162 protein-coding genes, 1 tRNA gene, 1 other RNA gene, 66 pseudogenes and 1 riboswitch (2 of these 231 running past the window's edge) are annotated in these 230,686 nt (G+C 53.5%); of the genes and pseudogenes, 89 read left to right on the forward strand and 141 right to left on the reverse strand.

Annotation, left to right across the window (positions count from 1 at the left end):
• The 9 genes and pseudogenes from uvrC to JCM13996_RS01795 form a co-directional block, all read left to right on the forward strand.
• Window positions 1-1,473 (forward strand): annotated as a pseudogene (gene uvrC, locus JCM13996_RS01755) (excinuclease ABC subunit UvrC); it begins 245 nt to the left of the window's first position.
• A gap of 68 nt (window positions 1,474-1,541) precedes the next feature.
• A pseudogene (gene obgE / locus JCM13996_RS01760) lies at window positions 1,542-2,841 on the forward strand (GTPase ObgE).
• Window positions 2,842-3,051: 210 nt separating this feature from the next.
• Complete coding sequence (locus tag JCM13996_RS01765; protein ID WP_054749366.1) at window positions 3,052-5,010, forward strand: acyltransferase family protein; 1,959 nt, start codon at window positions 3,052-3,054, stop codon at window positions 5,008-5,010.
• Window positions 5,011-5,203: 193 nt separating this feature from the next.
• Entirely contained in the window at window positions 5,204-6,136 is a 933-nt protein-coding gene (gene rnz / locus JCM13996_RS01770) for a ribonuclease Z (protein WP_054749367.1), read from the forward strand.
• Window positions 6,136-6,926, forward strand: a pseudogene (locus JCM13996_RS01775) (SDR family NAD(P)-dependent oxidoreductase). The gene rnz and the pseudogene JCM13996_RS01775 overlap by 1 nt, the downstream one beginning before the upstream one ends.
• Before the next feature lie 172 nt (window positions 6,927-7,098).
• A pseudogene (gene clpB / locus JCM13996_RS01780) lies at window positions 7,099-9,703 on the forward strand (ATP-dependent chaperone ClpB).
• 76 nt (window positions 9,704-9,779) lie between these two features.
• Window positions 9,780-9,968 (forward strand): 50S ribosomal protein L32, encoded by a 189-nt coding sequence (gene rpmF, locus JCM13996_RS01785; RefSeq protein ID WP_054749368.1) that lies wholly within the window; start codon window positions 9,780-9,782, stop codon window positions 9,966-9,968.
• Window positions 9,969-10,097: 129 nt separating this feature from the next.
• Window positions 10,098-10,664, forward strand: coding sequence for a DUF1836 domain-containing protein (locus JCM13996_RS01790; protein WP_054749369.1), 567 nt, complete (start codon window positions 10,098-10,100; stop codon window positions 10,662-10,664).
• A gap of 171 nt (window positions 10,665-10,835) precedes the next feature.
• Entirely contained in the window at window positions 10,836-11,612 is a 777-nt protein-coding gene (locus JCM13996_RS01795; RefSeq protein WP_054749370.1) for a hypothetical protein, read from the forward strand.
• Between the two features lie 92 nt (window positions 11,613-11,704).
• On the opposite strand, the gene JCM13996_RS01800 is transcribed toward JCM13996_RS01795, so the two are convergent.
• Window positions 11,705-11,899, reverse strand: a complete 195-nt coding sequence (locus JCM13996_RS01800; protein WP_054749371.1) for a YjzD family protein — start codon at window positions 11,897-11,899, stop codon at window positions 11,705-11,707.
• A 194-nt stretch (window positions 11,900-12,093) separates the two neighbouring features.
• Between JCM13996_RS01800 and JCM13996_RS01805 the strand changes: the two genes are divergently transcribed.
• The 24 genes and pseudogenes from JCM13996_RS01805 (at window position 12,094) to JCM13996_RS01900 (ending at window position 35,723) form a co-directional block, all read left to right on the forward strand.
• Window positions 12,094-15,060: a DNA polymerase III subunit alpha gene (locus tag JCM13996_RS01805; protein WP_054749372.1), complete on the forward strand. Its 2,967-nt coding sequence runs from the start codon at window positions 12,094-12,096 to the stop codon at window positions 15,058-15,060.
• Window positions 15,011-15,400, forward strand: a complete 390-nt coding sequence (locus tag JCM13996_RS01810) for a hypothetical protein (RefSeq protein ID WP_054749373.1) — start codon at window positions 15,011-15,013, stop codon at window positions 15,398-15,400. Before JCM13996_RS01805 ends, JCM13996_RS01810 begins: the two co-directional genes overlap by 50 nt.
• A gap of 113 nt (window positions 15,401-15,513) precedes the next feature.
• Entirely contained in the window at window positions 15,514-16,473 is a 960-nt protein-coding gene (gene pfkA / locus JCM13996_RS01815; RefSeq protein ID WP_054749374.1) for a 6-phosphofructokinase, read from the forward strand.
• Window positions 16,474-16,534: 61 nt separating this feature from the next.
• A pseudogene (pyk, locus tag JCM13996_RS01820) lies at window positions 16,535-18,300 on the forward strand (pyruvate kinase).
• Between the two features lie 264 nt (window positions 18,301-18,564).
• Window positions 18,565-19,446, forward strand: coding sequence for a S1-like domain-containing RNA-binding protein (locus JCM13996_RS01825; protein WP_054749375.1), 882 nt, complete (start codon window positions 18,565-18,567; stop codon window positions 19,444-19,446).
• Between the two features lie 6 nt (window positions 19,447-19,452).
• Window positions 19,453-20,334, forward strand: a complete 882-nt coding sequence (xerD, locus tag JCM13996_RS01830) for a site-specific tyrosine recombinase XerD (protein ID WP_054749376.1) — start codon at window positions 19,453-19,455, stop codon at window positions 20,332-20,334.
• A gap of 80 nt (window positions 20,335-20,414) precedes the next feature.
• A complete protein-coding gene (locus tag JCM13996_RS01835) occupies window positions 20,415-20,729 on the forward strand; it encodes an N-acetyltransferase (protein WP_225353404.1) in 315 nt (104 codons plus the stop codon).
• 3 nt (window positions 20,730-20,732) lie between these two features.
• Complete coding sequence (locus tag JCM13996_RS01840) at window positions 20,733-21,281, forward strand: segregation and condensation protein A (RefSeq protein WP_156321808.1); 549 nt, start codon at window positions 20,733-20,735, stop codon at window positions 21,279-21,281.
• Window positions 21,278-21,460: a hypothetical protein gene (locus tag JCM13996_RS13080; RefSeq protein ID WP_156321809.1), complete on the forward strand. Its 183-nt coding sequence runs from the start codon at window positions 21,278-21,280 to the stop codon at window positions 21,458-21,460. The genes JCM13996_RS01840 and JCM13996_RS13080 overlap by 4 nt, the downstream gene beginning before the upstream one ends.
• Window positions 21,461-21,462: 2 nt before the next feature.
• Window positions 21,463-22,068, forward strand: a complete 606-nt coding sequence (scpB, locus tag JCM13996_RS01845; protein WP_156321810.1) for an SMC-Scp complex subunit ScpB — start codon at window positions 21,463-21,465, stop codon at window positions 22,066-22,068.
• A pseudogene (locus tag JCM13996_RS01850) lies at window positions 22,069-22,790 on the forward strand (pseudouridine synthase). It begins immediately after the preceding gene.
• A 52-nt stretch (window positions 22,791-22,842) separates the two neighbouring features.
• A riboswitch (FMN riboswitch) is annotated at window positions 22,843-22,968 on the forward strand.
• Window positions 22,969-23,072: 104 nt separating this feature from the next.
• On the forward strand, window positions 23,073-23,663 hold the full coding sequence (locus tag JCM13996_RS01855; protein WP_054749378.1) for an ECF transporter S component: 591 nt from the start codon (window positions 23,073-23,075) through the stop codon (window positions 23,661-23,663).
• 258 nt (window positions 23,664-23,921) lie between these two features.
• The gene (locus JCM13996_RS10285) at window positions 23,922-24,869 is read left to right on the forward strand and encodes a helix-turn-helix domain-containing protein (protein ID WP_156321811.1); all 948 of its coding nucleotides are present in this window, start codon (window positions 23,922-23,924) and stop codon (window positions 24,867-24,869) included.
• Window positions 24,859-25,071 carry a DEAD/DEAH box helicase gene (locus tag JCM13996_RS12200; protein WP_263848834.1) on the forward strand — a complete coding sequence of 71 codons (213 nt, stop codon included), beginning with the start codon at window positions 24,859-24,861 and terminating at the stop codon, window positions 25,069-25,071. The genes JCM13996_RS10285 and JCM13996_RS12200 overlap by 11 nt, the downstream gene beginning before the upstream one ends.
• Window positions 25,071-26,312 carry a RecQ family ATP-dependent DNA helicase gene (locus tag JCM13996_RS01860; protein WP_263848835.1) on the forward strand — a complete coding sequence of 414 codons (1,242 nt, stop codon included), beginning with the start codon at window positions 25,071-25,073 and terminating at the stop codon, window positions 26,310-26,312. Before JCM13996_RS12200 ends, JCM13996_RS01860 begins: the two co-directional genes overlap by 1 nt.
• Window positions 26,313-26,360: 48 nt before the next feature.
• Window positions 26,361-26,489: a hypothetical protein gene (locus tag JCM13996_RS12205; protein WP_263848836.1), complete on the forward strand. Its 129-nt coding sequence runs from the start codon at window positions 26,361-26,363 to the stop codon at window positions 26,487-26,489.
• A 34-nt stretch (window positions 26,490-26,523) separates the two neighbouring features.
• Complete coding sequence (locus JCM13996_RS01865) at window positions 26,524-27,018, forward strand: LysM peptidoglycan-binding domain-containing protein (RefSeq protein ID WP_162205155.1); 495 nt, start codon at window positions 26,524-26,526, stop codon at window positions 27,016-27,018.
• A gap of 95 nt (window positions 27,019-27,113) precedes the next feature.
• Entirely contained in the window at window positions 27,114-27,809 is a 696-nt protein-coding gene (cmk, locus tag JCM13996_RS01870) for a (d)CMP kinase (RefSeq protein ID WP_054749380.1), read from the forward strand.
• Between the two features lie 103 nt (window positions 27,810-27,912).
• Window positions 27,913-29,195, forward strand: a pseudogene (gene rpsA / locus JCM13996_RS01875) (30S ribosomal protein S1).
• 71 nt (window positions 29,196-29,266) lie between these two features.
• On the forward strand, window positions 29,267-30,574 hold the full coding sequence (gene der / locus JCM13996_RS01880) for a ribosome biogenesis GTPase Der (protein WP_054749381.1): 1,308 nt from the start codon (window positions 29,267-29,269) through the stop codon (window positions 30,572-30,574).
• A 234-nt stretch (window positions 30,575-30,808) separates the two neighbouring features.
• Entirely contained in the window at window positions 30,809-31,084 is a 276-nt protein-coding gene (gene hbs, locus JCM13996_RS01885; protein WP_054749382.1) for a non-specific DNA-binding protein Hbs, read from the forward strand.
• 165 nt (window positions 31,085-31,249) lie between these two features.
• Window positions 31,250-32,530 (forward strand): tetratricopeptide repeat protein, encoded by a 1,281-nt coding sequence (locus JCM13996_RS01890; RefSeq protein ID WP_054749383.1) that lies wholly within the window; start codon window positions 31,250-31,252, stop codon window positions 32,528-32,530.
• A gap of 65 nt (window positions 32,531-32,595) precedes the next feature.
• Window positions 32,596-33,726, forward strand: a complete 1,131-nt coding sequence (locus JCM13996_RS01895) for a CCA tRNA nucleotidyltransferase (protein ID WP_082383752.1) — start codon at window positions 32,596-32,598, stop codon at window positions 33,724-33,726.
• An 86-nt stretch (window positions 33,727-33,812) separates the two neighbouring features.
• Window positions 33,813-35,723 (forward strand): annotated as a pseudogene (locus JCM13996_RS01900) (ABC-F family ATP-binding cassette domain-containing protein).
• A 74-nt stretch (window positions 35,724-35,797) separates the two neighbouring features.
• Here the strand turns inward: JCM13996_RS01900 and trhA are convergent.
• Window positions 35,798-36,447 (reverse strand): annotated as a pseudogene (gene trhA, locus JCM13996_RS01905) (PAQR family membrane homeostasis protein TrhA).
• Between the two features lie 179 nt (window positions 36,448-36,626).
• On the opposite strand from trhA, the gene JCM13996_RS01910 reads away from it, so the two are divergent.
• From JCM13996_RS01910 to JCM13996_RS11405, 15 genes and pseudogenes are all read left to right on the forward strand, one after another.
• The gene (locus tag JCM13996_RS01910) at window positions 36,627-37,469 is read left to right on the forward strand and encodes a DegV family protein (protein ID WP_054749384.1); all 843 of its coding nucleotides are present in this window, start codon (window positions 36,627-36,629) and stop codon (window positions 37,467-37,469) included.
• A gap of 233 nt (window positions 37,470-37,702) precedes the next feature.
• Complete coding sequence (locus tag JCM13996_RS01915) at window positions 37,703-38,488, forward strand: SGNH/GDSL hydrolase family protein (RefSeq protein ID WP_054749385.1); 786 nt, start codon at window positions 37,703-37,705, stop codon at window positions 38,486-38,488.
• A gap of 94 nt (window positions 38,489-38,582) precedes the next feature.
• Window positions 38,583-39,158 carry a YpmS family protein gene (locus tag JCM13996_RS01920; RefSeq protein WP_082383754.1) on the forward strand — a complete coding sequence of 192 codons (576 nt, stop codon included), beginning with the start codon at window positions 38,583-38,585 and terminating at the stop codon, window positions 39,156-39,158.
• A gap of 55 nt (window positions 39,159-39,213) precedes the next feature.
• Window positions 39,214-39,691, forward strand: a pseudogene (msrA, locus tag JCM13996_RS01925) (peptide-methionine (S)-S-oxide reductase MsrA).
• Complete coding sequence (locus JCM13996_RS01930) at window positions 39,688-39,909, forward strand: YozE family protein (protein WP_054749387.1); 222 nt, start codon at window positions 39,688-39,690, stop codon at window positions 39,907-39,909. The pseudogene msrA and the gene JCM13996_RS01930 overlap by 4 nt, the downstream one beginning before the upstream one ends.
• 17 nt (window positions 39,910-39,926) lie before the next feature.
• Entirely contained in the window at window positions 39,927-41,402 is a 1,476-nt protein-coding gene (locus JCM13996_RS01935) for a S41 family peptidase (protein WP_225353405.1), read from the forward strand.
• Between the two features lie 174 nt (window positions 41,403-41,576).
• A complete protein-coding gene (locus tag JCM13996_RS01940; protein ID WP_054749388.1) occupies window positions 41,577-42,980 on the forward strand; it encodes a hypothetical protein in 1,404 nt (467 codons plus the stop codon).
• Between the two features lie 192 nt (window positions 42,981-43,172).
• Complete coding sequence (locus tag JCM13996_RS01945; protein ID WP_054749389.1) at window positions 43,173-43,808, forward strand: nitroreductase; 636 nt, start codon at window positions 43,173-43,175, stop codon at window positions 43,806-43,808.
• A 688-nt stretch (window positions 43,809-44,496) separates the two neighbouring features.
• Window positions 44,497-45,417: an ABC transporter ATP-binding protein gene (locus JCM13996_RS01950; protein ID WP_054749390.1), complete on the forward strand. Its 921-nt coding sequence runs from the start codon at window positions 44,497-44,499 to the stop codon at window positions 45,415-45,417.
• Complete coding sequence (locus JCM13996_RS01955; protein ID WP_054749391.1) at window positions 45,414-45,749, forward strand: hypothetical protein; 336 nt, start codon at window positions 45,414-45,416, stop codon at window positions 45,747-45,749. Before JCM13996_RS01950 ends, JCM13996_RS01955 begins: the two co-directional genes overlap by 4 nt.
• Window positions 45,730-46,080, forward strand: coding sequence for a hypothetical protein (locus JCM13996_RS01960; RefSeq protein ID WP_054749392.1), 351 nt, complete (start codon window positions 45,730-45,732; stop codon window positions 46,078-46,080). Before JCM13996_RS01955 ends, JCM13996_RS01960 begins: the two co-directional genes overlap by 20 nt.
• Window positions 46,081-46,199: 119 nt before the next feature.
• A complete protein-coding gene (locus JCM13996_RS01965; RefSeq protein ID WP_054749393.1) occupies window positions 46,200-46,859 on the forward strand; it encodes a response regulator transcription factor in 660 nt (219 codons plus the stop codon).
• Window positions 46,860-46,885: 26 nt separating this feature from the next.
• Entirely contained in the window at window positions 46,886-47,752 is an 867-nt protein-coding gene (locus tag JCM13996_RS11080; RefSeq protein ID WP_162205156.1) for a sensor histidine kinase, read from the forward strand.
• Between the two features lie 814 nt (window positions 47,753-48,566).
• Window positions 48,567-48,728 carry a TMEM175 family protein gene (locus JCM13996_RS11400; protein WP_225353406.1) on the forward strand — a complete coding sequence of 54 codons (162 nt, stop codon included), beginning with the start codon at window positions 48,567-48,569 and terminating at the stop codon, window positions 48,726-48,728.
• A 137-nt stretch (window positions 48,729-48,865) separates the two neighbouring features.
• On the forward strand, window positions 48,866-49,084 hold the full coding sequence (locus JCM13996_RS11405) for a hypothetical protein (protein WP_054749395.1): 219 nt from the start codon (window positions 48,866-48,868) through the stop codon (window positions 49,082-49,084).
• 68 nt (window positions 49,085-49,152) lie between these two features.
• Here JCM13996_RS11405 and JCM13996_RS12705 read toward each other — a convergent pair.
• Window positions 49,153-49,376, reverse strand: a pseudogene (locus tag JCM13996_RS12705) (NAD(P)H-binding protein); the annotation flags it as partial.
• Between the two features lie 157 nt (window positions 49,377-49,533).
• On the opposite strand from JCM13996_RS12705, the pseudogene JCM13996_RS12710 reads away from it, so the two are divergent.
• From JCM13996_RS12710 to JCM13996_RS02015, 10 genes and pseudogenes are all read left to right on the forward strand, one after another.
• Window positions 49,534-49,756 (forward strand): annotated as a pseudogene (locus JCM13996_RS12710) (DNA-binding protein).
• Between the two features lie 591 nt (window positions 49,757-50,347).
• Window positions 50,348-51,205 (forward strand): ribosome biogenesis GTPase YlqF, encoded by an 858-nt coding sequence (gene ylqF, locus JCM13996_RS01980; protein ID WP_054749396.1) that lies wholly within the window; start codon window positions 50,348-50,350, stop codon window positions 51,203-51,205.
• Entirely contained in the window at window positions 51,192-51,956 is a 765-nt protein-coding gene (gene rnhB / locus JCM13996_RS01985; RefSeq protein ID WP_054749397.1) for a ribonuclease HII, read from the forward strand. Before ylqF ends, rnhB begins: the two co-directional genes overlap by 14 nt.
• A 105-nt stretch (window positions 51,957-52,061) precedes the next feature.
• On the forward strand, window positions 52,062-52,376 hold the full coding sequence (locus JCM13996_RS11410) for a hypothetical protein (RefSeq protein WP_225353407.1): 315 nt from the start codon (window positions 52,062-52,064) through the stop codon (window positions 52,374-52,376).
• Window positions 52,337-52,912 carry a DNA-processing protein DprA gene (gene dprA, locus JCM13996_RS01990; RefSeq protein ID WP_225353440.1) on the forward strand — a complete coding sequence of 192 codons (576 nt, stop codon included), beginning with the start codon at window positions 52,337-52,339 and terminating at the stop codon, window positions 52,910-52,912. The genes JCM13996_RS11410 and dprA overlap by 40 nt, the downstream gene beginning before the upstream one ends.
• Window positions 52,913-53,005: 93 nt before the next feature.
• Window positions 53,006-55,087: pseudogene (topA, locus tag JCM13996_RS01995) on the forward strand (type I DNA topoisomerase).
• A 303-nt stretch (window positions 55,088-55,390) separates the two neighbouring features.
• On the forward strand, window positions 55,391-56,287 hold the full coding sequence (xerC, locus tag JCM13996_RS02000; protein WP_054749398.1) for a tyrosine recombinase XerC: 897 nt from the start codon (window positions 55,391-55,393) through the stop codon (window positions 56,285-56,287).
• 100 nt (window positions 56,288-56,387) lie between these two features.
• Window positions 56,388-56,908 (forward strand): annotated as a pseudogene (gene hslV, locus JCM13996_RS02005) (ATP-dependent protease subunit HslV).
• A gap of 10 nt (window positions 56,909-56,918) precedes the next feature.
• Window positions 56,919-58,355 carry an ATP-dependent protease ATPase subunit HslU gene (hslU, locus tag JCM13996_RS02010; protein ID WP_054749399.1) on the forward strand — a complete coding sequence of 479 codons (1,437 nt, stop codon included), beginning with the start codon at window positions 56,919-56,921 and terminating at the stop codon, window positions 58,353-58,355.
• On the forward strand, window positions 58,349-59,221 hold the full coding sequence (locus JCM13996_RS02015; protein ID WP_054749400.1) for an aldose 1-epimerase family protein: 873 nt from the start codon (window positions 58,349-58,351) through the stop codon (window positions 59,219-59,221). The genes hslU and JCM13996_RS02015 overlap by 7 nt, the downstream gene beginning before the upstream one ends.
• A 92-nt stretch (window positions 59,222-59,313) precedes the next feature.
• Here JCM13996_RS02015 and plsY read toward each other — a convergent pair whose 3' ends face one another.
• On the reverse strand, window positions 59,314-59,937 hold the full coding sequence (gene plsY, locus JCM13996_RS02020; protein WP_054749401.1) for a glycerol-3-phosphate 1-O-acyltransferase PlsY: 624 nt from the start codon (window positions 59,935-59,937) through the stop codon (window positions 59,314-59,316).
• Between the two features lie 212 nt (window positions 59,938-60,149).
• On the opposite strand from plsY, the pseudogene parE reads away from it, so the two are divergent.
• The 4 genes and pseudogenes from parE to JCM13996_RS02040 all read left to right on the forward strand — a co-directional run bounded on the left by parE (window position 60,150) and on the right by JCM13996_RS02040 (window position 66,874).
• Window positions 60,150-62,169 (forward strand): annotated as a pseudogene (parE, locus tag JCM13996_RS02025) (DNA topoisomerase IV subunit B).
• Window positions 62,170-62,175: 6 nt separating this feature from the next.
• Window positions 62,176-64,634, forward strand: a pseudogene (parC, locus tag JCM13996_RS02030) (DNA topoisomerase IV subunit A).
• A gap of 303 nt (window positions 64,635-64,937) precedes the next feature.
• Entirely contained in the window at window positions 64,938-65,900 is a 963-nt protein-coding gene (locus JCM13996_RS02035; protein WP_054749402.1) for a LysR family transcriptional regulator, read from the forward strand.
• A gap of 45 nt (window positions 65,901-65,945) precedes the next feature.
• Window positions 65,946-66,874, forward strand: a pseudogene (locus tag JCM13996_RS02040) (manganese-dependent inorganic pyrophosphatase).
• Between the two features lie 1,502 nt (window positions 66,875-68,376).
• Here JCM13996_RS02040 and JCM13996_RS02045 read toward each other — a convergent pair.
• The 3 genes and pseudogenes from JCM13996_RS02045 to JCM13996_RS02055 all read right to left on the reverse strand — a co-directional run bounded on the left by JCM13996_RS02045 (window position 68,377) and on the right by JCM13996_RS02055 (window position 70,345).
• Window positions 68,377-68,670, reverse strand: coding sequence for an ArsR/SmtB family transcription factor (locus JCM13996_RS02045; protein WP_054749403.1), 294 nt, complete (start codon window positions 68,668-68,670; stop codon window positions 68,377-68,379).
• Window positions 68,671-68,702: 32 nt separating this feature from the next.
• Window positions 68,703-69,271: pseudogene (locus JCM13996_RS02050) on the reverse strand (NUDIX hydrolase).
• Window positions 69,272-69,478: 207 nt separating this feature from the next.
• Window positions 69,479-70,345: a DegV family protein gene (locus JCM13996_RS02055; RefSeq protein WP_054749404.1), complete on the reverse strand. Its 867-nt coding sequence runs from the start codon at window positions 70,343-70,345 to the stop codon at window positions 69,479-69,481.
• Between the two features lie 174 nt (window positions 70,346-70,519).
• Between JCM13996_RS02055 and JCM13996_RS02060 the strand changes: the two are divergent.
• Window positions 70,520-72,225 (forward strand): annotated as a pseudogene (locus JCM13996_RS02060) (NFACT RNA binding domain-containing protein).
• Between the two features lie 95 nt (window positions 72,226-72,320).
• On the opposite strand, the gene JCM13996_RS02065 reads toward JCM13996_RS02060, so the two are convergent.
• The 11 genes and pseudogenes from JCM13996_RS02065 to JCM13996_RS02115 form a co-directional block, all read right to left on the reverse strand.
• On the reverse strand, window positions 72,321-73,571 hold the full coding sequence (locus tag JCM13996_RS02065; RefSeq protein ID WP_156321814.1) for a CarB family protein: 1,251 nt from the start codon (window positions 73,569-73,571) through the stop codon (window positions 72,321-72,323).
• Window positions 73,514-74,149 (reverse strand): hypothetical protein, encoded by a 636-nt coding sequence (locus JCM13996_RS12210; protein ID WP_369395678.1) that lies wholly within the window; start codon window positions 74,147-74,149, stop codon window positions 73,514-73,516. The genes JCM13996_RS02065 and JCM13996_RS12210 overlap by 58 nt, the downstream gene beginning before the upstream one ends.
• Window positions 74,150-74,263: 114 nt before the next feature.
• Window positions 74,264-74,772: pseudogene (locus JCM13996_RS12715) on the reverse strand (ATP-binding protein); the annotation flags it as partial.
• Window positions 74,676-75,167, reverse strand: coding sequence for a carbamoyl phosphate synthase preATP-grasp domain-containing protein (locus tag JCM13996_RS02080; RefSeq protein ID WP_054749408.1), 492 nt, complete (start codon window positions 75,165-75,167; stop codon window positions 74,676-74,678). The gene JCM13996_RS02080 and the pseudogene JCM13996_RS12715, both read right to left, overlap by 97 nt.
• Window positions 75,160-76,260, reverse strand: coding sequence for a carbamoyl phosphate synthase small subunit (locus tag JCM13996_RS02085; RefSeq protein WP_054749409.1), 1,101 nt, complete (start codon window positions 76,258-76,260; stop codon window positions 75,160-75,162). Before JCM13996_RS02085 ends, JCM13996_RS02080 begins: the two co-directional genes overlap by 8 nt.
• Before the next feature lie 27 nt (window positions 76,261-76,287).
• Window positions 76,288-77,575 (reverse strand): annotated as a pseudogene (locus tag JCM13996_RS02090) (uracil-xanthine permease family protein).
• Complete coding sequence (gene pyrR, locus JCM13996_RS02095; protein ID WP_054749410.1) at window positions 77,568-78,116, reverse strand: bifunctional pyr operon transcriptional regulator/uracil phosphoribosyltransferase PyrR; 549 nt, start codon at window positions 78,114-78,116, stop codon at window positions 77,568-77,570. Before pyrR (JCM13996_RS02095) ends, JCM13996_RS02090 begins: the two are co-directional and overlap by 8 nt.
• Before the next feature lie 274 nt (window positions 78,117-78,390).
• Window positions 78,391-79,296: an RluA family pseudouridine synthase gene (locus tag JCM13996_RS02100; protein WP_054749411.1), complete on the reverse strand. Its 906-nt coding sequence runs from the start codon at window positions 79,294-79,296 to the stop codon at window positions 78,391-78,393.
• A 4-nt stretch (window positions 79,297-79,300) separates the two neighbouring features.
• Window positions 79,301-79,759, reverse strand: coding sequence for a signal peptidase II (gene lspA, locus JCM13996_RS02105; protein ID WP_054749412.1), 459 nt, complete (start codon window positions 79,757-79,759; stop codon window positions 79,301-79,303).
• A gap of 143 nt (window positions 79,760-79,902) precedes the next feature.
• Window positions 79,903-81,573, reverse strand: a pseudogene (locus JCM13996_RS02110) (formate--tetrahydrofolate ligase).
• A gap of 47 nt (window positions 81,574-81,620) precedes the next feature.
• Window positions 81,621-82,013, reverse strand: a complete 393-nt coding sequence (locus JCM13996_RS02115) for a hypothetical protein (protein ID WP_056968987.1) — start codon at window positions 82,011-82,013, stop codon at window positions 81,621-81,623.
• Between the two features lie 31 nt (window positions 82,014-82,044).
• Between JCM13996_RS02115 and JCM13996_RS10305 the strand changes: the two genes are divergently transcribed.
• Window positions 82,045-82,212, forward strand: coding sequence for a ribonuclease HI (locus JCM13996_RS10305; RefSeq protein WP_082383758.1), 168 nt, complete (start codon window positions 82,045-82,047; stop codon window positions 82,210-82,212).
• Window positions 82,213-82,487: 275 nt separating this feature from the next.
• On the opposite strand, the gene JCM13996_RS02120 is transcribed toward JCM13996_RS10305, so the two are convergent.
• From JCM13996_RS02120 to JCM13996_RS02145, 8 genes and pseudogenes are all read right to left on the reverse strand, one after another.
• Window positions 82,488-82,799, reverse strand: coding sequence for a hypothetical protein (locus JCM13996_RS02120; RefSeq protein WP_054749414.1), 312 nt, complete (start codon window positions 82,797-82,799; stop codon window positions 82,488-82,490).
• Entirely contained in the window at window positions 82,781-84,274 is a 1,494-nt protein-coding gene (locus JCM13996_RS02125) for a helix-turn-helix domain-containing protein (protein WP_156321815.1), read from the reverse strand. Before JCM13996_RS02125 ends, JCM13996_RS02120 begins: the two co-directional genes overlap by 19 nt.
• Before the next feature lie 345 nt (window positions 84,275-84,619).
• Window positions 84,620-86,520 (reverse strand): annotated as a pseudogene (locus JCM13996_RS02130) (M13 family metallopeptidase).
• Between the two features lie 91 nt (window positions 86,521-86,611).
• Window positions 86,612-87,382 (reverse strand): THUMP domain-containing class I SAM-dependent RNA methyltransferase, encoded by a 771-nt coding sequence (locus JCM13996_RS02135; RefSeq protein ID WP_439646453.1) that lies wholly within the window; start codon window positions 87,380-87,382, stop codon window positions 86,612-86,614.
• Window positions 87,282-87,740 carry a THUMP domain-containing protein gene (locus JCM13996_RS13085; RefSeq protein ID WP_439646454.1) on the reverse strand — a complete coding sequence of 153 codons (459 nt, stop codon included), beginning with the start codon at window positions 87,738-87,740 and terminating at the stop codon, window positions 87,282-87,284. Before JCM13996_RS13085 ends, JCM13996_RS02135 begins: the two co-directional genes overlap by 101 nt.
• Before the next feature lie 365 nt (window positions 87,741-88,105).
• Window positions 88,106-88,467, reverse strand: an RNA gene (gene rnpB / locus JCM13996_RS10310) — RNase P RNA component class B.
• A gap of 40 nt (window positions 88,468-88,507) precedes the next feature.
• Window positions 88,508-88,894, reverse strand: coding sequence for a cell division regulator GpsB (gene gpsB, locus JCM13996_RS02140; RefSeq protein ID WP_054749416.1), 387 nt, complete (start codon window positions 88,892-88,894; stop codon window positions 88,508-88,510).
• A gap of 50 nt (window positions 88,895-88,944) precedes the next feature.
• Window positions 88,945-89,517 carry an SLOG family protein gene (locus tag JCM13996_RS02145; RefSeq protein ID WP_054749417.1) on the reverse strand — a complete coding sequence of 191 codons (573 nt, stop codon included), beginning with the start codon at window positions 89,515-89,517 and terminating at the stop codon, window positions 88,945-88,947.
• Between the two features lie 124 nt (window positions 89,518-89,641).
• On the opposite strand from JCM13996_RS02145, the gene recU reads away from it, so the two are divergent.
• Together recU and JCM13996_RS02155 are read left to right on the forward strand one after the other, a co-directional pair.
• On the forward strand, window positions 89,642-90,262 hold the full coding sequence (gene recU, locus JCM13996_RS02150) for a Holliday junction resolvase RecU (RefSeq protein WP_054749418.1): 621 nt from the start codon (window positions 89,642-89,644) through the stop codon (window positions 90,260-90,262).
• 25 nt (window positions 90,263-90,287) lie between these two features.
• Window positions 90,288-92,592 (forward strand): annotated as a pseudogene (locus tag JCM13996_RS02155) (PBP1A family penicillin-binding protein).
• A gap of 331 nt (window positions 92,593-92,923) precedes the next feature.
• Here JCM13996_RS02155 and JCM13996_RS11420 read toward each other — a convergent pair.
• The 26 genes and pseudogenes from JCM13996_RS11420 to JCM13996_RS02255 all read right to left on the reverse strand — a co-directional run bounded on the left by JCM13996_RS11420 (window position 92,924) and on the right by JCM13996_RS02255 (window position 115,720).
• Window positions 92,924-93,241 (reverse strand): beta C-S lyase family protein, encoded by a 318-nt coding sequence (locus JCM13996_RS11420; protein WP_225353410.1) that lies wholly within the window; start codon window positions 93,239-93,241, stop codon window positions 92,924-92,926.
• Between the two features lie 16 nt (window positions 93,242-93,257).
• Window positions 93,258-93,776: an aminotransferase class I/II-fold pyridoxal phosphate-dependent enzyme gene (locus JCM13996_RS11425; protein ID WP_225353411.1), complete on the reverse strand. Its 519-nt coding sequence runs from the start codon at window positions 93,774-93,776 to the stop codon at window positions 93,258-93,260.
• Entirely contained in the window at window positions 93,745-94,104 is a 360-nt protein-coding gene (locus JCM13996_RS11430; RefSeq protein ID WP_225353412.1) for a beta C-S lyase family protein, read from the reverse strand. The genes JCM13996_RS11425 and JCM13996_RS11430 overlap by 32 nt, the downstream gene beginning before the upstream one ends.
• Window positions 94,105-94,117: 13 nt before the next feature.
• Window positions 94,118-95,191, reverse strand: coding sequence for a M24 family metallopeptidase (locus JCM13996_RS02165; RefSeq protein ID WP_054749419.1), 1,074 nt, complete (start codon window positions 95,189-95,191; stop codon window positions 94,118-94,120).
• A 288-nt stretch (window positions 95,192-95,479) separates the two neighbouring features.
• Complete coding sequence (locus JCM13996_RS12725; RefSeq protein WP_369395675.1) at window positions 95,480-95,776, reverse strand: RDD family protein; 297 nt, start codon at window positions 95,774-95,776, stop codon at window positions 95,480-95,482.
• Between the two features lie 124 nt (window positions 95,777-95,900).
• Window positions 95,901-96,140 carry a hypothetical protein gene (locus tag JCM13996_RS11440; RefSeq protein ID WP_225353413.1) on the reverse strand — a complete coding sequence of 80 codons (240 nt, stop codon included), beginning with the start codon at window positions 96,138-96,140 and terminating at the stop codon, window positions 95,901-95,903.
• A 2-nt stretch (window positions 96,141-96,142) separates the two neighbouring features.
• Window positions 96,143-97,129 carry a PTS sugar transporter subunit IIC gene (locus tag JCM13996_RS02175; RefSeq protein WP_225353414.1) on the reverse strand — a complete coding sequence of 329 codons (987 nt, stop codon included), beginning with the start codon at window positions 97,127-97,129 and terminating at the stop codon, window positions 96,143-96,145.
• A gap of 365 nt (window positions 97,130-97,494) precedes the next feature.
• On the reverse strand, window positions 97,495-97,587 hold the full coding sequence (locus tag JCM13996_RS12730; protein WP_225353415.1) for a PTS sugar transporter subunit IIB: 93 nt from the start codon (window positions 97,585-97,587) through the stop codon (window positions 97,495-97,497).
• Between the two features lie 5 nt (window positions 97,588-97,592).
• Window positions 97,593-97,916: a PTS lactose/cellobiose transporter subunit IIA gene (locus tag JCM13996_RS02185; protein WP_054749421.1), complete on the reverse strand. Its 324-nt coding sequence runs from the start codon at window positions 97,914-97,916 to the stop codon at window positions 97,593-97,595.
• A 15-nt stretch (window positions 97,917-97,931) separates the two neighbouring features.
• Window positions 97,932-98,546 (reverse strand): annotated as a pseudogene (locus tag JCM13996_RS12735) (zinc-binding metallopeptidase family protein).
• Window positions 98,515-98,976: a zinc-binding metallopeptidase family protein gene (locus tag JCM13996_RS12220; protein WP_156321818.1), complete on the reverse strand. Its 462-nt coding sequence runs from the start codon at window positions 98,974-98,976 to the stop codon at window positions 98,515-98,517. Before JCM13996_RS12220 ends, JCM13996_RS12735 begins: the two are co-directional and overlap by 32 nt.
• 6 nt (window positions 98,977-98,982) lie before the next feature.
• Entirely contained in the window at window positions 98,983-99,750 is a 768-nt protein-coding gene (locus JCM13996_RS02195) for a PTS sugar transporter subunit IIA (protein ID WP_082383760.1), read from the reverse strand.
• Window positions 99,716-99,844 (reverse strand): PRD domain-containing protein, encoded by a 129-nt coding sequence (locus tag JCM13996_RS12740; protein ID WP_369395676.1) that lies wholly within the window; start codon window positions 99,842-99,844, stop codon window positions 99,716-99,718. The genes JCM13996_RS02195 and JCM13996_RS12740 overlap by 35 nt, the downstream gene beginning before the upstream one ends.
• Window positions 99,805-100,248 carry a hypothetical protein gene (locus JCM13996_RS02200; protein ID WP_156321819.1) on the reverse strand — a complete coding sequence of 148 codons (444 nt, stop codon included), beginning with the start codon at window positions 100,246-100,248 and terminating at the stop codon, window positions 99,805-99,807. The genes JCM13996_RS12740 and JCM13996_RS02200 overlap by 40 nt, the downstream gene beginning before the upstream one ends.
• Window positions 100,133-100,708, reverse strand: coding sequence for a helix-turn-helix domain-containing protein (locus JCM13996_RS12745; RefSeq protein WP_156321842.1), 576 nt, complete (start codon window positions 100,706-100,708; stop codon window positions 100,133-100,135). Before JCM13996_RS12745 ends, JCM13996_RS02200 begins: the two co-directional genes overlap by 116 nt.
• A 787-nt stretch (window positions 100,709-101,495) precedes the next feature.
• Entirely contained in the window at window positions 101,496-102,128 is a 633-nt protein-coding gene (locus JCM13996_RS02205; protein WP_054749424.1) for a DnaD domain-containing protein, read from the reverse strand.
• Between the two features lie 70 nt (window positions 102,129-102,198).
• Entirely contained in the window at window positions 102,199-103,497 is a 1,299-nt protein-coding gene (asnS, locus tag JCM13996_RS02210) for an asparagine--tRNA ligase (RefSeq protein WP_054749425.1), read from the reverse strand.
• A gap of 14 nt (window positions 103,498-103,511) precedes the next feature.
• Window positions 103,512-104,714: a pyridoxal phosphate-dependent aminotransferase gene (locus JCM13996_RS02215; protein WP_054749426.1), complete on the reverse strand. Its 1,203-nt coding sequence runs from the start codon at window positions 104,712-104,714 to the stop codon at window positions 103,512-103,514.
• 40 nt (window positions 104,715-104,754) lie between these two features.
• A complete protein-coding gene (locus JCM13996_RS02220; protein ID WP_054749427.1) occupies window positions 104,755-105,132 on the reverse strand; it encodes a cell wall elongation regulator TseB-like domain-containing protein in 378 nt (125 codons plus the stop codon).
• A 515-nt stretch (window positions 105,133-105,647) separates the two neighbouring features.
• A pseudogene (locus JCM13996_RS02225) lies at window positions 105,648-108,445 on the reverse strand (helicase C-terminal domain-containing protein); the annotation flags it as partial.
• A gap of 39 nt (window positions 108,446-108,484) precedes the next feature.
• Entirely contained in the window at window positions 108,485-110,206 is a 1,722-nt protein-coding gene (locus tag JCM13996_RS02230) for a 3'-5' exonuclease (RefSeq protein ID WP_054749428.1), read from the reverse strand.
• Complete coding sequence (locus JCM13996_RS02235) at window positions 110,203-111,030, reverse strand: UvrD-helicase domain-containing protein (protein ID WP_054749429.1); 828 nt, start codon at window positions 111,028-111,030, stop codon at window positions 110,203-110,205. The genes JCM13996_RS02230 and JCM13996_RS02235 overlap by 4 nt, the downstream gene beginning before the upstream one ends.
• The gene (locus tag JCM13996_RS11090) at window positions 110,934-111,275 is read right to left on the reverse strand and encodes a hypothetical protein (protein ID WP_162205161.1); all 342 of its coding nucleotides are present in this window, start codon (window positions 111,273-111,275) and stop codon (window positions 110,934-110,936) included. The genes JCM13996_RS02235 and JCM13996_RS11090 overlap by 97 nt, the downstream gene beginning before the upstream one ends.
• A 313-nt stretch (window positions 111,276-111,588) precedes the next feature.
• Window positions 111,589-112,227 carry a UvrD-helicase domain-containing protein gene (locus JCM13996_RS02245; RefSeq protein WP_054749431.1) on the reverse strand — a complete coding sequence of 213 codons (639 nt, stop codon included), beginning with the start codon at window positions 112,225-112,227 and terminating at the stop codon, window positions 111,589-111,591.
• Between the two features lie 5 nt (window positions 112,228-112,232).
• The gene (locus JCM13996_RS02250; RefSeq protein WP_054749432.1) at window positions 112,233-113,627 is read right to left on the reverse strand and encodes a PD-(D/E)XK nuclease family protein; all 1,395 of its coding nucleotides are present in this window, start codon (window positions 113,625-113,627) and stop codon (window positions 112,233-112,235) included.
• The gene (locus tag JCM13996_RS02255) at window positions 113,588-115,720 is read right to left on the reverse strand and encodes a PD-(D/E)XK nuclease family protein (protein ID WP_054749433.1); all 2,133 of its coding nucleotides are present in this window, start codon (window positions 115,718-115,720) and stop codon (window positions 113,588-113,590) included. The genes JCM13996_RS02250 and JCM13996_RS02255 overlap by 40 nt, the downstream gene beginning before the upstream one ends.
• A gap of 229 nt (window positions 115,721-115,949) precedes the next feature.
• Between JCM13996_RS02255 and mvk the strand changes: the two genes are divergently transcribed.
• The 3 genes and pseudogenes from mvk to fni all read left to right on the forward strand — a co-directional run bounded on the left by mvk (window position 115,950) and on the right by fni (window position 118,945).
• Window positions 115,950-116,909 (forward strand): mevalonate kinase, encoded by a 960-nt coding sequence (mvk, locus tag JCM13996_RS02260; protein ID WP_162205162.1) that lies wholly within the window; start codon window positions 115,950-115,952, stop codon window positions 116,907-116,909.
• A pseudogene (gene mvaD / locus JCM13996_RS02265) lies at window positions 116,902-117,884 on the forward strand (diphosphomevalonate decarboxylase). Before mvk ends, mvaD begins: the two are co-directional and overlap by 8 nt.
• 6 nt (window positions 117,885-117,890) lie before the next feature.
• A pseudogene (fni, locus tag JCM13996_RS02270) lies at window positions 117,891-118,945 on the forward strand (type 2 isopentenyl-diphosphate Delta-isomerase).
• Window positions 118,946-119,223: 278 nt separating this feature from the next.
• On the opposite strand, the gene JCM13996_RS02275 reads toward fni, so the two are convergent.
• Genes JCM13996_RS02275 through thmT form a run of 4 tightly spaced genes read right to left on the reverse strand, consistent with a single transcriptional unit; the run spans window position 119,224 to window position 122,491 of the window.
• Window positions 119,224-120,567, reverse strand: coding sequence for an RsmB/NOP family class I SAM-dependent RNA methyltransferase (locus JCM13996_RS02275; RefSeq protein WP_054749434.1), 1,344 nt, complete (start codon window positions 120,565-120,567; stop codon window positions 119,224-119,226).
• Complete coding sequence (locus JCM13996_RS02280; protein ID WP_054749435.1) at window positions 120,554-121,534, reverse strand: ABC transporter permease; 981 nt, start codon at window positions 121,532-121,534, stop codon at window positions 120,554-120,556. Before JCM13996_RS02280 ends, JCM13996_RS02275 begins: the two co-directional genes overlap by 14 nt.
• Before the next feature lie 31 nt (window positions 121,535-121,565).
• Window positions 121,566-122,300, reverse strand: a complete 735-nt coding sequence (locus JCM13996_RS02285; protein WP_054749436.1) for a class I SAM-dependent methyltransferase — start codon at window positions 122,298-122,300, stop codon at window positions 121,566-121,568.
• A 2-nt stretch (window positions 122,301-122,302) separates the two neighbouring features.
• Window positions 122,303-122,491 (reverse strand): 2-hydroxymuconate tautomerase, encoded by a 189-nt coding sequence (thmT, locus tag JCM13996_RS02290; protein ID WP_054749437.1) that lies wholly within the window; start codon window positions 122,489-122,491, stop codon window positions 122,303-122,305.
• Between the two features lie 216 nt (window positions 122,492-122,707).
• Here thmT and JCM13996_RS02295 point away from each other — a divergent pair.
• Window positions 122,708-124,132 (forward strand): annotated as a pseudogene (locus tag JCM13996_RS02295) (C69 family dipeptidase).
• Between the two features lie 72 nt (window positions 124,133-124,204).
• Here JCM13996_RS02295 and lpdD read toward each other — a convergent pair.
• The 5 genes from lpdD to JCM13996_RS02320 all read right to left on the reverse strand — a co-directional run bounded on the left by lpdD (window position 124,205) and on the right by JCM13996_RS02320 (window position 128,017).
• Window positions 124,205-124,642, reverse strand: coding sequence for a prenylated flavin chaperone LpdD (lpdD, locus tag JCM13996_RS02300; protein ID WP_054749438.1), 438 nt, complete (start codon window positions 124,640-124,642; stop codon window positions 124,205-124,207).
• Window positions 124,639-125,316, reverse strand: a complete 678-nt coding sequence (locus JCM13996_RS02305) for a UbiX family flavin prenyltransferase (protein ID WP_500778406.1) — start codon at window positions 125,314-125,316, stop codon at window positions 124,639-124,641. Before JCM13996_RS02305 ends, lpdD begins: the two co-directional genes overlap by 4 nt.
• 204 nt (window positions 125,317-125,520) lie before the next feature.
• A complete protein-coding gene (locus JCM13996_RS02310) occupies window positions 125,521-126,999 on the reverse strand; it encodes a UbiD family decarboxylase (RefSeq protein WP_054749439.1) in 1,479 nt (492 codons plus the stop codon).
• A gap of 123 nt (window positions 127,000-127,122) precedes the next feature.
• Window positions 127,123-127,437, reverse strand: a complete 315-nt coding sequence (locus JCM13996_RS12230; RefSeq protein WP_054749440.1) for a LysR family transcriptional regulator substrate-binding protein — start codon at window positions 127,435-127,437, stop codon at window positions 127,123-127,125.
• Window positions 127,409-128,017: a LysR family transcriptional regulator gene (locus JCM13996_RS02320; RefSeq protein ID WP_054749441.1), complete on the reverse strand. Its 609-nt coding sequence runs from the start codon at window positions 128,015-128,017 to the stop codon at window positions 127,409-127,411. Before JCM13996_RS02320 ends, JCM13996_RS12230 begins: the two co-directional genes overlap by 29 nt.
• Before the next feature lie 272 nt (window positions 128,018-128,289).
• Here JCM13996_RS02320 and JCM13996_RS02325 point away from each other — a divergent pair, with 272 nt between their 5' ends.
• Window positions 128,290-129,024 carry a DUF554 domain-containing protein gene (locus JCM13996_RS02325; RefSeq protein ID WP_054749442.1) on the forward strand — a complete coding sequence of 245 codons (735 nt, stop codon included), beginning with the start codon at window positions 128,290-128,292 and terminating at the stop codon, window positions 129,022-129,024.
• Between the two features lie 114 nt (window positions 129,025-129,138).
• On the opposite strand, the gene JCM13996_RS02330 is transcribed toward JCM13996_RS02325, so the two are convergent.
• The 14 genes and pseudogenes from JCM13996_RS02330 to rpsU form a co-directional block, all read right to left on the reverse strand.
• The gene (locus JCM13996_RS02330; protein ID WP_054749443.1) at window positions 129,139-129,933 is read right to left on the reverse strand and encodes a Nif3-like dinuclear metal center hexameric protein; all 795 of its coding nucleotides are present in this window, start codon (window positions 129,931-129,933) and stop codon (window positions 129,139-129,141) included.
• Complete coding sequence (locus JCM13996_RS02335; protein ID WP_054749444.1) at window positions 129,930-130,634, reverse strand: tRNA (adenine(22)-N(1))-methyltransferase; 705 nt, start codon at window positions 130,632-130,634, stop codon at window positions 129,930-129,932. The genes JCM13996_RS02330 and JCM13996_RS02335 overlap by 4 nt, the downstream gene beginning before the upstream one ends.
• Before the next feature lie 77 nt (window positions 130,635-130,711).
• Window positions 130,712-131,260: a GNAT family N-acetyltransferase gene (locus JCM13996_RS02340; RefSeq protein WP_054749445.1), complete on the reverse strand. Its 549-nt coding sequence runs from the start codon at window positions 131,258-131,260 to the stop codon at window positions 130,712-130,714.
• A 156-nt stretch (window positions 131,261-131,416) separates the two neighbouring features.
• Window positions 131,417-132,533: pseudogene (rpoD, locus tag JCM13996_RS02345) on the reverse strand (RNA polymerase sigma factor RpoD).
• 67 nt (window positions 132,534-132,600) lie between these two features.
• Window positions 132,601-134,433, reverse strand: coding sequence for a DNA primase (gene dnaG, locus JCM13996_RS02350; RefSeq protein WP_225353416.1), 1,833 nt, complete (start codon window positions 134,431-134,433; stop codon window positions 132,601-132,603).
• Between the two features lie 245 nt (window positions 134,434-134,678).
• Entirely contained in the window at window positions 134,679-136,745 is a 2,067-nt protein-coding gene (gene glyS, locus JCM13996_RS02355) for a glycine--tRNA ligase subunit beta (RefSeq protein WP_054749447.1), read from the reverse strand.
• 3 nt (window positions 136,746-136,748) lie between these two features.
• Window positions 136,749-137,657: a glycine--tRNA ligase subunit alpha gene (gene glyQ, locus JCM13996_RS02360; protein ID WP_054749448.1), complete on the reverse strand. Its 909-nt coding sequence runs from the start codon at window positions 137,655-137,657 to the stop codon at window positions 136,749-136,751.
• A gap of 354 nt (window positions 137,658-138,011) precedes the next feature.
• Window positions 138,012-138,778, reverse strand: a pseudogene (recO, locus tag JCM13996_RS02365) (DNA repair protein RecO).
• Between the two features lie 108 nt (window positions 138,779-138,886).
• Window positions 138,887-139,792 (reverse strand): annotated as a pseudogene (era, locus tag JCM13996_RS02370) (GTPase Era).
• Between the two features lie 3 nt (window positions 139,793-139,795).
• Window positions 139,796-140,194 (reverse strand): annotated as a pseudogene (cdd, locus tag JCM13996_RS02375) (cytidine deaminase); the annotation flags it as partial.
• Between the two features lie 16 nt (window positions 140,195-140,210).
• Window positions 140,211-140,644, reverse strand: a pseudogene (ybeY, locus tag JCM13996_RS02380) (rRNA maturation RNase YbeY).
• 21 nt (window positions 140,645-140,665) lie between these two features.
• Window positions 140,666-141,718, reverse strand: coding sequence for a PhoH family protein (locus tag JCM13996_RS02385; protein ID WP_082383764.1), 1,053 nt, complete (start codon window positions 141,716-141,718; stop codon window positions 140,666-140,668).
• A gap of 258 nt (window positions 141,719-141,976) precedes the next feature.
• Complete coding sequence (locus JCM13996_RS02390) at window positions 141,977-142,420, reverse strand: GatB/YqeY domain-containing protein (RefSeq protein WP_054749449.1); 444 nt, start codon at window positions 142,418-142,420, stop codon at window positions 141,977-141,979.
• A gap of 168 nt (window positions 142,421-142,588) precedes the next feature.
• Complete coding sequence (rpsU, locus tag JCM13996_RS02395; RefSeq protein ID WP_054650674.1) at window positions 142,589-142,771, reverse strand: 30S ribosomal protein S21; 183 nt, start codon at window positions 142,769-142,771, stop codon at window positions 142,589-142,591.
• Between the two features lie 217 nt (window positions 142,772-142,988).
• Between rpsU and JCM13996_RS10755 the strand changes: the two are divergent.
• A pseudogene (locus JCM13996_RS10755) lies at window positions 142,989-143,813 on the forward strand (pyruvate, water dikinase regulatory protein).
• A 62-nt stretch (window positions 143,814-143,875) separates the two neighbouring features.
• On the opposite strand, the pseudogene JCM13996_RS02405 reads toward JCM13996_RS10755, so the two are convergent.
• The 3 genes and pseudogenes from JCM13996_RS02405 to hisS all read right to left on the reverse strand — a co-directional run bounded on the left by JCM13996_RS02405 (window position 143,876) and on the right by hisS (window position 148,224).
• A pseudogene (locus tag JCM13996_RS02405) lies at window positions 143,876-144,783 on the reverse strand (YitT family protein).
• 330 nt (window positions 144,784-145,113) lie between these two features.
• Window positions 145,114-146,903, reverse strand: a pseudogene (aspS, locus tag JCM13996_RS02410) (aspartate--tRNA ligase).
• Between the two features lie 37 nt (window positions 146,904-146,940).
• A complete protein-coding gene (gene hisS, locus JCM13996_RS02415) occupies window positions 146,941-148,224 on the reverse strand; it encodes a histidine--tRNA ligase (RefSeq protein WP_054749450.1) in 1,284 nt (427 codons plus the stop codon).
• Window positions 148,225-148,804: 580 nt separating this feature from the next.
• Here hisS and JCM13996_RS02420 point away from each other — a divergent pair.
• Window positions 148,805-150,146 (forward strand): annotated as a pseudogene (locus tag JCM13996_RS02420) (N-acetylmuramoyl-L-alanine amidase family protein).
• Between the two features lie 119 nt (window positions 150,147-150,265).
• Here the strand turns inward: JCM13996_RS02420 and JCM13996_RS02425 are convergent.
• The 7 genes and pseudogenes from JCM13996_RS02425 to JCM13996_RS02455 all read right to left on the reverse strand — a co-directional run bounded on the left by JCM13996_RS02425 (window position 150,266) and on the right by JCM13996_RS02455 (window position 156,246).
• Window positions 150,266-150,907, reverse strand: a complete 642-nt coding sequence (locus JCM13996_RS02425; protein WP_054749451.1) for an HAD-IA family hydrolase — start codon at window positions 150,905-150,907, stop codon at window positions 150,266-150,268.
• A gap of 1 nt (window position 150,908) precedes the next feature.
• Window positions 150,909-151,355 carry a D-aminoacyl-tRNA deacylase gene (gene dtd / locus JCM13996_RS02430; RefSeq protein WP_054749452.1) on the reverse strand — a complete coding sequence of 149 codons (447 nt, stop codon included), beginning with the start codon at window positions 151,353-151,355 and terminating at the stop codon, window positions 150,909-150,911.
• A gap of 38 nt (window positions 151,356-151,393) precedes the next feature.
• Window positions 151,394-153,628, reverse strand: a pseudogene (locus tag JCM13996_RS02435) (RelA/SpoT family protein).
• A gap of 108 nt (window positions 153,629-153,736) precedes the next feature.
• Window positions 153,737-153,958: a hypothetical protein gene (locus JCM13996_RS02440; RefSeq protein WP_054749453.1), complete on the reverse strand. Its 222-nt coding sequence runs from the start codon at window positions 153,956-153,958 to the stop codon at window positions 153,737-153,739.
• 97 nt (window positions 153,959-154,055) lie between these two features.
• A pseudogene (locus tag JCM13996_RS12240) lies at window positions 154,056-154,813 on the reverse strand (RsmE family RNA methyltransferase).
• Window positions 154,814-155,719, reverse strand: coding sequence for a 50S ribosomal protein L11 methyltransferase (gene prmA, locus JCM13996_RS02450; RefSeq protein ID WP_054749454.1), 906 nt, complete (start codon window positions 155,717-155,719; stop codon window positions 154,814-154,816).
• A gap of 29 nt (window positions 155,720-155,748) precedes the next feature.
• Window positions 155,749-156,246, reverse strand: a complete 498-nt coding sequence (locus JCM13996_RS02455) for a DUF3013 family protein (RefSeq protein ID WP_054749455.1) — start codon at window positions 156,244-156,246, stop codon at window positions 155,749-155,751.
• A gap of 184 nt (window positions 156,247-156,430) precedes the next feature.
• On the opposite strand from JCM13996_RS02455, the gene JCM13996_RS02460 reads away from it, so the two are divergent.
• Window positions 156,431-156,664, forward strand: coding sequence for a hypothetical protein (locus tag JCM13996_RS02460; protein ID WP_054749456.1), 234 nt, complete (start codon window positions 156,431-156,433; stop codon window positions 156,662-156,664).
• A 154-nt stretch (window positions 156,665-156,818) separates the two neighbouring features.
• Here JCM13996_RS02460 and JCM13996_RS02465 read toward each other — a convergent pair.
• The 6 genes and pseudogenes from JCM13996_RS02465 to JCM13996_RS12755 all read right to left on the reverse strand — a co-directional run bounded on the left by JCM13996_RS02465 (window position 156,819) and on the right by JCM13996_RS12755 (window position 162,475).
• Window positions 156,819-158,266: pseudogene (locus JCM13996_RS02465) on the reverse strand (APC family permease).
• 190 nt (window positions 158,267-158,456) lie between these two features.
• Window positions 158,457-160,055 carry a BCCT family transporter gene (locus JCM13996_RS02470; RefSeq protein ID WP_500778408.1) on the reverse strand — a complete coding sequence of 533 codons (1,599 nt, stop codon included), beginning with the start codon at window positions 160,053-160,055 and terminating at the stop codon, window positions 158,457-158,459.
• 191 nt (window positions 160,056-160,246) lie between these two features.
• Entirely contained in the window at window positions 160,247-160,828 is a 582-nt protein-coding gene (locus JCM13996_RS02475; protein ID WP_054749458.1) for a sugar O-acetyltransferase, read from the reverse strand.
• Between the two features lie 370 nt (window positions 160,829-161,198).
• Window positions 161,199-161,546 carry a hypothetical protein gene (locus tag JCM13996_RS02480; RefSeq protein WP_054749459.1) on the reverse strand — a complete coding sequence of 116 codons (348 nt, stop codon included), beginning with the start codon at window positions 161,544-161,546 and terminating at the stop codon, window positions 161,199-161,201.
• A gap of 94 nt (window positions 161,547-161,640) precedes the next feature.
• Window positions 161,641-162,090, reverse strand: coding sequence for a BRCT domain-containing protein (locus JCM13996_RS12245; RefSeq protein WP_162205163.1), 450 nt, complete (start codon window positions 162,088-162,090; stop codon window positions 161,641-161,643).
• Window positions 162,091-162,142: 52 nt separating this feature from the next.
• A complete protein-coding gene (locus JCM13996_RS12755) occupies window positions 162,143-162,475 on the reverse strand; it encodes a 3'-5' exonuclease (RefSeq protein ID WP_082383768.1) in 333 nt (110 codons plus the stop codon).
• A gap of 1,920 nt (window positions 162,476-164,395) precedes the next feature.
• Here JCM13996_RS12755 and JCM13996_RS02500 point away from each other — a divergent pair.
• The 4 genes from JCM13996_RS02500 (at window position 164,396) to JCM13996_RS12760 (ending at window position 167,075) form a co-directional block, all read left to right on the forward strand.
• Complete coding sequence (locus tag JCM13996_RS02500) at window positions 164,396-164,725, forward strand: helix-turn-helix domain-containing protein (RefSeq protein WP_056969018.1); 330 nt, start codon at window positions 164,396-164,398, stop codon at window positions 164,723-164,725.
• Between the two features lie 332 nt (window positions 164,726-165,057).
• Window positions 165,058-165,699: an LptM family lipoprotein gene (locus JCM13996_RS02505; protein WP_054749463.1), complete on the forward strand. Its 642-nt coding sequence runs from the start codon at window positions 165,058-165,060 to the stop codon at window positions 165,697-165,699.
• Window positions 165,700-165,954: 255 nt separating this feature from the next.
• On the forward strand, window positions 165,955-166,587 hold the full coding sequence (locus JCM13996_RS02510; RefSeq protein ID WP_162205164.1) for an Arm DNA-binding domain-containing protein: 633 nt from the start codon (window positions 165,955-165,957) through the stop codon (window positions 166,585-166,587).
• Window positions 166,588-166,817: 230 nt separating this feature from the next.
• On the forward strand, window positions 166,818-167,075 hold the full coding sequence (locus JCM13996_RS12760) for a tyrosine-type recombinase/integrase (RefSeq protein WP_082383769.1): 258 nt from the start codon (window positions 166,818-166,820) through the stop codon (window positions 167,073-167,075).
• 108 nt (window positions 167,076-167,183) lie between these two features.
• On the opposite strand, the gene JCM13996_RS02515 is transcribed toward JCM13996_RS12760, so the two are convergent.
• Window positions 167,184-167,271, reverse strand: a tRNA-Ser gene (locus JCM13996_RS02515).
• A gap of 127 nt (window positions 167,272-167,398) precedes the next feature.
• A complete protein-coding gene (locus JCM13996_RS02520) occupies window positions 167,399-167,956 on the reverse strand; it encodes a hypothetical protein (RefSeq protein ID WP_156321824.1) in 558 nt (185 codons plus the stop codon).
• 393 nt (window positions 167,957-168,349) lie between these two features.
• Between JCM13996_RS02520 and JCM13996_RS02525 the strand changes: the two genes are divergently transcribed.
• Window positions 168,350-168,805 (forward strand): hypothetical protein, encoded by a 456-nt coding sequence (locus JCM13996_RS02525; protein ID WP_054749466.1) that lies wholly within the window; start codon window positions 168,350-168,352, stop codon window positions 168,803-168,805.
• 90 nt (window positions 168,806-168,895) lie between these two features.
• On the opposite strand, the gene JCM13996_RS02530 is transcribed toward JCM13996_RS02525, so the two are convergent.
• Together JCM13996_RS02530 and JCM13996_RS02535 are read right to left on the reverse strand one after the other, a co-directional pair.
• Window positions 168,896-169,210, reverse strand: a complete 315-nt coding sequence (locus JCM13996_RS02530; RefSeq protein WP_054749467.1) for a DUF960 domain-containing protein — start codon at window positions 169,208-169,210, stop codon at window positions 168,896-168,898.
• Between the two features lie 2 nt (window positions 169,211-169,212).
• Window positions 169,213-169,728 carry an aminoacyl-tRNA deacylase gene (locus tag JCM13996_RS02535; protein WP_054749468.1) on the reverse strand — a complete coding sequence of 172 codons (516 nt, stop codon included), beginning with the start codon at window positions 169,726-169,728 and terminating at the stop codon, window positions 169,213-169,215.
• Window positions 169,729-169,866: 138 nt separating this feature from the next.
• Here JCM13996_RS02535 and JCM13996_RS02540 point away from each other — a divergent pair, with 138 nt between their 5' ends.
• Window positions 169,867-170,202 carry a hypothetical protein gene (locus JCM13996_RS02540; RefSeq protein ID WP_054749469.1) on the forward strand — a complete coding sequence of 112 codons (336 nt, stop codon included), beginning with the start codon at window positions 169,867-169,869 and terminating at the stop codon, window positions 170,200-170,202.
• A gap of 86 nt (window positions 170,203-170,288) precedes the next feature.
• Here the strand turns inward: JCM13996_RS02540 and JCM13996_RS02545 are convergent, their stop codons facing one another.
• The 5 genes and pseudogenes from JCM13996_RS02545 to JCM13996_RS12270 all read right to left on the reverse strand — a co-directional run bounded on the left by JCM13996_RS02545 (window position 170,289) and on the right by JCM13996_RS12270 (window position 174,839).
• Complete coding sequence (locus JCM13996_RS02545; RefSeq protein WP_054749470.1) at window positions 170,289-170,816, reverse strand: adenine phosphoribosyltransferase; 528 nt, start codon at window positions 170,814-170,816, stop codon at window positions 170,289-170,291.
• Window positions 170,817-170,828: 12 nt separating this feature from the next.
• Window positions 170,829-173,150 (reverse strand): single-stranded-DNA-specific exonuclease RecJ, encoded by a 2,322-nt coding sequence (gene recJ / locus JCM13996_RS02550; protein ID WP_225353419.1) that lies wholly within the window; start codon window positions 173,148-173,150, stop codon window positions 170,829-170,831.
• Window positions 173,150-173,368 (reverse strand): annotated as a pseudogene (locus JCM13996_RS12255) (HRDC domain-containing protein); the annotation flags it as partial. The pseudogene JCM13996_RS12255 and the gene recJ, both read right to left, overlap by 1 nt.
• 136 nt (window positions 173,369-173,504) lie before the next feature.
• A pseudogene (locus JCM13996_RS12265) lies at window positions 173,505-174,010 on the reverse strand (RQC domain-containing protein); the annotation flags it as partial.
• The gene (locus tag JCM13996_RS12270) at window positions 173,904-174,839 is read right to left on the reverse strand and encodes a RecQ family ATP-dependent DNA helicase (protein WP_263848843.1); all 936 of its coding nucleotides are present in this window, start codon (window positions 174,837-174,839) and stop codon (window positions 173,904-173,906) included. The pseudogene JCM13996_RS12265 and the gene JCM13996_RS12270, both read right to left, overlap by 107 nt.
• Window positions 174,840-175,633: 794 nt before the next feature.
• On the opposite strand from JCM13996_RS12270, the gene JCM13996_RS02560 reads away from it, so the two are divergent.
• The 4 genes from JCM13996_RS02560 to JCM13996_RS02575 all read left to right on the forward strand — a co-directional run bounded on the left by JCM13996_RS02560 (window position 175,634) and on the right by JCM13996_RS02575 (window position 177,940).
• The gene (locus JCM13996_RS02560; protein WP_054749471.1) at window positions 175,634-175,843 is read left to right on the forward strand and encodes a CsbD family protein; all 210 of its coding nucleotides are present in this window, start codon (window positions 175,634-175,636) and stop codon (window positions 175,841-175,843) included.
• Between the two features lie 699 nt (window positions 175,844-176,542).
• On the forward strand, window positions 176,543-176,998 hold the full coding sequence (locus JCM13996_RS12275) for an ABC transporter substrate-binding protein (RefSeq protein WP_054749472.1): 456 nt from the start codon (window positions 176,543-176,545) through the stop codon (window positions 176,996-176,998).
• A 40-nt stretch (window positions 176,999-177,038) separates the two neighbouring features.
• On the forward strand, window positions 177,039-177,476 hold the full coding sequence (locus JCM13996_RS12280; RefSeq protein ID WP_054749473.1) for an ABC transporter substrate-binding protein: 438 nt from the start codon (window positions 177,039-177,041) through the stop codon (window positions 177,474-177,476).
• A gap of 80 nt (window positions 177,477-177,556) precedes the next feature.
• Window positions 177,557-177,940: a periplasmic substrate-binding domain-containing protein gene (locus JCM13996_RS02575; protein WP_054749474.1), complete on the forward strand. Its 384-nt coding sequence runs from the start codon at window positions 177,557-177,559 to the stop codon at window positions 177,938-177,940.
• Window positions 177,941-178,016: 76 nt separating this feature from the next.
• Here the strand turns inward: JCM13996_RS02575 and carB are convergent.
• The 23 genes and pseudogenes from carB to infB form a co-directional block, all read right to left on the reverse strand.
• Window positions 178,017-181,192, reverse strand: a pseudogene (gene carB / locus JCM13996_RS02580) (carbamoyl-phosphate synthase large subunit).
• Between the two features lie 63 nt (window positions 181,193-181,255).
• Window positions 181,256-182,343, reverse strand: a pseudogene (locus JCM13996_RS02585) (carbamoyl phosphate synthase small subunit).
• Window positions 182,340-183,637: pseudogene (gene pyrC, locus JCM13996_RS02590) on the reverse strand (dihydroorotase). The pseudogenes JCM13996_RS02585 and pyrC overlap by 4 nt, the downstream one beginning before the upstream one ends.
• Window positions 183,634-184,555, reverse strand: a pseudogene (locus JCM13996_RS02595) (aspartate carbamoyltransferase catalytic subunit). Before JCM13996_RS02595 ends, pyrC begins: the two co-directional pseudogenes overlap by 4 nt.
• Before the next feature lie 361 nt (window positions 184,556-184,916).
• Window positions 184,917-185,453 (reverse strand): bifunctional pyr operon transcriptional regulator/uracil phosphoribosyltransferase PyrR, encoded by a 537-nt coding sequence (gene pyrR, locus JCM13996_RS02600; RefSeq protein WP_054749475.1) that lies wholly within the window; start codon window positions 185,451-185,453, stop codon window positions 184,917-184,919.
• A 243-nt stretch (window positions 185,454-185,696) separates the two neighbouring features.
• Window positions 185,697-187,533 (reverse strand): annotated as a pseudogene (gene lepA, locus JCM13996_RS02605) (translation elongation factor 4).
• Window positions 187,534-187,842: 309 nt separating this feature from the next.
• Entirely contained in the window at window positions 187,843-188,562 is a 720-nt protein-coding gene (gene budA, locus JCM13996_RS02610) for an acetolactate decarboxylase (RefSeq protein ID WP_054749476.1), read from the reverse strand.
• A 40-nt stretch (window positions 188,563-188,602) separates the two neighbouring features.
• Window positions 188,603-190,286 (reverse strand): annotated as a pseudogene (gene alsS / locus JCM13996_RS02615) (acetolactate synthase AlsS).
• A 257-nt stretch (window positions 190,287-190,543) separates the two neighbouring features.
• Window positions 190,544-191,686, reverse strand: coding sequence for a molecular chaperone DnaJ (gene dnaJ / locus JCM13996_RS02620; RefSeq protein ID WP_054749477.1), 1,143 nt, complete (start codon window positions 191,684-191,686; stop codon window positions 190,544-190,546).
• A 126-nt stretch (window positions 191,687-191,812) separates the two neighbouring features.
• Window positions 191,813-193,683: pseudogene (gene dnaK, locus JCM13996_RS02625) on the reverse strand (molecular chaperone DnaK).
• Between the two features lie 32 nt (window positions 193,684-193,715).
• Window positions 193,716-194,279 (reverse strand): nucleotide exchange factor GrpE, encoded by a 564-nt coding sequence (grpE, locus tag JCM13996_RS02630; RefSeq protein WP_054749478.1) that lies wholly within the window; start codon window positions 194,277-194,279, stop codon window positions 193,716-193,718.
• A gap of 25 nt (window positions 194,280-194,304) precedes the next feature.
• A complete protein-coding gene (gene hrcA, locus JCM13996_RS02635) occupies window positions 194,305-195,354 on the reverse strand; it encodes a heat-inducible transcriptional repressor HrcA (RefSeq protein WP_054749479.1) in 1,050 nt (349 codons plus the stop codon).
• Between the two features lie 155 nt (window positions 195,355-195,509).
• Window positions 195,510-196,459 (reverse strand): annotated as a pseudogene (gene ribF / locus JCM13996_RS02640) (riboflavin biosynthesis protein RibF).
• Between the two features lie 10 nt (window positions 196,460-196,469).
• Window positions 196,470-197,408 (reverse strand): annotated as a pseudogene (gene truB / locus JCM13996_RS02645) (tRNA pseudouridine(55) synthase TruB).
• Window positions 197,409-197,423: 15 nt separating this feature from the next.
• Window positions 197,424-198,162, reverse strand: a pseudogene (locus JCM13996_RS02650) (TerC family protein).
• 103 nt (window positions 198,163-198,265) lie between these two features.
• Window positions 198,266-200,002: an oligopeptide ABC transporter substrate-binding protein gene (locus JCM13996_RS02655; protein WP_162205165.1), complete on the reverse strand. Its 1,737-nt coding sequence runs from the start codon at window positions 200,000-200,002 to the stop codon at window positions 198,266-198,268.
• A gap of 250 nt (window positions 200,003-200,252) precedes the next feature.
• Window positions 200,253-202,024, reverse strand: a pseudogene (locus JCM13996_RS02660) (oligopeptide ABC transporter substrate-binding protein).
• A gap of 122 nt (window positions 202,025-202,146) precedes the next feature.
• The gene (locus JCM13996_RS02665; protein WP_225353444.1) at window positions 202,147-202,995 is read right to left on the reverse strand and encodes an ABC transporter permease; all 849 of its coding nucleotides are present in this window, start codon (window positions 202,993-202,995) and stop codon (window positions 202,147-202,149) included.
• A 98-nt stretch (window positions 202,996-203,093) separates the two neighbouring features.
• Window positions 203,094-204,051: pseudogene (gene opp4B / locus JCM13996_RS02670) on the reverse strand (oligopeptide ABC transporter permease).
• Window positions 204,051-205,013: an ATP-binding cassette domain-containing protein gene (locus JCM13996_RS02675; RefSeq protein WP_156321826.1), complete on the reverse strand. Its 963-nt coding sequence runs from the start codon at window positions 205,011-205,013 to the stop codon at window positions 204,051-204,053. Before JCM13996_RS02675 ends, opp4B begins: the two are co-directional and overlap by 1 nt.
• Window positions 205,000-206,036, reverse strand: a pseudogene (locus JCM13996_RS02680) (ABC transporter ATP-binding protein). Before JCM13996_RS02680 ends, JCM13996_RS02675 begins: the two are co-directional and overlap by 14 nt.
• A 321-nt stretch (window positions 206,037-206,357) precedes the next feature.
• A complete protein-coding gene (gene rbfA / locus JCM13996_RS02685; protein WP_054749483.1) occupies window positions 206,358-206,741 on the reverse strand; it encodes a 30S ribosome-binding factor RbfA in 384 nt (127 codons plus the stop codon).
• 42 nt (window positions 206,742-206,783) lie between these two features.
• Window positions 206,784-208,942: pseudogene (gene infB / locus JCM13996_RS02690) on the reverse strand (translation initiation factor IF-2).
• Between the two features lie 12 nt (window positions 208,943-208,954).
• Between infB and JCM13996_RS12765 the strand changes: the two are divergent.
• Entirely contained in the window at window positions 208,955-209,170 is a 216-nt protein-coding gene (locus JCM13996_RS12765; RefSeq protein ID WP_082383771.1) for a hypothetical protein, read from the forward strand.
• 287 nt (window positions 209,171-209,457) lie between these two features.
• On the opposite strand, the pseudogene JCM13996_RS12770 reads toward JCM13996_RS12765, so the two are convergent.
• The 17 genes and pseudogenes from JCM13996_RS12770 to JCM13996_RS02770 all read right to left on the reverse strand — a co-directional run.
• A pseudogene (locus JCM13996_RS12770) lies at window positions 209,458-209,538 on the reverse strand (translation initiation factor IF-2 N-terminal domain-containing protein); the annotation flags it as partial.
• A 19-nt stretch (window positions 209,539-209,557) separates the two neighbouring features.
• Window positions 209,558-209,857 (reverse strand): YlxQ-related RNA-binding protein, encoded by a 300-nt coding sequence (locus JCM13996_RS02695; RefSeq protein WP_054749484.1) that lies wholly within the window; start codon window positions 209,855-209,857, stop codon window positions 209,558-209,560.
• Entirely contained in the window at window positions 209,854-210,153 is a 300-nt protein-coding gene (rnpM, locus tag JCM13996_RS02700) for an RNase P modulator RnpM (protein WP_054749485.1), read from the reverse strand. Before rnpM ends, JCM13996_RS02695 begins: the two co-directional genes overlap by 4 nt.
• Before the next feature lie 11 nt (window positions 210,154-210,164).
• Complete coding sequence (gene nusA / locus JCM13996_RS02705) at window positions 210,165-211,385, reverse strand: transcription termination factor NusA (RefSeq protein ID WP_054749486.1); 1,221 nt, start codon at window positions 211,383-211,385, stop codon at window positions 210,165-210,167.
• A gap of 17 nt (window positions 211,386-211,402) precedes the next feature.
• A pseudogene (rimP, locus tag JCM13996_RS02710) lies at window positions 211,403-211,878 on the reverse strand (ribosome maturation factor RimP).
• 347 nt (window positions 211,879-212,225) lie between these two features.
• Window positions 212,226-213,341, reverse strand: a complete 1,116-nt coding sequence (locus JCM13996_RS02715) for a lactate oxidase (RefSeq protein WP_054749487.1) — start codon at window positions 213,339-213,341, stop codon at window positions 212,226-212,228.
• A gap of 152 nt (window positions 213,342-213,493) precedes the next feature.
• Window positions 213,494-217,824, reverse strand: a pseudogene (locus JCM13996_RS02720) (PolC-type DNA polymerase III).
• A 158-nt stretch (window positions 217,825-217,982) separates the two neighbouring features.
• Window positions 217,983-219,703, reverse strand: a pseudogene (locus JCM13996_RS02725) (proline--tRNA ligase).
• A gap of 64 nt (window positions 219,704-219,767) precedes the next feature.
• Window positions 219,768-221,002 (reverse strand): annotated as a pseudogene (gene rseP / locus JCM13996_RS02730) (RIP metalloprotease RseP); the annotation flags it as partial.
• Window positions 221,003-221,042: 40 nt separating this feature from the next.
• Window positions 221,043-221,834: a phosphatidate cytidylyltransferase gene (locus JCM13996_RS02735; protein ID WP_054749488.1), complete on the reverse strand. Its 792-nt coding sequence runs from the start codon at window positions 221,832-221,834 to the stop codon at window positions 221,043-221,045.
• A gap of 20 nt (window positions 221,835-221,854) precedes the next feature.
• Window positions 221,855-222,534: pseudogene (gene uppS, locus JCM13996_RS02740) on the reverse strand (undecaprenyl pyrophosphate synthase).
• A 271-nt stretch (window positions 222,535-222,805) separates the two neighbouring features.
• Complete coding sequence (gene frr, locus JCM13996_RS02745) at window positions 222,806-223,381, reverse strand: ribosome recycling factor (protein WP_054749489.1); 576 nt, start codon at window positions 223,379-223,381, stop codon at window positions 222,806-222,808.
• Window positions 223,381-224,103, reverse strand: a complete 723-nt coding sequence (pyrH, locus tag JCM13996_RS02750) for a UMP kinase (protein WP_054749490.1) — start codon at window positions 224,101-224,103, stop codon at window positions 223,381-223,383. The genes frr and pyrH overlap by 1 nt, the downstream gene beginning before the upstream one ends.
• A 207-nt stretch (window positions 224,104-224,310) precedes the next feature.
• Window positions 224,311-225,192, reverse strand: coding sequence for a translation elongation factor Ts (gene tsf / locus JCM13996_RS02755; RefSeq protein ID WP_054749491.1), 882 nt, complete (start codon window positions 225,190-225,192; stop codon window positions 224,311-224,313).
• An 81-nt stretch (window positions 225,193-225,273) separates the two neighbouring features.
• Window positions 225,274-226,043, reverse strand: a pseudogene (gene rpsB, locus JCM13996_RS02760) (30S ribosomal protein S2).
• 223 nt (window positions 226,044-226,266) lie between these two features.
• Window positions 226,267-226,545, reverse strand: a complete 279-nt coding sequence (locus JCM13996_RS02765) for a GIY-YIG nuclease family protein (protein ID WP_054749493.1) — start codon at window positions 226,543-226,545, stop codon at window positions 226,267-226,269.
• Entirely contained in the window at window positions 226,538-227,275 is a 738-nt protein-coding gene (locus JCM13996_RS02770; RefSeq protein WP_054749494.1) for a tRNA1(Val) (adenine(37)-N6)-methyltransferase, read from the reverse strand. Before JCM13996_RS02770 ends, JCM13996_RS02765 begins: the two co-directional genes overlap by 8 nt.
• Window positions 227,276-227,379: 104 nt before the next feature.
• On the opposite strand from JCM13996_RS02770, the gene JCM13996_RS02775 reads away from it, so the two are divergent.
• The 4 genes and pseudogenes from JCM13996_RS02775 to JCM13996_RS02785 all read left to right on the forward strand — a co-directional run bounded on the left by JCM13996_RS02775 (window position 227,380) and on the right by JCM13996_RS02785 (window position 230,410).
• A complete protein-coding gene (locus tag JCM13996_RS02775) occupies window positions 227,380-228,030 on the forward strand; it encodes a lysophospholipid acyltransferase family protein (protein WP_054749495.1) in 651 nt (216 codons plus the stop codon).
• Window positions 228,031-228,214: 184 nt separating this feature from the next.
• Window positions 228,215-229,620: pseudogene (locus tag JCM13996_RS02780) on the forward strand (APC family permease).
• A 185-nt stretch (window positions 229,621-229,805) separates the two neighbouring features.
• Window positions 229,806-229,976, forward strand: a complete 171-nt coding sequence (locus JCM13996_RS10760) for a hypothetical protein (RefSeq protein WP_156321827.1) — start codon at window positions 229,806-229,808, stop codon at window positions 229,974-229,976.
• Window positions 229,977-230,041: 65 nt separating this feature from the next.
• Entirely contained in the window at window positions 230,042-230,410 is a 369-nt protein-coding gene (locus JCM13996_RS02785) for a hypothetical protein (RefSeq protein ID WP_263848844.1), read from the forward strand.
• A 76-nt stretch (window positions 230,411-230,486) separates the two neighbouring features.
• Here JCM13996_RS02785 and JCM13996_RS02790 read toward each other — a convergent pair.
• A pseudogene (locus JCM13996_RS02790) lies at window positions 230,487-230,686 on the reverse strand (ABC transporter ATP-binding protein) (it continues 1,599 nt past the right edge of the window).

Consider the following 230,686-nt stretch of genomic DNA (forward strand, 5'->3'; position numbering starts at 1 on the left):
CAAGATCACCAATGAACGTGATCCACAGATCCTGATTACGGGTGACGTGAAGAAGGATGGCGGTTACTACTTTGGCCCGTATCCTAACATCTACGCAGCGGAAGAGACGTTGCAGTTTATTCAGCGGGTGTACCCGTTACGGCGGTGCCACGGATACCAAGGCGCCCGTGCCTGTATTATCACATGGGGCAGTGTTTGGGTGCGTGCTTCAAGGAAGTACCGCAAGAGGAGTACGAAGCGCAGATTAAGCGCATCAAGAGCTTTTTGAACGGTAACACCGCGAAGGTCAAGCAGCAGTTGACTAAGCGGATGGAAGACGCCGCGGCCGACTTGGAGTTTGAACGGGCTGCGGATATTCGTGACCAAATTAAGTACATCGAAGCAACCGTGGAGAAACAAAAGATTATTTCAAACGACCGGACGACCCGCGATCTGTTTAACTTCTACTGGGACAAAGGCTGGATGTCCATCCAGGTGTTCTTTATCCGTCAGGCGCGCTTGATGAAGCGTGAAAAGCGGCTTTTTCCCATTGTGAACACGGCTACCGAAGAGTTTGAATCGTTTATTTTACAGTTCTATAACCGTAAAAACAACGTCAAGCCGCACGAGATTTTGGTGCCCAAGGGCATGGACAACCAGGTACTCAGTGACATTTTGGGTGTACCCGTCCGGACCCCCCAGCGTGGTGAAAAACGGGCGCTGCTGGATCTGGCGGCGAAGAACAGCCGCATTACGCTGGAGGAAAAGTTCCGGTTGTTGGAGCTGGACAACCGCAAGACTTCGGGGGCCCAGGAAGAAATCATGGCGGCTTTGCACCTGCCCAAGTCGGGACACGTGATCGAGGCCTTTGACCACAGCCATATTAAGGGGTCAGAACCAGTCAGCGCCATGGTGCAGTTTGTCGACGGCCGACCCGCCAAGAGTAACTACCGTAAGTACAAGTTGGCCCAAGATGAGGGCCAACACAGTGCGAACGAAGACGCCAACACCCGTGAAGTGATTCGGCGGCGGTATACGCGGCTGCTGAAGGAGCACCACCCGTTACCTGACCTCATCTTGATGGACGGTGGTGCCATTGAAATGAATGCTGCCAAGGAAGTACTGGCCGACGAGTTGAATTTGGACATTCCGGTTGCGGGGATGGTCAAAAACGACAAGCACCGGACGGCCGCGTTGCTGTTTGGTGATGCGGACCAGCCAATCAACTTGGATCCGCGGAGCCAGGGCTTTTACCTGCTGGAACGGATTCAGGACGAAGTGCACCGCTTTGCGATTACGTTCCACCGGCAGAGGCACTCCAAGAACAGTTTGAGTAGCCATTTGGAATCAATTCCCGGCGTGGGTCCTAAAACGCGGGGCAAATTGTTACGCGAATTTAAGACCATTAACAACATTAAGGGTGCCACGGTGGATGAGATTCGCGCTTTGGGAATCAGTAAAACCACCGCGCAAACCATTAAATTGTCACTCTAAACTAGCATTGGGGCTGTGTGTCCTGTATGCTTAGGGGCAGAGTAACAACGGACGTAGTGGAGGATTTTATGTTTGTAGATCAAGTCAAAGTAGCCGTTAAGGCTGGCAAGGGTGGCGATGGTGTCGTTGCCTTTCGCCACGAGAAATTTGTGCCGTTTGGGGGCCCATCCGGTGGTGATGGTGGCCGCGGTGGTAGCGTCATTTTTTTTATGTCGACACCGGGTTAAACACGTTGATGGACTTTCGGTACCGGCACGTGTTTAAGGCGGCGGCTGGCGGTAATGGTCAGAGCAAAGCCATGTACGGGCGTGCAGCGGCAGATACGCGGGTGCCCGTACCGGCGGGGACCACGGTCACGGATGCCGATACCGGCGCGTTGATCGGTGACCTGATTCACCCTGGTGATGAGCTGGTGGTGGCCAAAGGTGGCCGTGGTGGTCGCGGTAACATCCACTTTGTGACCCCTAAAAACACCGCACCGGAAATCGCCGAAAACGGTGAACCGGGGGTTGAACGCAACGTCAAGCTGGAACTTCGCGTACTGGCGGACGTTGGTTTAGTTGGGTTTCCCTCCGTCGGTAAGTCGACCCTTCTGGCCACGGTGACCAGTGCCAAGCCGAAGATTGCCGCCTACCAGTTTACTACCTTGGTACCAAACCTAGGCATGGTGCGGCTGGATGACGGTACTGACTTTGTCATGGCTGACTTACCGGGCTCATTGAAGGTGCGTCGAATGGTGTGGGACTGGGCATCCAGTTTCTGCGCCACGTTGAGCGCACCCGGGTCATCTTGCACCTAGTCGAAATGGACCCTGATAGCGGGCGTGACCCGCTGACTGATTACCATCAGATTCAAAAGGAATTGACCACCTACGATGACAACATGTTGGCCCGGCCCGAGATTGTGGTGGCCACCAAGATGGATATGCCTGGAGCACAGGAACGTTTTGACACTTTCAAGCAGCAGTTGCTGGCTGAAGGGGTAGCGGCAGACCACATCATGGCGATTTCGAGTGTGACCCACGATAATGTGCAGCCGCTGTTGTACACGACCGCGCGGTTGTTAGCGGACGCGCCGTCCTTCTTCGAGGAGGCCACGGATACTGATGCGGCACAGAACGTGGACTACGCATACCAAGGTAATGCGGATGACCAGTTTAAGGTGACCGAGGATGAGAACGGGTTTACCGTTGTCGGTGCCGGTGTTGAGCGGGTGGCCGCAATGGCCAACCTGGACCACGATGATGGTGTGCTTCGGTTTGCCCGGAAGCTCCGCCATATGGGGGTCGATGCCGCGTTGCGTGAGGCCGGCGCCAAGGAGGGTGACTCCGTGACGATTGGTGATTTGACCTTTATATACGAAGACTAGCATGTTACGTTGAGAAAGCGCACGGTGTTGGGTGGCCCACGAATGGTTGTGGCGCTGATCCGCACGGGTGGCGCTTTTTCATATGGGGGCGATGTTGTTGCACCCGGGGTTTTGCTTAGGTGGTAATTGTTATAGTATAGACGTGTACGCGGTGTGTGGGGAGCACACCACAGAACTAGATTATTCCAGGTTGTTGAATGGGGATATCCGATGGACGTGAAGAAGAAGACGCCAAAACGTCGTTATATTACTGGGTTTGATGGCCTGCGCACGATTGGTGTGCTGGGCGTCATTTTGTACCACCTGCGACCAGAAATTTTCAAAGGTGGTTATTTGGGTGTGCCCATTTTCATGGTGGTTTCCGGCTACTTGATTACGGACGGTTTGGTGATGGAATTTAACCGGACGGGTCGGTTTGACTACAAGCGCTTCTGGATGAAGCGAATTCGGCGCTTGTATCCGGCCTTGCTCGTCGTTTTATTTGGGACCGCTGCCTACATTACTTTGTTTGCGCGGGCGTTGCTACACAATCTGCACGCCATCGTGGTCACTAACTTGCTGTACGTTTACAACTGGTGGCAAATTGGCAACGGGCAGTCGTACTTCGCGCGGTTTGCGGCGGGGGAGAGTCCGTTCACCCATCTGTGGACGCTGTCGATTGAAGGGCAGTTTTACCTCATCTTTCCGTTGCTCGTCATGCTTCTGTTAGGAGGGCTGCACCTAAGTCGAGCCAAGGTCGGCGGGGTCACCCTCAGCTTGGCCGGACTGTCAGCAATTTGGATGGCGGTGCTGTACTGGTTGAGCGCCAAAGGACCCAACTTTGATCCTAGTCGCTTGTATTACGGGACTGACACCCGGGTGTTCTCAATCCTCTTGGGTGCGGCGTTGGCGTTTGTGTGGCCCAGTGCGCACCTAGCTCGCCACGTCACTGACAATGCCCGCCGGACGCTTGATGGTACTGGGGTCGTGGCGTTACTATCGATGTTGCTGATGGTCATTTTTGTGGGGGACCAGTCGGTCTTTTTGTATGAAGGCGGCATGTTGCTATTTTCCATCTTCGTCACAATTTTGGTGGCGGTGGTGGCGCACCCGGCGTCACACCTGAACCGGTGGCTATCCAATCCACTCTTTAGTTGGGTCGGTAGCCGTAGTTACGGCATTTATCTATACCAGTTCCCGGTGATGATTTTCTTTGAGCAGCGGTTTACACACGTGGCCGATCACCCGTGGGCGTACCCCATTGCGGAAGTAATCATTATCTTGGTGTTGACAGAGTTGTCCTACCGCCTCGTGGAGCAACCCGCGGCGCACTGGTTATTTCGGCGGCAATTGTCGGGCCAAGCTCCCGTGGCGTCACAGTCACAGCGGCCAGTTCGTGACCGCCTAGAAGCTTGGTGGCGTAGCCTGAAGCCTGTGCAGATGGCGGTGGTGGTGGTATTAACGGTCACCTTTGCCGTCGGTATGACGGGGGTGGTCCAAGCACCATCAGCGAAGGTTCAACGTACGGCGCTGCAAAAGCATCTCCACGAGTCTGCCCGGGCCAAGGCAGCGGATAAGCGCCGGTACGCGGCATACAAGTCCTCACTGCACGCCCAGAGCAAAGGTGGCACCAAGCACCGGCGGCCGCTAGGCAAGAATGCGTTTGCCCGTTATGGGTTGACCGACGCGGAGTTTAAGTTTGCCGCTAAGGTCAGCCTGACCGGGGTGGGGGATTCAGTCATGGCGGACGGGAAGCCGTTACTGGAAAAGATTTTTCCGGAGTCCTTTATTGATGCCGCAGTGAGCCGGCAAGCCACGGATGGCATCCAAATTCTGAAGCAGTACCAGCAATCGGGTACGCTGGCCCGTAACGTTCTGGTGGGCCTGGGGACCAACGGACCGGTGACTAACGGCGAGATTGCCGACTTGATGCGGACAGTTGGGCGTAAGCGGCACGTGTTTTGGGTCAACACCCACGTGCCGACGCGTCAGTGGCAAAACCAGGTCAACCGCACGTTGGCCCAGGCCGCCCGGCACTACCGCAACCTGACGGTGATTGACTGGTATGGCTATGCCAACGGCCATCCCGAATGGTTCTATAATGATAACGTGCACCCAAACCAGCAAGGTAATCCGCGGTACGCGGCGTTTGTAGCCAAGCAGATCGTGGACACGTTGCGGCAACAGTAACTCCGGTTTATGTATCCAGGGCCACTTAACGGTGGCCCCTTTCTGATGCCGTTAGTTTTCGTAGAGACAATTTCGGGCGTATGCTACAATAGTACGGAAAGGTGCCGGCGTTACGGCGCGGTGGCGATGATTTGTGGGTCGCCCCGGCGAACGGCGGCCCGTTGATACAACGTAAACAGATTGGATGGCACGCATGGAGATTCAATTTTTAGGTACGGGGGCAGGTTCGCCCTCGCGAAGTCGGAACGTTAGTAGCCTGGCGTTAAAGTTGTTGGATGAGCGCAACGAGGTGTGGCTCTTTGATTGTGGTGAGGGGACGCAACACCAGATATTGCGCACTGCCATTCGGCCCCGTAAAATTAGCAAAATTTTTATTACCCATTTGCATGGCGACCACATCTTTGGGCTACCGGGCCTGTTGGCGAGTCGGTCTAACCAGGGGGGCACCGAGCCGTTAACGATATATGGGCCCAAGGGTATTGCCGACTTTGTGAAGACCAGCCTGCGGATCACGCAGACGCACCTGGCTTATGCCATCAACTTCGTAACGGTACAACCCGGGGTGGTGCTCGATGATGCCACGTTCACGGTCACGGCGGACTATCTGGATCACCGCATTACCTGCTTTGGCTACCGGGTCTTTGAAAAGCCACATCCGGGTGAACTGTTGATCGATAAGGTGCGGGCGGCCAACATTCCGTCCGGTCCGGTGTACGCCCAACTCAAGGCGGGCAAGACCGTGACGCTGCCCGATGGCCGGACCTTCAATGGCGCCGACTTCATCGGGGCTGCCCAGCCCGGCCGGACGGTGACCATCTTTGGTGACACGCGCCAGGTAGACCGCGAACTGGCGCTGGCTCAGGACGCCGATGTCATTGTGCACGAGAGTACCTTTGACGGTGCGGACGCTAAGCTTGCCCGGCGCTACTTCCACTCGACCGATTTAGAAGCGGCGCAACTCGCCCAGCGGGCGCATGCGGGGCAGTTGCTGTTGAACCATATTTCGGCTCGGTATGTAGGCAAAGTCGCCCGGGAATTGCAAAAAGAGGCCCGCACGGTCTTTAAGAACACGCGGGTGGTCAGTGATTTGGATGAAATTGATATTCCTTTTCGGAAGGTGAAATAATGGCTGATTTACGGGGACAAGTAGTTGTTGTGACCGGTGGCTCTGGCGGTTTAGGCCGGGCAATTGGGATGGATGCCGCGCGACAGGGAGCCACCGTGGTGTTCTTGGCGCGGCGGGTCAATGCATTGCGCAGTGCGCGGATTGAAGCCACTGCTTTGGCCGGAACCCCAGCGTACGCGTACCGCCTGGATGTTTCCGACCCCGTCCAGATTGACGCGGTATGGGCACAACTGCTCGCAGACGTGGGTGGTCACGTGGACGTTTTGGTGAACGCAGCTGGCTTCGGGCAGTTCCTGCCCGCACTGGCGACCGATGCAGCGGTCACGAGCCGCATGTTTCGGGTTAACGTGCTGGGGCTGATCTACATGACCCGGCTCGCTGGTGCCAGATGATGCGGCAAGGTACTGGGCACATCATTAACATCGCTTCGATGGCGGGCAAGATTGCTACTCCGCAGTCGGCGGTCTATGCTGCGACCAAGGCGGCAGTAATTGCGTACAGCAACGCCTTACGACTGGAACTACGGCACACCGGGGTGTACGTCACGACGGTCAACCCTGGGCCGGTGGCCACGGACTTCTTTATGCACGCCCACGCGCAGGATTATGCACGCGCCGTGGCTGCGTTCACCTTGGACGCGGATAAGTTAGCGGCCCGCATCGTGCGGACGTTTCACCGGCCGGTCCGGGAAGTGAACGCGCCAGCCATTATGCAGCTGGGCGCGGTATTGTACCCGCTCGTCCCGCGGCTGGGAGATTGGCTCACGGCCACGGTGTTCAACCGTAAATAGAATAGGTTTGTGACAGTGGTGAGTTGTCCGTCAGTAGCTGGCGGCGCTCGCCACTTTGCGTTGATGGCCTGGCGGGTGAGTAGGTTGGCGAGCGGTGATATTGTGTTTTGACCAATTTTGACCTTTGGGGGCTGGGCGTGGTAAAATGTCCTCAACGAAAGGGGCGAGACGTTTGGATCCAGAACAATTAACTGAAGCCGTGACGAAGGCAATTGGCGCTGCACAGCAGGTGGCGCAGACCCGGCACCACCAGGATATCGATATTCCCCACTTGTGGAAGGTGTTGGTACAGCCAAATGAATTAGCTACGCAGATCTACCAGCAGGCCGGTGTGGATGTGACCGGCTTGAACCAGGTAATTGACCAAGCGCTGGACGCAGAATCAGTGGTCGAGGGTGTGGCTAATTACGGGCAAAGTATGAGTCAGAACCTCAGCCAGTTAATGCAGGACGCCGACCGTGAACGGCAGGCATTGGGTGACCAGTACATTGCGACGGACACGCTGCTGCTCGCCCTGATGCAGCAAAAGTATTCTCCCATCACGGAGTACTTGACCAAGAACGGGGTTACGGCGAAAAAGTTGCGCCAGGTGGTTGACCAGGTGCGCGGTGGTCAGCACGTCAACAGCCAGGGTGCCGAAAATACCTACCAGAGCTTGAAGAAGTACGGGACGGACCTAGTCGCCGAGGCGCGCAGCGGTAAAATGGACCCAATTATTGGTCGTGATGAGGAAATTCGGAATGTGATCCGCATTCTCTCCCGGAAAACGAAGAACAATCCGGTGCTAATTGGTGAACCTGGGGTTGGTAAAACGGCCATTGTTGAAGGCTTGGCCCAGCGAATCGTGAAGGCGGATGTCCCGGATAACCTCAAGGACAAGACCATTATCAGTTTAGACATGGGGAGCCTGATTGCTGGCGCCAAGTACCGGGGCGAGTTTGAGGAACGCCTCAAGGCGGTGCTGAACGAGGTCAAGCGTGCTAATGGCCAAATCATCGTGTTCATTGACGAAATTCACACCATCGTGGGCGCCGGCAAGACCGAGGGTTCCATGGATGCCGGCAACTTGCTCAAGCCCATGCTCGCTCGTGGGGAGCTACACCTCATTGGTGCGACCACGCTGGATGAGTACCGCGAAAACATTGAGAAGGACAAAGCCTTGGAGCGGCGGTTCCAGCGGGTCTTGGTTCAGGAACCTAGCGTAGAGGACACCATCAGCATTTTGCGGGGACTCAAAGAACGCTTTGAGATCTTCCACGGGGTGCGGATTCATGATGCCGCGCTGGTGGCCGCGGCGACGTTGTCGAACCGCTATATTACCGACCGGTTCTTGCCGGACAAGGCCATCGATCTGGTCGATGAAGCCAGTGCCAACATCAACGTGGAGATGAATTCCCGTCCGAACGAACTGGACGTGGCGCAGCGTAAGCAAATGCAACTGGAAATTGAAGAAGCGGCGCTGAAAAAGGAAACCGATAAGGCCAGCCAGCAGCGCTTAGCCCAGGCGGAAAAGGACTTGGCCGAGGTCAAGGAACAGACCAGTCGGCTGAACGCCCAGTGGCAGTCCGAGAAGCAGCAGATCAACGCCCTCAACGCCAAGAAGTCTGAGGTGGAGCACGCCAAGCACGAGTTGGAGGATGCGCAAGCTAAGTACGATTTGGAAAAGGCGGCGCGGTTACAGCACGGTACCATTCCCCAACTGGAAAAGGAGTTGGCGGAGCTCGAGCAGCGGGAGCGGCCCGATACCTGGTTGGTGCAGGAATCAGTGACCCCGAATGAAATTGCCGCCGTCATTAGTCGGCAAACGGGCATTCCCGTGGCGAAGTTGGTGCAGGGTGACCGGGAGAAGCTGTTACACTTAGCCGACAACCTCCACCAGCGGGTGATTGGGCAGGATAACGCCGTGACCGCGGTGAGCGATGCCGTGATCCGTTCTCGTGCCGGGTTGCAAGATCCTAGCCGTCCGCTGGGGAGCTTCTTGTTCCTCGGTCCTACCGGGGTCGGGAAGACGGAACTGGCCAAGGCGTTGGCCGAGAACCTCTTCGACTCCGAAAAGCACATGGTGCGGATCGATATGTCCGAATATATGGAAAAAGAAAACGTGTCGCGGCTGGTCGGCGCAGCTCCGGGTTATATTGGCTACGAGGAGGGCGGTCAACTGACCGAAGCGGTGCGGCGGAATCCGTACACGATTGTCTTGCTGGACGAAATTGAGAAGGCCCACCCAGACGTGTTTAACATTTTGCTACAGGTCCTTGATGATGGGCGCCTGACGGATGGTCAGGGCCGCACGGTCGACTTCAAGAACACGATTATCATTATGACTTCGAACCTGGGCAGCGAAATTTTGCTGGACGCGGCCAACCAGGGCGGCATCACGGATGCGACCCGGGCGGCGGTGCGGAAGCTGATTCAGACCCGGTTCAAGCCAGAGTTTCTTAACCGGATCGACGATATCATCATGTTTAACCCACTGAGTGCGGACGATATTAAGCGGATCGTGGTTAAGGATATTGACGGGTTGCGGACCCGGTTGGCTGAACAGGATTTGCAGTTGAAGTTGAGTCAGGCGGCTGTCGATTTGTTGGGTGATGAAGGTTACCAACCAGCATTTGGGGCGCGGCCACTCCAGCGGTTAATTACGACCAAAGTGGAGACCCCACTGGCCAAAAAAACTGATTGCTGGTGAAATTGTTCCTGAAAGCACGGTGACAGTGGGTGTAAAAGATGGTAAACTAACTTTCGAGGACTCAGCGACAGCGCCAAACCCAGCGTAATTGAGCGCTGCGCCTTGCAAAATAATGGTTTTCCGGTATAGTATATTGGAATACCAATAAAAAGGAGTTTATAATCATGGCAGTTCCTGCACGTAAGACTTCCAAAACGAAGAAGCGCATGCGTCGTGGACACATCAAGTTGAGTGTTCCTAACTTGCACTTTGATGCCACGACCGGTGAATACCGTGTATCCCACCATGTTTCCCCCAACGGTTACTACAAGGGCAAGCAGGTTGTTGATACCAAGAGTGACGCCAACGCGTAATTAAACAGTTAAGTCAACTTCTGTGAGGTTGGCTTTTTTTGTTGCGCAAATTTCTGCCAGTGATGATGACATGTGCTAGTATTAGAGACGAGGTGTAACAGTGCTTGTGTCATTTTTGGGAGGATTATTATGACCGACAACAAAGCGTTTTCCGATTATTTGAACCAGTTGGCGCGGGCCAATTGGCCCCGGTGGGCGGACCTGCCCCAGTTTGACTTGTACATGGACCAGGTTTTGCAGTTTGTCAATGACTTGACGGCGCCGACGGGGATGGGAGAACTGACGGCCACCATGGTTAATAATTACGTGAAGAAGGGCGTCATTAAGGCGCCAATCAAGAAGAAATATACTCGGGCGCAGGTGGCCAACATCATCGTGATTGCTATTCTCAAACCTGTCTTTGCGCTGGATACGATTGCGGACGGGATCCGCTACCAGCTGGTCAACCGGACGCCTAGTCAGGCATACGACGCCTTCATCTTGGACTTTGCGGGGGCAATTCAGCAGGCCAACTCCGATTTCACCGGTGAGGTAGTGATCAATGCCGTGAACAAGGAGGACACCACCAACGTGCAGAACGCGATGGTGCAACTAGCAATCAACGCCGTTTTGCAGAAAATGTTAGTGGAAACGATGACTGAAATTGTGTCGCCCCGGCAGGTATCGAAGAAGGCCAAGAAGGAAAAAGCCAAGTAGTTGCAGGTGAATTGTGACAATGAGTCACATTACACTTGTCGTGGGTGTTGAGGTGGGGTACATTAAGGTGCGTAACTTTTTAATAAAGGATGATTTCACTCATGAAAAAAAATATTAACCGCAATTAGCGCCCTGGCCTTGAGCATGGTGCTGGTTGCTTGCGGAAATAAGTTGACCACCACCAAAAGCACGTACCACCAGAGTGGCATGGTCGCAGTCATTAAGGGTGAGGCTAGCAGCAAGCACATTCACTACCGTGCAGCTAACCAGCAGGGCACCAAGAAGGTTAACAGCGGTACCTTTGCCTTTTCCGTTCCCATCACCGCCAGCAAGCAGCGCGTGCGCATTACGGCGGGCGACCTGAAGCGGACCGTTACGGTCACGGCCGCGACGCCACTGGCTGATTACCAGCAGGCGGCCAATAAGTATAACATGGCGGTGGCCTTGAGCAGTTTGACCACGGCCCAGCAGAAGCAGGTGACCAGTTTTAAGGCACCAACCAAAGCCAGCCTAGCCACGATGACGCCAGCTGAGCAGGCCAGCACGATGCAGGCGGCCGCTACGGTCAAGGCCCTGATGACGAAGGCCACCAACGCGACTAAGTCACAGCAGCTGCCTAGTCACGTGAGCGACGGCGTGCACCAAGTCATGAAACACGGTGTGGTGCGCGTCCGGGCCAACGTAGATGGTAAGCACCTGATGGGTTACACCATGATCATTCCCGTTAAGGCGATGAAGAACAAGGCTGACGCTAAGCAATTTGGGACAACGTTGGCCCTGCTGGGGACATCAGCTGGTGCCAACGCCAAAACGGTGATGAAAAAGTTTGCCAAGGAAACTAAGGACCAGAGGGATAGTCAAACGACGATGAAGACGATCAAGAGTAACGGCGTGAAGTTTAACGTCGGGTTCTCGACGAGCGATATCTACGTATATATCACTAAATAGACTATGAAAAAAAAGCGACTCAGTGATGAGCCGCTTTTTTTGGTGTTTCAGGGTAAATTAAAACCGGCTCACGGCCGGTTGGTCAGCACGCATTACTTAGTCGTACTCTTACTGGTGCCCGAAAAATGTTCCATTAATGGTGGCAGGAAGACCAACAACACGACAAACACGGCACTGATAATCAGTGACTGGACGGGCTGGAAAGTCGAACTCGTCAATGAGGCGGCTAAAAACCCGGTGATTTCACCGTAAATCACGCCCCAGAAAATGGCTGTTACAAAGCGCATGTCAATCCCTCTTTTCTAACTGTCGCTATCTTAACGCACTGCGTCTGGTCGTTGCAAGCACAACTTTGAAAATGGGGTGTGAAAGTCGACCTTTGTCATGAGTCTTGTTAATAATCGTTAGCTAGGGCCACCATTTAACCCAGCGTAGTGCAGGCCAGCGTGGGGTTCGTTATAATGATGGTTGAGGTGGCAACATGGAGTTTGTACAACTACAAGTGGTGTCGAGCGGTAGTATCTTGCAGAGCCCGACCAGCGTCCAGGCGTATATTTCAGCAGCAACCGCGCGGGGTTATCACGCGTTGGCGATCACCGACGTCAACGTGGTGTATAATCTGGTGCCGTTTTATGATGCCGCCAAAAAGGGGGGGCTCAAACCGCTTTTAGGTATGACACTACGGTTAGGGGATGGGACTGATTGTATCTTGCTGATCCATTCCCAGGCGGGGTACGCCCAACTCATGCGGCTCAGTAGCCAGGTCATGACGAACCAAGTCGCTGGTATTGACGATATTGGTGACCTGAACGGTTTAGTGGCCGTGACGACCGCCACGGGGCGCATGATGGCCGCGTTAACTGCCGGTGATGGTAACACCGCTTGGAACGTCGTCAGTGCGCTACAAAGCCACCATCCTGACCAGGTATTTGTCGGCATTCCGGCGTCCGCTTTGGCTTCCGACCTGCCCGCCTTTGCGCGGGTGCACCACCTGACCGCTGTGGCTCTGGGTGACGTCCGCTACCGCGATCCTGATGATGCCTTGGCGGCCCGGGTCTTGCAGGCAATTGGTGCCGGTGAGCGAGTGGACCTGCAGGCCGACGGTGGTCCGGGTGCGTACGACCTGCCCGAGATGAATGCGGCGGCCGCACCATTTGTTGCCGCAGACATGGCGTCACTGGTTGCGACCACGGTGGCACTAGCGGGAGAGTGCACGGTAGATATTCCCGTCGTGCGCACTCAGTTGCCAGCTTTTCCGGACACGGATGGGTTACCGGCGGGTGAATACTTGGCGCGCCTAGCGTGGACCGGATTGCAAAGTCGTTTGCAGGTCAGCAGTCGGGATGATATTCCTGGTGACTACCAGGAGCGCATGCACCACGAATTGGCCGTGATTGGCTCGATGGGGTTCGATGATTATTTTCTGATTGTGGGAGACATTGTTCAGGAGGCTCACCGGCGGGGCATTTTGACCGGCCCAGGGCGTGGGTCCGCCGCCGGGTCCTTGGTCGCCTTTGCCTTGGGCATCACCACCGTGGATCCGCTGCATTACCACTTACTGTTTGAACGGTTTCTGAACCCGAACCGGGGCCAAATGCCCGATATTGACTTGGACATCCAGGATGATCGGCGTGACGAAATGATTGATTACGTCCGGACGCGGTACGGCACTGACCACTTTGCCCAAATTATGGCGTTGGGGACACTGGGGCCTAAGCAGGCCATTCGAGACGTCGGACGCGTGCTCGGGCGACTCCAACACGAAGTGGATGCTATTGCGGGTGCAGTACCTAGTGGTGCCGAGACCATTGACGCCGCGCTCCAAGGTTCCCAGCAACTTGCCAACATGCGGGCGGATAGTGCGACGGTGGCGACCACGTTGAACCTGGCTAGTCGTCTGACGGGGATTCCCAGGAACGTTACGACCCACGCGGCCGGCGTAGTGCTGTCCCGGCCGCCGCTGGTGGAGACCATTGCTGTGCAGACGTTGCCAACGGGCTCGGGTGAGCAGACACAGGGTACCAAAGAGGTGGTCGAACGCCTGGGACTGTTAAAAATCGACCTACTGGGTCTGCGTACGTTGGGGTTATTGGCGCAGATTTTGTTGTACGTGCGGCGTCAAGCCGGCGACGACTTTGACCCAGAGCAGATTCCCCTCGATGATCCCGACACACTGAAATTATTCCAGGAGGGTGATACTCTCGGCGTCTTTCAGTTTGAAAGTGCGCCGATGCGGCGCGTGCTTCGGCAAGTGCGGCCCCGCGGCTTTGAAGACGTGGTCGCCACGACGGCTTTGTACCGGCCGGGACCAATGGAGTACATCAACGACTTTGCGGCCCGCATGCACGGGGAACAGCCGGTAACTTACGTAACGCCACTGCTCGCGCCAATTTTGGATGCCACTTATGGCATCATCGTCTACCAAGAGCAAGTTATGCAGGTGGCCAGCGCTATTGGCGGTTTTGATATGGCGGCCGCCGACGATTTACGGCGGGCGATGAGTAAGAAAAATAAAGCAAAAATCGATGCTGGGCGTACCCGGTTTATTCAGGGAGCGGAGGCGCACGGGCTGAGCGCGGACGACGCCACTGCGGTGTACGCCGACATTGAGCGTTTTGCCGGTTACGGCTTCAATCGCAGTCACGCGGTGGCGTATGGTAAGCTGGCTTTTTGGTTGGCCTACCTCAAAGTGCATTACCCCGCAGCATTTTACACGGCGCAATGTAACCGTAATTTGGGTAATACTACCAAGTTGCGGACGCTGATCAACGCGGCGCGGCATGCTGGGGTCACCGTACTGGGCCCAGATGTCAACTGGTCTGGACGGGGGTTCCACCTGAACCGCAAAGGGGCGATTCGGGTGGGCCTCAGCAACGTCCGTGGGTTGCGCCGTGACTTTGTGGCGGCCCTAGTTGACGAGCGGCAGGCGCACGGCCAGTTCCAGTCATATGCAGACTTGCTACTACGCCTACCCGCGCAGTGGCTTGACGCCAAAGTGCTTGCGCCGTTGATTCAGGTGGGAGCGTTGGACCGGCTGGTAACTAACCGGGCCGTGGCCTTGGCCGAGCTGGAGGGCGTCCTGACCGCGGTAGACTTGGCCGCGGGGGATGCGGACCTGCTCAAAAACTTATGGCCTAAGCCGGTGGCGGTAACGCCCAGCACGACCGCCGAGGATGATGCAATGGCCGCTAGCGTTTTGGGTTACTACCTGAACGGCCATCCTACCAGCCAGTACGCTGATGTGGTTGCGGGTACTCATGCGGTTGCGCTGAACCAAGTGGGCATCGGGCGTAACGTGGCCGTGGTGGTGCTAATCACGGCTGTGCGGCAAATCAAAACCAAACAAGGGTTGACGATGGCTTTTTTTGACCGTCGAGGACGGCACCGGGAGTGCGGACGTGACCGTCTTTCCGCGCACTTACCAGGAGTCGCAGCCACTGACCACTAACGCGGTGTACTTGTTACGGGGCAAAGGTGAGCGGCGTGAGCGCGACGACGGACCCGCCATCATTGCCAATTCGCTCACTCCGATTGCTGCGGCGCGGGCTGCCTTACCCCAAATTGTGTTTCTGAACCTTGGACAGCAACCGGACGTCGCGTTGCGTGCGGAGGTGGCGGAAATCATCGCCACTCACCGCGGACCTAGTCCAGTGGTGCTCGTAGCTGATGGACACCGGCTGCCAACTAAACGGCCCCAATCATTAGCGGTTACGGCTGCCGTGCTAGACCAATTGCGGACTGTTCTGGGTACGGATGCGGTGGTCACCCGACCGTTACGACAAAAGTAAGATTCTCTTGAGAAAAGTGTCGGTTGCTGGCGACTTTATTTCTGAAAAGTGGTAGACTGATTTTGTTTGGGGTTGAGGTTTTTGACCCACAGAAATTCACGTGAGGTGGAAAGATGAAACGCATTGGTATTATGACCAGCGGTGGGGATGCTCCGGGCATGAACGCCGCGGTGCGTGCCGTAACGCGTAAGGCTGAGCACGAAGGCCTAGAAGCATACGGCATTAACTACGGTTTTGCCGGCCTGCTGGCTGGTGATATCTTCCGGATCGATTCCCGCACGGCTGATGACATTATCAACCGTGGTGGGACCATCCTTTATTCTGCACGGTTCCCTGAATTTGCTCAGGAACCCGTGCAGTTAAAGGGTGTGGAGCAACTCAAGAAGTTTGGTATTGACGCAATCGTTGTTATCGGTGGTGATGGTTCCTACCATGGTGCACTGCGCCTGAACGAGCATGGTTTCAACGCCATGGGTCTGCCGGGGACAATCGATAACGATATTCCGTACACGGACTTCACGATTGGTTTCGATTCTGCTTTGAACACTGCTGTCCACGCGATGGACAACCTGCGCGATACGGCTGCTAGCCACGAACGGACCTTCGTCGTGGAAGTGATGGGTCGTAATGCTGGTGACATCGCTATGTGGGCAGCGGTTGCGAGTGCCGCGGAGGACGTGATCATTCCTGAAAAGGATTTTGATGTCGCTGAAGTGGCCGCTAAGCTCAAGAGTAGTCGTGCCCGCGGCCAGAAGCACGCCATTATCGTGCTGGCTGAAGGCGTCATGACCGCTGCTGAGTTTGCCGACAAGTTGAAGCCATATGGAGACTTCCAGCTACGCGCCACGACCATTGGTCATGTGCAGCGTGGTGGGAGCCCAACTGCCTTTGACCGGGTATTGGCTTCGCGGATGGGTAGCTACGCCGTTGAACTCCTGATGGAGGGCAAGGGTGGCCTGGCCATCGGTATTCAGAACAACAAGCTGGTTACCCACAACATGCTTGATTTGTTCGACGCTAAGCACGAGCCCGAAATGGACGTTTACAAGGTTGCAAAAGAGCTCGCGTTTTAGTTAACTTAATTCTGGTAACACTGTTTAAAAACATTTTTGCAAAAAAGGAGATTTTTCATTTATGAAAAAGACCAAGATCGTCAGCACGCTTGGACCTGCTAGCAACACGACCGATATCATCGTTAAGTTGATTGAGGCTGGTGCCAACGTTTTCCGCTTCAACTTCTCTCATGGTGACCACGAAGAACACCTGGCCCGCATGAACATGGTTCACGAAGCGAGAAGATTACTGGTAAGACCGTTGGTATCATGCTTGATACTAAGGGTGCCGAAATCCGTACGACCGTTCAGAACACGCCTAATGGCAAGATTGAATTCCACACCGGTGATGTGGTTCGTATCTCCATGGATGCATCTCTGGAAGGTACTAAGGACAAGATTGCCGTTACTTACCCTGGTCTGTACGATGACACCCATGTTGGTGGCCACGTGCTTTTTGACGATGGTTTGATCGACGTTCTGATTACCGAAAAGGATGACGAACACCGTGAACTGGTTACCAAGGTTCAGAACGATGGTGTCTTGGGTGGCCGCAAGGGTGTTAACGCCCCTGGTGTTGCTATCAACCTGCCTGGTATCACTGAAAAGGATGCCAGCGACATTCGCTTTGGTTTGGACAACGGTATCAGCTTCATCGCTGCTTCCTTCGTTCGTAAGCCACAGGATGTTCTGGACATTCGTGAACTGCTTGAAGAAAAGCACCAGGAACAGGTTCAGATCTTCCCTAAGATCGAATCCCAGGAAGGTATCAACAACATTGATGACATCCTGAAGGTTTCCGATGGTCTGATGGTTGCCCGTGGTGACATGGGTGTCGAAATTCCATTCGAACACGTGCCATTAGTGCAGAAGTCTTTGATCAAGAAGTGCAACGCCTTGGGCAAGCCCGTTATCACTGCTACCCAGATGCTGGACTCCATGCAGGAAAACCCTCGTCCAACGCGTGCCGAAGTTAACGACGTTGCTAACGCCGTCTTCGATGGTACTGACGCAACGATGCTTTCCGGTGAATCCGCTAACGGTGATTACCCCGTTGAATCCGTTGCCGCAATGGCCCGGATCGACGAGTACACTGAAAAGGCCATGGTTGACCAGGATGCTTACGCTTTGAAGCAGTACTCCAACCAGTCCGTCACGGAATCTGTTGGCCAGGCAGTGGCTCACACCGCTCGTAACTTGGGCGTTAAGACCATTGTTGCCGCTACTAACTCCGGTTACACGGCTCGTATGATCAGCAAGTACCGTCCAAAGGCTGACATCTTGGCTTTGACCTTCAGCGAAAAGACCCAGCGTGGTTTGATGATCAACTGGGGTGTTGTCCCAGAAATCATCGAGAAGCCATCTTCTACTGACGACATGTTCGATGTTGCCACGAAGAAGGCCCAGGAATTGGGCTTCGCTGAAGAAGGTGACCTGATCCTGATCACTGCCGGTGTGCCAGTTGGTGAAACTGGTACGACCAACGTTATGAAGGTTCAGCTGATTGGTTCTAAGCTGACCCAGGGTTCTGGCGTTGGTGACCAGACTACTGTTGGTAAGGCTGTTGTTGCTACGACTGCAAGCGAAGCTGTTTCGAAGATGCAGAAGGGTGACATCCTGGTTACTAAGACGACCGACAAGGACTACCTGCCAGCAATCGAAAAGGCTGCTGCCGTGGTTGTTGAAGCCGGTGGTTTGACTAGTCACGCTGCCGTTGTGGGTATCGCTATGGGTATCCCAGTGGTTGTTGGCGCCGATGACGCAACGACTGTCATCAACGATGGTCAGGTCATCACCGTTGATTCCCGTCGTGGTATCGTCTACAAGGGTGCTACGAACGCCATCTAATGGTGTAACCATCAAATAATGTTTTCAAACTCGAGGGGTGTGACACACTTGGTGTGTTGCACCCCTTTGGGTTATACATAGGCAGTTCTGGGGTAGCGGGTGAGTCCCCAGGATGGCCATTACCCCTTTCCGGTGCGTTGACATGGTCAATGGCTGGCAGGGGTGGTAAACTAACAATTAAGAAAGCCTTACGACGCACGCATCCTGCAGTGCGTCGGGGCAACCAAGGGTGGCCGTAAGCCCTGGCCAAATAAGGAGAAAATAATGGATTTTAACGGACAGACAGTTACTGGTAAAGTGACGGATAGCAATGACGAGTACGTGTATGTGCAGTATCAGGGCATCACGATGGCGGTGGCGCGCGATGAGTTTACTGACGTGCCCACGCTGGGGAGTGATGTGACTGGCTTTGCCTACGAAAACGAGCATCGCGATCCCCGGATGACCACCAAGCCGTTGGCTATCAGTGAGTCGGAGTATGCTTTTTGCCCCGTCGTGCAGGTGCGGCGGGATCTGGGAGTGTTTGTGGATGTCGGTTTACCGGACAAGGACGTGGTGGTCAGTTTGGACGACCTCCCGTTGGAGAACCGCTTGTGGCCAGCCCGTGGCGATAAGTTAATGGTCCGGTTGGAACTGGACAAAAAGCACCGTATGTGGGGCAAGCTGGCTTCACCGGACTTCTTCCCGCAGTTGGCACACATTGCCCATGATGACATGAAGAATAAAGACGTTACCGCCACCGTTTACCGCTTGAAGTTGGCGGGCACGTTGGTGTTCACTGATGACCATTATTTGGGTTTTATCCATCCGAGTGAACGTGATGCGGAACCGCGCTTGGGCCAGGTACTGCACGCGCGCGTAATCGGTATCCGCCAGGATGGCGGTTTGAACCTCTCATTGCGTCCACGGGCGTACGAAGCCATCGATGATGATGCGGCGATGCTGCTGGCGGTCCTGCAACACAGTCATGATGGACGGTTGGCACTGACTGATAAGAGTGATCCGGCGGTCATTCGTCAGCATCTCGACATCAGTAAGGGGGCGTTCAAGCGGGCTTTGGGACACCTGTTAAAGGTTCGCCGCGTGCGCGAAACGGATGGTTACGTGGAACTACTACCACATGACGACACGGCCACCAAGGAGTGATGCGTCATGGATGATTTGATTACCGACTTTTTACACTACCTGGCCGTGGAACGTGGCTTGGCGGACAATACCCGCATCAGTTACGGCAATGACTTACACCGGTACGCCACGTGGTTAACCCAACAGCACATCACCACCGTGCCGGAAGAACGGACCACGGTGGTGGCGTTCCTGACGTCAGAAGCCGAAACGCTCGCTGCGACCAGTATGGCGCGCGAACAATCAGCGCTGCGCAAGTTTTACCGGTTCTTGGGGCGCCAGGGCGTCGTGACTAACGACCCCATGGACTTGATCGATGCCCCCAAGCCGGGCCGGCACCTACCGACCGTCCTGAGCATGGCGGAAATTGACCAACTGATGGCCGCTCCTGACGTGGACAAACCGCTGGGGTTGCGTGACCGCGCCATCTTTGAGGTGATGTATGCGACCGGGATGCGGGTGTCAGAAGTGGTCAACCTGAGCATGAACCAGTTACACTTGGACATGCACCTGATCCAGGTTATCGGCAAGGGCGATAAAGAGCGGTTAGTGCCCATCAGTGAGCAAGCCGCTACCTGGTTGCGGCGTTACCTCGAGGACAGCCGACCGCAATTACTTCGTCGGACCGATCCCCACGTCGTCTTCCTTAACTTTCATGGTCGTCAACTCACACGCCAGGGAATTTGGAAGAACCTGAAGGCGTACATTGTTGATTTGGGGATCGACAAAGACGTGACGCCACACACATTACGCCATAGCTTTGCGACTAATTTGCTTGCGAATGGCGCCGATTTACGGGTGGTCCAAGAAATTTTGGGTCATGCCGACATTAGTACCACGCAGTTATACACGCACTTGTCGAACGGCCGGCTGGCGGAGGTCTATCACGCCACCCATCCGCGCGGCTAACGGCGGATAACAGTAAGGTTTAGGTGAAATTATGTTAGTAAAGTATAAACGCGACTACCAAAAAAATTGCGATGGGTTTCTTGTCGTTTGAACCTGACTTGAAGGTCCTGAGCAATTTGCAGGCCGAATTGAAGTTATTCGCTGAGGATGCGGGGCACCAATTGTACCTGTACAAAGACGCGGATGATGATTTTTCTGGTGTGGTGGGGATCGAAGATGGTGATGGCTACGTGTTGGTCCGCCACCTGCAGTTAGCCCCGGCTTTGCGGAATCAGGAGACCATCAACACAGTGTTGGATGAACTGGCCGCCCTCGTGGGGGCGCGCCGCATCATGGGCTCTCTAGAGACTACGCCGCTCATTATGCGGTGGGAGGAGCACAGAAGGGAACAATAGCGCATGGCGTTAACGATTGTATTGAAGGATTTTGCGGGGCCACTTGATTTATTGTGGCACCTCATTAAGCAAGACAAACTGGATATTTACGATATTCCCATCGCCCAAATTACCGGTCAGTATTTGGAGTACCTGCAGGCCATGCAGGATAATGCCCTGGATATTGCTGGTGATTATTTTGTGATGGCCGCCAGTTTGATGGCCCTCAAGAGTCGGATGTTGTTGCCCGAACCGGAGCCAGAGCCTGGTGACGACATGGTCGTTGACGATCCGCGCACGGAGTTGGTTGAGCAACTGCTTAATTATCAGGTTTATCAAGAAGCTGCGGGCCAGTTGCGTGATTTGGAAGTTGAGCGGAGTGCCTCGTTTGCCAAACCCGCTTCCTTACCCCCAGCCGACGTGACGGCCCCACTTGCGCCCGGTGCGGTCAAGCTGATTGACTTTCAGCGCGCCGTGGCGGCGGTCGTCCAGCGGGTGCAACGGCAGCTACTGCCGTGCGCCACATTGAAGCGGAGGCCAGTGCGACCATTGAGGAGACTATCGCGGCGATGAATAATCAGCTGCAAGAACTTGGTGATTGTGAGTTTACCCGGTTGATCGATGGTCATAACGTGGCTGCGGTGATTACGAGCTTTTTAGCCTTACTAGAAATGATGAAAACGGACACGATTATTTGTACGCAAGCCGGGCCCACGGAGCCCATTCACGTGTACTTGAAGGGGGCGGCATAAGCTTGCTGGGAGTAATAGAGGCAGTATTGTATGCTGCTGGTGAAGACGGAGTGGACCTACACACCTTGGCCGAGATTCTTGGTGTCAGTGTGGCGGCCACGCGGCAGCAGGTGGCCACGTTGGCTGACCAGATGGCGGCCGATGAGCAGCGAGGGTTGTTCATCCAGCAGTCGGGAGAGCGGTTTTACATGCTGACGAAGCCCGCGACGGCCTCGGCCCTCAAGAAGTACTTTCAGGGTCCGCCAGCAACTGGCCTGTCAAAAGCCGCGCTGGAGTGTCTGGCAATCATTGCTTACCAGCAGCCGGTCACACGGATCGATATTGATGAGGTCCGCGGGGTGCAGAGCTCGGGTTCGTTACAAACGCTGGTGACCCGGCAGCTTATTGCTGAAGCGGGGCGCAAAGATGCACCGGGGCGGCCGATCATGTACCGGACCACGGACGTGTTCCTGGACTACTTTGGGTTACGCAGCCTGGATGATTTGCCGCCATTACCAACGACGGGGACACCGGATCCAGAAACGTTGGACTTGTTTGGACGCGAAGATATTGATGGTGAGCCTACCAGTGTGACTAGTACGGACGGTACGCCCACGGAGGAGAAGTAAATGGCTGAACGACTACAAAAAGTGATTGCCCATGCAGGGGTCGCTTCCCGGCGCCATGCTGAGGAGCTAATTACCACGGGTCACGTAACGGTCAACGGACAGGTGGTTACCACGTTGGGCACCAAGGTGGATACCGGCGACCAGGTGGCCGTCAACGGCGTGCCGTTAAGCAAGGAGAAACTGCAGTACTTTCTCCTGTACAAGCCGCGTGGAGTAATCACTGCGGTGACAGACAACAAGGGGCGCAAAGTTGTGACGGACTTCTTTGAGGATGTGCGTGAACGGGTCTACCCGGTCGGGCGCTTAGACTACGACACTTCGGGCGCGCTGATCATGACCAACGACGGTGATTTTGCCAATTTGATGATGCACCCGCGCTACCACATCGATAAGCGTTACGTGGCCAAAGTGGAGGGAATTCCAACTAACCTGCAGTTGCAACCGCTACGTGAAGGCGTGACGGTGGACGGGCGTAAATTGCGCCGGCGAAGGTCAAAATTTTGTCCCGCGATAACGGCGGTAAACGGACCGCCATTGTGGAGTTAACGATTCACCAGGGGTTAAACCACCAGGTGAAGAAGATGCTGAAGCAGGTTGGTTTCCCCGTCATTAAATTGGCGCGTGAAGCCTTTGGCCCGTTAACGTTGGCGGGCATGTCAGCAGGCGATTACCGCAAGTTGACCCACCAAGAAGTGGCCAAACTGAAAGAGTTAGCTAAATAGGCTTGTAATTATATTGCGACATGTTACTATTAATTGGTAATTAAATAAACTGGTTCGTCTTCAGGGCAGGGTGCAATTCCCGACCGGCGGTAATAGCCCGCTACTCGTCACGGTTGTGGCGACCGACTTGGTGTGATTCCAAGGCCGATAGTGAAAGTCTAGATGGAAGAAGATGGGACTCTTTTTGCTGTCCTGACAAAAAGACCCGTCATCCTTGTGATGGCGGTTTTTCTTTGTCAGCATGGCGGTCTCTCCGGGGCGAACCGCCTGGAGGTTTTTCTGATGAATAATGTTGCCAGTACCCGTATTCACCGGATGGCGGGTATCGCCATCCTGTCGGCGTTTGGGTTCGTATTAATGAACTTTGCGGTGCCGATCATCCCGGCCTTTCCGTTCCTGAAGCTGGATGGTAGCGATGTGCCGGTACTAATTGGTGCCTTGCTGTATGGGCCGGTTGGTGGTGTAGGCGTGGCGTTCATTCGTAGTTTGGTGCACTTCGTCCTGACCGGCGGTGGCGCGGTCAACTTGGTGGGCGACGTGGCGGCGTTCCTCGCTAGCTGTGCGCTGGTTATTCCGGTGGGATTGACGGTGCGCAAGCAGTTTTCGTGGCGGCGCCTCGTGACTGGTTTGGTCCTGGGAGTCGTGTTGCTGACCGTGGTGATGTCGATCATGAATTACTTTGTGCTCATTCCGGTCTACATGGCGGTATTGAACTTCAAGCTGGGGGTGTCCCTGGCGCAGTACATTGTCATTGGGGTGGTACCGTTTAACCTGATCAAAGGGGTGCTGTTGGCAGTGATTACCGCTGTCGTGGCGCGGCCGTTGAACGGTTGGATTCAGCATAATCGCCATGATTCGACGGTAGTACGATAGTTTACTAGTTTTAAAAATTTCGGAATAGCAAGACAAGGCCGCTACTGAGCGGCTTTTTTTTAATTGCTTGGCGGGGTGAAAAACCATTGTCGTGATACTGATGGTTTGCAGTCGGTAGTGGCAATTTAGTGTGTTACTCAGACGACGGTTCTACCGAAGCTACCTGGATTTACGGTATACTGGGTGCTAGGAGGGAGGCTACCGGCATGCTGAATGACTACTTGATCCAGTTTTTTTGATCACCATGCGCGTCGGCCCTTGTCAGTCCTGAGTTTATTGACGGGGAAGAAGACGATTTCGACGTTGTACGCGGCTCTGGTCAGCAACCAATTGCAGTGGTTAAACCTGATGCCCACGTTACGACGGGACGACTTTTTACGCTCCGTGGCGCGGTTGCAGGCGGCTGGATGGCTGCGGGCAGTCGGCCCCGATGTGGAGATAACGGTAACGGGCGCGCGGCAGCAGGTGGCCAGTGCGCACCACCACCCCTTGCCGAGCCACTACGATTTTCGGCTAAATGTCACCGAGTTTGCTGACCGGCTTTTCTTGGCCGTACAGGTGGTTTCGGAGGCCAGCTTCGACAATAATACATACGTGCCCGTCAGTTCCGAGTGGTCCGTGCAGCGGGCCATCAAGCGGTGGTACCGCCAGTATGGCCACGATTATCAGGCGGTGGTGACGGAGTTGACCGACGCTTTCGCCGCCATGGCGCCGGCGCAAGCTGACTTTTTGGCTGCCCGGTTAGTAGGTCACGACTTTGCGGGGAGTGCTGAATTAACGAGTGATGAATGGGGGTGGCAGTTACTAGATGCTGTGGGCACCCTGATTCACGTGCTACACCGTCAGCCAGATCACTTTCCTTTGTTAACTGCATTGTGGGGCGGGCCCATTAATCCGCTCCCGGCACTAGGTCAAAAGAGTTTGGAATTAGTCAACCAAGGGCTGGATATTCCCACGGTCGCCCGCCGGTTGCGGCGCAAGGACAGTACCATTAATGAACATATTCAGGCGGCTGCCATTTGGGGACTACCCGTGAATACGCACGTGTTACTGCCGGAGGCGTTGGCCCAACAATTGGTGTCTGCCTGGGCTGGCGGTGCGCACGATTACCGGCAACTGCAAGCGCTGGTCCCAGACGCGTCATTTCTACAAGTTCGGTTAGCGCAGGTCGCTTGTGTACGGAGGGAGCAGGGTCATGGTGATTGACGAGCAACAAATTAATGCAGCGTTACAGCAGCTCGGCTTTGCTACATTTCGTCCGGGTCAGCGTGAAATTATTACAAACGTTTTGGCGGGGCACAACGTTTTGGGTGTGTTGCCCACGGGTAGTGGCAAAACGTTGTGTTACCAACTGCCGGGCCGGCTGCTTGGTGGTCTGACGATTGTCTCGAGTCGTTGCTGGCGTTAATGCGTGACCAAGTCGCCCGGCTACAGGCGGCGGGTGAGCGCCGCGTGGTAGCATTAAACTCGACGCTGGATTCCCGAGACTTTAACGAGATACTCCGTGATTTAGACCGGTTCCGCTTCTTATTTATTGCACCCGAGATGTTGCAACGTCCTGACGTCGTGCAACGGTTACGTAACCTGGCTGTGAGTTTGTTTGTGGTCGATGAGGCGCACTGTATCTCCCAGTGGGGCCCGGATTTTCGCCCGGCCTACTTGCGTTTAGGTGACGTGATCGCGCGGGTGCAGCCCGCTGCGGTCTTGGCGCTGACAGCTACGGCCCCACGGCAGGTGCAGGCGGACATTTTGGCCCAGTTACGGATTCCAAACGCGCGGACCTACATTGGTTCGGTGAACCGGCCCAACCTATTCTTAGGGGTCGAGCAAGTCTTGCGGCCACAAGCAAAGGTGGCCCGGTTAATTGAGCTGCTGGATGCGGTCCACGGCCCTACTTTGGTCTACTGCGGTACCAAACGGCAGACGGAGGAACTAGCCGCGCAGATCACCAAGACGACCGGTTACCACGCGGCGTTCTACCATGCCGGGCTGGATGCTCACAGCCGGACGTTGCGTGAACGGCAATTCATTCAGGGTGATTTGGACGTGTTATGCGCCACCAGTGCTTTTGGTATGGGGGTCGATAAACCTAACGTGCGGTTAGTTGTACACATGTTCGTGCCGGAATCTCTGGAGGACTATTCGCAGGCCATTGGCCGTGCGGGCCGGGATGGCCGACGCAGCGTGACGGAATTGCTACTGACACCTGCGGACCTGGCGACGGCACGGCAGCACGTTGAGGCTATGCCCGACCGGGACACCATTGCCAGTGTGTACGCGCACCCGCAGGCCTTCATGAGGATGGACGACGCGCAGGTCCAGTTGATTTTGTCTTATCAGCACCTCGGCTTTACGGCTGAGCAAGTGTGGGCGCAGCTACAGGCCCGCAAAACGGAAAGCGTGGCTGGGTTTAGCGCTATGATTGCGTTTATTGATGACCAGCACTGTCACCGTAGCGTGTGGTTACGGCACTTTGATAGCCCCAGCGTTGCGCACGATGACGAGTGGTGTTGTGGGTCCGTCACGCCGGCAGTGATTGACGCGATGGGCCAGGCACCTGTAACTGCGTCCTTATCGCGGCCTGCACCGCAGGGATGGCGGGCAGTATTTAGTGAGATTTTTAACGTTGAGTCCCAGGCGCAAGAATAAACTGTGGTAAAATGACAATAGCAGTAAGAGAAAGAGGAGGCGGTGACCGTGGCCCAGACACCCAAGGATAAGCACGATAACCAGCAAAACCAACCCCAAGAACCATGGAACACCAAGTTTGACGACGATTTAGACGACGAGGGTAACTACTCACGGGTAAAAAAAACGCCGTCGTAGTCATGGTAACTCCGTCTTGACGTGGTCAATCACGGTGGGTTTGATTGTTATTCTACTGGTGCCGATCATTTGGATGGCGGTCGATAAGCGGATGCAAAATTCGGCGGATTCGCAGGACTCGACTAGTTTGTCCGTATCGTCGAGTACCAAGGCGCGCAGTCGGAGTGAAGCCAAGGCCGCGAGTTCGTCCCGGGCGAGCAGCCAGGCAGCCGCTAAGAAGAGCAGTAGTGCCAAGCAGGCGAGCATAGCTAAAGCGCGGTCGGCCAAGTCCAGTAGTAAAGCTGCCGCGGCAAGTAGCCGGGCAGCTACCAGTGCCTCTAGTACTAGTACCGCGCAGAGTAGCAGTAGTAGTGCTAGTTCGAGTTCCAGCAGTTCTAGCAGCGCGGCGGGTACTTATACCGTTCAGGCTGGCGATAACCTTTACCGCATTGCCACCAACCACGGCATGACGTTGTCGCAGATTCAGGCGTTGAACGGCATGGGTTCTAGTACCTCCGTCACGCCGGGTCAGGTGCTGAAAGTCAAGTAGTCAAATCAATGAGTGGCGTTGCTGGGCTGTGGCCGTGTGCCCCGGCCCATTTCTATGGGTATTTTTTTTAACTTTAAAGGAGAATGTAAGTACAAATGCAGATTGCAATCGACGGTCCGGCAAGTGCCGGCAAGAGCACCATCGCGAAGTTAGTGGCGACCAAGCTAGGCTATATTTATTGTGACACGGGGGCGATGTACCGCACGGTTACGCTGATGGCTTTGCGTAACGGCATCGATGTCCACGATGCTGCAGCGATTACGGCGCGCTTACCGCAGTTACGGATCGACTTTAAGCCAACTGCCACCGGTCAGCAGGTCTTGATGAATGGTGAGGACGTTTCGCTGGCCATTCGCCAAGAAGATGTGACTAATAACGCTAGCGCCGTGGCCGCAATTCCGGCAGTGCGGGCGGACCTGACACAACGCCAACGGGATATTGCCGCTGCGGGCAACATCGTCATGGATGGCCGGGATATCGGGACGACGGTGCTACCGCACGCAGAACTCAAAGTGTTCATGGTCGCGAGCGTGGCTGAACGGGCGCGTCGACGCTTTCTGGACAACCAGGCTAAGGGGATTGACGTGCCAGTGTCAGTGCTTGAAGAAGAAATTGCGGCTCGGGATCACAAGGACTCAACCCGGGCAACGTCACCGTTGAAGCAGGCTGAGGATGCGGTACGTATCGACACGACCCACATGTCGATTGACGCGGTGGTAGCCGAAATATTGCGCTTACATGATGAACGCTTGGGGCAAAAAGCCGGTGAACAGTCCGGGTCCCCAAAATAAATTACAATAATTAAAAAAAACTATCCCTGAAAAGTTGGCAAAAGTGCTGCGTATCATGTATACTGGCATTTGATGATAGTCGTTAAGGAGGATTTTTTTTGGCATGAGTGAAAACAGCGTAAACCCAGAAACCATGGCGGACGCTCTGAACAGCGTTCAAACGGTCAATGTTGGTGATACCGTTAAGGGTGAAGTTCTGGCAATTGAGGACAAGCAGTTAACGGTGGGCATCCAAGGTACCGGCGTGGAAGGGGTTGTGCCACTTAAAGAATTAAGTACCCAGCCAATCGAAGATATCCACGATGTTGCCAAGGTCGGCGACGTGATGGATCTGGTTATTATTAGCAAGATTGGTAAGGATAAGGAAAACGGGCAGTTCCTGCTTTCCAAGCGCCGCCTCGAATCGAAGAAGGTTTGGGACGAATTGAAGGCCAAGTCGGACGCCGGCGAGACCATTACTGCACCTGTCACCTCTGTAGTTAAGGGTGGCTTGGTTGTTAACGCAGGTGTGCGTGGCTTTGTACCAGCATCGATGGTTGCTGATCACTTTGTCGAAGACTCAAGCAGTACCAAGGTCAGGAACTGGAGTTCAAGATCATTGAGATCGAACCACTGGACAACCGCTTGATCTTGTCGCACCGTGCCGTTTTGGAAGCGCAGAAGGCCGAAGCCCGCAAGGAAATCTTTGCGAAGATTCAGCCTGGTGATGTGCTTGACGGTAAGGTTGCACGTTTGACTAACTTTGGTGCCTTTGTTGACTTGGGCGGGGTCGATGGTCTGGTTCACGTTTCGCAGATTTCCTTTGACCACGTTGACAAGCCTAGTGATGTGCTGAAGGTCGGTCAGGACGTTAAGGTTAAGGTATTGAACCTGGATCCAGATCGCAATCGGATCAGCCTGTCCATCAAGGCCACGTTGCCTGAACCATGGGATGGTATTGAAGAAAAGGCTCCAGTTGATTCTGTATTGACTGGTACTGTGCGTCGTCTGACTAACTTTGGTGCCTTCGTTGAAGTATTCCCTGGTGTTGAGGGTCTAGTTCACATTTCCCAGATTTCTCACGAACACATCGGTACTCCAGCTGACGTGCTAAAGGAAGGCCAAGAAGTGCAGGTCAAGGTACTTTCTGTTGACCCATCCGCACACCGTCTGGGCTTGTCCATCAAGGCCCTGACTGAAGCCCCAGAAGGTGCTCACGAAGAGGAGCGTGGTAACAACCGTCCTCGTCGTAACAACAACGGTGGCAACAACCGCGGTCGTCGTGGCGGTAATGGTGGTCGGACGAACATTCCGGCTGAATACCAGCAGGATGACTCTGGCTTCTCCCTGGGTGACATCTTAGGTGATGCTCTTAAGGATGCTGGTAAGGACAACGACAACAAGTAGTCTTAACTAGGTTATTAGTGATACGTAAACGTTGGGCCAACGGCTCAGCGTTTTTTTGATAGGAGGACAACATGAGTATTCCCACACTAGCAATTGTTGGGCGCCCCAACGTGGGTAAATCAACGATTTTTAATCGCATCGTGGGTACCAGGCAGGCCATTGTTGAGGATACCCCTGGTGTCACGCGTGACCGGCTATACGGGCGCGCAACGTGGTTGACCCGGGAGTTTGCCGTCATCGACACCGGTGGGATCGACATGGGCGATGAGCCGCTGGTGCAGCAGATTACCCAGCAGGCGGAGATTGCCATTGATGAAGCTGACGTTATTCTGTTCCTGGTGAACGTTGAGAACGGGGTTACGGACGCTGATGAGCGTGTGGCGCAGATTTTGTACCGTGCGGATAAACCGGTGGTGCTGGCCGTGAACAAAGTCGATAACGCCGAACGGCGCAATGACATCTTCGATTTCTACAGCTTGGGGTTTGGTGAGCCACTACCGCTGTCGGGAACCCACGGGTTGGGCCTGGGTGACGTTTTGGATGCCGTCATGAAAGCCTTCCCTGAGGATCAGGCAGAGGCTGAGGATGATAGTATCAAGTTTTCATTGATTGGGCGGCCGAACGTCGGCAAATCTTCCCTGGTCAACGCTATTTTGGGCGAAAACCGGGTGATTGTTTCCAATATTGAGGGAACCACGCGGGATGCCATTGACACCCACTTTGAAGCGCTAGGTAATGAGTTTACGATGATTGACACTGCGGGTCTGCGTAAACGGGGCAAAGTGTACGAAAACACCGAAAAGTACGCCGTTTTGCGGGCTATGCGGGCCATCGACCGGTCGGACGTGGTCCTGATGGTGCTCAACGCCGAAGAGGGCATTCGCGAACAGGACAAGCGGGTCGCGGGATATGCCCACGAAGCTGGCCGCGGGATCGTCATCGTGGTGAACAAGTGGGACACACTGGACAAGGATCAGCACACCATGCAGGACTTTGAGAATCATGTGCGTGATCAGTTCCAGTACCTGGATTATGCGCCCATCGTGTTTGTGTCCGCCAAGACCAAGCAGCGGCTGGACCAACTGCCGCGCTTGATTATGCAGGTCGCAGAAAACCAGTCGCGGCGGATCCAAAGTAGTGTGCTGAACGATGTGCTCGATGAAGCCATTACGGTCACGCCGACCCCAACCATTAACGGGAAACGGCTGCGGATCTACTACATGACTCAGGTGGCCATCAAGCCGCCAACATTTATCGTCTTTGTCAATGACGTGGACCTGCTTCATTTTTCCTATCAGCGGTTTATCATTAACCGGCTACGGGAGACCTTCGATTTCGACGGGACGCCAATTCATTTAATTGCCCGGAGACGGCAATAACACCGGGTTGACGGCGGTAGTCGCGATATTGTGAAAAATTTTATGACCAGCGTGTTAAATATACTGATTTTTTTGGCTAAAAACACGAAAACGCTTGGCATAAAGCCTTTTCCATGCTATATTTACGTGTGAAATAGTGTTGCTTAGGTGCTCATTATTTCCTCATTCTTAAACCACTAATATGGTGGATTTTGTGGTTAGAATAACTAACTGCATCACGGAGGTGAAATACACATGGCAAACAAAGCAGAACTTATCGACAGCGTTGCATCCGCAACTGGCTTGACTAAGAAGGACGCTACGGCCGCTGTTGACGCAGTGTTCGGTTCTATCCAGGATAGTCTGGCTAAGGGCGAAAAGGTCCAGCTGATTGGTTTCGGTAACTTTGAGGTCCGCGCACGTGCTGCCCGCAAGGGTCGTAACCCGCAGACTGGCGCTGAAATCCAGATTCCTGCATCCAAGGTACCAGCATTTAAGCCTGGTAAGGCCTTGAAGGACGCCGTTAAGTAATTAACGGAGATGCAATAGTACTTAGAACGGCTGAGCCCAAAGCGATTTGGACTCGGCTTTTCTTTTGGCGAGAGCCGTACCCCGCGGGTGGAAAGCAATTGCAGCACAGCACTGCTTCAACCCGTACCACCAGGCTCAGATCAGTAACGAATGAGGAGGATAATAATGAGTGATAGCTATTCAGCACAAATGTTAGACGCAATTGAGGGCGGCCAGTTGGATCGGGCGCACCACTTGTTCAAGTTGGCACGGAAACACGATGACGACGAAACGCGCTTTAATCTAGCTGAGGAATTGTATGGTATCGGGTTTACACCTGAGGCCAAACAACTGTACACGGACCTCCTCACAAAGTATCCCGATGAGGGTGACGTGTTGACCGCGTTGGCTGACATTGCGGTGGCTGACGGTGATAACGACGCGGCCTTAAACTACCTAGACCGGGTCAAGCCAGACAATCCCGCCTACGTACAGGCATTATTGGCCGTGGCCGATTTGTACCAAACGCAAGGCTTGTATGAAGTGAGTGCCCAAAAGTTGCACGAAGCCGCCCAGTTGGCGCCGGATGAACCGGTGATCACCTTTGCTCAGGGAGAGCTGAACCGAGCCTGGGGTCACACGCAAGATGCCGCCGCTGCTTACCTGCGTTTGCTCGACCAGGGCGAAGAGTTGATTGCTGGAGTGAACGTCCGCGGACGTTACGGGGAAGCGTTAGGCAACTTGGGTCGGTACGAGGACGCCGTGGCTGTATTTGACGACGTGGGGATCGACGCGTTAACGTTGGATGAGACGTTCCAACTCGGCGTGATGGACATTGAGTTGAAGGAATACAAAGACGCGGTGGATGCGCTCCAACGCGTTGTTGGCCAGGACGAGACGTATACTAGTGCGTACCTGCCCCTAGCTCAGGCCCAGCAGGCTGCGGGCAACACCAGTGGTGCGTTACAAACCGTTCAGGCCGGGGTCGCCCAGGACGATACCAACGCCGATTTATACGCGCTGGGTGGCACCTTAGCCCTGGACTTGGAGGACACTGAGACCGGCGAACGGTACCTGCAAGCGGCCTTAAAGATCGACCCCAACAACCAGGCACACCGGTTGGATTGGAGTAACTTCTTGTTACATGAGGGTCGGCACGAAGAGAACGTTGAATTTCTCGGCGCCCTGGATGCGGACGGCAACAGTGATCCACAGCTCTACTGGAACCTGGCGCGTTCGCAGGAGCAATTGGAACGTTACGACGAGGCGCGGGCTAACTACCTGTTGGCGTTTAGTACCTTTCAGGATCGCCCCGCATTCCTGCGGGACATTGCCCAGTTCTTTCGGACAACGGCGGCTGCGGCCGAAGAGCGGGCAGCCTTACAGCGGCTCGTGCAGCTGGAGCCCGACGATGTCGACGCACAGGAGCGGTTGGACGTTTTAAATGATTCGGATACGCAGGCTTAGTTTGCGCGCAGTTACATTGCGCAAACGCAAAGATGAAATGAATGATTAACGGAGGTAGGTAACTCATGCAGGTTGATTTAAGTAACCCACAATTTCAGGCGGCCATCCCAATTCTACAGCGTATTGAGGATGCGGGGTTTGAGGCTTACTTTGTGGGTGGCTGTGTGCGTGATGCCCTGTTAGGGTTACCGATTCATGACGTGGATATTGCGACTTCTGCCTATCCGGCTGAAGTCAAGGGGATTTTTCGGCGTACCGTCGACACGGGCATCCAGCACGGGACCGTGACGGTGCTCGACCATGGCGCGGGCTATGAAGTCACCACTTTCCGAACGGAGTCGGGCTACCAGGATTTTCGGCGTCCGGACAGCGTGCAGTTTGTGCGGTCCCTCAAGGAGGACCAGTTACGGCGGGACTTTACCGTCAACGCGTTGGCTGCACGGCACGACGGCACCGTCATCGATAATTTTAACGGGTTGGCCGATCTACATGACCACGTGTTGCGCGCCGTCGGCAACCCCGATGACCGCTTTGGTGAAGACGCCTTGCGCATGATGCGGGCGGTGCGGTTTGAAAGCCAGCTCGGGTTTACCTTGGAACCAGCCACGGCCCAGGGCATCAGTGACAACGCGCCGTTGCTACAGCACATTGCGGTGGAGCGCATTGCGACGGAATTTACGCGCTTGCTACTGGGAATTGACCGGCGCGCGGGTTTGCGCACCCTGATTGACTCCGGTCTGTACCAGTATTGCCCCCAGTTTGCGGCGGCGGGACCAGCGTTGGCCCAACTGGCGGCACTGCCCGCTAGTCAGTGGCCTAACGCCGCGGTCGCTTGGACGCTCTTGGTGGTCACCTTGGGTGTTGCGCCGCGCAAGTTTTTGCGGGCGTGGAAGCAGTCGAACGACCTGATTGAAGCGGTGCAAGCGGCAACATCCATGTGGCCAGCGCTAGGCGGCACGGTGCCCGATAACTGGACGTTGTATGCTGCTGGTACGCGTGGTGTTACGGTCGCCCTAACGGCGTATGGGTGTGCCCACCCCGATCGTGACGTGACGGCCATTCGTGCTGCCTATGATGGACTTAGTATTCATCACAAAGATGAGTTGGCGTTGAGCGGCAGTGATTTGATTGCGGCGGGCATGCAGCCTGGCCGCGCGATGGGCCAAGCGTTACGGCGAGCGGAACGAGCGTGGTGACCGGGACGGTAGCCAACACGCGTACGGCCTTGTTGGCCTACGTGCAGGCCGCGGACCAAGCAGATTAGTGAGAGGGGTAAGTATTAGTGCAAACATTAACCGCCACCGATATTAGTAAGGCGTATGGCGACAAACAGTTACTACAAAACGTTAATTTTTTTGATCAATGAGGGTACCCGTATTGGCCTAATTGGGGTCAACGGTACGGGCAAAACTACCCTGTTGGCGGGCTTAGCCGGCACCGCACCATTTGATGCGGGGTCCGTCGACACCCCCAAGAATTACCGGATTGCCTATCTGGCCCAGCAGCCAGCACTGCCTCAAGGTGACACGATTATGGATGCAGTGTACGGCGGTGACGCCCCCGTCTTTGCGGCCATTCGTGAATACGAGGCCGCGCTGGCGGCGTACGGTGATGCGCCGATGAGCGATGCGGTACAGGAACGCTACACCAAGCCATGGCCAAGATGGACCAGACTAATGGGTGGGATGCCGAGACCGAGATTAAGACGATCTTGACGCAATTACACCTGGATGATTTGAGTCAGAAAATCGGCACGCTCTCCGGTGGCCAGGCTAAGCGGGTCGGCCTCGCCCAGGTGTTGATCGAGCAGCCCGACCTCTTGATGCTGGATGAACCGACGAACCACCTCGACTTTGATTCCGTAGCCTGGCTGGAAAAGTATCTGGCGGCTTACAAGGGTGCGCTACTGGTCGTGACCCATGATCGGTACTTCCTGGACCGCGTCGCCAACCAGATTTGGGAACTCGACCGCGGGCACTTGCAGGCGTTTACTGGTAACTATCAAGATTATGTTGCCCAAAAGGCTGAGCAGAATGAACGCGAAGACGCCATGGCGCACAAGCAACAGCAACTCTATAAACACGAGTTGGCCTGGATGCGCGAGGGCGCCCATGCCCGCACGACGAAACAAAATGCGCGGGTCAACCGCTTCAAGGACATGAGTAACGGTCAGCAGGAGCGGCCGACCGCTAAGGTTGATATTGACATCAGCTCCCAACGGCTGGGCAAAAAGGTGATCGAGATGTCCGGGGCCAACCTACGCTTAGGTGGGCACGTGATTCTGGACGACTTTAACTGGCTAGTGCAACCCGGTAAGCGCATCGGTATCACGGGCGCCAATGGAGCCGGTAAGTCCACGCTGTTGAACGTGCTTACCGGTCAAATTCCGCTAGATAGCGGAACCTTGGATATTGGCGAGACCGTCAAGTTCAGTTATTACCGGCAGCAGATGCCACCAATGGACGGGAATGAACGGGTCATTAGTTACCTTCAGGCTGTCGGTGAAGGGGTGACCAACAATCGCGGTGAGCACCAGAGCGTGACGCAATTATTGGATGCCTTTCTGTTTCCGCGCGCCATGCACGGTGAGCGGATCGACCGGTTGTCTGGTGGCGAACTCCGGCGGTTATACCTGTTACAAGTGTTGATGCAGCAACCCAACGTGCTGTTACTGGACGAACCAACTAATGATTTGGATATTGCGACGCTGACCGTCCTGGAAGACTATCTCGATAGTTTTCCGGGTACGGTAATCACCGTGTCCCATGACCGGTACTTTCTGGATAAAGTGGCGGAGCAGCTGTTCATCTTTGGCGGTGAGGGACACATCGAGCGTGCCGTGGGGCGGTTCACCGATTACCTGCGGCGGCAGCAGGAACAAGCAAATGCTGCCACCCCCGCCACGAAGAGCACGGACCAGCCGCGCAAGCGCGAGTCTACGACGACCAGTGCCCCAACGGCCAAGAAGAAGGTCAAGCTCACTTACGCGGAGCAAAAGGAGTACGAGGGCTTGATGCCACAAATTGATGCCCTAGACCAACAAATTAGTGATCTGCAGGCCGCTATGGCCGCAACGGATGGCTATGACTACCAGACGTTGGCGGGTCAGCAACGACGGTTGGATGAATTGAACGCTCAGGAAGACCAGCTGATGGAACGGTATTTAGCACTCGATGAGTATGTAGACGATTAAGAATAGCCCAAAAATGCAGGTCGCATCTGTCAGAACGGATGCGACCTGCATTTTTGATTGGGTGCGGTAAGTGGTTAAACGAACAGATAAATGGACACGAACATGAGTGCGGAGCCCACCATGACAAAGACGTGCCACACCACGTGGATATAGGGGATGCTACGGCGGGTATAGATCAAGGCCCCTACCGTGTAGGCCACGCCACCAGCCACCAGCAACCAGAAGCCGATCACGCCGAGGTGTTCCCACAATGGTACCATCGCGATCAGGCACAACCAGCCGAGCAGCACGTAGATAGCCACTTCAATTTTGTGTAGTCGCTTGCTGGCCGCCAGGCAGTCTAATAGGATGCCAGTCAGGCACAAGGCCCAAATGGTGATGAGCAAGCCCACACCAAGTGGCCCCCCGATGGCTACCAGGCAGTAGGGTAAGTAGGACCCGGCAATCAGTACGTAAATGCTGGAGTGGTCTAGTGCCTGAAACACTTTGCGTGCCCGCGTAAAGTACAACGCGTGAAACAGCGTGGAGGACGTGTACAGCACGATGAGGCAATCCCAAAGCCGGCAAACGACCAGATACGGGTCCAATCACCGGTTGGTACGGCCCGCACAAGCAGAAGGACCAGGGCGGTAATGGCCAACGCAATGCCAACACCGTGGGTAACGGCGCTCCACACTTCATTTTTGATTAAGTAGCGGCGAGACTTTAAACGGTTAGCGGTCATTTGCATTCATCTACCCCCAAGGTTAACTGGTTCCCATAACTACATCCTAGCGGGTTGCGACTTCAAAGTCAACTACAGCTAGTTTTGAAAACTATTTAATCTATGCTAGATTTTAGCCCCTGGTTTCGGTATACTGACATGGTACAAACTAAGCAAAGACCAGAAAGAGTGGCGTACAGATGACCAATATCAAAATTGTGGCCGATTCTTCGGTGCAGATGACTCCCGAAGAAATCGCTCAGTATCAGGTAACCATTATCCCGCTGACCGTGATGATCGACGGCACCGTTTATACTGATGGAGAAACCATTACGCGTGATGAGTTTGTGAACAAGATGTTCACGGCCAAGGACCTACCGCAGACCAGCCAGCCGGCGATTGGGTCGTTCGTGGAGAAGTACGAGCAGCTCACGGCGGATGGAAGCCAGGTCATTTCAATCCACTTGGCGGAGAGCCTGAGCGGGACGGTGAACGCAGCGCGCCAGGCTGCCGAAATGGTGGATGGTGACGTGACGGTGATTGATTCCGGTCTGACCGACCGCGCAATGGCGTTTCAAGTCATTGAGGCGGCGAAACTGGCGGCCCAAGGTGCTGATGTGGATACCATTGTGGCCCGGTGCAAGACCGTTGAGGACCACACAACCTTACGGATGGGCGTCGTCAATTTGACCAACCTCGTTAAGGGTGGTCGTCTATCCCGGGCGGCGGGCATGATTACGTCGGTTTTGAACATCAAGATTGCGTTGACCATGGAACATGGTGAGCTGGGCATCCTGAAAAAGGGCCGGGGCATGAAGACCATTAAGCGGTTTGTGGACGACGTGGTGCAAACGATGAGTCAAAAACCGGGCATCAAGTCAATCGGGGTCTCGTACGTTGATGAGACGTCAGGGGCTGATGCTATTGCTGAACAAATTCGGGCGGCGGTGCCCGGGGTTGACGTCTTGGTACGCCGGACGGGCCCCATTGTCGCTACCCACGCCGGCAAAGGCGCCTTTGCGATTATGTATTACGAAGATTAAATTGCGCAGCTAATGCGTGAAGAGGGTCGTTCCGTTGAGGAATGGCTTTTTTTTCGCGTGTTAAGACTGGGGACAAGAAAATTCTTAAACCAGCAGGTGACCACTGAGCCAGGGGCCATTTTGTGCTACCATAAATTATAATTATTAGTAGCTGTTTTGAGGACAGTTTGCGTAAACGAGGGATGAATAATTTGATATTGAAACGGATGATACGCGCGCTGGTGGTGCTAGCGATGGCCGTAGTGGTCGGTGTTGGCTGTACTACCCTATTCGTGCATAACGCGCAACCATTAGCAACTGGTGGCGGTAACTCAACGACCGGTGCGGTGAACGTGGTCGCCGTGGGTGATTCATTGACTCATGGGGTGGGCGATACGACCGGCCAAGGCGGTTACGTGCCACTAATTGCGGAGGATATTCGCGTGGAGACGGGGGCCACGGTGCACACCAGTAATTATGGGGTGACCGGGGACACGTCGCTGCAAATTCTCAAACGGGTCCGCAACAACACCAAAATGCAGGCCCAGCTCAAACGGGCCAACGCCATTACGCTAACGGTGGGTGGTAACGACCTGATGCACATCCTACAAAATAACCTCAACAACATCAATACGGCGGATGTGAACCATGGTATTCAGTTGTTCCAGCGGCACGTGCAGACGTTAATTGCGACTATTCGCAAGTATAATGGAAATGCGCCGATTTACTTGTTTAGTATTTACAACCCGTTTTACGTGTACTTCCCGAATCTGACGAAGATGCAGACCAGCGTCAATAATTGGAACGCGGCGACCAAGAAGACGGCAGCCACGCTTCACCGGGTCCACTTTGTGGATATTAACGCGGTTTTGTCGAAGGGGACGGCGGCCGATCAACGGTCGATGAAGGCGGGTAAGTCGAACTTGACTAACCACCTAATTTACACCAAGGATCACTTCCACCCGAACAACGCGGGTTACGTCAAGATGACGGCCAAGTTATGGTCAGCAATGTCAGCAACGGAGGATGAATGGGAATAATGGCAAACAATGAGCACACACCCAAGCAAGCATCACGGCGAGAGCACAATCGCGCGCAAACGGCGGCGACTACCAGTACTAAGCACGGCGCCATATCAGTTGGTGGTTTTGGGCGTTTATCGTTCTGTTGGGACTGGTCGTTGGTGCCAGCGGCACGTTGGTGTACAAAGCATCACGTCCAGTCGAAACGACGACTGCGGTTAAACCGGTCAAGTCGGCGGGCGACGTCATGCACGTCAGTATGACCAAGAAAGAGGTCAACCGCCTGATTGCCACCTACCTCAGCCACCAGTTGAAGGCGGGTGACGTGAAGTACTCGTTCTCAGTTGGTAACCACGCGGTTTTAAAGGGTACCTTCAAATTCTTTGGTACCCAAGTCCACTTCGGCATGGTACTGGATCCGTACGTGCAAACGAATGGCAACGTGCTACTGAAAGTCACCCAGATCAACGTTGGTAAACTAGGCGTCCCGGTTAGCTACGTCATGAGTTACGTGGCGAACAACTACAAGCTACCGGGGATGGTGGAAGTTAATACCAAGCGTAAGATGATTGTGCTAAGATTAAACAAACTCAAGTTAGGCAACGGGCTACGCGTACGCGCGGACCGAATCGACCTGGTCCACGACGAAATTGACGTCACGGGCTACACGGTCAAGGCCGCGAAGTAGACAGGAGGGTATTCATATGGCAACAGCAATTTTTGCGGGTGGATGTTTTTGGTGCATGGTGCAACCCTTTGAGGAACAGCCGGGCATCCAAAATGTGGTGTCGGGTTATACTGGGGGTCACGTACCCAACCCGACGTACGAGCAAGTCAAGAGTCACACCACGGGCCATACGGAGCAGTGGAGATCACCTTTGATCCGGACGTGATTTCGTACGCTGATTTGGTGGAAATTTACTGGCAGCAGACTGACCCGACCGACGCTATGGGGCAGTTTCAGGATCGTGGCGACAACTACCGCCCGGTCATTTACGTGAACTCACCGGAGCAGCGCCGGATTGCGGAGCGTCCAAAGCCAAGCTGGAAGCGTCCGGGATGTTTGATCAGCCCATCGTGACGCAAATCGAGGATGCGGGCCCATTTTACCCGGCTGAGCCCGAACACCAGCAGTTTTACGCAAAGAATCCCCGGCGGTATGCGGCCGAACACGCACAGCGCCAGGAGTTTGTCGATGCGCACTGGAAGGAGCACAAATGACCGAACCGTTTTATCGCTTCCTGATGACGTTGCGTAATCCCAACGATCACGGGGAACTGGCCACCTTTGCCCAGAACGCGTTTTTGGATCAGGCCTTCCCCAAGCAGGAAACGGATTTTGATACATTGAGTAACTATCTCGAACTAAATGGTAATTACCTGCCCAGCATGGACGTATTCGACGCGGCATACCAGTTGTACCGTGAACGGCGTTCCTAAGGGCGACGGAGGCAAGCGTGAGTAACGAAGACGAACAGCAGCAACAACCAGCACCACAAGATACCCCACACCGTCATGGCGTGCCCGTTTGGGCTGCCACGGTGGGGATGGTCGTGACCCTCGTGTTAGGTGGGGGCATTGGCTACGGTGCATCAGCCATCCACAATGCGCAGCAAGCGACGACCACGGCGGCCGTCCCGAGCGACATGAGCAAAGTGGTCAAGGCCTACCAAACGATTTCGCAGAATTACTATCAAACGACCAGCAGCAAGAAGCTGGTTAATGGTGCCATTAGTGGCATGGTGAACTCGTTGAAGGATCCCTATTCGGTCTACCTGCAAAACCAGGATGCGACCAGTTTGAACACTGAAATCTCCGGGTCCTTCGGTGGGATTGGCGCCACCATGGAGCAGCGGAGTAGTGGCGTCTTTGTTGAATCGGTCAACGCTGATAGTGCCGCTAAGAAGGCGGGCATCCGGGCTGGTGACCAGATTGTGAGCGTCAATGGTCAGTCGGTCACGAAACAAGACCTGAATAAAATTGTGGCTAAGGTGCGTGGCAAGATCGGCAGCAAGGTGACCGTGGGCGTTAAGCGTGACGGTCACACCATGACCTTCACCATGAAACGGGCCAAAGTGACCGTGGCCAGCATCACGGGTAAACTCGATAGCAGCAACAAGCAGGTCGGGATCATCACCTTTACCACCTTTACGGATAACTCCGGTAAGGAAATGAAGCGGGTCGTTAAGAAACTGCGCCAAGAGGGGGCAAAGAAGTTTGTTCTGGACCTTCGTGGCAATCCAGGTGGGGTGCTCGACGAAGCGCTCGCGATTGACTCGATGTTCCTGAAGAATGGCCAGACGATCCTGAAGGTCAAGTCACGTGGGGCCGAGGCGGAGGTGTACAAGGCTGGCAAGAAGTACGATGGCGGCTTCAAGATCACGGAGCCGACCGTCGTACTGATCGACGGTGATTCCGCGTCCGCTGCCGAAATTACGGCCGCCGCGCTCAACGAGCAAGCCCACATTCCGCTGGTTGGGCAGAAGAGCTTTGGTAAGGGGACCGTTCAGACCGTTGCGGATATGGGCGGCGGCAACGAACTCAAGCTGACGATTGCCAAGTGGCTAACGCCAAACGGCACGTGGATCAACCATAAGGGTATCCAGCCAACTGAACATGTGGCCAACCCTAGCTACGCCAACATCCCCGCCATTACGGTGACGAGCATGAAGGAAGGAGACGCCAACAAGAGTGTGAAGTCCCTCCAGCGGGCACTGAATGCGTTGGGCTACAACGCCGGGACGGCCAACGGTTATTACAGCAGTACCGTCACGGCAGCGGTCAAAGCCTTCCAGAGTAAAACAGGATTGGCAGCCACTGGGGTCGCCAATGAAGATACCATCAGTGAGCTGGTCACCAAATTGAGCGCCAAAATTAGTGCCAACGACATCGTCATGAAGGCGGCGTTGACCAAAGTCGAGAGTATGCACTAAGCCACTGATCATGGTTGTAAACAGTCCTTCCGTTCGTAACGGGAGGGCTTTTTTTGATACGTGCAAATTGTTAACCCCAGCTTTCCCGAGAATGTTCCTGCCGCCTGGTTGATGTGTTAGTATGCCAGTAACGTGAGTAGTGGGGTCATCACACGATTAGAGGGGGCACGACCAATGCTAAGTCGAAAGGATTTACACGAACTGGCGCAACGGTGGGCATCATGGTTTGCGGATAGCGATAATCGGGACGCGCCAGTGAGTAATATCAACCTCACGGACGAACTGCAGGGTGCGGGTTTGGTGGCGGATAATTTTGTGTCAGTGCCGGTGGCATTTCGGGCGCACTTAGTGTTTGATGATGGGCCCGCCGCCGTGGCCCTCCTGGACGCCTTTGACGATCCACTGGCTCTGGGCAATAGCATTGCGGCCCGGTGGGAGCAAATTAGTCATTGGCTTGCCGATGGTGAACTGGATCATTCTTCCTGGTGGTGGTTAACCCGGGCGTTTCAGCGGCTGGCTACTTTAACGTTGCCCTTGGTCGACATTCGCACCATCATCATTGAGTCGTTCGATGGTGCGTTTGGTCGCCGCACTGAGGACGCGATTGTGGCTCAGAAAGTAACGGTGAATCGCGACGGAAGTATGGTGAAGGTCGACCAGCCCGTGCAAGGTCCGCCGCGGACCCATCACGGACAGGTGGATGCGCAGGCGTTGGCCCCTTTACTCACGGCGCTGGCGGACTTGGCTGGTGCTGGCACGGATGATTGGTCGGTCATGGATGCGGGTAACTGGGAACTGACGGTGGTCAGCACTACCGGGCGTCAGCGCCGCACGGGTCCCTTAATCGTGGGCGAGGATCAGGGATTGTCTGAACGGTTGCGCGACCTGCTCCACGTGTCCGGCTTGCTGCTGATGGATGGGGCACCGCACCGGTTGCAACGGTTTAGTGCGCACTATCAACCTGCGGCGAAAGTGCAAGAAGACTTGGTGCTGCGGCGGGGTGACCAATCGGTGTCCTTCACGCACCAAGGACCGACCCGACAGGTGCAAACACGCGTGGTGGATGAGTCAGTGGGACGGCTACTTGATTTACTAGCAGATTCGTCCGCCACTGAAGTGACGCTATTGGCTGACCCTGCGGACAACTTGACGGTCACGTGGAATTATCGAGATAAGGCGGCTAAGTCGGTCCATGGGACCCTCAATCAGGATCACCCAATACCTGCCTGGGGCGAGGTGGCCGCTATCTTGCGTACCTGGATGTCATCGGTAGCACCGGCGATGTTGGATCCGCACGTCATCAATCTGCCGACAGCCAAGCAGGATGAAATTTTGTATGCGCAGGTCCTATTCCCCCATGGCGATCGTGCGTATAGTTACTTGGCCACCACCGATTACGTGGTGGGTGACCGCGTCGTGGTCCCGGTCGGTGGGGATGGAGAAGCCGATGGTATCATTGTTAACTTACAGTACTACGCGCCGAGCGAGGCTCCGTTTCCGCCTGACCGTACAAAGGCAATCTTGCGCAAAGCGGATCCACTGGGCGTGGTCAATGAATGGCGCAACCAACAATCGTAACCTCACAATACCATCTACCAACGAGGATTAGTGGTAGGTGGTGTTTTTTTGTGTTAGCGTGTCAGCAGTCCGTCAAGTCAGCAATTGGCAAATTTTCTTATAGTAGTATATACTTATATTTAGTAAGCAACGGTAGGAATATTTCCTGCCAGTTTACGGGCATCAATAAAATGTGTGTAGGGGGTTATCATTTTGGTTGAAGCAAGTTTTATTTCTGAGCGTCACTCTGCGCGGCAGTTCTCGGACCGCCAAATTGACCGTGATGTCTTGAACGCAATTCTCACGGAGGCTCAGCAAGCACCGTCATGGGAAAATAGTCAACCGTGGAAGGCATATGTTGCTATGGGAGCAACGGCAGCGCGCATCCGTGCCGCTCACGAGCGGGCGCGTAAGGACGGCACCAAGAGCTGGACGGAAGTTGTCCCACCGCAAAGCTGGGGTAAGTATCCTGCTAGCAACATTGCCGATTGGCAGCAGCATTTGCAGCAAGACCCGCACGGCGACCAGTTAGGTAGCTGGAACGGCAAGTTGTTCAACGCACCCGCTATTGTGTATATCACCGTGGCCAAAGACGCGTCGAATTACTCGGCTTATGATGCGGGTGCTTACGGTTATGGTATTTTACTGGCAGCCGCGGAACGCGGTGTGAGTGGCATTCCCGCCTTTGAACTTGTCCGTTACCCCAAAGAGATCCGTGCGGAGTTTGAAATTCCGGATGATGAATCCATCTTGATGGGCATCGGTTTGGGCTACCCCGTGGACGCGCCCGTCAACAAGTTCGTTACTGGGCGTAACACTTTGGATCAGGTCGCGCAGTTTAAGGACTAGCGTGGCTTCGAGACAAAAAAAATAGGTAGTGTTACGTACAGCCATGAAAATTAATACACGCCCGCGTGGTGGGTCCTGATGATTGATGGGCGCACCACGCGGGCTTTTGGTAGTTTTTCCCCGTTGCGGTAACCCGCCCGCGTTGCCTTTACAGTCCCGACGAAAATCGGTACAACTATCGCAATAACTAACTGTGAGAGTATTAGCCTTGGCAAACATTAAATGATTGAAACAAGGCCGGTTGGCAATGCGACTCGTATTGGATAGGACACCTCTGACACATCTGAATATAATTAGCAAAAAGTCCGTTAATTCGGGCTTTTTGAATACGCACATGCTTATACTTATTTTCCACAGTTGAATCTACCGTGCGCTTTGCTGTCACTCCGTTGCGTGAATTGCTGGAAAATATGTCAAATACAGGATGCATATAATGAATCTGATTCCTAAGGGTGTATCCAGGGACTACCACTATCAAGAAGGCCAGGTGAGTCTGCACAACACAATTTAAACGACCGTCGGTCATGGAGTTGTTAATACTCGGTTTGGCAAGTACCGTGTCTACAAAAATAACGGCAGTTCGTATTCATGAAAGTAAACGATTGCAATTAAGAAGGAATTAAGGTTTATTTCACGAAGCAGTTAAGAATTGGCCACTATACTAAAAAAATGTAGAGGGGGCCTCAAAATGGTAGACACAGTTTTGTCGGTTCAAGATGTATCCAAACGATTTGGCCGTTACCAGGTGCTTAATCATTTATCATTGACGGTACACCGTGGTGACATCTATGCCTTAATTGGCGAAAACGGTGCGGGGAAGACGACCCTTATGCGTTTGATCTGCGGTTTGTCACCACTACGGCAGGGCGCAATCATGTTGTTGGGCGAAGATGCACGGCATTACCGCATGGCACTCAGACGGACGGGGGCAATCATCGAATCCCCAGCTGCCTATTCTAAACTAACGGTTACTCAGAATTTGCACCTCACCGCAATCCAACACGGTCTCAGTGACTATCAAGAAATTGGGCGTGCAATTGCCTTTGTTGGGTTAACGGAAAAACGTAAAACTAAGGCCGGTCATTTGTCTTTGGGGCAGAAGCAACGACTGGGGCTGGCCACAGCAATTTTGGCTCACCCTGACTTTCTGGTTCTTGATGAGCCAATTAACGGGCTTGATCCCACAGGTATCGTCGAATTTCGACAGCTTTTGCACCGCCTTAACGCCGAATTTGGGACGACGATTTTAATTTCCAGTCATATTTTGGGCGAACTTTACCAAGTCGCAACTGTTTTTGGATTCTTGAAAAATGGCACGATTATTAAAGAGCTGAGCAAGCAGGCGCTGGACCAAGAAAATGCGGGTGGATTACGCTTAGTAGTCGATTCGGTCGAAGGTGCCGCTGAACTATTGGATGTACAAGGTATCAAGCAATTTACAGTGATTAACGATCATGAAATATCAGTAGCACCTGGTCAAATTGAGGCCCCCGCATTAAACGCCATGTTGGTTAAAGCCGGTATTGCGGTGACAAGTATTACCCAACAGTCAAGATCGTTGGAAGAGTACTTCACACAACTGATTAAAAAGGGGGGCGGTTGCGCATGATTAATCAAATTCGGGCCGATTTTTATCGGCAGCTGCATACGCGTGGTATCGCATTAATGGTTATTGTGATCGCAGTGTATGCGGCGATAACTTGCGGATGCCAGGCCCCCGGCGGCATTATGATTAATGGCCAAACAAAATTGTTGAATCAACTGACGGAAAACGATTGGAGCATATATGATGGCGTTCGCGGTGCTACCCTTTCAAGTTCCATTTTGTTGTATTTATTCATTGCGTTTTTTTGTGATCGTTATCGGCTACGAGTTCAGTCAACACACGTACAAAAGCACCCTAGTATCGGGAGCTTCGCGGTTGAGTTTTGTGCTGAGTAAGTATGTGGTGATGTTGATTGATATATTGGCGGCGATGGTATGGTATTTTGCTGTCACGCTCGTGACCGGCATGCTTGCAGGACGCACGCTGGGCTCTACAATTGGGCAATTAGCCAACTTTACCGGAACGAGCCTATTTGTAATAACTTTCTTCATTAGCGTCGTATTTAGCTTAGCAATTATTGTTCTGATTGCCACCAAATCTCTCGTAATTGCCGCAGTGTTTGTTGTGGTGTGGCCAGTTGGTTTATCAATTGTGCGCTTGGTGACGGCGTGGCACTGGTTAATTTACCTGGACTTTTTTTTAATGCTGCTACTGGAATCAGTTTAAGGACTTTGTCTTTAAATGATGCTTGGCGCAGTGTGACTGTTAGTCTAGTATTGTTAATAGTTAGCATAGTTGCATCAAGCATGATCATGCGAAAACAAGAATTGTAAAAGGCGGACTCAATGAAAAGGCTCTTAATTGTAGAAGATAATCAAGATATTCAAGCGTTACTGCGCGCCGTATTAGAGCCCGATTATCAATTAACGGCTGCAACCAATGGGGCACAAGCCTTACCTTTGTTAAAGCAACAGTCGTTTGATTTGATGATTTTAGATCTCATGTTGCCGGGGGTTAGTGGCGAAAGTATTCTAAAGACTTTGCGGCAGACATCTAACTTACCAGTCTTAGTGCTCACGGCTATTCGTGATAAGGAGCATATTGCGGCGGTACTGAATGCGGGCGCAAATGATTACCTGACTAAACCATTCGATATTGATGAGTTGGTTGCCCGGGTCCGTGTTCAACTGCGCACACAGCATACTCACGCAACCCAAGCATTAAACGTTGAGGGCATTGTTCTTGACCCCCAAACGCATACGGTCAAAGTAGACGGGCAGTTAATCGAGCTGTCGCGCAAGGAGTTTGAATTATTAGCACTGCTCATGCAAAATCCACATCAGGTGTTTGCAAAAGAAGATATCTACCAGGCCATCTGGCATGAGCCCTATCTTGACGCAGAGAACACATTGAACGTCCACCTGAGCCATCTACGGAGTAAGCTGAATATTGGTAAAAAGCAGTACGTGACCTCGGTATGGGGTATTGGAGTCCGGTTGGTATGAGTGCTAATGGGTGGCTTTTACTAGGCATGATCGCAATTGTAATTGCGTGTGTGCTTGTGGTAGTTATTTTGATCTTTGAATTGTTGCGGGTGATCAACGAACTTGAGTATATCAACTCTCGGCAAACAAATGCGGAGCTAACCAGCGCCACTCGTTGGCCCGTCATTCGCCGTTTGGTTGCGGCTGTTAATCACTCACTTGTACAATCGCGTAATTTAAGGGCGCAACAGACCCAGCAAGAGGCACAGATACATCAGCTCTTAACCAACCTCACGCATGACATTAAAACCCCATTAACGGTGGCCAGTGGGTATGTGCAGTTAATGCAGCGAGACGCGCCGGATAGTCAACGTTTGGTGCGTATCGCTCATAATCTGACCGCAGTTAATTACTATGTGCGGTACCTAATGGATTTCGACGTGGTTCAAGAGCAATCAAACAAGCTTGATCTGGCAGAAATCAATTTAACAACCTTAGTTCAAGAGCAGCTGTTTGATGTTTTCGACGATCTCAATGAAAAGCATCTACAGCTTAAACCGTCTTTAGGTACAAATATCAAGTTAATTAGTGATGCCTCGTTGATTACCCGCATATTGCAAAACCTGATTGGCAATTGGTTGAAATATGCGACTGAAAACGTGCGTGTCTCACTTCGGGAAAAAGATGCCACTCATATTGAGTTAACCTTAGCCAATCAGACCGCGGTGCCCGTCGAAAATATCGACCATCTCGTGGAACGGTTTTATACGAATGATGTGGCACGTAGCGACAGTAAGGGGTTAGGTTTAAGCATCGTCGCAAATTTGATGACCCGGTTGAATGGAACTTTGGGGCTGTCCGTCGAAGATGGTTGGTTCACGGTCACCTTGGTATTTCGGAGAACTGATCACTAAACTAAGTAGTAGCAGGGTATTGGGGGTTTAGGGCCTATATTTTAAACAGAAAATAAAACCCGTATTATCCCGGGGGCAAAGAATAAGGCGCACAACTAGCGGTGAGCCTTATTCCTTGTCCCATTGGTGTTGCGGAGTTGGGTACGCGGCTAGAACTGCACGGGCAGGGCTGCCGTCAAGTGGACATCATTCTGCCAAGTAGGGGTGCAACCTGATATGATTGCTTAAACACTGCCTGGGTATGAACGACGTGATGAAACGAGCATCACGTTATACTTTGGGTTGTGCTTCTGTCTTTATGAAAAAGCAGTCAATGATTTGCTTAGTTACCGTAATGAAAAATGCCCAATATTTGGCATCATCAAACGCTAACTGCGCTTTGTGGACGCTCAAAAAGGTGAGCCGCGATGGGACTGCCTAACCAATAATAATTGGCAATGATGTACCGATCATGATCATCACCGCGGTTCCAGAATCGCTTGACCGCAGCCGAACACGGGCGCGGATTGATAGGCAAGCTCCACTGATGGAGCGAGTGGTCCTCGAGATTGGCGCTTACTGGGCAAATCAGCAAACAATGCCATCCATGCGTAAGGCAATCTTGGCAAATATACTCATATTTGGCCCATGTTTTTGCCCACACACTGCGTTGATCGGTTCCAGGGCATTTACGTGAGTCTTGATTGGCCATGTGCCTTTGTTATGTAAACTGGCTATTATTCCGCATTTTCAGTTATCCGATATTGATTTCGAAGTGTGAGATAATCAAGCTATTCAAGATATTAAGTGAAACGTGCAGTGGTGAGATGATGTAATGACAAAAGAACGCGTGACCGTATTTATTGATGCAGTGTTGGCAATTGTGATGACGATTTTGGTGTTGGAGTTGAAGGCACCTGATCAAGTGACGATGGCAGGTTTTTTTGGGCGCTTCGGGACCAATTTGTGGCCTATTTCATTAGCTTCTTCTGGGTAGGCACTATGTGGGTTGGGTTGCATAACACTGGAATGCCGTGAAGACGATTCGGCGTTCGACGCCTTGGCTGGCCGTGATCTTGCTTTTTTTTCAGCTCACTTTTTCCATATGCGACCAAGATTGTCTCTGGTCACTTCATGAACTTTGAGGCGCAAGCACTGTATGGCATGGTCGTGATTGCCGTGACCGTCAGCAACCTGTTTCTTTACCGGTCGGTGATTCGGACCGCACGGCGCAACCGTTGGCTGGTTTGGGACATCGTGATCAAATGCGTGGCACTTGGGTTGTCTGCCCTGTACCCACCCACGATCATGTTTGTCACGCTGATTGCCGGCGTTTTTTTTGGGCCATCATGAGCGTCAAGGAGATCTGACGATACGAAATAATCGCCGGCAGGGACACAACCTTGCCGGCGATTTTGTATTTAGTAGATCGGCCGGTTTTCTCCGGCAGTGTCAGGGCCGGCTATACCGATGCTGTTGTTGGCGGTGTCAGTGGGATCAGCGACGATTTTTAGCATGACGTTGGCGATGCTTTGGCGTGAGCCGGACACGCGACGTAAGGTTCGTCACGGCTGGTGACCATGTAGTTCGCTTCTGGGTGGTCGCTGAACCACGGTAGGCGCAGTATCGTGTAGGTCAGGCCGGCAGCTGTTCGAACACTGATGGCGAATTGCTCAAAGCGTCTGTGCCAAGGGCGTCAGGATCGTGTGCCTTTGCCCTTTATCTAGTACCACCAAGCTTGCCATTTCATCATCGGTCAAGGCGAAGTCGAAGATGCTTTGGTTAGAAGGGCCGGACGCTGAATGCACCGACTTGGGGGACACCACGACGACCAAAATAAGGCAGCCATTTTGAGCCGATACGATGGTTTGAACAAATCGCTAGCTATGTGAGATGCGCGACAACAGGCGGTAGCGGGATGAGGTCCTGAACCCAACGCACAAGCTCGTCTTCATTAATTTCGAAGTATTCGCCGACTTCTGGTACTGGAAGACGCACGGCCATTCAAAATTGCGCAGAAAATAAGGGGTTTGGATGTTAAAATAGAATCTGCTAATAAAGACTCAGTTTTGCCCTTTGTCTTACCCGGAAAGGGTAAAGCATGTATTTTGAAGAAGAAAAAAAGTAAGAACGGTAAGTCAATTTATTACGCAGTGGATCGTTATGTTGATTCGCTGACTGGTAAAGCAAAACAAGAATTCGTCAAGTTTTCTTCTCACCTCGCACGGTTGCCGTGAGATTCTGACACGAATCAACCAGTCGCTGACGAAGCACTGTCAAAAATGGTATGGCTTTGCATGGACGAAGAACGCGGTTCCTCATGGTTTACATCACATGCATATTGCGGTGCTGCGCGACGATCCGACAACTTCACTTAAGGAAGTGCAAAAAGCGAGTCCGGCATGTGTGGACCGCAACCGCAGATGGTTGTACCCATACCCTTGACGGCAATCAAGGCAAGTCGGTTGAGACCAGCACGCGGTTCATTAAAAAAAATTGGGTGATTTTGAACGGTAGTGTTTGGTAATTTAGCCACGCTGTCCACGTTTTGCCCACGTTAACGAAAAATGATCACCCGAGGGTCTCAAACCCTTGGTACTAAAGGAGTTACAAACTATGACAAACATTAATTGGTTCCCCGGCCACATGCAAAAGGCTCGGCGTGAAGTCGCGGAACGCATCAAGCAAGTGGACATTGTTTTCGAGGTGGTTGACGCCCGGGTACCCGAGAGTTCCCGCAACCCGATGCTATTGTCCATGTTGAACCAAAAACCACGCATCGCCATTTTGAACAAGGCGGATCTGGCTGATCCAAACCGCACCAAGCAGTGGTTGGCGGCCTACCAAGCGGCTGGTCAGTCGGCGTTAGCCATCGACGCGCAGCACGCCAACCGACTGCAGCAAGTGGCGCAATTAGCAACGCAACAGTTAGCGGATAAAATTGCGCGGAAAAAGGCGCGGGGGATTAAGAACCCGCACATTCGGGCAATGTGCATCGGCATCCCCAACGTGGGTAAATCGACCATCTTGAACCGCCTGGTCCACAAAAACATTGCGGTGACCGGCAACCGTCCGGGGGTCACGAAAAACCAGCAGTGGTTGAAGGCCGGCGATAACCTGGATTTGTTGGACACCCCCGGCATTTTGTGGCCGAAGTTTGAAAACCAGCAGGTCGGGTTGCGTCTGGCGCTCAGCGGTGCGATCGCGGATACGGTGTTTAACGATGATGACGTGGCACTGTGGGGCCTGGAGTACTTTATGCGTGAATATCCGGCGCGGTTGCGTAAGGCGTACGGGCTCAATGATGCTGATCTGGCCTTAGCGCCCAACGACTTGATGGTGCACCTGAGTGATAAACTCGGCTTTGGTGAGGAGTACGACCGCATGGCCACGCGGTTCATCAACGATGTACGCAAAGGTGAACTGGGCCGTTACACACTCGAAGTACCGGAGGCGGACCATGCCGACGCTTAGTGATTACCGGCAATTATTGGCTACGGGCAACGTGGCCCCCGAAGTGTTAACGGCATTGGCGGCTGACCCGCACAAAGGGGCACAGCAACTCCTACGCCAGTATCAGCGGCGTCAAGACCGGCAGGAGGCGGCCCGGGCCAACTTTGAGGAACGGTTACAGTTTGAACGGTCATTATGGCCCCAGTACCCGCGAATCGCTGGTATCGACGAAGTGGGACGCGGTCCGCTAGCCGGGCCCGTTGTTACAGCGGCGGTCATCATTGATGACCGTTTTAACGTGCCCGTCAACGATAGTAAGCAACTCACGGCACACCGGCGGAGCGAGTTGTACGCCCAAATTTTGACGCAAGCCGTGGCGGTTAGCTTAGGGGTGGAAGACGCCCCGACCATTGACCGCGAGAACATTTATCACGCCACGGAGCTGGGGATGGCGGCCGCCGTCAACGGTTTACGGGTGCGGCCCGACTACCTGCTAGTCGACGCAATGACGGTGCCGGTGAACATTCCGCAGACGAAGTTGATCAAAGGGGATGCGCGCAGCATTAGTATCGGTGCGGCCAGCATTGTGGCCAAAGTGGCGCGTGATTGCCTCATGATGACTTATGACCGAGTTTATCCTGGGTATGATTTGGCGGACAACATGGGTTACGGGACCGCTAAGCACCTAGCCGGGTTACGCAAGTTGGGCGTGACGCCGATTCATCGACGCTCATTTAGCCCGGTGCGCGCGGCATTGCGAGGTATGTGCTAACCGGGATGAGCGGGTGAGCGGCATGAAATTGCCTATCCCTTATTAGTAGTAGACAAATGGTCCGTTTGCGCGAAATCTCCCTGTAGAAACAGTGGAGGTACGCAGATGGACTTACGGGAGTTCCTATTACTGACCCACGTGGCGACGGGGGCTAGTCCCACGGTGGCGCGGAACGTCATGCAAGCGTTGGCGGCGGGAGCACCGCCGGTCGAGGCGACCCTGGTGGCAGCTGCCCCGGACCGGTCCCGCGCGCGGCTGACTGCTTGGCTAGCAGTCCCGGCGCACCGTGAATGGTGGCACCATTTGTGTGGGCAACCGTACTTAACGGTGACCGATAATATGTATCCGGAGCGGTTGCGCATGATTGAGCAACGCCCTTGGTGTTGTTTTACGCGGGTCACCCGGAGTTACTGCGGCTAGCGTGTTTGGGCATCGTGGGCGCCCGCTCTGGCGGCGAGTATTCGCAGCAAGCGCTCGCCTACATGTTGCCGGAATTGCCCCGGAACGTGGCGGTGGTCAGCGGTTTAGCCAAAGGTGCAGATGGCATTGCGCACCAGGCGGCGCTGACGACAGGATTACCACCCATTGGTGTCATTGCGACCGGCCTGGACCAGTTTTATCCACCGCGGCACCGGCAGTTGCAACAACGCGTCGCCCAGCACGGATTATTAGTATCTGAATATCCACCAGGCACGGGTTCGCTACCGTACCGTTTTGTGGCGCGTAACCGCATCATTGCGGGTTTAAGTCACGCGCTGTTAGTCACGGAGGCTCGCCACAAGAGCGGCAGTTTGATCACGGCCACCATGGCTTTGGAAGCCGGCCGGACGGTTTGTGTCCTCCCTAACCGCATCGACGCGCCGCTGGGGGTGGGCCCCAACGAGTTGATCCAACAAGGGGCAACGTTGGTGCGTCAGGCGGCGGATATTGTGGCGGAATTACAATATTTTGCGTAAAAGTTTGACAGGGCCCCGCGTAATGGCCTAAGATTGGCTTGATTTTGTGTGTCGCAGATGACGACGCACCGTACTATTGAAAGGAGGACGTTTATGTCCGCCAAGAATCTCGTCATCGTGGAATCACCCGCGAAGGCCAAGACAATTGAAAAGTACCTAGGTCGAAATTACAAGGTGATTGCGAGCCTGGGCCATGTGCGTGATTTACCTAAGAGTCAGATGGGGGTCGACATTGAGCATGATTATGCCCCTAAATACATTTCCATCCGTGGTAAGGGCGACGTCATCAAAAGTTTGAAGCGCGAGGCCAAGAAGGTCGACCACGTGTACCTGGCAGCCGACCCGGACCGTGAAGGGGAAGCTATTGCCTGGCACGTGAGCTACCTGTTGGGCTTGGACCCCCACGATAAGAACCGCGTGGTGTTCAACGAAATTACCAAGGACGCAGTGAAAAACTCGTTCAAGGAACCACGCAGCATTGACGAAAAACTCGTTGAGGCCCAACAGTCCCGGCGAATTTTGGATCGCCTGGTGGGTTACTCCATCAGCCCGTTACTGTGGAAAAAGGTCAAGAAGGGCCTGTCGGCTGGACGGGTGCAATCCGTTGCGTTGAAGCTCATTATTGACCGTGAACAAGAAATCAATGACTTTAAGCCAGAAGAATACTGGACGATCGATGCCGAGTTCAAAAAGGGGCGGGGCAAAGCCTTCCCGGCCACCTTTTACGGTTTGGACGGCAAGAAAACCAAGCTACCAGACAACGATGCGGTTCAGCACGTGCTTAGCCGCGTGGATAAGAGCAAGCCGTTTGACGTCACCAGCGTAGTGAAAAAAAGAACGCAAACGGTTCCCCGCACCACCATTTACTACTAGTTCCCTACAGCAGGAAGCTAACCGGAAGCTAAACTTTCGGACGCGGAAGACCATGATGTTGGCCCAACAGCTGTATGAAGGGATCAACCTTGGTGGCCGGGCCGGGACGGTCGGGCTGATCACCTACATGCGTACTGATAGTACGCGTGTTTCTAGTGTGGCCAAAGCGGAAACCAGTAAGTTTATCCACGAAGAATATGGTGAGCTTACGCCGCCACCAAGATCCGTCAGGGTAAGCTTCAGGAAGGAGCGCAGGACGCCCACGAAGCCATTCGGCCTAGTTCGACGTACCGTACGCCCAAGAGTTTGGCCAAGGTGCTCACCAAGGACCAAATGCGGTTGTACCAGTTGATCTGGTCTCGTTTTGTGGCCAGTGAAATGACGCCCGCCGTGGTAGACACAGTGTCGGTCAAACTGCACCAAGGTGGTGCCGAGTTCCGTGCCAACGGTAGTCACACGAAGTTCCAGGGTTTCACAACTTTGTATGTGTCCTCTCGGGATTCCGACCAGAAGGACCGTGAGTTGCCCGAACTAGCGGAAGGTGACCAGGTGAAGTTAACCAAGACCGATCCGGCCCAGCACTTCACACAACCACCAGCCCGGTATTCCGAAGCCAACTTAGTTAAGGCGCTGGAAGAAAATGGCGTTGGCCGGCCGTCGACGTACGCGCCGACGATTGAAACCATTCAGAAGCGGTACTACGTGAAGTTGACCGCGCGGCGCTTTGAACCCACTGAGCTGGGTGAAATCGTCAACTCACTCATCGTGGAATTCTTCCCGGACATCGTGGACATTAAGTTTACGGCCAACGTTGAAGGTGAGCTGGATGCCATCGAAACGGGTGACGCTAACTGGGTCAAGGTCATCGACCAGTTCTACAAGCCATTTGCCAAAGAAGTCGCCCACGCCGAAGAGGGAATTGAAAAGATTCAGCTCAAGGATGAACCGGCCGGCTTTAATTGTGACATCTGTGGCGCCCCGATGGTCATCAAGATGGGCCGTTACGGAAAGTTTTACGCTTGTTCCCGGTTCCCTGATTGTCGCAACACGAAGGCCATCGTCAAGGAAATTGGCGTGGTGTGCCCAAAGTGTGGCCAGGGACAGGTTGTTGAACGTAAGAGCAAGCGAAACCGGACATTCTATGGCTGTTCACGCTATCCCGACTGTGACTTTGTGTCCTGGGATAAGCCGGTTGGGCGTAACTGCCCCAAGGATGGTCATTTCTTGGTTGAAAAACGCAGCCGCGGCGGTGTGCAGGTCGTTTGCCCCACCGGTGACTACGAAGAAGCAGTGCAAAAGTAAAGACTACGTAACCCTGGCTAACCCACGTTAGCCGGGGTTTTGTGTTTGCGCACGGTGACGTTGATAACGCTTATGCGTCAGTGAGTGGTTAGTGTGCCGCACTGCCGCGACTTGCAGGACTATTTTGGTGGGCAATTAATCAATTTTTTTACCACAATGCCCCGTTGGAATTTATCCGGTACTAGTTGCATTGACGGCGTAAATATTTAGCGGGTTGCTTGACTTAGGGATGGCGGCATTGGCACATTTACGTAAGCGCATTCGTACGTTCTGTGATACGATAATTGAGACAGAGGTGAGCAAATGGAACCATTGGATGAGTTTATTAATTATCTCAACGTTGAGCGCCACTACTCGCCCGCCACGCAGCGCGCGTATCGTAACGATATTACCGCGTTTCGGCAGTTTTGTGAGGACAGTGGCGGCTTTGATGGGTACGACCAGGTCGATAACGTGACCGTGGCCGCCTTCATGACCGATATGAACGATCACCATTATAGTCGAGCCACTACGGCGCGGAAGCTGAGTAGTTTGCGCAGCTTTTACCGCTACCTGATGCGCGTCGGCCAGGCTGATCACGATCCCTTTGCCATGGTCGAGACTAAAAAGGAGCATCGGCGGCTGCCGCAGTTCTTCTACGAGCCCGAAATTGCGCAGCTGTTCAAAGCCGTTGAGGGCGACGACCCCGCCGATATCCGCGACCGGGCGTTGCTCGAAGTGCTGTACGACACCGGTATGCGGGTCAGCGAGGTGGCTAACCTCACCGTGGAACAGGTAGACCTGCAAATGCACGCCATCCTGGTCCACGGGAAAGGCAACAAGGACCGTTACGTGCTGTTTGGTGACCAGGCGGCTACCGCCATCAAGTGTTACGTCGACACCGTACGGGCTGACCTGATGGCCGTCAGCGGCTTGTGGACGAACCGGATGTTCCTCAATCAGCATGGTCGGCCGATCACCCCTCGCGGTATCGAGTACGTGTTGGACCGCGTGGTGGAGCGTACGAGCCTGACGACTAAGATCCATCCCCACATGCTGCGTCACAGCTTTGCCACGCACATGTTGAACCACGGCGCGGATCTGCGGACCGTGCAGGAACTTCTGGGACATAGTAGTTTGTCGACGACGCAGATCTACACCCACGTGACGACCGCGCACCTGGTGAAGGATTACCAAAAGTACTTTCCGGAACATCAATAAGGCAGATTCAGACTTTAGTATGATGATATGACAGCGTGTCACCGTTATGATGAACACACCATCGATAATGGGTGAGCACGAACAACAAGGAGATTAAGTAATGACAACAATTGTAGCAGTACGTCGGAACGGCCACACCGCGATTGCTGGTGACGGCCAGGTCACTGGTGGCGAAAAGGTCATCATGAAGGGCACCGCCGAAAAGATTCGGCCCATTTACGGTGGCAAGGTCGTGGTCGGTTTTGCCGGGGGCGTGGCGGATGCCGTGACGCTTCAGGATTGGTTTGAAAAGAAACTCGAGTTGTTCCAGGGTAACCTACAGCGTTCGGCGGTTGCTTGGCGCAGGATTGGCGCAAGGATTCGACCATGCAAAAATTGCAGGCAATGCTGATTGCCATGGACGGGAAGGACTTGTTGCTGGTTTCCGGCAATGGCGAGGTGATTGCGCCTGATGAGGACGTCCTTGCTATCGGTAGTGGCGGCAACTTTGCCCAAGCCGCGGCGGTCGCGCTGATTCGGCACACGGAGATGGACGCCAGCGCGATTGCCAAAGAAGCCGTGGGTATTGCTAGCGGCATCGATATCTTTACTAACGAACACATTAAAGTGAGTGAATTATAGGAGGGTGACCATGAGCGATTTAACACCAAAACAGATTGTCGCCCAGCTGGACCAGTACGTAATTGGTCAAGACGAGGCTAAGCGAGCCGTGGCCGTGGCGCTGTACAACCGGCGGCGACGTATGCAACTGAGCCCGAAGATGCAACAAGATATTACCCCCAAGAACCTGTTAATGATCGGGCCAACCGGGGTGGGGAAAACGGAAATTGCCCGGCGGTTAGCAAAAATCGTGGACGCACCGTTCGTTAAGGTTGAGGCCACTAAGTTTACTGAGGTCGGTTACGTCGGCCGGGACGTGGAGTCCATGGTCCGCGACCTGGTGGATGTGGCCGTCCAGATGGAAGAGAAGGCGCAGTACGCCAAGGTCCGCACCCGCGCCGAAAAAGCCGCGAATAAACGCTTAGTCAAGCTTTTGGTGCCTGGTATCAAGAAGGAAAAGCGGCAGAATAACATGGCCGACTTGATGGCGATGTTCAACAATCTGCAAAACGGCGGGGCACCGCAGGAAGATGAAGATGAAGGCGAAGTCACGGATCAGATCCGTGACGAGCGGTTATCGGTCGCTGAGCAGCTGGATAAGGGACTACTGGAAGACCGCGAGTTGACTGTGGCTGTAACTGATGAGAAGAAGGCCAACGGTGGTATGAACGATATGTACGGCCAGATGGGCATTGACTTGGGTCAGGCCCTGGGCAACATGTTGCCCAAACAGAAGGTTGAACGCACAATGACCGTGCGGGAAGCCCGTGAAGCCTTTATTCGGGAAGAATCCGCCAAGTTAGTTAACCACGCTGACATCTACGCCGCCGCAATTCGGCGGGCCGAAAATTCTGGAATCATCTTCATTGATGAAATTGACAAGATTGCCAAAGGAACCAAGAATGGCAGTGGCGAAGTTTCTCGTGAAGGGGTGCAGCGTGACATTCTCCCCATCGTTGAAGGGTCACAGGTCAACACCAAGTACGGTATGATCAACACCGACCACATCCTGTTTATCGGTTCTGGGGCGTTTGCGGACGCTAAACCGAGCGATTTGATCGCCGAACTGCAGGGGCGCTTCCCAATCCGGGTCGAATTGTCCGACCTGACTGAGGCTGACTTTGTCCGGATCCTGACCGAGCCGGACAACGCGCTCACCAAGCAGTACATGGCGTTGATCGGGGCCGATGGGGTCAAAATCACGTTCACCCAGGAAGCCGTGCAGGCCATTGCGCACATTGCCGCGACGGTCAACACCACCCAGGAGAACATCGGGGCTCGGCGGCTGGCCACCATCCTGGAAAAGCTACTGGAGGACATCCTGTACGAGGGGCCTGACATGCAAATGGGTGCCATCACCATCACCGAACAGTACGTCCTGGATAAGGTCGGTAACATTGCGGCTGATGATGATATGAGCAAGTACATTTTTTTAACGATAGTTGAGGAGGACTTTTTTTCATGGTAACGATTGCAAACGAGAACTTACAGGCGGAGATCAATCTGCATGGTGCGGAGTTATCCAGCCTGCAGAGCACGGACGGTACGGAGTACATGTGGGATGCCGACCCCAAAGTGTGGGCCCGGCACGCGCCCGTATTGTTCCCCATTGTGGGGGCACTGAAGGACGACCAGTACCAGTATCAGGGCCAGACGTACCACATGACGCGTCACGGCTTTGCTCGCGACATGGACTTTGAGGTGCTGCATCAGGAAGATAACGCCGTCGACCTGGTACTGACCGATAATGATGCTTCCCGCGCAAAGTTCCCGTTTGCATTCCGGCTGGTAATCAGCTACCGGTTGACCGGTAAGAGTCTGACGGTTGGTTACAGTGTTAACAACCCGAGCGCCAGCGATGACCTGTACTTTAGTATCGGGGCACACCCGGCGTTCCACCTGCCGTTAGACGCCCAGTCCCAGTATGAGGACTACACGCTGAGTTTCGATCCCGCCGAGCAGCGGACCCACATTCCGTTGGCTGGTAAGTACGCGGATTACGCCCAGCGCGACCAGCGCGACGTGAACCAGTTGTCCTTGACGCACGAGTTGTTCAAAGACGACGCGTTGATCTACGAACTGAATGGCGACGAAACGACCATGACGTTGAAGTCGCAGCGTGGCGGTCACGGCGTGTCCCTGACTGTCAGCGACGCACCATACGTCGGCGTGTGGTCTGCCTACCCTGTTACCGGCAACTTCTGCTGCATCGAACCGTGGTGGGGGATTGCCGACGCGCCGGACGCTTCCGGCGACTTGACGGAGAAGCGGGGCATTAACCGCCTCGCCCCAGGTGGTACCTTTGTTCAGGGCTACACGATCAAGACTTTTTAGCTCCTTGAAGACAATCAAAAAGCCGCGGGCAACCGCGGTTTTTTGGTGTGTCCACGCAGCGCTATCGCTGTCGTGGAAAGCATGGAATTCAATTAGGATTGGTGGCGTTGACGGTACCAGTAGTACAAACCGAACGGGACCAAGTTTTCCTGACCGCGCCGGATCCGGGCAAAGTTGGCGCGGTGACGGATGAAGAACACCACCGCGAGGATTCCCGCAATGGCCGTCAGCAACGGATCGTGGTAGCCAAACCAGCTAATGATCGTCACGATGGTGATGGCGCTCGTGCTGGCAATGCTAACCATGGAGGTTAGCAGGATGAACGAAACGAACAGGGCCGAGGCAATCAGGAAGAAGCCTGGGTTATATGCGAGCAGGATTCCGGCGCTAGTTGCTACCGCCTTGCCACCTTTGAAACCGATAAAGATACTGGCAGTATGACCGATCACGGCGGCGACCCCGCAGACCAACACCAGCCAGTGGTGTTGGTAGCCAAACAGTACGGGAAGACTAGCGCCAAGCGTGCCCTTGAGGATATCCATCACCAGCACGATGGTGCCGGCGACGGGGCCTAAGACCCGGTACACGTTGGTGGTCCCAATATTATGACTGCCCGCGGTGCGGACGTCCTTGTGGTATAGTGCTTGACCGACCCATACCCCGGACGGAATTGAGCCCAATAGGTATGAGAGAATAAAAGCTAGTACAAGTAGCATGCTGCCACTCCTTTCAAGCTAACATTTTAGCATGTTTGGGGTGGGTGCGCACCGCACCGGGTGTAACGGATGCGATTATTTTGACAGTTACGCGGCACCCGGGTAAAATTGTTAGGTCAATACGAACATACTTTCGCCACCGAAATGATTGGAGTGGGTCGTCCGAGTGGTGTAAAGTAACATTATTGTGTAAAAGGAAAGGTTGTCGATTTATGGCGAAACCAGTAGATGCGTATAATGATTCGTCCATTCAGGTGCTGCAAGGCCTCGAAGCCGTACGGAAGCGGCCCGGAATGTACATCGGTTCCACCGACGCACGTGGGTTGCACCACTTGGTGTACGAAATTGTAGATAACGCGGTCGACGAAGCGTTGGCCGGTTACGGTGATGTCATCGCCGTGACGATTCATCCGGATAACAGCATCACCGTCAAGGACCATGGACGGGGAATGCCGACGGGGATGTACGCCAGTGGGCGCCCAACCATTGAGGTCATTCTGACCGTGCTGCATGCTGGGGGTAAATTCTCCCAGGATAGTTATAAAACCAGTGGTGGGCTGCACGGTGTGGGTTCATCCGTCGTGAACGCCCTTAGTGAGTCACTGACGGTGCGCGTGGTTCGCGATAAGCACGCCTTCACGGAGACGTTCGTGAACGGCGGGCACCCGGACGGTAACGGGCTACAAAAGTTGGGTAAGGTCAACGAACCGAACGGGACGACCATTACCTTCAAGCCAGATCCAACCATTTTTCAAACGACGACCTACAGCTTTGATACCCTGGCGGAACGCCTACGTGAGTCGGCGTTCCTACTGAAAGATATTAAAATCACACTGACCGATGAGCGGCCAGATGAACCCCGGGTCGAGGAGTACCACTACCCGGAGGGGCTGAAGAGCTTTGTGGAGTACCTGAACGAAGGCAAAGACACGATGTCTCAGGTCATGCACTTTGAAGGGGAAAAGGAAGGCATCATTGTCGACTTTGCCGGCCAGTACAATGACGGCTACTCCGAAAACATCCTATCGTTCGTCAACAACGTTCGGACGCCTGATGGGGGGACCCACGAGGCGGGGATGCGTGCCGGCATGACGCGCGCCTTCAACGACTTTGCCCGCAAGGTGGGGCTGCTCAAGAAGCGGGACAAAAACCTGGAGGGTAGCGATGTGCGTGAAGGCTTAGCCGGCGTGCTCGCCATCCGGGTGCCAGAGGAGCTGTTGCAGTTTGAAGGCCAAACCAAGGCCAAGCTGGGTAGCCCCGAAGCGCGACCGGTCGTCGAAAGCGTTGTGACCGAGCAACTGACTTACTGGCTCATGGAGGGCGGGGATGCCGCCCAGGAGTTGGTCAAAAAGGCCATGCGGGCGCGTGAAGCGCGAAACGCCGCGCGCAAGGCTCGGGACGCCTCCCGTAATGGTCGGAAACGTAAAAAGGACCAGGGGCTATTATCTGGTAAGTTGACCCCTGCCCAAAGTAAAAATGCGGCCAAGAACGAACTGTTCCTGGTCGAAGGTGATTCGGCCGGCGGGTCCGCCAAGCAAGGGCGTGACCGCCGTTTTCAGGCCATCCTCGTTGCGGGGAAAGGTACTGAACACGCAGAAGGCCCGGTTGGATGATATCGTCAAGAACGCTGAAATCAACACTATCATCTACACGGTTGGTGCTGGGGTCGGCAGCGACTTTGACGTGAAGAGTTCGAACTACGATAAGATCATCATCATGACCGATGCCGATGACGACGGGGCCCACATTCAGATCTTGTTGCTGACGTTCTTCTACCGCTACATGCGGCCACTAATTGAAGCCGGCAAGGTCTACATCGCGTTGCCGCCGTTGTACCGGTTGTCCAAAGGGGTACGGGACAAGACGCGCATCCAGTACGCGTGGACTGATGAGGAACTTGAAACTGAAGCCAAGAAGATGGGTAAGGGCTACACCCTGACCCGGTTCAAGGGGCTGGGTGAAATGAATGCCGACCAACTGTGGGAAACCACCATGAACCCGGAAACACGGACGTTGATTCGGGTACGGATTGATGACGCGGCGCTCGCGGAACGGCGCGTCACGACCTTAATGGGTGACCGCGTTGAGCCCCGGCGTGAATGGATCGAACACAACGTCAAGTTCACGCTGGACGATGAGGGTTCGATTCTGGAATCTGATACGGACCACGCCGACATGCAGTTTGGTAAGCAAGCCATTACCAAGCAGTTGAATAAACGGAAAGGAAAGTAGTGAGTTATGGCCAATAACGTTCAAGAATTAACGCTTGAAGACATTATGGGTGACCGCTTTGGCCGGTATTCCAAGTCCATCATTCAGGAACGGGCGCTCCCGGACGTACGTGACGGGTTGAAGCCCGTCCAGCGGCGTATCCTCTTTGCAATGAACAAGGATGGTAACACCTACGATCACGGTTTCCGTAAGTCGGCCAAGTCGGTGGGTAACGTCATGGGTAACTTTCACCCCCATGGTGACAGTTCCATTTATGAAGCCATGGTGCGCTTGTCCCAGGACTGGAAACTGCGGGCACCACTCGTGGAAATGCACGGTAATAACGGGTCCATGGATGGGGACCCGCCGGCTGCCATGCGTTACACCGAGGCCCGGTTGTCTAAAATTTCGGGCGAGTTGCTGAAGGATATCGATAAAGATACCGTCGACATGGTGCTCAACTTTGATGACACCGAGCAAGAGCCGACCGTGCTGCCTGCAGCATTTCCGAACCTGTTGGTTAACGGGGCGACCGGGATCTCAGCCGCTACGCCACGGAAATTCCACCGCACAACCTGCGCGAAGTCATCGGCGCCTTGCTGATTTTAATGCACAACCCCGATGCCACGCTGGATGACCTGATGACCCAGGTCAAGGGTCCCGACTTTCCTACGGGCGGGATCGTGCAGGGTTTGGCGGGGATTCGCCAAGCTTATGAGACTGGTCGCGGGAAGATCGTCGTGCGTTCCAAGACCCATATTGAAGAAATGCGCGGTCACCGCCAGCAGATCGTTGTGACGGAGTTACCGTACGAAGTTAATAAGGCCGAATTGGTCAAGCGTATCGACGAACTACGAATCAACAAGAAGGTCGACGGCATTGCCGAGGTGCGGGACGAAAGTGACCGCTTCGGGTTGTCCGTGGTCGTTGAGCTGAAAAAAAGACGCCAACGCGGAGGGTATTCTGACGTACCTGTTTAAGAACACTGACTTGCAGGTATCGTACAACTTCAACATGGTGGCCATTGCCCACTTACAGCCGCAGCAGTTAGGTTTGAAGGCCATGCTCACGGCGTACCTTGAACACCGGCGCGATGTGGTGGTACGACGGGCTAAGTTCGATTTGGCCAAGGCCCAGACGCGGGCGCACATCGTTGAAGGTCTTATTAAGGCCCTGTCCATCTTGGACCAGGTGATCAAGACCATTCGCGGTAGCAAGGACAAAGCTGACGCCAAAAACAACTTGGTGCGGGAATATGACTTCACCGTTGCGCAGGCGGAAGCCATCGTTTCCTTACAGTTGTACCGTTTGACCAACACTGACGTGACCGCGTTACAGGCGGAAGCGGCCGCGTTAGCAAAAACTATCGCTCGGCAGCAGGACATCATCAGTAAACCTGCTGTGCGGGACAAGGTGATTACCGATGAGCTGCAAGCCATCGGTAAGACGTACGGTTCGGACCGGTTGACCGAGATTGAAGCCGAGGTGGAAAACCTCCAGGTAGATACGACGGTTTTGGTGGCCGATGAACAAGTAATGGTCCAAGTCTCCCGTGATGGGTACGTCAAGCGTAGTAGCTTGCGTAGCTATCAGGCGGTGAGTCCGGATAGTAACGGGCTCAAGGACGAGGACGCGCCGGTCTATACGGCTCAGTTGTCGACTTTGACCCACCTGTACATTTTTACCACCAAGGGCAACATGATTTACCGGCAGGTGCACGAACTCGCTGATACTAAGTGGAAGGACTCAGGTGAACACCTCAGCCAGACCGTGGGTTTGGCGCCAGACGAACAGGTGCTGTCGGTCTTTGCCTTTGACCAACTGGATGGTGACGGTGCGTTCACCATCGGCACCAGCGACGGTTACATCAAGCAGACGTTGCTGTCCGAATTGCAGCCGACGCGGACGTACAAGAGTAAGGCCATTGTAGCGATCAAACTCAAAGATGCTGATGCCACCGTCACTAACGTGTATTTCAACGCAGCGGGTGCGGACGCTCTGACCGTTTTTGTCGCCACGTATGGTGGTTACGGCTTAACCTTTGCGCTCGATGAAGTGCCAGTGAGCGGTGCCCGGGCGGCGGGGGTCAAGTTGATTAACCTCAAGCCGGCGGACCACGTGGCCAACTTTGCCGTGTTTACACAGCCTGACAACGCCGTGGTGGGTATTTTGACTCAGCGCGGGGCGTTTAAGCGGATGCGGGTCAGCGAGGTGCCAGTTACTAGCCGGGCCAAACGAGGCTTGCAGATTTTGCGGGAACTGAAGAAGTCACCACACCGCATTGTAGCATGATGCTGCTGAGTAGTGGCATGACGTTGGCTGTGACGACTGATCAGGGACAGCAAATTACCCTGAACCCGATGGACCACCCGTTGAGTGACCGCTATAGTAACGGGTCGTTTGTAATCGATACGGACACGCAGGGGACGCCCGTGGCCGTAGTGCCTCAGGTGACCCCGACTACGGATGATGATAACCAGCAGTAGGCGGCGCGTGCCGTTAAGTAAGTAGGTTGGTACCAGAATTAAGGAACTGTCGTCAACGGTGAACCGTTGGCGACTTTTTTTGTTAGCCACAGCGTGTTAGCGTTACCACCAGTGGCTAAATATAACTGCACAGTCAAAAAAAAGTTATAAGAAAATAATCGTAAGCTATTGTTTTTAAAGGCCGAATAACTTATTCTAACTATTAGAATGTAAATGGAAGGGCCGTGCCGGGATGCCCCGTGGTAGTTGTGGCGAGGTAGTCTGGAACCGGGGTGGCTAAACAAAATTAGAGGAGACTAGCTTATGGCTACAAATCATGATGCCTTGTTTTCAGCTAAGACTTTGGCGTACTTCATGCAACTAGCAGAATCGATGAACTATACGCAGGCTGCCCAGTTGCTGGGCATTACGCAGCCAGCGTTGACCCAGCAAATCAAAAAGCTGGAGCAGTCCGTTGGCGCCCCACTGTTTTTCTCTGTGGGGAAGAAGTTACACTTGTCTGATGCCGGGGCAACGATGTTGACGGCAGCTCAGGAAATTTACCAGGTCATGAACAACGCCACGGATGAAATCCAGCGGACGACGAGTGCTAATTCCGGTGAAATTTCAATTGGTTTTCTGTCGTCCATTGAGGATGCGGTGTTTGCGGACTTCATCGCTAAATATTACGAAGAGCATCCAGATATTACCGTGACTTTCCGGATCATGACTCGACGCGAAATTTGGGAAAGCCTTGAAAACAACCGGATCGATTTGGCGGTCATGTATCTGCCTGACGACTCCATCAAGAACTGGAAGCCGTACGAATCACGTAAGATTTTTGATGAAGAATTGTTGTACCTGCACCACGGCGCCAAGTTGGAGGGCAAGAAGCGAATCAGCTTTGAGCAAACGGCTAGCTACCCATGGGTGTCCTACCCGGATGATTACTTTCTGTCCCACTTACTGGCAGAGACGTACAAGAACCAGCTGGTGACGATGCCGGAACCCGTGGCCCGCTTCACCACACCGTACCAGTTGGCAAAGTTCTCGAACGCGACGCGCGTCAACACCGCTTTGCCGCCCAGCTTTTACGGTGCCCACAAGGACGCCATCGACGCGGAGGCTTCCCAGTTTAAGCCGGGCATTCACTTTGAATTAAGTTACGTCTACCGGCGGGGGAAGGACCAGATTCCGCGGATTGCGGGCTTCCTGGATGAGTTCAAAGAATATCTGGACGAGGAGGATTACTACGCTCGTATCAGTGGGACCCGTGGTAGACTATAAAAGGTTGCATAAGCCGTTAATTAAACATAAAGGAGCAATTATTTCATGACAACTTTGATTTTTGGACACCAAAGCCCTGATACTGATGCTATTACCTGTGCCATTACCTTTGCGGAATACCAGCGCCAGGCTGGTAACACCGACGTGGAGGCTGTTGCGCTAGGCGAACCTAATGCCGAGACTAAGTTCGCGCTCGACTACTTTAAGCAGTCCGTACCGCGGGTCATCAAGACTGCGGCCAACGAAACGGACAGTGTTATGCTGGTGGATCACAACGAAGCCCAGCAGTCAGTGCCGGACCGTGACCAGGTCACGGTGCAGTACGTGGTTGACCACCACCGGGTCGCCAACTTTGAGACGGACGCGCCAGTAAACATTTGTATGGAAACTCTGGGCAGTTGCAACTCCGTAATCTTCCACATGTACAAAGAAGCTGGCTTTAAGATCAGTCCCCAGATTGCGGGCTTGATGGCTTCTGGCTTAATTTCTGATACGTTGTTGCTGAAGAGCCCAACGACTACGGATGAAGACCGGCGTATTTTTGCCGAGCTGCAGGAATTGGCTGGGATCGATTTGAACGAATACGGCCTGAAGATGCTCAAGGCCGGGACTAACCTTAGCGCTCGCAGTGATCAGGATCTGATTGATGGTGACGCCAAGAGCTTCGACATGAACGGTACCAACGTGCGGATCGACCAGATCAACACCGTTGACCTTAACGAAATCTACGACCGTCAGTCAGCTATCCAGGACGCCATGAAGGCTGAAGCAGACAAGGAAGGCTACGACCTGTTCCTCGTTATCGCCACTGATATCTTAAACAGCAACTCGGTCGGGTTTGTTATTGGCGACCGTAGCAAGGTTGAGGAAGCTTTGGCAAGAAGTTTGATGATCAAGACCGGATTGCGCTACCAGGTGTAGTTTCCCGGAAGAAGCAGGTTGTGCCACCATTGACGGCTGCCTACAAGGGCTAATGTCCAGCGATACTTGAATTCTTATTGCGGTGTGTACCGAACGGGGTGCACATCGCTTTTTTTTGGTTAAATGGGTGTGGTTGTCACCTGCCCCATTAGCATTGGTATAGGGGAGTGGCACTCGCAAAATGGGAGGAAAATAAAGGGTAACCTGGAAGAAAACATCTGATGTTACTCGTTATTTAAACGCTAAAAAGGGGAATTGATGAGCTAAACGGTTTGTGAGTCAGGGTAAATACAAAAGCAGATTGCGAAGCAGTTGGATCTGGGAACCAAACCTTGTAGTCTGATTTTATAGGGTTTATGGAATTAATTTTGAATGTCATCAGGTTTTAAATCTAGTGAATTAATCGGTAAAAGAACGCAAATGCTACCAATAACGACAACGGCACTAAGGACAAAAGTAATGCTGAGCTGAAATCGTCGGAAGAGCTAGCGTTATTGAAAATGTGGCTTGACGGTCAATTATGTGCCAGCTATCAAGGATGAATTTCGTTGCTTAAGCGCGTATGGTATATGTGTGCACGCAACCAAAAATTGGGCCAAAATTGAAATTTTGATGTATGTACTGCTCGTTGCGGAACAACAGCCACTACGTTATTTAGTAAAAAAATTTAGTAAAAACGTACTGCTGAGTCTGGATTGTTGTCATAAATTACATTTGTGTGCGGCAAAGTCACTATAAAAAGTCACTATAAACGGAGCTGCCACAGGTTCTTTGTACAGCGTAGTTTTAGTTAGTTATTAGTTAGTTATTAGTTAGTAGTTGTAGTTAAGTCGTAGTTAGTTGTTACAGATAGTTTTAATGGATGAAGGCGTGGGCTGGGATTGTTCTGAACACAAGATGCGCGCTACGCGATAGCTGCATGATGTTTGAAATAATTGATCGCGCAAATCGTAGTTCAGGTCATTCGTGGGGCTGATAATTGCCGGTAATAGACATTGTTGGATTTTGGTGTGCCCAGAGGACGATTCTGGTGCAATTTCAAACTGATAGACGGTCAGTTGACCGTCAGTGCGCGGCTGATCGTCGCTGGACATAAGCGCATTATCATTATGATGATGATGAAATCAAGTGCAATGCCTGAACTAAATATAGTCTTGCTGGCGTGAAGAATAAGCACTGGTTTGGTCGGGATTTTAATCGTTAGGACATGCGTTTGTTGGTGCTGAGTTTTAGAGTCTAGTCAACGTAAACGTCAAGAACCTAATTGAGTAGTTGGAATTCCTCGGTTTGGCAATAGTCAATGAGCGACAGAGTTCATGCATGCATTGCAACTTAGACGCCAGATGTTGGTGCACGTGTAGGCGGGAGGTTAACGCGGCGATTGATCGCATTTAACTTAATAATCTTCCGCAGTGTTTTCTTCGTATAATATATATTATGTAAACTAGAATTAAACGATTAGTCATGCCATCAGCCGAGCCCCCCACTCGTGCATTAATCACTCGTGCATTAATAACGTACGGCAAGTGTTGCGACTCTGTTGATGGCATACTCATCACAATGTGTTCAGAAATCCTGGTAGCACCGCAGCAAAGACTTGGTTGTTCACACTGACGTACCGGGTTTGCGCAGCACGCCGTGTATTCGTTAGTCCAGCTTCGCGGAGGAGCTTCAAATGGTATGACAAAGTTGACTTGCTGATACCCAATTGCTGGCCAATTGATGTGGAGTCTAATTCGTGACCTTCACTGTGTAGTAACCGAACAATGGCTAACCGACTTTCATCCGCCAACGCCTTGAAGATTTTGACGCGTAGTTCATCGTTACTGATGGTCTGCTTAATGTTCATGGCTAATCTCCTCGTTTAACGCTGCTGTTCAATCAATTTGTGTCGCGATGTGCTATAAACGCCAAGTAGTAGCTCACTGCTGCAATGGTCTGTGATGATGTGACTTCGCCGTCACGTACGGCCTCAATCAGGTCGTCCATCGGTACCAAACTCGTTGCGACGAACTCATCGTGGTCAAAGTGGCGATCGGTTCGCTGTTGGGGATCGATGGTCGCTAGGACGGCGGTGATCCGCTCGTTGGTAAAACCCTCGGAAGCCATCATGACGGTAAACGGCCGCAGTTCGGTGGCAACGTACCCCGTTTCTTCGGCCAACTCACGCTTGGCGGCCACGAGTGGCGTTTCGCATCATTGATCAATCCAGCGGGCAACGCGATGGCCTCACCGTTGATGCCGACACGGTATTCCTGGTTGACCAAGACCTGCTGTCGGTCTGCCGTCATGGCTAACATGACCACGGCTGCACCATGTTCCACGAAGTCGCGCTTGACCGTCAGCCCGTCTGGTGTTTGAATTGTTTGTTGTAAAACTTTGAAAATAGGCCCCCGGTAGACTTCTTTGCTGCTGAGAATGTTGCCAGTCGTTTGTGGTCGCTTAAGCATGATGATGGTTACCCCTTAGTTCGATAATTTTATGAGCACAAAAATAGGCGCTACAATTGCGCCTACATTATACAATATTATAATTGCGATTTAACAGTGTCCTACCAACCAGTGTTCAACTAAGTGTTCTACTAATTGTAATTGTTGTAATTGTTAATTGTAATTACATCCATTTGCATTTGCCGACGTCAATTTTGCCGACGTCAATTATACGCGTGTGAAGTCCTTCATCCAAGCAATGGCGATGGCCTTTTCACCTAGATGGGTCCCAATGACCGGGCCAAAATAGGAAGTTTCAAACGGAACATCCGGAAACTTGGCTTCCAGTTCAGCCTGCCATTTAGCTGCTGCATCCGGATCGTTCGCGTGAATAACCAATCCCCGTACTGGATAATCAACTTTATCCAAGGCGGCTTGGAACAAAGTCTCTGCCCGCGCGTAAGCCTTTTTGATGGAGCGAATCTTTTCGATGGCCACGATTTTATGGGATTCATCGTCGAACGTTAATAACGGTTTGATCTTGAGCATGCCACCAATGAAGCCGGCAGCGTTGGATAAACGGCCCCCACGAACCAGATTTTGGAGGTCGTTGACGATAAAGTATTCACCCATGGAGGCACGCAGATCGTCAAGACGGGCGACAATGGTGGGCACGTCCGCGCCTTGTTTCACCATGCGTGCGGCTTCCAGTACGAGCCACCCCATCAGCTTGACCGTAATTTGTGAATCGTACACGGTGACCTCAAGTCCATCAATTTCGGTGGCGATGGTCCGGAGGGTTTGCTGAAAACCAGAAATGGTATTTGCTAAGTGAATGCTAATGACTTTGTCGTAACCTTCATTGCGGAGATTTTCGTAAAGATGAATCATTTCACCAACGGGTGGCTGGCTCGTGCTCGGAAAAGTCTTGGCCGACCGCAGTTTCGCGTAATATTCAGTTGGCGTAATGTCCTTTCCTTCGTCGTACACTTGCCCGTCAAGAATCACGGGAATGGGTACGACAGTAATATTGTTGGCCTGTACTTCTTCATCAGAAAGATAAGCAGTACTGTCGGTCACAATGGCAATTTTCATAAGTTGAACCAGCTCCTTCAAAATTATACCAAAATACTATAACACATAACCTGAGTGAAGGCCATGACGCCCCCGCTCACTCCGTTCGGTAGGCCTGTGTGCCGGACCAAACATACTTTTGCACGTGGGCGCAACTACTAGTACAATGGAATGAGCTAATTAAGGAGGTATATTATGTCCTTTGACGGATTATTTACCCACGCAATGGTGCGCGAATTGCAAGCCGCATTACAATCTGGGCGGGTGATGAAAGTTTCACAGCCCTACCCTTACGAACTAATGCTGAGCATTCGTGCTAATCGTCATAACCAGACGCTGCTCCTGTCGGCTAACCCAGAACTTGCACGCGTTCAGATCACGACGATTCCGTTTGCGAACCCTAAAGTACCGACGCCATTTACTATGGCCATGCGTAAATACCTGGCCGCGGCTACCCTGACGGCCATTACACAGGTTGGTGCTGACCGTATTATTTACTTTGACTTTGCCACGCGGGATGAGCTTGGTGATTCCGTGTCCTTGCGCCTCGTGGTCGAGCTCATGGGCCGTCACAGCAACGTCATTCTGGTGGATCAGCGCACACACAAAATTCTCGAACTGATTCGCCACGTGCACCCCGATGAGAACCGCTTCCGCATCTTACTTCCGGGAGCCGAATATGTCGATCCACCCTACCAGGATAAACTGGACCCATTCATGGCGCAAGCAACTGACTATACCAGCCTAGTCGAGCAGTTTGGCACCGACACTGCTGGTTTAGCCAAGGCCATTCAGACCCGTTACCAGGGTTTTGGCCGCGATGCTGCCCTCGAGATGGCAACCCGCTTGCAACACGGTTTGCCGCAAGCGGCGTGGACGGGCTTCATGGATGCGTTTGATCACCCTGAGCCGGTGCTAATCGATGCGGCCAAACCGCAGTTTGCCGCTACCCCCTTGCGCACCATCAGTGGCGAACAGCACAGTTACCCGACGCTATCCGCCCTGCTCGACGCGTTCTACGCGCAACGGGCTGAGCGCGCCCGCGTTCAAGAAGTGGGTAGCAAGTTAATTCGGGTGCTGCGGACGAATACGGAACGGTTGTCCAAAAAGCTCAAGAAATTGCAGCACACCCTCGATGAGAGTGACCGGGCGGACGAGTTACGCATCCGGGGTGAAATTTTGACGACCTACCTACGTGATGTGCCGCGCGGCGCCAAGTCGGTGGAGCTACCGAATTTTTACGACGACATGCGACCCATCAAGATCAAACTTGCTCCGGAACTGGGACCAAACCAGAACGCGCAGAAGTACTTCACCCGTTACCAAAAACTGCGTAAAGCCGTCAGCCACGTGCACGAGCAGATGGCGGAGGCCGAGTCTGAACTCCACTACCTGCAGGGCGTGCAGGCTATGGTGGAAATTGCCGCCCCGCAGGACTTGGTGGACATCCAGACGGAGCTTACCAATGCAGGTTACATTCGCCAGCAACGCAAAGCCAAGAAGCAACGGCAGCCCAAAGTGGCACAACCGGAACGCTTCTGGGCTAGCATGGCACCGTCATTCTGGTCGGCAAGAACAACCTGCAAAACGAACAACTGACGTTGCACACCGCCGCAAAGAACGATATTTGGCTACACGCTAAGGATATTCCGGGTTCCCACGTCATCATCAAGGACGCAGATCCCAGCGACCGGACCCTGCAAGAGGCTGCCTCTCTGGCTGCCTACTTCTCTAAAGCCCGGCAATCCGCCAACGTTCCGGTGGACTATATTCCCGTTAAGCGAATTCGCAAACCCAACGGCAGCAAGCCCGGCTTTGTCGTGTATACGGGGCAGCGGACCCTGGCGGTCACCCCGACCGTCGAGCTTGTAGATAAGTTACGGCACCAACCAACCATGTAAAGTAAATGCACTGATAACAAACTAAATAACAATAAGGAGACGGTCATTACTGCGTAGACAACACGCAACGTACTGACCGTCTCCTTTTTGGCTTACTACGAAATTGGTGCAAGTGGTTCGAGCGAAAAGGCCCGAGCTTCGTACACCCGTAACATCGCGTCCGCACAGACACTGTTAATGATGGGAATTGTCCGCGCCGTGGCCTGCGCTCGGGTGTCCGTCGATGGGTTATCAGTAATGACCAACCGCACGTTGGCACGCGTGATGCGTGTGCCCGCCGGCTGAACCTGGAAGCCCTGCGCTCGTAGTCGGCCCGCTAAAGCTTGGGACTTATCGGTGCCCAGGTCGAGTAGTACTGGACCGTGATCAGGTAACGGTTGGTGGGCGGCCGCAAAGGCTTTGATCAACGCTTTACCCAGTGAATTGTCACTGCCCATGACCACGCCAGTCTGCACCATTTCGGGGCGGTCGGTACCCGGCGTGGGCAGTCCTTGCCGTACGACCGGCAAGAGGACGTGCACCCCGTCTGCTTGGGCTAACTGCCCTGAGCTGATGCCAAGGTCCGCTAGCTTGTTGCCTAAGTAAACGTGGGCAGCCAGGTAGCCATAGTCCACGGTCGTCGTCTTGGCGAGGAACGGCACGGTGGCGTTAACGGTGGGTGCGACGCGGCGGACGGTGATCTGGTGGTCGTTGACGACAAACTCGGTGTGCACAAAGCCGATCAGTCCGTACATTTTGGCCAGGTTGACGGTGATGGCGGTGACTCGACGCGTCAGTGCGGCTACCCCGCGACGTGGTGGCGTAACGGCGAGCACGGTGCCAGCAACGTCAGCGTTACGCTCCAAACTATTGATGACACCGAGCACCGCCACGGTGTCGCCGTCACTGATGGCATCCACGGCCAGGTGCGTACTGTCGGGCTTGATCGCGGCAGTAAAGTCCAAGCTGACCTGCCAGTCGCTGTCAGATTCATTAGCGACGGCCGCGCCGGCTTGGGATTGGTCAAAGGTGGTGACGCAATCAGCGTTACTTCCCAAGACGTTAACTCCAGCGGCCCGAAGCCGGCCCGCCAAGGCCGCGCCATCGTTACCGCTAGCCTGACAGATTACGCCGATGGGGTCTTCATGATGGATAATGCTGAGAATTTCCTCCGTGCTACTTGTTGCCAGGTAGCGGCGTACACCAGCAACGTTTTGTTTGACCGTGCTGTTGGTAATGATGACCGGTGCGTAACCAGCATGGGCGATGGCGTCGGCCAATGCGGCCGTGACGGCCCCCTGCGCTTCATTCAGCCACAGGTGCGTACTCGTGGGGGTAACGATAACGACGCGGGGTTTAGTGCCCACTCGTGGTTCGTTTTCGGCACCAAAACTAGCGTAGTACGACCGCGAGGCGTTGATGATCTGCCGCCCCCGTCGATGGCCTTAAATGTCGGCTGAACGGCCAACTCATCACGCAAAGCGGCCACTTGATCGGCCGTCATGTCCCAACGCTGCGCGATGCTGGCATCGGTGATACCGTAGCGTTTGGCTTCTTTAAGCAAGTCCATGTCCCCGGGGTGTTGACTGAGTGCCTGGTGGAGTTGGGCCAAGTGTTGCACGATGGCTAGCAACCCAATGTTGATATGGGACAATTCAACCAGTTCACTGAGCGAATAACCGCGAGCAAAAGCAGACCAGATGGTCGCTAACCGGAGACCATTAGGCCGAATAATGTGCTGGGTCAATTCGTCATCCGTCCAGTTGGTGATGGTAGCGGGCAATACGTCCGCTGTCAGTTTAGGCCCCAACTGGATACGTAGTCCTTCCATAATGGCACTCTCGGCGTTGGCCCCTGCTCCCAAGATGGCGCCACTGGCGACCAACTGGGGACCGAGGGTAGCTCCGTTGAGGTGGTCTTCACCAAACTGTGGGAAGCGCGCCATAATGGCGTCCTGGGTGGGCTCAATCACAGCGGGAATTCCTGCCCCAATGCGGATATCGTCCAGGTTCAAACCCAGCGCAATCTGGGTGGACACCTCCGTGACGGGGTAGGCCGTCGCCGCCTGGGAAAGTTCGGTAGCCCAGGTGGTCCCCACCCGCACTTTGAGTAGGTACCAGTCGTTGCTAGTCTCATCCAGGGCAAAGGAAAACGTGGCCGTCCCCCGGATATCCAGGCGTCTAGTACCCGGAAAGCGGCGGCTCGTAGCACGTTGCGTTCACGGTCGGTAATGGTTTGTGCCGGTGACAAGACGATCGTGTTGGCGGGGTTTACCCCCACCGGGTCAAAGTTTTCACTCGTTCCAATCAGCAACTTGGTGTTGTTATTATCACGCACCAGGACGCACTCCACGGCCTTCAAACCATTGATGGCCCGTTCAATACGGAGTCTGCCCCAGTGGTCGGTCGTGCTGATCAACTGCCGTAGTTCGTCGGCGTTGTTGGCAATGCCCCGGTTGGCGCCCCGCCGCATCAGCACGGGGTAACCGATCTTGTCGGCAACTTCAGTGGCTTGGCTATCAACCTTGATGTATGTCGATTCGGGGTTGGGTAGGTGTTGTTCACCCAGGAAGTGCCGAAAGCTTCGCCGTCCTCCAGTGTATTAAGAATGGTATCGGTGGTATCAAGCACCGGAATGTGTAGCTGACGCAGGAGGCCACTTTGCTGCACTTGCCGGAGGATGTGCACGGCACTTTGTCCCCCAATGGTACCCAAAATGGCGTCAGGCCGTTCACGTCGAATCACCTGACTGATGAATTCCACCGTTAAGGGCGCCACAAAGATACGACTAGCGATGTGGTTGTCCCGTGGCGCGTTGGGGTCGCTGGTCACCAGCGTTACGTCCTTCCCAGCGGCGGTCAGAACCTGACAAGCGGTCGCGACGGCGGCTGGAAAGGAGGTCGGTTGGGCCGAACCCACGGGGCCAGTCCCAATGACCAGAATGTTTTGTACGGTATTACTCATGCTGGTTGGCCCCCTTCTCAGCTTTGGATTGCTCAGCGTCAATTAATTCCATAAATTCGGTCAGCACGTGATCGGCATCCTTGCTACCCGGCGCACCTTCTGGCTGAAATTGCACACCAAATGCAGGGTACTGGCGGTGCCGTAACCCCTCCACCGTTTTGTCGAGGATGTTCAGGTGCGTAATCAGCAGTTGGTCGTTGTGTTCTAGGCTAGCCGGGTCCACGGTGAAGCTGTGATCATGCGACGTGATGTCGATACGGCCGGTGGCCACTTCGCGCACGGCAAAGTTGAGGCCGTGGTGTTCATGTGCGAGCCGCTTTGTGGTGGCACCATTGGCCATGGCGAACAGTTCGTAGCCAAGACCAATTGCGAGGAGCGGTAAGTGTCCTTGAATGCCATGGATCATCGGCAACGCGTTTTGGGTGTCCTCCGGATCGCCGGGCCCGTCACTGAGCACGACCCCGTCCGGATCCAGGGTGAGAATGCGATCGGCGGAAGTCGTAGCCGGTACAATGGTCAGGTTGCAGTCACGAACGGCGAACTCGCGCAATAAGCTGTGTTTGAGGCCAAAGTCGACGACCACGATGTTGCGGCCGGTACCCGGTGACGGGTATGGCCGCTCGGTGGAAACTTGCTGCACCTGGTTGTGGGGCAGCACGAGCGCCCGTAACTGGTCAAAGGCGTGCTCGTCAGCTGCGTCCACAATGCTGGCTTTTTGTGGACCGGTCGCGTCGATATGCCGACGCAGTGCCCGGACGTCAATATGTGTAATGCCAGGGATGCCCAGTTGGCTGAGAAACTCCGCCAGGGACATTTTACCTCCCTGGTGGGCGGTCACCTGGGCAAGTTCGTTCACGACGACACCACGCACGGATGGGTCAATGCTTTCGTAATCATCACGGTTAATGCCGACCATGCCGATGGTCGGTGCCGTGAAGGCAATGATGCAGCCGGTGTTTACTTTGTCGGTGATGGTTTCCTGGTAGCCAGTCATACCGGTTTGAATCACCAGTTCACCGGACGAAACGATGGACGCACCAAAGCCGGTGCCGACAAACGCGGTACCGTCTTCGAGAATAAGATAGCGTTGCATGGGGTTCACCCCTTTTGGATGGAAAATTTATTGTTCATTAGCGGCCTTGGCGGGCAAAACAAAGTTGAGCACGATTCCTAGCACCGTCGCTACGGCCAAACCGGAGAACGTGTAGCCAGCAAATTGCAGGCTAGCGCCACCAATGCCGATAACCAGGATGGTCGAGGCAATCATCAGGTTACGTTTACGGTTGAAATCGACGTGATTGTCGATCAACACCCGCAGCCCGTTACTAGCAATCACCCCAAAGAGCAGGAAACTAATGCCCCCAATAACGGGTCCGGGAATAGATTCGATCAAGGCGGATAGCTTGCCAATAAAGGCAAAGACGATGGCGAAGAACCCCGCCCCGCCGAGGACCCAGACACTTTGGACCTTGGTCATGGCAATAACGCCAATGTTTTCACCATAAGACGTGACGGCCGGACCGCCAACAAGGCCCGCAATGATGGACGCGGTCCCGTCACCAGCGAGTGTGTGGTTGAGGCCGGGGTCCTTAAAGAAGTTTTGGTTGGTCAACTTATTCAGTACCATGATGTGGCCCATGTGCTCGGTCATCGTGACGAACGCAATTGGTGCCATGGACAGAATTGCTCCCCAATAAAATTGCGGTGGTACGTCACAAAGGGGATCTGAAAGTGTGGCAAGCTGAACCAGTGTGCCTGGGCGACCGTGCTAAAATTGACCAAACCGAAACAAATGGCCACAATGTAGCCACTGATGATGCCCAACAGGATCGGTAGCAGGCTAATGAAACGCTTGAGGAACATGTTGTAAATAATCGTCAGTGCCAAAGTGATCATAGCTACGGCAAAGTAGCGCAGGTCGTACACGCTGCCGCCACTGGCCGTGGTCCGCATAGTTGCGTCGGTTGCGGCCGTGGATGCTAGCGACAGCCCGATAACCATCACGATGGGACCCACCACGACTGGTGGTAAGGCCCGGTCGATCCACTTGCTGCCGACGGCGTTCACAATCAAGCCACTATTAAGTATACTACGCCGACTGCCACAACACCCTGGGCAATTGCCGGATAGCCGGCCCCCTTCATGAGTGCAGCCATGACCGTGATGAAGCTGAACGAACTACCCATGTAGGCAGGAATCTTGCCACGGGTAATGAGGATGTACATGAGCGTCCCGACGCCACTGCTAAACAGCGCGATGGACGGATCCATACCGACCATCAGCGGCACCAATACGGTGGAACCGAACATGGCAAAGAGGTGCTGAATGGACAGCCCGACCCACTGGCCGAAAGTCGGTCGGTCGTGAATACCTAGGACGATGCCGTCATTAGGGTTAGTTTTACTCATGGTGGGCCTCCTTGCCGTTGCTAATGGTGATGCCGTCATGACCGTCGATTTCGCTGACGTTGACTTTGATTTGTTCATCGAGGGCCGTCGGAATATTTTTGCCCACAAAGTCAGGACGGATCGGTAATTCGCGGTGACCGCGGTCGACCAGTACTGCCAGGGAGATCATGCGCGGCCGCCCGTATGCCATCAAGGCGTCGAGCGCTGCGCGAATGGTGCGGCCGGTGTAGAGCACGTCGTCCACCAAAATGACGTGTTGCCCGTTAATTTTGGCGGGTAGCTCGCTGGTATCGACGGCGGCGTTGCCATCGGCTGGTTCCCGGTCATCCCGGTAGTTGCTGATATCGAGGGAGCCCACGGGCACGGTCACGTTTTCTAGTTGGGCCATGCGCGTCGCCAGGCGCTGAGCTAAGTACACCCCGCGAGTTTTGATTCCTACAAAGACGAGGTCCCGCAAACCCTTGTTGCGTTCGATAATTTCGTATGTAATGCGTGTCAGTGCGCGCTGCATGGTGACAGCGTCGACAACTTCTTTGGACATAAAATAGTTCCTCCTTTGACCAACCTGGAACAAGTGCTTGCTCTAGTTGATGGTATGGTCTTTAACCTGGGGGCTCCGCGCGATAACGCGCGATAAAAAAAACGCCCCCGTCCCGATTCTGGATGGAAGGCGCTCTGCGACCTAGTTGCCCCCGCGGAGGCACGATTCCTTCCAAGCCTCTCTGGACTTAGTTAAAGGCAAATATTTAATTGGTTTAAGTCTAGTTGAGTGAAGGCACCTTGTCAACGGTTTCCCGGACGTTTATGCGGTAGGCCTAATTGAAGGCGCCATACCGCAACCGCGTCAGCATCGCTTCAAAGTAGTCCGGTAACGGGGCGCTAAACTCGAGGTGTTGACCCGTTACGGGGTGCGTAAACCCGAGCGTCGCGGCGTGCAGGTACTGACCATTTCCTGGTAGCGTGTGCTTGGGGCCGTACAACGGGTCCCCTGCTACCGGATGCTTAATGTACGCCATATGCACCCGAATCTGGTGGGTCCGCCCCGTTTCCAGTCGGCACTTGACCAGCGTGTAGCTACCAAAACGTTCCACGACCTCGAAATGCGTGACCGCGTGGCGACCGTTCGGCACCACCGCGTGCTTTTTACGGTTCTTCGGGTCCCGACCCAGTGGTGCGTCAATCGTCCCCGTGGCCTCCTTGATATTGCCGTGGACAATGGCAAGGTATTCGCGGTCCGTGGTCTTCGCCTTCAGCTGTGCGGCTAAGCTTTGGTGGGCCGTCGCCGTCTTTGCCACCATCAGCAGTCCAGACGTGTCCTTATCGATGCGGTGTACGATGCCGGGACGCAATACCCCGTTAATGGGTGACAGCGTGGTGTGGTACATCAAGCCGTTAACCAAGGTGCCATCGGGATGCCCCGGAGCTGGGTGTACGACCATGCCCTGCGGTTTGTTGACTACCAGCACGTCGTCATCTTCATAGACGATGTCGAGGGGGATATTTTGTGGCTTGGCACTGAGTACGGTCGGCTCTGGCGCCGCAATGACGATTTGGTCATCTGCCGCCACTTTGTAACTAGCCTTGGCGGGACGGCCGTTAACCGTGACCAACCCGGCGTGAAGCCATTTGTCCGCCTGTGACCGCGTGACGTCGTCGAAGTAATCCGTAATCACGCGATCCAGGCGACCATGTTCGGTGGTAACCATCATCGTGAGTTTCATGCGCTTACCTCCCCCGCCGTTCCCGGCCATCCAGCAGGAGTACGTAGATGATGACTAGCACGACCCCGACCGTGAGACACATGTCCGCCACGTTAAAAATCGGGAAATTCACAAAGTCGAGTTGGAACATATCGGTGACAAAGTGTTGGTGCACCCGGTCGATAAAGTTACCCAACGCCCCCGCCGTAATCAGGGTCAGACCAAGCCGGTAAAACGGCTTGTGGGCGCTATCACGCCACAGCCATACCACGACGGCGAGTGCAATCAGGGTCACAATGTAAAAGAACCATTGTTGGCCCTGGAACATGCTCCATGCGGCGCCCGTATTTTTGATGTGCGTGATGCTCACAATGCCAGGAATGAAGGTTGCGTAGCCCCCTAAAGCGACATGGGCGACCACCCAAGCCTTCACTAACTGGTCGATAACAATCAGCGCGATGGCAATCAAAACGTAGATAATCAAACTGGTAATCCTCCTACAGTGCAAAGAAAAGTCCCGGCCGTCCAACCATCACTGGGTCAGTCGGACCGGGACGTTTCGGCTTGAATTGATTGTAGCATACTTCCCCGTACGTGCGGTTGCTGCGAGCCTATTAACGGCCTGGTTTAGAACAAACCGGTAATGTGGCCGTTAGCGTCGATATCGATATCATTGGCCGCCGGGTGCTTGGGCAGCCCGGGCATCGTTAGCACGGTTCCGGTCATGACGACCAGGAAGCCGGCCCCCACTTTGGGGATGATATCACTCACGTGGATGGTGAAGTTAGTTGGGGCGCCAGTAGCTTGGGGTCGTCAGAGAAGGAGTACTGGGTTTTGGCTACGCAAATCGGAAGATGGTCCCACCCGTTGGCCTTAATGGTTTTGAGGGCGCGCTGCGCTTTGCGGGCGTACGCGACGTCGCGGCCACCATAAATTTTCTGCACCACCGTCTGGATTTTATCCTCCACCGGCATGGTGTCGGTGTACAGTGGCTGGAATTGGTGCTGGGTACTGAGGGCGTCATTGACGGCCGTTGCCAAAGCGGCCCCACCGGCGCCCCATCCGCCCAGACGGTGACCGGCACGGCTTTGACCCCCTGATCCGCACAGAGGTCTTGGACCAGTTGCATTTCTGCGGGGTCGTCATTGGCAAAGGCGTTGATGGCCACCACCACGGGCAAGCCGTATTGCTGGAGGTTGTGGATGTGCCGCTGTAGGTTGGCAAAGCGGCCCGCACCGCCGCGGGATCAGTAGCTTGTAGGTCCCGCCGAGCGACGCCACCGTTATACTTAAGGGCACGTAACGTGGCGACCAGGACTACGGCGTCTGGCGTCTTGCCGAGCACCGGAGCTTTGATGTCGAGGAATTTTTCCGCACCGAGGTCGGCCCCAAAGCCGGCTTCGGTAATGGCCACGTCGCCTAATTCGAGCGCGGTGCGCGTGGCTACGACGGAGTTGCAGCCGTGCGCAATGTTGGCAAAGGGGCCGCCGTGAATCAGGACCGGGGTGTGCTCCAGCGTCTGTACCAGGTTGGGTTTGATGGCGTCCTTGAGCAACATCGTGATTGCCCCGGTTACCCCCAGCATGTCCACGGTCACGGGCGTGCGGTCGTAGGTGTAGGCCACCACGATACGCGCAATGCGTTGTTTGAGGTCGGCGAGGTCTTCAGCTAGGCACAACACGGCCATCAGTTCACTAGCGACGGTAATGTCAAAGCCGTCTTCACGGGGCACGCCCGACGTGGGGCCACCCAGACCAATGTTCACGTGGCGCAACGCACGGTCATTAATGTCGAGCACCCGTTTCCACTGGATACGTCGCGGGTCAATGTGTAGCGCGTTGCCCTGCTGCAAGTGGTTATCGATCAATGCTGCCAGCGTGTTGACCGCACTCGTCAGGGCATGCATATCGCCGGTAAAGTGGAGGTTAATGTCAGCCATTGGCACCACCTGGGCGTAGCCGCCACCGGTAGCGCCCCCCTTCATGCCCATAACGGGGCCGAGGGATGGTTCACGCAACGCGAGGACAGCTTTTTGACCCATACGGTGCATCGCGTCGGCTAGGCCCACAGCCACGGTTGATTTGCCCTCCCCCGCAGGTGTAGGGTTAATGGCCGTGACTAACACCAACTTGCCGTTGGGGCGCTTCCGCATTCGTTGCAAAGCCGCGGTGCTGATTTTGGCTTTGTACGGTCCGTACTGCTCAACCTCGTCGGCAGTTAAGCCGAGGTCGGCCGCAATTTTGGTGATGGGTTGAATTTCGTTGGCTTCATTACGCTGGGCAATTTCAATATCTTCCACGGAAAATACCTCCACTCTGTGAGTTGACTGCGTTGCGACTTGATGGTTTATTTAGTGGTGGTTAACCACGCCTGTAGTTGGCTGGCGACCACGCTGGAGCGCCGCCACGTAGAAATGGTGAGCACCCCATAACGCTGAGTGTTAAAAATCAGTGTGTGCGGCCCCTGGACCTGAATAGTCACCTGGTTTGTATCCAAAATAATGGAATTGCCGGGTAGGACCCGGCCTAACCTGATGGTGTGCGCGGTAACGCTGATACGGTAACGCCACAGTTGGGCTAAAGCACAAATGACGGTCACGGCACCAATGGCTAACGTGATGGGTGACAAACCGAGGAGCTCCAACTGGACGACGGCCGTCAAACCTAGTCCCGCCACGATGAGTCCCCAAAAAATCACGCAATCGACCGGCGCTGGTTGGTATGCTAGTTGGTGTTTCAAATAATCACTTTCCATTCTCAAGGAGATTTCAATGCTTAAATTGTACACAGATGCAGCTACAAAAGGCAACCCGGGGCCTAGTGGTGCTGGTATCCTGATTGTTGGTCATGGTGATACTGTTGAACTGAGTACGCCCCTGGCCGTCATGACGAATCATCAAGCTGAGTTTCAGGCTGCTGCCTTGGGTCTGCAAGCGTGATTGATCGCGGTTGGCAGCACGAACAAGTGGCGCTGATTACCGATAGCCAGATTGTCGTGGACGCCTGGACAAACGCTATGCCAAGCACTTTGCCGCCGAAGTGGCGCGGATTATGGCGCTGGCTGATCAGATCACCCTGGTGATTCCCACCTGGCAAAATGATCACGTCAATCGTCGTGCTCATGAGCTCGCACAAACAGCGTTGCACCGGGCAGAAGCAGCATCTTAGCTAATAAAGGCCGGGCCGTTGGGCCCGGCCTTTATGCCAGTGGTAATTAAATGTTCTTAAAGTCACCTTGATGGCTGTGCAGGTACTTGACGGCCCCACTCACCATTTCGTCCACCCGGTCTTCAAGGGCGGTTCCCTCTAGGTCAGTGGCATCGCGCAAGAAGCCCGTGGCGATGGCCCGAATATCTTCGCGAACCATCCCACCGTCGTGGAACAAATCGTCCACCCCGTCGAGCCCGTTCTTAGTAGCGTCCAAGACAGCGTTCAACACGGCGTTATGGCCTTCCAACCCCTGAACGTGCCGTTCAGCGGACGCAATCAGCGTGATGTCCATATCAATTAGGACTGCTTGCTCCATTTTTTTTCGTCTTTTTGCTCATTACTATACTCACCCCGTTCGATAACAGTATAGGCAATCTCGGGGCGCTTGGCTAGCCCACTTTTGTGACCTACGCAATCATGGACCCGTTTTTCGAGGGCTAGCCATGACGAACGGCTATGAGGTGCCAACGTAAAGTAGCGGGGATCGGCGTTGAGACGCGTGGTCACTACGATGTCAGCATCCCGGGGGTTGGCCACGATCTGGACGCTGGGCACGCTGCGCGCAATTTCAATCAGCGCGGAATAAACTTGTTGCTCTTGTTCGGGGTCCAGGGCAATGCCAATCGTAGGTACACCGAGATTGACGACACTAGTCATGAGCGGAATGTAGCGGACAATTAGGCTGCTCGCAATATGCTGAAAGCGAGCCATTGACGGTGGTAAGGTTGCAAAGTATTGTCTGAGCATTCGCTCGAGGGCTGGTGATGTTGGCCGCTGACCGCCGAGGGCTAATGGGTCAAATGTCGGGACCTTGTGGTCAATTATTTCCAGGACAACAGTAACCGCCAGCATGTTGGCCAGGAGCACTTTATTTCGGTGGGAGCCACTAAAACCGACTAGGGTACGTGCCCGCTGGGTGATTCCCGATACCAGGCGCCAACTGGCCGAGTTGGATTTGTTATGGTACTGCAGCAAGCGTTGCAGGTCGGGATCGGCTTCGCTGTGAAAGTTACCAATGAGCAGACTTTCGAGGTGAATTAGTGCGGTATCAGCCGGATGCTTGGCTACAAATTCAGTACGGGTCCCAACGATACCGTTGTACCCCGTCACCTGTAGGATCTTGTGTAGTGGTGGCAACGCGGGCATGGCGTGGCCCTGCTGGTTGCGGAGGATGGCAATCGTGACCATGTTTTGGACGCGCAGGAACGGGCAATTGTTGACCACTAGGTGCGCTGTCCGTAATTGCCGCGTAACCTTCTGGGCCTGTGCTTCCACGTACGGGAACAAGGTCACCCCGTCTTGGTCAATTTGCCAGATCAACTGACTGAGGGTCAACCGTACGACTGGTTCGTAACCTTCAATGCCAATGGGCGAGTACGTCAGGTTAACGTCAAACTTAGCTAAGAAATTGCGTAATGGCCGCAATCGGCGGGTAGCCGTGCTGGTGCTCAGTTCGTGCGCCTTGGCGATATCGTCGAGGGTGCGTTCTGGGTGCGTGAGGACTGACCGCAGAAAGTCCCCCACAAGTGAATGGCGCATCAAATACACCGCATAGCGCGCGGCGGGAATGTCGTGTTCCGGTGGTGCACTACTCGCCTCCAATAATTTGGGTGGCTGTTCATTGGGCCGGATAAACTGGTGTAGGTCGTTCGTGATGGTTTGCCAGTTCCGGTAAATTGTGGTGGTACTGACGCGCAGCTGGTCGGCAAACCGCGCGCACGTGCGCTCATTTGGTGGCAGGTCCATCACCATTTGGTAGAAATTGAGCTTGGCTAGTTCTTTTTGGCTCAAAAACAATTCGTATGCAGCATGTATCTCATCCTCGTGAATGGTTGTCCCACTAGCGTTAACTATCTGTACTTTGATTATACGAAGCCCAGTGCTACAGGCCAAACAAAAGTGCCCAAAATTCCAGTATTTGACTATTTTATTTGCAAAAGCTGCAAAAATCGGCTTCAACTTATCGTTTACATTGACTAAATTGTGTCAAGACATCCATGCGCAGTGTTATTCCTGTGCCACGTAACTAGTTTCTATCTAGCCGCCATTACCTTACTCCCATTTTGATCGGACATAAATTTGATCGGACATAAAAAGTGGCTACCCCATATTGGGATAACCACAATCAATTGTTAGTTACCAAATTGCCACGCGTCGCTCTGGTTCCAGGTACATACCGTCCCCTGGTTGTACATCAAACGTCGTGTACCACTCATCAAAGTTCTGCGGCTGAATGTTAGCCCGTAACCGGTTGGGTGCGTGGACGTCGCTACTCAGGAGCAACTGGGCGTATTCAGGCCGGGCTTTCTGCCGCCAAATACGGCCCCAGTTGGTAAAGAAGGCTTTCAGGTCCACGTTATCGTCCTGCTGAGCCGTCGACAGCGCAGCCGCCATACCACCTAAGTCGGCGATATTCTCACTGACGATCAACTTGCCGTTGACCTTACCGCCAGCGTAATCGCGCCCGTCAAATTCATCAATCATGGCCTGCGTCAGGCGCTTGAATTCCTTGTAGTCGGATTCCTGCCACCAGTTTTTCAGGTTGCCAAATTCATCAAATTTGGCCCCATTATTGTCAAAGCCGTGTGAGATTTCGTGCGCGATGACGGCGCCGATGCCCCCAAAGTTCTCCGAGTTACTTTGTCCCAAGCTGTAGAATGGTGCCTGCAAGATTGCAGCGGGGAACGTAATGTCGTTACGTGACGGGTCATAGCATGCGTTCACCAATTGTCCAGGCATGCCCCACTCCCCGCGATCAACGGCTGATCCAACTGGGCGACTGCGTAAGCAGCACCAGCACGGTGGATGGCCAGCAAGTTGGTTAACAAGCTGGCATCCTTGTCGACCTGAAAGTGGTCGTAACGCTCGTTAGCTTTGTCCGGATATCCCATTTTCAGCACCATGGTGTTGAGCTTCACGATGGCTTTATCCTTAGTTGGCTGCGACATCCACGCGTTGTCACTGATGCGCTGTTTGTAGGTGGCAATCATGCGCTGTACCAGCTTGGTCACGTCAGCCTTCGCGGCTTCGCCAAAATACTTGCGCCCATAGTAAATACCGATGGGTTCGCTAAATACCTGATTAGCGATGCGGTAGGCAGACTTATCCTGGTTCGGCAGCGCCGATAATCCAGTTAAGGCACGGCGGTAAGTACCGGCAACCTGGCGTAATTCCTCACTAAGGTAGCTGGCGTCACTGAGCAACTCATTAACGTAGGCCCAAGCGCGAAAATCGGTAAAGGTGTCGTCATTGTATATTGAGGCAAAGGCGTCCAGGAACCCTGGATCGGTCACGATAATCTGTTGCGGTTCACTTGGTAGTAAGTCCTGCAGGTACTCGTCCCAGGCAAATGGGGCCATCTTTTGGGCCACGGTCGCTCGGTCCTGTGGGTTGTACTGTGACGGGTAGTCGGCTTTGTCCTCGTTACTCTTTACGTGCACGGCAATGGTGGCATCGAATCGGAGCGTGGCTTCAATGTACGCCGACTGGGTGTCGTCATCTAGATTCGTGTGGCTGAGTAGGCCTGCCGCGGTCTGCCGGTAAGCTGCTAATAGTGGCTGCTTGGCTGGATTATCCTCAGCGTAGTACGTTGTGTCAGGCAAGATGGTCGGCAATGCGTACAGGTACACGGCGTTTTTGGCGGTGTCCTTCATGTCGGGTTCAATACCGATATTAAACGGTAGCGGCAAGCCGTCACGATCCCAATCCGCCGCCTGCTGGTTCAACGCCGTGAGCGAGGCCAACCGTTCAATTTTGGCTAGTCGTGGTGTCAGGGGGTCCATGCCTTCTTGGTCACGGCGTCCAAAATCACCGGCAATGCGGTACAAATCGGTGGCTCGCTGAATCAATTCGTTTGGCGGCGTGGCCTGGCCGTCGCGAAATGCGGCAAAATCAGCCATTAGGTGCTTTTCAACCCCATCGGCTAAGTCGCTAAATCCACCCGTTGTGGGTTTGTCATCAGGAATGACGGCGGTGGCCTCCCATTCACCGTTAACTGCTAGGTACAAATCGTCCTTAAAACTGCTCTTTGCAGCCATTCTGTCTCCCCCTTATCATTCATAAATTAAAACTAAATTAGATAGCGATTAACATAATTTTACTATTTATGAGGATAAACGCAACCCTCAATTAATGACGGGACCGGTGACCCCAGTACTGGTACAGGTCGACCTTGATGGCCCCATTGTAGAGTTTGCGCCGTTTTGTCGCTTTGTGGCCGTAATACCGTTCAAAATTGGCATCGCCCGAGAGAATATACTTACTCCAGGTGGTAAGTGGTCCGTAGACCGCGCCCATTTCTTTGGCAATCTTCGCAGCGGCATCAGCATCTTGAAGGCGCTGACCATATGGTGGGTTGGCAATGATGACCCCATCTTCCAAATCGGTTTTGAAGTCCTTCACGGCCAGCTGCTTAAACTGAATGTCATGCAGTACGCCGGCGTTTTGGGCGTTGACCCGTGCAATATCGATCATATCCTGGTTGATATCGCCACCGATCATTATTAAATCAGGATTAGTGATGGCGGCTTCGGCCCGCTCACGCTCCTGGTCCAGTAGTTTGGGGTCCATGAAACTAAAGCCGCTAAAGGCAAAGTCTCGGGTGCGACCGGGCGCCATGTTGCGCGCAATCATCGCTGCTTCGATGGCGATGGTTCCGGAACCAGTCGTCGGGTCATAAAATGGCATGTTGTTGTGCCAATTAGTGAGAAGGACTAACGCGGCAGCAAAGTTTTCCTTGAGTGGTGCCGGGCCCTTGGCGACCCGGTAGCCCCGCTTGAATAGACTGCTACCCGTCGTGTCAATTGTAATGGTGGCGATGTCCTTCAGGATGGATACCTCCAGCTGGTACTTGTTGCCCGTTTCTGGTAGACGTCCGTGCCGGTGGTAAGTGGTCGCCATACTTTCCACTACCGCTTTTTTTAGTGATGGCCTGAACGTCGGGCTCGGAATGTAGCTTACTGCGGACGGCGCGGCCAGCGACCGGGAAGGCGGCATCAAGTGGCAGGTAGTCAGCCCACGGAATAGCCTTAACCCCTTCAAACAGTTCATCAAAGGTGAGCACCTTGAACTGCTTCAAGATAATTTTGATCCGGTCGGCTGAGCGCAACCACACATTGGTGCGGACAATGTCACTTTCGTCGCCTTCAAAGTAGACGCGCCCATTTTCTGTGCGCGTCTGGTAGCCCAAACGCTGTAATTCTTTTGCGGTGACTGCTTCGAGCCCCGCGGCCATGGTGGCCATCAACTTAAATTGCATGTTGTTTTCTCCTCGTTATTAATGCTATGGACTATTTTAACAGTGTTCTGGGTGGGGCGCGAATTATGGTGACGATTAGCGCTAGCCCGAGCTATTGCTACTCTTGTTTTGGCAACTAACTGGTATTGGGCCACAGTCTCTCGGCTCAGCTGCGCGGAGCCTCCGAGTGGCGGAGAGTAAGTGCTCAAGCCGGGCGGATATGATCTGTTACTGTTCTCGTTCTGGCAACTAACTGGTATCGGGCCACAGTCTCTCGGCTCAGCTGCGCGGAGCCTCCGAGTAACAGCGAGTAAGGCGCTAAAGCGCCAACTCGCTGTGTAAAAAAAATAGAGGACCCATCACTGGGTCCCCGCCTGCCTGTAAGTCTCTATAAGCCATGTTTTGTTCCAGGTGGCCTCAGGCAGGTCACCCTTCAGTAATCATCTATCTCAGTATTTCTACTGCTTTGCCGTTGGTTCAATTCCCATGGCAAAGCGCCCCTACCAAAGTTTGGGTTACTCGCTCGCGGGGTTTACCGCGTTCCAATCCAACAGTTTCCCGTTGGCATCGTCTCTGTGGCACTTTCAAACGTACTTGCACATGGCCGAAGCTTTAGCACTTTCCGCCGCCGTTACCGTTTGCACGGTACCCAGCTTATTGGGCCTGGCACGAACACTACAGGCATCACAGCCTGTGCGGGCATGGACTTTCCTCAGCCTACCAAAGTAGACCGCGATTACTCAAGACTTACAGGTACCAGCTCATTAGTAAGTTGGTTAACTACCTATTTACTCTGGACGCTGGTTGTTGGGCGTCGAGGCGTGTGCCCCACCATCACTCAACTTGCTACCAAATACGTGGCGTTCCAAGTTACTCAAGCGCTTTAAAATATCATAGTTCGTTGCCGCGACGTTCGCCTGTGGCGTTTGCGCTGCGACACCCTTTGAAACATTCAGCTGCTTAGTCAACTCGTCCACACGACTGATCAACCGGGCGTTTTCTTCCTTAGTCGAAGTGAGCTCCTTTTCAAAAGCTTCATAGTCCTTGATGATGTCATCGAGGAACGAATCTACTTCATCCTGGTCGTACCCACGCATCTTACTCTTAAACTGCTTGTTCAAGATATCCTGTGGCGTATAGTGGACATTCATTTGTCCGTCATTTTGTGAATCCATCGTTCCACCCCGTTCATAATCAATCAGGCCATCAATAACCTTATCATAAACTATTCGTTTTGGGAACGGTCATTTTGCAGTTCCCCATATTCATTCGCTGCTTCCTGTAAATCGTCCATGGTCGTTAACATTAGCGGATAATCCCGCCTTGCTGCCTGTTGCTGCACCCGGGCGTAGTCATACTGCGCCTTCCCGGGAAACTCGGGATCGTAAATCATGAGGGCCAGATCCGTGTGCATACTCATAAATTGACCATAGTTCACGAGTTGTCGCGGTTGTGAGTAGGGCGCGCCACTCACCGACGCGGAGAAATCAACCTGCGAACGTAGCGCAGCTAATTGGGCTTGGCGCTCTTCCTGCCAACGGTTACCAAAGTCGGTGAACGGAATCATGATAGCAACCCGCAACTGCGGATAATCAGGCTTGAGTTCTAGACCAACCTCAGCAGCCCATTGCTCCACACCAGGCTGCCCACCGGTAATTATCCACTCTAGACCCTCGTCCAGTAATTGGTTTAGCTGGCTCTTTAACGAATATTTAATGACAGCAACTTTGGGGTCGTTGTCATTAAAAACGGACAATTCATAGGCTCTGTATCCGGTGACCCATACGCGCTTACGCATTTCCGCTGACTCCTTTGCTATTCTCGTAACTTTATTATAGCTCAAGGTTGGGCCTATTACTGGCGGTTTTGTGCCCTTTGTATGAAGAATTTTTGTTATAATCAGCCTATGGAGTGTGACGCACATGACTATACATTATCCGAATGGTGGCGCGTACCAGCACCACGCGGCGTCGACCCCGCACGCGCATACGACCATGTATGGCGGCCGGGGTATGACCCTTGAAGACGAGTTAAATGGTAGTAATCGTTATTATCTACAAACTGGGCGGGCCGTCGTGCATAAAAAGCCCACACCCATTCAGATTGTCAAAGTTGACTATCCGCAGCGCAGCAAGGCGGTAATTCGTGAAGGCTACTTTAAGACGCCATCCACGACCGACTATAACGGCATTTATCACGGATACTACCTAGACTTTGAAGCCAAAGAAACCAAGAACAAAGCCAGCTTTCCCCTCAAAAATTTCCACCAACACCAGGTCGACCACATGCGGGCGTGCCTGCAGCAAGACGGTATTTGCTTTGTGGTGATGCGGTTTGTGCGGTTGGAACGGCTCTTTGTGTACCCCGCTACCCCACTTATTGCGGCGTGGGACGCGCAAGCTCACGGTGGTCGTAAATCGATTACCCTCGCGACGATTGAACGCGACGGTTTTGAACTCACGCCCAAGATCCAGCCGCGCATTCCTTATCTCGACGGCGTAGATTGGTTGATATCACAGAAAGTAGGTGCCCCACGTGGCTAAACATAGCGAACAAGAACCATCGCGCATGGCGCGCAAACGTGCACAAAAACGCGCAACACCCAAGCAATCCCCGACTAAGCGCGGCTTTACTTGGCGGCGATTGATCAAGTGGTTAGTTGGCGTCGTCGCCGTGCTCTTCTTGCTGGGTGTGGGGCTTTTTGCTTGGTACGCCAAGGATGCCCCCACCCTTTCTGAATCCAAACTCAAGAGTGATGGTAGCTCCATCTTATATGATGCCCAGGGCAAAGAAATCACGACACTGGGGCTAGAAAATCGGACTTACGTTACCAGCAATAAGATTCCTAAGCAGCTCAAACAGGCGGTGGTGGCCATTGAAGACCGGCACTTCTACTCCGAAAAACTGGGGATCGACCCGCTGCGAATCGCCCAAGCCGCGGTTTCTGACCTCACCCACTCTGGTAACCTCCAGGGTGCTAGTACGTTGACGCAACAGTTGGTGAAGTTGTCGTACTTTTCCACTAAAGCTTCGGACCAAACCCTCAAGCGGAAAGCCCAGGAGGCTTGGTTGGCCTTTAAGGTGGAGCGCAACTACAGTAAATCCCAGATTTTGGAATTTTACATCAATAAGGTGTACATGAACCACGGTCAGTACGGGATGGCTACGGCGGCAAAGTATTACTACAACAAGTCGCTCAGTCAACTGACTTTGGCCCAAACGGCTTCATCGCTGGGCTCGCGCAAGCACCGGCCTCGTACGATCCGGTGGCACACCCGGCCGCTGCTACGACCCGGCGCAACGAAGTGATCAACGCCATGTTGCGGGAAAAGGAAATTTCCGCCAGTGAGGCTGCAAAGGCCAAGGCCACGAGCATTAGTAGCGGGTTGGTGTCCGAATCGCAGACGACGAAGAACACTACCAAAACCGACAAAATCGTTGATAGTTACGTGACTGGCGTAATCAAGGAAGTTAAGAAGAAGACCGGGGAGAACCCCTACACGTCGGGGATGAAGATTTACACCAACCTCGACATGAAGGCCCAGACCCGGTTGTACAATTTGGTTAATAGTGACGAGTACATCACCTTCCCGGACAACAAGTTTCAGACGGCCGTCACGATGACTAATCCTAACAGCGGTAAGGTGCTGGCCCAAATTGGTGGGCGCAAGAACGGTAACGTTCGTCTCGCATATAACCGGGCCATTGCGGCCGATCGGTCCAATGGTTCTACGATGAAACCAATTCTTGACTATGGTCCCGCCATTGAGTACCTGCAAGAATCCACCGCCACCATTTTGGATGACTCCGCGTATGACTATCCTGGCACGAATACCGCCGTTAACGACTGGGATAACAGTTATGATGGACGGATGACCATGCGCACCGCCTTGGAGCAATCCCGTAACATTCCGGCGGTCAAGACGCTGGCCAAGGTTGGGCTGAGTAAAGCCTCACCTTTGCTTCCGGCTTGGGGGTAACGCTGCCGAAGAATGAGCAGTATTACTCGGCGGCCATTGGTGCCAGCATGTCGACCCTGACCGAGGCGGGTGCTTACGGCGCCTTCGCCAATGGCGGGACGTATTACAAACCGACGTATATTCGGAAAATCACCACGTCCGACGGGTTAACCACTCACTATGGTTCCACGGGGAAGCGGGCCATGTCTGGTTACACCGCCTACATGATCACGGATATGCTCAAGGGTGTGCTGACCAAAGGTACTGGGACGTCCGGCGCCATTTCGGGACTGTACGCGGCAGCCAAGACCGGGACCACGGATTATTCCGACACGGTATTGGCAGAGAACCCCATGCTCAAGGCTGAAGATGCCGTGAAGGATAGTTGGTTTACTGGCTATACCAAGCAACGCGTCATCTCGGTTTGGACTGGTTATGACCAGTCGACTAAGTACGGAGTGACCGGCACGCAGGACCGCATTGCCGCATACATTTACAAGTACCTGATGAGTTACGTATACCAGGACGAAGGCGTAAGCAACACCAACTGGACAAAGCCAGATACGGTTCTGCGCAAGACGGTATCGGTACTGGGCAAGAAGAGTTCTGAGCTGTTTGTGCGGGGCAGTTCCGCCGCCAGTGGTGCCAATGAGGTGAGCGACACTAGCAGTTCTAGCTCACGCAAGTCGTCTTCCTCGAGCTCGCATAGCTCATCCAGCTCCAGTTCGAGCTCAAGCAGTTCTTCAAGTTCGAGCTCTTCCAGTAGCAGTAGCGAATCGTCGTCATCGTCATCGTCAAGCACAAGGTCAAGCGCAAGTTCTAACTCCAGTAGTAGTAGTGCATCAACTCCAGCGGCTCAGCAATCATCTAACGGTGCTGGAGCTGCAGCAAGTAGCGTGCAACAAGGACAATAATGGTGTTTAGACAGCAATTACCCCCGGCTAGTTGGCCCGGGGGTAATTTTGGGTTTTTCTGTGGGTTGTTCTGGTAGATGATTTTTAGCATGAACAGCGTAGTCTTTTTGATAGCTTTTATTATAGCTTTTGTTAATGATAGCTTTTTATTAATAAATAGAAACAGATTCTATTCAGTTGTAGAGTCCAAAATAACATGCAACAAGACGACCACCGATTTATTTGTGAGTATAAATTCTTTTTTTAGATGATGATTGGATGATGAATGGCGGCTTTTTCCTTCTTCCTTCAAACTTCAAACCTTTCGGCTTTTTCTGTCGGAGTTAGCTTTTTATTGTGTGTCCTGAATCGCATGGACAGCTTTGGCCAATCGATTTAGTCCGTCCTCAATTTTGCTCTTGGGGGCGCCCAAATTGAAACGCAAATAGTTGTGACCTCCGTTACCATAAACGCTGCCGTCCATGATGGCTACTTTTTGATTTTTAACCAATTCGTGTTGAAGTAGTTTCATGCTGATATTTAAAGGCGAAACATTGATCCAGCCCAAATAAGTGGCAGAAGGTATTTGATAATTCAAATCTAGGTTTTCTTTCAAAAACCGCTTGGTGAAGTCAAAGTTGTTGTCAATATAGTTATTCAGTTGGCGCAACCAGTCTTCTTGATGGTTATAACATTCGATGGTTGCTAACATTCCGAGGTATGGTACCGAAGAAAGGGCATTTTTTTTGCTTCAAACTGTGCAAGAATAGCTCTCTATCTAGTGAGTTTGGTATGAGGGCGTACGAACAACCTAAGGCCGGGATATTGAACGCTTTACTGGCTGAGCTAATGACAGCGCTGGACACTTTAAGCTCATCAAAATAATTAGCTAAAGTGTGGGTCTTAGTTTTCGCACGAACTACGTCCATGTGAATTTCATCGCTAATGATGGCAACATGATAAGCATTGCAAAGCCCAACAATACGTTCCATTTCATCGTCAGACCAGGCAATTCCAAGCGGGTTTTCTGGATTGCAAAGGAGGAAAATTTCGGGTTGTTGTTCGGCTATTAATTGTTCTAGACGTGACCAGTTCACGCCGCCGTCTATATTGAATTGTAAAAGCACCCGATTGTTTGCCGTTACAGTGTTAATGAATGCATCATAGCAAGGGCTAAATGTCAGGACTTTTTTTATTCGGTGCACTAAATTGTTCAATTAGTTTGGCAAGGCTGAAGATAACGCTAGGACTGTAAACTACGATATTCTGACTGACATTTGAGTGATAACGCCGAGAAAACCAATTTGTTATGGCTCCCTTAAAATCTCCATTATTCCAGCGAGTATACCCAAATATTCCCCTTTCGGCTGCTTTAATCAGAACATCGCTCACCCCTTGGGGCGCTTTAAAATCCATATCGGAAATAGTAAATGGAAGTAAATTAGCTTCGCCAAACCGATCTTTAACATAATCCCACTGCGTTGAGTACGTTCCGTAGCGGTTAATAACGGCATCAAAATTAATTTTATCCACTTTCATTGCCCTCCTAAATTTCTATCATGTTTAGTGGCGATTGGGTCATCAGTTCTGGCTCACCCTGGTCGTTTATCCAAACGTCGTCCTCAATACGAACGCCACCAATTCCTTCCAAGTAAATTCCAGGCTCAACCGTGTAGGTCATATGCTTGGTGAGCGTTTCAGTACTATCACGATTCAATAATGGATATTCATGAACAGTTAAACCTAAACCGTGCCCAGTACCGTGTAGAAATTTATCACCATAGCCAGCATCATCAATGTAATCCCTCGCTGCACGATCAAGTTCTTTAAGTGGGACACCCTCGTGGGATGCTTGAATGGCTTTCTTTTGGGCGGTCTGCGTAACATCGTAAATTTGCTTTAGTTCAGGGTCCACATGCCCTAGCGCAATGGTTCGGGTAATGTCAGAAAAATATCGATCTTTCTCGAACCCAAAGTCAAGTATAATCATCTCATTAGTTCCTATGATTTTATTTGATGCGTGTCCATGCGGAAGCGCAGAGCGAATCCCAGAAGCTACTATGGTTTCGAATGATCGAGCGTCCGCACCATGATCTAGACCCCACTGGTCAATTTCATTTGCAACCTGCTTTTCGGTCATCCCGGGCTCAATATAGTTCAATATATGCTGAAAAGTTGCATCCGCTATTTTACCAGCTTCACGTATTTTGTCTCTCTCCTCGGTATCTTTAACCATACGCTGACCTTCAATCCAATCCCTCGTCGGAAGAAGATGTATCAAGTTGTTACCGTTGGTTAAAGTAAGGTATTCGGCGACATCCATTTCCTCCTCCTCAATACCCAGATTTTTACAATTTTGCTTTAAAACTAAATCCCGCACGGTTTCATTCATGCGCATGTGGTTATCGACAACAGTAAATTCCGGTGATTGTGTTTTTAGTTGCTCAAAGTAACGGCCATCAGCGATGACGTATTGCCCGGTCTGAGTAATTAGGACTTGACCATAGGATCCTGTAAAACCCGATAAATAATACTGATTTGCCTTGCTGTTGATGAGAAAGCCATCCAAGTTATTCTCTTTCATCTTGTTGCGAAGCACATTTATTCTATTATTTTGCAAAGTATAGTCCCTCCTGCTATTTTATTTATTTCCCGTTAGCAATATGACCGTAGTGCCTAGTACTCGGTCATGAAGAGCTAAATGCTGATGATTCCAAAAAAAAGCAAAAACATAGACATCACGGTTAAAGCAAACCAAATTATAGTCAGATACCCATCAACATAGAATTTAGTGGTTATGGTTAAAAACACCTTAACGTAAGTAGATGTCGCGGTTGCTAAGCCCTCAATAAAAACTAAAAAGACGAATTGTCGCAAGATTAACATACCTAAATTAAGCGGCTTACCGTCACGGCGTACAATCTTGATATGCGTAATTTTTTTTACCAATTGTTTGACCTGGGTAAACTCGCCACGGTATAACCACGTAATAAAGAAAGCCAAAGGCTAGGCACAATAAGCTGGTCATTAGGGTGATATTTCTCCCAATTCCGGCATCCTCGAATACATAAAGACTGGTCATTGGTTTACTACTTCCACTGAAGATGGCGTAGACGACCACCCCTGGTAAGCCGCTCACAATACCTCCAACTACCCAATCGAATATACTGGCTAACACTCGTGCATTTCCGTAATTTGGTTGCACCGAGGTGTTTACGCGTTTTGGTGTGACTGTCAGATGAGATTTTTTTGGAGTTCCTTTTTGACATAAAACATATCCCCTTTAACAAAGAAATCAGGCAGGTTACCCATGCCTGATTTCTCCGCAATTAAAAGTCTAGATCCAAATCATCAATAAGGGCTTCATCTTCGTCTGAAATGGCTTTCTTGTTTTGGGAACGTTCCTTTTCTTTCTTCAGTTCATTTCGCTCGGCCATCTTACAGAATGGATACCAAATCAGAATTGAGAAGAGCATCTGTGCACCGTTAACAAGTAAACTGCGCCAGTCAAACGTTGCTAAATATCCTTCCAAGAAGACACCAACGTAAGGTGGGGTGAATACTGACATTTTCAGCCACCCAAGCTCATTGCCCAGGCCCCAAACGATGAGGTAATCGGTCCTAAAATTACAAATGGAATGAAAAATAGAGGATTTAATACAACTGGTGCGCCAAACAATATTGGCTCGTTAATACCAAATAAAGCGGGAATTAAAGCAATACGTCCAATCTTCTTTTGCGCAGCCGCTTTGGAAAACATGAACCAGAATACCAACCCAAACGTAACCCCTGTACCAGTAAAATTACCAAAAGCGGAATCGGGACCAGGAGTAAAGAAGTGGGTCAAAGCCAGACCGGCTTTTGCGTTTGCGATATTCTCGGCAAGGAACTGGGTTGAAATTGGCGAAGTAATTGGCGAAAGTACTGCTGGGTGAATACCAAAGAAGAATAGTAGTGCCTGCAAGAATTTCACAAAAGTGTACGCAAACGGGTTGTCCATGGAGCCAACAAGTGGTGCTAATATATTTGTGAAAATCATTGGTGGTAGTGTGTGTAGAAAATCAACACAAATTACACGTAGGATAACGAACGCAGCAACGGTAATAATCGAAATTGGAATCATTTCGAATGATTTAGATACAAAATCTGGAACCGAATCAGGCATTTTAATTGTAAAATTGCGTTTCTTGCACCATCCAAATATTTCGACCGCCAAAATGCTGCCAAACATTGATACAAAAAGCCCTTTGGTACCGAAATAGGTAACATCAACGGCACCAGCCTTAGTGAAATCAACCGCCAAAATGAGAAAACTCATCACGGCCATTGAAATACAACCGGGAACGTCAAGATGTTTGGATTCAGCCAAATGATAGGCAATTACGGCAGACACATAGAGCGCCATCATGCTCATTCCGACTGTGGATGGAATTGTGATTACATCACCATAATGGATAATCCATTGAGAAATAATATTGTTTTTGCCAATCATGTTGGGAATTGCAGATGGAATCAGAGCAAAACTACCAATAATTAGGAGCGGTGTCATGGCAACCATAGCCTTTTTTTACCGCGCTTAGGTAAATGTTTCGATCCATCCAGTCTGCAACAGGAGTGAAGTATCGGTTCATAAATGCTTCAAATTTATCGAACATCACTTACTCCCCCCGTCCTGCTCTTTATTCTTTATTTCTTGTTTACGCTGAGCAATTAATGCCTCCTTAACTACCGTCGCACCATCCATAGAGCCATAGGTCTCTTGTGGAATGATAACGTAGGGAATGTTTCTAGGTTTAGTCACAGATTCAACAAAGTCTTTTTTTTGTAAGAAATTTGAGGTGCAATTAGAACGACGTCCGTTCCTTCAATTTCGGCAGGTAACTGCTCCGCTGGAATTGCTTCCAACTCAAAATTTTTTTAAATCTAGTTTTTTTTACTGTCATTGATCACTTTCTTCATACTGTCCATCATCATGGTGGTTGATAGACCGGCAACACAGGCTAAAATAATTTTCATTTTGATTACCCCTCTTTATCCCTCTTTTGGAAAATTTCAATCAATTCTTCAATCAAATCACGCGATAACTGGGCTGTCATATAATGATCTTGTGCATGAACCATCAGTAGTGTTATAGGATTTGCATCACTTCCTTCATTGAGTTCCTTACGGATCATCTGCGTCTGAATATTGTGAGCGGCAACGTCCATATCTTTCGATTCCTGTAATAATTGCTTTGCTGCGTCGTAATCGTGACTGCGTACTTTCTGAAGTGCTTCAAAAGCTTTGGATCTACTTTCTCCCGAAGCAGAAATTAAACCCATGATTTGTTTTTCTGATTCGTCCATTCCAATCACCCTTTACTAGAATTGATAAATTTTATCCACTACGTCCTGATTAAATTTATGTGCTAAGATTTCAATTAGTATACTCATTGTTTGCAAATCCTTTTCTGACGCAATTGAGTATGGATCGTGACAATACCTTAGCGGAATACCAAGAACTGCTGATGCAGTGCCACCATTCTCCAAATGAGCCGTACCAGCATCCGTACCACCGCCCTTAAACATATCCTTCTGGTACGGAATTTTGCTATTGTCGGCAGTCACTTGGAGAAAATGGAGTAACTTGGGATTTGGAATCATTGTTTTGTCATAAAACTCAATCATAGGGCCACCACCAACCTTGCGAGTATTCATAAAGCCACGATCGAGCTCCGGGTTTTTTTGCCACGTCGATAGCAAAGAATATGTCTGGACTGATAATGTTTGAAGTTAGCCTTCCGCACGTGTGCCTACCTCTTCACTTCCCGTGAAGGCTGCTACGACGTTCACTGGTAAATCGTCCTCTTCGATGGATTGCATCGCCTTAATTAGTGCGAAGCAACCCGTCCGGTCATCCATGGCTTTACCAGCTACGATGTTTTGGGATGATAATTCTCTAAACTCAGATGAAAAAAACGACCATGTTCCCAACATTCAACCCTGACTTTAAGAATTCTTTCCTTGAATTAAACCCAAAATCCACATATATTTGGTCAATATTCCCGCTTGCATCAAGAGTAGAGTTGAGCACCCCCTCTACAACCTTTCCGTGGTTCGTGGTTGCGCGAACAATTTGACTGTGTTCGGCTCGTGCTTCCACATTGCCAAGCGATTGAAGATAACCAATACCTATTTCAGAGATGTAGCGGATCATAAAACCTACTTCATCCATGTGAGCGGCGAACATAATCGTCGGTGCATCATTCACCGCTGCAGCTTTGGTGACCATCAGGCTTCCAATTCCGTCGAACATAAAAGTATTGCTATAATAAGCCAATTCTTTCTTAATGATGGTTCGAACTGCTTGTTCATTTGATGCAACTCCATCTGCGTTTGAAAGCTCTTTTAATAATCCATAATCCATTACTATTCACCCATTTCCTTTAAGATACTTATTAAATTTGGAAAAGTCGGATTGTTGTATATCTCGATAATTTTTTTGTTCATTTTGCATTAGATTGAATATGCAGTCAGAAATTCGGCTGTAATATCGGAAATCATCCCTCGCCAAACAAACCATGAAGACAAGTTTTACATCTTTCCCTTTTTCGGAAATGCTTGGCTTTACGATGCGTACACCTACTGCACTACTAACACCTTTCATCTCGATTGGATGTGGCATCGCAATTCCATTGTTATAAACGGTTGACATGTATTTTTCCCGTTTGAGCACATTCGTAACGAAATCTGAATCACCATAACCCTGTTCGACAATTTGTTTGGACATTGATTGTATGATTGTTGAATAATCAAGAGGTTGCTGTGTCGTAAACAGGTTTGCTTTAAATAGTGTTAGATAATTCTGATCAGTCGAAATCTTTTCTGGCGCTATTTGGCTTGATTCGTTGAGAAACAAAACTTGCTTGATATTCTCTATATCGCTCCTTGTTAATAGTTCCTTGATGTAAAGTATTGGCACTTTCAAACTGTGTTTTAGGGGTATGACTGAAAAAATCAAATCTGGTCCAAATGCTTCAATATCATTTTCCTGCCAAAATGAAAATGCCCTGACGTTTGCTTCTGGGAAAATACCGATAATTTGCGTCCTAATTAAATTAGACACACCTCCGCCAGTTGTACAGATCACTGCAACGCGCTCATACTTACGAATGCGTTTGTTTTTTTTCTGTTGCCTCATGATTGAGGAAATGTACGGCGATAAAGCCTAATTCGTCGTTTGAGACTTTGATGTTTAATACCTTTTCAAGGAACTTAGAAAACTTGAGGACCAAATCAAAAACGAGCGGATACCGGATGCAAAGTTCAAGTAATAGCGGGTTTTTGTAAACAACTTTTTTTTATCGATTCGCTCCAACAAAAATACTAAGTGTGTGACTAGGCCATCAACGAAATTTGTGTCATCGCTGTAATCTGTACCATTTTTAGCGTCTGTTGCTTCGAAAAAGGAGACTATCTTTGCTTTAAGATAGGTTTTGTTCACGTTTGGTTGAACGAATGTTTCACTTTGCACCGATTCATTAACGAGCATCTCAAACTCTTTGAGAATTTCTTGGGAAATATTAATCTGAAAATTTTTGGCCACATCCTTGAGCACTCGGTCTAGTTTTTTCAGAGGAACATTTTGCAAGGAAAAAAATATTTGACTCAATATCATACAACTGGTTAGTTGTTTCATGTAAAACGAGTATCTTAAGCCAGGATAGGATTGTTTGAAATTCGTAATATCCAATTCGTAGGTGGTGATCGCGAATACAATCTTCAGCAACACGTTCGTATTCGCTAAAATTACCTACACGTTCACTGACTAAACTGTCTAATGAGTTATCTCCCTTTTGGTATAACTCCAACATCAATTTTCTTATTGCGTGGTCTGAACCGATTAGACGAATTCCAAAATGACTTTTTCGTTCCAGACGCAGATTAAACGATTCGGCAAATTTATCGATTGTATTCAGTTTGGAGTAAAGAAATGTGCTACTGAATCCGGTAGTCCTCACTAGTTCACTGACTGCGACGTATTCCCATTTTGGAATCGTTAATAACTTAATTAAGATGTCTACAACCAGCTGCTCTTCGTTAATTACCGATTCCTCTGACGATAAGGTTGCTAGAAATTGTTTGAACTGTTTTTTTATCTATCACCTCCAAGGAATATCCACGCCCATATTCACTTAATAACTGATATCCATGTCTTGGTCCTGATTTTTTTAATGAACGATAATTCTTTTTGCACGGTGCGTCGAGAAACTTGTAGAGACTCAACAAAATAATTTAAGGGAAGAAACGACTTTGTTTGAGATAATTTTTTTTAAAATTACGTATGTGCGCATCTACCGTCGACTCCTTTGTCTACATTCATAGTAAAAGCTAGCTACCATTTATAACAGAAAATTGTTTGCACAAAGAAGTGCAAGGATTAGCATAAAGGCCCTATAACTGATAATCTTGTTTCACTTATTTATTGTATGTACGATAATAATTACAAAAAAAGGTGATAATTTTCCTAAATCACTATTTAACCGATCAAGAAATGGTAACAGTTAAATACAGTAAAAACAGGTAAAAGTACGGTTGAGCAAGGTACAAACATCCTTATTTATCGCAAAGAATACGGCATTGACGTTATAAGTCAATAACAATTATATAAATACTTTCATGAACGCAAATTTTTTTGGAAGATCACCAGCTGGGGCGCATTACCGAACTATGTGAGGTCGGCTTACGACACTATTTTCAAGGACTGTTGACTAGTTTTTCAAAATGATACTGATACATAGACGTCGAAATTCTGATTGCTCTCGTTGTGAATAACAAAAATCCCTCCACAGTCGTCAAATGAATTATTGTATTTCATCTGATAACCATAAAGGGATTATCGCAGTAAATTTATGTGTTTATCTGCATTTTTAATTATTGAATCTTCTACAGTTCATTGAACTCGCGCTGCGCCTGCTTGATTGCCTGTACCGTGCGTAGATTACGCTTTTCCCACGTAATCAGCACGCGGTCCATGTACTTAAGCGAGTAAGCTTGATTGAGCACCGCTTCGCGTAATGCCAGCGCCACAACTTCCGGGTCGTAATGGTCCTCGTTGAGCCACGCCCGGATGGTTTGTTGCTCAATCGGTGTGAGCATCCGCCCAAATTCGGTTTCCACCTGCTGTTGGAGGTGGCGAACTGGGTCGACGGTGGTCGCTGCTGGAGCGCCCGCACTGTGGTCGGCGGCCGGCTCAGCGTTGGTCAACCAGTGTTTGATCAACGGTTTGGTGTCGTACACGTCGGTCATCCGCCCGCGAGCATCAGTGCCGGTGCTGATGGTGATGGCCCCCTTACTGACCAGGTTGGCCACGCAGTGGTTGAACTCGGTCGTGGTCATCTTGGTGGCCTGGGCTAGTGCCTGCAAGTTTGGCGCGTCCCGGTGATGTTGCACGTAGCGGTCAATGTACAGGTAAGCGAGCAACTCGTCCCGGGTCAGCGAGGAGGCCGCAAACTGGCTAAAGAGCAAGTCTGAAAAGCTAGTACTTCCTGCCGTAAGCAAATCATCAATGGAACTCATTACTAACTCCCCCTCAAATGTCACAGTGGCCGCAAAGCGTTAACTTTGCGGCCACTACTGTCATTAATAATTACGGCTGCAAACGGTTCAACATCCGTGGGAACGGAATCGTTTCGCGCAGGTGGTCTGATTTGCAGATCCAGGCCAGGAACCGTTCAAGTCCCATCCCAAAGCCGGAGTGCGGCACGCTACCATATTCGCGCAGATCCAGGTACCACTGGTAGTCTTCCTGACTCAGGCCGGCCTTTTTGATGGCCGCGGCAAGCTTATCGTAGTCAACTTCACGTTCGGAACCACCAATGATTTCCCCGTAGCCTTCTGGCGCTAGCAGGTCCGCACATACGTACACGTCATCACGGCCTTCTGCAGGCAACATGTAGAATGGCTTGATGCTCTTGGGGTAGTTGAGAACAAAGACGGGCTGTTCAAACTGGTCGGACAAGTAGGTTTCTTCGGGTGAACCGAAGTCATCGCCCCACTTGGTGTCAAAGCCACCCTCCTGCAACATATCAATAGCCTTATCGTAACTGATGCGGGGGAACGGCAACTTCGTGAACTTCTTCAAGTCTTCTGGATCACGGTCCAGCAACTTCAAGTCGTAGCCACAGTTGTCGATGACCTTGCTGACCAGGTAAGCCACGTAGCGTTCCTGAATCTCCAGGCTTTCATCCTGGTGCATGAACGCCATTTCTGGCTCAATCATCCAAAATTCGGTCAAGTGCCGGCGTGTCTTACTCTTTTCCGCCCGAAACGTCGGACCAAAGCTAAAGACCTTGCCAAACGCCATGGCCCCCGCTTCTTCATACAACTGGCCACTTTGACTCAGGTAGGCATCGTGGTCGAAATAATCAATGTGGAATAGCTCGGTCGTGCCTTCAGGAGCCGACCCAGTCAGAATTGGTGGGTCCATCTTGATGAACCCTTCCTGGTTGAAGAATTCGTAGGTGGCCCGAATGACTTCGTTACGAATGTGCATGATGGCAAAGGGCCGGCGACTCCGCAGCCACAGGTGACGGTGGTCCAGCAGGAATTCGATACCGTGTTCCTTTGGCGTGATGGGGAAGTCCTCACTGGTGCCGACGACCTCAATGTCCTGGACCTGAATTTCGTAGCCAAAGTGGCTACGCGCATCCTCATGGATCTCGCCGGTGACCCAGAAACTGGTTTCCTGACGTAATTCTTTGGCCTGCAGGAATACCGCTTCACTCACGTCATTCTTCCGAACGACGCCCTGGAAGAAGGCAGTCCCATCACGCAACTGCAGGAAGGCAATTTTCCCGCTACTGCGCTTGTCAGTGAGCCAAACCCCAATTTTGACGGTTTCGTTCACGTGCTGTGGTGCTTCGCTGATCGTAATCTGTTCTGGCATGTTGCTAATCTCTCCTAATCGTTTGCAGTATGTGGTGTGCTGGAACCCGTGACGAAGTCCTCAATCCGCTTTGCAGCTTCGAGCAAATTGTCCTTGGCGGCGGCGTAACTAAGTCGGATGTAGTTTGGATTACCAAACGCACGCCCAGGAACAACGGCGACGCCCGTCTTCTCGAGTAGGTCCATGGCAAAGCTGTCGGCGGAATCGTAACCCAAATTAGTCACGGCGTCCTTCACGTTGATGAACAGGTAGAAGGCCCCAGTTGGTTTCTCTGCCAGTTTGAAGCCCGGGATACGGTTGAATAGCGGGTAAATTGTGTTCAGCCGGTCTTCAAAAGCCTGCCGCATCTTTTCGGTGCTACTGCCGTCACTATTGAAGGCGGTAATGGCGGCGTACTGACTAACCGCCGCCGGATTACCAGTGGCGTGGCTGCAGATGGTGGCCATGGCTTTAGCCACTGGTGCCGGTGCCGCAGCGTAACCGATACGCCAACCAGTCATGGCAAAGGACTTGGAGACCCCACCGATGAGGATGGTGTTGGCGCTGATGGCCGGGTCGAGGGACAACATCGATGTCGCTTTTGCCCCATTGTAGACCAAATCACTGTAGATCTCGTCGCTCACAATCATAATGTTGTGACGCAGAGCCCAATTGCCAATGAGCGTCAGTTCCTGCTTGTTGTAGATTGTCCCACTAGGATTCTGGGGACTATTAATGATGATGGCTTTGGTGTGGTCATTGACAACGCGGTCCAGGTCGTCAACGGTGACCTTGAAGCCATCACTAGCGGGGGCCGCCTGCGGAACCCCACCGGCTAACCGCACTTGTTCAACGTAGGAAACCCAGCCCGGCGTTGGGACAATGACCCCGTCACCGGGATTGAGGATGGCGTTAAACAAGCAGTACAGGGCAAACTTAGCCCCATTGGTGGCCACGATTTGGCTAGCATCGTAGTGGTAACCCGTCCGCCGCTCGATTCGGTGACTGATGGCGGTACGGAGTTCCGGTAAGCCGGTGGCCTGGGTGTAAAAGCTGGCCTGGCCGGCATTAATGCTGTCAATGGCCGCCTGTTCGATGAACTTCGGCGTCTCAAAGTCCGGCTGGCCCATGGTCAAGTTGATGACGTCAGCCCCGGCGGCTTTGAGTTCATTGGTCTTCTGGCTCATTGCCAGCGTTGCGCTGGGATTGACTTTGGCTAAGCGGTTCGAAACTTGCATAAAGCACCTCCAAATGATGGTTGACCCTATATGTTTTTAATTAATTCAACTTGCTTACCGGTTCGGAAGGAATACGAGACGTAACCAAGGCGGCCTTGCTTGGTCTTGTAGGCGACGTCCCAGACCAGCCGCTTGCCTGATAACGCAAAGCTGCGCTGATCACCCGTTGCGGGTCATGTTGCTTCCAGGTTGCACTAAGCGCCTGGTTGCGCGTCGTCCCGGCATTTTGCCGGACAACGTGGATGGCACCGTTCTTTTGCTTAATGATCACGTACACGGCGTGGTGGTTGCGCTGGCCCGCGACGGTGAGGTAGCTTTGATCGCGCGTATTCCACCAGAAGCCATCAATGTGCGTGACCTGCGCGGAACGGGTCGCAATACTTTCCGCCTGGCTGCGTAACTTGTTGTAGGGATGCATGGCCTGTTGGAAGAAGATGATGACCGACAGTACGACAACGATGATGCCGCTACTAGGCCCATCTCCGCCAACGTTCAGAACTACGATTGTGCATGAACAAATTCCTTTCGCATCGGCTTATGAACCGATGATACTACTTTTTTTGGTGTTGATTTGTGGTTGGTTGCGGATTTAGTTGTGCGCCGCCGCGGCCGTCGCTTCTTGGTAGTCGTGGTGGGTTGCTTCTGTGCTGTGCCTGACTTGACTGTAGCCTGAGTAGGCTTGGCTTTGGTCCCCCGCCCCGTTTGTGGTTGTTTAACGGCGGACTGAGGCTTGTGTGTGCGCGGCTTACGTGTGGTGGTTTTGGCCGGAGTGCGTGCGGACTGCTTGTCCGCCCCCTTCTTGCGTGCCTCATCCGCCTTGGTGGTCACGGCCGCCGCCTTTTTGGTGTTGCGCCGGCGCGGCCGGCGGTTAGGGGTGGCCTTATGCTCCTCTAACAATTTCTTGGCGGCAGCCTGTTCCTCCTCGTCGGGGGTCAGCCAACGCTCCAACGCGTCCGGCATGGCGGCCAGCGGTAACAGGTCGGTTGTCACGGACGGCAGGGATTTCTGCATCCCCCGCCCGTAACTGGTCCGCGTCAGCCGGTCGTCCAGCACGATGAAGACCCCCCGGTCACTCTCGCGCCGAATCAGCCGCCCGAAGCTTTGCCGCAACCGTAATGTGGCGCGCGGTACGGCGTCCTGTGTGAACGGATCCGCGCCACTAGCCTTTATATTATCATACCGGGCCTTAATTACGGGGTCGTTAGGCATATCAAAAGGTAATCTTGTTAAAATGACGGTTTCAAGTTGCTTGTCCGGATAATCGACGCCCTCGAAGAAGCTAGCAGCGCCAAGCAGTACGCTATTGCGGCTGACGGCAAAGCGCCGCGCAATGCGCGCCGCCGACCCCGTGACCCCCTGCGCGAGGATCTCCTTACGGTCGGCAATGGGCCGACGGTTGAGCCGTGCAAAGACGTGCCCAATCACCGTCAGTGAATTGAACAGTACCAACGTCTGGTGTTCGTTATCAGCCAGCCGCTCAATCGCGTTGGTCAGATAATCCGCGTATTGCTTCGCGCTCAGGTCGTTAATGTGCGGCGCATCAGCGGCAATCATCACGCGTGCCTGCTGCTTGTATTTGAACGGACTACGCAACGTCATCACCTGGGTGTCCGGTAGTGCCGGGTAGCCCAACTGGTTGGTCAAAAATTGCGCGTCTTTGCGAATCGTCAGCGTACCGCCGGTAAAGACAGGCGCGGTGAAGTTGCGCAAGAGGTTCTGCAAGTGGTCGCGGACGTCAAATACCCGCCAGTTGACGTTAAGGCTAGTCAGATCGTCGGGGTGCCGGAGCGTCAGGCTTGGTACGGCCACCTGGGCGTCCGTCAGGAGCGGATTGTGTTCCGTGAGCGCGGTCATGGGTCCTAGCTGCTCGGATAAGCCGGCGGCGACGTCCTCCAGGTGCTGGAAGGTGCGAATATCGCTGGTCAAAAAGTGGTTTTCGTTTTGGGTGTAGTCCGTCAGTAACGTGTCGGCAATCGTCAGGATCTGGTTGCTGAGGCCTAAAATGTCCTGGGCGACCGGAGTAAACCGGTCAATAATCGTTTGGATGTCGGCGTGCGACAGGTTCAATTCCATAAACCCGTTGTGGGGTCGTTGCTGGTGGGCAAAGTAGTGGTGGAACAGTCGGGTTTGGATTCCGGCGACCAGATTGAGGGCTTTGTCCGTGGCCAGCTGCAAACTGCGTAACTGGTAACTCATGATCTGGTTATCCGCGTAAATTGCGGCCAACCCCCGGGTGTCCGGGCCACCAATGATGCGGTCAAATTGGTTGAGCGCGTAGTGTAACTTTTTCAGGTTCAGGCGCACGGTAAACGCGTTGGCAGCATTTTCGGCGAAGTGCTGGGCTTCGTCCACTACCAAGAATGGTTGACCACTGAAAGCGTCGTCGGTGTAGTGGGCCGCCAGGTACGCGTGGTTGGTGACCACGATGGCCGCCGCATCCACCCGCCGGAGTGCGTTGCGGTAAAAGTCCACCTTGTAGAACGGGTTGCTGTATTCGGTACCAAAATTACCCGTATGTTGAATCCGGACGAAGAAGGCACTCTGCGTACTAGCGGTGTGCAATTCGTCCAGATCACCCGTTTTGGTACTAGTCAGCCACACTAGAATCTGCATTTGTAGTACCAGACTGATACCCTTAACCTCGCTGTCGTGCAGTGTGGTCGCAAACTTATTTAAGTCAATGTAATGCCGCGGACTCTTGAGCGTGACCGCGTCGACTGGGTGCCCTACCAGCTGTTCGACTAACGGAATCGTACTATTCATCAACTGGCTTTGGAGCACCGTGGTCGACGTGGCGATGATGACCTTGTTATCGGGGGTGGCCACAAAGCTGTACGGAATGAGGTAGCCTAGTGACTTGCCTAGTCCCGTACCGGCTTCAATCACTAGTGGCTGTTGGTCGTTCGTCGCGTTAGCGTACACGCGATCCATCATCCGCGCTTGGGCGTAACGGAAGCGCAGCTGGCCCCCGGCACGTTTGATCATTTTGCGCTTGGCAGCTTCCTTAGCTGGATATTCCTGTAAACCACGGCCAGCCCGAGCAGCGCGACTTTGCCGTTCGGGTGCGGGGTTGGCAATGACGACCCCCCGCTTCATCAGGTAGTGACCCGTGAGTGGCTGGGCGTCACGAGCCAGGTATTGTAAGTATTTACCGGTCTGTCGTAATAACCCCTGCCCCAGGCGGGCGAGTTGTTGCTGCGTCGGTCCCGGTAATTGCCGGAAACGGCGGCTTAGCTCAATTAACAACTTGGCAGTGCTGACCGCGTCGCTGTCCGCTTGGTGCGGATTATTGTGCTGAATGTTCAGTAAGTGCGTCAAGTCGGACAGCCGGTAACTGACCGAGTTAGGCAGTAAAATCTGCGCCAACTGGACAGTATCCAGCGCATCATTCGCGAGGGTACGCAAACCAACCCGTGCGAACTCGGCGTTCAAGAACGGGTAGTCAAAGTTAACGTTGTGCGCCACTATCACCGTTTCGCTGAGCATTTGCCTCAGGACTGGTGCAATTTCGTCAAAGTAAGGCGCGGAGACCAAGTCCTGTGGGTGGATCCCCGTCAAGCGCTGAATGGCGACCGGAATCCGCGAATCGGGGTTCACCAGTTGGGAGTACGTCTGAATGACTTTGTGGTGCTGAATTAGGCACAACCGATCTGAATGATCCGGTCGCCGGCTTCGACGTCGGTGCCGGTAGTCTCAAGGTCGATTACTGCGTAGATGGTGTCTGCATCCATATATTTATCACCTAAATCAAAGCAGCCCGTGGTCCACAGTTAAGGCTCACGTGAGCTGTTATTACTATTTATATCATACGCCCCTTGTACAGCTAGTGCTACCACGGTGTTCGTTTCGAGCAGCACCAGCCGTAACCCTATCACCGGTGCGGGTTGGATTTGCCGCAATGCTAGTGCGTACAGGTTCAGTTGGCCGCTGTACTTGGTCACGATGGCGTCCTGCTGGTGGCCGACGTGGTCCGTTTTGTAATCATAAAGGATGACCCCGTCCGGTGTGGTGACAAAGCCATCCATGATCCCGTGAACTAACAGGTTTTGTTCGTCGTTGCGCATGGCCGGGAACACGTCCCCCGCCGGCATGAGCATCGCAAATGGCACTTCGCGCTGCACGGTGTCCGGCGTTTGCAAGAGCGTTTGCCCCAGTGGGGTGGTGAAGAACGCCACAATGTGGTCGATGTTGACGTTCCGGCCGACCGTAGCGGTAATTAGTTGCCGGTCGACAAGGTCCTCAATGACGCCCGCAACATATGTGGGCGTAATGGCAACGTGTAAGTCGAGGCTCTGCATGACCTGGTGGGTCGCGGTCCCAATCGCCGCGGCACTCGGCCGCGCTTCCACGCCCCCGGTGATAAACTGCGGGGTCGCGAACGGTTCAACGTAACGTCGGGCCGCTTGGCCATCATTGAGCACCTGATGGCCACTCGTTTGCGGATCCGCGTGGAGTTCAGTTAGTGATGGGTCATCAAAGAGTCGCTTAATTTCCGAGACCGCCTGGAACCCGGTCGTCTGGGTTGCGGCCGCATATGGGTACTGAAAGCTAAACCATTGGTCAACATCAACGTCCAGTGGTGGTTGGGTTACCGCCAGTTGGGTTTGCGCCCCACCCGCCACTTTGGGATGGGTGACCCAATTAATGGTGAACATAGTTGGGTCATCGACCAGACCGACTAACGGGTCCGTTTGGTCGGGATAGTGAGGGTGCCGTACGAGGCTGGCCCCAATCAACGCCAGCAGTGACGCGGCCGTTAACCGGTTGTAAGCCGGTAGTACGAGGTCGTTGGTGTTAGCCAACTTACGCCAACTTTGCTCTAATCGTTCCCGGGTAGCACCGTAACCCACGACATACAGGTGTTGTTCCGCTCGGGTGAGCGCCACGTACAAGACCCGTAGCGCTTCCGCCTGTTCGCGCCCATCACGGTCCTGGCGCGCCAATTCGTACTGTGGCAGCGGAATTTGTACGCGGGTATCCTCCTGCAGCCATTGAATGCCAATTTGGCCACCAGACAGGATGGCTTTGCTATCACCACGATTACTGTTGCCGTGCAGGCTGCGACTACTATTCATCAAGAAGACCACGGGGAACTGTAGCCCCTTGCTCCCGTGAATGGTCATTAGGTGCACCGCGTTGGTATCCGGATCAATGGTAACCGGTGTGTCGAGGTCTTTATCCCGTTGCTGCATCAGTTCGATGAAGTGAACAAAGGCAAACAGGCCCCGGAAACCACCCTCTTCGTAAGCGTGGGCCCGATCGTACAATGCACGCAGGTTGGCCTGCCGCTGTGGCCCCCCGGGCATCCCCCCAACAAAGTCGAGGTAGCCAGTTTCTTGGTAAATGGCCCAGATGAGGTCCACCAGCCGGTTACTGCGGGCCAGGTCACGGAACCCGGTCAATTGTTCCCGAAACTGCATCAACTTATGGTAGGCGCTCGTGGTGGTCGCGTCCGCGGTGGCGGCGTCGTACTGGGCAATAAAACGCGTCACCGCGTCGTAGTACGCACGTGCCGATCCGCCAGGCGGACGACTGCCAGTTCGTCCGCCGTCATCCCCACCATGGGCGACCGCAACACGGCCACCAGCGGGATCTCCTGGAGTGGGTTGTCGATTACTTTGAGCAGTGACAGCATCACTTGTAACTCGGTGGTCTTGAAGTAGTTTTGCGCATCATTGATCACGATGGGGATACCGGCCGCGGCAAACTCCTCCTGAATTTGAAGGTTTTGGCTACGGGTGGGCACCAGCAAAGTGATGTCCCGGTATTCCAGGTTCCGGTAGGCACCCTGCTTACGGTCGTAGAGCTGCTTTTCTGGATGGGCCATCAACGCCTGGATGCGGTTGATCACCATCCGGACCTGACCAATATCCTTGTCGAGATCAGCGTTGGCCGCTGCGTCCTCTGCATCATCCGGAACGTACAATAACAGTTCGGTGGCGGGGGCAAAGTCACTGGGAATGTCGGTCGCGCCTAGCTTCAGTTCCTCCCCACCCTGGTAATCAATGTCCCCCACCGTTCGGTCCATAACCTGCCGAAAGATGAGGTTGGTGAAGTCCAGGATGTTGCGCGAGGAACGGAAGTTTTCCGCCAACGTGATCCGTTCGCCGTCCGTGACGTTGCGGGTATTGTCCGCCGACGCGGTGCTGGGTGTATAACGGGCGTACTTGTCCAAAAATAGCTGTGGTGCGGCTAAGCGGAACCCGTAAATACTTTGCTTCACGTCCCCCACCATGAAGCGGTTGCCTGGTGCCGGGGTGGACACGCCGCTGAGGATGGCTTCCTGCAGGGGGTTGGTGTCCTGGTACTCATCCACCAGACTTCGTCAAACGCGTCGCGGTAGATCTGGCCGACCGTCGTGCCGGTATCAGGGTCCGCTTGGTCCAGGATGGTGCGGGCGGCCTGTTCGATGTCGCCAAAGTCGAGGACGTGACGCCGTTGCTTTTCCGCCCAGTAAGCGTGCTTGAATTCCAGGCAGACATGGCTGAGTTCCGCCACCAGGTCGTGCCCGGCATCCAGGGCGGTAGCCAAGTCGTCGGTGTTGAGGCCAAACAACGGCACCAGCCGCTGCTCAAAAATCTCCTTGGCCTGGTCACGCAGAGCTTGGCATCATTTTTCGTTGCCTTGACTACTTCGTCCGTGACTTTGCCCCCCGGCCAGCGGCCCCAGTCGACGTCGTCGATGGCGTTTTGCACGGCTGCGTAGTTCTCACTTGGTAATGTCCGCGTGGCGATGGCGGTGAGGGCTTGAACCTGGGCGAGGTTATCCGCCACTTTGCTCAGGGTGGGTTCCGCCCCTACCAGGTCTGCCGCTTGGCGTAACAGCTGCTCCACCTGCGTCATGATGGGGGTTGCTGCCTGCCGTAATTGGGTCATTAACGGCCCGTCTGCCCCCAAATTGTGCGCGTAATTATCAGCGAGACCCGCAATCCAACCGTCAGGTCCGTGGTAGTCTGCGCGTATTCATACACGCGCATGACCAGGTCGCCGAGTGGGTCGTCGGAGCGGTCGGTACCAAAGTTAGCGCTCAGGGCCCGAAATTGTGCGGCCGATGCGGAGCTAAAGAACACCTCACGCAGGTCGGACCAGACCCCCTCCTGAATCATGATGGCTTCGGTGGGGTCCGCCAGAATGCGGAAGCCTGGATCGAGGTCGATCGTATAGTAATATTGCTGCACGACTTGGAGGGCAAAGGCGTCGATGGTACTGATTGGCGCACTGGCCACCAGTCCAATTTGTTGTGCCAGATGGTGACGGGTGCTGTCGTCCATCTCTTGGCGGTGCGCCGTGAGCTCGTGCTTGAGGGCTGTCGTGATCCGGTCCTTCATTTCGGCGGCCGCGGCGTTAGTGAAGGTCACGACCAGCAGCCGCGTAATGTCTTGTCCCTGTAACACGGATTGGAGGACCCGCTCCACCAGGACGGTGGTTTTACCCGAACCCGCGGAGGCTGACACGAGGACGTTATGCCCGTGGTGCGTAATGGCGGCTCGTTGACTTGCTGTAAAGTTTGCCATGTTGGTTACCCTTCCTGCTGTGCGGCCCGTTCCTGGGCTAGCTTAGCTAATACTTCGTCTAACGACATCGGCGTCAACTGCCGGTACCGGTTGTCGCGTAACGTTGAATCAAACTGCATGATGGCGCTGTAGTCGCTGCTGGTGATGACGGTCGCCTGCTGGTCGGTCCGCGCCGGTGCCAGTTCGAGGTGCCCGGCGAGAATAGCTGCGGCCGCGGCGATAATGAGCTGTTCGTTGTGCCAAAGCAGGTCGGCCAACTGTTGTTCACTGACCGCCTTCACGCGGGCGCCCAACTTTCCGGCCTTGGTGAAATTCAACGGAAAAATGTCCGATGTTCCCGGCTGGTCTGGTGTCACCGCAGTATCAAGGTTGGTGATCCCCGTTCCGTTGACCAGCAAACCGTCCAGCTTGAAGGCCGCTGCTAAGTCAGGTTGGCGCTCCGGTGTGAATTTCAGCCGCGGGTTTTGCAGGTGCATGAAGACCCCCGCAGCGGGTGCCAAATGGGGCTCGTATCCGCGTAGCACCGCGTCAATGTACGTTAGCATTTGCATCCCCAACCCGTAGTAGGCGTCCTGGGCACTGAACGAATGCTTACTGGATTTGTAGTCAATGATCACGAACCCCGGTTGTGGTGCGGACATCATGGTGTCCAGCCGGTCAATCCGGCCGCGGACCAACACGGACTGGTGGTCCGGTAACGGCAGCTGGATGGCCGGTAGGTCGTGGGGTTTACCAGGAAAGCCAAAGGTCAACTCGGTATCGTGAACTTTGAATCCGGACCGTTGTTGTTCGTGGCGGACCGCGCGTGCAGATTGGGTCAACAACCGCGTCAACAGGTCGCGGATAAACAACATGCGCTGACTACTGGTCAATACTTCAAAGCCGGGCTGACCACTATGGTCGGCGACCAGTTGCCGCACCATGGTGTCCAGTTGTTCATCGGTCAGATTATCGATGCCGCCAACATCAGCAGCCTGGCGGTTGAGCTCATCCAGGACGGCGTGGAACAACGTCCCAGTGTCAGCCGGTGTTAATTCAAACTCCGGCCGGGGTGCGAGACCCAGGCCGTACTTGAGGAAGTATTCGTACGGGTTCCGGTAGAACGATTCCAATCGGGAGATGGACACTTCGAGATGATTGCCATACAACGCGTGCGCGAGTTGCGGCGACAGGTGCCCCACCGCGTTGGTGTAATCCAGACTACCTAGTAACTTTGCTGACAGCGCCGCCAAGCCGTGTTGCCCAATGGCATCAATCGTTTGTTGCCAGGCCGCTCCCAGGTGGTTGTGGGTGTCGCGTAGTTGCCGCGCAACTTGCACCGCATCGGTCAGGGTGCTGCGCGGCGTACCCACCACGGCACTCAACGGCGTCGTGGGTTGGTGGCTTGCCAAATGGTCCACTGGAGGTGTCCTGCCGCTTGTAGTCCCACTGCGTACGGTGAGGGGTCATTATCGCTATCACTGTGGACCGGATAACTGATGGTCAGCTCCCGACTACCCTCAACAAACGCAAGGTAATTCAGGAACGGTTCGGTCAGTGCGGTGTCAGCACCCGCGTCGGGTAAAAAGGTCCCCGCCGGCAGGTACGGTGCTAATACGTGCCGGTCGTCGCTGGATAAAAGGTTGTTATCCGTCACGGCGTCGGGCATTGCGGTACTCGTGGCCCCAATAACGTAGACATACTTTGCGTGCTGGCGCCGCGTCAACCCGGTTTCCGACACGATCACTTGGTCCAAGGTGGAGGGAATCTGCGTGTAGGTGGCGTTGGCGAACCCGGCGTCGATCATCTCGTTAAACTGTTCGACGGTGGTGGGTTCGTCACCCCACGTGCCCACAAAGTCGTCTAGAATATCACACAGTACTTGCCAAGCCTGTTCCCCCGCCTGCGCTTGCACGAGGTTACCCGCATCATTTTGGGCGTCACGCCAAAGCGTCAACTGGTCGATCACCCCGCTGGTCGTCAGTAATTGGTATAAGGCCGTGGCCATCTCGCGCCCAGTTTGGGCTTGGTGCAGTGCGTGAAAGAACGGTGGAATGTTGGTGGCCACCAGGTCCTTAATGGTGTTGATGCGGGCCGTGTTGGCCGCGTCGGCTTCACTCACCTGGCCGTCGTCGTTGTCGGGGTTGGCATGCACGCGGAAATACTGCCAAGGAGTGGCTTGCACCCACTGTGAACCGTACATTCCCGTCCGCAAAATGTGGTTTTCAGTTACGTCCACGTCATACCGATAGGTCGCGATGGGCATGCCCGCTGGCACTAGCAACTCCGTCCGTAGTAGTTGCAACGTATTTTGGTAGTCATAATTATGCGCGAGCATACCAAACAGGCTGTCGATAAACACCAACAGCGGGTGGTTGGTCATCGCGCGTTCATGGTCGATAAAAACGGGCAGCGCAAATTCATGCGCGACCGCTTCGAGGATGGTTTCATAGGGCTTGAGGTGACGGGCGACAATCAGAAAGTCACCGTAACGGGCCCCGGTTTGCTGAACGCGTTGCCGGATGGACCGCGCCACTGCGCGTAATTCGCTGTACGGGTCGCTCGCCTTGGCGAGGCGCACCCCGGTAAAGTCGTCCCCAACCGGCACGTCTTTGAGTGCCGTGGCATTGATCCAGTAGCGTTCGGTGGCATGAATCCCACTGGCGACCAGGCGGGCCGGCGCACTCGTGTCCGTTTGTACGGGCACCCCGTGGGTGCGTGCTGCCTGGTACAAGCGGTAGTACAGTCGCTTGCCCGGGAAAAACAGGTCGGGTGCGGTCGGCGCAGTGGTGGCGGCATGATCCGTCGTGATGGCAACATGCACCGCAGCGGCCCGCTGCATCAACTCCACCACGATGGCTTCTTCACGGGCCGCGAGAACGTTAAAGTGGCTAATGAAAACGTACGTGTTGGTCAAATCACGTTGGTGCAAGTGCTCTGCCAGCGCCTGGAGCAGGTCCGCGTTGCTAGTGGTGTTGACGGTGTCGCCTTCGTAGTACCGCAAGATGGTGGCAAGATCCCGTAACTTGGGCAGGTGCCGGTCGTTAGCAGGCATCGTGGCGAGGGCGGCGTCCAGATCAGCGGCGGTGACCCCACCCATTTGGAGTTCGTTGAGCTGTTGTACTAGGCGCGCGGTAAACCCCTGGTGGTTCCGTTCACCGGCAAAGATGCGCAGCTCGTCCTCGTGGTTGCGCATGATTTTGGCCACGCGCATTCCGGCCGCGGCTGGGGTCAGCCGTGGCTGCTGGTAAATGGCGTCAGTGTTGAGGTAGTACCACGCTAACCGCGAAAAACTCATGACCTGCAGCCGGCTTTGGGCAAAGACGCGGTCGGTCGGTCGCAACTGCTGGTGCAATGTTGCTAGGACCTGGACTTCGGATTCAAACTTAATGTGGTTGGGCACTAGATACAAAACGTCCGCATCCGGATGGGTCCGTAACGTTTGGGCGACCTGGTCGATTAGCGCCCGGTCGTGATCGGCTGTAGCCGGGCCAATAATAAAGTGTAGTGGCATGGTGATACCTCCATGGGTTTAATACGTTCAACGGGGTGTGGGCATAATTATGTACTGGTACGCAATGGTGACGGTGATTTGCAACAACTTGGGAGTGAACATGCAAGCCTGTCAGGCCTGTCAGGAGAGCGTTGCGGCTTCGACTTCTAGTCTATCACCCCTGCCCCGCCTGTCGCGATACCTTTCTGCTATAATGAGAACAGATTATTAATGGATGGAGTGAGTTGTTGTGCACACGGGTTCTGGTACTAGCCACGCAAAAATTATCATGATTGGGGAGCACGCCGTCGTCTTTGGTGAACCGGCCATTGCCCTACCGATCCCGACGATTCGGCTCCGCGCCACTGTGACCCCGGCGGCGCATGGGCAAATGGTGACCTCCGCTTTCTACAATGGTAGTTTAGCGGCGGCTGCTGACACTAACTTTGTCGGGATTGCCACCCTGATGCGGCAACTTCTACACAATTTTGATGCCATCGATCAGCCGTTTGTGCTGGATATTGTTAGTGACCTACCACCGGAGCGCGGAATGGGCTCTAGTGCGGCCACGGCGATTGCCGTTGTTCGGGCCTTCTACGATGCGTTTGGGGCCGCCATTGACCGTGCCACCGTGTTGCGGTGGGCGGACGTGAGCGAGCACATCATTCACGGTAACCCCAGCGGCATCGACGCGGCCACGGCCAGCGCGGACCATCCGCAGTGGATCATTAAGGGCCAAGCACCCCGCCCCATCGCATCGTTACACCAAGGAGCCCTGGTCATTGCAGACTCCGGCATTCAGGGGCAGACGCGGGCAGCTGTCACCGCTGTCACGCGCTTGCGCGAACAGGATCCAGACATGGCTAATACGGCCATTCATGCATTGGGACAATTGACCCGGCAGGCGGCTTTGACGATCACCAACCAGGACGTCCCCACCTTGGGCAAGATCATGGCCGCCGCACAAGTGCATTTGCGGCGGCTAGGTGTCAGCACCCCCGTGTTGGACCGGCTGATCACCGTGGCCGATGCGGCTGGTAGCTACGGCACCAAGCTGACTGGCGGTGGTATGGGTGGATGTATTATCGCCCTGACGCCCGACATGGCGACCGGTCAGCACGTCGCCCAGCAGTTAGAGGCGGCTGGCGCCCCACAAACCTGGATTCATGACTTTGGTGCTAACGACGATCAGGGGGCAAAACATGCTTAAAGTAACAGCACGCGCCCACACGAACATTGCGTTGATCAAATATTGGGGCAAAGCTGATCAGCAACTGATTCTCCCCGCTAACAGCAGCGTTTCCCTGACCCTCGACCGTTTTTATGCGGACACGACGGTCGGGTTTACTGACCAGCCCGGGCCCGATCGGTTTGTTTTGGACGGTCGACTCCAAGATGCGGCAGCAACGCACCGGGTGCACGCTTTTCTTGACCTGGTCCGCCAGCAGGCCCATATCCACGGTGCGGCACGGGTAAGTTCAACCAATCACGTGCCGAACGCCGCAGGATTGGCCAGCTCTTCGTCCGCCTTTGCGGCACTGGCCCTAGCAGCTAGTCGCGCGGCCGGCCTCAGCCTGGACCCCACCGCGTTATCGCGGTTGGCCCGGCGCGGTTCCGGCTCGGCGACCCGCTCAATTTTTGGCGGTACCGTCATTTGGCATCGCGGGACGGACGACGCGTCTAGTTTTGCGGAACCCGTAACTACGGCGCCCAACCTGGACTTACGCATGGTGGCCATCCTGATCGACGCCCAGCAAAAGGACGTGTCGTCGCGTAACGGCATGGCCCGCACCGTAGCGACTTCGCCCTACTTCCCGGTCTTTACCGCCACGGCGGAGCGGGATAGCCAGGCCATGGTTGCCGCTCTAGCTGCTGGGGACCTGGAGCAAATCGGTGAACTGACGGAACGTAGCGCGTTGATGATGCACGGGGCAACACTTGCCGCCCAGCCACCATTTACGTATTTTGCCCCGGCACTTTGGCTGCCTGGGCCGTCGTGCGGGCAGTCCGTGCCGGTGGGTTGCCGGCATACGTCACGATGGACGCCGGCCCGAATGTGAAGGTATTGACCGACGCTACCCACGTGGATGCGGTCGTTGCCGGGTTACGCGCACAGCTGGATAATGAACTGGTCGTGTGCGCCCCCGGCCCCGCCGCGCGGATACTGACCACAACTGAAGAATGAGGTGCAATGATGCAATCAGTCCAATCTCACCGCAAAGACGAACACGTCTTTTTAGCCGAAAAATTTTTTCAGGCGCAGGCTCGTGCCGGGTTTCAGGACGTACGCTTCGTGCGGCCAGCGTTACCCGAGTTAGCGGTCGCCGACGTTGATTTGGTACAGACCATTGCCGGTCACACGTGGCAGTGGCCCGTGGTGATCAACGCGATGACCGGTGGTTCACCCACCACGGGTAAACTAAACGCGCAACTGGGCAAACTAGCCGTCCGCACAGGTTTAGCCGTCGCCAGCGGTAGCGAATCGATTTTAGCGGTCGAGCCTGAACAAGCCGCCACTTTCACCCCCCTGCGCGACGAAAATAGTCGTGGTGTGGTTATTGCTAACGTGGGTGCGGACAAGCCCGTGGCGGTGGCCCAAACGTCGGTCAGCACGCTGGGAGCCGACATGTTAGAAGTCCACCTGAACGCCGTCCAGGAACTAGTCATGCCGGAAGGTGGCCGGGATTTCCACTGGGCCGATAATATTGCGCACATGCGCGCGGCCGTCGACGTGCCGCTGATCGTGAAGGAAGTTGGTGCGGGGATGCGTAGCATGATTTTGCGCTGCTGGCCCGGCTGGGCGTCCAGTACGTCGATGTCGGCGGCCGTGGCGGCACCGACTTTGCCCAAATTGAAAATGTCCGTAGTCACCAACAGCAGGCCGGTGACTTCACCGACTTATTCGACTTTGGGCAAACCACGGTTGAATCCCTTCTGGAGGCTCAAAGTGATGACGCACAGAGCTTGCACTTATGGGCAACGGGTGGCGTGCGGTCCGCCTTGGACGTGGTCGTGGCCTTACGGTTAGGTGCTCAAGTGGTGGGCATTGCGGGATTGATTCTCCATTGGCTGACCCGGGGGGACCTGGATGAGACGACCACCCGCCTGCAACACCTCCTCAATGAAGTACGCGGCATCATGGCATTACTCGGTGCGCACAACGTGGACGAGCTACGCACGGTGCCTATTGTGATCAGCCCGACCCTGCGCAATTACCTGGAGCAGCGGGGGCTGCCAATGCCATAAGGTCATGGTTGAACAAAGAAAGTTAGCGGTGGACTCAATTTAGTACCGTACCCTGTACACGTCCAACCACCAAGCCTAGTGTCTGGAAAATGTCAATCAATTCATCCAATGAGACAACCAAAACGGCCACACTACGAGTTTTCGCTAGTGTGGCCGTTTTTGCATTACAATTTGCCTCAGTTTGCCCACCGCTTGACAACCAAAAGCGCCCTGAATCCAACTTGTAGATTCAGAGGTATTTTGGTGGTCAATCATGCCGCTATCAGGTTGCTGGCGGGCTAAACCCGTAACCCCTTGGGCAACAGGTTCTTGACGGTGCCGTTCACGAGGTGGCCGAGTGCAAACCCTTTACCCCGGTTAGTGACCAGGACAAAGTGGCGGCCGGATGGCTCTGCACGTCGCACGGTTTCGCCGTGGCGGTACCGCGGGTATTCATCATCAGTTAACGCTACTACCGTCTTGAAGGTAGCCGGTGGTAACGCGGTCGCTAGGCTGTGACTTGGTACGAACCGGCGCTTTTTAAACTCACCCAGTTGTAGGCCAGGGTGGATGACGCGCACACCCTTGAGGTTCGGCAGGTCAGCGGGTAAAGCGTACAGGTAATTGCCAAATACCGCCAGCGTGCCAGTAATGGCGCCGTCCGTCAGCGTAGCATCGGCAAACTCCTGCCACAACGTTTGTTGGTCGCGTGTCGGCAACTGGAGCCGGTTGCGGCCCGCAACATGCGCGGGTAACGTGCCCGGCCGTTGCAGACGAGCCACAAAGTGGCCTTCCCCACGGTGGCTTTGTGGCCATAGTCGCCCAGCGCCAGCAATTGCCGGGTTGCCATCGGCCCACTCTGGGTGCGCGGGTTGTAGCGGTCCCTGGTGATCCAACGGTACGACCTGCAAGTCTGTCTGTTGGAGTAACCAGGCAATGATCTGTTCGTCCTCCTCGGGCGCAAAGGTGCAGGTGGAGTACACCAGCGTTCCGCCTGGCGCCAACATTTTAACGGTTGCCGCTAAAATCTCCCGTTGCCGGGTGGCACACTCCGCATTGTACGTCGGCGTCCAGTACTGGACCGCATCATGATCCTTGCGAAACATACCCTCTCCGGAACACGGTGCGTCGACCAAAATCATGTCGAAGGTTTCCGGCCAGGCTTGGGCGAGCGTATCCGGATCGTTGTTCGTCACGATGGCGTTGGTCACGCCGAATCGCTCCAAGTTACTGCTCAATACGCGCGCTCGTCCGGCGTTGATCTCGTTGCTAACGAGCAGCCCCTGCCCGGCCATAGTGCTGGCTAGGTGGGTGGACTTACCGCCGGGTGCCGCGCACAAGTCTAATACGCGCAGGCCGGGCTGCGCGTTGGCCACCGCCCCGACGATTTGCGCACTGGGTTCTTGGCTGTACACGTACCCGCTCACGTGGTCGATCGCGTTGCCAGCAACTTTGCCGTAGTACCCCCACTGGGAATAACTGATTGGTGCTTGCAGATCCAGTGCCACGTTGGTGGGATCTGGTCGTAACGGGTTGAGGCGAAACCCCGTGGTGGCAGGCTCGTCAAAGGTAGCGAGAAACGCATCGGCCTCCGAACCAAGAAGTGCGCGGTATTTAGTTGCAAAGCCATCAGGTAATTGCACGTGTGTGCTCCTTTCGTTTCAGTCGCCAATATAGCAGTATCTGGTTAGCAATTGTGAAGATAGCCAGCATGACCAGCGCGCTGCCCACCAACCGGATGTAGTTGGTGATGTAGAAACGCCACCAGGCGATTCCGGTACCCACGGCCAGTGCCAAAATGGCACCGGGAAGGTAACTACCCACCATGTTAAAGAGATAATGGTAGCGCAATGGCCGGTCGACCGCAGCCACCTTGATGGCCGGTGTCAACCACACGTTGAGCGCTGCGACCAGAACCAGACCAAGTGTGATCAGCGCCAGGTAGGTCAGGTACACGCCCAAATGCCGATCACGGTTACTATTGACCTGCGTTTTGGCGGCGGACAGATGCCGGTACGAAGTGGCACCTAAAATACGCTTGAGCGGTGCGTTAACGCTATGCCAATTGTCGGTATCCACCAACACTTCGACGTTTTTGAGTTCAGGGTCGTAAGTCGTGCCCCGTGCTGAGGCATTGATAAAAACATGGTTGTTCAGGCGTGGACTAGCATCACTGCCAATTACCCCAATAACCGATAAGTACTGACCGTTCACCTGCAAATATTTTTGGTTACTCCCAACGTACAGGTTCTCGGCCGCAGTGCGTCCAACTACGGCCACGGGAATGGTCGAATTGTAGTCAGCGGTACTAAAGAATTGGCCTGAATCCAATGGTAATTTTTGTACCTGTCCCTTTTCATAAATGTACGAGGTGGTTTTATTTACACCAAACTGGACCTGGATATTATCGATTTTGGGGTTATGTGCCAACGCGTAAACCACGCTACTAATCTTCGCGCCACTCTTGGTGGGGTAAACACGGGCCGTGGCGGATAAGCCGCCGTGGTCCAAAATATCGGCGTACTCGGACTGGTCGCGCGCACTCCAAACCAAGCCGGCGGCAACTGCTAGCAGAATGAGCAATACGTTGACCACGGTGTGTCTAAGCAAGACGACGCCTCCTTGTCAGTTAGTTCTAAAATTACGAAATTAGATAGATCTTGTCGTTCACACCGTCGAATTGCCGGTGGTACCGATTCAACTTGAGCAAGCGCCGATCCGCAGTGCGGTGCGCCAGCGACCAAAATAGTTGACTATCTGTCAGTCCGGCCCGCTCACCGACACAGAAAATGTGTAGGTGGGGAAAATAGGTGCGGATTTGTCGCAATAACGCTGCGTCGTTGGGATCCTTATCGGGCATCCAGGACATGATGACGGCGTCAACCTGATCACCGTAGCGCCACAGGGCCGCACTGGCAGCAAGTGGTTCGACTTTGGTCCACGGTGCCCGGCCCGTTGCGTTTTCCCGGGTCCAACTGAGGGTATCAGTGCAGATGACCGGAACGTGCCGCTGCCGTAAGCCAAAGCTAATCAGCCCATTACCCGCCCCGACTTCCAGGTAACGGTAATGCGGAAATTCGTGCACCCAGGCGTCCATCAAATCGGCCGTAATGAAGGCCCAAACGCCATAGTGGTAAGCAATGTACCACCGAAAATGCGTCAACAAATGGCTGGTTGCGCGCAACTCCCGGGCATTTGACGTTGGGCGAAACATCCAGTCGGTCGGGGCTAACCCCAAACGCGGCAACCCCGTCGCGGGGAGCTGGTGCTGGATGATGGCGTCGCGGGTAGCGCAACACGCGCGCCACTGTGCTTGCAACGCGGTCACGTCAGGATAGCGGGCAACGAGGCGCTGTAATCGTGGCCAGTACTCCATGCCTACTGTTCGTCCGACTTCAACACGCCACCGACCGCATAACGATCCTTGGCCATTTCGTTCAAAATGATGTGCACGTGTTCAGCCGGTGCGCCGGTGTTTTTGACTACGGCGGCCGTGACGTCCTGGACTAACTGCTTCAACTGTTCCTGGCTACGACCAGCAACCAACTCAATGTGTACTAATGGCATGACCTAACCCCTTACGAACGCGTAGTAGCGTCGCGTACTTTCCTCATATTTGGGGCATCGTCATGGCGACAACACCCACATCAGCTACTATTATACTAAAGTGGTTTAGTATTGGCGACCTATGCGCACACGCTTTACCCTTTTCCAGATTTTAGGGACGTTGCGCTATAATGAAAGGCATCTAGTCTAATCTATCAGCAAAGTCGAGGTAAAGTTATGCTACAACCACGATCATCATGTACCAGTATTTTAATTGGTAAAGGTGCATCCGCCGACGGGTCGGTCATGATCGGCCGGAATGAGGATGCGAAGGCCTCTTGGCCCAAACACTTTGTGGTTCACCCAGCGCGCACTAGCACTGATAGCCCCACCTTCACTTCTAAGGAGACTGGGGTCACCATTCCGTTGCCAGCGACAGCCCAACAGTATACTGCCACGCCCGAATGGACTGACCAGTACGGTCTGTTTGAGGAGGACGGCATCAACGGGGCCGGGGTCGCCATGAGTGCCACGGAAAGTGCCTACGCTAACCCGCGGGTGTTGAGTTACGACCCCTTTGTTGAGCATGGAATCAACGAAGAAGCAATGGTCACCATCGTCCTGCCATACGTGGACTCAGCCGGGCTGGCGTGCAGCGGCTGGGTGCCTTGATCGAGCAGTATGGTACTGGTGAAGCTAATGGTATTTTATTTGCTGACAATCATGAAGCCTGGTACATGGAGATTGCGACCGGTCACCATTGGCTCGCACAGCGCATTCCTGATGACGCTTATGCCGTAGCATCCAACCAGCTGAGCATCCAGGTCGTGGATCCGGACAGCGACGACTTCATTCTGGATGCAAGCTTACTAGCCTTTGCAACCAGCAACCACTTGTGGACGGCGGGCACGCCGTTTAACTGGCGGCAAATTTTTGGTACGCGTTCAAGTCAGGACCGGATGTACAATAATCCGCGGGTCTGGGATGGCCACCGCTTGCTGACACCCAGCCAGGTAGGCTCCGATCCTGAAAGTTTTGACCAACCTTTCATTATGCGAGCGGACCGTCCGCTACGCGTGGAGGATGCGGCGGCTGTCTTGTCGGCTCACTTTCAGGACACCCCGTTTGACCCGGTCGCGCGCATTCCCGACCCCGTGAACGCACACCGCTATCGCCCCATCAGCTTGGCGAAGACCCAAGAAAGCCACGTCCTGCAGTTACGTCAGCACTTACCGGCGGCCGTGGCGAATATTCACTGGTTGGCGATGGGCGTTGCGGCTGAAAGTCAGTACGTGCTTCTACGCTGGTGCCGATACCACACCCGACTCCTACCAGCGCGGTGCCTTACCCGCCAGTTTGGATTCAGCGTATTGGCAGTACAAGTTGGCGGGAGTATTGGTTGACGCCCACTGGCAACGGTTCAGTTCGCGTATGGTCAAAACGCAAGAAACTGTGTGGGCCCAGCTACTTGCCCACCTGCACGCCAGTGATGTGGCTGCGGCCAAACTCACCGACAACACCGCGCTGACGGTCCTGGCGAACCGTAGCAATGCGGAACGCGCAGAACTGGCGGCACACGCTTGGCGGGACCTAACTATGGGGCTGTTGAGTGACAGCACGGATGACGCACCACTCAACTTCACGGTGGACCCACAATTGTAACGTCAGCACTGATGTAATAATCAAAGAAGCCTGAACGGCACACACCGTTCAGGCTTCTTTGGCATATTCAGCTTATTGCTTGTGGTCGCCATGATGGTGGCCAGGGGCAAAGGTTTCCACTGGCTTCGCGACTGGATGTGCCACAATCCAGTCCCGCACCTCTTCACCCAAAGTCCGGGCCATTTTGGTGGCCACCTTCATTTGGGCCGGCGTGATGCTGTTAACGTGCATACCGCTGACGATGAAGGCGTTACTTTGCAGTACAGGCCGAATGACGCTAGCCAGGGCGTGGGTCAGCACCCGTTCTTGGTGGACGTGGCCCGGCCGACTCGGCATGTTGATGTCTTGGGGGGCCTGCGTCTGGCTGACGGCGGTCACCACGCCGTAGTGCAACACATCGCCACCAACCAGTTGAATCAACAGGTCTTGACTTTGGCGTTCCACGACGGCGAACATCGTGTAGTCTTCCATGGTGACACTAAAGGTAATACTCTCTCCCAGTTTAGTCACGGTTCTGGGCCTCCTTTTTTTGCGGCTTGCTTAGCTGCAGCTAACCCCTGCCACCGGTCACCGGCGTCATTACGGATGTGCAGGTGGTCCAACAACTTCATCGTGTTGTGGTTGATCAAGTCATCAATAGTCTTGGGGCGGTTGTAAAAGGCCGGAATCGGGGGAATAATTTCCACGCCCATTCGACTCAACTTGAGCATGTTTTCCAGGTGAATCTGGTTAAACGGTGATTCACGCGGCACAACAATCAACTGACGCCGCTCCTTCAAGGTCACGTCAGCCGCCCGAGCAATCAGGTTGTCACCCAGCCCGGTCGCCACCGCGGCGATGGTCTTCATGCTGGCAGGCACAATGACCATGCCGTCATGCATAAAACTGCCGCTGGCAATAGTGGCGCCCATGTCGTTGGGATTGTACGTATAATCCGCCAACTGCTCGACGTCGGTCAACGTGTAGCCGGTACCCTCGACGGACAGGTTTTCCCGAGCCCACTTACTCATCACGAGGTGGGTTTCCACGTCGGGTTCGGCGTGCAAAGCTGCCAGTAATGATAACGCGTAGATGGTGCCTGATGCACCCGAAACCCCAATAACGATTTTCTTCATGTTGATGCGCTCCTTTGAATGAGTGCTACCGGTCGCAGTGGGACCAACTACACTCGTTATCTTAATCATACCAGCACCGTCATCCCAACGCACGCCGGTATTTTATGTAGACGCAGCGTGCCGGTCATGTGCAAAGAAGCTACTGCTCACCCGCTCGGGTTAGCAATAGCTTCTGCGCACTGCCGATTGTTTGGTGAATCCACAAAGGTGGGGCCACCAAACAACACGCCGCGCGACGTTCATTTGTTAACGGTTATTTGTTGCGTGGTCAAGTTATTCTTTGGTCCAGTCTTCCCAGTTGGCCACTTCCATGAATGGTGCCCGCTGGAACTGGTCCTTCATGTCGTGTGGGTAGGTACCGTCGAGGATCAACTTGGAGCTCATCCCCCGTGTCCGGATCGACTTCGGGTCGTATTCAGGACGTTCGGATGGGTCCAGCGGGTGGTTCCGTAAGCCCGTCAATACCTGGATATCCATGTCGGCCTGGAACCGGGTGTTGATGGTCCACATAACGTCGTTCCAATCAAAGATGTCGACATCTTCATCAACCAGGATGACCGTCTTGAGTTCCTTGAACGCGGAGAAAGCCAATAGGGCTGCCTGACGTTGAATCCCATCGTCGTTATCACTATCCTTGTGAATCTGCATGATGGTCATCAGCTTACCACCACCAGCTGGCGGGTTGTAAACGTTCGTGACCACGCCAGGAATAGCGTTGTCGACCAGGTTCAGGATGGATGCTTCCGTCGGGATCCCGGCCATAGAGACGTGTTCCTCGGATGGACCAATCGTGGTCTGCACGATTGGGTTGTCCTTCCGGTGCGTCACGGCCTTGATCTTCACTACGTGCACGGCCGGGTTAGCCTGACCGTTGTAGCCAGGGAATTCTGGCATGGCAAAGCCGGAGTTCGTGTTGATGTCTTCCTGCATGGACGTGTTAGGCATGATTTCCGCTTCCACGATCCATTCAGCACGGGCGATTCCCTGTTCGTGAACAGCTACCCCATCAACCAGTTCGACAGCCTGCTGACGCAGCGAACCGGCAATTGAGAGTTCGTCGTAACCAAGTGGTGTGGTCGGCGGCTCAAAGGTCGTGGCAATTGGGACGATTGGGTCCAAACCAATCGAAATAGTAATTGGCATTGGTTCGTTCTTGGCTTCGTATTCCTTCAGGAAGGCGCCGATGTGACGGCCACCCGGCATGATGTACATCCCAATGGTGTCCTTGTCTTCCAGCACCATCCGGTGAATGGTCACGTCGTGCTGGGTACCATCAGGCGAAGACCCACGGACAACCCCCATCGTGATGTATGGGCCGGCATCGTCGGGTGTGTTGGTCGGTGCGGCCAGCAGGGTCCGGATGTCAAAGTCATCGTCGGTAGCCAGGTGTACGACTTCTTGGGCGGGCGCATCGGCCTTACCCACGGTCACGGGCTGAATTGGTGTCTTGACAGCTTCGTTGAGCACGTGGCCCAAGTTGTGCCAGTCCTGGTGCATCAAGGCACCAACACGACGACGACTGGCCAGTACCCCGATGAGCACCCGTGAGTGCGGGAAGCCCTTGACGTTGTTGAACATCATGGCTGGACCTTCCTTAGTGGGCCGCTTCACGGTCCCACCGGCACCGATATAACGGTAAACGCCGGCTAGTTGCGCTTCAGGGTCGATTTCTTTGTTGGTCTCCAGGTACTGACCTGGCATGGCCTTCAGTTCTTCGAGGGCTGAACGCAAATCGTATTTCTTTGTGGTCATACTCTTTGCCTCCAAAATGGAATGTTTTGCTGTTTGCACTGGTTATTATCTGCCCGCATCATCAACCGAACAATTCATCTTGGCAACCCGCTTATTCCGGATTGGAATAATGGCCGTAGCTCGTTACTCAGCGTAATCCTGGCGGTGTTGTTCTGCGTAACGCCAAAACCGGTCGCTGGCCTGTGAGTGTGGTCCCACACGGCGCCGCACGAAGGCTAAATGACTGACAACTTTTTCATCTAAAGGAATTTTCACGACGTGCGGATAATCCTCCGTTCGCACGGTCTTGTTCATCATGATGGATACCCCCATCCCCTTGTTAACGAGTTGCAAGACCAAGTCGATGCGTTGTCCTTCATAGGTAATGGTCGGACTAAAGTCGGCGTCACGAACCAACCGCATGATCGGGCTAAAGAGGTTGGTTTCCTTGCCCAGCATCAAAAAAATTTTGCCCGCGCAACTGGCTCACGCTGATGTGCTTAGCCGTGGCGAGTTCACTAGTATCCGGTACCACGGCGACGAAGTGGTCCACCTCACCCGTAATCATGGCGTAGTCCGTCTGGTGGTCCACAAAGGTGCGCAAAAACACGATGTCACTCGTGCCGTCATCTAATGACGGTAAGAGGGCATAACTTTCCCCCTCCGTGAAGTGTAATTCGATATCAGGGTTGGCCCGCTGAAATTCAGTAATCATGCCCAGCGCACGGTAATCGGACACGGACGGAATGGCACGAATGTTGAGTGTTTGATTTGCCACGTCGCGGTCCACGTTGAGTTGACGCGTCATTTCATCGTAATTGTTCAAAATGTTCCGGGCGTACTGCAATACCGTCGTGCCCGCAGGGGTCAACGTGATGGTGCGGTGCGCCCGCACGAAGAGCTGCGTTTCTAATTCTTTTTCCATCGAGAGGATGTGTTTTGACACGGTGGCTTGGGTGGTAAACAACGCCGCGGCGGTTTCCGTATAGTTTAAGGTGTGGGCCAAATTAACAAAGGTCCGTAATTTACGAATGTCCATAGACACCCTCACTTTCAATCTAGTATTCCCCAGTGGTATGCGTCACTGGTATTCCATTTGCGAATAACTTTACCATAAAACTGAATTGTTTCCGAACTATGTCGCATTGTAGACTATTCAACGTTGCCACGGGCTGGGCCCGTGTCTACCGTATGAGCACTACTACTCATAAGGCGTGGTTGCGAGCCGAGTTCTGAATCGACGTACCTACAGGTCACGTGGGAGGTCTTCCCCGCGCCGCGTACTTCAACATTTAAAGGAGGCCTCGAATTATGCCAATTGGTGTAATTATCGATGCACTGTCGGTTTTAGTCGGCGGTATATTTGGTACCATTGCGGGCAAGTACATGTCCGAAAACTTTAAGAAGCAGATCAACATGATCTTTGGTGCGTGTTCCATGGGGATGGGGATTTATGCCATCGCCCCAATGAAGAACATGCCCGCGGTTATCTTTGCTTTGATTATCGGTACCGGGTTTGGGTTAGTAATTCACTTCGGTGACGGTGTGAACAAAGGTGCGGCGTTGATGCAGCGCGGTATTTCTAAGTTCATCCACGGTAGTGAAAACGGCGAGATGTCGCGGGAAGAATTTATGGCCAGTGTTGTGACCATCATCGTGCTCTTCTGTGCCAGTGGTACCGGGATCTATGGTGCCCTGACTGAAGGGATGACCGGTGATGCGTCCATCCTGATTTCCAAGGCTATCCTGGACTTCTTTACCGCCGCCATCTTTGCGACGAACTTGGGTGCCGTGGTGTCAGTGATTGCAATCCCGCAATTTATCGTCTTGTTCATTCTGTACTTGATTGCGGGCTACGTGTTCCCACTGACCACCCCAGCAATGATCGCCGACTTCAAGGCTGCTGGTGGTTTCCTGATGTTGGCCACCGGTTTCCGGATGGTGCAAGTCAAGATGTTCCCGACCGCCGATATGATTCCGGCAATGGTCTTCGCTATGCCCGTCAGTTGGGCGTGGACGAACTGGATTGCCCCACTACTGAAATAGTTTGACCAGTTTAATGTGTGCATAAAAGCCGTCAACGTGTAGTTGGCGGCTTTTTGGTTACAACGGCGTGCCTTGGTGCAGGAAAGCAGGCATCACGCCGCGTTTACCTACGCACTAGACGAAAGTAAACGGATCCGTACTAATCGTGTTGGCGTGCACGGTTACGTGCCACCGCGCCTGGTCGTTCCACTGCCGCAACAGGTCCGCCACGCGGGCAGCCATGATGTGTTCGATGTGGTGGCCCGCATCCAGGACGGCAAAGTCGCGCGCCAGAATGTCGTGTCCCGTATGGTAGGTTACGTCACCCGTGACCAGAATATCCGCCCCGGCGGCTTGCGTCCCCACCGCGGCTGCACTACCACTACCACCAAGGACCGCCACGGTTTGAATAGTCCGCTGTGGGTCCCGGGCAATTAAGCGCCCATGCTCGAATTCCAGCGCTCCTTTGGCTTGACGCACAAAGTCGGCCAGCTTCATTGGTGCGGGAAGTTGGCCGATACAACCCATACCGTCCAACTCCCCAGCTAGCCGTAGCGGCTGGACCTGCGTCAACCCGAGTGCAGTGGCCAGCCAGTCATTCATGCCGGGGTGGGCGTTGTCCAGACTCGTATGCGCTCCGTATACCGTGATACCATGGCGAATAATGTCGCCGTACATAGCAACCTGCGGATCCGTAAACACCAAGTTGTGTGGCGCGTGGAAGACGGCCGGGTGATGCGCCACAATCAGGTTACACCCCGCGGCCACCGCGGCGGCTACCGTTGCGGGACGCACATCCAACGTCACAAACACACCTTGCACGTCGACTTGTGGGTCCCCGATTTGCCAACCACTGGGATCATCGGGTAGCGCCAGGTTCAGCGGTGCAAACTGTTCAAACCGGTCAATAATCGTCTGCGCACTGGTCATGCGAGCACCTCCTGAATAATCTGCAGTTCCTTACGGGCAGCGGCTAGTTGCGTTTCCACCGGCTGTTGGGCGGCGGCCATACTGGCGATGATGCCCTTGAGCTTACGTTCACGCCGGGTCCACTTCGCAACAAATGCAGCGTTACGTTCGCGGCGCAAGAATGGTCCACACAAAATGTCGGCGGCATCGTACTGCACCGCTGGCTGTGATTGACCCGCCACGATAATTTCATACGTGTGGCCCTCGTCGGTCAAAATGGCCTCCTGTAAAATTGCGCACTGATGGTCGGCCAACCACTGGCGGACCAAATTTTCGTCACGGTGTGGGCTGAGAATCAGCGTTTCGGTACCGTCCAGGTGCGTCTGCCCCGCCGTGAGGATTTTGCAAATTAACTCGCCACCCATTCCGGCAATAATAATGGTATCCAGGCCGTCATTCAGGCTTAAGCCAGCGAGGCCATCAGCTTGACGCACGTCAATTTGTTGTGCCGTCAGGCCATGCGCCGCCACGTTTTTGCGTGCGATGCCGACTGGCCCAGCACCGATATCACTGGCGACCACAAAGTTGGCTTGGTGGGCCTGCACCAACGCGATGGGCAATAACGCGTGGTCAGTCCCGATATCCGCCACCCGCGCATCGGAATCCACAAACGCGGCGATGGCCGCAAGACGTTTACTAAGGTGTACTGTCTGATTAGTCAAAAAAAATCTCCTCCGGAAGTGTCACTAGATAAGCCTAGTATACACTACACGGAGGAGACCGTTGGTACAGTTACCAGTTAGCCTTCAGTGTCTGGGTGCCGCGCAAACCATTCGTCACGTAGGACCCCGTAACGGATCGAATCCCAATAACGTCCCTGCCAGTAGCGGACTTGGCGAACGCGCGCCTCCATCTGTAGGCCCAACTTTTCTGCCAGCCCCATCATGCGTTCGTTACCTGACCAGGTCGTTAAACCAATGTGGGGTAGGTTAATCACCTTGAACATATGGGTGATCCATAACCGTAACGCGGCAGTACCAATGCCTTGGTGCCATAACCGCTCGTCGTAGATGGTGATGCCAACGTCCAGCCAGCGTAGTAATGCACCATCGTCAAAGTACGCCGACACCATGCCGATCATCTTGTCGTCAAGCCAGATCACCTGACGCGTGGGGTTGTCCTGAAATTCGTTGATACCAATGTCTTCCAAAAATTCGCGCCGCGTAGGGGTCTCTTCATGAAAGTAGGGTCCATTCCACTTGGTCCATTCGGCGTGGGGATCGCTAAAGGCCACCTGCCAAAAGGCCCCTAGCTGGTCGTGTGTTAATGGTCGTAACGTTATTTCCATGGTGGTACCCCTCTCACTTATTGCTCTTATTATACAGTATACACGAGGTTGCGGGTTGTTGCAGGTGTCACGGTTGCTCCCGCGCAAACCCGGTCCAATTTAGGGTAGCAAAAAAAGCCGGTCCGTTGACCGACTTTGATGACTGCCTCATACTCATTATTCCAGGAAGTCCTTCAACTGCTTGGAACGGCTTGGGTGACGCAATTTCCGCAACGCCTTAGCCTCAATCTGACGGATACGTTCACGCGTCACGCCAAAGACCTTGCCGACTTCTTCAAGCGTTCGGGTCCGACCATCATCCAGCCCAAAGCGCAGGCGCAGGACGTTTTCTTCACGCTCCGTCAGGGTGTCCAGCACGTTTTCAAGCTGTTCCTTCAACATCTGGTAGCTAGCGTGGTCTTCAGGACTCGTGGCGTCCTGGTCCTCAATGAAATCACCAAGGTGCGAGTCGTCCTCTTCCCCAATTGGCGTCTCCAACGAAACTGGTTCTTGAGCGATTTTGAGGATCTCCCGTACCTTTTCCGTGGGGATATCCATTTCGGCCCCAATTTCTTCGGGGATTGGTTCACGCCCCAGGTCCTGCAGCAATTGCCGCTGAATCCGAATCAGCTTGTTAATGGTTTCAACCATGTGCACTGGAATCCGAATCGTCCGGGCTTGGTCCGCAATGGCACGCGTAATCGCCTGACGAATCCACCAAGTAGCGTAGGTCGAGAACTTGAATCCTTTGCGGTAATCAAACTTCTCGACGGCCTTCATCAAGCCCATGTTACCTTCCTGGATCAAGTCCAGAAATTGCATCCCACGGCCAACGTAACGCTTGGCAATGGAAACCACCAACCGTAAGTTGGCTTCGGCTAACCGCTGCTTGGCAACCTGGTCACCCTGTTCGATCTTGAGGGCGAGGTCAACTTCTTCCTGGGCGGTCAACAGGTTGACCCGGCCAATTTCCTTCAGGTACATCCGTACGGGGTCGTTGATCTTCACCCCACTTGGTGCGGACATGTCCTTCAGTTCCTTTTTGGTCACAACGTTCTTTTTACTCTTCAGGGCCCGAGCAGCCGGTTCACCCTTATCATCAACGATACTAATTCCAGAGTCTTCGAACTTTTGCATCAGTTCGTCCACGGCATCACTTTGCAGTGCGAACGGCTTCACGATCTTTTCGGCCAGTTCAGCGTCGGTTACCTGCTTGGATTTTTTTTGCTTCCTTGATCAAAGCTTTAACCGCTGCATTGTACTTAGTATTCGTGGTCTTTTTAGTAGTTGCCATGTACATTCCTCCGTTTGTAATCGTGATTATGCCTTTAATTGGCGCATTAACTCAAAATATTGGTTGGCTAAACGGGTCTGCCCCGCCTGATCACCCAGCGTTGGGCCTGCTGCAATTGTTCTTTGACGTGGCTGAGCTGCGTGCGCAGGTCATTGCCCCCGAGTACTTTGATCAATCCTTCCGTCGTGTCGGTGTTGACTGGCGGCCAGGACGTGGCCAAAATTGCAGCCACTGTTTCCCCCTCCTCATCAGTGAGGCGGGTGGTAAAGTTGCTCAAATCATCGTTATTGGTGGCCCGATAGTCTTGCCACTGGTCGGCAATTCCCTGATAAAGCCCGTGCGGAAACTCTACCGCATCAGCACCCACCAGGTCGGCCGTTTCCGCATCAGTGAGCATGTAGTATAACAACGCCCGCTCGGCTTTTTCAAACCGGGACATGCGGGTCGTTGCCACCGACGCACTGGGACCGTAATCCGCTGGCGCTGCCGGCGGCTCAGCGACCCAACCACTAGGTGCGGCCGGGGGAATATCGTTATCATCCCACGCCGCAAAGGGGTCATCCTGTCCCGACGCTGCCGGTGCCGGACCGGCTTGCGTGCTGGCCAATTGCTGGGCCAAGGCATCACGTGGTACCCCGGACCGTTCAGCTAACTGGTCCAGATACAGTGACCGTGGCACCGCCTCGGTTTCACGAGCAATCTCTGTCAGCGCCGCGTCAACGTACGCGATTTTATCGTGGTCGTTGGTCATGTCCACGCCATTGGCCAGGAACATGATGCGAAAGGCGATTGGTGTGAGCACGTGCTGTAATTGTTGCTTAAACGCATCAGCACCGCGGTTTTGGATGAATTCGTCAGGATCCATCCCGTCTGGTAACAGGCACACCGAGTATTGTAGGTGCTGGGTGTTTTGCAACATGCCAAGCGCCCGGTCAGCCGCCTTCTGCCCCGGCAGGTCACCGTCATAGGTGACCACAATTTCCTTCGCCACGCGGTTAATGATGGTAATTTGCTCACGCGTGAGGCTAGTCCCCATGGACGCAATGCCGGTGGGAACACCTGCCTCGTAGGCCGTAATGACATCCATAAACCCTTCAAACAAGTAAAAACGTTTGTCCGGATTAACGGCTGCCTTGGCCTGATCAAGGTTAAAAAGGGTGTCGCGTTTGTTAAATAGTTCGGTTTCCGGACTGTTCAAATACTTGGCGACGCCGTCCTGGTGGCCAATGACGCGTCCGGAAAAGCCAATGGTCTCGCCCCGCTCATTACGGAGCGGGAACATGACCCGGTTGGTAAAGCGCGACGCTAGTTGCCCACCGTCACGATCCACGAACAGGCCGGAAGCCCGCTGTTCCTCGTAGGAAACGCCCTCCTTGGTCAGGTACTTCCGTAACATTTGGTCGTCACCGGGAGCAAAGCCAATGCCGAAGTGCTCGATGGTTTTGTCTGTCATCTTACGGCCGTGCAGGTAGGTCAATGCAGCCTCACCTTGCGCGGTGTTGACCAGCAGGTGGTTAAACAGCTTTTGGACCTGCGCCAGAATCGCCTTTTGCCGCGTCACCGTGGCTGACTCACGGGGACGGTTGTCGGTGGTGTTGATGTTCACGTCGACATGCCCAAACGCCGCTACTTTGGCGACGGCCTCCGGAAAACTAACACCGTCCAGATCCATCACGAACTTAAAAACGCTGCCACCCCGGCCACAGGAAAAGCAGTGAAAAATCTGCTTGTCTTCGTTTACCGAGAACGAGGGCGTGTTCTCATCGTGAAAGGGACACAAGCCAAACATGTTCTGTCCCTGCTTCTTCAGTTGTACAAACTGACCAACATAATCGACGATGTTGACCGCATTTTGCACTTCATCAATCGTTGCTTCGGGAATCATTCTGGCCAACATCATCACCCCCATTTCCACTGGTCGATCCATTCATGGGTATAAAAATAGCAAATTATATTGTAGCGCGAATGTTTTGAAAACGCAAGCGGTAGCAACGATAAGTGATAACGCATGATAGTTTTAAACTTTTTATGACCGTTAATGACCGTATAACGTACTTCAACCACAAAGTCCTCGTGGCCCTTGCGGTTGAAGTTACCTTTATTCTGTGCAATTATCCTTCAAGTTACTAGGAATCGTGGTGGCAGTTAGTTCCGTTGCGTTTGCACCTGGGTTAAGTCGCCAAACACGTTAATGTAGCTCGCCAACTGGTTCAGTTCACGTAACCGGTTGGTGCGCACCTGCTCGTCCTTGGCCATGACCATCGTGGCGTCAAAGTAGGCGTTGATCACTGGTGCGAGGTTGGTGAGGCGGGCAAAGTTGTTCGCCGTGGTCCGTCCGTCAAAGTCAGCCAGTTGCGAGACTGCCGCGTGCAACTCGCGCTCACTATCATTTTCAAACAGGTCGGGATTAACCGTCCCACTCATTGTGTTCTTGTTCGTAATACGGATAACCCGCGTCAGGGCTTCCATGTGCTCCTTAAAGTCCGCTTGTTGTGCGGCAGTCGTGAGCACCTGAGCCGCAGAAATTTCGGCACTGACATCAGGGTCAGCGGTAGCAGTCACGGCATCGATGATGTCGTAGCTGACCTGTTCACCCTGGAGTAACTGCTTGATACGATCCTGGAAGAAGTCATTCACCGCGTCGATGTTATGGCTGTAGTCACGACCAGCTAACTGGTCTGCTGCTTGCAGTTGCGCGACTAATTCGTTTTGTAACTGCCGTAGTGGCAACGCCTGCTTGTGGGTGGCCAACATCCGCACAATTCCGTATGCCTGGCGCCGCAATGCGTACGGGTCATTACTGCCGCTAGGAATCATGTCGACGGCAAAGAAGCTCATCAATGTATCGAGCTTATCCGCCATCGCCAGCAACATTCCGACCCGACTGGTGGGGAGTGGTCCTTCAGCTGAGGTCGGCATGTACTGTTCGCCTAGCGCCGTCACCACGTTGGCGTTTTCGCCCGCCAACTGTGCGTAGTGGGCCGCCATGGTGCCCTGCAGTTCGGCAAACTCGCCGACCATACCAGTCACCAGATCGAACTTGTAAATGCCGGCTGCCCGCTGCAGATCCGTCGCGTCCTGCGCGTTCAGACCAAAGTGCTGCGCCAGTACGCCGGCAATTGTCTGGACCCGCGCCATCTTGTCGGCCAGTGATCCCAACTTGTCGTGGAAACTGACGTTGCTCAACCGACCCACGTAATCCGCAATTGTGTGCTGCTGGTCTTCCTGGTAGAAGAATGCGGCATCCTCGAGGCGCGCCGTGAGGACCTTTTCGTTCCCAGCAATCACGTTTTCTATGTGCTCGGCGTTACCATTGCGGACTCCGATAAAGGCGTTGACCATCTTGCCGCCACGGTCGCGAGCGTAAAAGTAACGCTGATTGTCCTTCATGGACGTAATCAGCACGATTTCCGGAATGGCCAAGTACTTGGCGTCGAAACTACCCGCAAAGGCGGTCGGGTACTCGACCAGGTTGTTAACTTCTTCAAGGAGGTCTGCATCTGGGTCGACCTGCCAGTCATGTTGGGCGGCAATGGCTTTGATTTGGTCGGTAATCATCGCTTTTCGTTCTGCTGGAGTCACGATGACTTGTTGCGCCCGCAAGGCCTCGACGTAATCCGCCGCGTGCTGCAGTTCAACAGCGTGGCCCAGGAACCGGTGTCCCTGCGTCGTGCGGCCAGCCTGCACGTCCAAAATTTGCATGGGTACTACTTGATCGTCCAGCAGGCTCACCAGCCAGTGAATCGGGCGAATAAATTCAAAGTCGTACCGGGCCCACTTCATCCGGGTCGGGAATGTCAGCCCCTTAATGACATCCACCAGGCCGGGCAAAATGTCCGCTGCCTGCTTGCCCGCAATTTCTTTGTGCAGGAAGACGTATTCCGTACCCTTGACCTCTTTGAACTCAATGTCATCGACCGTCATTCCTTGACCGCGAGTAAAACCAATGGCGGCTTTGGTCCAGTTGCCGTCGGCGTCCTGGGCAATCTTCTTCGCTGGGCCACGTAAATCCTCAGCCCGGTCAGCCTGTTGGGCCGCCAGCCCGTTGATCAGTAAGGCCAACCGCCGCGGCGTCGCGTACTGCTGAATATCATCGAACGCTAACTGCTGGTCGTGTAGAAACGCTGCGGTCTTGTCGGCGAATTGTTGCAAACTGGGCGTCACCACGTGCGCCGGCATGTCTTCCAGACCAATTTCCAGTAAATATTGCATGAGTTACTTTACCTCCGTAGTTTCTGCGTCCGCGTGATCGAGCAGTGGGAAGCCCAACTTCTTGCGCTCATCGACAAAGGCCCGGGCGACTTTGTGCGCCATCTTGCGAATCCGACTTAGATAGCCGGCCCGTTCCGTCACGGACACGGCACCACGAGCATCAAGTAAATTAAAGGTGTGGCTGCACTTCAGGATGTAGTCGTACGCTGGGTGGACCAGACCGAGGTCCATCAGGCGCCAAGCCTCTTTTTCATAAGCGTTAAAGAAGTTGAGTAGCATGTTCTGGTTGCTTTCCTCAAACGCGTACTTGGAGTGTTCGTATTCGGGTTCCTTGAAGATATCGCCGTACTTGACGCCGTCACCCCATTCCAGGTCAAAGACGGACTTCACGTCCTGGATGTAGGATGCCAAACGCTCAACCCCGTAAGTAATTTCGCTAGTGACGGGGGAAACTTCGAGGCCACCGACGACCTGGAAGTACGTAAACTGGCTGACTTCCATGCCGTCCAGCCATACTTCCCAACCAACACCGGCACAACCCATAGACGGGTTCTCCCAGTTATCCTCAACGAAGCGGATATCGTGCTCCAGTGGGTCGATGTTCAGGGCCCGCAATGAGTCCAGGTAGTACTCCTGAATGTTTTCAGGCGACGGCTTCATGACCACCTGAAATTGGTGGTGCTGGAACAACCGGTTCGGGTTTTCCCCGTAACGACCGTCAGCCGGACGCCGCGACGGTTCAACATAGGCTGCGTTCCAGGGTTCTGGACCGATCGCGCGTAAGAAGGTGTACGGGCTCATGGTGCCGGCCCCCTTCTCCACGTCGTAGGACTGCATAAGCATGCAACCCTTGGACCCCCAGAAGTTCTGGAGGGTTTGGATCATTTCTTGAACGTTCATCTTTTTGACCATGATGCACTCCTTTGAATTGACGGTGCGAGACAAAAAGCGTCCCTATGCCAGTAACGGCATAGGGACGCTTGCGCGCGGTTCCACCCTATTTCATTGACATGGTGCGCCAATGCTCTTTAGTTAGTGGCTCAAAAACGCCAATCATCAGCTTGTGTGTTCCGGCTTCCACGATCCCGGATTCGCTGCCACAGCGGCTGATGACCCTTTTTCTCATCGCCTATTTTGTTAGTAAAAGTATAGCACGATTCGCGTTCTTCAACAAGAAACGGCATATCTATGCATACAGTCAGCTAGACTGTAAAGCCTGAGCTGTTTCGTTCGGGCCCAAATTAAGCTTGCCATACCAGGATGACGCTATTGTAGGTGTTGTTGCCACTGACCCATTTGGTCGATGAAGCGTTTGGCGCGGGGCGTGGCCCCCACCATGTCATCGTAGATACGGTCGAGCAACACGCGCAATTCCCGCCGGGTCGCTGGTGCCACCTGCACCTTGCCGAGTCGGGCCAACGGGACCGCGGCAAACGACCGTAATAGGTAAATGGCCTTAGCCGACGCATGGTACCGTCGCCCGTCTAGCGTCCAGTGATCCTGGCATAACACCCCACCATACTTTTCCGAAAAGTCTAGCGGCAAATCACGACGGTGACAAACCACGCAGTCTTGCCAGTGTGGTGCCACCCGAACGCGCCCAGCAGCTGCACCTCCGCGATGTTGGTCAAGATGGCCGCATCCAGCCCTGCATCCATCCGCCGCAATGCGGTGGCCGCAAAGTCGAACCATTGCGGAATGGGCTCACCATCGGGGTACGCCATATCAATGAGGGCCAAAATGTACGTAGCGTATGCATCCGTTTCGATATCGGCACTGATATGCGTGCACGCACTCACGTCCGCTGCCTGCCGGATGTAGGACAAACCATCAGCGCGGATGGTCCCCTCGTACACGGCGCTGGTGAACGGTAAAATTGCCGCAGCCAACTTAAAGCCCGGCCTGCGGGCGCGGTTGAACATGAACATCTTGGTGCCAAAGCGGTCCGTCAGTATCTTAACCAGTAAGTCAGATTCGCGGTAGGCCTGCCGGCTGATCACGATTCCCCGGAATTTTTGTGGCGCACTCTTCATGTTGACCACCCCCTACGTCTCAATTAAAAAAAAGTGCCCGGGCTGCCGCTCCTAGTTCAGCCGCATGTCCGCACACCCATAACAACAGCGTACCTGTGTACACCCTGTCTAGTTACGTAAATCCTTTGTGTTGTAACCCAAAGTCTTCAGGTAGGCATTGTTGTCACGCCAATCCTTTTGGACCTTGACCCACAGCTTTAAATTAACCGGTTCGCCCAGCAAGGCCTCAATATCCTGGCGGGACTTGATACCAATCTGCTTGAGCATGGAGTCACCCTTGCCGATAATAATGCCCTTTTGTCCCGGACGTTCAACGAAGATGGTCGCTTCAATCTGCAGCTTGCCCCCCGCATAGTCCTTCATCCGCTCAACAACCACCGCGGTGGCGTGGGGCACCTCGTCGTGTACTAGGGCCAAAATTTTTTTCGCGGATCAGCTCGCCAACCACGAAGTATTCGGGATGGTCGGTTAATTCATCATCTGGGTAGTACTGCGGGCCCACGGGCAGTTCAGCCGTTAACTGCTGCAACAGTTCATCCACGTTATTGCCCTGGGTCGCAGAAATTGGGAATACTTGGGCAAAGTCGTACATACCGTTGTACTTATCAATTAATGGCAACAAGTCATCCGGGTGTACCGCGTCGATCTTGTTGACCAACAAGTACACTGGCTTGGTCACGTGTGCCAGCTGGTTGATGATCCACTGGTCACCTTTGCCGGGCTGTTCGTCGGCGGCTACCATGAACAGAATCGCGTCGACCTGGTTAAGCGTCGACAACGCCGCCTGATCCATGTAATCGTCCAGAGCATTCTGGGGTTTATGGATCCCCGGGGTGTCCACGAAGACGATTTGCACGTCAGGGGCGGTGTAAATACCGTTGATTTTGTTGCGGGTGGTCTGCGCTTTGGGTGACATGATGGCCACCTTTTCACCCAGAATGCGGTTCATAAACGTGGATTTACCCACGTTAGGCCGCCCAATAATGCTACAAAGCCGGAATGATGTTCAGTCATGGTCATATCCCCCTTGGTGAAGTATCCTGGCAGCAGTTCACCCACCGTCGTGGCGTCCACTTCTCCATGCAGATTACTGAGGTACACCGGCGTGTCCGCGTCGGCAAATTCGGTCATCACCTGGCGGCAGGCACCACATGGTGACACCCCGTTAGGCGTGTCCGCAATGACCGCGATGGCACGAATGTGGCGGACACCGGCACTAGCGGCCGCAAAAATTGCGTTGCGTTCAGCGCACATAGTCAGGCCAAACGAAGCATTTTCAATGTTAGCCCCCGTATAGTGTTGCCCACCATCAGTGACGACGGCCGCACCCACGTTAAAGTGGGAGTACGGGGTGTAAGCGTTGATGCGGGCATCCTTAGCTTCGGCAACTAATCGTTCAATTTCAGTCTTATTCATCGTTTAGTGACCCCTATTACCGTTCCAGCCCAAAGGCGGACAGGATTTTTTTTCTTGTAACGGTATCATGACCGCTTCATCTTCTGGTTTGATGTGGTCGTAACCGTTCAAGTGTAAGAAACCGTGCACGACCGTGTAACCCAGTTCGCGTTGGAAACTGTGCCCGTAATCCACGGACTGTGCCCGTACCTTACCGGGCGCAATGAACAAGTCACCGATATTTTCCGGAATGCCCTCGAACCCACTCAGGTCCTCCTGCTCCCCATCCTCAATGGCAAAGCTGATCACGTCGGTCACACGATCCGTGTTGCGGTACTCGCGGTTAATGCGCCGAATCTCTTCATCGCTGACAATGGTGATCGACATTTCGGTGTCCGGTGCGGAACCGATTTGTTTGGCCGCAAAGTCGACCAGTTTAGGAACCAACTGCGCGTCGGCATCATCCAACAAGTGGTCATCATCAAAAAAAGCTCAGGTCCATGTTTTCTCCTTAATTCTCGTCCTTGTGTTCGTGGTGTTGTGCCGTTGTTCTGCTTGCCGAGCTGCTTGCCGGCTACCCGGACCGTTTGTACCCCGGTCATACGCGGCGATGATATCGGCCACCACGGGGTTGCGAACCACGTCATCGGTGCCAAAGTGGACGAACCGGATATGTGGTACTCGCGTCAGAATCTGTTCAGCCTGAATTAAGCCGCTCCGACCCTTGCTAGGCAAGTCAATTTGCGACACGTCACCGTTGACAATCATCTTGGAATTAAAGCCCAACCGCGTCAGGAACATCTTCATCTGCATCTGCGTGGTGTTCTGGGCTTCATCCAGAATGGCAAAGGCGGAATCAAGGGTGCGGCCCCGCATGTAAGCCAATGGTGCAATTTCAATCACACCGCGCTCCATCAGGCGATTCGTGTGCTCGGTACCCAAAACTGCGTGGAGCGCGTCGTAAATCGGCCGCAGGTACGGATCGACCTTTTCTTTCAGGTCCCCCGGTAAGAAGCCCAGGTTTTCACCGGCTTCAACAGCCGGCCGCGTGACGATAATACGCTCCACCTCACCGGCTTTGAGTGCGGCGACGGCCATGACCACCGCGAGGAAGGTTTTCCCCGTCCCCGCCGGGCCGATGCCGAAGGTTACGGCATTGTGCTTGATGGCATCCACGTACTGACGCTGGCCAAAGGTCTTGACCCGAATGGCTTTACCCTTGACGTCCTTGATCAACGACTCAGAGTACAAATCGGCAAAGTATTCCAAGGTGCCCTTTTGCGCCATTTTGACGGCACTAACCACGTCCTGGCCGGCCGGCTGAATTCCCTGTTGTTGCAGTGACAACAGGGCTTGCAGGACCTGGTAGGCGGCGCTGGTGTCCGCACTACTGCCCGTAATGCGGATGTCCTGGCCGATCACGGCGGTATCCACGTTCAGTCCTTCCTGGATGACGGTGAGGTTTGAGTTGTTTACGCCGATCAAGTTGATCATCTGATCGACCGACTCAATAGATAATGTTTTCGTAACTGAGTCTGTTGCCAAGAACATGCCTCCTGAATTTATTTGTAGCTCAAGTTTACCACACAAAGACAACGGGCAAACCGCAATCCGACGGGTACGACCACGAAAAAGTGGGGCGTGTCAGCAATTTGCTCATTGTATACAAACGTGGACCAGCACCAAACTATGCTGATCCACGGTAATTGATACGTTGGTAGCCACAAAATGTGCGCCAACCCACACCATTGCGCCATCATTCACTGGTATGCAACCGCTTCGTTGGCCAAATTAGTGGTCCGACTAGTTCAACTTAGCCTTTACCAACCGACTAACTACAGCGCCATCGGCCTTCCCCTTCACCTGGGGCATGACGGCCTTCATTACCAGACCGAACTGCTTAGCACTGGTGGCACCAGTTTTGGTAATAGCCGCATCCACAATATCACTGACCTCTTGTTCTGACAGCGGTTGTGGTAGGTAACGCTGAACGATCTTGATTTCTTGCTGGGTCTCGTCAGCCAGGTCCTGGCGGTTACCCTTAGTAAATTCATCGAGTGATTCCTTACGCTGTTTGAGTTGGGTCGACAGTACTGCGATTTCTTCGTCAGCACTGAGATCATGACCGGCCTGAATCTTGGCGTTAGTCAACGCACTCTTGAGTGAGCGGATCACGTTCAGGCCCACCTTATCGTGTGCCTTCATTGCGGTCTTCAAATCTTCCATCAACTTATCATTGAGAGCCATTACGTTTCCATCCTCTTACGTTTATTTGGTGCGAGTGCACCACGTCTAGTACCCGTACACTACTTTAACACTGTTGTGCGCCTGGCGCATAAAACCGGTAGCGGTGGGCAAAGTAAAACCACCCGCATGTAATCATGTGGGTGGTTGCGACGTACACTCTAAACTTGATTAGAACTTACGCTTCTTGCGCTTACGTGCCGCCTCAGACTTAAGCTTACGCTTAACGCTAGGCTTTTCGTAGAATTCACGCTTGCGGTATTCGGCCAGAGTGCCAGACTTAGAAACCGTCCGCTTAAACCGGCGGAGTGCATCGTCGAGAGATTCGTTTTTCTTAACAACTGTCTTTGCCATGTGCTATCCCTCCCTCCGGATCGGTGTAATTGCGGACGAATCGGCCCAACAATTCTTAAATATTATAGCTAAACACGGCCCCATCGTCAATGTTATCCTGCATAAAAATTGAAAATTACACCAGATGGTCCGCATTATTTCGGTGTGCCTACGCATTATGATATGATAGCGGTATCAAAGATGCACGTATTTTCATGCAGAAGGAGCAGATGCGCCCATGGCACGAACAATTAACTTTTATATTTTATCCGATGCGGTTGGCGAAACGGCCATGCAACTGGCCCACGCTGTTGCCGCCCAGTTCCCGCGTTTGACCCCGCGGTACCTCCGTTATCCATTCATTAAGTCCCACCACCAGCTACACGAGGTATTGGACAAAGCCAAGGAGGATGACGGGGTCGTCATCAACACGCTGGCGACTTCCGACCTGGCCGCCGACTCGGTGGCTTACGCCGAAAAAAATCGGCGTCCTCAACTTTGACGTCTTCTCCCCAATTGTACGGGGAATTAGTCAGAAGTTTACGGAGGAGCCAGTGGCATCTCTGGCGGGGTACACGACCTGAATGAACAGTACTTTGACCGCATCGACGCCATTGAGTTTGCCGTGACGTACGATGACGGTAAGGACCCGGCCGGCTTTCTCAAAGCGGACCTGGTGCTACTCGGGGTTTCACGGACCAGTAAAACGCCCCTGTCCCTGTACTTGGCAAATCGCAACATCAAGGTCGCCAACCTCCCCATTGTGCCCAAGTCATCCATTCCGGACGAAATTTACCAGGTCGACCCCAAAAAGATTGTTGGCTTGACTACCGACCCGCAAATTTTAATGGAATTTCGCCGGCAACGCATGCTGGCCTACGGGCTGAGCCCCGACACCACCTACTCGGCCCGGGAACAGGTCATGCAGGAACTAGATTATGCTAACCAGCTCTACGCCAAGCTCGGATGCATGGTAATCAATACCGCTCACCGTTCAATCGAAGAAACGGCCACCCTGATTATGGAGCACCTGGGGATGGATGTGTTCGACAACAATAAGTAACTACCAGCAATAATAGAGGAGCCAGCAACCACACGATGGTTACTGGCTCCTTTGAAATACCCTCAGCGAATTTGCGGTTCGTAAAACCGACCCATAATCTTGACCGCCTCGGTCATGGACACAAAGGCGTATTGGTCCGCCTTTTTAACGGCACTACCCAGATCATTCATTTCCGCGCGACTGATAACGGTAAACAGAATCGTCTTTTCTTGGTGCTTAAAGGCACCCTCAACGTCATGCACGATCGTAATGCCGTGCCGTAGCTCACTCTGGATGGTGTTAATGACCTCATGGGGTTTGGCGGTCACGATCATGACCTGTAAACGCTGCTGACGTGTGTACAACGAGTCAATGATGCGCCCATTAATGAAGATGGACAACGCGGAAATCAGTGCGTGCGGCCAACTATACATGGCCCCTGCCAGCACCACGATGATGATGTTAAACGCAATGTTGACCTGACCAATCGACGAACCGGTCCGTTTACGGATGACGAGCCCCAGAATGTCCAGACCCCCAGTGGAAATATTGTTCCGCAGGGCAAAGCCGGTCCCAAAGCCGTTGACCACGGCCCCGAAGATCCCGCAAATAATGGGATCGGTCGTCAGCGTGGGCACGTGGATCAGCCGTAACATGATGGTAGAGAAGACGACGGCCAAGAACGTGAACATCGTGAACCGGTGGCCAATTTTGCGCCAAGCCAGGATAAACAGCGGCACGTTTAGCAGGAAGAGCCACGTCCCGGTAGGAAATACGTCCGTCATTTTGATACCACCTGGTAGGGCAAAGTTGAACCAACGTTGCACCACAGCCGCAATCAGTTGGGCGCCCCGGTGATTCCGGAGGCGTAGACCCCACCTGGTTCCCAGAACATGTTCAGTGCGACAGACACACAGACGGCGTACAAAAAGGCAGCGGATAACCGACTCCAATTTTGATGACGGCGAATCAAACGGTCAAGCTCTTGCATAATGCTTCCTTCCCCATTTCGGAACCAACGATAATTAGTGTTTTTAGTATACCACGTTGGCCCAATCGGTAAATCTTCTGGTTACTCAATGTTGAGCTGCCGTGTCCACGTAAGTTAGTGAGGTAACCTGGTTGTCTGGGTGCATCACGGTGGCAGTACGGCATCCACAGGAGCGGGCGTACGCGTCCCATCTCGGCGGACCCTCCCAACGTAAAACGAGCCGGGACCGCAAATTCGCGGTACCTGGCTCGTTCAATGTTGTCCGCAATCACTACGTGCGGGCAGCACGGGCAGATTAAATATTGATAATTGAGCTCGCGCTGCAGCTACTTAAGCCTCAGGATCATCCTGTTCCTTGCTTGGATCAACCGTCACGCCAATACCTAGTGGTACTAACTGGTCAGGATCAACCGCCGTCGGGGCTTTAGTCATTGGTTCGCTAGCCTTACTGTTCTTCGGGAACGCGATGACGTCACGGATGTTGTCCTTGTGCGCCAGCAGCATGGCGAAACGGTCCAAACCGATGGCCAGGCCACCATGCGGCGGGAAGCCGTACTCCAGAGCATCCAACAGAAAGCCAAACTGGGCGTTGGCCCGTTCTGGTGTAAAGTCTAGCGCCTTGAGCATCTTTTCCTGGATCTCCCGGGTGTGGATACGGATGGAACCGCCACCCAACTCGTAGCCGTTTAGGATAATGTCGTAACTTTGGGCGTGGGCACTGTGTGGATCCGTGTCCAGCAAGTGCACGTCCTCTTCGTTTGGCATCGTGAATGGGTGGTGGGCTGGTACCCAGCGCTGGTCCCCTTCGTCAAATTCAAACAGTGGCCAGTCGACGACCCAGCAGAAGGCAAACTGCTGCTCGTCGATCAGACCCAGGTCCTTACCGAAGAAGGAACGCAGGTAGCCAAGGGTGTCGGCGACGACCTTGAACTTATCGGCGGCAAAGAGCACGAGGTCACCACTCTTGGCGCCTAGCGCACTGGTCAAGGCCTGACCATCACCAAAGAACTTGGCGATAGGACCGGAAATACCGTCGTCCGTCACCTTCATCCAGGCCAAACCGCGGGCACCAAAACGCTTGATGTAGTCGGCCTGCTTGTCAATCGCTTTACGGGAATACTTGGTAGCACCACCAGGTACCACGATGGCGCGCACCATACCGCCATTAGCAACCGCCCCACTGAAGACCTTGAAGTCGCTGTCCTTGACCACGTCAGACACATCCTGAATCTCCATACCGAAGCGCAGGTCGGGCTTCTCACTGCCGTAACGGTCCATGGCGTCTTGCCACTTAATGCGCCGGAACGGACGCTGAACCTCAATACCCATGACGTCGTGCATGACCTGGGCAATAAGCCTTCCGTCAAGTCCTGAATTTCCTCAGCGCTCAGGAAGGACGTCTCCATGTCGATCTGGGTAAACTCGGGCTGGCGGTCACCCCGCAGGTCTTCATCCCGGAAACAACGGGCAATCTGGAAGTAACGGTCGAACCCGGCCCCCATCAGCAGTTGCTTGAATAACTGCGGTGACTGTGGCAGAGCGTAAAAGGTTCCGGGGTATACTCGGGAAGGTACCAGGTAATCCCGGGCCCCTTCTGGCGTACTCTTAGTCAGATCCGGCGTTTCGATGTTCACAAAGTCGTGATCTTCAAAGTAACGGTTGGTGGACGCCACGATCTTTGAGCGGGTCATGATGGCCTTTTGCATTTCCGGCCGACGCAAGTCGAGGTACCGGTACTTCAACTTCAATTCTTCGGAGGCGTCGACGTTGTCCTCAATGGTGAATGGCGGCGTCTTCGCTTTGTTGAGAATCTCAATTTCGTGAACTTCAACTTCGATCTCACCGGACTTCAGGTTGTGGTTAACTTCCTTTTCACCACGACTCTTAACCTGACCGGTCACCGCAATGACGTATTCACTGCGGAGGGTGTTCGCCACGGCCAGTGCGTCAGGATCGAGGTCCGCCGAAAAGACCAGTTGCACCAACCCTGCACGGTCACGCAGGTCGACAAAAATCAAGTTACCGAGGCTGCGGCGCTTGCGTACCCAGCCCATTAGGGTGACGGTTTGGCCCAAGTTGGCCGCGGTCACGTCACCCGCATACATTGTGCGTTTCTTCATATTCATTCTCCTTAAAACTATTGTGCCGGTGTGGCAACTAATCCGCCGCGGTCAGCCGTGCTAACACGGCGCTAAAGTCATCAGTCAAGGACGCCTGTGGGAGCACTTCTTGGTGCCCCGTTGCCATGACCTTTACGCTGGCGGTGTGATCAGCCAACTCCTGGCTGCCCAAAGTGATGGTCAGCCGCGCACCGGCTTTGTTCGCCGACTTAAACTGGGCCTTGGCTTTACGGTCCATGAAGTCCATATCGGCGCTAAAGCCCTGCTTCCGGATGGCGGTTGCTAGCTGCAATGCGGTCGCCTGGGCCGCGGCGTCGATGGTGACGATGTACGTGTCCAACTGTGACGGCACTGCCTGGTCGCCCAGTAACAGCATCAGTCGCTCCACACCCATGGCAAAACCCACACCCGGTGTGTCGGGACCGCCCAGTTGTTCAACGAGGCCGTTGTACCGGCCGCCAGCCAAAACCGTGGTGTAACCACTGCCAAAGACGGGACTGCTACTCATGACTTCAAAAATCGTGTGGTTGTAGTAATCAAGCCCCCGCACCATGGTACTATCAACTTCGTAATCGATGCCCAAGGCGGTGAGGTTTTGCTTGACGGCTTCAAAGTGGTCGCGCGCCGCGTCGGTCAGGTAGTCCAGAATGGATGGTGCGTTGGCGACAATCTCCTGATCGTGATGATCCTTACTGTCCAGGATCCGTAGTGGGTTCTTAGCCAAACGTACCTTGGAATCATCCGACAATTCATCACGGTAAGGGGTGAGGTAATTGACCAAAGCCTGGTGGAAGGCGGTGCGGGTTTTCGGGTCACCCAGAGTATTAATGACAAACTTCAGGTTGGTGACCCCCATTGTCGTCAGCAGGTCGCGCGCCATCGCAATCGTTTCCGCGTCCAGCGCGGGACTACTACTGCCAAAGGCCTCAACACCAATCTGGTGGAACTGCCGTTGCCGGCCAGATTGTGGCCGCTCATAGCGGAACATGGGGCCTTTGTACCAAACCTTGTACGGCTTGCCAAATTCAGGGCCGTACAGCTTATTTTCCACGTACGCCCGCACGACGCCCGCGGTGCCTTCAGGACGGAGGGCCATCAACCGGTCACCCTTGTCCTTAAAGGTGTACATTTCTTTGGAAACAATATCGCTGGTTTCACCTGATGAACGGGCAAAAACATCAGCGTTTTCAAAAATAGGGGTACGGATTTCGTGGTAACGGTAACGGTTGAAAATGTCGCTGGCGACACTTTCGACGTGCTGCCAAGCTGCACTTTCTCCGGGCAGGATGTCCGCCGTCCCCTTTGGTCGTTGATATGCCATTTGCTTACTCTCCTCATGTTAATGTTCAAGTGTAGCCATTAACCGTTGTATTTGTTGTGCTCTCGTAGTCGGTGGCGCTAATAGCCATGTCAATGGTCGGGACCAAAAAAAAACACCCCTCGCCAATTGACGAAGGGTGCGTGCACGGTACCACCTTACTGTTTCACTCAGCCATAACGGTGGCGACCGGAGTAATATCAGCCTCAGGATTGTCTTGTCGACCATTCCCGGCTTACACTGTCCCGGGTCGCTGCATGCGGTCTCTTCTCGTCCATCACTGGCTACGAAAGTATTCAGTAATGATAGTACCATTTTCATTTCGTCTGTCAACCAAGTTGCGTAGCTTGGCGACTCCGTACTCTCGGTGGGTATAACGGCATGCTGGCTAGCCACCATACGGCCAGTCATCCCACCAGACCCGGATTGGTATCACAATCAAACGATAAATATTATGTTTAATTGGTGGACAACGCCGCCCACCCCCTGCGCTAACGGGGACGACTTTGTTATACTAGGACTTGTTTACGTGACCCGCACGCACCAGTGGCGGGCACACTATTGCGAGGAGTGTCGATGTAGCATGCGTAAGGAACAATGCCAAGCGGAACGTTCCCACCTCAAACGGTGGCCGCTAATCATTTTGACCACCACTTTGTTAATCATTGCCGTTGTCACGACCGCATTGCTGGCTAATACCCGTAACGTGGACGTGGATGCCACCGTTGTCAACGTCCGTCGTGGGCCCGGCTTGGCTTACGGGGTCGAGGGCCAAGTGACGCACGGTGCCCGTCTGGCCATCCTGGGTGAAAAGAATTCCTGGTACCGGGTGCGCCTCCCAGGTAACAAAGTTGGTTGGGTGGCTAGCTGGCTCGTCAACAATAATGAAGCCACGACTGGTGACGCTAAGACCGGCGTCACCACCGCCGCCGTGAACGTGCGGGCGTCCTCTACCGCGAATGCGCGCAAGTTAGGCACCCTCAAATCTGGCGCCAAGATCAAAGTGGTCTACCAAGAAGGTGCTTGGAGTCAGATCATTTATGACGGGACCGCCGCCTGGATCAGTAGTAAGTACGTCAAACTGGATGGTGCCAGCACCAATGTCTCCACTTCTGACCAGGCGCTGGCCAACGCTAGTGCCGCCGCAGCGGCCAACCTATCCGTGACCACCAAGCGCAACGCCAACCTACGCAACTCAGCCGGGATCAACGGTTCCGTCGCTAAAAATTTACCGGCGAACACCAAGTTAGCCGTGATCGGTGAAAGCGGTGAATGGTACGAGGTCAAAACCAATAGTGGTACGACTGGCTACGTCGCCAGTTGGGTAGTGACTACACCAAGCAACGGGACCAGCACCACCACGGCCACCAGCCTATCCGAAGCGACCATCGTCCTGGATCCTGGGCACGGGGGCAGCGACACGGGGGCCTTATCAACGGGTGATAAGTACGAAAAAAACCTACACGCTCCGCACCGCTGAGGCTATTCGCTCGGCCCTCGCGGCGGCTGGCGCCAACGTGGTGATGACGCGAAGTAGTGACACCTTCGTCAGTTTGGCTAAGCGGCCCAAGATTGCGCACCAGGTCAAAGCGGACGCGTTCATCTCCATCCACTTTGATTCCAGTCCGCAAACCAACGAGGCTAGTGGTCATACGGTTTATTATTACAGTAGTAAAAAGGATATCAGCCTTGCGCGCAACCTGAATACCGCGCTTAAAGGTGTGGGCACGCCGAGTCGGGGCATCGAATTTGGTGACTTTGAAGTGTTGCGGGACAACCAACAGCCGAGCGTACTGCTGGAAATGGGCTACATTAACGACAACTCCGACTTTAGCAAGATTCGTACCACCGCCTACCAGCAACGCGTCGCCGCGGACGTCGTCGAGGGGCTGCGGTCGTACTTTGAGAATGGTGCTCAGCATTAGCTGCCTGGTTAAAAAACGGATAGGACAAAAATTAGCGTTACGCGACGTTCAACTGAACATCCCGTAACGCTATTTGTATGCCTACACTGGACGGGGCCGCGACGACCAGTGACGACCAGTCACATGCCCGCAGCGACCATTTGCTGAAGCACCGCCGGCACCGCGCGCAGGGTGTCCGCAGTCGCCGTCGCTTGTGGTGCCGCATGCAAACCGTCAATATCAATGTAGATGGTCGCGAAGCCGGCCGCGCGCCCCGCATCGATATCGAGTGCCCGATCACCAACAACAACGGTGTGATGCGTCCCCAAACCGAATTCACGTTGCAGGTACAACAACGATTCCGGATTCGGCTTACGCGCAAAGTGCATGCTAATCGTTGTGCCCCCGGCGAACATACCGCGGAGATTATTGCGGTCCAACAAGCCCCAAGCCACGTCATCCCGGTGTGTCCACAAAAAGTTCCGCCCACCGTGGTGCACCACGGTTAGTAGTGCTGCCCGCGCTCCCGGGTACGGCTGCGGATTTAAGTTGGTTGCGTGCTCCTTGGCGTGATAGGCCTGATCTAAACCCGCCAGCGTAGTTTCCGGGTGGTGTTGGGTAAAGTCGCGCAGGATAGCGCGTACGGAGTCCTCTTTGGCCGCAACCAGTAGCTCATTTTCAGTACGGGTGTCACCATAACCGGCGAGCACCTCACGCAGGGCGGCCATCATTCCCGGGTACGTATCGAACAACGTACCGTCGAAATCCCAGATCACGTCCACGCTACATCGCCTCCGTATCCAGCATGATGGTGACCGGACCATCATTCACGAGGGCAACCTGCATGTCGGCCCCGAATTCACCCGTGGCGACCGTCAAACCATGTTCCCGTAGCTGGTCGTTAAACCGTTGGTACAGCTGACGCCCCAATTCAGGACCGGCAGCCCCGGTAAAGCTGGGCCGGTTACCCTTCTTGGTGTCTGCGTACAGCGTAAATTGTGATACTGAGAGAATGGCGCCACCCACATCTTGGATACTGAGGTTCATCTTGCCGGCGTCATCACTAAAGACCCGCAATTTCGCCAATTTGGTAGCGAGTTTATCCGCATCGGCCGCCGTGTCGTGGGGACCGACTCCTACTAATACCATAAACCCACCAGCAATTGCACCAACCTCCCGGCCAGCAATCGTTACGCTCGCGTTGCTAACACGCTGGGCGATAATTCGCATAACAAACCTCCATTAATCAGCCCACGAAAACGAGCAAACTAGCCGTTCGTGCGCTTCACTTCGTAAATATCGGGTACGTTCTTAATGGCTTCCATGATGCGTTCCAGGTGAGCCAAGTTGTTAATGCCCACCGTCACGTGGATATCCGCCATCTTATCGTGATCGACCCGGCCGTTAATATTGTTCAGGTTCTTCGTCTGGGCGTTCAACACTTGCAGTACATCGTTGAGTAAACCGTTCCGGTTATAGCCATAAATCTCTAGGTCTGCATTGAAACTCTGATTTTGATCGACTTTGTTCTGCCAGTGTACCTCAAGTAACCGGTTGGCTTCCTCGGGGTGGGCGGTGATGTTGGGACAATCGGCACGGTGAATCGTCACCCCACGGCCCTTCGTCACGTAGCCGACGATCTCATCACCGGGAACGGGCGAGCAGCACTTGGCCAGATGGACCAGCAAGTTGTCCACACCCTCGATGATAATACCGTCGTCGGTAACCGACTGCTTGACGTTGCCCGGCTTACGCTCCTTGGTAACCGTCGTGACCTTCTGGTTGGATTCGAGAATTTCACGTTCACGTTCCCGCTGCTTATGCTCTTCCTGTTCATGGCGTTGTTGTTCGGTGAGCCGGTTGGCCACAACCTGCGCGGTCAGTTCACCGTAACCGATCGCACTCATCAACTCGTCTTCGGTGTTGAAGTTGAACCGGTCCAGTGCGTTCTTCATGGGTGCGCCGGTCAGGAAGTCATTCGGGTGTAAACCCATTTCCATGAGCTGGTGTTCCAGCATGTCGCGACCCTTCTGTGCGTTTTCACCCTTATCGGCCTGCTTAAAGTAGCGGCGAATCTTGTTCCGGGCGCGCGAAGTAAAGACCTGATTGATCCAGTCGCGGCTCGGCTTACTGTTGCTGGCCGTTAGCATCTCGACGATGTCCCCATTTTGAGCTGGTACGTCAGCGGCACAATTTTGCCGTTGACCTTGGCGCCCACAGTGTGGTTTCCCACTTCCGTGTGCACCATGTAGGCAAAGTCAAGCGTATTACTCCCCTTGGCGAGCTCGAACACTTCACCTTTGGGGGTAAAGACGTAAACCCGGTCGGTGAAGACGTCGCCGGTAACGCTCTTCATAAAGTCATGGGCGTCGGTCGACTCGTCACCAATTTCCAAAATTTCGCGGAACAGGTCAAGCTTCTTTCCCGCCGCGTCGTACTGGACTTCAGTGGTTTGCCCTTCCTTGTACGCCCAGTGGGCCGCAACCCCGTATTCAGCGACCCGGTGCATTTCTTCAGTCCGGATCTGCACTTCCAGCGGCTTACCTTCCGGACCAATTACCGTGGTGTGGATACTCTGGTACATGTTGGCTTTGGGCATCGCGATGTAGTCCTTAAACCGACCGGGCATGGGCTTCCACTCGGTGTGAATGGCACCGAGCACCGCGTAACAGTCTTTGATGGACTTGGTGATGACCCGAACGGCCAGCAGATCATACAGTTCATCAAACTGCTTGTGCTTGTCACGCATTTTTTTTGTAGATCGAATAAATGTGCTTTGGGCGGCCATAAATTTCGTATTCAATGTGCAGGTCGGCCAACCCGCGCTTGATATCCTTAATGGCTGACTGAATGTATTGTTCCCGTTCTGAACGCTTGGAGTTCATCAATGAGGCGATCCGGTGGTACTGTTGCGGGTTGAGGTAGCGTAGCGACAGGTCCTCCAACTCCCATTTAATGGTACTGATCCCTAAACGGTCAGCTAAGGGAGCAAAGATGTCAAGGGTCTCTTGCGCAATGCGCCGCTGTTTTTCTGGTGGCATGTGCATCAAGGTCCGCATGTTGTGTAACCGGTCAGCCAATTTGACCATGATGACCCGCAAGTCTTTGGCCATGGCAATCAGCATCTTGCGGTGATTTTCGGCCAACTCGTCCTTGTGCGCTACATACTTGACCTTGCTTAACTTGGTCAGTCCATCGACAATAACCGCAACGTCGTGGCCAAATAATTCGTTAATATCACCCAGCGTCACCTTGGTGTCTTCGACCACATCGTGCAAGTACCCCGAGGCCACGGTCTCCGAGTCCATGTGCAGCTGCGCCAGAATGCCAGCCACCTGTACTGGATGGATAATGTATGGCTCGCCACTTTTGCGCAGCTGATCCTTGTGCACGTAGGCCGCAAAGTCGTAGGCCTTCTGGACAAACGCCAAGTGCTCATCATTCATGTACTTGGCACAGATGTCGTAAACTTGTTGCTGCGTTAATTCTGGTTCTTCAGCCATTGCCACCGTCTCCCTAATGAGCAAAAATCGGAACAAGCACCGCTTTGTCCCGACCTCCTACACTCAAAATTCCTTAATCTAAATATAACCCGCTTAGCATAAAAAAAACTAGTCCTTGAGCCAAGCCAACGCGCTGATCACGACGTAGATGGGTGCCATCCAGTAGTCGTACTTGATGAAGCGCAAGTACACCATCAGCGCAAAGAATACGGGGAACACGATGATCGTCCACCATGGTAGTTGGTGCAGTTTGATTTGCCGCCCGATCCACCAAGCAAAGATGCTGTCGAGGACGATAAAGAGCAGGCCAACCCACCACGCCACGGCCATGTGTAATAATTTAAAAATAAATGGCGCAATGAAAGCATGACGAAACTAGCTAAAATGACCAGCGTGAGTGGCCGTTGCCACCACGCATTAATTTTTTTTAAGAGTTGACACGATCTGATTGTTCCTCCTGTAATTCAGTATATGTTGAAATTGCCGCAAGTAAGTACCACGGTGCGGTTTCCGTGCGTAAAATCCGCGGGCCCAGCCCGACGTTGACAAAGCCAACGTCGTTCAAGTTGCTGACCTCAGCGGGCGCCAACCCGCCTTCAGGCCCAAACACGGCAATGAGACTCCGGGGTTGCTGCCTTAAGGTTTGAATCAACTGCGCATGTTCACCAGCTTTGGCGGACTCCTCGTACGCCACCACCTTGGCATCTGCTCCATGTGTAGTACGGCGTCGAGCAACGGCACAAAGCTGACTTGCGGTACGCGGTCACGGTGACTTTGCTCCGCCGCTGATTGCGCCACTTGTTGCAGGCGCGCCACCTTCTTGGCCGCCCGGTCAGGCAACCAACGGGCCGTGGCCCACTGGGTGTTGACAAAAATGACCTGCCGCACACCCAACTCCGTGGCCTTTTGCACGATCAGCTCGGCTTTCTGACCCTTACTGATACCACACACGATGGTTACCGCCACGGGTAGCTCGTGGGACTGCGGGATTGGCCGCTCCACCCGGACCGTTAACGGCGCGGTCTTGGTAATGGTGGTGACAAACGCGTGTCCCTGTGCGTCAGCCACCTCCAGCTGGTCGTCAACCTGCATACGTAAAACTGTCACTGCGTGGTGCTCCACCGTGCTGTTCAGTGTGGCGTGGGCGCCCACCGTTAACGTTGCATCCGTAAAGTAACGTTGCACCTAGGCCACCCCCTCAGTACGCTGGGCTAACAAGGCCACCCACTGACCGTCAGTGACGGTCATCGTCACATGGAAGCCTGTGTGTGCGAGCCACGTGCGGACGTCGGCTTCTTTGCGGACTAAAATGCCAGAGAGAATCACCTGCCCATGGCTATCGAGAACAGTCGGCACCTGTGGCACTAGCCGCTCCAAGACGTCGGGTAAAATATTGGCGAGCACCAGGTCGAACGGCTCCGTGCGCGGTACCGCCTGCAACAAGTCGCTGGCAATGACCCGGATGTGGTGCACCGGATTCAGTGCGATGTTTTGTTCTGCACTAGCGACCGCCACGTCGTCAATATCCGTAGCGAGCACCGCTGCCGCCCCCAACCGTTCTGCGGCCACGGCCAGAACACCTGAGCCGGTACCAACATCAAGTACCCGTTCGCCGCCGCGCACCACGCCTTCCAATAACTGCAGGACCAGACGGGTGGTCGGGTGGGTCCCGGTGCCAAAGGCTTGTCCCGGATCCAAACGGAGCACAATTTCTCCTGGCTGTTGCGGCGTGTAGTCCTCCCAGCGTGGTGCCACCGTCAAGTACCGCGTCAGCCGCACTGCGTGGTAATATTGCTCCCACACTTTTGTCCATTGACTATCATCAATGGTAGTTGTCTGTACGGTACCGGCGCCCTCAGGTAAGCCAAAGTCAGCCAGACGCCCCACCCGTTTACGCACCTGGTCAACCAATCCCGTTGCGGGTCGGGTTCCCGGTATGTATGCCGTGACCTGGACGGTTTGGGCGTCAAGCTCTGGGTTGGTAGCCTGGTCATCGATCTGGACCCCACCCAGCGCGAGGTCCGCAAAGATTTGCGCCACTGCTTCACTGGCAGCGGTGGTCGTGGTCACCGTAATGGCTGTCCATTCCACGGTCGATTCCTCCTTACGCGTTGATCAGTCTAGTACTTGGGGTACGGCAAGAAGACGTCCAACTTTGCGTCGGGTTGTTCCGCCACCGCCTGGGTGAACTGACTCTGGCTAAATTCAACGGTAAACTCATCACTGTCGCTAGTGCCATCCACAAAGTCGAGTAAATCACTCTCGCCGTCGTCCAGCACCGTCTGAAAGTAGTTAAAGAACCCGTCGACTGTCGCCTGATCGATCCCCTTTTTACCATTGAAGGGGATTACGGTCAGATAATCGTTCACGTAGTCGTGCCCATCCATCCGGGTTTGGTCGTAAAACAGCACCGCGTCGGTGTACTGCACCTTGCCGTTATCCATAACCGAACCGTCGTTGTCTTCAATGTCAAAGTCGGCACTAGCCATGACGGTCATCGTGTATTCCAACTCGAAGACGTGGGCTTCCTTATCCCAGTTGAGGTTGAGGTCCCCGTCAAAGTCCAACGCGTCCATTTTGCTACCAATATAATCCAGCATGTTCGTTTCTGTTGCCATATCGTTACGCCCCCTCAGTGTCTGACCCCAGTTTGGAGTCCGTTGACTAGCGTTGCCGCACAAGTCCCACAAACACTACTTCATAATGCCACTAATTTTACCGCACTTTGTCCGTAGACAAAAGCAATCTGGTGGGTGTACGGTGCACTTACAAACAATTTTCACTTTTATCGAGGAGGATATCATGTCACAACTAAGCGAAGAACAGCGTGCACTTCACGCCCAAATTAGTACCGCGGCGGACCGCGCGGTGAGTCAGGCCTTCACGGAAGATCAGGTTGCGGCCCGTGTACGCGACTGGGAACGGGGCCTGGGCCACGCCCCAACCACTGCAGAACTCGCCACTTACCTGCTGCACGAAATGCGCGGGCTCCTGGAGGACACGTTATTCGAGTTCATGGACCAACGTCAACACTAGGCCTAGCCCCACTGGTAGCGCCCCACTTAACGCACATAAAGATGGACCGGCAAGGACAAGTTGCTGGTCCATCTTCGTATACTAGCAAGTCCGCGCTAACGGCCCACTGGGCGTTGATGTCTGGACCAGAATTGGGGTCAATAACGCGTGCGACTTATTTGTTTTTATTTACTTTTCCGTTTAAAACTGAATGTCGTACCCCATAGGTAAAGTAGATCACCAGGCCGACCACAAACCAAATCCCCGAATAAAGTTTGGCTTGAATATCCAAACCAAGGAACACCACTAACGCCCCCAGGAACGCCAAGGCCGGCAATACCGGGTAAAGTGGCATTTTAAAGGCGGGATCAGCAATGTCATGCCCCTCACGCGGACGCAAGCGGTAAACGCCGAGCGACACAAACATGAAGGCAATTAAGGTCCCAGCTGAAATCAATTCAGACAGGAACTCAAACGGAAACAGTGCACCAATGATAACGGCAATAACGGCCAGTACCAGTAGCGCATGGTTGGGTAATCCCTCTTTCTGTGTCAGCTGGCCCAAGTACCGGGGTAACATGCCATCACGGCCAAAGCTGTATAACAAGCGTGAGCCGGCCATCATCATCCCAATTAAGGCGGTAAACATGCCGACCACGGCCACAGCCTCAATGATGGTGGCGGCGAAGGTATGGCCCGCATGTCGCAAAGCTCACCCCACTGGTTCCGCGATGCCCGCGTAGTGGGTGTAGTGGAACATGCCCACCAGCACCAGTGACACCGCCATGAACAAGCTCACGGCGATGATCAAACTGCCAATAATTCCCCGCGGCATCGTCTTTTCAGGATTTTTGCTTCCGCCGAGTTGGCTGCGATGGAGTCAAAGCCAATGTAGGCCAAAAAGATGGTTGACACCCCAGCGTAGATTCCGCGCCAACCACCAAAGGCAGTACCATCCGCGTTAGCATGATAGTGCGGAATAAACGGGAGGTAATTTTTAACGTGAATAGCGGTCAAACCAATTACAATGAAGGCCAGGATGGCCAGTACTTTGAGCACCACCAAGACGTTCTCGACCCGAGCAGCCTGCCGAACACCGTGCCAGAGGATCACCGCGCAGATTACTACGGCAATCACGGCGACAATGTCGACCAGACCACCCTTGCTACCCAGCGGGTTCGCCAAAGCGGCAGGAATCGTGATACCAAAGGAGGTTAACAGCCACCGAAAATTAGCGGACAGCCCCGAGGCCACAAAGGCCACGGCAATGAAGTATTCCGCTAGGAGCGCCCAGCCAGCGATCCAACCAAAGCCTTCACCAAAAACCACGTTGATCCATGAGTATGCCGACCCGGCGAACGGCATTGCCGCCGCCATTTCGGCGTAGGCAAAAGCGACTAACCCCGCTACCACGGCGGCAAACAGGCAGGACAGCGCCACTGCGGGACCCGCGTGCTCCGCGGCGACGATGCCGGGAAGCGTGAAAATCGTGGTGGAGACGATGGTACCCACCCCGAGGGCCAAAAAGTCTTTGACCGTTAACACCCGCGGTAGGTGTGAATCCTTGTCTTCGTAGACACCGGGATCTTCCTTTTGGGTCATCCGGTGGAGCACTTTAAACATAAACTTGTAACCCCCAATATTGAGAATTGCCCACAAACCAGTGAGAGGCAGCGGCCCGTTTCTCGCGTAAATGTCAAAACATTCCAATAATTTTCCCATGATATGGGGGCGGTTGTCAAACATTGGCAATTGCCAGGGCGCTTCTGGCCACAAAAAAAGTCGTAACCCCGTAAGGTTACGACTTGATTAATTAATCGTGTAATGAATCATGAGCAACGGGCAATACCCGGGGCACCTGACGCTTGACCTTGGCCTTGACCGGCTGCGGTGCAAGCACCACGCTGTGATCCTTGACCAGTAGCTTCCAGGTCGAGAAGATCAGCAGGGCCGAGACAAAAATCAGTGGGAAGCCTGCCACCGAGCAAATTGCCTGAACCGTCTTGAAACCACCGACGAACACGATACCAAAGGCAAACAACATGAAGATACCCATCCACACCATGCGGTTAAGCAGGCTCGGCTGCTGCGTCGCCTTCAACCGGGTCGACGTGAAGGCGGACACGATATACGCCGAGGACGAAACCGTTGTCGCCAAGAAGATGAAGCACGAGACACCGTAAACCACGAGCATAATGTACTTAAACGGCAAGGTCGTCAGCACCTGGGCAATGGTTGCGGCTTGACCCTGCGTGTTCAGCGTGTGGATCAAGTTCACCGCGCCACTTTGCTGCAGGGACAACGAATAGCCACCTAAGATGGCATAAAAGGCCATACAACCGAGGGCACCGAAGCCCAACATGCCGAAAATCACCTGGCGAATCGTGCGTCCTTTGGAGATCCGGGCGATGAACAGGCCCATGAACGGCATGTAGGTCAGCCACCAGCCCCAGTAAAAGACGGTCTCTGACTTCACCGGATTGACACCACCAGTGGCAGTGGCCAACCCAGTACTCATTGCAGCAAAGCGGGTGACCAAGGCCCCAAGGCTATGCATCTCAGAGCGAATGATCGAACCAGTTGGCCCCACCAGCAAAACGATGACCAAAAAGCCGATCGCCGTCCAGATGTGCATCGAGCTGAGCCGATCGATCCCGCCTTTCAGTCCTTGGACCATCGTAAGTCCAAAGATCACCAACAAGACTACAAACAACGCTAGTTTTAACCAGATTGTGTCTGCAATCCCGGATATCTGTGCGATGATTTTCGCTAACACGGGAATCTCCATGCCCACGGACGAACCGATTCCGCCCATGATGCCAAAGACAACCAAAAAGTTCACGGTCAAACGCAGCGAGCGTTTGGTGCGGCCTTTACCCTGCAACAGGGGCATAGCATCGCTCAATGCCATTACGTGCACGTGTTTAACGAACATCATGTAACCGATAATGACCGCCGCAGAGGCGAACATCATCCATGCCATTGGCCCCCAGTCAAACTGACCCAACATGTGGGCATACTGGTAGTTCTGCGCTGACATCGCTTTAGCACCGAACAACGGCTGTTGCACATACCGTAACGGATCGACCATGCTGAGCATCAAAATGCTGGCATCGATTGCCGTAGCGAACACCATGCTCCCCCACTGGAAGTTGCTGTACGCGGGTTTATCGTTAACATCCCCCAGCTTGATTTTCCCGATGTGGCTACAAGCCAAGCCCAGGAAAAACACAAAGTTGACGATGTAGATACCCAGATACAACCAGCTGAAGTGCGCCGTAATACTGGCCATGATTGCGGCGAGCCATTCTTTAAGGGCGTTACCACCCAACAGCAAGGCTGCGGACACGATCAGAAACAGTGCCACGGTTGGTACAAAAAGACGCTTATTAATGTTTTGTCGCTTTAAAATAAAATGACTCCTAGTTCCTCTCGGCCGTTATCATGACGACACCCCTACCAGGCAACGGGTCGTTGACGCCGTCTGTAGTGCCTGTGGTAACAAATTCGTCACCATCGCCATCTGGTCAGACCAGACGCTTCGGTGCCGCCACGATCACCAGACTGTCACCAGTCTGGCCTTAAATCTGCGGGTTAAATTTACTAGCTGTCAGCAACCACATCCCCATTTGCGTCGAGCCGCCGAATAATGCGAGCAGGGTTGCCGGCAATCACCACATTAGACGGAAACGACTTGGTCACCACGGAACCGGCGCCGACCACGACGTTGTCACCGAGCGTGACGCCCGGTAAAATCGTCGCGTGACCGCCAATCCAGATGCTGTCACCCAACGTAATGGGCGCCCCCATCTCCACATCAGCATCGCGTTCACGCGCAGCCAACGGGTGGACCGGTGTATAAAAGCCGACGTCAGGTCCAACATAACAGTGCGTGCCAATCGTAATCGGACACGTGTCCAGCATGGTCAGGTGATAGTTGCCATAGAAATGGTCGCCAATATGGATATTGAACCCATAATCGAATTCCATCCCCGCCTCAACAAAGAAGTGTTCACCGACGTCGGCCAGTAGTGCCTTGATTTGATTGTTACGCTGGTCGTTGTCTGCTAACTGGTTGCTATCATGCAAGACTTGACGTACCAACTCGCGGCGCGCAATCAGTTCTGGATCGAATTGCTGGTAAGGTTTCCCTGCGGTCATTTTGGTTCTTTCTATATTCATCATATTAATAGCGTAACACAAAGTTAGTGTTTGTGAAAAAAACATGTCAGTTTCAGCACTGCAATCGGTGCACGGGCATTTGTTGATAATAAAATTTCACAATGTTTCAGCAAAACTTATCAGAGCATCAAAAAAGCCGCAACCCGCAAAGGCTACGGCTAAGCTAAGGAGAGTACAGGTTACATGAGCTGATGACTATAGTCGTTATATAATACTAAATAGACTTACTTTTAGGCTCATGAGGCCTGATTCCATCATGCGTAATTGGACAATTTAAGCAGAATCAAGAGCAAGCTGGGTTTACGGATGGCTAGTGGCGGCTAGAAATGTTCGCCACTATTTTTGTGCACAAATAAATGCGCCATCTTGAGAATTAGGCATCTAGTTCAACTAGATAATATTCTCTAAGATACTCGCGAATTTCTTTGTTTAACGGTTGCTTAGATTGTATTCGGTTGAAAAGATCTGTTTCAATTAAGCTCGCTTCTTGTTGTGATGAAACTTTTGCTGTTTTGATTAAGTTTAGGTTTTGAAAAAATTCAGAGGGATATTCGTAACTGGCGATCTTTTTCGTTTTCCCTGATGCATCCTTACTTATTTGAAAAGTCTTGTTGGCAAACAGCATGATGAATGAGGCGCGGAGAACACCATTGCTTTCCTGAATTGAGTCTGAATCAACTACAAAATGTCTACCGGTATTCGATGTGAGTACGTTTAGCATTAACTTTCTACCTCATTTAGACGATCGGCAAGCATATCTAAAAAAAACATTCTCGCTGATGATTGTCAAATCCTGCCCCTTTGATATTAGCTCTCTAGCCTTTTTTTAACTTGCTGGTCACAGTACCATTTCCATGTAAGCTATAAGCAGTATCTCCAAGAACGAGATACTCTGTTTGTTTTGTCACACCATTCTGCGGATTACCGCCAAGATTCACAATGGCCTGTGCAGCTGTCTTTCTATTAAAACTGTCAAGCTTTCCTGTGAAACAGATAAATCGTTGATAAAAAGGATTTTCCGTATCAATCTTATCATCCGCTGCGGTTAATGTTGTCAAATCGAAACGTTTAGGGGTGGCAGTTCTCTTAGTCGGTTTGAAAATTCCTGGGCCTGCATTCGCTTTGAAGTAATTATAAACAGTAAACGTGTCCAGACAATCCTGCAAAGCACGGTGGGCTTGCTCATGATCGATATGAATTCGCTCAATACAATCCTTCAGACGGTTGTGACGTTCAGACGGGTAAAATCGACGAGCAATTCGCATGACGTCCAAAAAGTCATTATCTAATGGCTTTGACAGCATCTCAAGAAATGTGTCATATAAAAAAATTGATATCAAAGTTTATATTATAGCCGAGGATTAAGTCCTCTCCGATGAATTTATTCAGTGCAGGAAATATTTCTGTGTTAAAAGCGCCCTCGGTCTCAATCATCTTTTCTGTGATTCCCGTGAGTGTCTGGATATCTTTAGGCACATCATTGTCCTCAGCATATTTTACGAGACTGTGGAAAGTTTCAGTGACTTTGTTATCCCGAACGCGCAAGGCGGCTACATCAAGAATTCGATCCCACTCAGGCGAACGACCAGTTGTTTCGATGTCAACTACTGTGTAGTCATCTGGAAAAAAACAATCTGCTTTTTCCCTTATTCCGAATAGTCCGTTTTTTTTGCTTGACCATCACCAATAAAGATGCCATCAAGTGTAATACTAATCTCCAAAGTTTCCCCTCCGTAAATCTAAAAACATTAGACAATAACCTCATTTGTTAAATTCGACTTTTGATATTTCTTCTAGAATTCGCTCCGCGTTCTCGGGAAGTTCTTTTCCGGTGACATCTATTTTGACGGACTTCACCGAGTCATACATTGCAATTCGATTCAGCGCCCCTTGAAGCACAGATTTGTCACAAATACCTGCGTCAATGTCTTTACTGAAGCACTTCATCAGTTAGTCTTCAGTTGCGGTGAATGGGAATAAATATAAATCCCAGTTTTCCGGAGCCCATCCAGCAAATTGTCAATGATTTCTTGTTGATGCATGACCCAAAGGAACACAATATTTTCGAGAGAACTGTTGTAAATGAATGAGTTCAACAAGAAATGAAGGTTTCGCAGAACCATTTTCTTGTTAAACCAAGGATGTATGTACCAGCACCAATCACCATCTAGGAACACAACATTATCCAAGCGCTTTTCTACTACATATTGTCAGAATATTGTCAGATTGTGGTCTTTCCAATGCCCATTGTGCCAACAAGCAGAATGAGTTTCTTTTTATTCATCTGTTCCTCCATAAAATTCATTAAACTAAACCACGTTGTATTCTCACAAGTTGTTCTAGCCCACGTTCAATCTCTAGTCGTGAGTAGTAGGCCAGCGAACTCATTTAATGTTTAAAAGTACCGGGTATCTAACTCAACGACGTCGTTTGTTCCATCGCATAACGTCGGCCGAATAAAAATTTTGTTGTCTCACGTAATTATTCATTATTGATGCACTGGGCTAACCGATTTGGTAGCTTCTGCACTTTTTGTGGCGGAATTATAATTCAGTTTCCAGATTTGCCACCAGCATTGGCAGGGAGACGACCCAGACCTTTGCAAAGCTCTTGATTTATGGATGCAGTATGTCAAAAGTCAACGCTTGCCCGTTGAGATTGTAACCCTTTTCATTGATTGTAACAACAGCAACCATTACAAAAAAAGGGCTTCTCAATCACTTAAGTAGCCTGCAGAATCTGAAGGATTGGTTTAATTTGATCACTTTGTAGTACATTGGGTTCCTAACCAAATTCGGTTCAAGACCGATAAATCGACACTTCACGCTTTCTCGTTCTTCATGATTTTGGAATTGCTAATTTAATCGGGTGGGCATTCGAGTGGTGCCGCATTGACCTGTGTTGCTTTTTGCGCTTCCCGTCTTTATAAATTGTGATTGAGTATTTGTAGCTGACAACACATCGTTATCGTCAAAACGCCGTTGCTTTCTATGCTAACCAAACTAAGACTTTAGTTCTTCGTTTATCTGGTGGTTTTCTGTTTCCATTTTCGGAGTGACTTCATCACTAAAGAGAGATAAACTCCAGTACCAGGTATCTGCGCTGCATTACTTTTTTTCAGTTGGTCAAGAGCAGTCGAAAAAAATAGAGCCGGTAAACGCCTGCTTGATTTTGTCGAGCGGTAAATTTTTGCTGTCGACCACTTACGAATCGTCCCATTAGCCCCGCTCAATGGCACTAACGGATGTATTTCGCCCTGTAGCATGCATGTGAATATTGTCGTAAAGCGGCTGTTCCATTGGTATACCTCCTTTCTTTTTTTAGAAAGCTAGTCAAATTTAGTTTGTTATTCTTAGACTGACAGTCTAATATAAGGGCACAACAAATAATCTGAGTGAGCAACCCTATCCTGTTTGGCCACTGGTATATCGGGGTTCTATCAAAGGCTTTAATTCCTTTGAATAATTTACAAATATGAGTACATAGACTAATAGTGTAAACGCCGACATGTTAACAAATTTTTAGAGTTTTCAGTCTAAACCATATTTTTCTGTTGAAAGGATATTAAAGATGACTATTTATGATCGCATCAAAGACCTTGCACGAGCTCGTAAAATGTCCATCTCGTCTATTGAACGACACTTTGACTGGAGTAACGGTACCCTCAGTAAATGGAAAGATAGTGCGCCAACCGACAAACTCCAAAAAGTTGCAACCATGCTTAATACTACGATTGAGTATTTGGTGACGGGCGAGATTAGTAAAACACCGCAGCCAGAAGCGCTATCCAAAAATCAAAAATTGATTGCCTACTCGATTGACCCGGATATTAGTGATGAGGAACGTGAGTCGATTATTAAATTGGTGCGGGAAGCCATGAAACTCCGCAAGCGTATGTGAGGTGAGTACTATTGCAGGATTTGGAGAGAATCGAGGATATGTATCCAGAACTAAAATTATACGGTATTGAGGTCAAAAATCCCCATTATCACGTATCACGGCCACATCGAAGGCAATTACGTATATATCAACACTTTACAAGACACTTGGACTGGCTTATAACCGCCTTGCATGAAGCGGCACGCTATGAGAACGACGATTGCGACCTATCTAACGGCCGCAGCCTCAAAACGTTAAAGGCGGAGGGTCTAGCAGTCCGTGAATCGCATGCACACTATAAACAGTTGTTTGGATAAAGTAATCTGGATAAAAGTTGTTTGGGGGAATATGCTATGAAGAAGATTGTAACGGCTAGTATCGCTTTATTATGTATAGCTACGTTATCTGCCTGTGGGCAAACCAGCACTAGTCAGCAGGCATCCAGTCACTCTCACGTGGCACGTAAAAATACCACAAGAAAGAAAGCCAGTAGCTCGTCTAGTAGTTCATCAGTAAGTTCGTCAAGCTCAAGCGCTGTTGATCCAGCCAAGTCTAAGCAAGAACTTAAGTCAGTAGTGACTGATGCAATGCCTATGGACCAGTGGCAAACATTCCAGAGTGACCTACTTACAGCTGCGCAAGTCGACGACATTGCTCATCCTGAGGAACAAGCGTCAATCACAAAATTTCATACGCGTTTAAACAACATCAGTAAACTGATGAAAGAAGCTAAGCCAGACAAACGGGAACAAAAGTTTATGACCGCAGCTGACTACGCTACCTATGTAAACTACGAGTCAAAACTCCATGACTATTTATCCGCATTACACGATTACGCGATGACTTATCAAAGCGATATGCCATCACTGAGCGACTCCAACACCGATGCAGACACGGCGGCAGATTTAAAGTCCGAGGTTAATGACGCTAAAAGCACATTTGACACTGCTAATGCCGCGTGGGTCGCTGCCTACAACGCCATTGCTAATAGCTAGGAGGATAAAATTATGGATCGTAAACATCCAAGCATCATAGTCATCACGTTAGAAATCATTATATTTATCGCCTTGGCATGGTTTCTATTCAAAATTTTTACATGGTAATAAAAAAAGCACATCCCCTACCGACCAAAGTAAACGGGATGTGTTTAGATAAAAGACACTGGTGCGCCTTTCGCGTACCATCATAACATAATGGAGGTACGTATCAGGGCATCGATTTTTAAAAAGGGTAAGACGTGGATGTACCGCGTGTCGTACTTAGATGAGCACGGCAAGCGTCATCAGCCTACCAAAGGCGGTTTTCGGACCAAAGCCTTAGCCACACAGGCGGCGATTGAAGTTGAACACAGTAAGCAGATGGGCAGTAACTTAAGCCAGGCTGATGTTACTCTGCTGGATTACTATGATAGGTGGATTGACACTTACAAGTCCGGTAAGCATAGTCATATTACCGAGGCACGATATCCCACTATTCGCCGGGCACTAGCTGATTATTTTGGTGACCGCCAGCAGCTTAAGACTATTACACGTACTAAGTGGCAAAGCTTTATCAACGCTTATGCTGCTGGTACTGTCACTCCACGCAACCCCCAAAAACCTAAGCCACGGTCAAAAGATACAGTCTCGAAGCTTAATGGCTATATCAAAGCCATGTTGGAGGACGCCATTGCGGACCGCATTATCAATGTTAATTTTGCGGCTCATGTAGTCAATCCAGGGGCCAAACCACAGGATGCGGATCTAAAATTTTTGGAGATGGACGAATTTCACGCATTACTTGCCTACTGTCTTGACCACGCTAAACTTCGTAGTATGTATATGTATGTGATTGTAACGGCTATTCTTACTGGGTGCCGTGCCTCAGAGCTGATAGCTTTGTAGTGGTCGGATATTGATTTTAACAAGCACCTTATCCATATAACTAAGTCGTGGGATTATAGCTACACGCAAGACTTTAAACCCACCAAAACGCCCTCTGGTGTGCGTGATATTGATGTACCGGTTAACTTACTGGACATGCTCCAAAAGCTCCACAATGAGCAGAGAGAGGCAAATTTGCGTACAGGTTACCGTGACCCGAAAAACTTGGCCTTCCGTAACAGTAGCACCAGGTGCCAGGTGATGCTGCACTTAATCGTGGCCTCAAGCGAGTTGAAGCTACTCTTGGTTTTAAACAGCCAGTTACTTTTCATGGCTTACGCCATACACACGTCAGCTATCTGTTAGCAAAGCATTGTGACATTGCTTATATCTCACAACGGCTTGGCCACTCAGATGTTACTATCACTTTGAGGGTCTATCAGCACCTTTTAAAGTCTTACGAGACGGAACAAGCGCAGCTAGCTGTAGATGCACTTGGTGCACTCTAGGTGCACTCAAAAGTGCACAACAAGCAAAATCAACACAAAACAAAAACCCCGGAATGTTGATATTCCGGGGTTTCTTGCGTCCATCATCGCCTATCAAAAGGCTACTAAAGGAGAGTACAGGATTTGAACCTGCGCGCCGGTATTAGCCGGTTCGACGGATTTCGAGTCCGTTGCATTACCACTCTGCCAACTCTCCATAACAACAGTGAATATTATAGCAAAGGTGGCACCAAGATGCTACTTTTTTTTCGTCTTGATTGCGTTATTGATACTACGGACAAAAGTCACTATTCCCGTCTGAGTGTGCAACCAGAATGACAAAACTACTTACTACTGTGCGAACTGCTACTGGTCGTGCTACTACTACTGCTGGTCGTGCTACTTGAGCTACTGCTACTCGAACTGCTATTGGCCTTAGCTGCACTCTGCACCGCCTGGCTATAAGTAATTAGTGACTGCGGCGTGTGGCCACTAAAGTTACTCTTGGCAATATTCGAGGACTTTTTGAAGAACTTCTTGGTGGCCGCATTAAACTCTGTCTGGTTATTATCGCTCACTGCTTTAAGAACAGCTTCCGCATCGGTGACGTAACCGGATAGCGCCTGCGTGGTGGCCGTATTGGAACTATTATTCTTCAGTTCTAGTGCCAGGTGCTCCAACTTAGTCTGGTTGCGTTTCAACGTCGGTTTCAAGTCGTCAACACTGGTGCCATAAACCAGCTTCAACAACGGCCGCACCGTCAGATTACAGATCTGGTCGTAACGCGACTGCAGCTGCGCGGTCGTATACTTGTGCATGACTAATTTAGTTGAAGAACTGGCAGCTGAACTATGACTGCTCTTGGTTTGTCCACACCCAGATAACCCCATAGTGCAGATCAAACATGCCACGATCAAAACGTTTTTTTTCTCATATTGCCCCTCCGCTTACTATACCTGTTATTTTGCCACAAACTCCACCCTAAACCAAACGTTGCGCTTAAAGTAACAAACGTTCGATAATAATTAATTTATTGCTTATACTAGACAGAGACTTTTAATTATGGTAATCTCTAAATTGTAATCGATTACTTTAATAATAGTTGCAACTTATCAAACGAAAAGCCCGATGTAGAGCGCTTTGTGACGGCGAAGAATTTGTGGCTGCTCAGGTCGCTGCGTAATGGTTAACACCTGATGCTAACGTTACCGCACCCGTGATATTCTTCACGTCGTCGCAACGCTCGCCCCCCATCTGTGGGCGTACGGCCCACACCTAACCAAGGAGGACCCATAATGAGCACATTAAGTTCAACAACGACAACGAATTCCATTCAACCTTTAGCCCACTCCCTGGAGCGGCTTCTGATTTTTAAAGAGGTTTTTGCACAGCACATTCAAACGTGCGAGAACATTATTACTGGGAACTGTTTGGCCCGGGACACGCTGGCGGACCTGAAGAACTACTTTGCGCGTAACCTCGACCACTTCAACCCGTTTGTTCAGTCCCTGTGTGCAGTGCCGGTACCAGTCCGCTACCAGCGCGACCTAGAAAAGATCGTCATGGCGGTGACGCGTTACCGTAACGCCATCGAAGACATTATTGAAGCCATTGATGCGGCTGCTGTTGACCAAGTGACCTTCCGTATGGGCGTCAAGCAAAGTCGCGCACTCGACTGGGTCGACGGGGCCTACATTGACCAGTTGCGTCTTGCAGATGGCCAGTTCGGTTATTGCAGCATGGTGGGCTAACCCAGTGATAACAACGCAAGATTTACTTCAACCACAAAAATTGGGCTGACGTGTAGGTGTTCCTACATGTCAGCCCAATTTGCGTTGACCTTAATGTTCATTTGCTTCTTCCGGCAACAGAATGGTTTGGATATCACCATCATCGTATGCCAGTAGCATGTCGGGATAGCCATCCTGGTATTCAATATCCTGGTCAAACGCCATGGCGGTGTCGAGACCCTGCTGGGAGAAATGAATGCTGACCGACCCGCCGTTATTGATCAACTTAAATTTGAGCAAGTTGTCCAGTGGCACCAACCCGCGCAAATCGTTGTCAATGATGAACCAAACCCGGTCAATCAGCTCACCGGGAATTTTGGAGATAACCCCAAACGTCGCAAAGCGACTGTGTTGTGCGTCGAACATATTCATTCCTCCTTTGTGGTGGTGGCAAAGTCGGCAAACTGGCCGTGCACCAGGTGGGCCAAGTCGGCCACTTCGAGCCGGTCGGACAGCCCAATCTCGCCCGCACTGATGATGATGGTGCCAGCTTCCTGAGCTTCTTTGGCAAAGTAAATGGGGTAGTGGTGCCGCGCATAGATGCCCAACGGATTGTTGGCGCCATGTTCATACCCACTCGTCTTGACAAGGTCCTTTAATGGTACCATCCCCACCTTCTTATTGCCAGATGCCGCGCTTAACCGCTTATAATCGATATGCATGTCTAGGGGCACGACCCCGACCACGGGGCCAGTTTTATTGCCCGTCAACACCAGCGTTTTGTACACTTCGTGGCGGGGTACATCCATCTTGGCGCCGTCAATTTGCATGACGTCCCCGTCCTGGTAGGTGTCAAATTCAACTTGGGAGTATTTCACGCCCTGTTTGTCCAGCATCTTCTCGACTAACGTCTTGCCGGGGCCCGCGTGCTTTTTCTTACTCATAACTACATCTCCCTGTTCGGTATCCTTGCTTAATACTTTAGCTGAACCGCTGGAAAATGCAAGGATTTCGGCTAAGCGCCTTCACCCGTAACCGCTTCCATGATATACTAATCCCGGAACAACTGGAGGCGTTTTCATATGGTCAGAATTAAACATATCGTGGTTGCAATTTTGCTTGCGTTAGTCGCTGCAGCGGGGATCACGTTGGTGGCCACTCGTGGTGGCAATGCGTTCATCAGTCATGTGGAGTTTAGCACCAACGCCACACCAGTCAACAAAGCGACTGGTAACGCGACTCCCAGCGAGCGTAACGTCAAGCTCAGCATTAGTTCCGGGGTTACGCGCCAATTTAGCGCACTTGCTCCGTGGCTAGTTGGCGCTACCGCCCTTGCGATGGTGGTCACCCCCGTGGTAGCCTTTGTAGCCATTCAACCACCGGTTCCCGCCCCTGCCCGTATCCGGCACCGTGATTAGTGGGAGCCACATATTCATCGCTATTGTTGTGGCGGACACAAAAGGCCGTGCTTTCATTGCACGGCCTTTTGTGTTGCACCAACAATCTAGGCGCCCTCGTACTGTGTCAGCGCGAGCATATCGTAATTCTTAATCTTATCGCGGCCGTGCAGGTCCGTCAGTTCCACGATGAACGCGGTCCCGACCACGATGCCGCCCAGTCGCTCAACTAAGTCGATCGTGGCGGCAATGGTCCCACCCGTCGCCAACAGGTCATCGCAAACCAGCACCCGCTGACCCGGCTGAATAGCGTCCTTGTGCAGGTACAGGGTCGCCGTATCATACTCCAATTGGTAGCTGGCACTAACCGTTGCACGGGGCAACTTACCCTTCTTGCGGGCCGCTGCAAACCCCACACCGAGCTTGTAGGCCACGGGGCACCCCACGATGAATCCGCGCGCTTCAGGGCCCGCAATCATGTCCACTTTGCGTTCACGGGCAAAGTCAGCAATCGCGTCGGTTGCCGCCGCATAAGCTTTACCATCCGCCATTAGGGGCGAGATATCCCGAAAAATAATGCCGGGTTCAGGAAAATCCTGAACGCTGGCAATGTAATCCTTAAAATTAATGCTCATATGCTTGAATCCTCACAATTCTTGTCGGTACCGCAACAACGTAGCGCGCAAATCGGCGCGGGACGCTGTGCGTAACCGCCGCGCTAACCCCAACTGCGCAACGCGCTGCTGGTAGACTGGCGCATCCTCTAAGGCTTGCTTTTGCGGGTGCGGTACTGTCGAAATGAAAACACCGTCGTCTATAGTAACAAATTTCAGCTGCAAAAACACCTGTACGGCGAAAATAACTTGGCTGATTGCCAGGTGTGTCGCTCGCGCCACTAGTGGCAACCGGTGTTTGTCAAAGCGGGGATGCGCTCCCAAATAACGGAGCACGCTGGCAAACTCATTCCGGGTCGGTACTGCCAGCACCTCCTTGGCGGGGGCAAAGAACAGTGCCCCCACCGGCAGTTGGACGCGTTGGATCACCGCGGCCAGTTCCTTCTCAGAGGACGGCAGGTCAACTAACACCACGTTCGTGCTCCCTGCCGCTACTTGTGGCGCCATGACGGTCGGACCGCCAAACTGTAGCCGTTGCGTCAATTGCCGCGCTAACCGGGGGTTAAAGAAGACATAAGTGTGCGCCCCTGCTACCTGATCCTGGGTCAGCTGTGGCATACGCAAATCAATAACCTGGTCACTTTGCAGTTGCATATCCACCACCAGCAGTTGCAACGACGTGTTGCCCTTGTACGTGTTGGTATTTAGGTGAAACGCAATTTTGACCTTCTGGGCCGCGCTCAGGCTCGCCGCGAGGTTCCCGGCGCCAAAGTCTACGGCGCGCACGCTACCGCCGACACGAAAACGCAGGTGGCTATTATCAGCCCCCATTTGCGCGACGCTATCGACCGTACTGGTATTTAACGCGAAGGTTGGTTCGGGGTTGCCCTCACCAAACGGTGCTAACTGGCGCAGCTCCTGGTAAGTATCCATCGTCAAGTCGCTGACGTCGACCTGCGCGGTAATTGGTAACGGCGCGGCACTCACACCGGCCAAGACTTTGCTAGCGTCAGCGGCCAACGCCTGCTGCAATGGCGCCACGTTGTCCACGGGGAGACTCAACCCAGCGGCCATCGCGTGACCCCCAAAGTGAGTCATGAGGTCACGACTAGCGTTTAACCCGTCAAACAAATTGTAACCGGCAACGGACCGGGCACTACCCTTGGCAATACCAGTTTCTGAATCAATGTTGAGCACCACGGTCGGCTTCCCGGTATCTTCAACGATTCGGCTGGCGACGATGCCCAGCACCCCTTCGTGCCAATCATGGTGTGCTAACACCAGTGCGGCTTGATCCCGGTGAGCATCGTCTTGTGCCATGTCGAGCGCCGTGGCATAAATCGACTTGACCAACGCTTGCCGCTCGGAGTTGGTCTGGTTGATCTTACCGGCTAGTAGTTTGGCCTCCGCCTCATCAAAGGTGGATAACAACGTGACCCCCTCCGTGGCGTCACCCATACGACCGATTGCGTTTAGCCGTGGCGCCAGAGCGAACCCAATGGTGGTTTCGTTGACCGTCGCGGGATCGACACCCGCAGCCGTCATCAATGCGGCCAGTCCGACCCGCGGATTGGTCCGCATCATCTGCAAGCCCACCTGGACAAAGATGCGGTTCTCATCGGTCAGGCTCACCACGTCGGCGACGGCCCCTAAAGCAGCTAAATCGATACTCTCAACGGGCACCTCCCCGAGCAAGGCAGTCGCCACTTTCAGCGCCACGCCCGCACCACTCAGTTGACCAAAGGGGTACTTGCTCCCGGGGTACCGGGGGTGGACCACCGCCACCGCCTCAGGTAACTGGGGCGCAAGTTCATGGTGGTCGGTGACGACCACGTCCATTCCGTGCTGCATCGCCCACGCAATGGGCTCCGCACCGGCAATCCCGTTATCCGTCGTAATCAACAGTTGGGTCCCGTTGTCGGCCAACCGCTGGTACGCCGCCAAATTGGGACCATATCCATCCGTAAAGCGGTTCGGAATGTACACTTCGGGATCGGCACCAATACTCTCCAGCGCTTCCTTCATGATGGTAGCACTGGTAATGCCGTCCACGTCGTAATCCCCGTAAATGGTAATGTGCTCACCGTTTTCGACTGCCGCCGTGATGCGCGCCACGGCTTTGTCCATGTCGTGCATCAGCATGGGGTCGTGTAGCCGGCTAATGTCCGGCTGGGTAAAGCGCGCCCAGGCATCCGCATCCGTAATGCCACGCTGAATTAAGATGTTGGCTAACAGTGGGGAAACGCCCAACTGCTGCACCACCTGCTGCGTCGTTGCTTTATCTGCCTGTGGTAGTAATTCCCAGTCGTACTTGCCGCTCACGTACATCCATCCCTTCTCAACTAACCGCAACATTATAGCATATTCCCGGCCACGTTAAGCTCCGTCTTGGCTGTTGTCGCCGGCGCCTCCTGGTCGGCCGCCCAGTGACGTAGCATCTCCAAGTAGGCATCGCCATACTTGTCCAACTTGTTTTGACCGACGCCACGGATACTCAGCATAGCTACCCGCGTTGTCGGTCGCTGTGCGGCCAACTCCCGCAACGTTTGGTCGGAGAAAATCACGTACGGAGCACGTGCTGCTGTTCGGCAAAGTTGGTGCGCAACTCGCGTAACGCCTGGAAGAGGTCGTCGGCCACCGGCAACGTCTTGGTGCCTTGACGGCCATCTTCCGTTGTACCTTAGCGTGACCTAACAACACGGCCACCCCTTGTTCGCTCACGGACAGCGTCGGGTATTGACCCCCACCCTGGTTGAGGTAACCACTGGCCACCAAAAAATCAATGAATTCATTAATATGAGACTGGGTCTGACTACTCATGAGGCCATAGGTAGCAGATCATTAAGGTGCAACTCCCGGACGCGGGCCGTCTTGGCCCCCGTGAGCACTTGCGCTACCAACGACTTACCGAAGCGTTCACGCATGCGCTTGACGCAACTAAGTACCTTTTGTGCGTCCACCGTGACGTCCTGGAACGCGCGGTCGTCGAGACAGTTTCCACACCGGCCACACGGCTCGGTCCCGGTCTGACCAAAGTAGCGCAGGATAAACTGTTGCAGGCAGTCCTGCGTATTGGCATACTGCTGCATTTCGTGAAGTTTGCGATATTCATTTTGCTTGAACTCTTCGTCCATGTCCGACTGGTCGATAAAAAAACCGGCGGATCTGTAGGTCACTGGCCTTAAAAAGTAAAATTGCTTCGCTAGGCAGGCCATCCCGTCCGGCACGACCAGCCTCCTGGTAATACGACTCCAAGTCACCAGGGACCTGGGCGTGGATCACGAAGCGCACGTTACTCTTGTCGATGCCCATCCCAAACGCGTTGGTTGCCACCATCACCTGCTTCCGGTCAAACAACCAGTCTTCCTGGTTGGTGGCCCGTTCGGTTTCGCTCAGCCCGGCGTGGTAGTAAGTGACCGAGATGTCATGAGCATCTAACAAATGATAGAGGCGTTCTACCTCTTTGCGCGTGCTGGCGTAGATAATTCCCGATTGATCGTTGTTCAGTTTTAGATACTCCAAGAGGTAGGTATCCTTGTTTTGGTCCTTGATAACACGAAAACTCAAGTTATCGCGGGCAAAGCCGGTGTTCACCTCGTTGGCGGTGGGAATGTTCAACCGTTCGCGAATGTCCGCCGCGACTTTGCGTGTTGCCGTCGCCGTCAGGGCAATCACCACGGGGTGGGACGGCAGCTGGGCGATGGTTTCGGTCAACGTCAGGTAACTGGGGCGAAAATCGTGGCCCCACTGCGAAATACAGTGCGCTTCGTCCACGGCGACCATGCTAACGTTTAGCCCAGCCAGTTCGTTGAAAAAGTGGTCCGAATCGAGCCGCTCCGGTGCGATGTACAGCAATTTAACGTCACCACGCGCAGCCATCGCAAACCGGTGGTCGATCTCCGGGCAGGACAGTGAACTGTTGATGTAAGTGGCCGCGATTCCTTCCTGGTTTAGGGCGTCGACCTGGTCCTTCATTAACGCGATTAGGGGCGAAACCACGACCGTGATTCCCGGCATAAGCAAAGCCGGAATCTGGTAGCACAATGATTTGCCGCCGCCAGTAGCATGACGGCCAAGGCGTTTTCGCCGTTCAGCAGGTGTTGGATAACCTCCTCCTGCCCAGGGCGGAAGGACGAGTACCCAAATTTCTCTTTTAACGCCGCTAAGGCATTTTGTATATTCAACTTCTGTGACTCCCCTCTTGTTTTCCGGATTCTATTGTAGCAGAGAGCAGCGGTCCGCGGGTAACGTCGCAGTGCGCCAATACCGCCAGCGTGTTCAACTCCGGATGTGAACAGTGGGCGGCAGGTATCCGGACCGGCTACCTGCTACGTGCAACCAAGTGTTGCTACCGTGATTAGTTACCATTGCTGATGAACCAACGCCATTTTTCCCTCGGGCAAGCAATTGCCTGCTGAATCGTGCCCAATGACCACAAAATCCGTGCGTGCCCATACCAATTACTCGCTCCAGACCAACCCGTCAATTTTCTCTACCTAACCGTTAAATTTCGTCAAAAATGGCGTTCAAACGGCTATTAACGCTGAATCTACCGTGTAAATAAAATAATTTTTGAAGCGCACCCCGCCAACTGCTAGTTATGATTATCGTGTCATAACTTTGCAGCCACTAGTGGAAAGGTTGGTGACTCCTCTGCGTTCTAGGCTTGCACCCATCGGCGATAAGTGCCCAACGCCAATCAATTTTCGGCAAACTCGTTACCCCATGTTCTTTAAACGGCGGATGCAACCGTTTCCGGTCCAGTCATAAAAATCAAGTCTATTATTTGCCTTATACTCACCCGTATAATTAGGTTATACAAGAAAGGAGGTGACCCAATGGACGCAAAGGAAGCTAAGGACAAAGTCGCCGGCACGGTTAAAGAACAAACCGGTAAGCTGACCGGTAACGAAACCCTGGAAGCTAAGGGCAAGGCCCAAAAGTTGCGTGGTAAAGCGCGCGGTAAAGCCGATGACCTGAAGGAAAAGGGTGCCAGCAAGCTGAATGACACTGTCGACGCGGTCACTGACGACCACGACGACCGCTAACCCCGAGGAGGTATAACCATGATGGTAAAACCGCAAGCCCGCGATCAGCCACACCGCCCGTCTACGACCGGTCAGTTGCCCGGCAATGCGCCAACTGCCTGGGCACACCGCCACCTACGTCACGCCCGGGGCTAGGCACTTACCCTAACGAAACGTTACACCCCACGGACGGCAACCAGGACGGTGGCTCACACCGGTACGCACCAGCAGGGTAGCAGATGCCCTGCCCTAATAACTTCTTCTAATCACTTCTAACTTCTTCTAATTTTTCTGTGTCTCACCAAGACACAATTTTTCTCGACGCGTACGCCCCAACGTACGCGTTTTTGGGTGCAGCAACCATTCACTACCAAAAGGGTGCGCAACCGTCCCAAACCAGTACCCAACCACTAACGGATGGGGTATTCTAAACGTTGGATACATACTAATTGCAGCTCATGATAATCTGGGGGATATGTACATGAAAAAGCAGCGGATTTTTACTGGGATGGCCGTACTCACCGCGGTCACTTTACTAGCGGCGTGCGGCCATAAGCGCCAGCAACAAGCCAAATCTCACCAACAAACGGTTAACCGAATGGTGCGGGATGTGCTCACCTCAATGGACCCAGCGCAAGCGCCTGATAACGTGTCGATGCAAACTTTGACTGACACCATGGCGGGTCTCTACCGCTACCATGCAACCGGCTCCAACCAGACATGGCGGCGCACCGGGCCACCGTCAGCGCTGACCACAAGACCTACACCTTCCATTTGCGGCGCAACGCCCGCTGGAGCGATGGTCACCCCGTCACCGCTAGCGACTTTGTGTACGCATGGCGCCGGGCCGTGAACCCCGCCACTAAGTCTGAATATGCTTATGTCTTCAGTGGCATCAAGAATGCGGACGCCATCATGACTGGTGCCGCACAGCCCAATCAGTTAGGGGTCACCGCACGTGACGAGCACACGCTGCAAGTGACGCTTGACCACGTTATCCCCTACTTTGAACCGCTGATGACCCTCAACGTTTTCGACCCCATTGAGGCTAGTGCTGTCCGCAAAGCCGGGGCGGGATTCGGGACCACGTCGCACCACCTCACTTTTAACGGTCCCTACCGCCTCGAACGGTGGACCAACGCCAGCAATAGTTGGACGGAAGTAAAAAAATTCTGATTACTGGAACGCCCAGCGTGTTCACGTCAAGAAGATTCACGTGCAGGTCGTCAAGGACACGGCTACGGCGGTCAATCTGTTTCAGGCGGGCAAGCTGGACGATGCAATCATCGCCGGTGATACCGCGTCACAAATGGTCAACGACCAGGCCTACAACGCGGTGAAACTCCAACGGTCATACTTCCTGGAGATGAACCAGCAACAAGTGCCCGCTCTCCGCAACCAAAAGGTCCGTCAAGCACTGTCACTGGCCATTAACCGCCACCAGTACCTGCAAAAAGTGCTCAGTGACGGTTCCACGCGCATCAACACCGTTGTCCCGGTAGGTCTCTTTACTAACAGTCAAACCGGTGCCGACTTTGCCACCTCCTCCGGCCGGGCCGTACGTCAGTACACCGCCTATGACCGCCAGCAAGCCCAGCGCCTCATGCGTACCGGCTCAAGGAAGTTGGCATTAACCGGTTCAGCTTCACGCTGACTGCCGACGACACGGACGCCGGTAAGAACACCCTTGAATACCTACAGGGTGTCTGGAGCAAAACTTTTCCGCAGGTAACGGTGCGCGCAAAGTCGGTGCCGGCCAAAACCCGGCTCGACCTGGGCCGTAAACACAACTTTGACGTGTTACTAGCCACCTGGGGCGCCGATTTTCCGGATGCGATTACCTATCTAGACCTCTTTACCTCCCACAACGCCAACAATGATGGCCAGTGGTCTAACCCGACGTACGACCGCCTCATCGCCGCTTCTAAAACAACGGATGTGACCAGCGTGAGTCGCCGGTGGCAGGATCTGACCCAGGCCAACCAGATCCTGACCCGGGACATGGGCATCATCCCCCTGTATCAGGCCGGTGAGGCCCACCTGACGCGCTCCAGTATTCGGGGATTACATTACAGCCCTAACAACCTGATTGACTTTGTGGGCGTCACCAATAAGTAAACTCCCCCTAAACGAATAGGCATCATCACCATGTGCGTCGTCAAATGATGCGTTGGTGATGATGCCTATTTTGTTGTTATAGTGCCCGCGTGGTAAAGGTCTGCGCCTCTTTGACCCGCAAAATTGCGTCGGCGGTATCCAGTGCCGTCAGCAACGGGGTCCCGTGGAGTACTGCCGCCTCGCGGATACGAAAAGCATCGGCCGCCGCATCATGGTTCGTGCCCACGGTGTTGATCACCACCTGAATATCACCGCGAATGATGCGCGTCAAAATGTCATCGTCACCCGCGCCAATTTTGGCCACCGCACTGACTGGTAGACCGTGGTCAGTCAGAAATTGGGCAGTCCCGGGCGTGGCTTGGAGGTAGTAGCCTAACGCGTGGAAGCGCTGCGCCAATCCCAAGGCCTCGGGTTTCTCCGCGTCCGCAATCGTAAACAGCACGGTCCCGTGATCGGGTACGTTAACCTTCGCCGCGGCAAAGGCCTTGTACAACGCCTTGTCGAGCGTGGTGTCGCTACCCATGACCTCACCAGTAGACTTCATCTCGGGACCCAACAAGCTATCGACGCCCGCGAGTTTGTTGAAGGAGAACACGGGGGCCTTCACGTGCACCAAGCCAGTCGTTGGCTGGAGGCCTGGCTGGAAACCCTGAGCACGGATGCTTTGGCCCAGAATTGCCAAGGTTGCCACCTGGGCCATGGGGATGCCCGTCACTTTACTCAAAAATGGTACCGTGCGGCTAGCCCGGGGGTTGACCTCAATGACGTCCACCTGCTCATCGTGGACAATAAATTGAATGTTCATCATCCCCACTGTGTGCAGACGTTGCGCTAATTCGGTCCCCCGCTGACAAATCTGGTCAATCACCGCCTGACTAAAATTCTGTGGCGGGTAAACCGCCATTGAGTCACCAGAGTGCACCCCGGCCCGTTCAATGTGTTCCATAATACCAGGGATCAGTACGTCCTGGCCGTCCGCGATGACGTCAATTTCGCACTCCTGCCCCGCCTGATAGTGGTCCACCAATACGGGGTGTTCATGGGAAACGCGCACCGCCGTCCGCATGTAGCGCTGCAGTTCCGCGTCGTTGTGGACGATTTCCATGGCGCGGCCGCCCAACACGTAGCTAGGCCGAATGAGGGCCGGATACCCAATTTTGTGGGCCACGGTTAAGGCCCCAGCCGTCGTAGTGGCTGTGGCGCCTGCTGGCTGCGGAATACCCAGTTCGCGGACGATTTGATCAAACTCGTCCCGGTCCTCCGCACGGTCGAGGTCCTGCACGCTGGTTCCGAGAATTTTCACGCCCGCCTGGGCCAACGGGGCCGCCAGGTTAATGGCCGTCTGCCCACCAAACTGCACGATAACCCCGACCGGTTGCTCCAGATCAATCACGTTCAGCACGTCTTCAACCGTCAACGGTTCAAAGTAGAGCTTATCGGCGGTCGAAAAATCCGTGGACACGTTTCCGGGTTGTTGTTCATGATGATGGCTTCATAACCGGCTTTTTGGATGGCGTGCACGGAATGCACGGTTGCGTAATCGAACTCCACCCCCTGGCCGATACGGATGGTCCGGACCCCAGCACCAAAACCGCGGGACGCCCATCCGGATGGCTTTCATTTTCATCCTCATATGTGGCGTAAAAATACGGCGTGGTGGAGGCAAATTCAGCCGCGCAAGTGTCGACCATCTTGTAGACTGGATGCAGCCCGGCTGCCAGGCGCTGTTGGCGAATCGCGTGGGCGGATTGATGCCATAGTTGCCCAATCTCCCAGTCGGTAAAGCCATTCCGCTTAGCCAGCCACAACGTGTCCTGATCACCAACGTGTTGCCGCAACGCCGTTTCAATTGCGATAATGTGGGCGACTTTGTCGACAAAAAATTCATCAATCCCGGTCAGTTCACTAACCTCGGCAATTGTGTAACCGCGGCGCAACGCCGTCGCTAGGTAGAACAACCGGTTGTCCCGCGCGTGAATCAATTGTTCACTCAGTTCATCCTCGCTCACGTTAGCCAGCGCTGGATCGTCCAGGTGGGGCAGGCCAATTTCAAGCGACCGGACCGCTTTGAGGAGCGATTCTTCAAAGTTGCGCCCGATGGCCATGACCTCCCCCGTGGCCTTCATTTGCGTGCCTAAGTGACGATCGGCCTGCTTAAATTTATCGAACGGCCAGCGCGGAATCTTGGTGACCACGTAGTCCAGCGCCGGCTCAAATTCCGCATAAGTAGTCTTAGTGACCGGATTTTTGATTTCATCCAGGTTCAACCCCACGGCAATTTTGGCCGCAATTTTAGCAATTGGGTACCCCGTCGCCTTCGACGCTAACGCTGACGACCGGGATACCCGGGGGTTAACTTCAATAATGAAGTAGTGCTCGCTGTGGGGATCTAACGCCAGTTGCACGTTACAGCCACCCTCGATATGTAGGGCCTGAATGATGCGCAACGAGGCGTCCCGCAGCATTTGGTTCTCCCGGTCCGAGAGCGTTTGCACGGGGGCCGTGACGATTGAATCGCCCGTATGAATACCCACCGGGTCGATGTTCTCCATGTTGCAAACCACCAGCGCGTTACCTGCATGATCCCGCATCACTTCATATTCGATTTCTTTGTAACCCGCAATGCTTTTTTTCAATCAGCGCCTGGGTAATGGGCGACAACTTGAGGGCATTAGCACAAATCTCGGTCAGTTCAGTGGAGTTGGCACACATGCCCCCACCAGTACCGCCCATTGTAAATGCGGGCCGCACGATGACCGGATAACCAATTTGTTGGGCAAAGTCCAGGGCCGATTGCACTGTGGAGACCGTTTGCGAAGCCGGAACCGGTTCCCCCAGTTTCTGCATCAATTCTTTGAACTGCTCCCGGTCCTCGGCCTGGTCAATGGCCGTCAGCTTGGTGCCTAACAACTCGATATGCAACTCATCAAGAATTCCGGACTGGTTCAATTCCATCGCCATGTTGAGTCCCTGTTGGCCCCCTAACGTCGGCAGGATGGCTTCAGGGCGCTCCTTGCGCAAAATCTGGCTGACGAACTCAAGCGTAATGGGTTCAATGTAAACGTGATCCGCCACTTCTTTGTCAGTCATGATGGTGGCGGGATTGGAGTTTACGAGCACCGTTTCGTAGCCTTCTTCGCGCAACGACAGGCACGCCTGTGTCCCCGAATAGTCAAACTCTGCGGCCTGGCCGATAATGATGGGACCCGACCCAATAACCATAATTTTATGAATATCTGTGCGTTTGGGCATGTGAACCTCCTATGTGCAGATTAATTTATTACTGACCAACCGCGATGGTGGCCACGACCTAACTCACGCTGGCTGATCCGCACCGTGGATGCTGCTTTCAATCATCGCGGCAAACTCATCAAAGCACCCCACCGCATCGTGCGGGCCGGGGGTCGCGTCAGGATGGAATTGGACGGAAAACGCCGGCAGATTCCGGTGACGCAACCCTTCGACCGTTCCGTCATTGATCTCCACGTAGGTTTGGATCAGCTGGGTACTGGCTAACGAGTCAGCGGCCACCGCGTACCCATGATTCTGGGCGGTAAAGAAGGTCTGCCCCGTAGCTACTTCACGAACAGGATGGTTAAACCCGCGGTGCCCAAACCGGAGCTTTTCTGTCCGGGCCCCATTAGCCAAGCAAAAAGTTGGTGCCCCAAACAAATGCCCATTAGCGGAATACGTGCCATTTCAACGGCCTGAATCATCGGTAAAGCGTACCCGACATCTTCTGGGTCACCGGGGCCGTTAGATAGCAGTACCCCATCGGGATGCAACGCCAAAATAGTGGCCGCGGTCGTAGTCGGCGGAACCACCGTTACTTGGAAATGCCGGGCCGCTAATTCCCGTAAGATGCTGTCCTTGAACCCAAAGTCGACGACGACCACGCGCCGTCCCGTGTTGGGACTGGTGTACGCCTGCTTAATGGCCACTTGCTGCACCTGGTCGTGCGGCAACGCCAGTTGTTGCACCTGTGCGACGGTATCGGCAGTAACCGTATCCGTCAGCAGCCCCTTCATGGTGCCCTCCTCCCGGATAATACGGGTCAACCGCCGCGTATCGATGCCAGCCAGCCCGGGGATGTCATGCTGCCGCAAAAACTCGGGTAAACTTTGCTCGTTGTGCCAATGACTCGGGTGCCGGGCCACCTCACGGACGATCACCCCCTGACAACTGGGCGCTAACGACTCGCTGGTTGCCACGTTCATGCCGTAATTGCCAATGAGCGGATAGGTAAAGGTGATAATTTGACCGGCATAGGATGGGTCGGTAATGGTCTCCTGGTAGCCGGTCATCCCCGTGTTGAACACGACCTCACCGGCTTTGCTAGTTGCGGCCCCAAAGGCCTCACCGGTAAACACCGTGCCATCCGCCAAAACTAGGTAACGCTTCATGCCTGGACCCCCTCACGTGCATAAACCAGCTTGCCCGCCACGATGGTGGCCACCGTAGCACCGTAGACCGTCCAGCCCAAGAATGGGGAATTGTGTCCGCGGGAATAAAAGTCCGCCGCCTTCACCGTGTACGGGTGCTCAACATCAAAGACGCTCAGGTCCGCCGCCGCTCCTGGCACCAACTGGCCCACGGGCAACCCGAAGGCCGCGGCCGGCGCACTACTCATCCACCGAACTAACTGGGTCAGGGTAAACGGTGCGTCCTGCCCCCGCACTAGGCGGGTGTACAGTGTGCTAAACGCCGTTTCGGAACCCACAATGCCGTTCGGTGCGCGCAACAAGCCCTGCGCCTTCTCCGCCGCCGTGTGGGGGGCGTGGTCCGTAGCGATACAGTCGATGGTGCCGTCCAGTAACCCCGCAATCAGGGCCTGCTGATCACGCATGGTCCGTAACGGTGGGTTCATCTTGTAGTTCACGGCATCCGGACCATCCGGGATGTCGTTGTCGGTCAATAGCAAGTGGTGGGGCGTAACTTCTGCCGTGACGTTGACCCCTGCGGCTTTGGCACGGCGAATCAAGTCGACCCCCGTCGCCGTCAACACGTGACAAACGTGGTAATGTACCCCAGTGGCCTGAGCTAATGCCAAATCCCGTGCCAGCTGCGCCGTTTCGACCACGTGGTACACGCCGGGTACGCCCAGGGCTTGGGCACGAGGACCAGCATTGAGCACGCCGCCATTCTTCAGGCCGTCATCCTCCACGTGGGCGGCCAGCGGCAATCCCGCCTTGGCGGCTCCGCGCATCGCCGCGTACATGGTGGCCGCATCCTGAATGCCGCTACCGTCATTGGACACGGCGAAAGCGCCTGCCTGGGCAACCGCGTCAAAGTCGACGAGCTGACCGGCTGCGCGGTTGCGCGTAATGCTGGCGTACTGGTACACGCGAACGTGACCTTCACGACAATTCCGCCCCCGTAAAGCCGCAACGCTATCAGCATCGTCGGGTACTGGTGTGACGTTGGGCATTGCACCCACCGTGGTGAAGCCCCCGTGGGCAGCAGCATGGTGCCAGTGCCGATGGTTTCCTTAGCCGTTGCGCCCGGATCACGCAGGTGTACGTGGAGGTCAACGAGGCCTGGCGTGACGACTTTGCCCGTACATTCAAGCACCCGATCCTCAGTACCGACGGGTAGGTGGACCCCCATAGCGCTGATTCGCCCGTCCGCTACCCGGATGTCCATGGTCACCAGCCGTTTACCCAGCACCACGCGACCGTTTTGTAATATGTAACTCATGCCTCAAGACCTCCCAAATGGTTTGCCCGCAACACCGCTTCAATCATCGCCATCCGCATAAACACACCGTTCTGCATTTGCTGCACGTAGCGTGATTGTGGTCCTTCGACCAATTCACTAGCAAGTTCCACGTCCCGGTTAACTGGCCCCGGGTGCATGATGATGGCGTGCGGCTGCATTAGCTGGGCTCGACTTAGCGTCAAGCCGTAGTGCTCGTGGTAGGCCGCGCCACTTAAATCGTTGGTATCATGACGCTCCCGCTGAATGCGTAACAACATCACCACGTCGACGGTGGGCAGGATGCTATCGAGGTCCACCCAGGTGCCAAGGCGGTCAAACTGGTGGTCATACCACTCGGCGGGACCAGCAAAGAAGACCTGGGCGCCTAACCGCTGCAGAATTTCCGCATTCGACCGGGCGACCCGTGAATGGGCAATGTCACCGCAAATGACGACCCGCAAGCCATCAAAGTAACCAAATTCTTCGCTAATGGTCATGAGGTCCAGCATGCTTTGTGACGGGTGCTCACCCGACCCGTCACCCGCGTTGATCAACGCTAGGTCCAGGTCACCAGCCGCTAGCAACGGCGCATAATACTGGTCTTCCGGGTGCCGAATGACCGCCAGGTTGACGCCCAGGGCCGCCATCGTGAGCAACGTGTCATGAAGCGATTCACCTTTGCTGACGGAACTAGCCGCCGGGTTAAACGCCAGCTGGGTCAAGCCCAACTTAGTCTCAGCCATTTCGAAGCTGGTATGGGTGCGCGTGCTATGTTCAAAAAAAAGCATTGACCACGTACACGGGCTGCGTTAAATGCAGTTGTGCGCCCGCCTTGTATGCTTCGGCACGGGCAATCAGCGCGTGCACCTCGTCAGGCGTGACGTCCACCATACTGGTAAAATCGCGCTGTTGTGTCATCATCATATGCTTACCTCCTGTGGGTAGTGGTGGTTGGTGGAACTGAAAGGAGTTGTGGGGCCAAACCGGACCGTAATGCAACTGTGGCGTACCGCGGTGGTATCCCGCACAGGCGCTACTCGCCGGTATGAGGCTGAGCTGCACCCCGCAGAAAGTGGCCATATAATGTTTTCTAACTAAAGGCCCAAACGCAGCCTTTCAACCAGTACACCGGGCGCTATCGCTTCCTAAACGGATTGCCACGCCCGCCACAAAAAAAAGAGCCCACTCCTTCCAGAGTGCGCCCATGCAGTCAGGCCGTACCAACGGCCACCACCACAATTCTGGCTCTCTCTGGAGTCAATTAAATTGTCTGGATCAACTATATTTGTTCAATTGTAATGCCGTCGTGGTCGTCCACCTCTGTGACCGCCACGGCAATTTGTTCCTTGGTTGAGGTGGGTACGTTCTTGCCCACGATGTCAGCGCGAATCGGTAACTCCCGGTGCCCACGGTCAACCAGTACCGCCAGCATGATGCGTTGCGGCCGCCCGTGGGCAACCAGAGCATCCATCGCGGCCCGAGCCGTCCGCCCAGTAAACAACACATCGTCAATCAGGACGACGGTTTTATCATCGATATCAACCGGCAAGTCAGCACCATGCACCGTAGCCTGCTCGCGGTGGCCAATTGCGTGATGGTCATCGCGGTACAACGTAATGTCCAGGGTGCCTACGGGAACGTCCTCACCCTCTAGTTGCTTGATTCGTGCCGCAATCCGTTGGGCTAAATAAATGCCCCGCGTCTTAATGCCCACAAGCACGGTGTCCTGCAACCCCTTGTTCTTCTCGATAATTTCGTAAGTCATCCGCGTCAAGACCCGCTGCATCCCCAGCGCATCGACTAGCTGCTTTGCCATGTCTGCCTCCTTTAGTTCACCCGGTCAAAAAAAATGCCCACCACCGCGAGGGTGATAGGCATTCTGCGCCTGACCAAAGACTGCCAGCGCCGACTCCTTTTCAGCCTCGCGGGACTGATTTTAAAGGACCTGTTCTGATTGGTTACAGGATAGCGGTTTTAACCGGGAATTGCAAGCTCATACTGGGGATGAAATTTGGCGACCACGTTTGCATCTCGCTGCCACCACTGCCGACCAGAGAGCTTATTTCCCGCGCGTATTCTCGTCCTTCACCTTCAACAGTGACATGAACGCTTCCTGGGGCACATCCACGGAACCAACGGCCTTCATACGCTTCTTACCCCGCTTCTGCTTTTCCAACAACTTGGCCCGCCGGTCGGGATCCCCCGTGTGGATCCGCGCCGTCACGTCCTTGCGGTACGCCTTCACCGTCGACCGCGCAATGACTTTGGTACCAATGCGGCCTGAATGGGTACGTCAAACAGTTGCCGCGGAATGGTTTCCTTGAGCTGTGACACCACGCCGCGGCCGCGTTCGTAAGCAAAGTCACGGTGGACAATCGTGCTCAGCGCGTCAACTGGGTCGCCGTTCAACAGGATATCCATCTTGACCAGGTCGCTCGCCCGGTAGCCAATCACGTCGTAGTCCAGGCTGGCGTAGCCCTTGGTACTACTCTTGAGGTCGTCAAAAAAAATCGTAGATGATTTCTGACAACGGCATGTGGTAAATAATGTTCACGCGGTACTTATCCAGGTAGTCCATCGTGACAAATTCGCCCCGCTTACGCTGACATAGCTCCATCACGGGTCCGACGTAGTCATTTGGTACCATGATCTCAGCCTTCACGTATGGTTCCTGAATTTCTTTGATCTCGCTGGCATCGGGCATTGCCGCCGGGTTGTCGATCGTTTCCTCACTACCATCCGTTTTGACGATGTGGTAGTCCACGGACGGTGCCGTCATGATGAGGTCGAGGTTAAACTCCCGCTCCAGTCGTTCTTGCACCACGTCCATGTGCAGAAGCCCTAGGAAGCCCACCCGGAAACCAAAGCCGAGGGCCTGACTGTTTTCGGGTTCAAATTCCAGCGACGCGTCGTTCAACTGCAACTTCTCCAAGGCATCCCGTAAATCACCAAACTTGGCGTTATCAACCGGGAACACCCCGGAATAAACCATCGGCTGAATCTGGCGGTAGCCTTCAACGGCTCCGCCGCCGGGTTATCCGCTGAGGTCACGGTGTCACCCACCGCGTGTCCTGAATGGTCTTGATGGCCGCGGTAATGTACCCAACATCCCCCGCCATCAGGGCGTCACGCTTCACCGCTTTAGGCGACATGACACCGACTTCGGTTACTTCGAAAGTTTTGCCATTACTCATTAACTGAATATGGTCCCCGACTTTAACCGACCCGTCGTGTACCCGGACGTTCAGTACCACACCCCGGTATGCATCATAGACCGAGTCAAAAATCAAAGCCTTCAACGGTGCGGCGACGTCCCCGCTCGGCGCTGGGATGTCCGTCACGATGTGTTCCAGAATGTTCTCCACACCTAAACCGGTCTTAGCGCTGGCCAACAGCGCGTCGTCACCGTCCAGGCCGATCATGTCCTCAAGTTCTTGACGTACCATGTCCGGTTGTGCACTCGGCAGGTCGACCTTGTTGATAATAGGCACGATTTCCAAATCATCGTCCAACGCTAAGTAAGTGTTAGCCAACGTTTGGGCCTGCACACCCTGCGAGGCATCCACCAGCAGGAGTGCCCCCTCACAGGCCGCTAGGCTCCGGCTGACTTCATACGTGAAGTCCACGTGCCCCGGTGTGTCGATCAGGTGGAAAATGAAGTCCTCACCATTCTTGGCGTGGTAGGTCAGCTCCACGGCGTTCAGCTTGATGGTAATCCCGCGTTCACGCTCCAACGGCATGTCATCCAGCACCTGCGCCTGCATATCCCGTTCCGAAACCGTATCGGTCATTTCCAGAATGCGGTCCGCCAGCGTGCTCTTGCCGTGATCAATGTGGGCAATGATGGAAAAGTTGCGGATGTGCTTTTGCCGCTCGCGCATTTCGTCGATATTCATATATTCGTTCCCGCTTTCTGTTCTAGTGCATCACTGTAGACCATTATAACAAAGTTATGTGGTAGCGTGGGGGCCCAGCACGGAGCCCCCTACTACGTTTAATGGTGTTGCCGGGGTACCTCACCCAGCATGCCACCAAATGCACCCACCACCGTTGGGTAATAACTCTCGCCGGCGGATGAAAATGGTGTCAGTTAAGCAACCTTGTCCTTGGTTTTAAGGTACTAGAACCTTGCTCAAGCGCAACGCTAACAACCAAAACGCGCGGTGCCAACCCACTGAGAGGTGGCACCGCGCGTTAACATCATTTTAGTGTTCCGCCTGGTTAATATCCCGCAAAACTTGCGCCGTATCGAATTGTTCCTGCCGGAAACTGGCATCGGTGGTCGGCAAGTGCAACTGAAAGTCGCTGAACTCCTGGATAAACAGGGTGGCGTTACCCACCTGGGCATCCAGCACGTGACCACCAAACTGCCGGTCCGCGCTCAAAAAGTGCAGGTGAAACCCGGGTGACGTAGCGCCACCATACAATGCCGGTGAGTAGTAACCGGACAGCGTCCCCTCCACGTGTTCAGCATTAAAGATTGACTGGGTCGCGGCCGTGGCAGCCAACGTGGCAAAAGGCGGGGTCGTACGGCCGCGTACCGCGCGTGTTTGCACGTGGGCAAAGGTGCCGACTAGCCGCACAGCGTAAAAGATATTTTGTGTCCCCACGGCGGCTGCGATCTGGTCGCACAGCGCCGCGTAGTCCAGACCCGTGAGTGTGGCCACCTGGTGGTCATCCTGAAAGTGAACGTTAGCAAACGGCACCCGTTCGTCAGCGTCCACCTCACGGACGGCGCCATCCGCATTCACTTGGTACACGTGCCCGGCCCGCATGATGAGTTCACCATTGAGGCCGGTCAACGTGCCAATGCCCGTGTCGCCGTGGTGCATCAGCTCCCCCACCGTTTGAGTGCCCGCCAATAAGCCGGGGACCAGGAGGGCCAGCGTGCCGTGTTGGTAAAGCGTCTGGGTATCATGAGTCAAAATTACACACTCCCTTTGGGTAAAGTTCAACGTATCAGTCTTAGTATAGCTGATCCTTCAGAATGCTTTGCCCCAGTTCTTCACTGTCGCTATAATCAACTGGAATATCCACGACTACAGGCCCATCACTGGCAAAGGCTTCATCCAGCACGCACCCGAGGTCAGCTGGCCGTTCCACCCGGAGGCCCTTGGCACCAAAGCTTTCGGCATACTTTACAAAGTCCACCGGCCCAAAGTTGACGCCGGCAGCTTGCCCGTACTTCATTTCTTCCTGGAATTTGACCATGTCGTAATGGCCGTCATTCCAGATGATGTGTACCAGGTTGGAGTGCAACCGGACCGCTGTCTCCAGCTCCTGACCGGAAAACAGGAAACCACCATCACCCGACACCGAAACGACCTTGTGGTCCGGTCGTAGCAGGCTCGCCGCAATGCCCCACGCAAGGCCACACCCAGCGTCTGCATCCCGTTACTGAAGAGCAGGTGCCGCGGCTGATAACTCCGGAAGTGCCGCGCCATCCAAATATAGTGAGTCCCGACATCGACCGTCACGGTCATATCGTCGTCCACCCGCTCCTGCAAGGCCCGAATGATGCTCAATGGGTGCACGAGCGTCGCATCCGGTGCCTGTGCCGGTGGTTCATCGCGCTGCTGGATGCGCTGTTGTTCATAGTCGAGGAATCGCTTGGCGCCCGGCACTACGTGGTAGCCACGCATCAACGGTATCAGCAAGTCTAGCGTCTGCGCAATGTCGCCGATCAGCTCCGTTTCGGGCTGGAAGTGGGTATCGATTTCGGACGGCAACGAGTCAATGTTTACGATACGCGCGTCCGCGGCGGCATTCCAGTTACGGGGTTCATACTCAATTGGGTCGTAACCAATCGTGACGACCAGGTCACTTTGCTGCAACAGCTCGTCACCAGGTTGGTTGCGGAACAAACCCACCCGACCAAAGAAATTGTCGATTTGTTCGTGACTAATGATTCCGGCGCTTGGAACGTCTCAACCACTGGCAATTCGCTCACGGCCAGCAGGTCGCGAATGGCCCGTGTCACGTCAGCTGATGAGGCACGCATGCCCACCAACAGCACCGGCAATTCAGCCTCCTTGATGGCGCGAGCAAGCGTCGTCATCTCACTCAGCGAGGCGGGCCCCAACTTAGGCGCCGCCAAGCGTTTGATTGGTGCCGTCTTCACCGGACTGTCAGTGACATCCTGGGGCACCGACACAAAGCTGGCTCCCTGCTTGCCGGATGCCGCCGCGCGGTAAGCATTCGCAATCGTCTCACTAGTGTTTTCAGGGTCTTGAACCTCCACGGAGTACTTGGTGATGGGCTCAAAGACGGGCGCGTTGCGCATACTTTGGTGTGTCAAGCGTTGTAGGTCGCCCCGCTGCACCTGACCCGAAATAGCTAACACGGGGTCTCCTTCGGCCGTGGCGGTAACCAAACCCGTCGCCAGGTTGGACGCGCCGGGGCCGGAAGTGGTCAGCACCACGCCGGGCTTGCCGGTGATGCGCCCAATGGCGGCGGCCATAAAGGCGGCGTTCTGCTCATGGCGCGCAACGATTAATTTAGGTGCTTGGGGGTTTACGGGGTGCTCTAACCGCTCAAACACCCGGTCAATCTTCGCGCCAGGGATACCAAAAACGTACTTGACGTCATGGTTCACCAAGCTATCAACAATCATATCCGCGCCGTAACGGGGCTGCTTTTCTTCTGTCATGGATAGACCTCACAATCTCTTTGCTTATCTTTTGTAAGTAACTCGCTATTAATACTACACTGATTAAGCTGAGAACGCTACCCATTTCGTCAAAAAAAGACACAGACAAATTTTAGCCGGGTCTGATGACGAGTCTGAGCAATTGTTTATGTTCGTGGTGTCCGCCGGCTGCCTCTTCCAAAAGCTCGCTTTTTGCCGTGTCGGGCGGGATCAAAAAAGGTGCGTGCAACTTCCCGCTGCACACACCTTGAATCGTACTACTTGTTAAACGCATCCCGGAACTTATCAAACAAATTACTCTCGTGTGGCTTCACCTTGTCGCCACTCGCGGCAGCGTACGCCATCAAGGCATCCCGTTGCTTCTGATTCAGTTTCTTCGGCGTCCGGATCTTAACCGTCACGATTTCGTCACCAGTGCCACCACCATTCAGGCGTGGGGCACCCTTGCCACGGAGGCGAATCTTCGTCTCGGTCTGGGTGCCCGCTGGCACCTTCAACTGCACGGGTCCGTGCACAGTGTCGGCTTTGACCTCGTCACCCAAGGCCGCCTGAGCAAAGGAGATATCCAGATTCATCAGGATATCGGCGCCGTCACGCACGTACTTCTTGCTAGGCTGGACACGGAAGACCACGTACAGGTCACCAAATGCCGCGCCGTTCTGGCCGGCATCACCAGCGCCATCCAGACGCATTTGCTGACCATCATCGACCCCAGCTGGTACCTTCACGTCAATACTGTGACGCTCCTGCTCCACACCAGTGCCGCGGCAATTCGTGCACTTGTCCTTGATTTCCTTACCAGTACCGCCACAGACATCACAGGTCTCACGGGACTGCATGGTCCCCAGCATCGTTTGCCGAGTGACCGTGATAAAGCCTGCACCGTGACACTTGCTACACGTTTGCGGCTGGGCACCGTTCTTAGCCCCAGTACCGTTGCAGACGTGGCACCGCCCCTGACGGTTGTAACTAATGTTTTCTGACTTACCAAAGACAGCCTCTTCAAACTTCAAGTCCATCCGGTACTGCAGGTCAGCCCCGCGACGTTGACGCGCCTGAGTGGCCGCACCCTGGGCGCCACCACCGAAGAACGAACTGAAAATGTCATCAAAACCACCAAAGCCGCCGCCATCAAACCCACTGTAGGTCTGACCGCCAGCACCACCGCCAAAGCCCTGGGGACCGTCGGCGCTACCATACTGGTCGTACGCGGCCTTCTTCTGCTTGTCAGACAAGACGGAGTAAGCTTCGTTGATCTGCTTAAACTTTTCTTCAGCGCCCGGTTCGTGGTTGATATCTGGGTGGTACTTCTTAGACATCTTCCGGTACGCCTTACGAATTTCATCTTCACTGGCGTCCCGGCTAACACCTAAAATCTCGTAGTAATCTTTATCAGCCATCTTTGCCTCCCCAAAATCGGGTTTCCAAATTCTAGTAATACATACCCATCTAATTTAACACAGGTACAACCATAGCAAAAGACCAAGGCCCGCCATGAGCGGCCTTGGCCCGTTTTGCCACGTTAATTACTTCTTGTCGCCGTCATCAGTATCGGTATATTCGCCGTTAATGGTATCGTCATCCTTGCCATCAGCACTGTTGGCGCTGCTACCGGCATCGCTGCCAGCGGCGCTACCAGCACCAGCTGCGCCGGACTGCGCGGCCTGGGCCTGCTGGTACAACTTGACCGTCATGTCCTGGACGATCTTGTTCAGCGCGTCCTTCTTTTCCTTCATGGCGTCAATGTCGTTCTTCTCCTGGGCCTTCTTCAGCTCATCGCGAGCATCCTCAGCCTTCTTGATGTCGGCATCGTCAACCTTGCCCTTAACGTCCTTCAGGGTCTTGTCGGTCTGGAACAGGAGTTGGTCGACTTCGTTCTTCAGGTCAACCTCTTCCTTACGCTTCTTGTCGGCGTCCGCGTTGGCTTCAGCTTCCTTCACCATGCGGTCGATTTCTTCATCAGACAGACCTGACGAACTCTTGATGGTGATGTTCTGGGACTTGCCAGTGCCATATCCTTGGCGGATACCTGCACGATCCCGTTCTTATCAATGTCGAACTTAACTTCGATTTGTGGCACACCACGTGGTGCCGCCGGAATGTCCGACAGCTGGAACCGCCCCAAAGTCTTGTTGTCCGCGGCCATTGGGCGTTCACCCTGGAGCACGTGGATATCAACGGCTGACTGGTTGTCCGCCGCCGTACTGAAGACTTGCGACTTGCTGGTTGGAATCGTGGTGTTACGGTCGATCAACTTGGTGAAGACACCACCCATGGTTTCAATCCCCAAGGACAGTGGCGTAACGTCCAACAGCACAACGTCCTTCACGTCACCGGAAATGACACCACCCTGGATAGCGGCACCTAAGGCCACGGCTTCATCTGGGTTGATGGAGTGGTCAGGTTCCTTACCCGTCCAGTTCTTAACGGCTTCCTGAACGGCCGGGATCCGGGTCGAACCACCGTTCAGGATAACCTTATCGATGTCACCGTTGGACAAGCCGGCATCCTTCAAGGCGTTCTGCACTGGAATCCGCGTCTTTTCAACCAGGTCAGCCGTCATTTCGTCGAACTGAGCCCGGGTCAACGTCTTCTCCAAGTGCAGTGGACCGTTAGCACCAGCTGAAATGAATGGCAGGGAAATCTGGGTCTGAGAAACACCAGACAGATCCTTCTTGGCCTTTTCGGCTGCATCCTTCAACCGCTGCATTGCCATCTTGTCCTTGGACAAGTCCACGCCGTTGTCAGCCTTGAAGCCTTCAACCAACCAGTCGATGATCTTGTTATCAAAGTCATCACCACCGAGGTGGGTATCACCGTTCGTGGACAATACTTCGAAGACACCGTCACCTAACTGCAGGATGGAAACATCAAACGTCCCACCACCAAGGTCGTAAACCAAAACCTTCTCGTCGTCGTCAGACTTGTCCAGGCCGTATGCCAAAGCGGAAGCAGTTGGTTCGTTAACGATCCGCTTAACGTCCAAACCCGCAATCTTGCCGGCATCCTTAGTGGCCTGACGCTGGCTGTCGTTGAAGTAGGCCGGTACGGTGATGACCGCTTGTGTCACGTCTTCACCGAGGTAGTCCTCAGCAAACTTCTTGATGTACTGTAAAATCATGGCCGAGATTTCTTGCGGCGTGTATTCCTTATCGCCGACCTTGACCTTGTAACCTGCTTCACCCATGTGCCGCTTAATTGAAATAATGGTGTCGGGGTTAGTGATTGCCTGACGCTTAGCCACTTCACCAACCTGGATCTCGCCATCCTTAAACGCAACCACGGACGGGGTCGTCCGGTTACCTTCTGGGTTGGTGATAATCTTGGGTTCGCCACCTTCAAGGACGGCGACGGCACTGTTAGTAGTACCTAAGTCAATACCAATAATCTTTGCCATATTGATTTACTCCTTAAATTTAATTAACTATTTTATTTAGCAACAACTACCATGGCTGGACGCAAAACCCGGTCATGCAACTGGTAACCCTTTTGCAGAACCTGCGCCACCGTGTCGGCCGGATGCTGGTCATCCGCCGTAATGGTCTGCACAGCTTGATGCACGTTAGGGTCAAACTTTGACCCTTCCGCCTGGATTTCGGTGACCCCGGCTTCCTTGAGGGCTTGCTGAAGGTGACTAGCCACCATCGAAACCCCCTGCTTCAACTGTTCGGCGGCCGGATCGGTCACCTCAGTTGCCAGGGCCCGTTCCAGGTTATCCAGCGACGGCAAAATCGCCGTAATGACCTTCTGACCGTCGTAACGGGCCAGTTGTTCACGCTCCTTCTTGAACCGGGCGTTCATGTTCTTGATTTCTGCTGCTGCTCGCAGGTAATTATCCTCGAGCTCGTCCCGCTCGGCCTGTAATTGCTTCGTGGCCTCGGCGTCGGGACTGTCAGCAGCAATCAAGTGCTCCAAGTCTTCTGCCGACCGCTCCAAATTTTCTTTGGCGACGTCAGCACCTGATTCGGGCTGTTGCCCTTCCTTTTTGGACATTGTGGTGCTCCTTTCCAGACCCACCTCAATGGTGGTCATAGTAGTTAGTTAAGCGTGAGGCTAATTCCGTTCTGAACGCTTCCAGTAAACCGATCATCTTCGAGTACGGCATCGACTTTGGCCCCAGGATGGCAATCATCCCCTGACCGTGATCGTTCACCGAGTACCGCGCCGTAATCAAGCTGAGATTACGCAGGGATTGGTCGGATAACTCCGAACCCAGCCGGACCGAGATTGGTCGCTGGGCCGCATCGTCATCGGTGTGGGTGTCCAGTAACTCGTTGAGCTCGTCCTGTCGGTCAATTAACCGGTAGATCTGCTTGAGCTCGTTCAAATTGTCGGAGCCAAAGTAGTCCATCAGGTTCAACCGGCCGCCAACGTAAAACCGCTCGCTGACTGCCTTCCGCAGGACATCGCCAAAAGCATCCAGGAAGCCCTGCGGCGTCTGCAGTTGCTGCATCAACATAGCGGGAACATCGGTCCGCAACTTTTGCGCCACGGTGGTCAGGCTTTCGCCTACTAGCTGGTCGTTGATAATGCGGATGGCCTTCTCCACCTGCTCGGATGCCAACTCCCGCGGCAACGTGAATACCTGGTTCTGCACGCTCCCATCACTAGCCACAATGATGGCCATGACCTGATGGTTGCCGAGCGGCACTAGCCTGAAGCCTTCAAGGGTCAGGTTAGCCACCTCGGGTCCCAGGGTAATGGCAGTGTAGCTGGTTAAGTTGGACAGGATCCGCGCCGACTGCTCAATAATCTCGTCGATACGGCCAAAGTCGTTCCCGAAGGACTGACGGATCGTCTGCATCTCCCGTTCTGGCACCCGGGCCGGGGTCAGCATGTTATCAAGGTAATACCGATAACCAGCCGAACTTGGTACCCGACCAGAACTACTATGGGTCTTACGGATCAACCCAGCGTCCTCCAGCGCGGCCATGTCGTTACGGATGGTTGCTGAACTCACATGGATGGGTAACGACGTCATGAGGGTTTTACTCCCCACGGGCTGGCCCGTCTCCGTGTACAGCTTGATGATATCTTTGAGCACCATCAGCTCCCGTTCTGTTAACATGTCCTCACCTCCGGAATTAGCACTCATACTTTCTAAGTGCTAACACCAATAATATACAACCAGTGATTAGCAATGTCAACGTGCGGTTGCTAAAATGCCGAAAATTCAGCCTAAGTCGGACTTATGCCCCGTCCGCGCGTCCTGCTGCGCGTTAATTACCATGGGTGATCCGCCAAGAACGCACGGCTATGCACCTCATCTTGTTGCAATTGCTTGATCAGCCCGTCAGCGTCGACAAACTTCACCTCACCACGCAACCGGTGACACCAGGCCACTTTGACGGTCTCACCGTATACCTGGGCGTCAAAATCAAAGAGGTTGATCTCCACCGTCAGGGCCCGGCCAGCACCAAAGGTAACGTTGTAGCCTACGGACGCCATCCCGTCATACCACCGTCCCTGAACGTAAACGCGGTTAACGTATACCCCAACACCGGGAAGCCACTCGTGCACGGGTGTTTCGATGTTGAGCGTGGGGAAGCCCAACTCGCGACCACGGGCTTCACCATGAACAACGGTGCCCGAAGTCTGGTAGTCGTACCCCAGCAGGGTTGCCGCCAAGTCAACGTCACCGGCGGTCAACGCCGTGCGAATACGGGTGGAACTGATCTTGGCACCCGCCAACGTCTGCTCGGGCACCGTGACCACCTCAAACCGGCCCGCAGCGTATTGCGGCAATAGTGCCATGTTGGCAACGTCATGGGGACCATATGTATAGTCAAACCCGGCCACCACAACCACTGCCTTCAATCCGACCAGGTACTGATCCACAAATTCTTGGGGCGCTAACCGGGCGAACGACGGTGTAAAGTGCGCCACGTAAAAAAATGTCGACGCCCAGTTGGTCCGCCAACTCCTCTTTGCGCGCCAACGTGGACAGGTACTTGAACGTAGACGCGTCGGCACCACCATAGACGATGGACGGGTGCACATCGAACGTCATCAACGCTAACGGCACGTGGCGCGTGTCCGCCAAGGCCCGGGCACGTTTGATCACGGTCTGGTGCCCGCGGTGAACACCATCAAAAAAAGCCTAGCGTCAAAACGATGGGTCCGCTTGGGCGTTCGGCATCCGTTAATGGTTTAGTAATATCAATTCTTTGCAAACTAATTCCCCTATTTCTGTCGTGGGCGTTGCCGGCCCGCTGTCCGCGGCACCACATTACCCAGATACATCGTCTCAGGTTTGTAGGCGCCATCGACAAGCCGGTAAACGCCCTTCATAACGTCCTGCCAGTACACGCGCACGCGCGGGGCAGTTAAACCATCCGCTAAAAACGAGTGCCCGTGACCAACGATTTCCCATTGAGCAGGCGTGAGGTCAACGGCCGGCAACTGAGCGTAAGCCCAATCAACGCCATCAATCAATTGGTTAACGGTACCTGCAGCCGCGGCGGTCTGTAACTCGTCAAGCGTCACACAATCCGCTAGCGTGAACCCGCCACTCTGTTGCCGGGTTAACTGGCTCATGACGCAGCGAGGCCCAACTTGCGACCTAAGTCCACCGACAGGGTGCGAATGTAGGTACCCTTGCTGACGGTCGCCCGAAAAGTAAACGACTGTGTACCCGCCGTAGCGTCGAAGCTCGTCGGGCCGGTGCGCACAAATTCACTGACGTGGGCGTGGCGTTCAGGCCGTGTGACTGGTTCCCCCGCCCGCGCGTATTCATACAACCGCCGGCCGTTGACGCGCACTGCGGAATAAAGCGGCGCCACCTGGATGATGTCGCCGACAAAAGTCTGCATGGCCGCGTCAATGGCCGCATCGGCAAGGGGCGCGGTTAAGGGCGTCCGCTCGACGACCTCCCCGTCCAGGTCCTCAGTGGTGGTGGCAAACCCCAGCGTGACGGCACCGGTGTAGACCTTACCACCGCTTTGCAACTGCGTGATGGCCTTCGTCGCCGTACCAATAGCCAGGGGCAGTACGCCGTCCACGTTGGGATCCAGTGTGCCGCTATGGCCAATTTTTTTTGATGTGCAAAATCTTACGCACTTGGTAGACCACGTCAGCGCTAGTCAGCCCCCGTGGTTTGTTAATTGGTAATAATCCGTCCATTAATTTGTTCCTTATCTAGTGAATGTGTTTACGTTTCTGGGTGCGCTGGTGCCACAAAATGGTCACTACAAAGGCCAGCAGCACAAAGATGCTGAAAAGCACGTTCGGGATCTCAATATTGATTTGGGGCAGACTGAGAAACAGCTTGACCGCAATCACCGCAATCAACACGTACGCCATGTACAGGAGTTCCGGAATACGCGCAATCAGCGTAATCATCAACTGGGCGACAAAGCGCATTGCAAGAATACCAATGCACCCGCCCAGGAGCACGATGACCGGATTACTATCGATGGCCAACGCCGTCAAAATTGAATCAACCGAAAAGACGATGTCCATGAGCTCCACGGTTAGCACCGTGCCCCAAAATGAGCGGCGTTTGCGCGGCTTGGTTGCAGTTGCTTCACTGCTGGGATGATGTTGCTGGTAGAAAAAGTGCACCGACATATAGAGCAAGTAGCCGCGCCCAACGCCTTGATGCCCCAAAAACGCATGAGGTACGTCCCCATGCCAATTGCAATGAACCGGAACAGGTAAGCACCCCATAAACCATAAATGAGGGCCTTCTTTTCCAAGCTTTGGTTGTGTAAGCCCTGCGTTTGTGCGGCCAGGACCACCGCGTTATCCACAGACAAAAGGCACTCCATAACGGCGAGCATCAGGATGGTAAGTAAGCCGGAACCCGTTAAAATGGCGGCGTGCCAGTCACCCGCCGCAAAAAAAAGGGCCCGTATAATTTTTGTATTAGTTGCATCATGCCCCGGGCCCCCTTTTTTTATACTTAGGTCATATTATAACTTACCGGTCCCGAGCTGGCTATGATACCCGCGTAACTGCAGTTTGGTATGCAGCCACAATTACCGCCGGGCACGTGTCACGGCTACTTGCTGCCACTGACCAAAGTTCGTATGATCTGGCGTCAGCGCCAAGTTGCGCACCCGCGTACTTGTGGGTACCAACGTCACCCCGTACGTCAGCGGGACGACTGCGGCCTGATTGAGCATGTACCGCTGCCAGCGGTGCAAGGCCGCGATGCGGTAACGCTCATTAAATGCCCGCGCACTGTCGATTTGCTGCAACAATTGCGTATTCCGCGCCGTGGCAAACCGACTAAAGTTATAGGGTGCTGCCGGCCCGTACAGACTCATCGGCGAAGGCTCGGAGCTGAGTGACCAGGAACCAATGAACGCATCAACATTCTTCGGGTTGGCCGCCACCAACTTATAAAAGGCATTCATTTCGATTGGGCGCCCGGTCGTGAGCTTCACGCGTAGGCCCACCTTCTTCCATTGCTGAATGAAGTCTGTATTCATGGCGTCAGTCGTAGCATCACCCTGCATCACCGCCAAGTGAATGGTCAGCGGGTGTCCCTGGGGATCGGTGCGGTAACCATGCCGTCCCATCCGGTAACCGGCCTGGTTGAGTAGGTGCCGCGCCTTACTTAAATTCAACGTGTAACCACGAGTACGTAAATGGTAGCGCCCGTACGCGGTCGGAATCAGGGTCGTGCCCCGCGTCCGTGACCCGGGGTAAAGCTTACGCACCACCGCGTCCAAATTCAGGGCATACAGCATCGCCTGCCGCAGACGCCGGTCGCTCATCCGCGCGTGGGTATCCATCACGTTGCGTCCGGTTTGCTGGTCGAAGTGTCCCAGATTAAAGGCCAGGTACGTATAACTCATGCTCGGTTTACGCAACGTGGTATAACCCGCCAGGTGTTTAACATGCGGGTATTGCGCAGAGGGCATGTTGAAGATCAGGTCGTATTGTTTAGCCTTCAACGCCGTGGTCACCTTGGCGTTCGCCAAAGTCGTGACGTTAATGTGCCACAGATGCGGGGTACCCTTGTAGTAATACGGGTTCCGTGCGTAACGCACCGCCTGCCCATCCACAACTTTGGTCAGCCGGAAGGGCCCAAACGTTAGCAAACGACTCCGCATGCGGGGACTCTGTGCTAGTTTGGCAAAGGGAATACTTTTGAGGTAATGGTATGGCTCAGCATACTCCCAGATGTACCCGTTGCCACTATTTTGCATCCCCGGTTTCATGGTCTTAAAGTGCAGTACCACGGTCCGCCCCTGCGTACCCTGTGGCATCGTGATTCCACTAATGGTCCGCGCAGTGCCTGCATGATACGCCGCCATACCACGAATGTTTTGGATGGCGTCAGTGTAACGTGCCGACTTGGTCGCACGGTTCGCTAAAATTTCGTACGCATACTCAACGTCATGCGCAGTGACGGGTTGCCCGTCAGCCCACCGCACGTGACGTTTAACCGTAATCGTGGCAGTCCGCCGGTGCCGGTTAAGTTTGATGGTTGCCGCACCTTGCCGGTTAAACCGGTAGTTACGACCCACACCAAAGAGCGACTCGGTACCAAACTGCGTGACGGTCAGGTCAGTAGTGTCGTCCGCTAATTCGGGTGCAAAGACGCCCGTAAACGGCGTATCGGTAGCAACAGCCACACTCAATGTGCCCCCACTAATTGACCGACTTTGATTAGTGGTATATGTATGTGCACCAGCACTGGTCTGTGTCTGCGCACGGTGGCCACACCCGGCCAATCCCAGGGCCAACACCCCTACAGTGATCATGGCCCTACCTAGACGGTTATTCATTGTTATTGATCCTTCCTCAATCCCCCACGTCAGTTACAATCACCTAATGCACTCCCCGGGACAGTATAAGCCATCATTTTGCCGCTGAACAGCGCTAACGCCCAAGTGAAGCGCAAAGCAGCCTCGTGACTGAACCTGCCCGGACAACACAAACGGTCCATCCCCGCAAATGGGGATGGACCGTCATGATCTTGAAACTATCGTTGAGAGAAAGGTAACGCACAGGTTAGCGGCTGTTGCTGGTAACCTCAACGTCTTGCCACTGAAGGTATTCCTTGTCAGCTGGGGAAATCGCGAAGTTCTTCACGCGGTTGCTGGTTGGGTAGACCGTAATGGTGTACATCAGTGGTGCCACCGGGGCTTCCTTCAACATATACCGCTGCCACTGCTTGAAGGCCTTAACCCGGTAAGCGGTGTTAAAGGACTTCTCACTGTCGATCTTGTTGAGCAGCGCCGTGTTCTTCTTGGAAGTAAACCGACTAAAGTTGTACGGCGCATCCTTGGAGTACAGGTCCATGGGGGATGGCTCGGAACTTAACTGCCATGCAGCGGCAAAGACATCATAGTCAGACGTGTTGTTTTCAATCTTGTTGTAGAAGGCATTGAACTCAATAGCCCGCCCAGTGGTGAGCTTAACGCGCAGACCGATCTTCTTCCATTGCTGGATGAAGTCTTGGTACATAGCATCCGTCGTGTCATCACCCTGCATGACGGCAAAGTGGATGGTCAACTTCTTGCCGTTAGGATCGGTCCGGTAGCCATCCTTACCCAGCTTGTAACCCGCCTTGTTCAACAGGCTCTTGGCCTTCTTCAGGTTCAGGTTATAGCCCGTAGCATTCAGGTGGTACTTGCTAAATGCGGGTGGAATCAGTGTCGTTGCACGAGTCCGGACACCAGGGTAGAACTTCTTGGCCACCTGGTTGAGGTTCAAAGCGTACAACATCGCCTGACGCAATGACCGGTTACTCATCTTGGCGTTCTTGTTCATCACGTTGGTGCTGGTCTTGGCATCGTACTTGCCCAGGTTGAACCCGAGGTAAGTGTACTCCAGGGCTTTCTGGCCCAACATGGTGTAGCCCTTGGCGTTCTTGTAGTTCTTGTACTGAGCGGCAGGCATACCCAAGACGATATCGTACTTCTTGGACTTGATGGCCGTCACGGCCTTGGACGTGGCCAAGACTTCAATGTCGATCTTGCTCAACTTGGGTGTGCCCTTGTAGTAGTACTTGTTGCGGGTAAACTCAACGGACTGCCCGCTGACAACCTTACTAAACTTGAACGGCCCAAAGGTGACGGGGTGCTTGCGGACCTTGCTACTCTTGGCCAGATCAGCAAACGGTACGTCTTTGAGGTAGTGGTATGGCTCGGCGTTTTCCCAAATGTAGCCGTTGCCTGATTGCTTCATTCCAGGCTTCATTTGCTGGAAGTGCAGGACAACGGTCTTCCCGTTATCACCGTCCGGCTCCGTAATCCCAGAAATAGTCTTCGCGGCGCCAGTGTGGTAAGCCGCCATCCCCTTGATGTTTTGCAACGAGTCGGTGTAACGTGAAGACTTCGAATCCTTGTTGGCAATGATTTCGTAGGCGTACTCCACGTCTTTTGCCACGACCGGCTTGCCATCGGACCAACGGACGTTCTTCTTGATCTTAATGGTGGCGGTCTTTGCTTCCGGTTCAGCTTCAAGGTTGCGGCGCCCTTGTTGGTGTACTTATAATCCTTACCAACGCCAAACAAGCTTTCAGTCGCAAACTGCATAAAGTCCGAATCGGACGCGTTATCCGATAACTCGGGAGCGAAAATCCCGGCAATTGGTGAATCGGACACCTCGGCAACGCTCAACGTGCCCCCCTTAACCGCCTTTTTGCTGTTGGTCGTTGCCGTTTTGACGGCACTGGATGCACTCTTGGTACTCGAAGAACTCTTGGAACCACACGCCGCCAGTGTGAGCGCCAGAACAGCGGTCATCGCTCCGGCCATATATTTGGAACGCTTCTTCATCCTCAAATCCCCTTTCCTCAAAACCAGACCACGGACAATAAAAAAACAATTAATAATTTCTAACTACAAACTAATTATATACACATCTTCATCAAATGCAAACGTAATTTTCATTTTTTTTGCTACCCACGCCGTTGCCGTGCGTTGGCCGCCCGTTTGAGCGCTTGCCCCACCGCGTTAATGGAGAGGGATAGCGTCAATAACAGTACCGCAGCGGGTAACCACACCCACCAGTAATCGATGATGGTGACGGGATCGTTGGCATAGCCAATCAAGGTCCCCAGTGATGGTTGCGAGGCTGGCAGGCCAAAGCCCAGGAAGGACAACCCGGTTTCAATCCCAATCGAACTCGCGACCGTTAGTGTGAGGTCGGTGATCACAAACGAGCTAATGTTGGGCAAAACCTCCCGAAACATAATTACGACGTTGGGCGTGCCCGAGGTTTTAGACGCCATCACGTATTCACGCTCGGACTGCGTCAGAATCTGCGACCGAATCAGCCGCGTGGTTGACGTCCAGCTGAACAACGTCAAGATCCAGACCAACTTGAGCGGATCGAGGTTATTCACTAATTGCGCCAAAATGATAATGATCAAAAAGTGTGGTAATACCATCCAAAAATCAACGATTCGCATCAATACGTTATCGATTAGCCCACCAAAGTAGCCGGAGACCGTCCCCAAAACAATGCCAATCAGTTCGTTCAGTACGGCCACGGACACCCCAATAAAGATCGAGTTGCGCGCGGCGACAAACAGGTACCGGAACATGTCGCGTCCACTAGCGTCAGTCCCCAGTAGGTGCCCATCCGTGCCTGGCGCCAAGTAGCGGTCCAAAACGTTGACCGTGGTCACTTTGCCTGCTGACCAAACTAGGCCACCGATAAAAGCACCCAGCACGATGACAACCGCGATGGTCAACGCCACGATGGCCAGTTTATCCTTAAGAAATTCACGACCCAATACGCGCATGGCGGAGGGTGAAACTAACGCATCGGCATCATCACGTGCGACTCCTGCCGCCACCACTTGCGGATTTTGTTTCTTGCGTGCAAACATATACACCCCTCCTATTCAATCCGAATGCGTGGGTCCACAATGCTCATGATGATATCGGAGAGCAAGTTGCCTAGTAACGCGAGGATCCCAAACAGTAGCGTGAGCGCGGTAATGACCGAATAGTCACGCCCGGCAATGGAGTTGACGAACAACTGACCCATCCCGGGTAGCTAAAGATGGTTTCCACGAAGATGGAGCCACCCAGCAACCCCGTAATGGAATTCCCCATAAACGCCGCAATTGGGAGAATGGAGTTCCGCAAAATGTGCCGGTTGAAGACCACCTTTTCGGGTACCCCTTTGGACCGCGCCGTGCGCACAAAATCTTCCGAGGTGTTGTCGATCACGCCTGAACGCAGGTACAAAATAATGCTCGATGTGCCCAGCACGCCGGCCAATAGCGCCGGCAAGATCATGTGCCGCAGGTGACTGAACAGCAGGCCGATCACCCCGCTCGCACCCAAAGCCACTGAACCGGTGGTCGGGAACCAGTTCAGTACGTAGCCAAACAACCAAATACCAAACAGGAAGAAGACGAATGATGGCAATGAAAGACCAACGTACGAGTAGATCTGAATAGCCTTGTCCCGCTTGGAACCCTCGTACCGCCCGGCAATCACGCCCAGCGGAATAGCGATGGCATACACAATAATCAATGTCAGTAAGGACAGCCAGAAGGTGTTGACCGCCCGCTCGCCAATCAGTCCGGTGACAGCCCGCTTGTAGGTGTAGCTTTGACCCAAATTGCCGTGGAACAGGTTGATCAGCCAATGATAGTACTGGATCCACCAGGGATCGTTGAGCCATACTCTTGACGCAGGTGCGCGAGCTGGGTGGGATCCGTCTGCGGCGTGATGGCACCGGTCAGCGGATCACCAGGCATCATTTTGGCCAACACGAAGATGATGATACTCAGTAGAAAAATTTGCGGGATCATGACCAGGACCCGCTTCAGAATTGTTTTCCACATTAGTCCGCACCCCCCCGAATGGCCGCCAAAGTGGCGTCGGGTAACGCTACAAAGTGGGTCGGTGATACCTGCTGCAGGTCGAGCACCCGGCCGTCCTGACCGTAGTAGCGCGATTCCTCGTGCTTAAACTCGGCTTCAACCGCCAGCCGGTGACGACGGTCCGCCTCGCGGCCGTCCGGATTGACTTCCGGAATGGCAGAAAGCAACCGTTTAGTGTAAATATGCTGCGGATGCTGATAAATGTCCGCTCGCGTACCGATCTCGACAAACCGCCCGCGGTGCATGATGGCCAAATTTTTGCACATGTGCCGTACCACGCCCAAATCATGCGAAATGAACAAGTAGGCAATGTTATATTCCTGCTGAATCTGCTTCATGAAGTTCAGCACTTGCGCCTGCACGGACAGATCAAGTGCTGACACCGGTTCGTCAGCCACAATTAATTTGGGGTTGGTCGCCACGGCCCGTGCAACCCCAATCCGCTGGCGTTGCCCACCGGAAAATTCGAATGGGTACTTGTACAGGGCGTCTTGAGGCATACCCACGATGTCGAGCAACTCCTTGATACGGTGTTGTTCCTCGGTGGCGCTCAAGTTTTCAAAGTTGCGAATCGGTTCCGCGATGATGTCGGCAATCCGCTTCCGGGGATTCAAACTGCTCAGAGAATCCTGAAAAATCATCTGTACGTCTTTGTTGTAGCGGAGCCGCCGGCGGGTCCGTGCGTTGGTAATATCTTGACCCTGATAAATAATTTGACCACTAGTCACCTTCTCCAACCCAACAATGGCTTTGCCCGTTGTCGACTTACCGGAACCAGACTCACCAATCAATCCGTACGTTTCCCCCGGTTCAATGTTGAAATTAATGCCGTCCACTGCCAGCACGTGATCGGTAACGCGGTTCCAAAAACCCGACCGAATTGGGTAGTGCACCTTTAAATTTTTGATTTCAATCAGTGACATGGGCATCACCTCCTGCAGCAACTGGCGCTTCGTCTTCAAAGTGGAAGGTCTGGTAGCACGTGCACTGGACGAGGTGACCCGGCGCCACTTCATGCATCGTCGGGTGCGCCTCATGGGCTGAGGCCGGAATCCACGGAATACGTTGTGCAAAGCGGCAGCCGTCAATCTGCATGTGCTTCAGATCCGGCACCGTACCCTGAATCACGTGCAACTCATCATCCTCGGAATCCGCCTGGGGCATGGAACGCAGCAAACTGCGCGTGTATGGATGCAACGGATGGTTAAACACGTCGCCCACCGTGCCCTGCTCCACGATCTGGCCCGCGTACATGACGGCCACCCGGTCAGCGACTTCGGCCACTACGCCGAGATCGTGAGTAATGAGAATAATACCGCTGTGACTTTCCTTCTGGATATCTGCCAGCAAGTCCAAAATTTGGGCCTGAATGGTCACGTCTAGCGCCGTGGTTGGTTCGTCAGCGATAATGATGGGTGGTTTGCAGGCAATCGCAATGGCAATCACTACCCGTTGACGCATCCCACCGGATAATTCGTGGGGGTACTGCCGCGCCACTCGGCTGGTTCCGGAATTCCCACCTGGTCGAGTAACTCCAAGACCCGCTGCTGGCGCTGTTCCTTAGTCATATCGGTATGGTAAACCAACGTTTCGGCAATTTGGTCCCCAATCCGCATCAATGGGTTTAACGCCGCCAAGGGGTCCTGAAAGATCATGCCGATATCTTTGCCCCGAAACTGGTTGTAAAGTTTCTCGTTCAGACCCACTAAGTTATAAGTGTTGTACTGAATGGTGCCCGTGACCCGCGTATTATGCGGGTCGTGCAACCCGATGATGCTGGTTGCCAGCGTACTCTTACCGCAGCCAGACTCGCCCACAATCGCAAGTACCTCATTACGATGGAGCTCCAGACTTACGTCATTCACGGCGTCAAAGTAATCGTCACCGTTGCGAAACGCGGTATGTAAATGCTGGATGTCTAGCAGTACGTCATCCGGTTTGTCCATGAATAAGCCCCCTTCGGCAGCATTGCGAAAAGCAACAGTTGCCCTTTAACTATTAATAATAGTGTGAAATCAATTAAATTTCAATGGGTTAATTCTTCATATCTGTCTTATTTTTAGTGATTATCAAGGGCCCGCGGTCAGGCCGGCGGAGCCCCGGTGCAACTGACACTGTAGCCGTTATCACCGCCCTCGGCGCATCCGCCCGGAGCCTCCGCATGGCCGGGAAGGGCTATGCACTGCGCAAAAAAAGAGCACGGTTACCTGCATCGGCAACCGTGCTCTGATGATTTAATAACGCGAGACTACTTGCGTCTGCACGTCTTAATCTTTATCTTCATGCTGCTGCGCGTCCGTAGCCGCGTCCTCTTGGTTAGCCTTGGCGAGTAATTCGTCAATGTGCGCCCCATACTGGACGGACGTATCCTGCGCGAAGGTCAAACTTGGAACCTTGAACAAGCGGATCCGGCGACCAACTTCACGACGGATCAACCCTTTGGCTTTGTTCAAGCCAGACAGGACGTCCGCAACGTGGGCCGGTGAATCGTCCAGCACACTAAAGTAGATCGTGGCCTGCTGCAAGTCACCAGTTAACGTGACCCCAGTAATCGTCACGCCTTCAACACGTGGGTCGTTTACCAACTTCAACAGAATATCGTCAACTTCACGCTGTATCTGTTGTTCAACGCGTCCAATACGATGTTTCATGATGATTCCTCCTCGCTGATGCTCAGGCAGATCGGTAGTGGCTTACTTTACCGGTACCTGTTCCATCGTGTAGGCTTCAATCTGGTCATCAACCTTGATGTCGTTGTAGTTTTCAATCGTCAGCCCACATTCGAACCCACTCTTGACTTCCTTGACGTCATCCTTGAAGCGACGCAGACTGCCCAGCTTGCCTTCGTAAATGACGATGCCATCGCGAACCAGACGCACACCAGAATCGCGGGTGATCCGGCCGGAATCGACCAAACAACCAGCAACGGTGCCGACCTTGGAGACCTTGATGGTTTCGCGCACCGTCAGGGAACCAATAACCTTTTCCTCGTAAACAGGATCCAGTTGGCCCTTCATGGCTGCTTCGATTTCGTCAATTGCCTTGTAAATAACACTGTGCAGACGAATGTCCACATCTTCTTGTTCTGCTTGGGCACGGGCCTGAGCAGTCGGCCGAACGTTGAACCCGATAATAATCGCGTTCGATGCACTCGCCAGGGTGACATCACTTTCGTTAATGGCCCCCACAGACTCGTGAATGATGTTCACACGCACACCTTCCACGTTGATCTTCTTTAGGGAACCATCAATGGCTTCAACGGAACCTTGTACATCGGCCTTGATGATAACGTCAACTTCCTTCATCTGCCTTCCTTCATCGTTTCGAAGAGGTTGTCCAGGGTAACGTGAGAACCGGCCCGCCGCTCCTTATCCAGGGCGCGACTAGCACGTTCCTCACCTGCTGCCCGGGCAGTCTTTTCGTCGTCAAAGACGACCAGTTTGTCCGCAGACTGTGGCACATCATTCAGACCAGTGATTTCAACTGGCATACTTGGCGTAGCGTCCTTAACGCGCCGACCACGATCGTTAGTCATCACCCGGACACGACCATAGGTGTTACCCACAACGACCGGGTCCCCAACATGCAACGTACCTTGCTGAACCAGGACGGTGGCCATTGGGCCTTACCCTTGTCCAAACGGGCCTCAATGACGGTACCAACGGCCTTCTGGTCTGGGTTGGCCTTCAATTCCAGCACGTCGGCTTCTAGTAAGATCATTTCGAGCAACTCATCAATGTTCTTACCGTACTTAGCCGAAATGTTGACAAAGATGGTATCCCCACCCCATGATTCTGGGATCAGTTCGTATTCAGCTAGTTCTTCAATGACCCGGTTCGGTTAGCACCTGGCTTATCAATCTTGTTAATGGCAACAATGATTGGCGCACCCGCGGCTTTGGCGTGGTTAATGGCTTCAACTGTTTGTGGCATGACCCCGTCATTGGCCGCAACGACCAAGACAACAATATCGGTAATGTCCGCACCACGTGCCCGCATGTTCGTGAAGGCCGCGTGCCCGGGAGTATCCAGGAAGGTGATCAGACGATCATTCAGCTTAACTTGGTAAGCACCAATATGCTGGGTGATCCCGCCGCTTCGCCTTCGGTGACGTGCGTGTGCCGCAACTTGTCCAACAGCGTCGTCTTACCATGGTCAACGTGACCCATAATGGTAATAACCGGCGGCCGTGGCTGCAAGTTTTCCGTGGAAGTGGTCTCGGCTTCAAAGACCTTGTCCAGGTCGGTGATGTCTTCTTCAACCTTTTCTTGGGACTTGATACCGTAATCTTCAGCAATCAATTCAATGGTGTCCTTATCGAGGCTCTGGTTTTGGTTAACCATAATGCCCAACATGAACAACTTCTTGATAATTTCCGCTGGTTCACGGTGCAAGATCTTGCCCAGTTCCTGCGCGTTCATCCCCTCGGTGTAAACCAAAGTTTCTGGTAATGGACGTTCCTTACGCTGTGGCACTGGCTTGCGGGGTTCGTTGTTCCGCTGCTGACGACGCTTCTTGTTCTTACGCCGGCCCTTGTAAGGTGTCTCGCGACCAGTACCGTAGTTACGCTGACGCTGCGGCTTTGGCCGGGACGAAGAACTAGTCGTCCGCTGCTGGTTGGCCGCTGAACGTGCCGGTGCCGCCGACTTAGCCGCTGGCTTAGCAGCAGACAGTGCCTGCCGGGACTGGGAAGCTGCTGCGGCTGGCTTAGTCGCTGCACTCGATGCAGCAGCTGAACGCTGTGGCTTTGGTTCCTCAAAGCGACCAATTGGTGCACTCGACGTGCGGAATTCCGTCTGCTGGTGCTGGCGCAGCCGTGCTGCAGCAGCAGCGGCCCGCGAAACACGTGGCATTGGTGCTTCTGGTTGACGGTTGTTACCGCGACGGTTGTCATTACGACGGTTGTCGTTGCGGTTGTTACCACCACGCCGGTTATCGTTGCGGCCACCGTTGTTATTACGGTTACCACCATTGTTCCGGTTACGGTTATCATTCTGACCACGATTACCGTTGTTACCCTGGCCGCGGTTGTTACCGCCCTGGTTCCGGTTGCCTGGTGGTTGTTCCGGGTCGCGTTATGATTGTTTTGCGTCCCCGGACGGCGAATCGCGCTCCGACTAATCAAAGTCTTGCCATCTGCAGTCTTGTGCTGTGCATGGCTTGTCCCTGGCTTCTTGGCTTCGGCACTAGGCTTAGCCGCGGCACTAGCCGGCGCAGCCGCACTCTTGGCGGGCACAGCACTAGCAACAGGCTTGGCTGCAGCTTTCGGGGCCGCACTGGACGTGCTAGCATCCTTCAAGACTGCGCTCACCTTGCTGGCGTCGTTGTCGTCAATGGAATTCATGCTGGACTTAATACCGGTCAAACCGGCCTTCTTTGCAGCTGCAATAACTTCTTTACTCGTGACGTTGTTCTCCTTAGCAAATTCGTAAATACGCTTTTTGCCCATCTCTTCACGCTCCGATCTTTTAGGTCAGTAGCTTACTTAGCGCTTGGGCGAATCCCGCATCAACCACCGCAACAACACTGCGTTGGTGGCCGATGGCGGCGCTGAGCTCCATGACGGTCAGCGGTTGCACCACCGGTACGTCATAATAGCTACCCTTATCGTTTATTTTCTTGGTGAGGTTGGCACTCGCATCGCTAGCCAGGATGACCAAGCGTGCGCGGTGATCGGCAATTGCACCGAGTACGAACTCCGTACCCGTCACTAACTGTCCCGCGCGCTGGGCCAAACCCACCATGTTGGTTACCCGTTCCTGGTTCATCCTTGCTTGCCAAATAGTTCTTGACGCGCCTTCTGGTGGTCAACGTACGCATACAAGTCATCGTAGAAAGAGGGGTCAATCTTCATGCTGAAGGCCCCCTCAATGATGTGCTTACCCTTAGCCGCCTTGACGGCCTCCGGGTCCAACGCAACGTACGCTCCACGACCCGACTGCTTACCCGTCGGATCAATGGCGACCGTCTGCTCATCAACCTTCACAATACGCACCATGGACTTTTTCGGTTGCATCGTACCAGTCAATAAATCCTTACGCATAGGCACTTTCCGTGGCTTCATTGGCCCACCCCCTATTCGTTGGTGTCCGTTGGGTCTGACGCGGTAGTAGCCGCATCATCGTCCGGATCAGCCGCTGCATCGGTAGCTGCTTCGGTAGCCGCATCTTCATTAGCGTCCGTTGTATCGACGTCAGTTGCGACCTCTGCGGCTTCTTCAGCCTGGTCCTCGGCGGTCAGTTCGTCATCATCAACAAACTCAACCTCGGATTCAGGCTTGATGTCGATCTTAAAACCGGTCAACTTCGCAGCCAAGCGGGCATTTTGACCCTTCTTACCAATTGCCAACGACAACTGGTAGTCGGGGACGATGACCGTTGCGCTGCGTTCATTGTCCTCATCATTAAACTGCACGGCAATGACTTCAGCTGGGTTCAAGGCGTTAGCAATGTAGTCCGACGGGTCGTCTTCCCACTGCACGATGTCCATGTTTTCACCAGACAGTTCGTTAACAACAGCTTGGACCCGCGCGCCCCGAGGACCAACCGTGGTCCCCACAGCGTCAACGTTTTCGTTGTTACTCCGCACTGCCACCTTGGAACGGTCGCCGGCTTCACGCGCCACGCCCACAATCTCAACAGTACCATCATAAATCTCCGGTACTTCTTCTTCAAATAGGCGCTTGACCATTCCCGGGTTCGTCCGGCTAACAAAGACCTGTGGGCCCTTCGTTGCGTTCTCGACCTTCGAAACGTAGACCTTGATGTGCTCATGCATCTTGTACTCTTCGCGTGGCATCTGGTCCGACCGTGGCATGACGGCCTCCACTTTGCCTAACGAAACGTAGACAAATTTGTTGTCCTTCCGCTCCACGGTGCCCTGCATGATTTCGTTCTCATACTGGGAGTACTCGTCATACACGTTAGCCCGTTCAGCTTCACGTACTCGCTGCATGATCACCTGCTTGGCCGTCTGGGCGGCGATCCGGCCAAAGTTCTTCGGGGTCACCTCAAACTTGATGTGGTCACCAATCTCGTACGCCTTGTTGATGGCCGTGGCGTCCTTCAGGCTGACTTCCAACCGGGAATCAAAGACTTCATCCGTAACTTCCTTCACGGCGTAAACCTTAATGTCACCCTTTTTGGCGTCGAAGTCGACCTCAACGTTTTGGGCTTGGTTGTAGTTCCGTTTGTAGGCAGTCTGCAAAGCCGTTTCCAACGCGTCGATGACGATTTCCTTCTTGACGCCCTTCTCGGTTTCGAGCGCATCGAGCGCTTCAATCATTTCTTTTGACATGCTAATCCTTCCTTTACCTAGAACTCGATGGCCATCCGTGCATTAGCCAGATTATCCCGCGCAACGGTTACCGTGCGTGGGCGGCCCTTGACCTTGTAGGCAAGCGTTAACTCCGTATCGGTCAGGTTCGTTAACGTACCCTCAAAGACTTTTTGTCCATCCTGTTTCTGAAACAGACTGATATGGATGTACTCACCCACCGCATGCGTTAGATCTTCAGCGGTTTTAAGCGGTCGTTCCGCACCTGGACTCGAGACCTCCAGGAAGTAGGCCTGCGGGATTGGGTCAGGTTCGATTGCATCTAATTGTTCGCTCAGTTCGTCATTGACCATCACACAATCATCAAGGGTGATGCCGCCCTGCTTGTCAATGTAAACACGCAGGTACCAGCCAGCGCCCTCCTTCACAAACTCAACGTCGGTTAGAAAAAAAAGTTGTGCCGGTCAACAATTGGCTGCACGATTGCCGTCACCGTATCAACCACCGTACTCATTACTGTGCCCCCTTTCGGTCATGACACCCGGCAATAAAAAGAGTGAGCATCGCTGCTCACTCGACCGAGGTCTTAAAATCAATTGTTATTGTACCATACCCCTCCCGAGGTGGCAAGGCTTACTCCTTGTCAGAACACGGGTTAACAGTGCGCATCCTAATTAGTAGGAAGGACGCTGAATTGGTACGGCTCAGTGAACCACTTGTCAATGACCGCTACCCGCAACACCGGCCCCGGAGCACGTCCCACCTACCGGAACTACATTCCCCCACCAACCGTAAACCATAAATTAAAAGTTCCGGCGGCACCATACGGCGCCACCGGGAACTCTTGGTACTCAATAAATGTTAATCGTCATACCGAAAATGCGTCAACGGAGCGTGCTTAACGTCCTCAATTGTCTTCGTGCCCGCCAGTTGCATCGTAATGGCGAGCTCGTGGTCCAGGGCTTCAAAGACGCTCTGGACACCCTGTGCGCCACCCAGCGCCAAACCGTAAATTACCGGCCGCGCCAAGGCGACCAAGTCGGCACCCGCAGCCAGCGCCTTAAAGACGTGACTTCCCCGGCGCACGCCAGAGTCGAAGATGATTGGTACCTGGTGGTTAACCGCCTTGGCGATGTCCGCTAAGACGTCGAATGAGGCTGGACCACCATTGAGCTGCCGACCACCGTGATTGGAAACATAAATCCCGGCCGCACCGGCACCAATGGCCCGCAGCGCATCAGCTGGAGACTGGATGCCCTTCACAATGACAGGCAGGTCCGTGTAATCAGCGATCCGCCGCACATCATCTGGACTAATTTTCTGAGCTGCGGCCGCATAAATTTCGCCAATACCTTGGCCCTTACCGTCACCGTTAGCGAACTTTTCCAAGTTGGCCATTGGAATCGGGAACTGGAAGTTATTGACGATATCCTCTTCACGATAACCATCCACCGTTGCATCCACCGTCAAAATAATGGCCTTCACACCAGCACGCTTAGCTTCGTCGAGCAGACTGGCGTTAAACGTCCAGTCCTTACTCATGTACAACTGAAAGAATTGTGGTGCGCCGTCACCGGCGGCCGCCGTATCCGCAATGGACGTGGAACTATACGTGCTTTGTGCCATCAAGCCGCCAACGGCCGCGACCCCTTTGGCTGTATCCACCTCACCCTTCGCGTGGGCCAACCCTTGTGCCGCAGCGGGCGCCATCATCACCGGTGTGTCCAAGTGCAACCCAAAAATCTCGGTGCTCAAGTCTGGATGATCAATATTCGCTAATGCCCGCGGCACAATCTGGACGTGGTTAAACGCCTGCGTGTTGGCCTTCAACGTCCACTCATCCTCAGCGCCGCCATAAATATAGCCGAAACCACCAGTAGGAATAATCTTCTTAGCGGCTGCCTCGAGGGACGGGAGGTTCAAAATGTGCAACTGCTCTTCACGGTCACTTTGTTCATAGCCATTTGTTAACGTCATAATTAATCACCTTTCTTGTCTTGTTGCCTGATGAATTGCTTACGCGACTTAGTATAGCACTTACTTTTTAAAAGTAAACCGACAATCAAAATTTTTTTGCCAAAAAAACGGGTGCTGACCTACATGGCCAGCACCCGTCGCTACATTATTAATTAGAATAAATTATCAAACAAGCTTAACTGGTTCTCATCCGGCAGCTCGTCCAACACGTGTTGTGTGGTCATGTAGTCGATCAATGTCTGCGAAACCTTGGCCCGCTTCGCCAAATCTTCCTTGGATAGGAACGGCTTTTCTTCACGCGCCGACACGATCTGCTTGGCCACGTTTTCGCCCAAGCCCGGTACTGCCCGGAACGGGGCCAATAACGTGTGGTCATCCACGATTTGAAAGTCATGGGCGTCACTATGCTCGATGTCCACCATCTTGATCTTAAACCCACGCTCCAAACACTCGTTAGCAATTTCCAGGATCGTTTGCAGGTTCTTTTCCTTGGCGGACGCATCCCGACCCTTATCGCTAATTTCCTTGATAGCGGCCTTGACTGCGTCTTTGCCCCGGCACATTGCGACCAAATCAAAGTCTTCTGCGCGCACGGAAAAGTATGCTGCGTAGTAGACCAGCGGGTAGTAGACCTTAAACCAAGCGATTCGTAAGGCCATCATGACGTAGGCCGTGGCATGGGCCTTCGGGAACATGTACTTGATCTTCAGGCAGGAGTCAATGTACCAGTCCGGCACGTTGTCGTTGTCGCGCATGGCCTGTTGCCACTCGTCGGGAATTCCCCGACCCTTACGCACGTGCTCCATAATGTTGAAGGCCATGGAGTCATCCATGCCCCAGTGGATCAAGTCCATCATGATGTTGTCACGACAACCAATAACATCCTTGAGGGTGATGGTCCCGTTTTGTACCAGTTCTTCAGCGTTGCCCAACCACACGTCGGTCCCGTGTGACAGGCCAGAAATCTGAAGCAACTCGGCAAAGGTGGACGGCTTAGTTTCTTCAAGCATCCCCCGGACAAAACGCGTCCCAAACTCAGGAATACCCAAAGTACCCATTTTGGTACCAATCTGGTCCGCCGTCACGTGCAACGACTCCGTCCCCGAAAACAGCTTCATCACTCCTGGGTCGTCAGTTGGAATCGACTTCGGGTTGACCCCCGACAGGTCCTGCAACATACGGATCATCGTTGGATCATCATGCCCCAGTACATCCATCTTCAGGATGTTGTCGTGAATCGAATGGAAATCAAAGTGGGTCGTGCGCCAGGCCGCGTTTTGGTCATCGGCTGGGTACTGGATCGGCGAAAAGTCATAAATATCCATGTTGGACGGTACGATCAGAATTCCCGCCGGATGCTGGCCGGTGGTCCGTTTAACCCCCGTCGCTCCTTTGGCCAGTCGGTCCTCTTCGGCGCCACGGAACACCTTGCCCGTGTCCCGCTCATAGGCCTTCACGTACCCGTACGCCGTCTTGTCTGCCACCGTACCGATCGTCCCGGCCCGGAACGCGTGGTCCTCCCCGAACAGGATCTTAATGTAGTTGTGCGCCACTGGCTGGTAGTCACCCGAGAAGTTCAGGTCAATATCAGGCACCTTGTCCCCATGGAAGCCCAAGAAGGTTTCAAAGGGAATATCGTGCCCATCCTTAATGAGGTCGGCCCCACACTTGGGGCACTTCTTGTCGGGCAAGTCAAAGCCGGAACCATACTCACCCTTAGTATAGAACTCACTGTACTGACATTCAGGGCAACGGTAGTGCGGCGGCAAGGGGTTAACCTCGGTGATGCCGGACAAAGTTGCCGCTAGGCTAGACCCAACGGACCCCCGGGAACCAACCAGATACCCATCCTTGTTACTCTTCTGTACCAGCCGTTGCGCGATGTTGTAAATCACCGCAAACCCGTTACCGATAATACTCTTCAGTTCCTTGTCAATCCGGGTCGCCACCAATTCCGGCAACTGCTCGCCGTACCACTCGTGGGCCGTTGCCATAACGTCCCGCTTGAAGTTTTCGTTGACCCCGGGAATTTCTGGCGTGTACAACTTATCCTTCACGGGAGTGATGTCACCGTCGATCCAGTCGGCCACCACGTGGGTATTAGTGATGACCAGTTCCCGCGCGGTGTCCGCACCTAACCAGGCAAACTCGTGCAACATTTCGTCAGTTGTGCGGAAGTGTACATCGGGCAACGGGTACCGGTTGAGTGGGTTGGCGCCACCCTGACTGTTGATCAGGATGTGCCGATAAATAGCGTCGTGATCATCCAAGTAATGGGCATCACCCGTCGCCACGACGGGCTTGTCCAGGTCGTGGCCAATCTGGACAATTTTACTAATGATGTCCTTCAGGTGGGCTGGCCCCGATACTAGCTGACCTTCCAACAACTGGGAATAATTCGGCAATGGCTGCACTTCGAGGTAATCGTAGTACTTGGCCTTGTCGGCCGCCTCGGCCGTCCCCTTTTGCATCATGGCCGTAAAGACCTCGCCGCGATCACATGCGGACCCAACGATCAGCCCTTCACGCAATGCGTTGAGCCGGCTGCGCGGCACGCGGGGCACCCGGTAAAAGTATTGCGTCATCGACTCACTAGTCAGCTTAAACAGATTCTTTAAGCCCGCCTGGGTCTTTGCCAGCACGATGGCGTGGCTCGGGCGCGCCCGTTTATAGGCGTCCCCCTGACCGACCAAGGAGTTGAGTTCGTTCAACTTGGTCCAGCCATGCATTGCCTGTGCTTCTTTGAACATCGCGTACATTACGTAACCAGTCGCCTCGGCATCGGCGTTAGCCGGTGGTGATTCTCGAGGGAAATGTTATACCGCTTACTCAGTGCATCCAGCTTGTGGTTGGACAGCTCAGGGTGCAACGAACGCGACAGCTCCAAAGTATCGATGACGGGTTGGCTGATCGCCGGAGCGCCCATCCGGTCGTACGCCGCGTTCAGGAACCCCACGTCAAACGTAACGTTGTGACCGACCAGAATGGCGTCCTGACTGAAGTCAATGAACTTCTGCATGACGTCGGCTTCTTGACCGCCTTGCTGCACCATCTCATTGGTAATGTGTGTCAGGTTGATCGTGAAGTCAGACAGGGCAAAGCCAGGGTTGATCATCTCTTCAAACTGATCGATGACGGCCCCATCACGCATTTTCACGGCGGCTAATTCGATGACCTTGTCATACACCGCGGACAGACCGGTGGTTTCCACGTCAAAGACGACGTAGGTCTGGTCCGCTAAAACTGCCGGCGTATCCGCCCGGTACGCGACGGGCGTGCCGTCGTCAACTAGGTTGATTTCTACCCCGTAGAGCATCTTGATGCCCGCTTTGCCCGCGGCCGTGTGGGCCTCTGGGTAAGCCTGCAGGACGGCATGGTCTGTCACCGCAATGGCTTCGTATCCCCATTTGGCTGCCCGGTTAACGTAATCCGAGATGCTAGGGATGGCATCCATCTGGCTCATGTTGGTGTGCAGGTGCAACTCAATGCGCTTTTCACCCTCAGTAGTGTCTTGGCGCTCAGCGTGCTTGACCTCCACCACGTCCTGGGCGTTCACGGTTAACTCGCGGCTGTAACTGTCTTCTTGCACACTACCGCGGACCCGCAGCCACATGCCGGCGTGAATCTGGTCAAACACCGCTTCGTCGTTAGCATTATTGCTAAACTTCTTCACGAGGAAGCTGCTAGAGTAATCGGTCATCTTAAAGGTGAGCAGCTTACGCTTGCTCCGGAGTTCGCGCACTTCGGCGTCAAAGACGTAGCCTTCAATCAGTACCCGCCGCTCCTCTTCGTTGATGGTCACCATCTGTTGGGGCTCTTCATCAGCTTGATGGTCCGCCCCAGTTGCACCTTGACGTTTTGCTCGCGGTCCGCGGTGGCCGCTTTGGACTGCTGAATCGTAGCCGCGGCGCGTTCCGCCATGGCGGCCGTCTCTGCCGCTTTTTTTGGTGTTAAACGCTTCGAGGCTGGCGGCCTCCGCGGCTTGATCAACAACCGCGCGCATGTGCAAGCCGGCAAAGCCGACATCAGCGTAAGCGGCTTCCAGCGCCGGAATGCCCTGGTCGGAGAAAAACTGTGCAACCGGTTCGTTCTCCACGTTAATGAGGACATCGTGCCCCTGAATGGTTGGCGTCACGCGTTCACACTGTTGGCGCACGAGGGGCGACGCCACGGCAGCGTGTTGCACGACGTAGTCCCAATAGCCACGCACAAGGCCTTCATCATAGACGGGCCGCGCCACCTTGATGTGCACGTTCACCGCCGCGATGTCCTTGAAGGCAGCCGCGAGGGTGTTCCCGAACTCCTTAAACAGGGCAAAGGGCAAAATCTCGCCCATCGTGAACGTAAACTCGTACCGCCGCGACTCTTTGTGCACGACCACCTGGTCCACCGTTGCGGTGCTGAACGCCGGGGCGTTGGTGATTCCAGGATCAAGGTCGATTTGTTCGACCAGTTTTTCAAACATTTCGCGCTTACTGAGCATGGCAAAAATCCTTCCGTTGGTTGGCAAATAACTAACCATCATTGTAACGCAAACCCGGGTCCTAAATCGACTGGTTATCACCGAGCCGTTGCGGTACCCAAACCAAAAAGCACCACACCCATAACCGGATGTGGCGCTATCTGATTCAGTGTGTGCGCTTAGTCAGCGTCGTCTTCGCCCTTGAGCAGGATGGCAATCGAGTTAGCCAGTTCTTCTTGCTTAACCTCGATAGCATCCCCGTGGGCCCGGAGCTTGACCTCGACGATTCCGTCGGCGGCCTTCTTGCCGACCGTGACCCGCACCGGTAGACCGATCAAGTCCGCATCCGCGAACTTCACGCCCGGCCGCTCCTTCCGGTCGTCCAGGAGCACGCTGTAACCCGCGTCCTCCAACTGCTGTGTGACGGCTTCGGCCAATTGCATCTGCTCCGCCTTCTTCACGTTCATTGGCAGCACGTGGACATCAAATGGGGCAATGTTCTTGGGCCAAACGATACCATGATCGTCCGCATGTTGTTCAACGATAGCGGACAACAAACGCGATACCCCGATACCGTAGGAACCCATGATGATTGGCTGATTCCGACCATTTTCATCCAGGAAGTTAGCGCCCATCGCTTTACTGTAACGGGTACCAAGCTTAAAGATGTGCCCAATTTCGATTCCCCGCATAAACTTCAACACGCCCTGGCCGTCCGGTGACATTTCACCGGCAGTCACAAAGCGGATGTCGGCCACCTGCGTCGCCTTAAAGTCGCGCCCAGGGTTCACGTTCTGGTAGTGCTTCCCGGACTGATTGGCCCCGGCAAAGGCGTTGACCATCTCGCTCACACTTTGGTCCTGAATGATCTTGACGTCGTCATCAACGTTAATCGGACCCACACTACCAGGTTGCGCGTGCATGTATTGCTGAACCTGTTCGGGCGTAGCTATATTCAGGAAGTCCACACCCAGCAGGTTCTTTAACTTCACGTCGTTTACTTCGTAATTACCGCGCACGATTGCTAGCACTGGTTCCTTGTCGGCAATAAACAGCACCGCCTTGATGATCTGGTCAGCGTTGACACCCAACTTGGCAGCGACTTCATCGACCGTCTTGGCATCACCCGTGTCCACCAGCCCAAGTTTGCCGGGTTCAGCGGTATTAGCAGCGGTTGGCACCGTCATTGACGTGGCCATTTCCAGGTTAGCGGCGTAAGTTGAACCATCGGAGTACACGATGGTGTCCTCACCAATTGGCGCAATGGCAGAAAATTCCTTAGAATCTTGACCGCCCATCGCACCCCCATCGCCAATGATGACGCGGTAGTTAAGCCCCAATGCGTTGAACACGTTGGTGTAAGCCCGCTCCATGTCGTGATAGACCGTGTCCAGGTCCTGTTCATTACTGGTAAAGGAATAAGCATCCTGCATCACAAACTCGCGGCCGCGCAACAAACCGTACCGCGGGCGGTCTTCATCACGGAACTTCGTTTGGATTTGGTAAAGCACCAAGGCATCCGCTTATAGCTGGTCAACTGGTTGCGCACCATCGCGGTGAAAGTTTCTTCGTGCGTCGGGCCGAGAATCATCCCCCGGTCGTGCCGATCGGATAACTGGTACAAGTTCGGCCCGTAAGTAGCTAGACGGCCCGATTCCTCCCACAGTTCGGACGGCAATAAATGTGGCTGCGTCATCTTGACGGCATCAATCTTGTCCATTTCGTGGTCAATAATGGCTTCAATCTTGTCCAACACACGCTGGGCCAATGGCAAGTAGGCATACACCCCCGCTGCCACCTGGTTGATGTAGCCCGCACGCAACATTAACTGATGGGACTTTGCTTCGGCGTTGGCCGGTACTTCTTTGGTCGTGGGAATGAACATACGACTCTGTTTCATTAAACGTTTCCTCCTCAAATCTATGTATAGGTGCACTAGGCACCCCACACGCATTATCCGTTAAAAAAATCCGTAGTATATCGTTAATGGTGACCGCCACCATTAACGCAATCAGCAACCCGGCAAAAACCAGGGTCACCATGCTTCATGTTCCCGCTTGACCGCTTTACCCCGAACCAACTCAATTAAGTTGAACAGGATCTTGCCACCATCAAGCATGGGAATTGGCAACAAGTTCATGATGCCCAGGTTGATCGACAGGGACGCCATGAAGTACAGAATCGTGTAGATCCCCTCGTGGGAGACCTCACTAGTCATAGTGTAAATGCCCACTGGTCCGGCCAGCTTGTTCAGTGAAAAGCCGCCAAAAATCAACGAGCCGAGCGCCTTAAAAATTTGCTTGGTGATCATACACGGCTGCGTGACCCCATATTTAACGGCGTTCACCACGCCCGTGTTTCGGGAACTATACACCCCCAGAACACCCTGCTTCAGGTGCACGCGTAAGTGTTTCGTGGCCCCATTACGCCGTACGGTCACGGCCACGGTCTTATTTTGATCGTGCTTAATGGCCGCCGCAATGTCGGTAAACTCCGCGACTTTGTGCTGGCCAACCTTCACGATGCGGTCGCTGGCCCGCAAGCCCGCAACGGCGGCACCTGAATGCTGCTCGACACCACCGATCACGTTACTGTTCGACGGCGTACCACCGAAGGCTAGTGCCACCACAAAGAAAGTAACCACCGCCAGCAAAAAGTTGTTCAGCGGCCCCGCAAAGTTGATCAGGATCCGCTGCCATAACGGCGCACTTTGAAACTGAACGTCCTCCGGGGCAATCTGCACCTCCACGCCATCAGCTTCAATGATGGTCGCATCGTGATCCACCCGTAAGGTCCGGGCGTCATCCTCGTCTCCATTCACGTAACCGGTAATGGTGAGCTTGTGCACCAGGTCAATTTTATCCACCACCAGCGGAATACCACCAGTAAGAGTCATCCGGTCACTAGTATTGATGCGTGTCACTTGACCCGCGTCACCCGTCGTAACGGTCACCTGCGTACCGGGCTTGATGTCGACTTCTTCATCTTGCCAGCCGGCCATGCGGACGTACCCACCTAACGGTAATAGGCGTAGGGTGTACGTTGTGTGGTGATGATGGGTACTCAGTAATTTGGGCCCCATCCCGACCGAAAACTCACGGACCAGCACACCAGACCGCTTAGCAAAGAAGAAGTGACCAAACTCGTGCACGATGACGATGGTGCCAAAAATGATGATAAACCAAATGATTGTCACCAGCATGAAACCCCTCCTCGGGAATATCTGCGACCAATCAGGCTTAAACGAAGCCCAACCAGTGAAGCATCGGCAATACGAATAACATACTATCGAACCGGTCCAGGATGCCACCGTGACCCGGCAAGATCTTTCCGGAATCCTTAACCCCGTAGTACCGTTTCAACGCTGATTCCACGAGGTCGCCAAGTTGGCCCCAAATAGATAGGAACAAGGCAATTAGAATCAGGATGGGCAAGCTGTAACCAAAGGTGAAGAATTGCCCGTAAATGGCGGCAAAAATCATCGCCACGATGACGCCGCCGATCGAACCTTCCCAGGTCTTGTTGGGGCTGATGGCCGGCCACAACTTGTGCTTACCGAACGCGCGGCCAAAAATGTAGGCCCCCGAGTCGGTCAACCACACAATCAACATGCCGAACATGAGTAATGCCAGACCACCTTGGTTCCGCGCCACATCGAAGTAATGGAACCCCGTGCCTACGTACAAAATACCCAGCATGGTAACACTAACGTTATCAAAATTGGTTTTGTTCTTGCTCGTCACCGTCAGTAACAGAAGTAGCATCATGAAGATACCCAGCAAGTCTACCCGGCTGAGACCGGTTCGCAAAATCCACTGCAAATATTGATCTGGTGACACCACGACCAACGTGGCCAGGGCCGCCAGTAGGGCTTCCACCGACACGATGATCTTTTTGCGCATGATGAAAATTTCACCGATCCCCACCAGTGCCAAGACGGCCGCCGCTAGATCCACCCAAAACCCACCAGCAATCAGAATGGGAATAAAGATGATGAGGGCGACTACCGCCGTAATTACACGTTGCTTCATTATTGACTTAACCCCTTCTTTTATTTAACTTTGCCAAAGCGCCGGTCACGGGACTGGTATTCGCCCACGGCCGCCGTTAATTCATCAGGGCCAAAATCCGGCCACAATGCGTCCGTAAAAACCATTTCGGTGTACGCCAACTGCCAGAGCAAAAAGTTGGAAATACGTTCCTCACCGCTGGTCCGAATCAATAGATCTGGATCCGCTAATGTACCAGTGGCGCGGTCATTAACCGGTCGCTCACCGCCTGCATGTCAATTTGGTCCGGTTGCAGCTGCCCCGCCGCTACGTCCGTCGCGATGGCTTGGGTAGCCCGGACGATTTCGTCCCGGCCACCATAATTCAGAGCAAAATTAAGTACCATGCCCGTATTATCGGCCGTATCCCGTACGGCGTTAAGGGTGGCCGTGCGGGTTGACTCGGGTAACCGGTCAATGTTACCCATCACCATGACGCGCACGTTCTGGTCAATCAATTCCGGCACAAACTTATTGAAGAACGTGACCGGCAAACTCATGAGGTACGAGACCTCTTTTTGTGGTCGGCCCCAATTTTCGGTCGAGAACGCGTACAACGTTAGTACCTTCACACCCAGGTCACTAGCTGCACGGGTAATTGTGCGCACATTTTCCATTCCCTGCTTGTGACCGGCAATCCGGGGCAGGTGCCGCTTTTGTGCCCAGCGCCCGTTGCCGTCCATAATGATAGCGACGTGCCGGGGAATCCGCTCCGGATCAACCGTGACACCCGCCGCTTCTTTGGCTTTAAACAAACCAACGCCTCCGTTTCTTAATCAGGTTATATTCTAGCAGAGTCTGCGCGCCCCACCAACCATTAAACCCGATTAATGGGTTCGCGCCAAAAATGAAGATGACCCTAAAGGCACCAACGGCACTTTAGGGTCATCCTGGTAGTGTAGGGGCAAACATGCCACCGCAACACTACCGCATTGCTAATTCAGTTAACCACCGTTAACGTTCAGCGTTACCACTAGCCTCAGTGATTTCCTTTTCCTTGGCGGCAGCCATGTCGTCGGCGGACTTGGTGGCGTCGTCGGTGATCTTCTGTACGTCCTTCTCGAGACGCCGGAGTTCATCCTCACTAATGTCGCCGTCCTTTTCCTGCTTTTTGAGGCTGTCCATGGCTTCGCGACGCACATTACGGATGGCAATTTTTCCCTGTTCTGCGTGCTTGCCTACTTCTTTGGCCAGCTCCTGACGGGTTTCCGTCGTCAGTTGCGGAATGACCAGGCGAATAACCGAGCCGTCGTTCTGGGGGTTGATCCCCAAGTCGGACTTGAGCAACGCCGTCTCAATGTTCTTCAAGCTGGACTCGTCGTAAGGGCTGATTTGCAGGACTCGTGGTTCCGGAATGGTAATGGCGGACATCTGGGTCAATGGCGTTGGTGCCCCGTAATAATCAACGTTAATTCCCGTTAACAAACTGGCGTTGGCACGACCGGCCCGAATAGAGCCCAAATCGCGCGACAAAGCCTTCAAAGACTTGTCCATCCGGTCCTTGGCATCGTTAATCGCAGCGTTAGCCATTATGATTCTCCTCCTTCAATGGTGGTCCCGACGTTTTCGCCTTTGACCACCCGTTCAATGTTGCCCGGTTCGTTCATGTTAAAGACTACCAACGGAATGTCATTATCCATGGAGAGGGAACTGGCCGTGGTGTCCATCACGTTCAACCCCTTGGCAATAATATCCATGTGGGTCAAGTGGTCGTACTTCACCGCAGTAGCATCCTTGGCCGGGTCAGCAGAGTAGACACCGTCGACCCCATTCTTACCCATCAAGATAACGTCCGCATTAATTTCAGCGGCGCGCAAAGCAGCGGTAGTATCCGTACTAAAGTACGGGTTACCAGTCCCAGCCGAGAAAATCACGACGCGGCCCTTTTCCAGGTGCCGTACGGCCTTCCGGCGAATGTATGGTTCCGCGATCTGCCGCATTTCAATCGAGGTTTGGACTCGCGTTGGCACGTCAATCTGTTCCAACGCGTCCTGGAGGGCCAATCCGTTCATAACGGTGCCCAACATCCCGATGTAATCCGCTTGGGCCCGTTCGATGCCCATTGCAGCGCCAGCTTCACCACGCCACATGTTACCACCACCACAAACGATGGCAATCTGCACACCCAAATCGTGAACGGCCTTGATTTCTTTGGCGATTTTGGCGATGACTGGTGGCTGGATCCCAAAACCGGCATCACCGGCCAGGGCCTCACCACTAATCTTAAGAACGATACGTTTATACTTAACCATGAACAATACTCCTCTATGTTTACTACCAACTAGTTTACCATAGTCCTCGAGACGCGGCCACGTCTACCATTAGGCCTGAGCATGCTTCTTGGCACTGTGACGATCTCCCCGAAAAAGGATCCACACGCCCCAGGGGGGTGACCCATAGTACTACAACCTAGTCAAAATAAAAGCCGCAGCGTCGCCGCCACGGCTATCAAACAATCACTAGTTCTTGATCTGACCCATAACTTCTTCAGCGAAGTCATTGGCCTTCTTTTCGATCCCTTCGCCAACTTCGTAACGGGTGAAGGCTTCCACCGTACCACCCTTGGAAGCAACGAACTTGCCCACGGTCTGGTCAGGATCCTTAACGAATTCCTGGTCAACCAATGAGATTTCGGACAACCACTTGTTCACCCGACCTTCAACGATCCGTGGCACAATCTTTTCTGGCTTGCCCTCGTTCTTAGTTTCTTCAGTGAACACGTCAGTTTCGTGCTGCAGTTCGTCAGCAGGCACGTCATCACGCGTCATGTACTTCGGGTTGATAGCCGCAATGTGCATGGCCACGTCGCGGGCAGTTGCTTCATCGGCACCCTTCAGCGTAACCACCGCCGCAATCTGTGCCCCGTTGTGTAAATATGAACCGAACACTTCGTCGTCACCCTTCTTGATGACGTTGAAGCGACGTAGCTTGATGTTTTCACCAATCACAGCCGTCAATGACTTGGCCGCCATGTCAATCGTGTCGCCACTAGCCATCTTCAAGTTCAAAGCCGCGTCCATGTCGGCTGGCGCGTTGTCAGCAATAACCTGGGCAACTTCCTTAACGAAGCTAGTGAACTCCTTGTTGGACGCAACGTAGTCGGTTTCGGAGTTAACTTCCACGATTGCGGCGACGTTACCCTTAACGGCCACGGCAGCCAAACCTTCGGCAGCGGTGTTACCACTCTTCTTCGCGGCCTTGACCAAGCCACGTTCACGCAAAACGTCAACGGCCTTGTCCATGTCACCGTCAGCCTCAACCAACGCCTTCTTGGCGTCCATCATTCCGGCCTGAGTCTTGTCACGCAATTCCTTTACTTGTGCTGCGGTAATCTTAGCCATAGCTGGCAATCCTCCTTGAGTTTGAAAAAAAGCTGCCTGGAGCACCAGGCCCAGACAGCTTATTTAATTACTTAGTTAATATTAGTCCTGAGTGTCAGCAGCGGCTGCGTCAGTAGCTGCGGCATCATCAGTGGCTGCGTCGGCGTTGGCATCGTCAGCGCCCTGTTCTTCACCCTGCTTGCCTTCGATGATAGCGTCAGCCATCGTGGAAGTGATCAGACGAACGGCACGAATCGCGTCATCGTTTGATGGGATGATAACGTCAATGTCATCTGGGTCAGTGTTCGTGTCGACCATGGCAACGATCGGGATGTTCAGCTTGTGGGCTTCAGCAACCGCAATCTTTTCCTTGCGTGGGTCAACGATGAACATAACGTCTGGAATCCGCGGCATGTCTTCGATCCCGCCAAGGAACTTTTCAAGCTTGGCCTGCTGCTTCTTCAGCAAAGCAACTTCCTTCTTTGGCAGACGGTCAAAGGTACCGTCATCAGCCATCCGCTTGATGCTCTTGAGGCGACGGATCCGAGTCTGGATGGTCGTCCAGTTGGTCAAGGTACCACCAAGCCAACGGTGGTTAACGTAGAACTGGCCCGCACGGGTTGCTTCTTCAGCAATGGAGTCCTGAGCCTGCTTCTTAGTACCAACAAACAAGAACACACCGTTGTCGGCCGCAACGTCCTTAACGAAGTTGTAGGCGTCGTCAATCATCTTGACCGTCTTCTGCAGGTCAATGATGTAGATACCATTACGTTCCGTAAAGATGAATGGCTTCATCTTAGGTTCCAACGACGGGTCTGGTGACCAAAGTGGACACCAGCTTCAAGCAACTGCTTCATGCTTAATACTGACATGATAAATCCTCCATAATATGGTTTGACTTCTTGACGCCATCAACTCACAGGAAGACGCTCGCGCGCACCGATCCTGCAATCCGGCCTCAATGTAAGCTTGTGTTTTGCACACGCATGATAGTATACCCGATAACGCCGCGCTACGCAAGCGTTGACGGCGACAAAGTCTGCCGGTTAGGTTGCTGTGCTCACCACCACTGTGATCTAGCCCCAGGCCGCACGTTTATCGCTGCCAGTGTGCACCGTGTGCAGCCAAAAAGGCTTCCTTGGCTCGCCGGGATTGGTGTTTGAAGTGCCACTCGGCCGACAAGGCCTCGTGCTGAGTGGCAAATTGCTCAGCGTAAATCAGCGTGACGGGCAACCGTTGCCGCGTATACTTCGCCCCTTTACCCGCATTGTGGGTGGCCACGCGTGCCTGCACGTCGGTCGAATAGCCGCCATAGAATGTATTGTCGGCACACTGCACCACGTAAAAGTAATACGCCGCCCGTGCTTCAGTCATCGAAAATCGCCGCCATTTCGTCCGTATACTGACCGTCCGCCCGGTACACCACAAATGGCGGTAGGATCCGCACCCCGTCTGGCCGGCCAGACCGGATGGCTTCAATGAGCACCATGTTGGCTTCCTTACCGGCCTTGGGGTGAACGAAGCGGATACGTTTGGGTGCCAGGTCAGCGGCGGCTAGCGTCGAGAGCAATTCCACTAGTCGGTCAGGCCGGTGCACGAAGAACGCCTTGCCACCCGTCTTCAATAACCCCGCCGTAATGCGCACGACCGTCGCAAAGTCGGTGGTCAATTCGTGCCGGGCCAACGCCAGCGCGGTATTGGGATTCTGCACGCTACCTGGCTGCACTTTGAAGTATGGTGGGTTGCACGTCACCACGTCGACCGAATCCTTGGAAACCACCGACCAGGTATCCGCCAGGTCGCCCTGAATCACCTGCACGCGGTCATCAAAGCCGTTCAGACTGACGCTCCGCCGTGCCATTGAGGCCAGCTGTGCTTGCAGTTCGACCATCGTCACGTGCACACCCGGGACGCGCCCCGCCACAAATAGGCCGACCGCGCCATTACCGGCAGCGAGATCGACCACTTGGTCCCGGGGGTGCACCACCGCAAAGTCGGCCAATAACACCGCGTCCAGGGAGAAGGCAAACACGCCGGGGCTCTGAATAATTTTGGTACCATCACGCCGTAATTCATCAATACGTTCGTTTGCTGCTAAATCCATTGTTTACTCCTGTCACCCATGCCTACAGATACAACCATCAATGATATAATAATTGTTGACAAGGCGTTTGCGCCTTGACTGACGAAGAAATGAGGCGTTTCCCCGTGTTTTACTCAATCGCCCGCGGCATTGTCCGCGTTGTGGTATGGCTACTGAATGGCAATACCCACTACCAAAATAAGTCCGCGCTGCCTGACGGGCCGTACGTCCTGGTCGGCCCCCACCGTACCTGGTGGGACCCCATTATGTTTGCCCTCGCAGGGGCACCGCGCGATTATATGTTTATGGCCAAAGAAGAATTATTTCATAATCCGATAATACGCTGGATTCTGGTTCATGCCAATGGGTTTCCGGTTAACCGGGCACACCCTGGTCCCAGTGCCATCAAGACGCCGGTCCGGAAATTACGCCAAGGCCAGCTAGCCCTGATTATGTTCCCTAGTGGCTCACGCTACTCCAACGAACTTAAAGGTGGCGCCGTCCTGATTGCCAAGATGGCCCGTGTACCGCTCGTACCAGCTGTTTACCAAGGCCCGCTGCGTTTCCGCGACCTACTGCGCCGCCAGCGGATCACCGTCCGCTTTGGCGACCCCATCCCCATGCTCACAGGCAAACTGGACGACGCCGCACAAAAAGAGATGGGCAACCGGATGCAGAGCGCCTTTGACCAGCTTGACCAAGAGATCGACCCTAATTTTAAATACGTGACGGACACCAAGAAGTACGCCGAAGAAAAAGAGCACGGAGAAGTTTAAGCCCGCACAGACACAAGCGCTTGTTGACCCACCTAATGGGTACAACAAGCGCTTTTTTTTGTGCCGGCAGCCGTTAGTCGCGCAAACCTATCCTCGAACTAATCCCTAACCGTGCTATAATCGGACTTAATTGCCAGCTAACGACAACGTAATTTCAACCACATCAGTTTGGAGGAACCAAGTTATGTCTTTCTGGTCCAAAATCTTCCGTAAGCAGGATGTGCACACTGCCGTCCTCGCGGATCATCAACTTGCTCGTACCATGACCACCCGCGACCTCATCGCGCTGGGCATTGGTGCTGTTATTGGTACCGGGATCTTTATTCTACCCGGGACCGTCGCCGCTACCACCGCTGGACCAGGAATCGCGATTTCGTTTATTCTGGCAGCCGTGGTCTGCAGCCTCGCCGCCATGTGTTACGCCGAATTCTCGTCGTCACTACCAATTGCCGGCTCGGCCTACGCCTATGGGAACATTGTATTTGGCCAGATCATCGGTTGGATCATCGGTTGGGCGCTCATTCTGGAGTATATGCTCGCCGTCGCGTCCGTTTCCACCGGCTTTGCGGGTTATTTCAGTAGCTTGCTGTCTGGCTTCGGTATTCACCTGCCTCGCGCTATCAGCGGTGCGTTCGATCCGGCGCACGGTACATACATTAACTTGGTGGCCATCATCGTGGTACTCATCGTCGGCCTAATGCTCAGTCGGGGCATGCAGACGTCAATGGTGGTTTCACGTACCATGGTGCTCATCAAAATTGCCATTATCATCCTGTTTGTCGGCGTCGGGCTGTTTTTCATCCGGCCCGTTAACTGGCACCCCTACATGCCGTTTGGTTTCAAAGGTGTGCTGGGTGGCGCCTCGACCGTGTTCTTCGCCTACCTCGGCTTTGACGCTGTTTCTGCTAGTGCGCCCGAAGTGAAGAAACCGCAGCATACCCTCCCACGTGGGATTATTGGTACGTTGATTATTGCCACCATCTTGTACGTGGCAGTCGCCGTTGTTCTCACCGGGATGGTGAAATACACCCGCTTGGACGTGGCCAACCCCGTGTCCTTTGCCCTGCAGGTCGTGCACCAGCCCCAACTGGCCGGTATTATTGCCATTGGCGCCATGGCCGGCATGTTCACCATGATGTTGACGATGGTCTACAGTTCCAGTCGATTGGTTTACGCCATTGGTCGCGATGGCTTGCTGCCACGGTGGTTTGGCCACGTGCGCAACCAGCTGCCCAACAACTCCTTGTGGGTCGTCACGACCATCATTGCGGTGATGGGTGGCTTCATCCCGCTGGATCAACTTGTGAACCTGGTCAACATTGGGACCTGATTGCCTTTGCCTTCGTTTCGATTGGCATCATTCCTTTACGGCGCCATGGTGATATCCATAATACGGGCTTCCGGGTTCCCGGTTACCCCGTCGTACCGGTGCTGTCCTTTATCTTCTGCTTGGTGTTCATGAGCCAGCTCAGCAAGGAAACCTGGATGATGAGTGGCATCTGGTTTGCACTGGGCCTGGTTATCTACTTTACCTACGGCTACCGGCACGGTCAGTTACCAACACCGCAATCTCCACAACGTGACCAGTAACATTAAGCGTCCCGTGTGCGCTTGGCTGACCGTACTACCTGGCATCCCCACTTGTTGGGGGTGCCTTTTTTTTACACCGCCGCCATTCAGTCTTGACTGATGCTACACACTTAGTTGATTATTGTCGTTTATGCAACAAAAGTAGTAAGATTGAGGAGAATATTTTTTTATGGGGAGATGGCAACATGAAGAATGAGCATGATCGTCGCGTTATCCGGACGCAGCATGCCATTAAGCAGGCCTTTGAGGAAATGGTGCTGGCCGATCACGATGGCATGGTATTTCGGTATCCGAGCTCGCAGCGCACGCCGGTATTAACCGGAAAACCTTCTATCTACATTACGATTCGATCGTAGACCTAGCGGATTCCTACGTAGACGACATCGCGCAGGACCTGATTGCCCGGTTGCGCGTCCACAGCATGGAGGACTACCAAAACAATTGGGAACTCTTCATGCACGTCTTCGACGAATTCTTTACGAGTAACCGTGAATTCTACACGTACGTTATGACCAGCGGCGAGTATAGCTTCCTGGCGCGGCGCGTACAGCACGAACTGACCACGTTTTTACAGGATGAACTAGTCACCCAGGTGCACCAGGACAGCGGTGAAGCGGCCCTGATCGCCAACTTCATCGTTTCCAACATGATGTTGATGGTACGCATCCACGCGGCTGGCACCACCACCATGAGCGTAGCGGACATTCGCGACTGGTTAATGAAGCTGATGGTGGGCGGGCTGACCGGTGCGGGGCTCGTCAAGCAGCCAGAACAGCAACCTTTGAACTAATAAGTAACTACGGACCACAAAAGCGGACCACCACCGGGTGATCCGCTTTTACTATGGGGGTACGGGGGTACGCATCCTAGTCGAGGTGCTCACGTCCTGTTTGTAATTCATACATGTCGTAATAACGACCCTTTTGGGCAATCAATTCATCGTGGGTGCCCCGTTCAACGATGCGCCCCGCATCCAGTACCAGAATGAGGTTAGCATCCTTGATGGTTGACAGTCGGTGGGCAATGGCAATGGTGGTCCGCCCCTGCCGCAGCCGGTGTAACCCCT

Origin of the sequence: Lacticaseibacillus thailandensis DSM 22698 = JCM 13996, from assembly GCF_001312865.1 — a bacterium.
Taxonomy (GTDB): Bacteria; Bacillota; Bacilli; order Lactobacillales; family Lactobacillaceae; genus Lacticaseibacillus; species Lacticaseibacillus thailandensis.

Excerpts from the sequence above, each read along its gene's own strand:
- JCM13996_RS02505 (WP_054749463.1), top strand. The coding sequence starts at position 165,058 with ATGAAGAAGATTGTAACGGCTAGTATCGCTTTATTATGTATAGCTACG.
- JCM13996_RS01965 (WP_054749393.1), top strand. The coding sequence starts at position 46,200 with ATGAAAAGGCTCTTAATTGTAGAAGATAATCAAGATATTCAAGCGTTA.
- JCM13996_RS02675 (WP_156321826.1), bottom strand. The coding sequence starts at position 205,013 with ATGTCACTGATTGAAATCAAAAATTTAAAGGTGCACTACCCAATTCGG.
- JCM13996_RS12200 (WP_263848834.1), top strand. The coding sequence starts at position 24,859 with ATGGTGATTGACGAGCAACAAATTAATGCAGCGTTACAGCAGCTCGGC.
- tsf (WP_054749491.1), bottom strand. The coding sequence starts at position 225,192 with ATGGCTAAGATTACCGCAGCACAAGTAAAGGAATTGCGTGACAAGACT.
- dnaG (WP_225353416.1), bottom strand. The coding sequence starts at position 134,433 with ATGATGTTGGCCAGAATGATTCCCGAAGCAACGATTGATGAAGTGCAA.
- grpE (WP_054749478.1), bottom strand. The coding sequence starts at position 194,279 with ATGTCCAAAAAGGAAGGGCAACAGCCCGAATCAGGTGCTGACGTCGCC.
- JCM13996_RS02120 (WP_054749414.1), bottom strand. The coding sequence starts at position 82,799 with ATGGAGCAAGCAGTCCTAATTGATATGGACATCACGCTGATTGCGTCC.
- JCM13996_RS02735 (WP_054749488.1), bottom strand. The coding sequence starts at position 221,834 with ATGAAGCAACGTGTAATTACGGCGGTAGTCGCCCTCATCATCTTTATT.
- asnS (WP_054749425.1), bottom strand. The coding sequence starts at position 103,497 with ATGCCAGAACAGATTACGATCAGCGAAGCACCACAGCACGTGAACGAA.
- rpmF (WP_054749368.1), top strand. The coding sequence starts at position 9,780 with ATGGCAGTTCCTGCACGTAAGACTTCCAAAACGAAGAAGCGCATGCGT.
- JCM13996_RS12275 (WP_054749472.1), top strand. The coding sequence starts at position 176,543 with ATGGCGGCGCACCGGGCCACCGTCAGCGCTGACCACAAGACCTACACC.
- JCM13996_RS02655 (WP_162205165.1), bottom strand. The coding sequence starts at position 200,002 with ATGATCACTGTAGGGGTGTTGGCCCTGGGATTGGCCGGGTGTGGCCAC.
- JCM13996_RS02200 (WP_156321819.1), bottom strand. The coding sequence starts at position 100,248 with ATGAAACAACTAACCAGTTGTATGATATTGAGTCAAATATTTTTTTCC.
- JCM13996_RS02320 (WP_054749441.1), bottom strand. The coding sequence starts at position 128,017 with ATGGACATTCGTAAATTACGGACCTTTGTTAATTTGGCCCACACCTTA.
- JCM13996_RS01860 (WP_263848835.1), top strand. The coding sequence starts at position 25,071 with ATGCGTGACCAAGTCGCCCGGCTACAGGCGGCGGGTGAGCGCCGCGTG.
- JCM13996_RS10760 (WP_156321827.1), top strand. The coding sequence starts at position 229,806 with ATGAAGAATGAGCATGATCGTCGCGTTATCCGGACGCAGCATGCCATT.
- JCM13996_RS11405 (WP_054749395.1), top strand. The coding sequence starts at position 48,866 with ATGAACTTTGAGGCGCAAGCACTGTATGGCATGGTCGTGATTGCCGTG.
- JCM13996_RS13080 (WP_156321809.1), top strand. The coding sequence starts at position 21,278 with ATGAATAATCAGCTGCAAGAACTTGGTGATTGTGAGTTTACCCGGTTG.
- JCM13996_RS02545 (WP_054749470.1), bottom strand. The coding sequence starts at position 170,816 with ATGAGCATTAATTTTAAGGATTACATTGCCAGCGTTCAGGATTTTCCT.
- JCM13996_RS13085 (WP_439646454.1), bottom strand. The coding sequence starts at position 87,740 with ATGCAATTTAAGTTGATGGCCACCATGGCCGCGGGGCTCGAAGCAGTC.
- JCM13996_RS02500 (WP_056969018.1), top strand. The coding sequence starts at position 164,396 with ATGACTATTTATGATCGCATCAAAGACCTTGCACGAGCTCGTAAAATG.
- pyrR (WP_054749410.1), bottom strand. The coding sequence starts at position 78,116 with ATGTCCAAAGAAGTTGTCGACGCTGTCACCATGCAGCGCGCACTGACA.
- JCM13996_RS02665 (WP_225353444.1), bottom strand. The coding sequence starts at position 202,995 with ATGCGCGTATTGGGTCGTGAATTTCTTAAGGATAAACTGGCCATCGTG.
- JCM13996_RS01915 (WP_054749385.1), top strand. The coding sequence starts at position 37,703 with ATGGCCGTAGTGGTCGGTGTTGGCTGTACTACCCTATTCGTGCATAAC.
- recU (WP_054749418.1), top strand. The coding sequence starts at position 89,642 with ATGACTATACATTATCCGAATGGTGGCGCGTACCAGCACCACGCGGCG.
- JCM13996_RS02530 (WP_054749467.1), bottom strand. The coding sequence starts at position 169,210 with ATGTTCGACGCACAACACAGTCGCTTTGCGACGTTTGGGGTTATCTCC.
- JCM13996_RS02085 (WP_054749409.1), bottom strand. The coding sequence starts at position 76,260 with ATGCAACGCTATCTTATTCTCGAAGACGGTACCGCGTTTGTCGGCACC.
- JCM13996_RS01765 (WP_054749366.1), top strand. The coding sequence starts at position 3,052 with ATGGACGTGAAGAAGAAGACGCCAAAACGTCGTTATATTACTGGGTTT.
- JCM13996_RS02560 (WP_054749471.1), top strand. The coding sequence starts at position 175,634 with ATGGACGCAAAGGAAGCTAAGGACAAAGTCGCCGGCACGGTTAAAGAA.
- JCM13996_RS01930 (WP_054749387.1), top strand. The coding sequence starts at position 39,688 with ATGACCGAACCGTTTTATCGCTTCCTGATGACGTTGCGTAATCCCAAC.
- hrcA (WP_054749479.1), bottom strand. The coding sequence starts at position 195,354 with ATGTTAACAGAACGGGAGCTGATGGTGCTCAAAGATATCATCAAGCTG.
- JCM13996_RS02195 (WP_082383760.1), bottom strand. The coding sequence starts at position 99,750 with ATGAGGCAACAGAAAAAAAACAAACGCATTCGTAAGTATGAGCGCGTT.
- JCM13996_RS02285 (WP_054749436.1), bottom strand. The coding sequence starts at position 122,300 with ATGGAGTACTGGCCACGATTACAGCGCCTCGTTGCCCGCTATCCTGAC.
- JCM13996_RS02135 (WP_439646453.1), bottom strand. The coding sequence starts at position 87,382 with ATGGCGACCACTTACCACCGGCACGGACGTCTACCAGAAACGGGCAAC.
- JCM13996_RS01790 (WP_054749369.1), top strand. The coding sequence starts at position 10,098 with ATGACCGACAACAAAGCGTTTTCCGATTATTTGAACCAGTTGGCGCGG.
- JCM13996_RS01800 (WP_054749371.1), bottom strand. The coding sequence starts at position 11,899 with ATGCGCTTTGTAACAGCCATTTTCTGGGGCGTGATTTACGGTGAAATC.
- JCM13996_RS02015 (WP_054749400.1), top strand. The coding sequence starts at position 58,349 with ATGGTAACGATTGCAAACGAGAACTTACAGGCGGAGATCAATCTGCAT.
- nusA (WP_054749486.1), bottom strand. The coding sequence starts at position 211,385 with ATGTCAAAAGAAATGATTGAAGCGCTCGATGCGCTCGAAACCGAGAAG.
- hisS (WP_054749450.1), bottom strand. The coding sequence starts at position 148,224 with ATGGCATATCAACGACCAAAGGGGACGGCGGACATCCTGCCCGGAGAA.
- thmT (WP_054749437.1), bottom strand. The coding sequence starts at position 122,491 with ATGCCATTAGTACACATTGAGTTGGTTGCTGGTCGTAGCCAGGAACAG.
- JCM13996_RS11410 (WP_225353407.1), top strand. The coding sequence starts at position 52,062 with ATGGACTTACGGGAGTTCCTATTACTGACCCACGTGGCGACGGGGGCT.
- JCM13996_RS01805 (WP_054749372.1), top strand. The coding sequence starts at position 12,094 with ATGGAGTTTGTACAACTACAAGTGGTGTCGAGCGGTAGTATCTTGCAG.
- JCM13996_RS02330 (WP_054749443.1), bottom strand. The coding sequence starts at position 129,933 with ATGACCAGTGCGCAGACGATTATTGACCGGTTTGAACAGTTTGCACCG.
- JCM13996_RS11440 (WP_225353413.1), bottom strand. The coding sequence starts at position 96,140 with ATGTCAGTATTCACCCCACCTTACGTTGGTGTCTTCTTGGAAGGATAT.
- JCM13996_RS02255 (WP_054749433.1), bottom strand. The coding sequence starts at position 115,720 with ATGCCACTACACTTTATTATTGGCCCGGCTACAGCCGATCACGACCGG.
- JCM13996_RS01840 (WP_156321808.1), top strand. The coding sequence starts at position 20,733 with ATGGCGTTAACGATTGTATTGAAGGATTTTGCGGGGCCACTTGATTTA.
- JCM13996_RS02525 (WP_054749466.1), top strand. The coding sequence starts at position 168,350 with ATGAGCACATTAAGTTCAACAACGACAACGAATTCCATTCAACCTTTA.
- JCM13996_RS02390 (WP_054749449.1), bottom strand. The coding sequence starts at position 142,420 with ATGGCTCTCAATGATAAGTTGATGGAAGATTTGAAGACCGCAATGAAG.
- JCM13996_RS02540 (WP_054749469.1), top strand. The coding sequence starts at position 169,867 with ATGGTCAGAATTAAACATATCGTGGTTGCAATTTTGCTTGCGTTAGTC.
- JCM13996_RS02220 (WP_054749427.1), bottom strand. The coding sequence starts at position 105,132 with ATGCATCCCTACAACAAGTTACGCAGCCAGGCGGAAAGTATTGCGACC.
- gpsB (WP_054749416.1), bottom strand. The coding sequence starts at position 88,894 with ATGGATTCACAAAATGACGGACAAATGAATGTCCACTATACGCCACAG.
- JCM13996_RS12230 (WP_054749440.1), bottom strand. The coding sequence starts at position 127,437 with ATGCTGGGCAAGGAAACCAACCTCTTTAGCCCGATCATGCGGTTGGTT.
- JCM13996_RS02480 (WP_054749459.1), bottom strand. The coding sequence starts at position 161,546 with ATGCTAAACGTACTCACATCGAATACCGGTAGACATTTTGTAGTTGAT.
- JCM13996_RS02765 (WP_054749493.1), bottom strand. The coding sequence starts at position 226,545 with ATGACTGAAGCACGGGCGGCGTATTACTTTTACGTGGTGCAGTGTGCC.
- JCM13996_RS02440 (WP_054749453.1), bottom strand. The coding sequence starts at position 153,958 with ATGGCCGTGGCGTGGTGGGTTGGCCTGCTCTTTATCGTCCTCGACAGC.
- JCM13996_RS02185 (WP_054749421.1), bottom strand. The coding sequence starts at position 97,916 with ATGGACGAATCAGAAAAACAAATCATGGGTTTAATTTCTGCTTCGGGA.
- JCM13996_RS12730 (WP_225353415.1), bottom strand. The coding sequence starts at position 97,587 with ATGAAAATTATTTTAGCCTGTGTTGCCGGTCTATCAACCACCATGATG.
- xerC (WP_054749398.1), top strand. The coding sequence starts at position 55,391 with ATGGAACCATTGGATGAGTTTATTAATTATCTCAACGTTGAGCGCCAC.
- JCM13996_RS11400 (WP_225353406.1), top strand. The coding sequence starts at position 48,567 with ATGACAAAAGAACGCGTGACCGTATTTATTGATGCAGTGTTGGCAATT.
- JCM13996_RS02340 (WP_054749445.1), bottom strand. The coding sequence starts at position 131,260 with ATGGAAATAACGTTACGACCATTAACACACGACCAGCTAGGGGCCTTT.
- dtd (WP_054749452.1), bottom strand. The coding sequence starts at position 151,355 with ATGCGAATTATCGCCCAGCGTGTTAGCAACGCGAGCGTAACGATTGCT.
- JCM13996_RS02475 (WP_054749458.1), bottom strand. The coding sequence starts at position 160,828 with ATGATGAATATAGAAAGAACCAAAATGACCGCAGGGAAACCTTACCAG.
- recJ (WP_225353419.1), bottom strand. The coding sequence starts at position 173,150 with ATGTTGCGGTTAGTTGAGAAGGGATGGATGTACGTGAGCGGCAAGTAC.
- cmk (WP_054749380.1), top strand. The coding sequence starts at position 27,114 with ATGCAGATTGCAATCGACGGTCCGGCAAGTGCCGGCAAGAGCACCATC.
- JCM13996_RS02245 (WP_054749431.1), bottom strand. The coding sequence starts at position 112,227 with ATGGCAAACTTTACAGCAAGTCAACGAGCCGCCATTACGCACCACGGG.
- JCM13996_RS02785 (WP_263848844.1), top strand. The coding sequence starts at position 230,042 with ATGGAGGACTACCAAAACAATTGGGAACTCTTCATGCACGTCTTCGAC.
- rpsU (WP_054650674.1), bottom strand. The coding sequence starts at position 142,771 with ATGGCAAAGACAGTTGTTAAGAAAAACGAATCTCTCGACGATGCACTC.
- hslU (WP_054749399.1), top strand. The coding sequence starts at position 56,919 with ATGAGCGATTTAACACCAAAACAGATTGTCGCCCAGCTGGACCAGTAC.
- rnpM (WP_054749485.1), bottom strand. The coding sequence starts at position 210,153 with ATGAAGCCACGGAAAGTGCCTATGCGTAAGGATTTATTGACTGGTACG.
- JCM13996_RS02325 (WP_054749442.1), top strand. The coding sequence starts at position 128,290 with ATGCCAATTGGTGTAATTATCGATGCACTGTCGGTTTTAGTCGGCGGT.
- JCM13996_RS02535 (WP_054749468.1), bottom strand. The coding sequence starts at position 169,728 with ATGAGTAAGAAAAAGCACGCGGGCCCCGGCAAGACGTTAGTCGAGAAG.
- JCM13996_RS12210 (WP_369395678.1), bottom strand. The coding sequence starts at position 74,149 with ATGGCGCGCTTCCCACAGTTTGGTGAAGACCACCTCAACGGAGCTACC.
- JCM13996_RS12245 (WP_162205163.1), bottom strand. The coding sequence starts at position 162,090 with ATGCGAATTGCTCGTCGATTTTACCCGTCTGAACGTCACAACCGTCTG.
- JCM13996_RS01950 (WP_054749390.1), top strand. The coding sequence starts at position 44,497 with ATGGTAGACACAGTTTTGTCGGTTCAAGATGTATCCAAACGATTTGGC.
- frr (WP_054749489.1), bottom strand. The coding sequence starts at position 223,381 with ATGGCTAACGCTGCGATTAACGATGCCAAGGACCGGATGGACAAGTCT.
- rnz (WP_054749367.1), top strand. The coding sequence starts at position 5,204 with ATGGAGATTCAATTTTTAGGTACGGGGGCAGGTTCGCCCTCGCGAAGT.
- pyrH (WP_054749490.1), bottom strand. The coding sequence starts at position 224,103 with ATGGTTAAGTATAAACGTATCGTTCTTAAGATTAGTGGTGAGGCCCTG.
- pfkA (WP_054749374.1), top strand. The coding sequence starts at position 15,514 with ATGAAACGCATTGGTATTATGACCAGCGGTGGGGATGCTCCGGGCATG.
- JCM13996_RS02045 (WP_054749403.1), bottom strand. The coding sequence starts at position 68,670 with ATGAACATTAAGCAGACCATCAGTAACGATGAACTACGCGTCAAAATC.
- JCM13996_RS01890 (WP_054749383.1), top strand. The coding sequence starts at position 31,250 with ATGAGTGATAGCTATTCAGCACAAATGTTAGACGCAATTGAGGGCGGC.
- JCM13996_RS01910 (WP_054749384.1), top strand. The coding sequence starts at position 36,627 with ATGACCAATATCAAAATTGTGGCCGATTCTTCGGTGCAGATGACTCCC.
- hbs (WP_054749382.1), top strand. The coding sequence starts at position 30,809 with ATGGCAAACAAAGCAGAACTTATCGACAGCGTTGCATCCGCAACTGGC.
- pyrR (WP_054749475.1), bottom strand. The coding sequence starts at position 185,453 with ATGGCAAAGCAGCTAGTCGATGCGCTGGGGATGCAGCGGGTCTTGACG.
- JCM13996_RS02460 (WP_054749456.1), top strand. The coding sequence starts at position 156,431 with ATGTCACAACTAAGCGAAGAACAGCGTGCACTTCACGCCCAAATTAGT.
- JCM13996_RS02715 (WP_054749487.1), bottom strand. The coding sequence starts at position 213,341 with ATGACGTTAACAAATGGCTATGAACAAAGTGACCGTGAAGAGCAGTTG.
- xerD (WP_054749376.1), top strand. The coding sequence starts at position 19,453 with ATGGATGATTTGATTACCGACTTTTTACACTACCTGGCCGTGGAACGT.
- JCM13996_RS10305 (WP_082383758.1), top strand. The coding sequence starts at position 82,045 with ATGCTTAAATTGTACACAGATGCAGCTACAAAAGGCAACCCGGGGCCT.
- JCM13996_RS02455 (WP_054749455.1), bottom strand. The coding sequence starts at position 156,246 with ATGGCAACAGAAACGAACATGCTGGATTATATTGGTAGCAAAATGGAC.
- JCM13996_RS01940 (WP_054749388.1), top strand. The coding sequence starts at position 41,577 with ATGCTAAGTCGAAAGGATTTACACGAACTGGCGCAACGGTGGGCATCA.
- JCM13996_RS12220 (WP_156321818.1), bottom strand. The coding sequence starts at position 98,976 with ATGGATTATGGATTATTAAAAGAGCTTTCAAACGCAGATGGAGTTGCA.
- glyS (WP_054749447.1), bottom strand. The coding sequence starts at position 136,745 with ATGCAATATTTACTGGAAATTGGTCTGGAAGACATGCCGGCGCACGTG.
- plsY (WP_054749401.1), bottom strand. The coding sequence starts at position 59,937 with ATGCTACTTGTACTAGCTTTTATTCTCTCATACCTATTGGGCTCAATT.
- JCM13996_RS02205 (WP_054749424.1), bottom strand. The coding sequence starts at position 102,128 with ATGAGTTCCATTGATGATTTGCTTACGGCAGGAAGTACTAGCTTTTCA.
- rbfA (WP_054749483.1), bottom strand. The coding sequence starts at position 206,741 with ATGAAACATCGTATTGGACGCGTTGAACAACAGATACAGCGTGAAGTT.
- JCM13996_RS02100 (WP_054749411.1), bottom strand. The coding sequence starts at position 79,296 with ATGAAACTCACGATGATGGTTACCACCGAACATGGTCGCCTGGATCGC.
- JCM13996_RS02770 (WP_054749494.1), bottom strand. The coding sequence starts at position 227,275 with ATGGATTTAGCAGCAAACGAACGTATTGATGAATTACGGCGTGATGGT.
- JCM13996_RS02695 (WP_054749484.1), bottom strand. The coding sequence starts at position 209,857 with ATGAACCAGGAACGGGTAACCAACATGGTGGGTTTGGCCCAGCGCGCG.
- JCM13996_RS02145 (WP_054749417.1), bottom strand. The coding sequence starts at position 89,517 with ATGCGTAAGCGCGTATGGGTCACCGGATACAGAGCCTATGAATTGTCC.
- JCM13996_RS02305 (WP_500778406.1), bottom strand. The coding sequence starts at position 125,316 with ATGATTAAGATAACGAGTGTAGTTGGTCCCACTGCGACCGGTAGCACT.
- JCM13996_RS02310 (WP_054749439.1), bottom strand. The coding sequence starts at position 126,999 with ATGACCACAAAGAAATACGATTTGCGTTCAGCCCTCGAAGAACTGAAG.
- ylqF (WP_054749396.1), top strand. The coding sequence starts at position 50,348 with ATGACAAACATTAATTGGTTCCCCGGCCACATGCAAAAGGCTCGGCGT.
- JCM13996_RS01855 (WP_054749378.1), top strand. The coding sequence starts at position 23,073 with ATGAATAATGTTGCCAGTACCCGTATTCACCGGATGGCGGGTATCGCC.
- rnhB (WP_054749397.1), top strand. The coding sequence starts at position 51,192 with ATGCCGACGCTTAGTGATTACCGGCAATTATTGGCTACGGGCAACGTG.
- glyQ (WP_054749448.1), bottom strand. The coding sequence starts at position 137,657 with ATGGTCAAAAAGATGAACGTTCAAGAAATGATCCAAACCCTCCAGAAC.
- JCM13996_RS01895 (WP_082383752.1), top strand. The coding sequence starts at position 32,596 with ATGCAGGTTGATTTAAGTAACCCACAATTTCAGGCGGCCATCCCAATT.
- dnaJ (WP_054749477.1), bottom strand. The coding sequence starts at position 191,686 with ATGGCTGATAAAGATTACTACGAGATTTTAGGTGTTAGCCGGGACGCC.
- JCM13996_RS02175 (WP_225353414.1), bottom strand. The coding sequence starts at position 97,129 with ATGGTTGCCATGACACCGCTCCTAATTATTGGTAGTTTTGCTCTGATT.
- JCM13996_RS02080 (WP_054749408.1), bottom strand. The coding sequence starts at position 75,167 with ATGAGTAATACCGTACAAAACATTCTGGTCATTGGGACTGGCCCCGTG.
- JCM13996_RS02055 (WP_054749404.1), bottom strand. The coding sequence starts at position 70,345 with ATGAAAATTGCCATTGTGACCGACAGTACTGCTTATCTTTCTGATGAA.
- JCM13996_RS11080 (WP_162205156.1), top strand. The coding sequence starts at position 46,886 with ATGATCGCAATTGTAATTGCGTGTGTGCTTGTGGTAGTTATTTTGATC.
- JCM13996_RS02035 (WP_054749402.1), top strand. The coding sequence starts at position 64,938 with ATGGCTACAAATCATGATGCCTTGTTTTCAGCTAAGACTTTGGCGTAC.
- JCM13996_RS02215 (WP_054749426.1), bottom strand. The coding sequence starts at position 104,714 with ATGCAAGTTTCGAACCGCTTAGCCAAAGTCAATCCCAGCGCAACGCTG.
- der (WP_054749381.1), top strand. The coding sequence starts at position 29,267 with ATGAGTATTCCCACACTAGCAATTGTTGGGCGCCCCAACGTGGGTAAA.
- JCM13996_RS01825 (WP_054749375.1), top strand. The coding sequence starts at position 18,565 with ATGGATTTTAACGGACAGACAGTTACTGGTAAAGTGACGGATAGCAAT.
- JCM13996_RS01955 (WP_054749391.1), top strand. The coding sequence starts at position 45,414 with ATGATTAATCAAATTCGGGCCGATTTTTATCGGCAGCTGCATACGCGT.